The organism is Flavobacterium sp. LAR06 (assembly GCF_041946075.1).
GTDB lineage: Bacteria > Bacteroidota > Bacteroidia > Flavobacteriales > Flavobacteriaceae > Flavobacterium.
The window spans coordinates 115344-281090 of record NZ_JAUTYT010000008.1 but is presented as its reverse complement, the minus strand read 5'-3'; the positions used below and the strand labels follow the sequence as shown (position 1 = coordinate 281090).

Sequence of the window (165747 nt, the reverse complement as noted above, 5' to 3'; positions counted from 1 at the left end):
GATGCAGGTGAAACAATCAGATGGTATGATGCTGCAACAGCAGGAACTTTATTGTCCAGTACAGCTTCATATACAACTCCTGTCTTAACAGCTAATACTACTTATTATGTTGAAATTACCCGTAATGGTTGTGTAAATAGTGAAAGAAATCCTGTTGTTATAACTATTACTGACCCCGTATTACCAACTATTAGTAGTGTCGGTACGACGATTTGCTCTTCAGGACCAACTCAGGCCACTACATTGTCAGTTTCAAATCCGGTAGCCGGAACAACCTATTCCTGGTATGATGTACAAACAGGAGGTGTAGCGTTAGCAACTGGAACTACTTATACACCAACTGTACCAACAGGTGTTACCACTTTTTATGTAGAGGCTTCAATTGGAGCATGTAGTTCAGCAACCCGAACTGCGGTTCCTGTTACTTCAACGCCAGTTCCTGCACTAGCATCGGTACTGACACAAAGTGTATCGATATTATCGGGTCAAAATGCGACTTTAAATGCTTCAACCAGTGAAGCAAATGTTGTTTTGGACTGGTATGATGTCCCTACAGGAGGAACGAGACTATTAGAAAGTTCGAATACTTTTACAACTCCAGCTTTAACTGCAACTAAAACTTATTATGTTGAATCACGCAATATTGCTGGAGGTTGTGTAAGCGCCACCAGAGTACCTGTAACAGTGACAGTTTTAGTAGCTCCATTAGGAACTTGTTTAGAAGCCAATAGTCAGCAAACAACCCAAAACGGATTGTGTTTACTATGTTCTTCTACAACACCAAACAATTCTGTAGACGGAAATATTGCCACGGCAGCCAGACTTACTCTTCCGGTAGGTTTATTAAACGGATGGATTCAGCAAACCTTACAATTCAATAATCCTGGCAAAGCAGGAGATATTGTAGATGTTGAATTGGCATTACCAGGAGGTATTGCCGATGTTTCATTGTTAGGAGCTGTTAGTTTGGCAACATATAACGGAGCAACATACAATAATGATAGAATTTTTACTAATAACCCTTTGGTTACTTTGCAATTACTATCAGGAAATCGCTTTAAAGCCAGTATAGTTGCCGGAGCCAATTTTGATCGTGTTGAAATTAGGCTAGGTGGTGTGGTTGCGGCTTTAACTAGTTTAGATATTTATCAGGCAACGTACAGATATAAAGTACCTGTAATTTCTGGAAATAAGACTATTTGTAGTGGAACAACAACTGCTTTGACAGCAACATTGGATGCAGGTGAAACAATCAGATGGTATGATGCTGCAACAGCAGGAACTTTATTGTCCAGTACAGCTTCATATACAACATCTGTCTTAATAGCTGATACAACTTATTATGTTGAAATTACGCGTAATGGTTGTGTAAATAGTGAAAGAAACCCTGTTGCTATAACAATCACCGATCCTGTATTACCAACTATTAGTAGTACTGGTACGACGATTTGTTCTACGGGACCAACTCAGGCCACTACATTATCAGTTGCAAATCCGGTAGCCGGAACAACTTATTCCTGGTTTAGTGCTTCAACTGGAGGTGTAGCTTTAGCAACCGGCACTACTTATACACCAACTGTACCAACAGGTGTTACTAATTTTTATGTGGAGGCATCAATTGGAGCATGTAATTCAGCAACCCGAACTACAGTTGCTGTTACTTCAACGCCAGTTCCTGCACCTGCAACAGTACTGACACAAAGTGTATCAATAGTATCGGGACAAAATGCTACTTTAACTGCTTCTACTACTGAAGCAAATGTTGTCTTGGACTGGTACGATGTGCCAACGGGAGGAACAAAATTGTTAGGAGCTTCTAATACTTTTACAACTCCTATTTTAACTGCAACTAAAACCTATTATGTTGAATCACGTAATACTGTTGGTGGCTGCGTAAGTACCACAAGAGTACCTGTTACAGTTACAGTTTTAGTAGCTCCATTAGGAACTTGTTTAGAAGGGAATAGCCAACAAACAACTCAAAACGGATTGTGTTTGCTTTGTTCTTCTACAACACCAAATAATTCTGTAGACGGAAATATCGCTACAGCAGCCAGACTGACTCTTCCGGTAGGTTTACTAAACGGATGGATTCAGCAAACCTTACAATTTAATAATCCTGGAAAAGCAGGAGATATTGTAGATGTTGAATTGGAATTGCCAGGTGGTATTGCCGATGTTGCATTATTAGGCGCTGTTAGTCTGGCAACTTATAACGGAGCAACGTACAACAATGATAGAATTTTTATTAATAACCCTTTGGTTACTTTACAATTACTGTCAGGAAATCGTTTTAAAGCCAGTATTGTTGCCGGAGCTAATTTTGATCGTGTCGAAATTAGACTGGGAGGCGTGGTAACGGCTTTAACAAGTTTAGATATTTATCAGGCCACTTACAGATATAAAGCACCTGCAATTTCTGGGAACAAAACTATTTGTAATGGAACAACCACTCTGACAGCTTCTTTAGACGCAGGTGAAACAATCAGATGGTATGATGCTGCAACAGCAGGAACTTTATTGTCCAGTACAGCTTCATATACAACACCTGTCTTAACAGCGAATACTACTTATTATGTTGAACTTATTCGTAATGGTTGTGTGAATAGTGAAAGAAATCCGGTTACTATTACAGTAAGTAATCCTGTGGCACCAGCGACAGTTGTTGCTACGCCCTTAAATGTATGTAGTGGAGGAACGACTACAATAGTTGTACAATCGCCAGTTGTTGGTACCACTTATAATTGGTATGATGCTGCCACTGCTGGAAACTTATTATTTACAGGTACATCTTACACAACACCATCTTTATCAGCTTCTACAACTTATCATGTTGAGGCTGTAATTGGAAGCTGTTCTAGTACAACACGTACACCAGTAACAGTGAATGTAAATCCTCTACCTGCAGCACCAGTTCCTGTATCTTCAAGTGTAGTAATTCAGTCAGGTCAGATTGTGACCCTGGCAGTAATAAATAATGCAGGTTTTGAATATAATTGGTATGATGCTCTCGGAAATCTTGTACAATCAAATAGTAGTACCTATACGCCAACTCCGGCTTTAACTGCAAATAAAACGTTTTATGTTGAGGCGACTGATTTGTCCTCGAATTGTACGAGTAGTAATAGAGCTGTAATTAATGTTATAGTTATCACTAATGTTAGTCCTTGTTTAGCTGCTACTTCACAGATAACAACCCAAGGAGGTACAACAAACTGTTTAACTTGTAGCTCTAATTTACCAGGCAATTCTGTAGATGGGTTGAATAATACAGCTGCTACACTTTCAATACCTCTTGGTTTACTAGGGGATTATATTCAACAAGAATTAACCTTTACAACAGCAGGTAAGGCAGGAGATATTATAGATGTCGAATTAGGAATTCCTGTTGGGTTACTTGATATTAGTCTGCTTTCTAACATCAGCTTGCAAAGTTTTAATTTAGGTACACCAAATAGTGATCTAAATACTATTAATAATCTCTTAAATGTTCAGTTATTATCAGGAAATCGTTTTAGAGCAAGTTTTATTGCGGCAGGCGATTTCACAAGTATTAAGATTCAATTAAATGGATTGCTCACCGCATTGTCAAGCTTGGATATTTATGGAGCTTCTTATAGATTTCCAAATCCTACAATAACTGGGGCAGCCACACCAATTTGTGTAAACGGCACCGCGACATTATCAGCGTCTTCTACAGGATCAGAAACCTTTACCTGGTATGATGCTCCAACAGGTGGAAACGTAGTAGCTGTTAATCCGACTGGTCCATTGCTAAATACAACGACTTATTATTTAGAATCATCACGCCTTGGATGTGTTAGTAGTTTTCGTCAGCCTGTTACAATTACAGTATTACCTGTTCCTTTAGAGACAGATATAAACATTGCAAGTCCTCAGACAGCATCTTGTGCCGGTGGTATAACGTTGGCTCCAACATCTGCTTTGGCGGGAGCAAAATTTAAATATTATACAACTCAAAATAAAACACAAGAAATTACTACAGGGACTATAGACGGAGTAACTTATAGTAAAGATGCTACAACAGGTGCTTTAACTATTAGCGGGCTTATTGCTGCAAATGCTCCATATACTTACTATGTTTCAGTAGTTAATGAAGGTAATTGTGAGAATGCAGATAATACTTTAAAAGAAGTAATAGTAAATTATCCTACTGGTTCAGCTTTATCAATAACAAATCCTTATGCCGCTTGCGGTAAAGCAAACTTGAGAGATGCTATTTCAAATTTTGATACATCAGGAAACACAACTTACACTTTCTTTAATACAGACGGAACAACAATAATGACAGAGCAAGCTGCGGCAAATATTACTGCAGACGGCACTTATTTTATTCAGGCTCAGACAACCGGTTCTGCTTGTCCATCTGTTAAATTGCCCGTTGTTGTAACAGTAAATCCGTTACCAACATTAACTGGGGTAACAAATTCAATTGCTGTACTTAAAGGATCTCCGGTTACTTTAACCGCTTCATCAAACGGAACAATTGCCTGGTACAATCAGCAAGGTGATCCTGTATCAGCAAATTTAGGAGTTCTTAATACAGTTGGTATTTTTAACTACACGGTAATAGCAACTTTGGGGACATGTACTACCAGTCAAACAGTAACAATTAGTGTTATTGATCCGGTTGATTGCGATTCTTTACTAGAAAGAGTATACGCTAATTCTCAATCATCAGATTCAATTGTTACAGGAGTAGTAACAAATGGAACTTTAGGAGCTGATGGTGATCCAAGTACTTACTCTACAATAACAACAGGTCTAGGCCTTTTGGGTATTGGAACTACTTGGCAAAATCTGCAATGGCCTGCTACAATTACTAAGGGGACTCCGGTAACCGTTAAATTAGGTTTAGAAAATAGTGTGCTTGCGGTAGGGCAAAATATTACAGTTATAGGTACTAAACGAGATGTATCTAATAATCCTGTTGACATTGGAGTTTTACAATCTGTATCAGGATCATTATTAAACTTATTACCAGGTCAAAATTCATTTGAATATACATTTGTTCCTTCTGATGGTTCTGGTCCTCAGGATTATGATGGTATTAGAGTACAACTTGGATCTGTTCTAAGTGTGGCACAAAATGTAAATGTTTATGATGCTTATTATAAAAAACAAGTAACACAGATTGCTTGTGGGCAAGGTGATATAGAAGATGTTTTCTCAGGTGTAAGAGATTTAGGAATTGGAGCATTAACATCTACAGTAGGTGTATCTAATCCATTTAATGTGGCCGATGGTGACGTTGCTACTTATGCAACAATGTTTACTGGAACAGGAATTCTTGCCGCAGCTGAATTAACTGCAACTTTTAGAACACCTTCTATGGTTGGAGATAGTTTAAGAATTACAATTTCAAAACCTGGCACACTTTTAACAGTTGGTTTATTGGAGGGATTCACTATTCAGCTTTATTCTGGAAATATAGCAGTTGGTGCGCCAATAGAAAGTGATAATAATTTATTGACATTGAAACTACTTTCTGGTGACACAATGGCAATGACAATTATTTCACCACAAACGCAGCCATATGACAAAGTTGTGATTAGTTTTGGAGGTACAGCTTCTGTATTAGATCAGCTTAGAGTTCACACTATTGATCGTGTAACTAATACTAAAGTTATTGGCAGTGACCTGGATAATAAAATCACGGTCTGTCCCGGACAAGAGTTAAGTCTCGAAGTTGCAACAAAAGCTTGTACTGATTATATCTGGTATGATTCCCCAACAGGAGGAAATCAGGTTGCTAGTGGTCAAACGTTTACACTTCCTGCTACATTAGCTGCAGGTACTTATAAATATTATGTTCAGCCAATTCGTTACGGTTGTCCTGCTTTGGAAAGAGGCGAGGTTACAGTAGTAGTGAGAGCAACAACTCCTTCAACTGCAATTGCAAATGTGACAATTAATGGAGGAAATAATACTATAATTTGTAGTGAAAGCGGTACAGTTACATTGGATGCAATTTTGAATGCGACGCCGGTACTTACAAATCCGGTTTATCACTGGTATAGTTTTGATGGTACCACTCAAACAGCCCTTAGCGAAGTAACAGCAAAATTGGTATTGACCGGTTTAGCTCCAGGCATTTATACGTACTATGTTGGAGTTAGTGCTACAGAATATTGCGAAACTGCGCCCGCAGACAGAACACCTGTAACATTCACTATTTTGCCAACTTCACTTGAAACTGATGTTGTTGTAGATAACGCTTCTATTTGTCATGACACGGTTGCGACATTGACACCAACAAGTAGCTTAGCAAATCCTGTATTCTTCTGGTATTTAGATGCTAATAAAACTCAGCCTATCTTTACTGGTGTAATTGGTGGAGTAAGTTATACAGTTAGTAGTACCGGAGTTTTAACGGCTTCAGGATTAACCACTGCTATGAGCCCGATGGCTTATTATGTAGCAGTTACAAGTGATAATACATGTCAGAATAAAAACGGTGAACTTAAATTAGTTACCGTAACAGTTAATGATCCGGAAACACCAACGACTACTGACTCAACTCAGGATTTCTGTCAGGTTAGTAATCCAACAGTTGCTAATCTTCAGGTAAATGAAGCAAATGTGGTGTGGTATAGTATACCAACTGGAGGGACGGCATTGGCAACAACAACAGCCTTGGCTAATGGTCCTTATTATGCAGGAATTTTAGATCCTATTACTGGTTGTGAAAGTTCAGGCCGATTATTAGTTACAGTAACGGTAACTGATCCAGGTATACCAATTATTACAGATACGACTCAGGAATTCTGTTTGGTAGATGCTCCTACTTTTGCAAGTATTGATGTGAGTCCAGCAACAAATATTGTTTGGTATGATGATGCGTTAAATGGTGGAAACCTAATTGCATCAACAGCAATATTAACATCAGGAACATATTATGCTGCAATAAAAGATCCGATAACTACTTGCGAAAGTACTGTTAGGTTGGCTATTAATATTAGTGTGACTGATCCAGGAACACCAGTAATTGCAGATACTGCTCAGGAATTCTGTTTGGTAAATGCGCCAACATTTGCAAGTATCGATGTTAGCCCGGCAACAAATATTGTTTGGTATACAGCTTTAACAGGTGGAAGTTTAATTCCGGCAACAGCAACACTAACCTCAGGAACGTATTACGCAGCCATAAAAGATCCAACAACAACTTGCGAAAGTAATGTTAGATTGGCTATTACAATTAGTGTAACTGATCCTGGCACACCAGTTATTACAGATACAGCCCAGGAATTCTGTTTGGTAAATGCACCGACATTTGCAAGTGTAAATGTAAGTCCGGCAGTAGCGGCGAATATCGTTTGGTATACAGCTTTGGTAGGTGGAACAGTAATTCCATCAACAACAATCTTGACAAGCGGAACATATTACGCAGCCATAAAAGATCCAACAACAACTTGTGAAAGCAATGTGAGATTGGCTATTGCAATTAGTGTAACTGATCCTGGAACTCCGATAATCAATAGAACGACTCAGGAATTCTGTGTGGTAAATGATCCAACATTTGCCAGTATCGATGTTAGCCCGGCAACAAATATTATTTGGTACACCGCGCTTAATGGTGGAAGTTTAATTCCATCGACAGCAGCATTGACAAGTGGAACATATTACGCAGCCATAAAAGATCCAACAACAACTTGTGAAAGTACTGTTAGGTTGGCTATAAATATTAGTGTGACTGATCCAGGAACACCAGTAATTGCAGATACCGCTCAGGAATTCTGTTTATCAAGTGCTCCTACTTTTGCAAGTATTAATGTTAGTCCAGCGACAAATATAGTTTGGTATACTTCATTAACTGGTGGAACACTTATTCCATCAACAAATACACTTACAAGCGGAACTTATTTTGCTGCAATAAAAGATCCGATAACGACTTGCGAAAGTAATGTTAGATTGGCTATTACTATTAGTGTAACTGATCCAGGTACACCAACTTTAGTAACAGCTGGCACACAAAACTTCTGTTTGGCAGATGCACCAACCTTTGCAAGTGTTCAGTTGAATGAGACCAATATAGTTTGGTATGATTCTTTAAGCGGCGGAACTTTAATTCCGGCAACAACGACATTGACAAGTGGGGTTTATTTTGCAGTGATCAAAGATCCCACAACAGGATGTGAAAGCGCTGCAAGATTATCAGTAACGATTAACGTAACAGATCCTGGTACACCAACATTAGTAACGGCAGGAACGCAAAACTTCTGTTTGGCCGATGCACCAACATTTGCAAGTATTCAATTGAATGAAGCAAATATAGTTTGGTATACAAATTTAACTGGTGGAACAGTTATTCCATCAACAAATACATTAACAAGCGGAACCTATTTTGCAGTGATCAAAGATCCAATAACAGGATGTGAAAGTGCTGCAAGATTATCAGTAACGATTAACGTAACTGATCCAGGTACACCAACTTTGGTAACGGCTGGAACACAAAGTTTCTGCTCTATAGATGCACCAATATTTGCAAGTATTCAATTGAATGAAGCAAATATAGTTTGGTACACAGCTTTAACAGGTGGAACAGTTATTCCATCGACTAATACACTAACAAGTGGAACCTATTTTGCCGTGATTAAAGATCCAACAACAGGATGTGAAAGCGCTGCAAGATTATCAGTAACAATTAGTGTTACGGATCCAGGTACACCAACTTTGGTAACGGCTGGTACACAAAACTTCTGTTTGGCCGATGCACCAACCTTTGCAAGTATTCAGTTGAATGAAACAAACATCGTTTGGTACACAGCTTTAACCGGTGGAACAGTTATTCCATCAACTAATACACTAACAAGCGGAACTTATTTTGCAGTGATCAAAGATCCAACAACAGGATGTGAAAGTGCTGTAAGATTAGCAGTAACGATTAGTGTTACGGATCCAGGTACACCAACTTTGGTAACGGCTGGTACACAAAACTTCTGTTTGGCCGATGCACCAACATTTGCAAGTATTCAATTGAATGAAGCAAATATAGTTTGGTACACAGCTTTAACCGGTGGAACAGTTATTCCATCGACTAATACACTAACAAGCGGAACTTATTTTGCAGTGATCAAAGATCCAACAACAGGATGTGAAAGTGCTGCAAGATTATCAGTAACGATTAGTGTTACGGATCCAGGCACACCAACTTTGGTAACGGCTGGAACGCAAAACTTCTGCTTGGCCGATGCACCAACATTTGCAAGTGTTCAATTGAATGAAGCAAATATAGTTTGGTACACAGCTTTAACAGGTGGAACTGTTATTCCATCAACTAATGCACTAACAAGCGGAACCTATTTTGCAGTGATCAAAGATCCAACAACAGGATGTGAAAGTGCTGCAAGATTATCAGTGACTATTAGCGTTACAGATCCGGGTACACCAACTTTGGTATCGGCAGGAACTCAAAACTTCTGTCTGGCCGATGCACCAACTTTTGCAAGTATTCAATTGAATGAAGCTAATATTGTTTGGTATACAGCTTTAACCGGTGGAACTGTTATTCCAGTAACGAATACGCTAACAAGTGGAACCTATTTTGCAGTGATCAAAGATCCAACAACAGGATGTGAAAGCGCTGCAAGATTATCAGTAACAATTAGTGTAACGGATCCTGGTACACCAACTTTAGTAACGGCTGGTACGCAAAACTTCTGTTTGGCTGATGCACCAACCTTTGCAAGTATTCAGTTGAATGAAGCAAATATAGTTTGGTACACAGCTTTAACAGGTGGAACAGTTATTCCATCAACAAATACATTAACAAGCGGAACCTATTTTGCAGTGATCAAAGATCCAACAACAGGATGTGAAAGTGCTGCAAGATTATCAGTGACGATTAGCGTTACAGATCCGGGTACACCAACAACAACGGCTCTTGTTCAGGCTTTCTGTTCTGAAAATAATCCAACTGTTGCAGATATTCAGGTAAACGAAAGTAATGTCGTTTGGTATACAGCTTTAACTGGCGGAATAGCAATTGCTTCAACTACAGCTTTAGTAAATGGAGATTATTATGCAGCTATAAAAGACGCAACTACAGGTTGTGAAAGTACTATAAGACTAAAAGTAACAGTTACTGTTGGAAGTTCAAATACTCCGACAACTGATAATGTAGCTCAGAGCTTTTGTATAAATATTGCTCCAACGTTTGCTAATATTCAGGTAAACGAAAGTAATGTTGTTTGGTTTAGTAGCGCTATTGGCGGAACACCAATTCCAACAACTACACCATTAACATCAGGTATCTATTTTGGAGAAATTACAGATGCAATAACGGGATGTAAAAGTGCAACTCGCTTACAGGTAACAGTAACTATTGTAAACCCTGCAGCTACGCCAACTACAAATTCTGCCACTCAAAACTTCTGTACATTAAATACACCAACAGTTGCTGATATTCAGGTGAATGAAGCAAATGTAATTTGGTATAGTACAGCAATTGGTGGAACTGCGTTGCCAGCAACAACAGCATTGGTCGACGGAACTTATTACGGTGCTGTGTCAAGTACAGTAGGCTGTGAAAATCCAGTAAGATTAGCAGTTGTAGTAGATGTTAGTACCCCTGGTGTCGTAACTACACCAAGAACTACACAAACATTCTGTTTATCTAAATTGCCAACACTTGTTGATATATTAGTAAATGAAACAAATGTAGTTTGGTATTCTTCAGCAACGGGCGGTACACCTTTGGCAGCAAATACACAGCTTACGGCTGGAACATATTATGCCGCTGCTCTTAATAATACAACAAATGGTTGTGCTAGTGCCACAAGACTTGCAATAACAATTAATTTCGAAAATGATGCTTTGGTACAATTAGCAACTACTGATGATACACCTTGTGTTTTCCAAGATGTTACATATTCAATTGCGAATGGAAAATCCAATTATGTATGGTCAGTTTCAAACGGAACAATTACTTCTGGCGGAGGTACTGCAGATGGTTCAGCAACTATTTCATGGTCTGATGTAGGCCCTGGTACTGTAACAGTAACTTATACCAATAACTGTGATGAAACTACAACTAAATCTTTGAATGTTGTTGTAGCTACATGTTCTGATTTAACAATTACGAATACAGTTAATAATCCTAAACCAAATTTTGGTGAGCAGGTGACCTTTACTGTAACAGTGAACAACGTTGGTGAAGGCAATTTTATAAATACTGTTGTAAGCGATTTATTACCTAGTGGTTATGATTTCGTAAGCGCAAATGCAAGCGTCGGTACCTATGATCAGACAACGACACTTTGGACAATTCCAACACTAAATGCTGGTCAAAGTGTAACACTTACGATCGTTGCGGAAGTTTTACCTGGAGGTGATTACTTAAATGTTGCAACTATTGAAATTTCAACTCCTTTAGATGTTGATGCAACAAACAATACTGCTTCAGCTTCTGTTGAGCCTGTTTGTTTAACAGTTTATAACGAGTTTACTCCGAATAATGACGGAACAAATGATCTTTTCAGAATTGACTGTATTGAATCGTATCCAAACAATGAGTTAAAAGTTTATAATAGATATGGTGCATTAGTATACAGTAAACAACATTATGAAAATGATTGGAACGGTACTGCCAATGTATCTGGAGTTATAAATAGAGGAGATATGTTGCCTACAGGTACTTATTTTTATGTGATAGACATTGGAAACGGAACGGTTAAAAAAGGATGGTTATCTATAATGAGATAAGCAGCTATATTAATCATCTAATTAATTAAACTAAATAAGTATCGTTATGAAACTATATATAAAATCATTAGAAACGTATTTCATTTTAATATGTTCTTTTATCTCGGTTTGCGTCAGTGCACAGCAAGATCCGGAGTATACACAATATATGTACAACACTATGGCCGTAAACCCAGCTTATGCTGGGTCTACCGGCACTTTAGAAGCAGCTCTTTTGTATCGCTCGCAATGGGTTGGAATTGAAGGAGCGCCAGAGACACAATCGTTTACTATTCAGTCACCGCTTAGAAATGAGCAAATAGGTTTAGGATTAAGCATTGTTAATGACAAAATTGGACCATCAAATGAATTATATATTGATGGAAATTTTGCCTATTCTATTCCTCTTGGTTATGAAAAAAGACTGGCATTTGGTCTTAAAGCGGGTATGAGAATGTTAAATGTTGACTGGTCAAAAGGGAGATACTACGATCCAAATGATGTTTTGTTAAATCAGAATATTGACAACCAGGCAAAATTAGCCGTTGGGGCGGGAGTTTATTATTATACTGACAGATGGTATTTAGGACTTTCTGTTCCGAGTTTTATTCAGAGTAATTATTACGATGATATTCAGGAATCAGTAAACTATGATCGTTTGCATTATTACCTGATGGGAGGTTATGTTTTTGATTTAAATCCAAATTTAAAATTCAAACCCGCATTTTTGGTAAAGGCAGTAAGTGGAGCGCCATTAACTGCTGATATTTCGGCGAATTTTATGATTGCTGAAAAATTTGTAATAGGAGGTTCTTATAGAACAGACGATTCTATAAGCATCCTGGCAGGTTTTCAAATATCTAGAAGTTTTTATATCGGATATGCTTTTGATTACACCGTTAGCGATCTTAACAAATACAACGATGGATCGCATGAAATTATCTTGCGTTACCAGTTTAACAAAAACGAAAGTAAAATTAAATCTCCTCGATTCTTCTAAAAGTAAAACCTATGAAAAAATTATATATCCTAAGTTTAGTTTTGAGTTTTACATTTAGTTTTGCTCAGACTAATTTAAAAAAGGCAGATGCTCTGTTTAGAAATTATGCGTACGCTGATGCTTCAAAAGCCTACGAAGAAATTTTACAGAACATTAAAAGCCCGACAGCGCAAACTTTAAAGAATGCTGCCGATTCATATTATTTCATTTCAGATGCCAGAAATGCCTTAAAGTGGTATAAAAAACTATATGAGGTGCAAGGCAATAATTTGACAGATATTTACTACTTGCGTTACATTCAGTGTTTAAAAGGTGTTATGGATTATGACGAAGCAGATAAAATGACAAAAGAGTATCTTTCTAAAAAAGGAGATCAGAATGAAATAAACAAATACGTTGCTCAAAAGAAGCAGATGGATAGTTTATCTAAAGCGAAATCTCTTTATACAATTAAAAATCTGGATATTAATACAAGTAAATCTGATTTTGGTGCCACTTTTTTTCAGGATCGGGTAGTATTTACTTCTGCTAGGGATACAACAAAGTTTAGCGAAAAATTGTATACCTGGAACAATCAGCCTTTTTTAAATTTGTATACTGCCGAAAGAAATCCTGCAGATGGAAGTTTGTTTAATGAAACAGTATTTCTTCCAAATGTAATGACCAAGTATCATGAAGCAACTGCCTCTTTTGACGCAGCCGGAAAAACAATTTATTATTCGACAAACATTGTCAAAAAGAATAAATTGGTTATCGATGAAACCAAAACGAATAATTTTCAAATTATTAAAGGCGATATTGTAAACAATAAATTAGAAAATCCACAAAAGGTTTTCTTTGACAGCGATGATTATTCTGTTGGACATCCTTCTTTAAGTGAAGACGGACAATGGCTTTTCTTTGCATCAGATATGCCAGGAGGTATTGGAGAAACTGATCTGTATTACGTAAAAATTGCTGCCGACGGAACAATGAGTTCTCCTATTAACCTTGGATCAAAGATTAACACAATTGGAAATGATCTTTTTCCATATTTCCGTAACGGAAAGCTATATTTTTCTTCTGATGGACATTACGGTTATGGCGATTTGGATGTGTACGAAAGTTCACTTTTAGCAGATGGTAGTTTTTCAACCCCGGTAAACTTAGGACCTCCAATTAATAGTAATAAAGATGATTTCGCCTTTATAATTGACAGTCAGGAAAATTACGGTTATGTTTCTTCCAATAGGTCAGAAGGAAAAGGAGATGATGATATTTATTCCTTTACCAAAGGAAAACCTGTTTGCAACCAAAGTATCTCCGGAATGGCAATAGACCGTAAAACAAAATTACCACTTACCGATGTTTCCATTATGGCTTATAATTCTTATAGTGAAGTTCTTGGCGAAACCAAAACAAATTATGAAGGTAAATATGCTATTGAAGTTCCGTGTGGAAAATTAGTTAAAATGATCGCCGCAAAACCAAATTATAGCAGCGATGATAAAACAGTAGAAACTACCAACGAAAACGGAGGGGAGATTAAGGATGTTAATTTCGAATTGAGCAATTACGATGATTTAGTTGTTAAGAAAAAAGGAGTTGAAAAAGTAGATGTTAACCCAATATATTTTGACTACGACAAATACGACATCACACCACTTGCAATTGAAGAGTTAACAAAAGTGGTTTTTATTATGAAAAAATTTCCAAACATCAGAATCAAGATTGAATCGCATACTGATTCCCGCGGAAAAGATTCGTATAACATGAAACTTTCTGATAACAGAGCTAAGTCAACAAGAGATTATATTGTTTCACAGGATATTGATCCGTCCAGGATTGAAAGTGCAATTGGTTATGGGGAAAGCCGATTGATTAACAAATGTAAAAATGGAGTAAAATGCACGGAAGAGGAACATTTGTTAAATAGACGTTCTGACTTTATCATTATCCAAAAATAGTTTTATATTTGCATTCTAATTATTTGATAATCAGAGTAAGAATATAAAATGAAGAAACCATTTGGAAGTTGGTTTTGTTTAATTCTTTTTTAAGAAAAGTGGACAAGAAGAAAATCAGGCTGCAATTTGTTGTTGCCTGATTTTTGATTTTTAAAACTTTTGTTTTTTGATGTTTTTCAGCGAAAATAATTCTAATTTTGATATTCAGTTATTCAACATTACAATCCGCATCATTTTAATATTTTATGAGTATTCAAGAAACAATTCAGGCTTTACGCGAAGAACTTAATCAGCACAACTACAATTATTATGTGCTAGATAATGCCACAATTTCAGATTATGATTTCGATATTAAATTAAAGCAGCTTCAGGATCTGGAAGAAAAAAATCCTGAGTTTTTTGATGAACATTCGCCTACGCAACGTGTCGGTGGAACTGTTACCAAAAATTTCAAAACCATTGCCCATCAATATCGTATGTATTCTTTGGATAATTCCTATTCTAAAGAAGATTTATTAGATTGGGAAAACCGAATTCAGAGAGTTTTAGGGAATGTTAAATTAGAGTACACCTGCGAATTAAAGTATGATGGTGCTTCTATTAGTATTACTTATGAAAATGGAAAATTAACTCAGGCATTAACCAGGGGAGATGGTTTCCAGGGAGATGAGGTTACAAATAATATTAAAACGATAAAATCGATTCCGTTACAGCTAAAAGGAAATTATCCGGATAAATTCGATATCCGTGGTGAAATTATTTTGCCTTTAAAAGGTTTCGAAAAAATGAACCAGGAATTAATTGAGATTGGAGAAACGCCTTATTCAAATCCTAGAAATACAGCCTCAGGAAGTTTAAAATTACAAGACAGTGCTGAGGTTGCAAAACGCCCGTTAGAATGTTTATTATATTCTGTGACGAGCAGTAACTTGCCATTTTCTTCTCAAATTGAAGGGCTGGAATCTGCAAGAAAATGGGGCTTTAAGGTTCCAAATGAAGCCAAGCTTGTTAATAATATGCAGGAAGTTTTTGACTTCATCGATTATTGGGATATTCATCGCCATAAATTACCATATGAAACTGATGGAGTAGTTATTAAAGTAAACAGTATTCAGCATCAGCAAGAATTAGGATATACTGCAAAATCACCACGTTGGGCTATTGCCTATAAATTTAAGTCAGAACAGGTTTCGACTAAATTAAAATCAATTTCGTATCAGGTAGGACGTACGGGAGCAATTACTCCGGTTGCAAATCTAGAACCGGTACAATTGGCAGGAACGATCGTAAAAAGAGCTTCCTTGCACAATGCAGATCAAATTGAGAAATTAGATATAAGAATAAATGATACTGTTTTTGTTGAAAAAGGCGGAGAAATTATTCCAAAAATTATTGCTGTTGATTTAGAACAGCGCCCTGAAAATTCAGTAAAAACAGAATATATAACCCATTGCCCGGAATGCCAGACAGAACTGGTTCGTTCAGAAGGTGAAGCAAACCATTATTGTCCGAATTTCTACGGATGTCCTCCTCAGATTATTGGCCGAATTCAACATTATATTTCAAGAAAAGCAATGGATATTGAAGGACTTGGTGGTGAGACGGTTGCATTATTATTCAATAACGGATTGGTTCATAATTATGCTGATTTATATGAGTTAAAGGTTGAAGATGTCTTACCTTTAGAAAGGATGGCGCAAAAATCAGCTGAGAACCTGGTAAATGGAGTTGAGAAATCAAAAGAGATTCCTTTCGAAAGTGTTTTGTTTGCACTGGGAATTCGTTTTGTTGGTGAAACAGTTGCTAAAAAACTAGCGAAACATTATAAACACATGGATGCACTAAGCAAAGCTTCCTTAATGGAACTAGTTTTAGTTGATGAAATTGGAGAACGAATTGCAAAAAGTGTAATTGAGTTTTTTGAAAATGAAGAAAATCAAAAAATAATTGAACGTCTAAAAAGTTATGGAGTTCAATTTGAAATAGTAGAAAAAATCAATCCCAATGCTACAGAAAAATTCATCGGAAAAACTTTTGTTGTTTCAGGAGTATTTGCTCAGTTTTCGAGAGATGAATTAAAGAAAACAATTGAAGATAATGGAGGAAAAGTTGGAAGCTCCATTTCTGCAAAAACTGATTTTGTGGTCGCAGGAGATAATATGGGGCCTGCCAAATTAGAAAAAGCGAATAAATTAAATATTCCGATATTATCTGAGGAAGATTTTATAACTAAACTGAATGAAAGCGAATAAACCGTCGTTGATTTTGTATTTTCTGGCGTTGCTGCTCACCATTATTTTTGATTGGGCAGAGCAGGATTTTCTGGCAATCTATGCAAAAGCAGTAGTATTGCCAGCAATATTCTTTTATTTTTTCATAAGCAATGAATCTAAGTTAGGAAAAACAGAAGGCTTTATATTTCTATTTTGTTTTGTAGGTCAGGTATTTGATTTGATGGATGTTGAGGTTTCGGAAATTGGTGCAGTTTTAAGTTTTTTGGTAGTTTATCTTCTTCTCTTAAAAATTTTCATAGTAGAGCGAGAGAAAGTTAAATTAAGTAAAAAAGACATTCTGCCGGTATCAATAGTAGTGATTTTTATAGTTTATTTGCTCGTTTCGGTTTTAAGTCTGCAGTCAGATAATATGAAAAAGTACAATGCACTCTATACTATTTACGGTATTGTTCTTAGTATTATGAGTTATTTCTGTTTTGTGCGTTATATCGTAAAAGGTACACACATTGCCCTAATAATGTCTTTAATGGCAGTTTGTTATATATTTTCAGATATATTTTATATTTTCAATGAATACTTTTCGCACTCTGTCGTTCTGGTTTTGATTCGTGATGTAACACAAATTCTAGCCTACTATTTTATGGCCGAATATTTTCTCGAAAGATCAAAAGGGCAAAGAAAAGTATTATACAATGATTGATTTTCCCTGATTGGTGTGAGCTTTATTTTTGTCAAAATAAAAATCGATACGGCCTAAGTTTATTCCGTAACAACCAACCTGATTAACCAATACATTTTCGCCGGCCTTATTTTTCACAATAGTTGGTTTGTCCAAAAACGTATGCGTATGCCCACCAATAATTAAATCAATATCTTGTGTTAATTCAGCCAATTTCAAATCACAAATTTTAGATTCGTCATTTTTATAATTATAGCCTAAGTGAGAAAGACAAACTACTAGATCGCATTTCTCTTCCTTTTTTAGCCTTTGCGTCATATCTTGTGCAATTTCTACAGGATCATTATATACAGTTTCTTTGTACATTTTCTTGTCAACCAAACCATCAAGTTCAATTCCTAATCCAAAAACGCCAACTTTAATTCCGTTTTTATTGAAGATTTTATAAGGTTTTACAAGGCCATTCATTACGGTATTTTTAAAATCATAATTTGAATTGATAAATTCAAAAGTGGCGTGAGGCATTTGTGCATGCAAACCATCAAGACCATTATCAAAATCATGATTTCCTATGGTAGACGCATCGTATTTCATCATACTCATTAGCTTAAATTCAAGCTCGCCGCCGTAATAATTAAAATACGGAGTTCCCTGAAAAATATCACCTGCATCTAACAGAAGTACATTTGGGTTTTCCTTACGGATAGTTTCTATAAGAGCTGCTCTTCGTGACACACCGCCTTTATTTGCATTACGAGGATCATCAGCCGGAAAAGGATCTATGTGGCTGTGAACATCATTAGTGTGTAAAATAGTTAAGTGCTTAATATCGTTAGATTCAAAACTGCTTAATGACAAACCTAAACTCAATAGGGCAGTACTTGCGGCTGTTTTCTCGATAAATTCTCTTCTTTTCATTGTATATTTTTTTTGCTTAAGCGCAGTAATTTTAATTTTTGTCTCGTAATGTTTTATTCAACTGTAATTCGAACATCGTTTTTAATCGGAATAGTATCAACTTCTTTAAAATAATCAATTAAGACGTTTCTGATTTTGTAATTCAGGTCAAATTTAGCAGTAGCTTTTAAGAAGAAATTCATGTTGTCTCCGCCATTGGCCAAATAATCATTTGTAACCACATAATAGGTTTTACTAACATCAATAGGTTTTCCCTGAATCAGAATGTTTTTCGCTGTATTTTCTTTTGATATCGTAAAAGTCATTCCAGCTAGAGGTTGAGGTTTTTTCTCCTTAATAATATAGCTGGCAATTTCAAGAATTTGATTACCGCTTAATGCAAGAACAATCAAACTGTTTTCAAAAGGCATAATTTCATAAGCTGTTCTAGTTGTTACATTTCCTTTTGGTAATATAGCACGGATTCCTCCATGATTCAATAAACATAAATCGATGTCTTTCTTCTCACGCGCCTTAAAAACTAAATTCCCTCTTTGCAAACAAACATCGGCCATTAAACTTCCAATGGTAGTTTGCCATTTTCCGGTACTTTTATCCAAAGTTTCTGGGCAATAAGCCAAAATACTGTCTAAATCCTTATTAATATGATCGCGATATGGTTTGATGAAGTTTTCAATTTCAGGAGTTTCATTTGCTTTTTCTGTTACCGGAAGCTGTTTTCCTTCTATCTTCGTTAGATTATAATTTTTCTGACTGCAGGAAAATATAAAAAAAAGTGTTAAGAATATAACAAAAAGTTTTAAAAATCCGTTATACTTTTTTAGTTTTACCATCTTAAATGCGACTTAAATAATTAATTTTGTAATTGGTAAAAATACTATGTTTTTAAATTATATAAAGGAATTTTTTGTAAAAAAATCATTAAAAAATAACCTGCATATTGAAAAAAACGAAGTGTTTACTAGTAATGTGCAAACAATTGGTCTGCTGATAGATGAAAGTGGATTTCGTCATTCAAAGGAATTGGTAAAAGAGCTGATCCTACAAGGGATTGTCTCTGAAAACATAAAAATCGTTGCATATAGAGGTAAATTAAAAAAGAAAAAAACATATTCGAGACCTACTTTTTGTAAAAAACAGATCAATTGGAAGGGAGAGTTTACTGAAGAATTTCTAAGTGAATTTACTGATACAGAATTTGACCTTTTGATTAGTTACTATGAAATCGAAAAACCGATTTTAATGATGACAACAAGTAAATCAAAAGCGAAGTTTAAGGTAGGATTTTCTTCGGTCGATAAAACATTAAATCGATGGATGATTGATACCGAAATGGAAAATTATAAACTATTCATTTCCGAATTGTTTAAGTATTTAAAAAGTATAAAATAAATTATAAATAGAATATGCAATCATTAATAGGAACTGGTGTTGCGCTTGTAACCCCATTTAAAAAAGACTTTTCAGTTGATTTCGAAGCGTTGCAACGCATCGTTAATTTTTCGATTGATGGAGGAGTTGAATATCTTGTTGTTATGGGAACAACAGCTGAAAACGCTACTTTAACACAAGCCGAAAAAGAATTAGTTATAAAAACAGTAATTGATACTAACAAGGGAAGATTGCCTTTAGTTCTTGGTGTTGGTGGTAATAATACAATGCAGATTGTTGAGGAATTAAAGACAGGAGATTTTTCTGCTTTTGAGGCTATCCTTTCTGTTTCTCCCTATTATAATAAACCAACGCAGGAAGGAATTTATCAGCATTTTAAAGCTATTGCAGAAGCTTCGCCAATTCCGGTAATTTTATACAATGTTCCTGGGAGAACATCTAGCAATATGTTGCCCGCAACGGTAGTTCGTCTGGCTAATGATTTTAGTAATGTTGTAGCAATAAAAGAAGCAGCCGGCGATATGGCTCAGGCTATGCAACTGATAAAAAATGCACCAAAAGATTTTCTTGTAATTTCTGGCGATGACATGATCGCTTTACCAATTGTTTTAGCTGGTGGAGCTGGGGTAATCTCAGTTATTGGGCAGGGATTTCCAAAAGAATTTTCAGAAATGATCCGTTTGGGTCTGAATAAAAAAGTAAGTGAAGCTTTCAAAACGCAATACTTTTTATCAGATTGTATTGATATGATTTTTGAACAAGGAAACCCAGCTGGAATCAAACAAGTGTTTCAAGCCCTTGGTATTGCTGATAATACAGTGCGTTTGCCTTTGGTAGCTGTTGATGATTCATTGGCAGAAAGATTAAACAAATTTGTTAAAAGCAGTATTAAAGTAGAGTAAATTTGCCGGTATTTTATTATACCAAAAAATATTTTGTAGTAGCTAAATTAATAACTAAATTTGCCACCGGAACTTCGGTGTGATTTTGCTTTGGCATAATTGTCTACGAAATCATAATAAAAGTAAGAAAATGAAAAAAATAGTATCTCTATTAATTGTTGTTGTCCTTTTTTGTTCTTGTAGTGATTACCAAAAAGCTTTGAAAAATGAAGATGTTGCGGCAAAATTTGAAATGGCAACAAAAATGTATGATGCTGGAAAGTACAATAAATCAATTCGTCTTTTTGAACAATTAGCACCATCATATAGAGGTAAACCTCAGGCTGAAAAGCTTTTTTATATGTTTTCACAATCCTATTACAAAACAAAACAATATTATTTAGCTGGTTATCAGTTTGAAAGTTTTGTTTCAGGTTATCCTCGTAGTGAAAAAGTACAAGAAGCTGCGTTTTTAGGTGCATATAGTTATTCAAAATTAGCTCCGGTTTATAGTTTAGACCAGACTGATACGGTAAAAGCTTTAGAGAAATTACAAGCGTTTATTGATAATTATCCAAATTCAGAATACATTGCTCAGGCTAACGAAGCGGTGAAAATTTTGAATGGTAAATTAGAGAAAAAGGCATATGAAAATGCTAAAGGATATAATACTATTTCAGATTACAAATCTGCATTAATAGCTTTTGATAATTTTATTGCTGATTTCCCTGGAACACCTTTTAAAGAAGATGCATTGTTCTACAAATACGATTCGGCATATAAATTAGCGATAAACAGTATTCCTTCAAAAATGGAAGAGCGTTTAAATGTAGCTAAAGTGGCTTATAATAACTTATTAAAGTTCAAAAGCGACACAAAATATAAAAAAGAGGCAGACGAAATGTACGCCAGAGTTGAAACAGATTTACAAAAATTTACTAAATAAATAAAGTCATGGATTTAAAAAAGACGAATGCTCCTGTAAATACAATAACATATAATAAAACTGTTATTGAAGAGCCAACAGGAAATGTGTATGAAGCAATTACCATTATGGCTAAAAGAGCAAATCAAATTAATTCTGAAATAAAAAAGGAATTAACTGAGAAATTAGAAGAGTTTGCTACTTATAATGACAGTCTTGAAGAAGTTTTTGAAAATAAAGAACAAATTGAAGTTTCTAAATTTTACGAAAAATTACCAAAACCACACGCTTTAGCTGTTCAGGAATGGTTAGACGGAAAAACTTATCACAGAGGTTCAAACAAATAATATAGTATAATGTCAGTTTTAAACGGGAAGAAAATTTTACTAGGAGTTTCTGGTGGAATTGCAGCCTATAAAACAGCCTCATTAGTACGACTCTTTATAAAAGCAGGTGCACATATCCAAGTGATAATGACACCTGCTTCTAAGGATTTTGTAACTCCACTTACGTTATCAACGTTATCAAAAAATCCTGTACACTCTACTTTTTTTAATCAGGATGATGAAGATGCAGTTTGGAACAATCATGTTGAATTAGGTCTTTGGGCTGATTTAATGTTAATTGCTCCGGCAACTGCTAATACATTATCTAAGATGGCTACAGGAAACTGTGACAATCTTCTTATAGCAACTTATTTATCAGCTAAATGTCCTGTTTATTTTGCTCCTGCAATGGATTTGGATATGTATAAACATCCTTCAACTTTATCCAGTTTTGCAGCCTTAAAACAGTTTGGAAACGTAATGATTCCGGCAGAAAGTGGTGAGCTTGCCAGCGGTTTGTCAGGAGAAGGAAGAATGGCTGAACCGGAAAATATTATTGCTTTTCTTGAAGCAGATTTAGAAAGTAAATTACCGCTCAAAGGAAAAAAAATACTTATTACTGCGGGACCAACATACGAAGCGATAGATCCTGTGCGTTTTATTGGAAACCATTCCTCTGGGAAAATGGGTTTTGATATAGCTAATGAAGCTGCAAAATTAGGAGCACAAGTAATTTTAGTTGCGGGTCCAACCCATTTTAAAGTAAAAAATAGTTTAGTTGAAGTTGTAAATGTGGTTTCGGCCCAGGAAATGTACGACGCATGCCATTCTTGTTATAATCAGGTTGATGTTGCTATTGCGGCAGCGGCGGTTGCTGATTATAGACCTAAAGTTGTTGCTTCTCAGAAAATTAAAAAAGCTGCAGATGAATTCACGATTGAGCTTGAAAAGACAAAAGATATTTTAGCATCATTGGGAGTAATTAAAAAAGATCAGTTTTTAATTGGTTTTGCGTTGGAAACTGAAAATGAAATTGAAAATGCTAAGTTGAAAATTCAGAAAAAAAACTTAGATTTGATTGTTCTTAATTCTTTACAAGATGAAGGGGCAGGTTTTAAAAAAGAAACCAATAAAGTTACTTTTATTGATAAGGATTTTAAAATTGAACCAATGGAATTAAAATCAAAAGAATCAGTTGCAGTTGATATTTTAAATAAGGTGATTTCGCATTTTTCAAAATTGTAATTATTTTAAGGTTTCAGAATAAGTATTAGTGTTTTTATATTTACGCCAAGTCAAATAGTATTTTTCTATGAAAAAAATAGTTACTCTTTTAGTATTTTTAATTTTTGGCTTGACACAAGCACAACAGCTAAATTGTACCGTAACTATTAATACTGAAAGGCTACCAAATCCTAACCAACAGGTTTTTAAAACACTCCAGACATCCTTATCTGAATTTGTAAATAAAACAGATTGGACAGGGTCGGTGCTAAAACAAAATGAACGTATCAATTGTTCAATGTATATCACCTTGTCATCAAATAATTCTGACCAGTTTTCCGGAACAATTCAGGTACAATCATCCAGATTGATTTTTAATTCAACTTATTCGTCACCTATATTCAATTTTAACGACAAAGATTTTAGTTTTCGTTACACGGAATATGAGCCTTTGTTGTTTAATCCTACCACTTTTGAGTCAAATTTAGTATCAGTCGTTTCTTTTTACAGTTATTTAATTTTAGGTATGGATGCAGATTCGTTTCAAATGGGAGCTGGAAATCAATATCTTGAAACGGCTCAAAACATTGCAAATGTAGCGCAGCAAGGAGGTTACAAGGGTTGGAGTCAGGCTGATGGAATTCAGAATCGTTATTATTTAATAACAGATATGATTTCGCCGATGTATAGTGATTTGCGTCAGGTTACCTTTTTGTATCATAGTGGTTTAGATAAAATGAGTGATGATTTAAAAGGTGCTAAAGAAAGAATCAAATCTTCAATACTACTTATAGGGAAATTTAATTCGGTTAAACCAAATGCCTTTTTAACCCGGGTATTTTTTGATGCAAAATCAGATGAGATTGTTTCTATCTTTTCAGGTGGCCCAAGTATTACAGTGACTGATTTGTCTGATGTTTTGAATAAAGTGTCGCCTCTGAATTCTACCAAATGGTCGCAAATTAAATATTAAGTGATTTTTCGATTTACTACTTCATTAACTTCTATAATTACATTTTTATCCTATGATTACTTCGCTGTCAATTAAAAACTATGCTCTGATTGAAAAATTATCAATAGATTTTTCAAAAGGCTTTTCTATAATTACAGGTGAAACCGGAGCTGGAAAATCTATTATTTTGGGTGCTATGGGTTTGGTTTTGGGAAAAAGAGCCGATTTGACTTCTTTAAAAAATAAAGAGGAAAAATGTATTATAGAAGCACAGTTTGAAATTTCTAAATATAATTTAAAAGAATTTTTTGAAGCAAATGACCTTGATTATGAAGATGACACGATTATAAGACGTGAAATTTTACCTTCAGGAAAATCTCGTGCTTTTATTAATGATAGTCCCGTAAATCTTCAGGAATTACAAGATTTAAGTCTGTTTTTGATTGATATTCATTCGCAACAGCAAACTCAGGAATTATCAGATGAAACAGTTCAGTTTAAAATAATCGATGCTATTGCTAATAATTTTGATGTGATTGCCTCATACCAAAAGTTATTGAAGGCTTACAAATCAGATAAATCAAAATTAATTGCTTTACTGAAAAAGCAAAGCGATTCAGGAAAAGAACAGGAATACAATACTTTTTTATTGAACGAATTGATTGCTGCTAAATTAAAATCTGGTGAGCAGGAAGAGCTAGAAGCTGAGTTTGAGAAATTAAATAACGTCGAAGTTATAAAAGAAGCAATAGACAAGTCTTTGGTTATTGCAAATGAAGAGCAGTTTGGGGTTTTTCATAATCTAAATGAAATAAAAGCATCACTTCAAAAAATTGCCCCATTTTCTGTAGAATATCAAAATTTATTTGAAAGAGTAACGAGCGTTGCAATTGAATTTGATGATGTTTCAAGAGAGTTGCAAAACGTTTCTGAGAAATTACTAAATGATCCTGAAAAACTGGAACTTACAAATCAGAAATTGCAATTGATTTATAATTTACAGAAGAAACATCAGGTGATTTCTGTTGATGAATTACTTCAAATTCAGGCTGATTTAGAAAACGCAGTTATTGAATTAGGAAATATAGAAGAAGAAATTACTGTACTAACAAATTCAACAGAACAAAAAGTGGAAGAATTAGATGCCTTTTCAGTGTTAATTCATCAAAATAGAGCAAATGCAATTCCGATTTTATCAAATAAATTGATTTCAATTTTAGAAACATTAGGAATGCCAAACGTTCGTTTTAATATAGAACTTTTACCGTCAGAAACGTATTTCCAAAACGGAAAAGACGAATTACAATTTTTATTCTCTGCTAATAAAGGAACTGATTTTGGATTATTGAAAAAAGTAGCTTCGGGAGGAGAGATGTCGCGTATAATGTTGGCTGTAAAAGCGATCCTGGCTCAATATTCAAAATTACCAACTTTAATTTTTGACGAAATAGATACTGGGGTTTCTGGAGAAATTGCGATCAGAATGGGAGAAATAATGAAAGAAATGAGTAAGAATATGCAAATTTTTGCCATTACACATCTACCTCAAATAGCAGCAAAAGGTGATTCGCACTTCAAAGTATTCAAGTCTACGGTTGGCGATGATACACAGTCAGAATTAAAGCTTCTGTCTCAGGACGAAAGAGTTATCGAAATTGCTCAGATGTTATCGGGTGCAGTTGTCTCAGATTCGGCTTTAAATCATGCCAAGGCCTTGTTGAACTAAAGAAATACTTTATATTTGTCATCTAAAAACGAATTCACTAAACGTAAATAAGCTAATCATTTACCTCACTTTAATGAATAGCAAATGCACGAATAAACAATAAAAATATGATTATAGAACCTAGAATGAGAGGCTTTATTTGCTTGACAGCGCACCCAAAAGGAGCCGAGCAAAATGTTAAAAATCAAATTGAATATATTAAATCAAAAGGAGCAATCGCTGGTGCAAAAAAAGTATTGGTAATTGGAGCATCTACTGGTTTTGGTTTAGCTTCAAGAATCACAAGTGCTTTTGGATCTGATGCAGCTACAATTGGAGTATTTTTTGAAAAACCGCCAGTTGAAGGAAAAACGGCTTCTCCAGGATGGTATAATTCTGCTGCATTTGAGGTTGAAGCACACAAAGCGGGTCTATATGCAAAAAGTATCAATGGAGATGCTTTTTCAAATGAAATAAAAAGACAAACATTAGATTTGATCAAAGCTGATTTAGGTCAGGTAGATTTAGTTATTTACAGTTTGGCTTCGCCAGTGCGTACAAATCCTAATACAGGAGTACTACATCGCTCGACTTTAAAACCAATCGGACAAACTTTTACAAATAAAACAGTAGATTTTCACACTGGAAATGTAACTGAAGTTTCTATAGCTCCTGCAAATGAAGAGGATATTGAAAACACTGTAGCTGTAATGGGTGGTGAAGATTGGGCTATGTGGATGGATGCGTTAAAAGAGGAGAATTTATTGGCTGAAGGTGCTACAACAGTTGCTTATTCTTATATAGGGCCATCATTAACTGAAGCGGTTTACCGTAAAGGTACAATCGGACGTGCAAAAGATCATTTAGAGGCTACTGCTTTCTCTATTACGGATAGTTTAAAATCTATCGGGGGACAAGCTTATGTTTCTGTAAATAAAGCTTTAGTAACTCAAGCTAGTTCTGCTATTCCGGTAATTCCGTTATATATTTCTCTTTTATATAAAATTATGAAAGAAGAAGGAATTCACGAAGGTTGTATCGAGCAAATTCAGCGTTTGTTTCAAGAAAGATTATATACTGGATCACCTGTTCCTGTTGACGAAAAAGGCAGAATCAGAATTGATGATTGGGAAATGCGTGATGATGTTCAGGCAAAAGTGGCTAAACTTTGGGAAGAAGCTACAACTGAAACATTACCGGCTATTGGAGATTTAGCAGGTTACAGAAATGATTTCTTAAACTTGTTTGGATTTGAATTTGCCGGAGTTGATTATAAAGCTGAAGCAAATGAAGTTGTAAATATTGAAAGTATTAAATAATAACTTCTTATTATAAATAAAAAACCATCAACCTAAAGTTGGTGGTTTTTTTATGAATATAACATATCTTTGTTAAAATTTTGAAATTAAAAAAATTGCCACTTTAATACCGCACATCCCATTATGATTTTTTCTTTAATTATACCCGTGTATAATCGTCCAGATGAAGTTGATGAACTTTTAGAAAGTCTCTCAAAATCTGATTATAATGAACCTTTTGAAATTGTTCTTGTTGAAGATGGTTCGTCGATTCCATGTAAAGATGTTGTGATAACTTATCAGGGAAAATTGAATATATCTTATTATTTTAAAGAAAATTCGGGACCGGGAGATTCAAGGAATTTTGGAATGCAAAAGGCGAGAGGTGATTACTTTATCATCTTTGATTCAGATTGTATTATTCCACCTAATTATTTATCAGAAGTTCGAAAAGCTTTAAATGAAGAATATGTTGATTGCTTTGGTGGGCCTGATAAAGCATTGGATAGTTTTTCGGATATACAGAAAGCAATCAATTTTGCAATGACTTCATTTTTGACAACTGGCGGAATACGTGGTGGTTCAGAAAAAATTAATAAGTTTCAGCCAAGAAGTTTCAATATGGGAATTTCTAAAAAAGCTTTTGAAGCATCAAACGGATTTGGAAATATTCACCCAGGTGAAGATCCTGATTTGTCAATTCGTTTATGGAATTTAGGTTTTGAAACAAGATTGTTTTCTGAGGCATATGTTTATCATAAACGCAGAATTGATTGGGAGAAATTCTCTATTCAGGTGCATAAATTTGGAATCGCAAGGCCAATATTAAATAGTTGGTATCCAGAACATAATAAGATTACTTTTTTCTTTCCGACCGTTTTTATACTTGGGTTATTATTAGCTTTTTTACTGTTAATATTCAATATTGATATTTTATTACAATTATATTTCGTATATTTCGTTATAATTTTTCTTACAGCAAGTTATCAAAATAAAAGTATTAAAATAGGGTACTTGTCAGTAATTGCAGTTTGGAAACAATTCTATGGCTACGGAACAGGGTTTTTAAAATCATTTATAAAAATCATTCTTCTAAAGAAAAAACCACAAGAAGCTTTTCCTCGTATGTTTTTTAAAATATAATATGACAAAGGTTATCGGTTTAACAGGAGGTATCGGTAGTGGAAAAACAACTATTGCTAATTATTTTGCAGAAATGGGAGTTCCTGTTTATATAGCTGATGATGGTGCAAGAGCAGTAATGCAATTGGATCATGTTGTAAAAGAAATAAAAAATGTATTTGGAGAAAGTGTTTTTGAAAAAGATGTTTTAAACAGGGCTAAGCTTGCTGAAATTGTATTTAATGATAAAGAAAAGTTAGCTAAATTAAATGCAATAGTACATCCGGCTGTAAAAAAAGATTTTGAGGTATGGTTATTGCGACATAAAAATTACGAGTACATAATTTATGAAGCTGCTATATTATTTGAAAGTGGCAGATATAAAGAATGTGATTATATTATAACAGTAACCGCACCAGAAGAAGTTAGAATTGAAAGAGTCTTAAAACGCGATAATACCACCCCAGCGCAAGTTTTAAGCAGAATGCAAATGCAGTGGAAGGATGAAGATCGAATTTCCAGAAGCAATTTTGTTATTAATAACGTAAATCTTAAAATTGCTAAGGAAGAAGTTGTTAAAATTCTTAAAATTTTAGATATTAAACAAAATCAGTCTTAAATGTTAATATTTGGTTAATGTATTATTTAGTATATTGTTAAAATATTAATTTTGTTTCGATGAATAAATTATTTTTTAGAATACTTGTTTTGCTTATGAGTTTGTCTCTTATTGGGATAATTCTGGTTCAGGTATTTTGGTTCAACTCTTCGTTCAAAAATAATGACGAACAATTTAAATACCACGTTACCCAGGTAATTGGTAATGTTGCTGATAAACTTGAGCAGCAGGAAGAATATAGTTTTTATGACAAATACAATCGTATAAAAGACAGTACTGGTAAAATCCCTAAGAAAGAAGATTTACTGGAAGTCCTTTATGTGCAAAGAAATACCAAAACAAATAAAACAATTGTTTATTCTAGTACGTTAACTTCTGAAGATTATGATATAAGTGGTTCACTTTTTAATAAAAAGTTCAGTAGTGAAAGGTTTAAAAACTTTAGTTCAAAGCGTGTAACAGAGGTTTATAATAATAATAATGGTATCGATAATAATCCTTTAGGACAAAGTATTATACCAGATTTGAAAATCGAAAAATCAGGAAGCTTAGATATTTTAAATAAAGTACAGCAACAAATTCAATATAAAGATATTGCTTCCTTAACGCCAATTGAAGGAAGAATAACAAAAGAAAAGCTTAATAAATTACTAAAAAAGGAACTGGAAGAATACGGTGTAAAAACCAAATTTGAATTTGGTGTTCTGAATAGTGGTTTGCCAACTAAAGTAAAATCGGATGGGTTTCATTTTGATAAAGATGCAAGTTATCATATTCCGATATATACTGATAATGAAGGGAATAGTAAGTATGAATTGTATATAACGTTTCCTTATAAAAAGAAATTTTTATTGTCAGAGTTATTAAGTATTACAATATTATCAATAGTTTTTACGCTTATTATTATAATTGCTTACACAAGTGCATTAAATCAATTGTTGCGTCAAAAACATATATCTGAAATAAAAACAGATTTTATAAATAATATGACACATGAGTTTAAGACTCCAATTGCTACTATAAATTTGGCACTTGATGCAATTAGAAACCCTAAGATTATTGAAGATAAAGAGAAAGTATTCCGTTATCTGCAAATGATCAGGGATGAAAATAAAAGAATGCATGCTCAGGTTGAAAACGTTCTTCGCATTTCTAAATTAGAAAAAAGAGAATTGGATATTACAAAAGAACCAACTGCAATTCATGATATTATTGATGATGCAATTGAACATGTAAATTTAATTTTAGAAGATAGACATGGAACCGTTGTAAAACATTATAACGCTTCAAGAACTACTTGTTTAGTAAATGAAGTGCATTTTACAAACGTATTGGTAAATATTTTAGAGAATGCCATAAAATATTCTCCAGATGTTCCTGAAATTGAAATTTTTACAGAAAATATCAAAGATATGATTCTGATAAAAGTTAAGGATAATGGTCTTGGTATGAGTAAGATAGCTCAAAAAAGAGTTTTTGAGAAATTTTACAGAGAACATACAGGAGATTTGCATAATGTAAAAGGACACGGTTTAGGTCTGGCTTATGTAAAGCGAATAGTAGAAGATCACAATGGTCAAGTATATGTTGAAAGCGAAAAAGGAAAAGGTAGCACCTTTATAATAAAAATACCATTAATAAATTAAAATATGGAAAATAATAACAAAAGAATACTTTTAGTAGAAGATGACCTTAATTTTGGGGCAGTTCTTAAAGATTATCTAATGTTAAATGACTTTGAAGTTACTTTAGCTAAAAACGGTATGGAAGGTTTCGAAAAATTCAAGAAAGATGTGTATGATTTATGCATTCTTGATGTAATGATGCCTTATAAAGATGGTTATACTTTAGCCAAAGAAATTAGAGAAAAAAATAGCGAAGTGCCTATTATCTTCTTAACTGCAAAATCTATGAAAGAGGATGTATTAAAAGGATACAAAGCGGGGGCTGATGATTATTTGAATAAGCCTTTTGATTCAGAAGTTTTATTGATGAAAATCAAAGCTATTATTCAAAGAAAATCTGCGGATACAAAAGCAGAGCAGGTTCAGTTTGAGTTTAATATTGGTAAATTCCACTTAAATTCTAAACTTAGATTTTTGACTTTCGAAAACGAAGAGCCAATAAAACTATCTCCAAAAGAGAATGAATTACTTAAAATGTTAATTCTTCACGAAAATGATTTAATGCCAAGAGAACTAGCATTGACAAAAATCTGGAGAGATGACAACTACTTTACTTCAAGAAGTATGGATGTTTACATTGCTAAACTTAGAAAATATCTAAAAGCTGACGAAGATGTTGAGATTCTTAACATTCATGGAGAAGGTTTCAGATTAGTTGTTAAAAGCAAAGTAACTGAATAACAAAATTCACCAAACTAATGAAATAGTAAAGCTCTGAGAAATCAGAGCTTTTTTTTCTTTTTATTTTTTAAGAATTTAAGATTTAAATTGCTCATTGTTAATTGTATAGCTTTGGATTTATTGATAAGTTTTGTTGGTGAAAATATTTTTACATGAATTTTCTTAAAATAAATTTGGAAAATCAAAAAACAATTATGAATATTTGCAGACGAAAAAAAATAACCCTATAAAACGAAGAGAAATGTTTGTACTTACATCAACATCACAAAGCTTCACACCAAACGGATTTGGTGCAGCGCTTCTTCGTGGCTTATTTCAATCTTAGAAATTCATTTTTAGATATATAAAAAGCCCGAGGACATTTAGTTTCGGGCTTTTTTTATTCTAGACACTTCAAATTTTCCCGAATAACAGTTTCATTATTTATCCGAAAGGATAAAAGATCAGGTAAGCTTATGTTTTGTTCGAACTTTTCAGTTTTGACGAGCATCGGTTTGCAAAAAAAAACAATAAGAATAATTAAAAATTTATGGGAAATAAATTATCCGGAAAAGACCTGATTAAATTAGGCTTTCCAAAAAACAATTCAATAAACATCGCCTTAGGGCAAATAAACAGATATAGAAAAAGAGAAAAAAAGGAATCCATTCTAACGGAAGCAAAAGAAGTTTTGCTGCATCCTGAAAAGTTTGAAGGAAACGGAACTTGGGGGAAAGTAGCCGAAGGTTTGATAAACCCCGTTCAGGTACGAATGCATCAGTTAAAAAATACACGTGCACCTTTTACCATTTTTGGAGAAAATGAGATTGATCAACAAGCTAAATTTCAGCTTTATGATTCATTAAAATTACCGATTTCAATTGCAGGGGCTTTAATGCCAGACGCACATTCAGGTTATGGATTGCCAATTGGCGGAGTTTTAGCGACAGACAATGCGATAATTCCATATGGTGTTGGAGTAGACATTGGGTGTCGAATGAGTCTTTCGATTTTTGATTTACCAGCCTCGTATTTCAAAGGTAAAGAGCATCAATTAGAAGCGATTTTAAAAGATAATACCAAGTTCGGAATGAATGAAGTTCATGCTTCAAGAGTCGATCATGAAGTTTTTTACAAAAGTGAATTTCAGGATATTCCGTTATTAAAGAATCTTTTGCCAAAAGCGTACAAACAATTGGGAAGTTCTGGGGGAGGAAATCATTTTGTAGAATTTGGAATTGCAAAAATTGATAATCCTGAAAATGAATGGAGATTAGGGCCGGGAGAGTATTTTGCTGTTCTATCGCATAGCGGCTCGCGTGGTTTGGGTGCAAATATTGCCAAACATTATACGTATCTGGCAACCAAACAATGTCCGTTGCCTAAAAATGTCCAGCACTTGGCTTGGTTAGACTTGAATACGCACGATGGTCAGGAATATTGGCTGGCAATGAATTTGGCCGGGGAATATGCAAAAGCCTGTCATGATGATATTCATAGGAGAATAGCTAAATCAATTGGTAAAAGAGTAGTGGTGACAATCGAAAATCATCACAATTTTGCATGGAAAGAATTGGTAAACGGACAAGAATGTATTGTGCACAGAAAAGGAGCAACACCTGCGGCTAAAGGTCAATTGGGAATTATTCCAGGATCTATGACGGCACCTGGTTATATTGTGAAAGGAAAAGGAAATGCTGAAAGTTTAAACTCGGCTTCGCATGGAGCGGGGCGTTTATTTTCAAGAGCAAAATGTAAAAGTACTTTCACGCAAAGCGAAATCAAAAAGGTTTTGAAAGCGCATGATGTCACTCTAATTGGAGGAAACATTGATGAAGCTCCGATGGCTTACAAAGACATTACAAAAGTGATGGGAAATCAAACAGATTTGGTTGAAGTTCTGGGGACTTTTACTCCAAAAATTGTTAGAATGGACCGATAAAAAGAGATTTAAAGTGGAAAAAATAATTCAGATAACAGCAGGTCGAGGACCTGCAGAATGCACTTGGGTTGTTGCCCAAGTGCTTAAAAAAGTTTTAGAAGAAGCACAGGAACAGCAGTTAGAAACTGTTTTATTGCAAAGAGAAGCGGGGCAGCAAAATGGAACTGTTGAAACGGCTTCGATTGCTGTAAAAGGGGAATATGCAGATCAATTTATAAAATCATGGATTGGAACAATTCAGTGGATTGGACAAAGTCAGTTTAGGAAAATGCACAAACGCAAGAACTGGTTTATCGGAGTTTTTGAAATCGAACCACAAAAAAATGGAGCAGTTTCAGAAAATGATATTCAATATCAGGCCATGCGAAGCTCAGGCGCTGGTGGCCAGCATGTAAATAAAGTGAGTTCAGCAATAAGAGCAACTCACATTCCAACTGGAATTGCCGTAGTTTCAATGGATAGCCGTTCGCAACACCAAAACAAAAAACTGGCAACAGAAAGATTATTAAAAAAATTAGAAGACGAAACTTTGCAACAGCTTAAGAATCAAGTTAGTAAACAATGGGGGAATCAGCTCAATATTGAACGTGGAAATTCCGTTAGAGTTTTTACCGGAAGTGATTTCAAAAAAAATAAAGTGGAGAAAAGTTACAAGGGAACTCGTCAGAAATTAAAACAAGATTTACGAAATGAAAACAATTGATAAATACCTTTTTCAGGCTTTGGATAATTATCCGTTTTGGCTTGAAGGAACTATTGAATCTTTAGATTATGCTTTTTCTTACGATGATAAAAATACTATGGTTTTGTGTTTGTATGGAAGAATTCAGGCAGAACAATTATTGAATTATGACGAGGCTAAATCTTATTTTCAGCAGGCTCTAGCCATAAATATTCATGCACTTGAAGTGTATCCGTATTATTTGCAGACTTTAATTTTAAATGAAGATTATGAAGAAGCGCAAAAATTAATTGATTTTGCTTTGACAATAAAAGGAATCAATAAATCTGATATTTATGTGAAGAAAGCTATTCTTTTAGAAACACAGCATCAGTTTAAAAATGCCTTAAAGGAAATTAAGAATGCCAAGCTTTGTACTTTACAATTTTCTTTTGATTCTGATATTACAGAAGTTGAGAAAAGAATTAAAGGTAAAATGGAGTTGTTGAAAAAGAAAAAGAAACAGAAGAAGACTAAAAAAGATTCTAAAAAGAAATCAAAGTGATTTTTAATTTAAATGTAAAAAGCTGTATTTCGAGAAGAAAATACAGCTTTTTTGTTTTCTTATGAATTATTATTTCCAATGCAATTCTAAAGCAAAACAAGTTTTTTCGTTCTTGGTTATGCTGAATGTTGCAGTTGTATGATCTTCGTCTTCACTTTCATGAATAACGACATTATCTTTTAAAGATAACTCTTTCATAAAATTCATTTCAAAGCTTTTTACTTCTTGTTTCAGAATTCTTTTTGGATCGACATGATCGAGGCACCATTCTAAATATTTGACATTATTTACGTGATTTACAATATCCAGATCTGATAAATAAACTGTTTTTTCAAACACAGCTTCTTTGTCGTGATTGATATTGATTTTAGAAAAACCTTCAGAAGTGGCTCTGTTTTCAGGGAATAATTCAAAATGTTCATAGGGTAAAGCTAAAGCTTCCGGACGGCGTAATTGCGTGTTAAAAACGGCCCAATACGTTTCGCATCCTACTATTTTTTTTCCGTTAACATACATTTCTAATGCACGAACAGAACGTGAATTTTCTAGACTATTAATCCATGTTTTTACAGTAACAATATCTTGCCATTTTGGTAACGAATTGATTTCAACGCGCATGCGGCTTAAAACCCAGGCTTGGTGAAATTCCTGCATATCAAAAAAACTGATGCCTCCAACTTCAGAATGTGCTGCTGCGGTTAATTGTAAAATATTACACAAATCGGTATATTTTAAATAACCGTTTGGTGTGCATTGTGTGAAATTGATTTCCCAGTCTTTACTTAAAACTGATGTAAAATTTGGAGATATTGGCATTTCTGAATTTTAGATTTATTTTTAGAGAATAGAATAAAGAGTATAGAAAAAAGACTTTTGATTTTACTTTAGAAGATTTTCTATGTAATTAATAATTTCTTTTCTATCTGTTGCATAGTCAAACCATTTAGTATTTTCATTTCTTTTGAACCATGTTAATTGTCTTTTGGAAAATCTTCGTGTATTTTTTTTGATTTCTTCGATGGCAAAAGGCAATGAAAATTCTCCGTCAAAATAACTAAATAATTCTCTATAACCGACCGTTTGCAGCGCATTTAACGCTTTATTAGGATACAAAGCTTTTGCTTCTTTTAATAGGCCTTCATTCATCATGATGTCAACGCGCTGGTTGATACGATCATAAATTACTTTTCTGTCTGCTTCTAAACCAGTTAAAATAGGAGTGAAGTTTCGGTTGTTTTTCTTCTGATTTAAAAAGGAAGAATATGGTTTTTGAGTTCCGATGCAAACTTCCACAAAACGCATCATCCTTTGCGGATTTTGAAGTGTTTGTGGATTTTCTAAAGTTATTTTTTGAAAATAGTCTGGATCTAAATGTTGCAATTGATCTTGTAAATAATTGATTCCAAGTTTTTCATAATTTGAATTTACTTCAGAGCGAATTTCCTGATTGATTTCAGGGAATTCGTCAAAACCTTTCAAAACAGCATCTACATATAATCCTGAACCACCAATTAAAATGGCAAAATCATTCTTCTGAAATAATTCTTCTAATTTTAAAAGGGCTTCTTTCTCGTAATCACCAACTGTATAATTTTCGAAAATAGATTTGTTTTGAATGAAATGATGTGTTGCTGAATTTAATTCTTCCTGATTTGGAACTGCTGTTCCGATCGTCATTTCTTTAAAAAATTGTCGGCTGTCGCAGGATATTATTTCACAATTGAAATATTGTGCCAAAGCAATACTTAAGGCTGTTTTGCCTATAGCTGTTGGTCCAACAATGGTAATTAAGTATTTCATAGTTCTTTTAGCCCAGATGGGAATGGAAACCCCGGACTTATAGTTGTTCGTTTTTTTTTTAAAGAGCGACCAGCGGAAGCTCCTTGTTATACCTTAAAAAAACAACAAATATAAGGAGGAGTTGTAATGTACAGCTGGAATAGCTTCATAAATTAATTATTTGGTAATTCTGTTCCGCATTCGTAGCAATATTTTGCATTATCAAAGTGGACTTGCGAATTACAGTTTTTGCAAGTTTTCTTTCCGCTTACGGTATTGTTTTTTAGGCTGTTTTTGGCAAATTCAGCAGTTACTATTCCGGTTGGAACTGCAATAATTCCATAACCCAAAATCATAACGAATGAAGCAACAAATTGACCTAAAGGAGTTATCGGTGAAATATCTCCATAACCGACTGTTGTCAAGGTCACTATAGTCCAATAAATGCTGACTGGGATGCTTGTAAAACCACTTTCTTTCCCTTCTATCACGTACATAACAGCACCAATAATCACGGTACTGATCAACACGAAATAGATGAAAACAAGAATTTTTTCTTTACTGGCTTCAATTGCTTCACGCAGCTGTATAGACTGATGTGAAATTTGGGGAATGTGAAGTATTTTGAATAATCGAAAAAAGCGTAAAGCTCTTATGACGGATAAAATACTCGCTCCCGGGAAAAATAAGGATAGATACATGGGTAGTACAGCAAGTAAATCGATAATACCATAAAAGCTAAAAATATACTTTACCGGTTTTTGAATTGAAATAATACGTAAAATATACTCGATGGTAAAAAAAACGGTGATAATCCATTCACAGATAATGAGTTGGGAATGGTATTTTTGGTTGATGCCCTGAACGGTTTCCATCATGACCAAAAGTACACTCAGTAAAATTAATCCGAGTAAAACCAAATCGAAAAGTCTTCCTAGAACGGTGTCTGTTCCGTAAAGAACTACTTTTATTTTTTCTCTAAAGTTTTCGTATTTGGATTTCATTTTTGTCATATTGACTAAGGTAATGAAAATTAGGATATTTTAAAAATGAAGAATTTTGAGTGACTTGCTTTTGCGCATGTAATTCTGAATTATATTTTTTACATCGCGATTGTTTTGCATCGGAATTAGAATGTTTTTTAAGATTTCGATGTTCGTAATCTGATAATTCAAATCGTAAAATGCGTAACCTTTATAAATACCATTTTCGATTAAAACAGCGCTTCGTTCGTTTATATTTCGGCCTCTGTCGATAAGAATCATGCTTTTATTTTCGAAACTGTGCTCAGAGATGAACTGTTGTACTCTTAGGTTATACGTTTCAGGTGAAACTTCGCCAATACAAGCACCATCACATTCTTTTATTTTATATTGAAAACACTCTTTCTTAGTTTGATATAAACCCGTTAATTTTTGGCACAGATAATATTTTGCAGTGAATTTGAAAAGCATATTTTTACCTTCCTGTAAAGAAGCAAACGAGGTAATTTCTTTTTTACGACCATCCGCTTTTTGAAGTTTTAGATTCAAATAGCCATTTGAATCTTTTTCTGCATACAAAGCAAAAGGAAACACCGTTTTTTTCTGTGATCGATTATGTCTCGGTCGGTTTATTTTTACTTCTTCGCTTTCTTTTAAAAGTGCAATTAATTCGCTTCCGGTTTCATCATAGGTTATAGTGAAAACTTCAGCCTGGATTTTTTTACTTTTTGTTGTAATTCCGGTGAAATGTTGATTGACCCTTTTTCTGATGTTCTGACTTTTCCCTATATATATTAAGGTTCCACCTTCGTTATGAATGTAATACACACCTGTTTTAGTTGGCATTTGACCCACTAAATCTAATAATTTTGGAGCAATACCTTTTTCAACTTCCAGTTTTATAAAATCTTTTACAATTGTTTTTTCGAGATCTTTTTCTAACAGCATTTTAAACAACTTTGTAGTTGCCATGGCGTCTCCACTGGCACGATGGCGGTCTGCCATTGGTATGCCAAGCGCACGAACTAATTTTCCTAAACTATAAGAAGGTTGTTCCGGAATTAATTTTTTAGCTAATTCGACTGTACAAAGTGTTCTGGCTTCAAAGTCATATCCTAAACGTCTGAATTCGGTACGTAAAATTCGGTAATCGAAAGAAGCGTTGTGCGCGACAATAATACAATCTGAAGTGATCTCTATGATTCGTTTTGCAACTTCAAAGAATTTAGGAGCAGAACGCAACATAGCATTGTTTATTCCGGTTAATTTCACCACAAAAGGCTGAATCGGAATTTCAGGATTAACAAGACTAATGAATTGATCAACTACTTCATGGCCATCAAATTTATAAATGGCAATTTCAGTAATTCCTTCTTCATTAAACTGTCCTCCAGTGGTTTCTATGTCTAGTATTGCGTACAAATCAAGTATTCAGTGTTCAGTTTTTAGTAATCAGTTTAAAATTTACAATCTAAAATCAGATTATCTTCCTCCAAAGATACTACTTCCAATTCTAACCATTGTGCTTCCGCAATCAATAGCAAGCTGGTAATCTCCAGACATTCCCATTGAGATTGTATTTAATTGTAAATTTTCAGTTTCAATTTTTTGAATTGAATCAAAAATCGATTTCAAATGTGTAAATTCTTTTTTAATTTGGTTTTGGTCATCTGTAAAAGTTGCCATTCCCATTAACCCTAAGATACGAATGTTTTTCATCTCTTTGAATTCTGAGGAAGATAATAATTCATTTAATTCGTTTTCATCCAAACCAAATTTCGATTCTTCTTCGGCAATATATATTTGAAGCAGACAATCAATAATTCGATTGTTTTTTAAACCCTGCTTGTTGATTTCCTGCAATAATTTCAAACTATCAACTCCATGAATCAAACTCACAAATGGTGCCATAAATTTGACTTTATTCGACTGAACGTGACCAATCATATGCCATTGAATGTCTTTTGGCATTTCTTCCCATTTATCCATCATTTCCTGGATTTTATTTTCTCCAAAAATACGTTGGCCTGCTTCGTAGGCTTGCATTAAGTCGGAAACAGGTTTGGTTTTAGAAACTGCAACAAGTGTTACATTTTCTGGTAATGTGGATTTGATTGTATTTAAATTCGATTGAATCGACATGATATTATTTTTTATAAAAATTGCTTAGAGATTTTCTCTGCTTTTTTACTTTCACTATAATCATAAAAACCTTCTCCGGATTTCACTCCTAGTTTTCCGGCTCTTACCATATTCACTAGAAGTGGGCAAGGGGCGTATTTAGGGTTTTTGAAACCTTCGTACATTACGTTCAGAATCGCCAGACAAACATCAAGACCAATAAAATCAGCTAATTGTAGCGGTCCCATTGGGTGTCCCATTCCTAATTTCATTACTGTATCAATTTCATAAACTCCGGCTACTTTATTGTATAACGTTTCGATTGCTTCGTTTAGCATTGGCATCAAAATTCTATTTGCTACGAAACCTGGATAATCATTCACTTCAACAGGAGTTTTTCCTAGTTTTATAGATAAATCCATAATAATTTTAGTCACTTCATCGCTTGTATTATAACCGCGAATGATTTCGACTAATTTCATAATCGGCACCGGATTCATGAAATGCATTCCGATAACACGTTCAGGATGTGCAACAACAGAGCCAATCTGAGTAATTGAAATAGAAGAAGTATTCGTTGCTAAAATGGTATTATGAGAACAAGCTTCGTTTAATTGTTTGAAGATGTTTAGTTTTAATTCAACATTTTCTGTTGCAGCTTCAACAACTAAATCAACGCCAACAACACCATCTTTAATATCTGTATAGGTAATAATATTGGTAATCGTTTTAGCAACATCTTCCTGAGTGATAGTTCCTTTAGAAAGCATTCTGTCTAAGTTGGCAGCGATCGTGGCCATTCCTTTATCTAAAGATTTTTCAGAAACATCAATAAGTTTTACGGTAAAACCACTTTGTGCAAAAGTATGAGCAATTCCGTTACCCATTGTTCCAGCACCAATTACAGCTATAGTTTTCATTTAAATTTAGGTATTATATTTATGATTTTAGCCACGAATTCACCAATTAAATTCGGGAATTCGTGGCTAATTTATTTTTGAAATTATATTTTATTTATCGAAACAATCAATAATCTGATACGCCACACGCAAAGCATCTGTAGCTTGTTCTAAAGTTACAACTGGCGTCGTATCAGTATTAATAGCATTTGCGAAAGACTCTAATTCATCCAGAATTGCATTGTTTTGCTCCACATCAGGATTGGTAAAATAGATTTGTTTTTTTACGCCTTCTGCATTTTGAAGAATCATATCAAAATCTCCAGGAACTTCCGGAGCATCTTTCATACGCACTACTTCACATTTCTTTTCCAGAAAATCCACAGAAATGTAGGCATCTCTTTGAAAAAAACGTGTTTTACGCATGTTTTTCATCGAAATTCTGCTGGCTGTTAAGTTTGCTACACAACCATTTTCGAATTCAATTCGGGCATTGGCAATATCCGGAGTTTCACTAATAACAGAAACACCACTAGCATTGATGTTTTTTACTTTTGAATTTACAACGCTCAAAATGGCATCAATATCATGAATCATTAAATCCAAAACCACAGGAACATCGGTACCACGTGGATTGAATTCTGCCAAACGATGTGTTTCAATAAACATCGGATTTTCGATCATGTTTTTTGTAGCAATGAAAGCAGGATTAAAGCGCTCTACGTGACCAACTTGTCCTTTTACATTGTATTCTTTGGCTAAAGCAATAATCTCTTCAGCTTCTTCTACAGTGTTGGCAATAGGTTTTTCTATAAAGATGTGTTTTCCCGATTTTATGGCTACTTTAGCACATTTATAATGTGAAAGTGTTGGCGTTACAATATCGATTACATCCACAGCATGGATTAATTTTGCAATAGTGTTGAAGTTTTTGTAGCCAAATTCTTTTGAAATTCTTTCGGCATTTTCCTGATTTTCGTCGTAAAATCCAACTAATTCGTATTTGTCAGATTGTTGCAATAAGCGTAAATGTATCTTACCTAAGTGACCAGCACCTAAAACTCCTACTTTTAACATGAGAATGTATTTTAAACAAAAATATAATTTATTTGTTGAAAGTAAAAGTTAATGCAATAAAGATTTAGCGATTTAATAATTAAAAATCAATATTTGATTTCTTTTTTACTTTCTTATTTTTGCCAAAATAAAACCTACCCATTTTGAAAGACACTGCCAAACATCAAGGACTTCGTAATCAATTAGTAAGCACTTTAGAACAAAAGGGAATTACTGATAAAGCGGTTTTGGATGCGATAAAAAAAATCCCAAGACATCTTTTTCTGAATTCAAGTTTTGAAGATTATGCATATCAGGATAAGGCATTTCCTATAGGAGCGGGACAAACTATTTCTCAGCCTTACACTGTTGCTTTTCAATCGCAGTTGTTAGAGGTTAAAAAAGATCACAAAATTTTAGAAATTGGAACAGGTTCAGGTTATCAAACCGCTGTTTTGTTTATGCTTGGTGCTAAAGTCTATAGCATTGAAAGACAGAACGAGTTGTTTAAAGCAACTTCCAATTTATTTCCGAAATTAAACATTCGTCCAAAGCATCTTTCTTTTGGAGATGGTTATAAAGGTTTACCAAATCATGCCCCGTTTGACAGTATCATTGTAACGGCCGGAGCCCCTTTTATTCCTCAACCTTTAATGGCACAATTAAAAATAGGAGGAAGGCTGGTTATTCCGTTAGGCGAAGATGTACAGATTATGACTTTATTAATTCGTAAAAATGAAACGCAATTTGAAAAACATGAGTTTGGAGAATTTCGATTTGTTCCTTTATTAGAAGATAAAAATTAGAATAAAAGCCCAATTAATTGGGCTTTTATTGGATAAGAATATTAATATATCTTTCTAAGCTTTCTTTTTCTATCTGAGCAATGAAAAGTAAAAAATCTTCCTTGTCTTTTTTTGTTTGCGCTTTTTCTAAGGATTGATAATATTGCATTTTGTTTTCGTAATCTCCTTTTATATTAGCAATCAAATAACCTTTTTGCATTAATATTAAATTCATGACTAATCGGGATGTTCTGCCGTTTCCATCAATGAAGGGATGAATTGTGACTAGTCTTTCATGCATTTCAGCAGCAAGAATAATGGGATGTAATTTGTTTTTATTTATTTCATACCAAATAAAATATTCTTCCATTTCCTGAGCAACCATTAAAGGCTGCGACGGCATATGACTACTTCCCTGAATCATAACCTGAACTTTTCGATAACGTCCGGCATCTTCAGGAATAATCCCGCGAAGGATTAAATTATGAATTGATAAAAGATCACGTTCATTTAACGCATTGTTTTTCTGCATCAAATCTTTTATGAAACCAATTGCTTCCTGATGATTTATAGCTTCCAGATGTTCGCGCATACTTTTCCCGGAAATAGTTAAACCTTCATTAATAACCATATCGGTTTCACGAAGCGTCATGGTATTTCCTTCAATTCTATTACTTTCAAAAGTATATTCTAATTCAAGAGCTTGTTTAATCTTGTAACTGTCAAATTTTCTATAAGTATCTAATTTATCTTTAAGGATATCAATCTCTTTTAAAATTTTTTCTAAAGAAGTTGATATTTTTAAATTGGATATCGCTCTATTATACTTTATCTCGTCTTCGGCAACTTTTAAAGCTTTCAAAGCAAATTCATCACCACCAATTTCATATAAGATTTTTTCCTTTAACCATGCAATCATTAAGGTTTCAAAGTCAATTTCTAAGAGTTGAGAAAGTCTGGAAATTTGCTCTCTGGTAGGTTTTCTTGTTCCTGATTCAAATTTACTTATCAATGCCTGATCGATTCCGAGAAGTTGTGCTACTTCACGAGTTTTTAATCCTTTTTGTTCTCTTGCATTTTTAAGTAATGTTTTCATTTTTTTAAAGAAATGATTTAAATTGTCTTGACAAAATTAGTCATTTTTTAGGATATGAAAAAAGCAATATTTATATATTGCTCTCCATGATTTTATTTTGGTAATGATCCGTCTTTTTTCATTTCGCCAACAACGGCTTGCATAATAGCATCAACAGTTTGCCCTAAATCAGTCACATATTCAGATTTTGTAGTTCCTGTCCAGATTAATTTGTTTTGTTTTAATGAAAAAATATTTGTTTCTACCATATAAGAAGTAGTTTCCTGATAATATCCCGGATCGTAGAAATTTGGAGAATACATTCCGTACCAGTTTCCAAATCCATAGCCATACATTCCGGTGTACATTCCGTCAAATCCTCCGTAATACATACCTGTATAAGTTCCGGGAACGTAGTTTGTTTCTTTTTCAGTACTTACTAAGCGCATCGTAACAACACCGTCAAAGTTTTCGTCTTGTAGAATTTTTAATTTTTGTTCCTGAGTGAATTGCTTTGTAGTTTCGTTTAAAAATTGATAAGAAGTTTTGAAAATCTGATTACTGGCTGCAATCCTGTTTTCTGTAATTCTTCTGGAAGCTTCATCCTTGACTAAAGCAACAACTAAGACTTTTTTAAATTGCTCCTGAGCAACTGTTACGTCAGGATCTCTCCAGCTATTTACAATTGATGTATTACTGCCACAACCTGAAAGTGCCAGTACGGCGATTAACAAAACTAAGTACTTTTTCATATTTTACAGTTAAATTGTTTCTATAAAAATAACGATAAAATATTAATAAACAATCCTTTAGTGGAAAATTAAAGTACTTTTAATTGTAAGCTTTTTTAATTCGGTCTAAGTCACGTTTTGTATCTTGCTCTTTCAAAGACTCACGTTTGTCGTAGTTTTTCTTTCCTTTGCAAAGGCCGATCTGCAATTTTGCGAGACCTTTTTCATTTGTAAACAATTTTAGCGGTACAATAGTAAGTCCTTTTGCCTGTACACTTTTATGAAGGCTTTTTAGTTCTTTCTTATTTAAAAGCAATTTTCTCTCACTTCTTGATTTGTGATTGAATTGATTTCCAAAAGAATATTCTTCAATATAAGTATTGATAGCAAAAAGTTCAAGGTTGCTAAATTCACAAAAGCTTTCGGTAATATTAGCTTTTCCTAAACGTATAGATTTAATCTCTGTTCCGGTTAAAACAACTCCGGCAGTATAGGTATCGATTATCTCGTAATCGAAACGAGCTCTTTTATTAAGTATATTGACTGTTTTTAACATAGTTGCAAATGTAAAACAAAATTGAAAAACTTTAATACAATCTAAGATAATTAAAGATTTTTTTTAATCAATGACTTTGATCATGTTTACAGAAAAAACTTACATATAAGTTTGTTTAATAATTTAAAACAAACTCAAAAATGAAAAAAAAATTATCATTAGTTGGTATTGTGTTAATCAGTTTAACTGCAACTGCACAGGATGCAAATCGAGGTTTAAAAGGGGCGTGGTTTGCTACTTCTCAATTTGGTTATCAGCAAACTAAAACTGGAGACGTTAAGGATACGAATTTGTCAGTAATACCAATTGTAGGAACGTTCGTCACGCCATCGGTTGCTGTTGGTGCTGGACTGGGTTATATAAACATGAAGTCGGATTTTAATTCAAAAACAACAGCAAAAACAGATTTAATTGTAATTGAACCATTAGCAAGAAAATATTGGAACGTAGCTGGTTCTCTTTATTTCTTTGGACAATTAGCAGCTCCAATTATTTCAGGTAAAGAAAAAGAAAGTGATTTAAAAGTAAGTCAGGTTGGTTTAGCCTTGTCAGGTGGATTTGATTATTTTGTAACAAAACATTTTTCTGTAGAATTCTCTTATGACTTAGCTAATTTCACATCAACAACTTTAGACCCAAAAGTTGGAGAAAGAACAACTGTAACCAATTTTGGATTAGCACACATGGCAAATGTTGATTCAGCTTATTTAGTTGGAGGTTCAAGTTTAACAACGCCACTTTCAGTCGGATTTAAATTTATATTCTAATAGTAGTCGATTTGATTTAAATTTAATTTCAATTCGTTAATTTTGTAAAAAGAAAGACCGTACTTTTTGGAGTACGGTTTTTTAATATTATTTAAAAAGATAAAATGCAAAATCAATCAAAAGATCCTTTACACGGAATTACGCTTCAGTTAATATTAGAAAAGCTTGTTGCCTATTATGGTTTTGATACGTTGTCAGAATTAATTCCGATAAAATGTTTTACTTCAAATCCAAGTATAAAATCCAGTTTGACATATTTAAGAAAAACGGATTGGGCTCGTAAAAAGGTAGAAGATTTATACATTAAATCACTATCTAAATTCTAGTTTAATTTATAAGAAAGCATTACGCCACCACGATAAGGCAGCCATTCGCCACTTTTATTCCAATTTTCAGCTTTTTCATATCGACCAGGTGTTCCGTCATTGTAATAACCATGATAAAATCCCTGATGCCAGCCACCGCCTGCAAAAATGTCTAATAAAAATTTGTCATTGATTTTTATATTGTAACCAATCGTAACTCCCATGCGATATCCAAATCCGTGCTCATATTTGTTACTATCCCAATAATTCCATTTTTGAATTTCATAAATGTCCGGTCCAATGTGACCACCAACGTAGAAACCATTATATTTTTCTTTAAAATGATATCTCACTTCAGGAGTTAGAGTGTAAAATTTCATTGGACTATGACCATTAAAAGATTCCCAGAAAGAAGCCATAACATCAACGCTAAAGGTTGTTTTTTCTCCAATACTAGTTTCAATTCCAACATTTGGTATCGCTAAAAGAGCAGTCGCAGCGTTAAATTTTAAATAAGTTTGACTTTGAGAATGGATTGAAAGTAAGAGAAAAAGGAGAATAACTATTTTTTTCATAAGTAAGTTTTCGAAATTCAAAATAAGGTTTAATTGCTTATTTCGCGTGCAAATATAACGCAATAGCAAACCTACTATTGTGAAAAAAGTATATTTAACAAGATTTATTTTTTTATCAGAAATTAATAATGGGGCTATTTTTCTAACAATGAGTAAATTACTTTGTCCAGAAAACGCCCTTCATAAAATTCAGATTCTTTTAAATGTGCTTCTTTTATAAAACCGCATTTTTGCAATACTTTTTCTGAGGCGAAATTCTCAGGATCAATTACTGCTTCAATCGAATGTAATTTTAAATCATCAAAACCATATCTGATTAATCGGTTTACGGCTTCAGGGATAATTCCTTTTCCATGAAATTCAGGTAATAACATATAGCCAATTTCAGCACGATAATTCTCAGGCTGCATTCTATAATACCCGATAATACCTAATAGTTTTGAATTGTCTTTGAGGGTGATTCCCCAATTGATTCCAATGTTTGTTAAAATTTTATCTTCAATCATAGCTATGTGTTCCAAAGCATCCTCAGTGGTTTTCACCAAAGGTCGTGGAATATATCTCATAGTTTCAGGATTCGAACGCAGTTCATAAATCTCGTTTACATCGTCATTGGTAATTCTTCTTAAAAGTAAACGATCCGTTTCTATAATTGGAAATGGAGAAAAGTTGAATTCTAACATTTTTTAAATTTTATAATATTTGTATACTGAATTTTGAAGTGAATGTCTGATCCGCATCCAAAATTAAAACCCCTTCTTTTTCGAAGATGTCACCAGAATTTTCAGGTGTGTCTGAATAACCAAACCAAGGTTCGATGCATATAAATGGAGCCTGTTCTTTTGTCCAAATACCTAAGCTGGGAAAATCTTCAAAAGCAACTTTTAGATATGGTTTTGATTTTTCAAGAATAGTAAGTGAGCTCGACTCTAATGTTTTAAAAACCAAAGCATCGTTCTCGAATAATTTGTAATTCAAGGGAACCAAATTTTTAGTAGTTTCTAAAACTTGCGTTTTATTAGAAACCAAATCGTTTTCTAAAAGTGAAAATTGTAGGACTTCTTCTTTTTCAAATTTCAAGCTATAATTTTCAAAATCACCAGGCAAAGCAATCGCCGGATGCGCACCAATAGAAAAAGGCATTTTAGTTTTATTTTGATTTGTTACTTTGTATTCAATGTCTAAAGTGCTTTCCTTAAGTGTATATATAAGTTGTAATTCAAATTTAAACGGATACTTTTTCAATGTTTCAACATTTGACTGTAAGGAAAAAGTAACGCTGTTTTCAGTTTTATTAGTCAGTAGAAACTCCATATCTCTTGCAAAACCATGTCTTGGCAATTGATATTCTTTCTCGTCCACAGTATAAATATTGTTTCTTAAAGTACCTACAATTGGAAAAAGAATAGGAGAGTGCTTTCCCCAAAAATCAGGATTTCCTTCCCAGATAAATTCCTTATCCTGATTCTTTAACGAAAATAATTCAGCTCCTGCATTTTTAATTGAAGCTTTAAGTGTTGAATTTGAAATAGTTGTGTTCACAATGATATAATTGGAAAATAATTAGCTTTTATCTAGCTGTAAATATATTTTATAAATTTTAGTTTTTGAAAGAAATAGATTAAATTATTTTTTGATTAAACTTTGCTAAAGTTTAATTAAAGCTTAAGGTTTTCTCTGTAAATAGCTTTTTTTTTCATTAATTTGCTACATAAACAGCTAAAAAATATGAAAAAACAATCCTCTAAAGCCTTATTAACCATGGCTTTGTTTGTAGGGATTTCTTCTGTTTGGGCGCAACAGACCCCAGCTTCAACAGCAGTAAATCCGGTAAACAATTACAATTATCATGATGCTTTTGCACCGCATTTTTACACAAAAAATGGCACATCAACCCGTTCTGCAAGTGGTCAGCCTGGTGCTGAGTACTGGCAAAACAGAGCTGATTATCAAATAACAGCAAAATTAGATGCAGTAAAAAATGAAATTACTGGTACTGATGAAATTACGTATACCAATAATAGTCCGGATAAATTATCATTTGTTTGGTTGAACTTAGATCAAAATTTATTCAAAGAGGATTCAAGAGGAAATGCAGTGGTGCCGTTGACAGGAAGCCGTAATGGAGCTCAAGGTCAGGTTTTTGATGGAGGTAATAAAATTAAATCAGTAAAAGTAATTTCTGGTGGAAAAACTAAAGTTGAAACTGATGCAAAATTTATTGTTACAGATACCAGAATGCAAATTTTCCTTCCTCAGGAATTAGCTTCAAAAGGAGGGGCTGTAAAAATAAAAATTGAATTTTCATTCATTGCTCCTTTCGAAGGATCTGACAGAATGGGAGTTTTAGAAACTAAAAATGGAAAAATCTTCACTATTGCACAATGGTACCCACGTATGTGTGTGTATGATGATGTACGCGGCTGGAATACTGCACCCTATTTAGGGGCTTCTGAGTTCTATTTAGAATATGGGAATTTTGACGTGAAACTTACAGTGCCTGCCAATCACTATGTTGTAGGTTCAGGAGAATTGTTGAATGGGGCAGAAGTTTTGCCTGCGGAACAATTTAAACGTTATAAAGCTGCTTCACAAAGCGACAAAACCGTGATGATCCGTACAGCAGAAGAAGTAGCTGCAACTGCAACAGCTAATGCAACAGCACAGAAAACATGGCACTATCAAATAAAAAATGCTCGTGATTTCTCTTGGGCATCTTCTCCTGCGTTTATTTTGGATGGAGCAAAGATTAATTTACCAAGTGGTAAAAAATCGTTGGCTTTGTCAGCTTATCCAGTTGAAAGTGCAGGCAATGACGCTTATGGTCGTTCGACTGAATATGTAAAAGCATCAATTGAGAATTACTCAAAAAGATGGTTTGAATATCCTTATCCGGCTGCAACAAACGTTGCAGGAAATGAAGGAGGGATGGAATATCCGGGAATTGTTTTCTGTGGATGGAAATCTAAAGGAGATGACTTATGGGGAGTTACAGATCACGAATTTGGACATATTTGGTTTCCTATGATTGTAGGTTCAAATGAGCGTTTATTTGCATGGATGGACGAAGGTTTTAATACTTTTATTAATTCAGTAAGTTCTTTTGATTTCAATAATGGAGAATACAAACAAAAACCTGCAGATCTTCACGAAGATGTAGAATATTATACAAGTCCAAAATTAGAAACGATTATGAGTTCTCCTGATAATATGAAAGAAGCTAATATTGGCGTTTTATGTTATGCAAAACCAAGTGCAGGATTGACAATTTTGAGAGAGCAGGTTTTAGGAGAAGAACGTTTTGATAAAGCGTTGCGTACTTATGTGGAGCGTTGGGCTTACAAACATCCAACTCCAGATGATTTTTTCAGAACAATTGAAAACGTTGCAGGAGAAGATTTAAGTTGGTTCTGGAGAAGCTGGTTTGTGAATAACTGGAGATTTGACCAAGGGATTAATTCTATTAAATATGTAAAAAACGATCCATCTAAAGGAGTTGTAATTACAGTTGAGAATTTTGATAAAATGCCAATGCCAATTATTTTGGATGTAAAAACAAAAAGTGGAAAAGTAACGAGAGTGAAATTGCCTGTTGAAATTTGGCAACGTAATATTGACTGGACTTTTAAACACAACTCTACTGAAGAGATCGAAAGCATTACACTAGACCCTGATCACGCTTTACCAGATTATAACGAAAGTAATAATGTTTGGACAGCAGGAAAAGGTAAAGTAGAGAAAGATATTATTTTAGATGGATATTTAGGAAATTATTCTGCCGCAAATGGTCCTCTGAAAATTGAATTTACAGAGAAAAACAGTGTTCTTAATGCAGAAATTACAAATTATCCTAAGTTTGCTGTTGAACCTGTAGAAGGTGAAAAAGACACTTTTGAGTCTAAAAGAGCGGGATTAAAATTTAAATTTAACGAAGCTAAAACAGGTTTTGATATGGTTGTTTTAGGAAATGGAAAAGTTATTCCGTTTAAGAAGAATTAAAAAAAAAAACAGAATTTTAAAGTATTTAAAACCCGATAGTTATATAATTATCGGGTTTTTATATTTTTGGATTTCAAGTTTTAGGTTGTAAGTTTCCGAGAAAAACTCAGAACCTTAGTAACTTAGAATCTTAGCATCTTCAAAAAAAAATAACATTGAGCCAAAAAAATGTTAGAATTTTATTTTTTTGCTTTGTAAATTAAAAAATAGTGTACTTTTGCACTCGATGAATAAAATAAGTTTACATATAACTTCTTTGTCACGGACAAACTCTCCTGTAACTTCTCCCGAAGTACGGATACTATCTCTATAGTATTCACAGAGTTTTTCGCCGCGTATTTATTTATATTCATTTTTCATTTTGAAATCACATCATTTGTCCATTGGACAAACATATCCTAAAACTATATATTATTTTGTAAATTTTCTAAATCAATCTTTTGATTTTGAGAATGTTACTTCTATTTTGTCTAATTTTATTGGATTGATTTCTAGATTTCAAACTAAACAGTACGTTTTAATTTTTAACTCTAACTTCAACTATTGAAATGAAAATCTCTATTGTTGTAACTCAAGAAGAACACTTCAAATTCGCGCAGGAAATTTGCGATACGATAGAATCATCCGCCTTATTAAGAGGTACAGGGATTGCTAAAAGAACTCCTGACTACATTCAGAAAAAAATGGCGAACGGTGATGCGATGATTGCTTTGGCAGATGGAAAATTTGCAGGTTTTTGTTATATCGAAAGTTGGCAGCACGGAAAATTCGTGGCACATTCTGGTTTAATTGTACATCCGGATTACAGAAGTTTAGGTTTGGCTAAAAAGATCAAATCAAAAGTTTTTGATTATTCACTGCAAAGATATCCTGATGCTAAAATATTCGGTATCACTACTGGTTTAGCTGTAATGAAAATCAATTCTGATTTAGGATACAAACCGGTGCCTTTCTCTGAACTTACTACTGATCCAAGTTTTTGGTCGGGATGTAAAACCTGTACCAACTACGAAATTCTAAAAAGCAAAGAAAACAAAATGTGTCTTTGTACAGGAATGTTGTACGATCCAAAAGAAAAACAAAAAGATCCGCCAAGACACCCTTTTAATGAGGCTGTTTTGAACAGATTAAAAAAAATAAAACAAGCTTTATTCTTAAATAAAATTAAGTCTTTTATTTTTTTGCCATAAGAATGCCAATAAAAAAGAAATCTCAAACTTGCTAAATACGAAAGTATTAGCCTAAATTATATAAAATGAAAAAAGTTGTATTAGCTTATAGTGGAGGATTAGATACCTCGTATTGTTTGAAATATTTAAAAAATGAAAAAGGATACGAAGTTCATACCGTACTTGTAGATACAGGAGGATTTGATGCTGAAGAATTATCAGCAATTGAAAAAAGAGCCTACGAATTAGGAAGCGCACAACACGCAAATCTTACAATCGTAGATAAATATTATGATAAAGCTATAAAATATTTGATTTTCGGAAATGTATTAAAAAACAATACCTATCCGTTGTCAGTAAGTGCAGAGCGTGTTTTTCAGGCAATTGAAGCTATTAAATATGCTAAAAAAGTAGGGGCAAGCGCAATCGCACATGGAAGTACAGGTGCAGGAAATGACCAAATTCGTTTTGATCTGATTTTCCAAACCATTGCTCCGGAAATCGAAATTATTACACCAATTAGAGATTTAAAACTTTCAAGACAAGAAGAAGTAGATTATTTATCTAAAAATGGTGTTCACTATTCTTGGGAAAAAGCGCAGTATTCGATTAATAAAGGACTTTGGGGAACTAGTGTTGGAGGAAAAGAAACCTTAACTTCTAGCCAGCCATTGCCAAGTGATGCTTATCCTTCGCAATTGCAAAAAGAAGGAGAAGAAAAGGTAAGATTACATTTTGAAAAAGGTGAATTAGTTGGATTAAACGGTCAATTTGATAAACCATCAAATAACATTGTGGCTCTTGAAAAGCTGGCAAACGCTTTTGCAATTGGAAGAGATATTCATGTTGGCGACACCATTATAGGAATTAAAGGAAGAGTTGGTTTTGAAGCTGCTGCTCCATTAATCATTATCAAAGCGCATCATTTACTAGAAAAACACACTCTTGGAAAATGGCAACAATACTGGAAAGAGCAATTAGGAAACTGGTACGGAATGTTATTCCATGAAGGTCAGTTTTTAGATCCTGTAATGAGAAACATCGAAACATTTTTGCAGGACACTCAAAAAACAGTGAATGGTGTTGTAACGGTTTCTTTAAAGCCTTACCATTTTTCGCTTGACGGAATTGAATCTGATAATGATTTAATGAATACAGGTTTCGGTCAATACGGAGAAATGAACAACGCCTGGACATCTGATGATGCAAAAGGATTTATTAAGATTTTAGGAAACGCACAAAACATATTTTCATCTGTAAACCATTTAGATCATGATTAATGTCGGAATAATTGGTGGTTCGGGGTACACAGCCGGAGAACTTATCAGAATATTAATGTTTCATCCCAATGTAAACATCGATTTTGTTTACAGTACAACCAATTCGGGTAAACCACTTTCTGTGGCGCATCACGATTTAATGGGAGATATTGAAATGAATTTTACTGACACCATCAATCCAGAGGTGAATGTTGTGTTTTTATGTTTAGGGCACGGAAAATCGATTTCCTTTTTGAAGGAAAATCAATTTGCAAGTCACACCAAAATCATTGATTTAGGTAATGATTTCAGATTGAATAAAGATGCTCATTTCGAAGGAAAAGATTTTATTTACGGTTTACCTGAACTGAATAAAGCGGATATTAAAAAAGCAAATTACATTGCAAATCCAGGTTGTTTTGCGACAGCAATTCAATTGGCATTATTGCCTTTAGCAAAACATAATTTATTGAATAATGATGTTCATATTAATGCTACAACCGGAAGTACAGGAGCTGGAGTTGGACTTTCAGAAACATCTCATTTTAGCTGGAGAAATAATAATATGTCGCATTATAAAGCTTTTGAACATCAGCATTTAGGAGAAATTTCAGAAAGTTTGGTGCAATTGCAGGATGATTTTGAAAGTGAATTGCTTTTTATTCCAAACAGAGGAGATTTTTCAAGAGGAATTTTCGCAACCTTATATACATCTTCAGATGAAAGCTTGGAGCATACCGTAGCCAAATACGAAGATTTCTATAAAAATGAACCGTTTGTGACAGTTACAACGACAAACATCAATATGAAGCAAGTCGTTCAAACCAACAAATGTATCATTAGTTTAATGAAAAAAGGAAACCGGATTTTGATTACCTCAATCATTGATAACTTAACCAAAGGTGCTTCAGGACAAGCAATTCAAAACATGAATTTGATGTTCGGATTAGAAGAAACCACCGGTTTACATTTGAAACCAAGCGGATTTTAGGAAAAATTTGTTTCAGGTTTCAGGTTTCAGGTTTCACGTCCAGTACGTAACCTGAAACCTGAAACTTGAAACGTTAAACAAAAAAGACATGAATTTATTTAACGTATACCCACTTTACGATATCACGCCTGTAAAAGCAGTAGACTGTACCATTACAGATATTAACGGAGTGGAATATTTAGACTTATATAGTGGACATGGTGTAATCTCGATTGGCCATACACAACCTGATTATGTTGAAAAACTAAAAAATCAGTTAGATCATTTAGGATTTTATTCAAATGCCATTCAGAATCCTTTGCAGGTTGAATTGGCTGAGAAATTAGGAAAGCTTTCCGGATTGGAAGATTATGAATTGTTTCTATGTAGTTCTGGAGCTGAAGCAAATGAAAATGCATTAAAATTAGCTTCTTTCCACAATGGAAAATCAAGAGTTGTAGCTTTTTACAATTCTTTCCACGGAAGAACTTCTGCAGCTGTTGCTGTTACTGATAACAAAAAAATTGTTGCGCCAATTAATGCACAGCAAGTAGTTACTTTTTTGCCATTAAATCAAATTGATTTAGTAGAAGCAGAGCTTGCAAAAGGAGATGTAACTGCGGTAATTATTGAGGGAATTCAGGGAGTTGGCGGTTTAGATCAGGGAACAACAGAATTTTTTCAGGCTTTAGAAAAAGCGTGTAAAAAATATGATGTGGTTTTGATTTTGGATGAAGTTCAATCAGGATACGGAAGAAGCGGGAAATTCTTCGCTTTTCAACATCATGGAATCAATGCTGATATTATTTCTGTAGCAAAAGGAATGGGGAACGGTTTTCCGGTTGGAGCCATTTTAATCTCGCTAAAATTTGAAGCAAGTTATGGCTTATTAGGAACTACTTTCGGCGGAAGCCATTTATCTTGTGCAGCTGCAATTGCAGTTTTGGATGTAATTGAAAAATTAGATTTACAGAAGAATGTAAACGAAGTTTATGAATATTTCTTAAAACAAATCAAACAAGTTCCTGGAATCAAACAAGTAAAAGGAAAAGGATTGATGCTTGGAGTTGAATTTGATTTTGATGTTTCTGCTTTAAGAAAGAAACTAATTATCGAGAAACATATTTTTACAGGAAGCGCCAATAACAAAAATCTGTTAAGAATTTTGCCGCCATTGACAGTGAAAAAATCAGACATTGATACTTTTATTGTAGCTTTAAAAGAGAGTTTGGAAGAGCTTCAAAATTAAGTTCTGATAAACAACCAACCAACCAACCAACCAACTATAAATTATGAATCCATTATCAATTGAAAAACGTAATCTCGTTTTGCGCTCCATGGCAAAGCTGGTCGAGCAGGAGCGGAATCAAATCATTCTCAATAATCAGGAGGATTTATTGGCTTATGATGGCTCAGATTTAGCAATGGAAGAACGCTTAAAAGTAGATGGTAAAAAGGTAGATGAGATGATTTTATCATTGAATCAATTGGCTTCACAAGAAGATCCTGTTGGAGTAGAGCGTTTTCATTTTGTTCATGATAATGGAATAAAAGTCATTAATAAAACAGCTGCATTTGGTACGATTTTAATTATTTACGAATCGCGCCCCGATGTTACGATTGAAGCGGGCGGAATCGCTTTTAAATCTGGAAATAAGATTTTATTAAAAGGAGGAAAAGAAGCTTTACAATCGAATTTGAAAATTGTTGCTTTATGGCATCAGGCTTTGGAACAAAATGGAGTTTCAAAAGATTGGGTTGAATATCTAAATTACAATCGTACAGAAACTCAAGCTTTCTTAGAAAATCCAACTCAAAAAGTAGACTTAATAGTTCCGAGAGGAGGAGAAAAATTAATTGAGTTTGTCAAACAACATGCAACATGTCCGGTTATCGTTAGCGGGCGTGGAAACAATTTTGTTTATGTTCATGAAAATGCTGATACAGATTTGGCTTTAAAAGTAATTTTAAATGCCAAAACCTCCAAAATTTCAGCTTGTAATGCAGTTGATAAAGTTTTAATTGATTCGAAATTACCCAACTTTGAAGGTTTTACGGCAATGTTAATTGAAGCTTTAATTGAGTCAAAAGTTGAAGTTATAGTTGATAAATCATTGGAAAACTTCGAAAATACAGAGACCCTTCAAAATGAAGATATTTGGTATGAAGAATTTCTAGATTATAAAATCGTAATTGGAATAATTGAATCTGAAGAAAATGCAATTGAGAAAATAAATAAGTACTGCGGAGGACATTCGGCTGTAATTGTTACGAAAGATGATAAAGCAGCACAAAAATTCATGGAAGCAGTTGATGCTGCGGCCGTTTATCAAAATGCTTCTACACGTTTTACAGATGGAGGGCAATTTGGTTTAGGCGGAGAATTAGCGATAAGTACAGACAAATTGCATCAAAGAGGACCAATCGGATTGCAGCATTTGGTAACAAACAAATGGTACGTGTACGGAGAAGGGCAAGTTAGGTAATTTTAGATTTCTGTATTTGGATTATTGGAATTTGGAATTTAAATTTTGGATTTTAATTGAAGATTTAGCTTTGTGAACTTACCGTTTGTAAACACAAACAATATAAAAAAACCTTGCGCCCTTTGCGGTTAAAAATAATTAGATGAGCAAAAAAAGAATTTTATTAAAAATAGGAAGTAATACTTTAACCAAGGAAACAAACCATATTTCGCGGGGAAAGATTGAAGATATCGGTATGCAGATTGCCGCTTTAAACAAAGATTACGAATTTGTAATTGTGAGTTCCGGAGCAATCGCAGCCGCAAAACAGTTTGTAAAGTTAGAAAGCAAAGGCAAAGAAATTGCATTGAAACAAGCTTTGGCTTCTATAGGTCAACCCCATTTAATGCGGATTTTTCATGAAAATTTTAGTGATTTGGGCTTGTTGACCTCGCAATGTTTATTGTCTTATTCTGATTTTGAGAAAGAACAATCAAAAGTAAATATTGTCAATACGATTAATGTTTTGGTAGAGAATAATTACATTCCGATTATCAATGAAAACGACACCGTTGCCACAGATGAGATTCGGTTTGGAGATAATGATAAATTAGCAGCATTAACAGCAGTTCTTTTAAATGTTGATATTCTAATTATTGCAACTAATACGAATGGTATTTACACGAAAGATTCCATTCATGATGAAAATCCGGAAACCATTAAATTAGTAAATGATTTAAAGGTTTTAGAAAAAGAAATAGGAGAGTCAAAATCATCACACGGAACAGGAGGGATGCAATCAAAAATTGAAGCGGCCGGAATCGCAAAAGCAGCTAATATAGAAACCTGGATTGTCAACGGATTAAATGATAATTTTATTTTAAAAGCATTAAAGGATGAAATTTCTTTTACTAAAATAGCGTAAATGTTTATTTGTTTAATCGTTAATTCGGTTAATCGATTGATCAAATACACAGTTAAACAAATAAACTATTAAACAAAAAAGATATGAACTATATTTCAATTCAAGATATCAACTCATTATCAAAATGGGTAAAAAGCGCATTAAAAATTAAAAAGAATCCGCTTAAAAATCAAAGTTTAGGAAAGAATAAAACATTAGGAATGTTATTCTTTAATCCGAGTTTAAGAACGCGTTTGAGTACACAAAAAGCGGCTTTAAACTTAGGAATGAATGTTATGGTGATGAACTTTACCAATGAAGGTTGGACATTAGAGTTCGAAGACGGAGCTGTAATGAATTCGGGTGCTTCAGAACATATTAAAGAAGCGGCAGAAGTAGTTTCGCAATATTGCGATATTATTGCTATTCGTGCTTTTGCAGGTTTAGCAGATAAAGAAAAAGATTATGCTGAAACCGTAATTTCGGGATTCCAGAAACACGCTACGGTCCCAATTGTAAATATGGAAAGTGCTGTTCGTCATCCGCTTCAGTCTTTGGCTGATGCGATTACAATGGAAGAATATAAAACAAAACACAAACCTAAAGTAGTGCTTTCTTGGGCTCCACATCCAAAAGCGTTACCACAAGCAGTTGCCAATTCATTCGTAGAAATGATGCAAATGCAAAAAGATATGGATTTTGTAATCACACATCCGGAAGGTTACGAATTGAGTTCGGAAATTACAAAAGATTGCAAAATTGAATACGATCAAAACAGAGCGTTTGAAAATGCTGATTTTGTATACGTTAAAAACTGGAGTAACTTCAACGATTACGGAAAAGTAACCAATATAGACCCAAGCTGGACAGTTACTGCTGAAAAAATGGCTTTAACCAACAACGGAAAGTTCATGCACTGTCTTCCGGTTCGTCGTAACGTAATTGTAAGCGACGAAGTTATCGATAGCGAGAATTCAATCGTAATTCAGCAAGCGAATAACAGAACGTATTCAGCACAATTAGTTTTACAGAAGATTTTAAAGAAATTGTAATTTGAGGCGCAAAGTTTCAAAGTTGCAAAGGTTCAGAGATTTATAAACTGGATCTAAACTTTGTACCTTTGTTCCTCTGAACCTTTGAACCTCATGAAAAAAGTTACCGTAATAAAAATTGGTGGAAATGTAATCGACAATCCAACTGAATTAGAGCAATTCTTAACAGATTTTTCTAAAATCGAAGGACATAAAGTTTTGGTTCATGGCGGTGGAAAATCTGCTACTAAAATGGCGCAAAGTATTGGTTTGGTTCCGCAAATGATTGATGGACGCCGAATTACAGATGCTCCAATGCTTGATGTTGTAGTTATGATTTATGCAGGACAAATCAACAAACATATTGTGGCGCAATTACAGACAAAAGACAACAATGCAGTTGGTTTTTCCGGAGCTGACGGGAACTTAATTCAGTCTACAAAGAGAAATCATCCAACAATCGATTATGGTTTTGTAGGCGATGTAAAGCAAGTAAATACAACTTTATTAAAAATATTGCTTGAAAACGGAATTGTTCCTGTTTTCTGCGCGATTACACACGATAAAAACGGTCAGTTACTAAACACAAATGCCGATACCATTGCAAGCGAACTGTCAATTGCATTATCTAAAGTTTTTGATGTAACGTTAACTTACTGTTTTGAAAAACAAGGCGTTTTACAAGATTCAGAAGATGATGCTTCTGTAATTACAGAAATCAACGAAGCTTTATACCACAAGTTAAAAGAAGAAAAAGTAATCCACTCGGGTATGATTCCAAAATTGGATAATTGCTTCAACAGTTTATCAAGAGGTGTTCAGAAAATCAAAATCGGGCATCACAAGATGTTGCAAAATCCTGATGTTTTGCATACTACAATTACGTTATAAAATGCTGCCACGAATTACACGAATTTCCACGAATTAAAATTTAAAAAAAATTAGCGAAAATTTGTGTAAACTCGTGGCAAAAAAAACACAATTGCCCAAGCCATTTTAAATATTAATTTAAGAAATTTGCGCAAATTAAAGTTGTCACAATATTGATCAAACAAATCAATTAAAAACTTTGTGACTTTGAGCCTTCGTGGCAGAGAAACTACACTTATGAAGAATATAGAAACGCTTACCAAAGAAGCCATACAACTATTAAGAAACCTAATTGAAACCCCTTCATTTTCAAGTGAAGAAGATCAAACGGCACTTTTAATTGAAAATTGGTTCAATCAAAATGAAATTCCTTTTAAAAGAGAAAATAACAATGTGTGGGCATTCAATAAGTATTTCGACGAAAATAAACCGACACTTTTACTGAATTCTCACCATGATACGGTTAAACCAAATCAGGCTTATACTAACGATCCGTTTAAAGCAATTGAAAAAGACGGAAAATTATTTGGCTTAGGAAGTAATGATGCCGGAGGCTGTCTGGTTTCGCTTTTGGCAACTTTTGTTCATTTTTATGAGAATCAAAACTTGTCACATAATTTAGTAATTGTGGCTTCCGCCGAAGAAGAAAGCAGCGGAAAAAACGGTTTAAACAGTGTTTTAAAGCATTTACCGGAATTAGATTGTGCTATTGTAGGCGAGCCAACATTAATGCAATTGGCGGTTGCTGAAAAAGGTTTATTGGTTTTAGATGTAAAAGTGAAAGGAACTGCAAGCCACGCTGCACATCAAAACGATGATAATGCATTATACAAATCAATTCCGGTAATGGAATGGTTTAAAAACTATAAATTCGATAAAATCTCCGATGTTTTAGGTCCTGTAAAAATGACTGTAACGCAAATAAACGCCGGAAAACAGCATAATGTTGTCCCATCAGAATGTGATTTGGTTGTCGATATTCGTGTAACTGACCGTTATTCAAATATAGAGATTTTAGAAGTTGTAAAAGCTAATGTAAATGCCGAAGTAACACCAAGATCAATGCATTTAAATGCATCGTCTATTCCAATTGCACACGGTTTGGTTCAGGCCGGAATCGCATTAGGAAGAACAACTTACGGATCACCAACACTTTCAGATCAATCGGTTTTGAGCTGTCAGTCTTTAAAATTAGGACCAGGCGAAACACTGCGGTCACATTCAGCAGACGAATTTATTTTTGTAAATGAAATTGAAGAAGGAGTTGAGTTGTATATTAAAATACTAAGCGATTTCTTTAAATTATAAGAAAAGAAAAAAAAATCACCTATGAAACTTTGGGAAAAAGGAATACCAACAGACAAACAAATCGAACATTTCACCGTTGGAAACGATCGTGAATTAGATTTAGTTTTGGCAAAATACGATGCTTTAGGTTCAATTGCACACGCCAAAATGCTGGGTCAAATTGGTTTATTAACTGCGGAAGAAACAACTTCTTTGGTTGATGCATTAAACGATATCATTGCAGATATTGTGGTTGGAAATTTCGAAATTGAAGACAGTTTTGAAGATGTACATTCTAAAATCGAATATTTATTGACAGTAAAACTAGGCGATGCCGGAAAGAAAATCCACACGGCCCGTTCTCGTAACGATCAGGTTTTAGTTGATGTTCATTTGTATTTAAAAGATGAATTGAAAGCAATAAAAGAACAGGTAAAAACATTGTTTGATTTGTTAATGGAATCCGCAGAGAAACATCAAAATGTATTATTGCCAGGTTATACGCATTTGCAAATTGCGATGCCATCGTCATTCGGAATGTGGTTTTCTGCTTACGCTGAAAGTTTAATTGATGATATTACCATGTTAAACGCAGCTTCAAAAGTGGTTGATCAGAATCCACTAGGATCTGCTGCAGGTTATGGAAGTTCATTCCCAATCAACAGAACATTTACAACACAGGAATTAGGTTTTGAAACGTTAAAGTTCAATGCCGTTGCCGCACAAATGAGCCGTGGAAAAGCAGAGAAAACCGTTGCTTTTGCCATGAGCAGCGTTGCCGCAACTTTATCAAAATTTGCAATGGACGTTTGTCTATATATGAGTCAGAATTTTGATTTCATCAGTTTGCCGGCGCATCTTACAACAGGTTCAAGCATTATGCCTCACAAGAAAAATCCGGATGTATTTGAATTGATAAGAGGAAAATGTAATAAGATTCAGGCGCTTCCATACGAAATCACTTTAATTACGAATAATTTGCCAAGTGGTTATCACAGAGATTTACAGCTTTTAAAAGAAGGTTTGTTTCCTGCACTTCAAAATTTAAAAGCATGCTTGGATATTGCGATTTTCTCTGTTAAAGATATTACCGTAAAAGACAATATTTTAAAAGATAAAAAATACGATTATTTGTTTACTGTAGATACTTTAAACGAAATGGTTGTGGCTGGAATACCATTTAGAGACGCTTACAAAGCTGTTGCAGAACAATTGGAAGCAGGGACGTATCAATCTCCAAAAGAAACAAAGCATACACACGAAGGCAGTATCAATAATCTGTGTTTAGATGCGATTAAAAATAAAATGAAAGCAGCTTTTTAAAAAAGTTATGCTTTTCAATAAGAAACCGATTTGTAGTTATGTACAAATCGGTTTTTTTGTAGAATTATATTTTTAAGAAAGATTTTATGTATTAAAAAATAAGCTTTAGTCAATCAAAAAAAGACTATTTTTGATTGCTATTTATAAAACAAAACATGAATAAATTTGATGACAAGGCGACGCAATCGCTTCTAAATAAGAATCTAATTACTGAGAATCAATATCAGGAAATTAAAGCTTATCGAAATCTGAATATTTTCTCATTAAATGCAGAATTGAAACTTTTTCTGTATTTATCTGTTTTACTTTTTACTTCCGGAATCGGGATTTTAATTTATGAAAACATTGATACAATTGGGCATGTTGCGCTTCTTTCGATATTACTGATTGTAATCATTGTCTGTTTCTATTATTGTTTTAAAAATTCCAAAGGATTTCAGAAAACAGAAACTGTCTTTGAGAGCCCATTTTTAGAATATTTGGTTTTAGCGGCCAATATTTTGATCTGTATTTTTATTGGTTATCTGCAATTTCAGTACAAACCTTTTGGAACGCATTATGATCTGGCAACTTTAATTCCAACTATAGTAAGTTTCTTTTGTGCCTATTATTTTGATAATAAAAGCGTTTTAACTATCGCAATCACGGGTTTAGCTGCTTATATCGGGCTTTCTGTCACACCTCAGGATTTACTGCATAATGATTTTTATTCGAATGAAACGCTTAGCTATTCTGCTATCATACTGGGAGGTTTACTTATTTTATGGACAATATACAGTTCCAGAACAAATTTAAAAACACATTTTAATTTCGTCTATCTCACTTTTGCTTTGCATTTAATAAGCATAGCATCAATTAGTAATTTGACAGATTCCGATTATGATGGTATTTGGTTGCTTTTTGGATTGGTTTTAGCTGCTTCATCCTATTATTTTTATAAAGTGAGTCATGAAATTAAGTCAATGTCCTTGTATGTTTTTATGATTGTTTACGCTTATATTGGTTTAAATATATTCTTCTTTCGAATTTTAGATTTAATAGACTTCTCTGATATTTGGGAATTGTTTGTTTTTATGCTCCCGGTCTATTTCATTGGCTCGATAGTACTATTTATTAAATTAATTAAAAACTTCCATAAAGAAATAACCGAATGATAGCACATGATAAACAATTACTAGACGATTTGGCTTTATTGGAGGAGGCAAATTCTTTGCAAAATGCTGGTTTTATTAGTAAAGAGCAAAAAGACTTAATTAAAAAGCAATTGCCAGATTTTAAGAACCAAAAGAATATTCTGGTACGATTAGGATTTTTTCTGTTAGGATCATTTTTATACGGATCGATATGTGGAGCGATTTCGATAGTTGGAATGGCGGGTGAAGAATCTTATTTCAAAATCTGTTGCTATATTTTTGCTGGAATTGGTTTTGCCGGAGCAGAATTTTTAGCTAATCAAAAATATTACGGACATGGTCTGGATGATTCTTTTATTTTGGGAGCTATTTTAAATGTTGGATTTGCAATCGGAATTACAACTGATGGATACGAATTGATAATTGCTGTTTTTATGGCAATTGCAGCATTTGTAATGTACAGACGATACTTGCATTTGCCTTCCTTATTAGTTTTTTGTTTAGCAAGTTCGGCAGTTTTATTCTATGGGTTATTTGAATTTGGCGAAATAGGAAAAACAATTTTGCCTTTTGCAGCGATGTTATTTGCAGCGGGATTTTACTTCTCTACTAAGAAATCAATCCATAGTCTTACAGAAAGCTATTATTACAAAGGCCTTTTGTTAGCTAATAGTTTCTGTTTAGTTCTGTTCTATGTTTCATGCAATTATTTGGTTGTGAGAGAACTTTCTGTAATGTTTTTAGAAAATGAAGTTCTCCCGGGAAAAGACATTCCTTTTGCGTATTTCTTTTATACTTTTACACTGGTTGTTCCGATTGTTTATTTAGTACAAGCGTTGAAAACAAAAGACAGAATAATGCTTTGGATAAGTTTCTTAGTAATTGGTTTTTCAATTTGTACCATCCGATTTTATCATTCCGTTTTACCAATTGAAGTAGCACTAACACTGGGCGGAGTAGTGTTATTCGCAATAGCTTATTTCTCCATAAAGAAATTGAAAGAGAAGGAAAGCGGTTTGACTTTTAAACCAGACAGAATCAATAATTCAAACGCACTTTTAAACGCTGAAGCCCTAATTGTAGCATCAGCTTTCGGAATGAAACCGGCAGTAAAACCAAAAGATTCTCCAATGGAATTTGGAGGCGGAGGTTTTAGCGGGGGAGGCTCAGAAGGAAGTTTTTAAAAAGAATTGTCACAGATTAAAAAGATTAAAAATGATTTTTAATCTGTGACAAAAAAACTAAACTTTATTTTTCAATGCCTCTGCATCAATATCACTATGGGATACATCATAAATTGCTTTACCGTCTTTAATTAAGATAAGTTGTGGTGATTCATGATAAACACCAAACTTACTTGCAATTTCATTTGAAATATCGCGATGTTCAATTAAATCTAAAAAGAAAGCATCGACAGTTTCATCTAAATCATATTCTCTTTCAAATTGTTTTAAAGCAAAACGGCTAATGCTGCACCTTGTGCTATGCTTAAAAATTACAATAGGCTTAACACTAGACATGTTCTCTATATCATTTAACTGTGCTAAATTTGTTAGAGGAATCCAGTTTACATTGCTTTTTTGTGACTCAGAATTGTCTGAATTTCCGAAGATAGAATTTAAAAAACTCATATTTTGACTGCATTTATGACTTTTTGTCGTTAAAAAATAACAAAGAAGCTGTTTTTAATGACTTTTTGTCTGTATTTTTATAATGGAATATAATTTGAAAGTTCATTAGCAAAGTTACACCATTTAAAATGAAAAGCTTAATTCAATCAGCTCAAATTTTAATGGTATCGATTATTAAAATGAAGATCAAACCTTAATAATATTTACTATGAACATAAATAAATTTACAACTAAATCGCAGGAAGCTATTCAGCTTTCACAGCAATTGGCGCAACGATACGGACAGCAACAAATAGAAAACGAACACATTTTTAAAGCTATTTTTGAGGTAGATGAAAATGTAGCACCGTTTATATTAAAAAAACTAAACGTAAATGTGCCGTTGTTTTTACAAATATTAGATTCAACTATTCAGAGCTTTCCGAAGGTTTCTGGAGGCGATATTATGCTTTCGAGAGATGCTAATAAAGCTTTGAATGAAGCTGAAATTATTGCACAAAAAATGAACGACGAATACGTTTCGATAGAGCATTTAATTTTGGCCATTTTTGATTCAAAAAGTAAGGTTGCTCAAATTTTGAAAGATCAGGGTGTTACCGGAAAAGCTTTGAAAGCAACTATCGAAGAACTTAGAAAAGGTGAAAGAGTAACGTCAGCTTCAGCTGAAGAAACGTATAATGCCTTAAATAAATATGCTAAAAACTTAAACGAATTAGCAAGTACAGGAAAACTGGATCCGGTTATTGGTCGTGATGAAGAAATTCGTCGTGTATTGCAAATTTTGACCAGAAGAACCAAAAATAACCCAATGTTAGTGGGTGAACCTGGAGTTGGTAAAACCGCTATTGCAGAAGGCTTAGCACACAGAATTGTTGATGGCGACGTGCCTGAAAACTTAAAAGATAAAATCGTTTTCTCTTTAGATATGGGAGCCTTGATTGCAGGTGCAAAATATAAAGGGGAATTCGAAGAAAGATTAAAATCAGTAGTAAAAGAAGTTACCGCTGCCGAAGGTGATATCGTTTTGTTTATTGATGAGATTCATACCCTTGTTGGTGCGGGTGGAGGTGAAGGTGCAATGGATGCTGCTAATATCCTGAAACCAGCTTTGGCTCGCGGTGAATTAAGAGCGATTGGAGCAACAACTTTAGATGAATATCAAAAATATTTCGAAAAAGATAAAGCACTAGAGCGTCGTTTTCAAAAGGTTTTGGTAGATGAACCGGATACGGAAAGTGCAATCTCGATTTTACGTGGTATCAAAGAAAAATACGAAACACATCACAAAGTTCAAATTAAGGATGAGGCGATTATTGCTGCTGTCGAACTTTCACAACGATATATTACGAATCGTTTTTTACCGGATAAAGCGATCGATTTGATGGACGAAGCCGCTTCTAAATTGAGAATGGAAATAAATTCAAAACCAGAAGAGTTAGATGTTTTGGATCGTAAAATAATGCAGTTAGAAATCGAGATAGAAGCTATCAAACGCGAAAAAGAAGAAAGTAAACTGAAGATTTTAGGAATGGATTTGGCGAATCTCAAAGAAGAACGCAATGAAATCTATACCAAATGGAAATCGGAAAAAGATGTGGTTGACGGAATTCAATCTGTAAAACAAGAAATTGAAGACTTTAAATACGAAGCAGAACGTGCAGAACGTGATGGTGATTACGGAAAAGTAGCCGAAATTCGTTACGGAAAAATCAAAGAAGCACAAGAGCGTTTGGATGTTTTATTGAAACAATTACAGGAGTATCAATCGGGTAATTCTTTGATTAAAGAAGAAGTTACACGCGAAGATATAGCCGAAGTTGTAGCAAAATGGACTGGAATTCCAGTAATGAAAATGCTTCAGACTGAAAGAGAAAAGCTGCTTCATCTTGAAGAAGAATTGCACAGAAGAGTAGTAGGTCAGGAAGAAGCGATAGAAGCGGTGAGTGACGCCGTTCGTAGAAGCCGCGCCGGTTTGCAGGATATGAAAAAACCTGTTGGAACGTTCTTGTTTTTAGGAACAACCGGAGTAGGTAAAACAGAGTTGGCAAAAGCATTGGCCGAATATCTTTTTGATGACGAAAATGCGATGACACGTATCGATATGAGTGAATATCAGGAACGTCACAGTGTGAGCCGTTTGGTAGGTGCGCCTCCCGGATATGTAGGTTATGATGAGGGCGGTCAATTGACAGAAGCCGTTCGTAGAAAACCCTATTCTGTGATTTTGTTAGACGAAATAGAAAAAGCGCATCCGGATACTTTCAATATTTTGTTGCAGGTTTTAGATGAAGGTCGATTAACAGATAACAAAGGTCGTTTAGCGGATTTCAAAAACACGATTATCATCATGACTTCTAATATGGGTAGTCAGATTATACAAGAGAAATTTGAGAACTTAAAAGGAAGTGTTGAAGCCGCAACCGAAGCTGCAAAAGTGGAAGTTTTAGGATTATTGAAACAAACCGTACGTCCGGAATTTATAAATCGTATAGATGAAATCGTAATGTTTACGCCATTAACAGTTGATAATATCTCTAGAATTGTGAGTTTACAATTGAAGAGCGTTAGCAAGATGCTGGCTTTACAAGGTATTACAATGGATGCAACTCCAGAAGGAACCAAATATCTTTCAGATAAAGGCTATGATCCTGAGTTTGGTGCAAGACCGGTAAAACGTGTAATTCAGAGAGAAGTATTGAATCAATTGTCTAAAGAAATTCTGGCTGGAAATATTACAACAGACAGTATTATTTTAATTGATGCTTTCGACGGAAAATTGGTTTTCAGAAACCAAACACAGTCTGTAGAATAAATCTTTTAAAAAAAAAATAAAAACACCAGTTTTACCGCTGGTGTTTTTTTTGCAATAAAACTATACCCGTGAATAATGAAACTTTTTTTAAAATTCATATAAAATAATTGATTCAGTAAATTCTCAACTTTATGATACTTAAAAATCATTATATTTAATTAAATAAATAACTAAAAACCAATACTATGAACAATATTTTTAGAGGATTAATCGCAGGTTACGGAGCAAAAAAATTAGGCGGAGGATGTTTTGGAACAATCTTAGTTTTTGTAATTATCTGGGTTCTTTTAGGACAATGCAGCTAATTTTTTAGCAGAAAATTAAATCAAAAGTAGTAGATTCGCGCTACCAAATTAAAGGGAATCACAAATAAAAAACAATTAGAATGGCATCAGGTTTTTTCGTACTATTAGATGATATTGCAGCAATTATGGATGATGTTGCAGTAATGAGTAAAGTTGCAGCAAAAAAAACTGCAGGAATTTTAGGAGACGATTTAGCTGTTAATGCCGAAAAAGCTTCCGGTTTTGCTTCTTCAAGAGAACTTCCGGTATTATGGGCAATCAGTAAGGGATCATTGCTTAACAAAGTAATTATTTTACCAATTGCCTTTTTATTAAGTGCTTTTTTTCCAATTGCTATTATCGTTGTTTTGATTTTGGGTGGATTGTTCTTAGCCTATGAAGGAGCCGAAAAAATATACGAGTTTATCTTTCCGCATTCGCATGAAGAATCAGAAGGAATAACGGAAGAAACCTTTACTGAAGAACAAATTCTTGAAATGGAAAAAGGAAAAATAAAATCGGCAATCGTAACTGATTTTATTCTCTCTGTCGAAATCGTAATCATCGCTTTGAGTACGGTAGTTGGTAAACCTATTTCACAGCAAATCGTGGTAGTTTCTATCATTGCAGTCATTGCAACAATTGGCGTTTACGGAATTGTAGCGTTAATTGTCCGTATGGATGAAGCAGGTTATAAACTTATTAAGTTTAGTAAAAAAGAAAAAAGTGTCTCCAAATTTATTGGTAATATTTTGGTAAAAGCACTTCCATTAATTATAAAAAGTTTGACCGTTATTGGTACAATTGCTTTGTTATTAGTTGCCGGAGGTATTTTCGTGCATCATATTCCATTTTTTCATCATTTATCAACTAAAATCTACCTCCCTGACATTATAAAAGAATTTGTAGTGGGTCTGGCTTTAGGACTTGTAGTTTTAGTAATAGTAAATCTTGTAAAAAAGATACTTCCTAAAAAAGCTACTAAGGCGTAATCTAAGTCCTTTAAAAGATATTCAAAAGCACTGGTCGAAAGACTAGTGTTTTTTTTTTTTTTTTGAAGCAGAAAAATCAGTTTTCAAAACAATACCTGTCCCGCTATCCACTTGTATCTTTTTACCCGCTGAAAAAGCGGCTAAAAAGGATGCCGCTGCAAATGAAATTCACTGAACTCCGATAAAAATAAATGCTAAGTGAAGTAATCGGGGCTAGTATAAAATTCAATTTTCATAAGAAATAACGGTAGTTGCGTAATTTTTTTTCATCTGTCAAAGTGTTGATATGTAGTTGTTTGACGCACTCTGAAAAATATTTAACATTTAGCCAAAGCAACCAATGCAACGCATTCGCATCTTCATAGTAATTAACAATTAATTATTATTTTATATGAAAAGTTTTAGATTAAAATCAGCTTTAGTAGTATTATTTTTATCATTGGCAGTTATTTCATGCAACAACGACGATGATGAAGTAGAAACTCCTAACCCAGTAGCCAAAGCTGCATTTGTAACAGAGGTTAAAGGACCAGCAACCGGAAAAGTAAACGATGAGCTTAGTTATGAAGTAACTTTTGTGGTAGATAACGCTTGTGGAGAATTTGATAAAATTAGTGAAGTGACACTTGGTACAGTAAAAGGATTACAGATTGAAGCAAAATACCCTTCAGAAGTTTGTACACAACAAGTTCCAGCTCCTAAAAAGACGACTTACAAATTCAAGTCAGTTGCAAAAGGAACATTTGATATTAAGTTCAGAAAATCTGAAACTGAATTTATCACAACAAAAGTGGTTATTGATTAATACAGTTTTTAGGTCATAAATTTAGGTTAGAAAAAGATCATTTTGAGAAGTTATATACTTGATACAAAATGGTCTTTTTTTGAATTTAATTTACTAAAAATAATCCACCAAATGTAGAATACTGTTTGTGCTTAATTAGTAGAGTAGTGGATTGATCAATGTAACTTCTTTTAAAACTGTCATAAAGTAGAAGAAATTTATATTATTTATCTACTACTTTAAACATCATACGAATTTAGTATATCGAGGTGCCTTTCCGACTAAAAATTAAAACTTAATTAAATAATTAATTTATAATGGTTTTGGTTTTTTTGTTAAACTATTTAACATTTTTTCAAGCAACCTTTTTGATTATATACTATCTTCATAATAACAATTAACAATTAACAATTAACAATTAACAATTAACAATTAACAATTATTATTTATGAAGAGTTTTAGATTAAAGATAATTTTGTCAGTATTATTTTTAGTGACAGTTTTTTTTTCATGCAGTAGTGATGATGATCAGCCTATTGATAAGTCAACTACCAAATCAGCATTTGTAACAGAAATTAGAGGCCCAGAAAGCGGAAAAGTGAATGACGAGTTGTCGTATGAAATTTTTTTTACAGCAGATAATGAATGCGGGCAATTCGACCGATATAGTGAAGTATTAATTGATAAGGTAAAAGGTTTGCAAGTGGAAGTAAGATATCCTGCTGAAGCTTGTTCGAGGCAGGTCCCAACTTCTAGGATTATAGTCTTTAAATTCAAATCAACTGAAAAAGGTACGTTTGAAATCAAATTTAAAAAATCAAAAACTGAATTTATTACTCGTACTGTGGTTGTCAGTGAATAATTTATTTCTTAACTGATATAGTTTTAGAAAGAACATTTTTGCAGAAAATATTTGTGCAAAAATGTTTTTTTATTATAAATCCTTTAAGCTTTATACTATAAGAAAAATCCAATTGTCAAATTATAAAAGAATTGTATTTAGGGATTATTTAATATTATAGAGTAAAAGTGAGTTAATTTATATTTTTAGAATCTGTTTAACATGCGCAAATCCAAACTCGCAAATTAAACAACTAATAGTTCATTTTTTTTAATTTTATGTAAGACTTGTTCCTTTTGTCATTCCTCTAAAAATTACTATTTTTGCACTCTAAATTTTATGTCATGCCGAAAAGAAAATATAAAATAGCCGTTATTCAGTTAAACCTGAACGACGTTGCCGAAAATAATCTTAAAAAATGTATCAGTTGGGTAAAAGATGCGGCCAATAAAGGTGCAGAAGTAATTTTATTACCAGAATTATATAGCAGTCATTATTTTTGCCAAAGTGAAGATGTCGATAATTTTGCTTTAGCAGAACCATTGTATAGTACTTCTTTTATTGCTTTTAGCGCATTGGCAAAAGAATTAGGGGTGGTAATCATTGTTCCTTTCTTCGAAAAAAGAATGGCTGGAATTTATCACAATAGTGCTTACATAATCGATACAGACGGAACTGAAGCTGGTTTGTACCGAAAAATGCACATTCCGGACGATCCTCATTTCTACGAAAAATTCTATTTCACTCCGGGTGATTTAGGCTTTCAGGCTATAGAGACTAAAAAAGGAAAAGTTGGAACCCTTATTTGTTGGGACCAATGGTATCCAGAAGCTGCTCGTATTACTGCCTTAAAAGGTGCAGAAGTATTGTTTTATCCCACAGCAATTGGATGGCATCCAAAAGAAAAAGAGCAATACGGAGAAAATCAATATGGCGCCTGGATGAATGTAATGAAAGGACATGCTGTTGCAAATGGCGTTTTCGTTGCTGCTGCTAACAGAATTGGCTTAGAACAATATATCGACGGAACTGACGGAATTCAGTTTTGGGGAGCCTCATTTATCGCGGGACCTCAAGGTGAAATTTTAGCACAGGCATCTCACGATCAGGAAGAAATCTTAATTGCCGAAGTTGATTTGGATTTACAGGAAAATGTACGTCAAAACTGGCCATTTTTCAGAGACAGAAGAATTGATGCTTTTGGCGATATTACTAAGAGAGCAATCGACTAAATACGTTAAAACGATAATTGAAAAAGGACAAATTTATATTTGTCCTTTTTTATTGGAAATAAAAAAGGCGGTTTCAAATTTGAAACCGCCTTTTGCATTTATATTTATAGAGATTATTTCACTTGGAAAGTAACTCTTCTCACGATCTGACGTGCTTCTTTAGAATTTTTGTTTACAGAAGTATCTTCTCCGTTAGCAATTACATTCAATCTTGAAGCATCGATTCCTGCATTTGTAGCCACTTTTTTCACAGCTTCTGCTCTTTTTCTTGATAATTCAGTGTTGTAACTTGAATTTCCAATTTCGTCAGCATATCCAATTATATCTGCTGATTTTCCTGGATTGTTTTTTAAGTATTTCACTAAGAAATCAACACCAGATAAAGAAGCATTTGTTGGTTTAGAAGAGTTAAAGTCGAAATAGACATTTACGTAACCTCCATTAATCAACTCTTCTACAGTATTGTTTGTTAGATTATTATCACCTTTTTTAGCGTAAGTTTTGTCTAAATAACTTTCTAATTCATCAGGAACACCATTTTGGTTTGTATCGATTGATTGTCCTTTTGTATTTACTGCAACACCTGTAATTGAATTTGGTTCTAAATCATATAAATCAGCTACACCATCTTTGTCTGTGTCCAAAAGACCAGTTTCGATTAAACCAACTCTTTGCTCAAGTTCATCGATTCTGTCTTCTTCACCAACCCAGTCAGCATGTTTTCCATTTTTACCTAAATAAACGGTTAGACCTACAGAAGCGTTTAATAAAACGCCATCAAATGAACCTGTCGTTGTTTTGCCCATTCCATCAAAGTTCCAGTTTTGTCTTCCATTAACAATTCCGGTAAGATCTCCGGTCAAAGCAACTCTATTGCTTAATTTTACCTGACCTGTTAATCCTAAAATTCCGTGACCCACATAATCTTGTCCGCCATATCCGGTTTCAGTACTTAATTGAGCAACTCCAAAACCACCATGTGCCAAAACACCAATAGTGTTGGTCCAGGTTTCAAAATTTAAGGCTCTACCAATGTTTACAACACCTTGTAAACTTGCTCTAACATAACGGCTTTCAAAATCTGGTGTGTCATCTCTCTCTGTAAATTGGTCGTAACCAACATCTAATTTTACCCCAAATTTAGGATTAAACATATATCTTACACCTAAATCTGCATGGAAAGGATTGAGAGTTGCGGTAGAGTAACCTGGAGTCATTGTTCTCGTTGGTTTGTTAACACCACCATTTAATTCGATAGACCATTTGTCGTAAGGTTCTTTATCTATAGAAGGCTGTGGTGTTGTAGTTGCCATATTTTGCGCATTTGCTGCAAATGCCAGTATTAATAGGGATACGGAGGCTAATTTCTTTTTCATGATATTCAATATTAAGTTGGTTTTTATTTTAAACTCATGACAAAATTATGCTTAGACTTTTAGATTGTGTTGTATATGCTCTTACATAATTCCCACGTTTTGGCATTTTTTTATGTAAATAAGTTAAAATAATCTCAATATTAGATACAAAAAAAAGGGTAAAATTAGTTTTTACCCTTTTCTTGAAATTGATGATTGAAACTTATTTTAAATCTGGCTGATAGATTTTTACGGTTCCGTCACCTTCGCTACTCACAACTAAAAGACTTCTTTTTGTGGGACTTTTAGAAGCAGGAATAAATAAAACTCCTTCTGGTGCGTCTCCCGTCTTTACTATTTGTAAATATTGAGGTGATGCAGGATTTGTTACATCATACGTCATGAAAGCATCAGATCTTTCAAGGCCAACAAATAAAATATTCTGGTTTCCCATTTTCACAACTTTTACTGCCTCTGGTTCAGAACCTTTGTCGTCACTACGTTTGTCATCATAAGTTCCTAGTTCTTGTGTCTTTTTGTCCACATCATTTTTACTGTCATAAACAATTTTTCCGGTACTTCCGTTCCAAATAGAAAATGAGCGGGCTCCAAAAGCTACCATTTCATCTAAATCACCATCACCGTCAGTATCTCCCATGTCAGCGATAAGATTTAATCGTCCTAAATTTGATTCTAATTTTAAAGTTGCTGCATCGGGAAAAACAGTAGCGTCTAATGCTAAGTCTTTCATTCTTTTGATATCAGTATTAGCTGTATATTCTCTTGCATCGCCTTCATTGGCTGTAACAAAATAAGGAATGTTATTAGCAGAAAAATGGCTGATAGCATCCGGCATAAACATACCTTTTACTTTCCACGGATTAAAAGCAATTTTATCATCTTTATCACTTACATCAATTGCATTTTCAGCTGTATTGTAATTTTTATATCCTAAAGGATAAATAGCCGTAATTGTTTTTGAAGTTAAATCTACTTTTGCAACACCATTATTTTCTTGTAAAGTAACCCAAGCCGTTTTAGAATCGTCTGAAATAGTAACGTATTCTGGTTCAATATCCTGAGCGAAGCTTTTTGCAATTTTTGAAATTCTGAATCCGTCCTTTTTCAAAGTTTCAGCCTGAGTGGCGAAAGAAGCAAAATCTAAAGTTGTAACAGCATATGTGCTAGTTTCAATAATAGAAATAGTTCCGTTTGGATCCTGAGAATAATCTGTATTTGGCTCTCCTTCATTAGCCGTCATTATATATTTTCCGTCAGGTGAAAACGTAATCATATCCGGTAGTGCACCTACGGTAACTTGCTTAATTAAACTATAATCTGTCGTGTTAAAAATTACAACTTTTCCGTTTGATTGTTTGTTTGTGGTTGATTCTAATGCAACAGCTAATTTTCCGTCATAAACATCTACACTATTTGAAGCTCCTTCATAAGGAGTTAAGTCAATTTTACCAATTTTAACAGGTTTACTAGGATCTGAAATATCAATTACATCAATTTGATTTGTTCCGCTATTGTTTACAGTGAAAAGTCTTTTTGTTTTCTCATCGTAGGTAGAAATTTCTGCAGCTGCTTCACCACCAATAGTGATAGAACCAATTTCTTTAAAAGTTCCCGGATTTTCGTTTACGACAACTTCTTCCGGTTCGTTGTTTGAATTTTCATCATTATTACAACTCGTCATAATTAAAAGAGCAGTTAGTAATGAGATAGATACTTTTTTCATTTTATTAGTTTTAGTTTTGTCAAAAGTAATTAGGAGATCTTGGCCGTATATTAAGCCTTTATTATTTAATCTTTAACTTAATTTTTATCAGATATTTTGGTTTTAATTGTGGTGGATTTCCCATAGACTGTTTTATAATCCTTCTGAATGATTATCTTTGTACTCTTTCAAATTTAGAACCTCTATATGTCAACAAATAATAGAAGATTTCCAGCAGAATGGGAAAAACAACAAGGAATTGTATTGTGTTTTCCACATAATGGTAATGACTGGCCAGGAAAATACGAAGCTGTTCAATGGGCTTTTGTAGAATTTATTAAAAAAGTAGCCAATTTTGAAACGGTTTTTTTGGTCGTAGCCGATGAAAAACTAAAAGAAAAAGTAAACGAAATGTTAGAAAGAGCAAGAGTAAATCTTGCGAATGTTTCGTTTATTATTCATAAAACAAACAGAAGCTGGATGCGTGATTCCGGACCAATTATTGTAAAAAATGGTTTAAAAAGAGAAGCCTTGAATTTCAATTTTAATGGTTGGGCAAAATACAAAAACTATCAGTTAGATAAATTTGTCCCTGGTAAAATTGCCGATTTCATTGATGTTCCGCTAACTCAGGTTATGTACAAAGGAAAACCGGTAATTGTTGAAGGCGGTGCGATAGACGTAAACGGAAAAGGAACTTTATTGACTTCTGAAGAATGCTTAATGCATCCAACAATTCAGGTTAGAAATAAAAATTTTACCAAAGAAGATTACGAAGCTGTTTTTAAAGAATATTTGGGTGTAACCAATGTAATCTGGCTTGGAGATGGGATAGAAGGAGATGACACACACGGACATATCGACGATTTATGCCGATTTGTAAATGAAGATACAATCGTAACGATCGTAGAAACGGATAAAAACGATTCAAATTACAAACCATTACAAGATAATCTAAAGCGTTTACAAAATGCCAAATTAGAAGACGGAAAATCACCAACAATTGTGGCGCTACCAATGCCAAAACGTGTTGATTTTGAAGATTTAAGATTACCGGCGAGTTATGCTAATTTCATAATTCTGAATAAATGTGTTTTAGTTCCGACATTTAATGATAGTAATGATCGTGTAGCTTTGAATATATTATCAGAATGTTTCCCGGACAGAGAAGTGATCGGAATTAGTTGTATCGATTTCATCTGGGGATTCGGAACATTACATTGTTTAAGCCAGCAGATTCCGGCGTAAGTTTTAAAATAATCTCGCAAAGACGCAGAGTCGCAAAGTTTTTCTTTTTAAGTTTTTTAATAATTTTAAACTCTGCGACTCTGCGTCTTTGCGAGATTCAAAACCATAAAAAAAAAGCTTGTTAGAACGAAACTAACAAGCTTTTTTTTATTTGCATAATTAAAAATTAATGTATTGAATCTTCTCTTCATTGTCTGATAAACGGAGGTAAAAGTTGACTGGCAACTTCTCCAAAACCAATTCTTACTTCTGCATTTTCGCAGAAACCTCTGATAATAACGGTATCATTATCTTCGATAAATTTACGTTCGCTACCGTCTTTAAGTTTTATAGGGTTTTTTCCTCCCCAGGTTAATTCTAACATAGAACCAAAACTGTCAGGAGTAGGACCAGAAATAGTTCCGGAACCCATCATGTCACCAGAATTAACACGGCATCCGTTTGAAGTATGATGTGCTAATTGCTGGGCCATTGACCAATACAAATATTTGAAATTTGATTTAGAAACTACAGTTTCTTCCTCTTGATTTTCAGGTTGAATTGAAACTTCTAAATGAATATCAAAAGCTTTTTTTCCTTTTGTCTGTAAATAAGGAAGCGGAGACGGATCTTGTTTAGGACCTTTAGTTCTAAAAGGTTCTAAAGCGTCCATAGTTACAATCCATGGAGAAATTGAGGTTGCAAAGTTTTTTGCTAAGAATGGTCCTAGTGGCACATATTCCCATTTCTGGATATCACGTGCGCTCCAGTCATTCAATAAAACCATTCCGAAAATATAATCTTCAGCTTCGTATGTTGGGATATTTTCTCCCATAACATTGACGTCAGTTGTAATAAAAGCTGTTTCTAGTTCAAAATCTACTAAACGAGATGGACCAAAGACAGGATACTTTTCTCCAGCCGGTAAAGTTTGTCCCATTGGTCGGTGTACCGGAATTCCGGATGGAACAATAGTAGAACTTCTTCCATGGTAACCTACCGGAATGTGCAACCAGTTAGGTAATAAGGCATTTTCAGGATCACGGAACATTTTTCCAACGTTGGTAGCATGTTCTTTACTTGAGTAGAAATCAGTATAATCGCCAATTAAAACGGGTAATTGCATCTCTACATCATCAATTTTAAAAATAACAATATCGCGATCTTTTGTTGAATCTCTAAGTTGTGGATTGGTTGCGTCAAATATATCTGCGATACGGTTTCGAACTAATCGCCATGTTTTTTTTCCGTCAGAAATAAAATCATTTAGCGTGTCCTGCATAAACATATCATCAGTTAAATCTATTCCTTCAAAATAGTTTAATTGTTGTAAAGCCCCTAAATCTATAGCGTAATCGCCAATTCTTGTTCCTACTGTAACGACATTTTCTTTGGTAAGAAATACACCGAAAGGAATATTCTGTATAGGGAAGTCACTATTTTCTGGTACTTCTAACCATGATTTTCTTTTGGTATCGTTGGCGGTTATTGGCATGTGTATGTTAATTATTTGTTGAAAAATTCTATGTCAAATATATCATAATCTAACAGTATCACAAACGTTTTTTTGTATTTTTGCATCAAATTAACGAAAAACGAAAAAATGCAACGCGACGAACAAATTTTTGACCTTATACTAGAGGAACAAGACAGACAAATTCACGGATTAGAACTTATCGCTTCGGAGAACTTTGTAAGTGACGAAGTAATGGAAGCAGCTGGTTCTGTTTTAACTAACAAATACGCTGAGGGATATCCTGGCAAAAGATACTACGGCGGTTGCGAAGTAGTTGACGTTATTGAGCAAATTGCGATTGACAGAGCCAAAGAATTATTTGGTGCTGAATACGCAAACGTACAACCTCACTCAGGTTCTCAGGCAAATACATCAGTTTACCATGCATGTTTAAATCCTGGTGATACTATTTTAGGATTCGATTTATCTCACGGTGGTCACTTGACTCACGGTTCTCCGGTAAACTTTTCAGGTCGTTTATACCGTCCTGTTTTTTACGGTGTTGATGCTGAAACGGGCCGTTTAGACTATGATAAAATTCAGGAAATTGCAAGTAAAGAAAAGCCAAAATTAATTATCGCTGGAGCTTCTGCTTATTCTCGTGATATGGATTTTGCTCGTTTCAGAGAAATTGCTGATAGTGTAGGTGCAATCTTATTTGCTGATATTTCTCACCCTGCAGGTTTAATTGCTAAAGGATTGATGAATGACCCAATTCCACATTGTCATATCGTTTCTACAACAACTCACAAGACTTTACGTGGACCACGTGGAGGTTTGATTTTGATGGGGAAAGATTTTCCAAATCCACAAGGATTAACAACTCCAAAAGGAGAAATCAGAATGATGTCCTCTTTATTAGATCTTGCTGTTTTCCCTGGAAATCAAGGTGGACCTTTAATGCACATTATCGCTGCTAAAGCTGTTGCTTTTGGTGAAGCATTAAAAGATGAATTCTTTACTTACGCTATGCAATTGCAAAAAAATGCAAACGCTATGGCCGATGCTTTCGTAAAAAGAGGATACAAAATCATCTCTGGCGGAACGGATAACCACATGATGCTTATTGACTTAAGAAATAAAAATATTTCTGGTAAAGAAGCAGAGAATGCATTAGTAAAGGCTGAAATTACAGTAAATAAAAATATGGTTCCATTTGATGATAAATCACCATTTGTAACTTCTGGAATACGTGTTGGAACAGCTGCAATCACAACTCGTGGTTTAGTTGAAGAAGATATGGAAACTATTGTAGCTTTAATTGATAAAGTTCTTGCTGATCACACAAATGAAGCAGTTATCGAAGAAGTAGCTAACGAAGTAAACGAAATGATGAGCGAAAGACCGATTTTCGTATACTAAAAATCAGTCATAAATTCTTAAAGTCGAAGGTCGAAAGTCTTGAAATGGAAGGTAATTCTATTTTAGTTTTGATCTTCGACTTTTTTTGACTTTACAACTTTATGACTTTCTAACTTTAAGACTTATAAAATGGGCGTACTAAGATTACAACTGCCAACAGACCCAAGATGGGTAAATATTGTAGAGAAAAATATTGAGGAAATCCTGACGGATCATGCTTGGTGCGAGCAAAAAGCTGCAACAAATGCGATTACGATTATTACTAATAACTCAGAGCATCAGGATTTGGTGAAAGATTTATTGGCTTTAGCCAAAGAAGAAATCGATCATTTTGAACAGGTTCACAATATAATCATCAAAAGAGGATTAAAATTAGGTCGCGAACGCAAAGACGATTATGTAAATGAACTCTATTTATATATGAAGAAAAGCGGTGACGGAAGCCGTGTTTCTGGTCTTGTTGAAAGATTATTGTTCTCTGCCATGATTGAAGCCAGAAGCTGTGAGCGTTTTAAAGTTTTATCTGAAAATATCCAGGACGAAGAATTAGCTGTTTTTTACAGAGAACTAATGGAAAGCGAAGCTGGACATTATACCACTTTCATTACCTACGCAAGAAAATACGGAGTGGGAATCGACGTTGAGAAGCGTTGGAGAGAATGGCTTGCTTACGAAGAATCGATTATTTCAAACTATGGAAAAGGCGAAACGATTCATGGGTAAAAATCAATGATTTTAAACTAATTAATAAAAGTGCATATTAATGAAACTGTCAAAATCTACTTTAATAGCATATTTAGTAATTGGAGTTCTAATTATTTTGCAATTCTTTTTTTTAGATCCATATATTAAGGAAAAGTATTTTTATAATGACGTTGCTACTTTTAAAAATGAATCATGGAATTATTCTTTATTTTACCATCAATATTGGTTGTAATTTTAATAGTAATAGGATTCAAAGGAAAAGTAGTCAATAGAGTTTTCTTTTTAGGTACTTCAATACTTTTTTTATTTACTGTCTTTTTTTCGAAACGATTGACAGATGATGTTCTTCTGTATTTTAATTCAAAAATAAAAGTTGAAGAAATTAGTAAAGATTATGTTGTTTTAAGAAATGATGAGAATAAGGTATTTCATATTTATGATAAGAGAAGTGAATTTATTTCTTTTGATGATCAATTAAATAAAATAGATTCGCTAAGAATAAAAAGTAATTTGAAGTCTTTATATAAGTTAGAAAATAATGACACATTACAGGTTCACTATAAAATTGGATTTTTAAAAGTAAAGTATTTAGAATAAGTAGTAAGTTTTTTTTTTGTTTCAAGTTTAAGGTTCTCATACTTTGTGAATCTCTGCAAAATCTTTGTGAACCTCTGTGGAATTTTTAAATAATCTAAAATCAACAATCTAAAATCTAAAATTGAATAATTGTTAATAAGTGAATAATTAGTTTCCTATTCATTTTAAAGCCGTCATTTTCAAAATTAATATCTTTGAGAGTAACAGAAAATTTAAAGCCATGAGAATAGAAACTGATTTGAAATTAGGATTTAAAGATGTAATGATTCGACCTAAAAGATCAACGCTTAAAAGCCGGTCTGAAGTCTCTCTCGAACGAAATTTTAAATTTTTGCATAGCACCACAATCTGGACTGGAATTCCGATTATGGCTGCAAACATGGATACCGTCGGAACTTTTGAAATGGCGAAAGTTTTGGCCAAAGAAAAATTGTTTACCGCTATACATAAACACTATTCTCCTCAGGAATGGAACGATTTTTTAAAAGATCAAGCAGAAGATTTTTACAATTATATTGCCATAAGCACAGGAACTGGAAAAGAAGATTTTGCTAAAATCGGGCAAGTTATTACAGCAAATCCGTTATTGAAATTCATTTGCATAGATGTTGCAAATGGATATTCAGAACATTTTGTTCAGTTTTTAAAACAAACCCGAAAACAATACCCTGATAAAGTTATTATTGCCGGAAACGTCGTGACCGGTGAAATGGTCGAAGAATTACTTTTGGCTGGTGCTGATATTGTAAAAGTCGGAATTGGTCCCGGATCTGTTTGTACAACCCGTGTAAAAACAGGGGTTGGTTATCCACAACTTTCTGCGATTATCGAATGTGCTGATGCTGCTCACGGTTTAGGCGGGCACATTATCAGTGATGGCGGCTGTTCTACGCCTGGAGATGTAGCTAAAGCATTTGGTGCAGGTTCAGATTTTGTAATGTTAGGCGGAATGTTAGCAGGACATACGGAGAGCGGAGGAGAACTGATCGAAATTAACGGTGAGAAATTCAAACAATTTTATGGAATGAGCTCGACAACTGCGATGGATAAACATGTTGGTGGGGTGGCTGAATACAGAGCAAGTGAAGGAAAAGCAGTTCAGGTTCCTTTTAAAGGGAAAGTGATCAATACAGTTTTGGATATTTTGGGAGGTCTAAGAAGTGCTTGTACTTATGTTGGTGCTTCACGTTTAAAAGAACTTACCAAACGAACAACATTCATCCGCGTAAGCGAACAGGAAAATCAGGTTTTTACTAAATAATATAACCATTTTAAATACAATATGATTACAATTTCAGAAGCAAAGATTAGTGATATTAAGTTAATTCAAAATATAGTACATATAACATGGCCCATTACTTATGGCGAAATTCTATCAAAAGAACAATTAGATTATATGTTGGATCTTTTTTATTCTGATGAGGCTCTAACGCTTCAATACCATAAAAAAGAGCAATTATTTTATATGATTTATGAAGGTGAAACTAATTTAGGATTTATTGGAATAGAACATAATTACAGTGACAAAACTGCAACCAAAATTCATAAAATATATCTTTTGCCTGAAACACAAGGAAAAGGAATTGGTAAGAAGGTCATTGATGAAATTGGAAAATTAGCTTTAGACAATAATTCAACAGCATTAATTTTAAATGTTAACCGATTTAATAACGCTTTAGGTTTTTATAAAAAAATAGGTTTTGAAGTTGTTGAAGAAATTGATATCGAAATAGGAAATGGCTATTTGATGGAAGATTATGTTATGGAGAAGAAGTTGTAAAATATTATTTTGAAATATAATAAGTAAGAGTAATGAAGCAAACAGTTATATTGTTTTTATTAATGTTTTTAAGTTATAGCTGTGAAACTTCTGGTCAGTCAATAAATATTCTCGATGAAATTAAAATTTCGAACATTGAAAATAAAGTAAATGTAAAAGGAACAAAAATATTAATAAATGAGTCTAAAGATTATATATACTATAAGGAGTTAAAAAGATTTCAAAAAGATTCTAAAAATTACTTTCAGGTTATTGAAATTCTAAATCAAAACTATTATAAGGTAATTCCAAATGTAATTAGTAAAATAAACGAATTAGAAAAGCAAGGCGGAAGAATAGGAACAAAGAAAGAGTTTAAGTTAGGAAGTTATGATGCTTTTTGTGGGCTTGCTCCTCAAGGGCAGGATTCCGAACAAATAATTCTTTCATTCGGAGATACTTCCTTTTCTGTTTTAGTTGTTGGAGTTTTTCAAAATGATGAGAAAGAAAGAGAAGAAATTATTGATTTAGTTTTAAGTACATATTACGATAAAGAAATAAAAGTAAATATTGATGATAATTTATTTTATGATGTTGATCTAAAAAATTCAGAGTTTCAATTGTTAAATATCATAAGTAATGTTAGTGTATATACTATCAGAAAAGAAAAAATGACAGGAAATGGGATCTACACAAATAATTTTTCAATTGGATTTTTACCAAATAATCTTCATGATTTTGATTTAAAAGCTTACAGCGATAAATTGATTTATAAGTATGGAAATAATATTTATAAAGAGAAAAATATTAAAATAAAGATAATTTCTGAAATGAAATATAAAGAAGGAGAAAGCCAAATTGTAAAGGTAGAAATGTTTGGAATTTTCGAAGAAAAGGAGATGAAAATTTATCAGTATATAAAACAAACGCCAAAAGGTATAATTAAATTGGTAGGAACAGATATTTCCAAAAAATATGTTCATTTTAATGAATACAAAAATATAGCTGAAAATATAAAAATAAAGGAGTAAATAATTTACTAGGTAAAAAATGTAATAATAAGGAATCAGTTTTTTACTGGTTTTTTATTATGACCTTAAATTACAACAACATCATGCTTAAACAGTAAGCCTTTTACCTCTTTCAAAGCAAAAACAGCTTTCTTCAATTTTGTTTTTGACGGATCAATAGTGTAGTTATAGCTTGTTTTAAAATCGGCTTTGTTAGCGATGGCTTTGTCAAACTCAGAACGGTATAAATCGCAATTATCAAAAAGTACGCTGGTGAGATCTGTGGCCATAAAATCGACTGCAATGAGGCTGCAATTGGTAAATGTTGTTCCTTTTATTTTTAAGGTATAAAACTTAGAAAAATCCAGAACGCAATCATAAAAATGGATTTCGAAAATCAATTTATCGCACATAGCAAAATTTACTTCTTTGATTTCGCAACGATTAAAAGTAGCAGTTCTAAAAGCAACATAATTTATTTTGGCTTCATTAAAAATACAGTCATTAAAAACACAATCAATAAAAGTAACGGCTAAAAAAGTACAGGCAGAAAAGTTGCAATTATTGAAAATACAGCATTCAAAATCCTTGAAATTGGCTTCGTCTCTACCATAAATAATGGAATTGTATTCTTTATCAAGAAAATATTCAGCGTCTTTTTTCAATGTTATTTTTTGATGATTATTTGAGGGTGAAAAGATACTGATTACCCTAATAATTGACGAATTTTGAATCTTAAATTTTTAGCTTGTTATGGAAGTTATCCTTTTAATTTAAAAGCGTTTTAGTGTAAAATGTTGAAAATAAGACTTATATTTACAATAAGATTGAATCATTATTTCCAAAAATAAGACTTTCAGATGGTAAAATTTTTAAAAAATAATTGCTTTCAGAAGAAATATAAAATCTTAGTGTTATTGTTTTTTATACATTTTGTATCAATCGCTCAAAAGGACTCTATTAATCCTGAAATTTGTCCTCCCAAAACAATATTAGAAATCTTTAAAAAGAAAGATTCAGTTTATGTTGTTAAGCCTATAAAAAACAGCTTTTTTTTAGTTATTCCGGCTATTGGTTCCCAGCCTGCTACCGGATTCTTTTTTGGTGCAGTTGCGCAATATACTTTCAAGGGAAAAGAAAAAGCCGATAAATATTCAATTGCCAATGTTGGAATAACCTACACCACAAAAAAGCAATGGCTGGTAAATATCAAAAACAATATTTTATTAAAAAACAATAAGATCTTCTTAAGTGGTGATTATCGTTTATATATATTTTCACAACCCAATTATGGTTTAGGAACCAATATCATTCCGCCCGCCAGGGACAAAGAACCAGGCTTCAGCATAGATTCGATAGCACAAGCTATGGATTATAATTATTTTAAATTTCACCAGACTGCTTCTTTTGAAGTAAAGAAGAATTTTTATGTTGGTGGCGGTATCAATATCGACTGGTATTCAAGTATCCTAGATAAAGAATTAGATTTGGCAAACGGAAAAACTACTTATCATTATGAATATAGTCAAAAGTATGGGTTTGATAATCTGGAGTATTTTTTGACAGGTGTGAGTCTTAATTTAGTTTACGATTCGCGGGATAATCAGGTCAATGCAACTCGTGGATGGTTTGCTAACTTAAATTATCGTATTAATCCGGTATTGTTTAAAAATCAGGATAATAGCAATGTGGTTTTTGCAGAATATCGCAATTTTATTCCGCTTTCTAAAAAAAATGAACGTTATATCCTGGCTCTTTGGACCTATGGGCAATTTGTAACCAGCGGAAAAGTTCCTTATTTAAATTTACCTGCCATTGGTTGGGATCAGCGTAGTAGAAGCGGAGAAGGGTATACGCAGGGATTATTCAGAGGAACAAACTTAGTTTATCTGGCCAGCGAATTCAGGTTTCCAATTACGTGCAATCAAATGTTCAGCGGAGTTGTATTTACGAATTTTGTAACTACAAGCAATCCGGAAACTAATACAAATCTTTTCCATTCCGTTCAACCTGCGGCAGGTGTAGGTTTGCGTATTTTAATAGACAAAGCAACCCGCACCAATTTGATTGTTGATCAGGCGTGGGGGAATAGTTCTAAAGGATTCTATTTAAACGCCGGCGAAACTTTCTAAAACAATTTCAATGGATTTTATTTGAATGAGGGAGAAAAATTCTAAACCTAATTCAAGATAGCAAGATTCGAAATCTACATTCTGAAATCTAAAATCTAAAATTCTCTTCGTTCAACTGTTCATAATAAAATCATAATTTATAAGGATTGAGATTTAGATTTTTAAACTCAATCCTTATTTTTGTGACTAATACAATTATTCAAATGAAATTACTCATAGTCGAAGACGAACCAAATCTCTTATCTATTTTACGTAAAGGATTCGCTGAAAACAACAATGATGTTAGCGTTGCTCTTGATGGTAAAACGGCTTTAGAAATGATTCAGAATTATACTTTTGATGTGGTAATTTTAGACGTGATGTTACCGGATATAAACGGTATTGAAATCTGCAGAAGATTGCGAGCCGACAAAAATTTTGTGCCGGTTTTACTATTGACAGCGCTTGGAACCTCTGAAAATATTGTTACGGGATTAAATGCCGGCGCAGATGATTATGTGGTGAAGCCTTTTAAATTTGGTGAACTCGATGCAAGAGTAAATGCACTTAATAGAAGAGCCAATCAGGAAACTGAAAAAGTAGATTCCATTATCATCAGCGATTTAGAAATAAATAGTAAATCAAAAACAGTTAAGAGAAACGGAGAATCAATTGTTTTAACTGCTAAGGAGTTTAAGTTATTATATTATTTAGCCAAAAATACAGGCCGAATTGTATCGCGTGATCAGATTTTAGATAATGTTTGGGACATTAATTTTGATATGAATACCAATGTTGTTGATGTTTATATTAATTACCTAAGAAAAAAAATAGACAAACCTTACACAACCAAACTAATTCATACCATGAAAGGTTTAGGTTATGTTATACAGCCATAAAATGGATATAAGAAAAAAAATTACTTTTACTTATGTTGCCCTTTCTACCTTTAGTACATTGCTATTATGTGTTTTAGTTTTTGTATTGTTTCGTGAAAATAATCGATATCATTTCCTGAAACGTTTAGAAGACAGAGCTAAAATCGTGGCTTCAATTCATTTTCAAAATGATCCCGAAAAGAAAAAATACTATAGCAATCTTAAAAAAAATGGACTGGAAGAACTTATTGAAGAAGAAGAATATGTTCTTAAAATAAACAGTGCCAATAGTTTTGATTATAATACGAAACTGAATTTACCAAATGAGTTTTACTCCAACATTCTGGAAACCGGAAAAGACTATTTTGAGGTAAATAGTAAATATTACTTAGGCCAGATTTTTACAGAGAACAATCAAAAATATATTGTTATCGTTGGTGCGCGTGACAAAAGAGGGAAAACCACGACAGTTTATATCGTGAAAATATTGCTTTTTGGCGGAATCGGTTTTGTGATTCTGGCTTTCTTTTTGGGGCGTTTTTTGGCTAAAAAAGTTATTAATCCGGTGGCAAGAATTACAAAAGAAGTAAACAGAATTAGTGCTTCTAATCTTCATAACAGATTACCCGAAGTTAAAAATTCTGATGAAATATCAGATCTTACGCATACCTTTAATGATATGCTCGACCGACTGGAAACTTCTTTTGAAATTCAGGCTAACTTCATTAATAATGCTTCCCACGAATTAAAAACACCAATTACTACGATTATTGCCGAGTCTGAAATTATGCTTTTGAAAGAAAGAGCAGTTCCGGAATATATTCAGTCATTGGAGAATATTTACAGCCAGGCTTCAAGATTAGGAAATTTAACTGAAAGTTTGTTGAAGTTAACACAAACCGGTTACGACGGAAAAAAACAAGTTTTGGATATTGCCAGAATTGATGAGTTATTAATGGATGTAAAATCGGATCTGGATAAAATTTATCCGGACAACCGTGTTAGCATCAAACTTAATTTTGCTCCCAAAGATTCTAATTTACTTTTAATTCCGTGTAATAAGCCTCTTTTAGAATTGGCAATCAATAACATTATTACAAACGGAGTTAAATATTCAGATAATAATGAAGTGTTTGTGACGCTTTCTGCTAATAAAGACTGGATTAAAATCAGTATTAATGACATCGGAATCGGAATTCCGCCAGAAGATATTCCACATTTATATGAGCCTTTCTTTAGAGGGAAAATTGCAGCGAAATATATTGGTTACGGTTTAGGACTTCCTTTGGCTTCTAAGATTATCCGCATGCACGATGGAGAAATACAAGTACAGTCGGAACAGAATAAAGGAACGATTGTAACAATCATTTTTAAGAAAGACAATACCAAAAAAGCCAACATTAGAAATTCTAATGTTGAATCTTAGGAAATTCTAATTTTAGATTAAGAACCTTCTAATATACGAGTAGTTATTTTGTATGTATAAACTAAACAATTATACATATGAAAAATTTCCTTATACCAACGACTTTAGAAGAAGATACTATCAGCGCTGTAAAATCAGCTGTTAATCAGGCAAAAAATACTAATTGTGAGATTATTCTAATGATGGTTTCAGATACTCCTGATACTTTTTCATCATCACAGTTTTTGCGCGAAATGAGAGTTAGTCTTACCTCAAGCCAGGAATTAGTTCTTGAAACTTGCAGATATATTATAGAGCATACTCCAAACTGCAAAATAAAAATTCACAATCAATACGGACTTTCTGCTCCAATTTTTAAAGGAATTATTGAAGCTTTTGATGTGAAATTAGTTGTTCTGCCAAATTCTTATAAACAAGAAACAAAACGAATTCATCAATATCTGATACAATTGGCAGGAAATCAAAAATGCCCGATTTTGCATTTAGGAAACGAAGAATTCAAAGAAGATTTTAATAAAGCACTTTACATAGAAAACGGTAATGCTAATATGCATGTAAAAGATGTTCAGCAGTACTTAAGTGCCAATTTCTCTTTTGAAATTGTTAGCCAAACCTCAAAATTTGATGATAACTACGAAGAATTTGCTCCTTATTTATCAGAAGCCATTTCAAAATACGATATCGATTTGTTAGTTGAAACACGTAAAGGCGAAAAAATCAAATTCACAAAAAATAAAAAAGAAAATATCAACGATAGATTAGGACTTCCTGTTTTATCACTATATGAAGAAATAGCATAAGGTTCATTCCTTCAAAATAAATATAAGTTTAATTAAAAGCCGAAAATATGTTATTAAAGAAAAGAATTCCAATGAGGTACGTTCTCGGAAAAATTAAAGTAGAATTAGCACTAGTAATTACATACACGATATTATTCGAAATTTTTCATTACTATTTTATCAACCTGCCAGTTGATATTCCAATTGCAATTCCAACAATGATTGGAACCATTATATCTTTATTATTAGCCTTTAAATCCAATCAGGCCTATGACAGATGGTGGGAAGCACGTATTGTCTGGGGAGCAATTGTAAACGATTCAAGAACCTTAATTCGTCAGGTACTGACATTTTATAAAGACCCTGATTTTTCTGTAGAAGCAAGTGAATTCAAAGAAAATTTCGCCAAAAGACAAATTGCATGGTGTTATAGTTTAGGTCAGGCACTTCGAAATAAAGATGCTATAAAACCCCTTAAAGGTTTGGTAAGTGACGAGGAAATGCAATTTATTAAAAACCATCAAAATATTCCAAATGCAATTTTAATGCTGCATGCAAGAGACCTTCGAAATGCTAAAAATGAGAAAAGCATAAATATGTATCAGCAAGTGGAAATTGATAATACCTTATCAAGATTATGTGATCATATGGGTAAATGTGAAAGAATTAAAAATACCATTTTTCCAACAACATACAGCATGTATATCAGATTAACATTATGTCTGTTTATTTTATTGTTGCCTTTTGGATTAACCAGTGTACTGAGCTGGTTTGCTATTCCGCTGATTACAGCAATTGCTGCAGCTTTCTTTTTAATTGAAAGAATGGCAATTCACCTGCAGGATCCATTTGAAAACAGACCAACAGATACACCTGTTACTGCTATTGCAAACACGATAGAAAAAAACATAATGCAAATGCTGAATGAATATCAAAGTGAATTCGATATCATTAAAGAGTTTGATCTTAAGCCGGAAACAAAAAAAGTGGAAGCAGACGCTTATTTTGTTTTGTAATTAATGTTGGATTTTGATTTTGTTAAAACCAGACAGCGTAATTGTTGTCTGGTTTTCTATTTTAATGATGCAGCAGTCTTCCTAGTGTTTTGATTGATTCTCGTAATTCGTTAGTCCATGGCAAGCCAAAACTCAAACGCATGCAATTGGAGAATTGATCCTGAAAAGAGAAAATTCTTCCTGGTGCAAAGCTAATATTGTGTTTCATGGCCAAATGATAAAATGCCGCTGTGTCTATATTTTTGTCTAATTCAATCCAAAGAAAAAATCCGCCTTCTGGCTGACTTACCTTACTTCCGGCTGGGAAAGATTCTAAAACTGTATTGATATAATTATTACAGTTATGGTTCAGGATTTGTCGAATTTTTCGAAGGTGATTTTCATAACGTCCATTTTTCAGGAAATCGCCCACAACTTCATGTGTAATAGTAGGTGAGGAGAGTGTATGGTAAATTTTATTGCGTAATATTTGTTTTTTAAATTTTCCAGGTGAAACCCAGCCCACGCGATAGCCAGGAGCCAGCGTTTTAGAGACAGAACTGCAACAAAGTACAATGCCGCTTTCATCATAGGTTTTGCAATTGGTTGGTCGGCTGGAGCCAAAATACAAATCACCGTGAATATCATCTTCAATTAACGGAACATCGTAAAATTCCATCAACTTAACGACTTCCATTTTATGTTCAACTGGCATCATACTTCCGGACGGATTGCTGAAATTACTCATCAACAAACAGAGCTTTATCTTTTTTGTCGCAAGTGCTTTTTTTAAAGCTTCGAGTTCAATTCCGGTGGTCATATTTGTGGGCAATTCCATTATATATAAACCTAATGACTTAGCTAATTGCAAAATTCCAAAGTAGGCAGGACTCTCCGTAATGATAGTATCTCCGGGTTTGGTCAGCGTCATCAAACAATGTGATATCGCACTTGTGCAGCCCGGAGTGGTAATAATGTCATGTTCCGTTAACGAACCGCCCCAGGTAAAAGACCAACGGGCAATTTCTTTTCTCAAATTAAGATTTCCCTGTACCTGTTCGTAACTTGTGCCACTATTGGGAAGCTGACGCGTCGCCTGAATAATCCCTTTGTTTAATTTAGCAATAGGAAGAAGTTCATTTGATGGAAATCCCAACGAGAGCATCGTAATATTTTTATCCGTCATATTGCCATACACCTGATCAATCAAATCTTCACGATCAATATTCTGACATTTTAAAACGGGACTACTTGGAGTAGGTTCTGTAATAATCCTGGCCGAAGTATTACTCACGTAATAGCCAGATTGTGGTCTTGATTCAATCAATGATCTGCTTTCGACTTCATAATAGGCTTTGCTTACTGTACTCATGCTGTAACCTGTCTCGGCACAAACTTCACGTATTGAAGGAAGCTTATCACCAACATTTAAAACGCCCGATTTTATTTGCTTTTCGATGCGATCAGCAAACTGAAGATATAAGTAATTCGAATTTTTCATAAAAAAAAACTGTTATGGTGCAATTTACAAAAACTGTATCTGTATTGCTGTTTTATTTTTAAGAAATTTGCTTTAATAGAAAACTAAACAAAAAGTAATCGTGAAAACAACCAAATATTACATAGCAGCCATAACTTGTTTTGCAATCTGGGGATTTTTTAGTTTGGCTTTAAAGCCTATACATGAATATCCTTCTTTAGATATTTTATTTTACCGCGTCTTTAGTTGTAGTATCTTGATGTTGTTAATTGTTTTTACTTTTAAGAGAAAAAAAGTAGTAGAAACGGTTTCAATTTTTAAAGCATTGTCAGCTTCAGAAAAGCAAAAAGCGGTTTTATTGAATATTGGCGGAAGTGTTTTTCTGATGTTAAACTGGTTCACGTTTATTTATGTGATGAATCATGTAAGTGTAAAAGCAACATCGCTGGCGTATTTGGTTTGTCCAATTTTGACCACTTTATTGGCTTATTTTCTCTTAAAAGAAAAACTAAGCAAAACACAATGGATTTCTGTCGGACTGAGTGTTTCTGGTTGTTTGTTATTGTCTTACACAGCAATAATGGATATGTTTTTCAGTATTATTATTGGTCTGACGTACGCTTCTTATTTAGTAAGCCAGCGTATCAATAAAGGTTTTGATAAGTTTATTACGCTAACGTTTCATATTACCTTGGCAGCCTTATTTTTATTGCCTTTTTATCCGGCATATAGCGGGCCGGTGCCAACGGAATTTAAGTTTTATTTCTGTATCGAAACCATTGCGATTTTATTTACCATATTTCCTTTGTTTCTGAATCTTTACGCACTTTCAGGTATTAATTCATCAACAGTCGGAATGCTTTTAAACATCAATCCAATGATAGCTTTTTGTTTGGCAAGTTTTGTTTTTCATGAACACATTAGTGCTTTACAAATTGCAGCCTACAGCATTATTTTTATAGCAGTTATCGTTTTTAATTCACACCATATTTTTGCGTTAAAACAGAAATATACCCTGTCGTCTAAAGATTCTATTTAAATGTAATTTGCATACTTTTTATTGGTTTAAAAATAAAATTACCAGAATCTTAACAGGATCTTAAAGCAGGAATGAGTATTTTCATTCCTGCTTTTTTATTGAGCAATATTTAAAACTTTAATCCTAAACCGATTTTATATTCTTATGAAAAATACCAAGCTCCAAGCCTTTATACCTTTGTTCTATTTAGTGTGGTCCGATGATTTGTTAACTCAAAAAGAGTTTGCTACGATTCGGGAATTTATCAAAACACTAGTGTGGCTTTCGCCCGAAGAAAAAGAAAAGCTTCTTTCTAAAGTAGATATTTCAAATCCGCCTTCGCGAAATGAACTCGCACAATGGAAACTGGATATAGAGAAAAGCATTCATAATAAATCATCTATAAAATCTATTTTTGATATTGCAGAGGCACTTTCTGAAAAAGATGTAGACATTTCAACAATAAAACCTGAGTTTACAAAGCTTGAAAATGATCTTGGAATTTTAGGGGAGGAAGTAATTCAGAACTTCAAAACAAAAGCCAGTTCTTTTACGGCCAATTCTCAAACTACGTCGAATTTTGATATTCAGAAAATAACGGAGCTTTTAGATGGAAAAGAAGCTGCCATCATCAAAAAAGTAAAAACAGTTATTTCCAGACCTGAATTCGCTTATGAAACTTCCACGGACATTACTGTTTACAGACAAACTGTTTATAAGTGGTGTAAAATTTTAGCCGACGAAAACTTAGGAAGTATGGCGTATCCGAAGGAATATGGCGGTGGAGGAAACGTAGAAGATTACTTTGCAATCATGGAAACTTTGAGTTATCATGATCTGAGTTTAGTGATAAAATTTGGTGTTCAGTTTGGTCTTTGGGGAATGAGCGTTCAATCGCTCGGAACCGAGAAACATTATGCTAAATACTTAAAAGATATTGGTTCGTTGAAAATTCCGGGTTGTTTTGCGATGACCGAAACACATCACGGTTCAAATGTAAAAGGCTTAGAAACTACAGCAACTTACAATCATAATGAGCAGACTTTTACCATTCATACGCCCAACAAAAATGCACAAAAAGAATATATTGGTAACGCCGCAGTTCATGGACAAATGGCAACCGTTTTCGCTAAATTAATAATTGATAATCATGATTACGGTGTAAATGCTTTTATAGTTCCGTTGCGTGATACAAACGGAAATACTTTAGACGGTATTACAATTGGCGATTGCGGTCATAAAATGGGGTTAAATGGCGTTGATAACGGAACGATTTCATTTGATAATGTTGTTATTCCGAAAGAAAATATGCTGGATCGTTTTGCTTCTGTCAATGAGAAAGGAGAATTTGAAAGCCCGATTCCGAGTGATAACCGACGATTTTTTACAATGCTAGGAACTTTGGTTGGAGGTAGAATTGGCATTCCGCGTTCTGCTTTAGCTGCAGCCAAATCCGGATTGACAATTGCGATTCGTTACAGTGATCAAAGACGACAATTTGGCCCTGAAGGCGGTTCAGAAGTTCCGATTTTAAATTACAGAATGCATCAACGTCGCTTACTTCCACCATTGGCAAAAACATATGCGGTTCATTTTGCTTTGCAATATCTGACTAAAAGATTTTTGAATAAAACGGAAGATGAAATGCAGGAAATCGAGGCCTTGGCTGCCGGAATGAAATCGTATTCTACCTGGAGCACCAGAGATATTTTGCAGGAATGCCGCGAGGCTTGTGGCGGAAAAGGATACTTATCTGAAAACCGAATTGATGATTTAAAAAACGACACCGAAATTTATACCACTTTTGAAGGTGATAATACTGTTTTGATGCAGTTAGTCGCCAAAAATCGTTTATCAGAATTCAGAAAAGCATTTGGCGAAATGGGTTCTTTTGGAATTATCAATTATGTCTATGAAAATGCTAAAGTCGCTATTACCGAAAAAAATCCGATAGCAACCCGCAGAACAGATGATGAACATTTGCTGGATGATCAATTTCACTTACAGGCTTTTATTCACAGAGAAAAAACAATTTTGGCCTCCGCAGCGCAACGTATTAAGAAATTGGTTGATGGAGGTTTAGAGCCGTACGATGCTTTTAATGTGGTTCAGCACCAAATGATTGATGTCGCACAGGCGTATTTAGAACGAGTAGTTTTAGAACAATTTCAGGCCGCTATCAAAACGGTTCAGGATGAAAAATCAAAAGAAATTTTGACGAAGCTGAATCAATTATACGCGCTTTCGCAGTTAGAAAAAAACAAAGGCTGGTATCTTGAAGATGGTTATATGGAAGCGGTAAAAACCAAAGCAGTCCGTAAAATGGTCAATCAGCTTTGCTGGGATATTCGCCCGGATGCAGTGGCATTGGTAAATGCTTTTGATATACCGGAAAGTTGTTTGGCGGCACCAATTGCTGTTAATTGAGAAAATAGAAAATAGAAAATAGAAAATAGAGTATAGAAAATAGATCTTAGCTTTGTCAAAGTTTTAAACTTTGACAAAGCTTTTTTTTAGCCAAGAATTCACGAATCTTTTGAAAAACTTATGTGCAATCATTCGTGAATTCGTGGCTATTTTTTATAACAAAGCTTTGGTGATATAATTTTTGTTATATCATTAAATCCTTAAACCATAGTTTTATTAAAATAACTCGCATTCTCAAAATCTTTAATATTAATAGAAATCAGTGGAACTTCAGATAGTATTTCATTTAATTTTGTTACGATTGCCTTTGATAATTTTGCTTTTTGACCTGTATTTCGGCCTTCCATAATATATCCGAATACGTGAATGAAATCGTCTAATGTATTTCCGTTATTATAATACGAAAATGGATTGATACGGACTTTAATTTCAGAAGCAATAAAAAGATCGGTTGATAAAGCAGCATTAAAAACTTCTTGTATAATTTCTTCAGCAGATTTTAATCGGATTACGTTTTCGGAACAATCAATTACAAAATGTGGCATGTTGATGTAAGTTTTAATTAAGAGGATGTTCTAACAAAATTAGAAAAACATTGTGAAGATTCCTTTAAAATGATTTTTTTAACAGGGACTTTTTCTATTTTTTTTATTACGAATTTGAGGTTTTCGTAAAAAGTGTTCTTTATAAATAATTCAGATTAATGGCATCACTTTACTATATTTGTAAGCATCATTTATTTCTATTCAGTTTGAAAAATTGTTTGTTATTTCTTTTATTGGTTCTTTTAGGTAACCCGGTTCATGCGTCAGATAGTACAGATACTATTTTGGATAAGCTAAATGATGCCTTAAAAAACAAACAGCGCTATGTTCAGCTGAAAGAAGAACGCATTTTAAACTTCAAAAAAATCAAGTCTGATGATTTAACGAAGGAGCAGGAGTACAACTACAACAAAACGTTATACACAGAATATCAAAAATTCAATTCAGACTCGGCTATCTTTTATGTAGAAAAGAATCTGAAAATTGCCGAAGAACTTCAAAATAAAGACTTGCTAAATTTAGCCAAAATACAATTGGTTACGCTTTATTCTTCTTCGGGAAAGTATCGGGAATCTGAAGCACTTATAAAAAGCATTGATAAAAAGACATTGTCAAAAACATTGCTTCCTAATTATTATGTAGCTTATCGTGAATTTTTTGAGCATTATGCCGCCAATAGTTATAGTGTTCAATACATGCAGCAAATTCAAAAATACCGTGATTCTCTTTTGATGGTATTAGATCCCGGGACATTGAATTATAAAATTAATAAGATTCAGCAAGGCATGTACCTTAAAATGGGTACAGCTGAGAAACAGTTAAAGAACTTGCTTGAAAATACCAAAGAAGATAATCCGCAATATGCAATGATTACCTATCTTTTAGGGAGTATTTATGAAAGATCACATCAATTAGAATTCAGAAAAAAATACTATGCACTTTCTGCTACAGCGGATATAAAAAATGCCAATAAAGATAATGCTTCACTACAGGAATTGGCATTGGTTTTTTATGAAATAGGAGATGTCGATATGGCCTATAAATTGACGCAATCAGCGATTGAAGATGCTCTTTATTGCAATGTTCAGTTCCGTACGCTTTTGATGTCAGAGGTTTATTCGATTATCAATACGGTATATTCAGAAAGAGAAGCCAAGCGAAAAACAGAGCTTCAACTTTATCTTTTATGCATTAGTTTGCTATCAGCATTTTTGATTTTGGCTGTAATTTACGTTTACAAACAAATGAAAAAGGTATCCAGAATTCGTGGTGAACTATATGAAACCAGCAAAAAATTAGCCGAATTAAACAAAGATATTACTGAAACCAACAATCAGTTGCAGGAATGTAACGCACAATTATCAGAATCAAATCATATTAAGGAAGAATATATTGCTCATTTCTTCAGTCTGTGTTCGACTTACATTAATAAATTAGAAAATTATCGCATTATCCTTAATAAGAAGGCGACTGCAAAACAGTTTGATGAAATTTATAAAATGCTAAAATCAACAACTCTGGTTGATAATGAACTGGAAGAATTGTACAAGAATTTCGATATTATCTTTTTGAATTTATATCCAACGTTTGTAAAAGACTTTAATGATTTGCTTATTAAAGAAGAACAGATTGTTTTAAAACAAGGCGAATTATTGAACACAGAACTTCGAATTTTTGCACTTATTCGACTTGGAATTACAGACAGTGTAAAAATTGCAGCCTTTCTTCGTTACTCTTTAAGCACCATTTATAATTATCGTACGAGAGCAAGAAATAAAGCTGCAGTTTCCCGAAATGATTTTGAAGAAATGGTCATGAAAATCGGTTTAATCTCATTGAAAACGTAATGATTTATTTTAAATCTACTACTTTTTTTGCCAGTTTTAAAAAAATAACTAACTGATAATAAATGTTTTAATTTTTTATTTCACTACTTTTTTCGTTTAAAATTCTAACACGAACTATAACGTTTTAGCTTTACAATATTATTATAAGGTACTTTTGACTAAAAGTCCCAGCTTGTAAATTAAATGCTTTAATAAATTTAATAGTTATGTTTAAAAACGTTAAAACTCTTCTTGTCCTATTGATGTTGAGTTCGTTTGGGATGAATGCCCAAAACAATGTTCCGGTTTATCTTGATGATAAAAAGCCAATTAACGAACGTGTAGAAGATGCACTTTCGAAAATGACAACTGCTGAGAAAATTGCCATGATTCATGCGCAATCAAAATTCAGTTCTCCAGGAGTACAACGTTTAGGAATTCCGGAAAACTGGATGACTGACGGACCACACGGAATTCGTACCGAAGTTAAATGGGACGAGTGGGATCAGGCAGGCTGGACAAACGACTCTTGTATTGCTTTTCCGGCTTTAACGGCACTTGCAGCAACATGGAACAAAGAATTGTCTTCTTTATATGGAAAATCAATTGGTGAAGAAGCACGTTACCGTAATAAAAATGTACTATTAGGACCTGGTGTAAACATCTACAGAACACCATTAAACGGTCGTAACTTCGAATACATGGGTGAAGACCCTTTCTTAAGTTCAAAAATGGTAGTTCCTTATATCAAAGGCGTGCAATCCAATGGAGTTGCTGCCTGCGTTAAACATTTCGCTTTAAACAATCAGGAAACGAATCGTAACTCAGTAAACGTAATTGTTGATGATCGTGCCTTATATGAAATCTATCTTCCAGCTTTTAAAGCGGCTGTACAAGAAGGTGATGCCTGGGCAATTATGGGATCTTATAATAAATACAAAGGACAGCAATGTTGTCATAATGAGTTTTTGTTAAACGAAATTCTTCGTGGAGAATGGGGGTTCAAAGGTGTTGTAGTTTCAGATTGGGGAGGTGTTAACGATACAAAACAAGCAATTCACAATGGTTTGGATATGGAATTTGGTTCTTGGACCAACGGACTTTCATGGGGAACAAGTAATGCTTATGACAACTATTATCTGGCAAAACCTTATTCAGAAATGATTAGAAAAGGAGAGATTGGAACGAAAGAATTAGACGAGAAAGTGCGTCGTATTTTGCGTCTGTCTTTCTTAACTACAATGAATAAAAACAGACCGTTTGGATCTTTTGGAACAGAAGAACACGCTCAGGCAGGTTTAAAAATTGCTGAAGAAGGAATTGTATTGCTTCAAAATAACAACAACATTTTACCAATTAATCTTTCGAAAACTAAAAAGATCGCTGTTATTGGTGAAAATGCCATTAAAATGATGACTGTTGGTGGAGGAAGTTCTTCATTAAAAGCAAGATACGAAATTACACCGCTTGAAGGATTGAAGAAAAGAATTGGCAATCAGGCTGAAATCGTTTATGCACGCGGTTATGTTGGAGATCCAACAAGTAATTATAATGGTGTTATTGCAAAAGTAAGTTTAGAAGAAAAACGTTCTCCGGCAGAATTGACTGCGGAAGCTTTGAAAGTAGCGAAAGATGCTGATGTTGTACTTTTTATCGGAGGTTTGAATAAAAGTGAAAACCAGGACGATGAAGGACACGATCGTAAAGGATTGGAACTTTCATACGGCCAGGATAAATTAATTTCTGAATTGGCTAAAGTAAATAAAAACATAGTTTATGTAAATATTTCAGGAAATGCTGTGGCAATGCCTTGGGTAAAAGAAGTTCCGGGAATTGTTCAAGGATGGTTTTTAGGTACAGAAGCTGGAAATGCTTTGGCTGCCGTTTTAGTTGGAGATGTTAATCCTTCTGGAAAATTAACTTTCACTTTCCCCATAAAATTGTCTGATAACGGAGCCCATGCATTGGGTGAATTTCCAGGTGGAGAAGATGTAACGTATAAAGAAAGTATTTTTGTAGGCTACCGTTGGGCTGACAAACAAAAAATAAAACCATTATTCTCTTTTGGACATGGTTTAAGTTATACAACTTTTGAATACGGAAAAGTGACTGCAGACAAAAAACAAATGTCTGCTGGAGATCAGATTACATTTTCTGTGAAAGTAAAAAATACTGGAAGCAGAGAAGGTTCTGAAGTAGTTCAGCTTTATATCAGCGATTTAAAATCTTCTTTGGTTCGTCCAATTAAAGAACTAAAAGGTTTTGAGAAAGTCTCGCTTAAAGTAGGAGAAGAAAAAACGGTAACTTTTACTGTTGACAAAACGGCTTTGAGTTTCTTCGACGATAAAAAACACGACTGGGTTGCTGAACCGGGAGCTTTTGAAGCTTTAATTGGTGCATCATCTACAGCTATAAAATCTAAAGTGAGTTTTTCACTTCAATAATTTCATTAATTTTCTAAATTGGTTGGTTGTAAAGCTGCAAGTGTAAAAAGTTGCAGCTTTGCTTTTTCAATTAGTTAGATGTAAAATGTTAGGTATTAAAAGTTTAAATATCTTAGTAGTTAAATAAAAAAGTAAATAAAATGAAAAATATTCTATTTGGCGCCATGGTTTTATTCTTGGCACAAAACCTTTCAGCGCAAAGCCTGAACAAAATGCAGTGGTTTAATGAACCTGAAAAATGGGAAATTAAAAATAATGCTTTGATTATGAATGTAACCGCGAGCAGTGATTATTGGCGTATTTCACATTACGGATTTACCGTTGATGACGCACCGTTTTATTACGCAACTTATGGCGGAGAATTTGAAGCCAAAGTAAAAATAACGGGTAATTACATTGCAAGGTTTGATCAAATGGGATTAATGATTCGTATTGATGAAAAAAACTACATTAAAACCGGAGTTGAGTTTGTAGACGGAAAATTCAATATCAGCACCGTTGTGACACATGACAAAAGCGATTGGAGTGTAACTACGCTGGATAAAGCGCCACCTTTTGTCTGGATAAAAGTAGTAAGAAGATTAGACGCTGTTGAAGTATTTTTCTCTTATGATGATAAAAATTATATTATGACCAGAAACGCACCGTTACAAGATAATACACCAGTAATGGTTGGTCTGATGGCAGCATCGCCAGACGGAAAAGGTTTTGAGGCTAAATTCGAAAATTTTAAAGTAACACATTTACCGGATCAAAGAAGACTGGAGTGGCTTAAGAATCATCAGGAATAGATTAATTAGATAATTGAGATAATTAGATAATTAGATAATTATGTAGTTTTACCTAAGGCTTTGCGAATTCCTATGTTGTAAAGTTAATTTAACTGCAAAGTGCGCAAAGTATTTTTATAGTTTGCTTGCAATTGGCTTTATTAAGTTCGTAAAGCTTTGCGATCTTTGCGTAAAACCATTGCGTACTTTGCGGTTAAATAAGTTCAATAATAATTAACCATTAACCATTAACAACTAACCATTAACCATTTTTTATGAGTTCAATTTCTACCGATTTTAAACCAAAAAAACATTACGAAATTCTTGACGGTTTGCGTGGAGTAGCTGCTATTTTAGTAGTTGCATTTCATATTTTTGAAGCGCATGCCGGAGGAAGCCGATTTAAACAAATCATCAATCACGGTTATTTAGCTGTCGATTTCTTTTTCCTCTTATCCGGGTTTGTTGTGGCTTATGCCTACGACGATCGCTGGGCAAAAATGACCCAATGGGAGTTTTACAAACGACGTTTGATTCGCTTACAACCCATGGTTATTATGGGAATGATAATTGGCGCTATATTTTACTATTTTCAGGCTTCCGATATTTTATTTCCAATGATTGTCGGAATGGAAGTGTGGAAGGTAATTTTAACCATGGTGATCGGATTTACATTATTGCCAATTCCGCCTTCTCTGGAAATCAGGGGTTGGGGTGAGATGCATCCGCTTGACGGGCCGGCATGGTCGCTTTTCTTCGAATATATTGCCAATATTTTATACGCTGTTTTGTTTCGTAAATTCTCGAATAAAGTAATGACCATTTTTGTATTGATATTCGCAGGAATGTTGATTAATTATACTGTTTTCGGACCAAAAGGAGACGTTATTGGCGGCTGGTCTTTGAATCTGGAACAAATGAATGTTGGATTTACCCGTTTATTATATCCATTTTTTGCAGGTGTTTTATTTTGCCGTTTAGGAAAACTAATTCATATAAAAGGCGCTTTCTGGATTTGCAGTTTAATGATTTCCGCAGTGCTTATCATACCAAGAATTGGAGATGAAAACAGCTTATGGATGAACGGTTTATATGAATCTTTCTGTATTATTTTAGTATTTCCTCTTATTGTTGCGATTGGTGCGGGAGGGGAAATTAAAAGTGCTTTTTCTGCTAAAATCTGCAAGCTTTTAGGTGATATATCTTATCCGATTTATATTACCCATTATCCGTTAATTTATTGGTATACTGCCTGGGTTGTTGATAATAAAGTAGAGATAAGAGACGGCTACGTGATTGGAATAGGTGTTTTAATTTCAAGTATTGTTATTGCTTATTTATGCTTGAAATTATATGATGAGCCTGTTAGAAATTGGCTTCAGAATAAATTCCAGAAAAGAAGAGTTTCTTTGTAAAGGGACAAAGGCTCAAAGATGCAAAGGTTAAAAACTTTGCCCCTTTGTACCTCTGCAACTCTGTACCTAACAAAAGATATTGAATTTCTAATTTTGTTAGTTATTAGCTATTCAAAAAAAGGGATGAAACAAATTATGTTTCATCCCTTTTGTATTTTTGAAAAAAGGGACAAAGCTTCAAAGGTTAAAACCTTTGTCCCTCTGAACCTTTGTCCCTCTGAACCTTAATTTATTCTAAAACCAATGCTCCCAAAGCTTCTTTACTGAAACCTTTCAATTGATCCATTTTTCCGGCTTTGATTTTCGCAACCCAATTAGGATCAGATAAAAGAGGTCTTCCAACAGCAACCAAATCAAAATCGCCTCTGTCGAAACGTCTGTTTAATTCTTCTAAAGAAGTTGGCTCAGAACTTTCTCCGGCAAAAGCACCAAAGAAATCGCTTGAAAGTCCAACAGAACCTACTGTAATAGTTGGTGCTCCGGTTACTTTTTTAGCCCATCCTGCAAAGTTTAAATCAGAATCTTCAAATTCAGGTTCCCAGAAACGACGTTGTGAACAGTGTAAAATATCAACTCCGGCATCAACAAGAGGTGTAAGCCATGCTTCTAATTCTTGTGGGTTTTTAGCTAGTTTATAATTATAATCAGAAGGTTTAAATTGAGAAAAACGCATAATTACAGCGAAATCATCACCTGCTTGTTTTCTAATTTCTTTTACTACTTCAATAGCAAAACGATTACGTTCAGGTAATGTTTTTCCACCATAAATATCAGTACGTAAATTTGTTTCAGCTCTAAAAAACTGGTCAATTAAATATCCGTGTGCACCGTGAATTTCAATAGTATCAAAACCTAGTCTTTTAGCATCTGCAGCAGCTTTTCCGAAAGCAAGAATAGTATCTTCAATATCTTTTTCAGACATCGCCACACCATTTCTAAAATCTGGTCGGTTTAAACCAGACGGTCCTTCAAAAGGAACTGGCGGTACCCATCCTGAATGGTGGTTGTCCATAATTCCCATATGCCAGATTTGTGGTCCCATTTGACCGCCGGCAGCATGAACTTCATCAATAACGTTTTTCCATCCTTTTAGTGCTGCATCTCCATAAAAGTGAGGCACATTAGCATCATTAGATGATGAAGGTCTGTCGATCACAGTTCCTTCAGATAATATTAATCCAACTTCACCTTCAGCTCTTTTTTGGTAGTAAGAAGCTACTTCATCAGTTGGAATTCCGTTTGGCGAAAAGGAGCGTGTCATTGGCGCCATTACGATTCTATTTTTAAGATTTAACGTTTTTAAGTTAAATGGCGAAAACAGGTTGTTTGTACTCATAGTAATTTACAAATTAGTTTGAATTAATTTACTGAGTGCTTCAAAGGCACCTTCGTTGCGTTTGTAGTAAGTCCATTGTCCAACGCGTTTGGCTTCGATAAAGCCGGCACGTTGTAAAATCGACAGATATTCAGAAACGGTAGATTGCGTCAGGCCTGCCTTGGCTTGTATTTGCCCTACACAAACGCCATGCTCAAATCCTGCATGCTGGAGTTGATCAGGAAAGTGTATTTCGGGTTCTTTTAGCCATTCCAGCATTTGCAATCTGGATTTGTTTGACAGTGCCTTAAAGATTTCTATTTGTTCCATGGCGCAAATATATCGACTTTTCCCGATATACCAATTTAAGAAAAAATATTTAGGAAAATTTTATGACGAAGGGAAGAATTATAAAGAAGTATTTATATTTGCTAATGTATAAATCTCGCAAAGTCGCAGAGTCGCAAAGTTTTTAAACTTGAAACCTGAAACAAAGAAAACTTGAAACTTTGCAAAAGCCCCAATAAAACTTAACCAATTATGAAAAAAACTTTACTTATTTTAGGATTCTTATGTTGCGTCATAACCAGTTCAAAAGCTCAGGTTGTAGGCCTTGAAGTAGGAGATATAGCACCAGAAATTGACCTTCCGGATACGAAAGGGAATAATGTAGCCCTTACTTCTTTAAGAGGAGATTTAGTTTTAATTGACTTTTGGGCATCATGGTGTGGACCGTGTACAAAGGAACATCCGGAATTGATAAAATTATACAATACTTATTCTAGTAAATTATCTATTTACAGCGTTTCAATGGATACTAAAAAACCACTTTGGTTAGGAGCAATTGCTAAACAAAAACTTCCATGGATACAAGTAAGTGATCTTAAATATTGGAAATCTCCGGCAGCTGTAGATTATATGCTTCAATCTGTACCATTAAATTTTTTAATAGACAAAAACGGAATTATTCTGGCTAAAAACATTCATGGAAATGCTTTGAATGAAATGGTGAAAAGCATATTGGAGCCACAGCAAAACTAGAAAGGAAATTATTACATGGAGTCAAAACTCAGCTTACAAGAATTTCGAGTAAGATTAATAAATAATACTGAAGTTGGATCTACAAAGTCACAACTGGGAAAGGTTAGAATATTTCCTATATCAGGTGCAATAAAGTCTTTTTATGGATTTTTTGATGATAACAGTTTTAGTTTAACTGTAAATTCGACGAAGTCATCAACAAATTTTATTATAAGAGGAAAATATGAGAACATTAATAATAGACTTAAAGTTGATTGTATTGTTGAACCAGTTAATAAGTATAAGCAATTTTGGGTGTACTATTCTCCAATAATTCTTATACTGGCAATCAATATATTTTTTCTGTTTTTTGCGAAAGGACTCAGACGAGCGTCTACAATCGTTAATTTGTTTTTACTTTTTATGGCTTTCTATTCGAGATGGAATGAAGAGAGAAAAAGGAAAAAATTAGAACAAAAGTTTATCAGTATTTTTGAAATTAGATAACAAATTAATTTTACCGCAAAGCACGCGAAGTATTTTTTTGATGTGTTTGTAGTGGACTTTAAAGTTCGCAAAGCTGTATGTGATTGACTTGGTCTATGCGTTTGTGAACTTTGTGGAATTCCTTTGTGAACTTTGTGGTAAAATTTATCGCAAAGAGCGCAAAGTATGTTTTTTATTGGTATGTGATAGTTGGCTTTATTAAGTTCGCAAAGCTGTATGTGATTAACTTTGCGAACATTGCGGTTAAGCTACACAATCCAAACCTGAAACCTGAAACAGTTTAAATGTTAATAGCCCCTTGTCCCGAAGCAATCATATAAGCTTCTTTTAAAGTTTCAGAGTAAGTTGGATGAGCATATGAAATTCGGAACATATCTTCATCAGTAACTTCATATTCCATACCAATTACACCTTGTGCAATTAAATCGGCAGCTCGGGGGCCGATGATGTGCATGCCTAGCAGTTCGCCGTATTTTGGATCGGAAAGAATTTTAGAAAAACCATCTTTTTCCATAGCAGCTCTTGCTCTTGCGCTGGCTGAGAAAGGAAATTTTCCGACACGATATTCTATATTCTTCTCTTTCAGTTCTTCTTCCGTATAACCAACAGAAGCAACCTCAGGCCAGGTATACACAACACCAGGAATCAATTTGTAATTGATATGAGGTTTTTGTCCGTTAATGGTTTCGGCGACGAAAATACCTTCTTCTTCTGCTTTGTGAGCCAGCATTGCTCCGGCAACAACATCACCAATGGCATAAATAGTATCAACTTTGGTTTGGAGTTTTTCATTGGTTACAATTCTGCCTTTCGAATCTACTTCTAAGCTAGTGTTTTCCAGACCTAAACCTTCTGTGTAAGGTTTTCTTCCAACCGCAACCAAACAATAATCAGCCGTAATTTCCTGTGGAGCATTTGCTGAGTCAAGAAAACTGACTGTTGTGTTTTTGCCGTTATTTTTTGCTGATTGTACTTTATGGCTCAGTAAAATTTTAATATTCTGCTTGGTAAATATCTTTTTAAGCTCTTTTCCTAAATCCTTATCCATTGTCGGAATCAGGCTGTCAAAATATTCAATTATAGTAATGTCGACGCCTATTCTTGCATATATTGAAGCCATTTCGACACCAATAACACCACCGCCAATAATTACCATGCTTTTTGGTTTCTCAGGAAGTGAAAGTGCTTCTGTAGAAGTAATTATTCTTTTTTTATCAATTTCAACACCTGGAATTGTGGCTGGTTTAGAGCCTGTAGCAATAATATAATAGGTTGAAGAAATTGTTGTTGATGAATTGTCTGTTCCTTTTACACTTATTTCTTTGTTGTTTAAAAATGAAGCAATTCCTTCAAAAACTTCAATTTTATTTTTCTTCATTAAAAAATTAAGACCGTTTATATTTTGTTCGACAACTTCGCTTTTCCTTTTAATTAATTGGGTAAAATCTAAACTAAGCTTACCTGTATTGATACCATGAGTGGCAAATTTGGTTTCGGCGGTATGATAATGTTCTGTACTGTCGAGTAGTGCTTTTGTGGGGATACAGCCTACATTGGTACAAGTACCGCCTAAAGCTTTGTATTTTTCGACAATTGCAGTTTTATAACCCAATTGCGAACATCTAATTGCCGAGGCATAGCCGCCCGGACCTGAACCAATAACGATGATATCAAATTTTGTTTCCATAGGTAAAATTTAGTTATGTTTTCAAAAAAGGATTAATGGCACGATACCAATACTTTTAGATTAAGCAATCATTGTTCCTTTTGTTAAGTTTTTGAAATATAAGAAATTATACTTTAGGGCGGAAAATAATTTATGCTATTTCGTTAATTAATTTATTGAATTAGTGATATTTAAGAAAAAATAATATTTGGTTTTTAGAAAGCAATTCCAAATTGAAAACCTACCGTAAAAGTAGCCGGATGATCGTTACCAAATCTAATCGGAAGCGGAACTGCAACAAAATAACTGCAATTCTCACTTTTAAGAACCGTTTTATTAATTACAGGTGTAAAACCATATCTTCCACTGCTTTCAAAGGCTGCTCGTCCGGCAAAAGTATAACCCTTTCCTAAGGCAACCAGAACACCGGGATGGAATAATATATTGGTTACTTTGTCACTAGCGCCTTGTACTTTTATATTCGGAACAATTTCGAAAGAGAAACCTATTTTTGAGCTTTTCCAAATGTTAATTCCGGTTGGAAAACCAACAGCATAATAATCCCTGAAATTTAAATTGGTTTGTTCACTACTTATCGTTACAATTGGATGCATAACGCCAAAATAACCCGTAATTTTAGGATAAGTTGTTTGAGAAAAGGAATTAAAACTGGTCAAAAATAAAGCAATAATTGTAATGTGTCTGAATGAAATCATAATAGTTTTGGTTGATGAAACAAAACTATATAGACTTAGTAGATATAAATAGAACCTTATTTACCTTTTGTATCTGGTTTACTTTTTAGGGTATTTTTTCTATACGAAGAAGGATTTTTGCCTGTATGCAATTTGAAAATTCTTGTAAAATGACTTTGGTCTGAAAAGCCCGTCATATACGCGATTTCAGTCAATGTATAAGTGGAATTTTGAATGAGATTGATGGCTTTTTCGATACGAAGTTTTCTAACATATTCACCAAAATTCAAATCTTCAAAATACTTAGAAAATTCTCTGGATAGATAAGATGGATTGAGTTCTAAATCACTTGAGATTTTCTTAAGATCAAAAGCAAACTGAGTGTCAATTTGATCCTGAATGATTTCTTTTAGATCTTTAACCCACGAAGGTGTTTTTTTGTTTGATTTTTTTTCTGCTAAGAATTTGTTATAAACTTCATGGAGCAGATTCTCAAACGGACTATTTTGTAAATGATTTTGTTTGTACAAATGCGTTGCCCAACTATAAAGCGCATCATAAATAACCATTCCGCTTGCTAATAATTCGGCATCGTTGGTGATATTATGAGAAAGTCCGGCAGAAATGGCCCAGAGCCCAGCTGATTCTTTTGCAAGGTTATGTTGATCAGTATCAGCACCACGAACAATTTTTGCCAGTATTAAAATAGCAGGATCTTTAATTTCATGCTTTTTTACAATGTAGTCAAAAGTACATTCTTCGTTGTAATGGGTATATTCTACATTCGGAATATCAAACGGAATTGCATTTAATACTTCGGCTTTAGCCAAAACTTCATCAAAAGGAACATAAATAAACTCAGCATTCTGGTCGACAAATTTTTTGATTAGCCATGGGCACGCAATTCTATCAATTTTAGGTCTTTCTCTGGTTATCCATTTCATCGGCTATAGTTAATTCATTCCTTCCGTAATATCTCTAATACCTCCAAAACTGGTTTTTAGCAATTCTCTCACCTGAAATTGTGTCTTATTTCTGGTAATAGCATTCCATTCTTTAAAATCATAGACGTGAATTTGTTTCGCATACGGGTTGGTTACGAACGAAAGTCGTGAAATGGAATATTTAAAATATTTTAATTCGTGCGATATATGTCGGTTTGGGACCACGATAAGTATAGTTTCAAAGTTCAGAAAATTCTTTGGAATATCTTCTCTTTGAGTCAATCCAAGATGCTCAAAAAAGGCAATTATTTTTTGATCGTTTAATTTATCGATTTTGTCATCAATACGCTTAATGGTGCTAAGAAGCGTATTTTCGTCTTTTATAACACTCATAATACAATTTGGTTTTGTTAATTTCAATATAAAATTACATCAAAAGAACAAGATTTGCTCCAGAACCACTGATAGAATGATTCTAAATTTTTAACGTCTAATTTTCAAATATTATTGTTTGAGATAAAGATCATATTTTGATAAAATACTATTAATGTATACCGTTTTAAAACTCTAATTTTAGCTATTTGCTAATCATCTCTGTAAACCACATTTTCATGAAAACTATTTTTCCGAAGGAAATCCTATCCTGTTTTATTTTTTTGATTTCGTTTTGTACTTCGGCACAAATTAAATCAGAAAGAGAATTGGCCTTAATTGATAAAGACTGGCGTTTTTCGTTTGGACATTTATATCATACGAAAAAAGATTTTGGTCATGCCGAAGGCTATTTCTCTTATTTAACAAAGACTGGATTTGGCGATGGACCAGCAGCATCAGGTTTTGATGACCGAGCCTGGAGAAAATTAGATCTTCCGCACGATTGGGCTGTAGAACAATCGTTTAGTGAAAAAGCCAGTTACAGCCATGGATTTAAAACGGCTGGAAAAGGTTTTCCTGAAAAAAGCATTGGCTGGTATCGAAAAAAAATCAATATTCCAGAATCTGATAAAGGCAAAATCATTTCTCTGAAATTTAATGGTGTATTCAGAAATTCAAAAGTGTTTTTTAACGGCTATTTCCTCGGAACAGAAGAAAGCGGTTACAATGGTTTTGAATTCGATGTTTCGGCTTATGTGAATTATGGAGGAGAAAATACAATTGTGGTTCGGGTTGATGCCTCGATGGAAGAAGGCTGGTTTTATGAAGGTACGGGAATTTATCGCCATGTATATTTACAGAAAACAAATCCTATTCATGTTGTTGCAAATGGAACTTATGTGAAATCAGAAATAAAAGAGAATAATGCTGAAATTACTGCTGAAGTTACTATTGAAAATAAAGGAAACGATAAAGGTTCAATTGAGATTATTCAGTCTGTTTTTGATGCTAAAGGGAAACAAATCACTACTGTTTCTGAAAATGTTCAAACTCCGGATTTTTATAAAACAGCCAGTTCAACTTTAAAATTAAATTTAAAAAATCCATTATTGTGGGATATTGAGAACCCGAATTTATATCGTTTAGAAACTCAAATCAAACAAAACGGAAAGGTAATCGACAGTTATGAAACGCCTTTCGGAATAAGAACCATTCAATTTGATGCTGAAAAAGGTTTTTTTCTGAATGGAAAATCGGTGAAACTAAAAGGAACAAATAATCATCAGGATCATGCCGGAATTGGAACCGCTTTGCCAGATGAATTGCAGTATTACCGAATCAAAAAACTGAAAGAAATGGGTTCGAATGCCTATCGCTGTTCGCATCATCCGCCAACTCCGGAATTATTGAAAGCCTGCGATGAGCTAGGAATGTTGGTAATAGATGAAACCCGTTTAATGGGAATTAACGATTATCATTTGAATGATTTGAAGCGAATGATCGAGCGTGACCGTAACCATCCGAGTATCTTTTGTTGGTCGGTTGGAAATGAAGAATGGAATATTGAAGGAAATATTGTGGGTGAACGTGTTACCAATGTCATGCAGGGATTCGCGAAAAGTATTGATTCAACAAGACCTGTAACCGTTGGAATAAGCAGTGGTTTTAAAAGCGGAATATCTTCTGTTGTTGAAATTATGGGTTATAATTATTTAGGAAACGGAGATATCGATGCACACCGAAACGAATTCAAAAACCAACCCGGAATGGGAACAGAGGAAGGTTCGACTTTTGCAACGCGAGGTGTTTATTTTACAGATGATGCCAAACATTACCAAAGTGCTTATGATAAAAAACCGCGTCCGAGTTTTTACAGTATTGAAGAAGGATGGAAATTTTATGCGGAAAGACCTTATTTGGCCGGAGTGTTTTTTTGGACAGGTTTTGATTATCGTGGTGAACCAACTCCTTATGGATGGCCATCGGTGACTTCTTATTTTGGAATGATGGATGTTTGCGGTTTCCCAAAAGACAATGTATTTTATTTGAAATCCTGGTGGGGAACTGAACCTGTTTTACACATTCTGCCACATTGGAATTGGAGCGGAATGGAAAGAAAAGAAATCGACGTTTGGGCGTATTCAAATTGTGATGAAGTGGAGCTTTTTCTAAATAAAAAAAGTCTCGGAAAAAAGAAAATGGAGCTAAATGGTCATTTAGAATGGAAGGTAAAATACGAAGCCGGAACTTTGGAAGCAGTTGGTTATAAAAATGATAAAAAGGTTTTGACTGAAGTTCAAAAAACAACAGGAAATCCGGAAAAAATAAAACTTTCTGTTGATAAAGAAAATCTTCTAAACTCAAATGTTGTGGTGGTAACGGCCGAAATGACCGATAAAAAAGGATTGCATATTCCAACAGCAAACGACGAAATTACGTTTTCCATTAAAGGTGGGAAAATCCTTGGAGTCGGAAATGGGAACCCAACTTCATTAGAGTGTGATAAATTTATTGATAATATTGAGCTTTCTGCTATAAATAATTTTAAAGAGAAAAAATTAGCTTCAGCAGATCTTCCAGATAAAATTCAGGATGATTCTGATGCAGAGTGGAGTGCTGCTTTTAAAGACAGGGATTATAAAAAACAAGCTCCAGCATATGTTTATAAAGGAGATTTTGAGTTAAAAAACAATTCAGATTCTAATATCGTAACATTCTTCTACAAGAAAATCGGAAAGGAAACAATAGTTTTTGTAAACGGAAATAAAGTCGAACAAAATGCAGCTGATGTTCAAAAATACATTTTAAATAAAGCCATTTTAAAAGAAGGAAAAAATACAATTTATATTGCAACAACACCATTACAAAAAGTTAAAGACTGGGATATAATGAACACTGATCCCGGAATTATTCAGATTGTAACTCCGGCAGAACCCTGGAAAAGAAAACTCTTCAACGGATATGCACAAATCATCATCCAAAAAGATGAAAACGTAAAAGAAGTAGTTTTATCTGCTATGGCGACAAGTTTAAAATCTGGAGTTTTAATAGTTAAGTGATTTTTAACCGCAAGGGTCGCTAAGATCTACGCAAAGAACGCAAGGAAAAAACTTTGCGACTTTGCGAGATTATTTCGTTCCAAAAAAAAAAGTTTAGCGACCTTTGCGGTTAAGCCCGCCCAAAACCTGAAACTTGAAACCTGAAACAAAATAAATATATTTTTTTATTTGATTTTCATAACTTTGCATAATGAAAGAGCAATTAGATTTTCAGGCTTCAGAAGTTGGTATAAATGATTTGAAGCTAAAAGGTTTTAAAGTATACGAAATCAATGGTGATGTTAGTAAAATTCCAACCTATAACCGTAGGGATTTTTACAAAATTTGCATCAATACCAGCAAAAGTCTCATACATTATGCTGATCGCGGCATAGAAGTCGACGGAACTATTTTGTTTTTCGGAAATCCGCATATTCCATATTCATGGGATATTATTTCCCCTTCGTATGAAGGTTTTGCCTGTGTTTTTACTGAAGATTTTTTGAAGGTAAATGATCGATCAGCAAGTCTTCATGAATCGCCATTGTTTAAAATAGGCGGAACACCAATTTTTTCGTTATTGCCTGAACAAAAGTTGTTTATAGATTCGTTATTCCAAAAAATGATCGAAGAACAGGAAACAGATTATGTTTTTAAAGATGATTTAATCCGCAATTATATCAATTTGATTCTGCATGAGTCGATGAAAATGCAGCCTTCTGAAAACTTTTTTAAACATAAAAATGCTTCTTCGAGAATCACTTCATTGTTTCTGGAACTTTTAGAAAGACAATTTCCGGTAGAAACAAAAGATCAACCACTGATTTTGAAAACTCCGCAAGATTACGCGCAAAGCCTTGCAGTACACGTAAATCACCTCAATCGTTCGGTAAAAGAAGTTACCGGAAAACCGACTACGGCACATATTACAGAACGAATTATCAGCGAAGCCAAAGCTTTATTGCAACATACAGACTGGAGCATTGCAGACATCGGTTACTCACTCGGATTCGAATATCCAAGCTATTTTAATAATTACTTTAAAAGACTTACAGGGACAATTCCTAAATCGTTAAGAATGTAAATTGTTTCATATTCTTAATTTTTTGTTTGATTATCATTATCTCTGGTCAGTTTTACCAAGTAAATTTGCATCGAAATAATTAGTATTAATCATTTATTGGTTCTTAAACCTAAATCTACCTTCTTAAAGCACATCCTTGCTTTTCGGATTTGGTTGTTCCGATAGTAAAAACAAATAATTATGAAAATTTCAGAAAATCAATTAAACGAAATTTTTCCTAAAGGCGATTTGGCTTCGGCTGATTACTTTACAGGAAAAGCCTGGGTTAAAATGCTGGTGCCAAACGACCCGGTTTTAAATACTACAGTTGGTAACGTTGTTTTCGAACCCGGCGCAAGAAACAACTGGCACACTCATCCCGGCGGACAAATCCTGATCGTAACACATGGAACAGGATTTTATCAGGAAGTTGGAAAACCTATTCAGCTGCTACAAGTGGGTGATGTTGTCAATATTCCGCCCGATCTTAAACACTGGCACGGCGCTTCTCCAGATAGCGAATTCACTCACATCGCAATAAGTACTAATACCCAAACAGGAATTGTAGATTGGTTAGAACCTGTAACTGACGAGCAATACAATAGCTTTCAATAAATACTAACTCCAAAAAATAAATCAGTCATGTCAACAAATTATACCACTGTTATCGAAGAAGGAAAAGTCCCGAATACGTATATGACGGGCGAAGTATCTTATAAAAAACAAACCAGCAATATTCATCCCGAAAATACAATGATTAAGGAAGTTACTTTTGAGCCTTGTGCAAGAAGTAATTGGCATATTAATTCAAGTCTGCATATGCTCATTGCAAAAGAAGGAGTAGGGTATTATCAGGAAAAAGGAAGCGCAGTTCGCCTGATTCATAAAGACGAAGTGATTACCATTTTGCCGGGAATCGAGCATTGGTATGGCGCAACCCCGTTTAGAAAATTTTCTTATTTAGCTATTATTACCGAGATAGACAAAGGCCACGGATTATGGCTTGATAGCGTTACAGATAAAGAATATCACAGTTTTGGGAGTTAGAGGAATTTGGTAATTTGTCAATTAGATAATTAGATAATTAGATAATTAGATAATTCTGGACTTACCTGACCACAATCTTGTCGTCCCGACAATAGAGAATCCGTTCCTATAAGTTGCCAATCTTTGCGACTTAGTGCCTTTGTGGCTATTAACCTGAAACCTGAAACTTGAAACAAAAAAAACTTAAAACATGGAAATAAAAAATGTAAAAGCCTTTGGTACAGAAGCTGCTGAGGCACCATTAAAAAAATTAGACATCAAACGAAGAGCGGTACAGGCGCATGACGTAGAAATAGAAATTTTATATTGCGGAATTTGTCACTCCGATTTACATTCGGCGAGAAACGAGTGGCATGGCACTGTTTATCCAATTGTTCCCGGACATGAAATTGTAGGGAGAGTGGTAAAAGTAGGAGAGCATGTAAAGAATTTCACAGTAGGTCAATTAGCTGGAGTAGGCTGTATGGTTGATTCTTGTAGAGAATGTGAGCATTGCAAAAATGATTTAGAGCAATTCTGTGACGAAGGAAATATATTAACGTTCAATTCACCTGACAAACATTTAGGCGGACAAACTTTTGGAGGCTATTCACAAAGTATTGTAGTTGATGAGAATTATGTATTGCATATTTCAGACAAATTAGATCTCGCCGGAGTTGCACCGTTGTTATGTGCAGGAATCACAACGTATTCTCCGTTAAGACACTGGAAAGTTGGTCCTGGTCAAAAAGTGGGAATTGTTGGAATCGGTGGTTTAGGCCATATGGGAATCAAATTGGCTAAAGCAATGGGCGCTCATGTAGTGGTTTTCACTACATCATTATCTAAAACCGAAGATGCAAAACGTCTGGGTGCAGATGAAGTTGTTTTATCTACAGATCCGGAACAAATGGCAAAACATGCTAAAACGTTGCACTTTATTTTAGATTGCGTATCGGCTGAACATAATATCGATTCGTATTTAAATTTACTTAAGGTAGACGGAAATCTGGTACTAGTTGGCGCTCCTATGGATCCGCTTCCGGTAACTTCATTCAGTTTAATTTTAGGAAGAAGAAGTTTCGCAGGATCTGCCATCGGTGGAATCAAAGAAACTCAGGAAATGCTTGATTTCTGTGCAGAACACAATATCACCGCAGATATTGAAGTTATTGGCGTAAATGAAGTAAATGACGCTTACGAAAGATTATTAAAAGGTGATATTAAGTATCGCTTTGTGATTGATATGGAGTCTTTGAAATAGGTTCAAAGGATCAAAGGATCAGAGGTTCAAAGTTTTTTTTAAATGTGTTTATTTTTGGGATGCTATGAATTACCACAGAGAGTAAACCTTTGAACCTCTGCAACTTTGCAGCTTCAAAAAAAAAAGAAACCCCTTAAGCAATTCAACTCTTAAGGGGTTTTTAAAATAAATAATAATAACCAATTAAATTTATTTTACTTTTTGTCTAAATTTTGTTTTAGCAATTTGGCGTGCTCTAAATGCGCGGTCAATCCGGCAATATTATTAGAAGCCCACGTTTTAACATCTTGATCTTTTGCATCTTTAGAAGCTTCTTCAAGTTTTTTGATCGCTTTTTCGTGACCATCGATCATCATGTCAGCGAATTTTTTATCAAAATCCACTCCTGATTTTTCGTTTAATTTTTTGTATTCTTCCTGACCGTCTTCAGTAAGAGAAGTAGGTAAGGTGAAGTTTTTTGCTTTAGCCAAAGCACTAACTTCAGAAGCCGATTTAGTATGTTCGTCAACTAACATTTTTCCGAATTTTTTCACTTCAGGATTGGTACTTTTAGTTTGAGCTAATTTTCCAATTTCGATTTCAGCTAAATTAATTTCAGTCTGATCTACTAAAAACTCAGAATCATCTTCTTTACTATCTATAGAGTCAAATTTTGCCTCATTTGCATCTTCTGCTACTTCTTTTGGATCTTCTTGTTTAGGTTCATTTTTACAAGAATTCAAGAATATAATGATTAGTCCTGCTCCTAAAATTACTTTTCCGGCTAATAGTATCTTTTTCATGATTTTATAGTTTAAAGGTTATGATGTAAAATTATTCAGATTGAGTAAGAATGTCTTACAGCATTATTAAATAATGTTACAGGATTTCAAGATTATGGAAAATTTTTATCAATTGCGGTTTTCCGTAAGGAAGTGTACTATTTAAATGATAATCTTTGAAAAACAGAATTCTAATTTAAATAAAATCAAAAAAAATGATTAATGTTATTTTATGGTTGATATCAACTATAGTGATTATCTTGGGAAACCTTTAGAAGAGGGTTTAATCTAATGCTAGATTTAAAGTACATTTATGAAAATATTAAAAATAATCGCAGGCTACGTTTTATTGTTTTTTGCCGGGTTTATAACTTTAGCAACAATAAGAGCATTTTTTAGTTCCTTAATGGATGCCTCAGTCGAATTTCAGAAATCCAAGTCGGACGGTATTGCATTTTTTTTGGGAGGCCTGGTTGTAATTGTTCTTGCCATTTTATTAATCAAATATCTATGGAAAACCGGAAATAGATTAATTGGAAAGAAAAATAATGTATCTCTTGATGATATAGGGAAAGTTGAGTCCTAACTTAAATGAAAAAACTACTAATAAGATTTGTAATTCCAATCACCATGATTTCCTTTCTTGGAGGAACAAAATGGTGGTATGTTGACGTTATTGACGGGACAGATGGAATCATGCACGGTTTTCCTTTAATTTATCAATCGTGGGGTTTTCACACATCATTATCAAATCAATATTTTTTCTTAGAATTTTTATTTGATGTATTGTGTTATTTTGTTTTCTGGACATTTGTTTTTTATCTTATAAAGAAAATATTCAAAACAATAAAAACTAAAAAGTTAATTTCGATATTCTTATATACGATTGCAGGAATTATATTAATGCTTCAAATGCTTTTTGTAGTAGATCCTACCAATATATTTAAGATCAGAAGAGGTTTTGATATTGAGGTAAAGGAAACGGGATGGAATTTTTTTTGGCAGCATGATCAAAGACCAGAAAAAAATAATGACAATTAAGTAATTTATCCAACACAATCATATCCTTTTGTAATAAGTTGTTTATTATGCTTTCGGGTTTTTAATAATTTTTTCTTTAGGAATAAAAGCACCACTTAATTACTCGGTTTTCTATTCGGCTGCAGCTGCTTTTTGCTTTGAGTTATGAAAGGAAAATATCTCGAAATTGATTTATATCTTCAAAATAAATAACTACCATTAACTATAAACCTAAAAATCCCAATTCGAGTGAATTGGGATTTTTTTATGCTTCAGATTTAGAGTTAATTATGAAAGTTATTGCAAGAATTGTATAACGCCAAAAGGCTTCTTATAAACGAATTTTGATATACACCAAACAGATAGATAACCAAACCTAAATTTTTAATCATGCATGCAAGTACTAAAAGCGACTATCACGGACTTTTAAAGGAAGGATCAGAGCGGGTTTCTAAAAAGAGAAGTTCTGATGCAAAGGTTGAAAAGACAAAACCGTATGAAGAATGGACCAAAGAGGAATTATATCAGGAAGCAATAAAAGCGGGTATTCCGGGACGTTCTTACATGAGTAAAAAGAATTTGATTTATTCTTTGAAGAAATATTAAAAATACTGCCACAGATTTTAATGGTAATGAAAGTAGAATACCTTTTAAATCTGTGGCTACAACATCCGCGTGACGGGAAATAAAAATCGAATAAACATGAATGCAACCACAATAGCTAAAGCTGAAAAATTAGTGAAGCAATTAATTAAAACGCCACATCTGGTGTTGGAAAAATTGGATTTAGTATATATAAACAATCAGCAATTGACAATTGAAAGATGCAAATGTGAAGAAGGTTTTATTTATAAAAAAAAGGGTCGTTGTATTAAGCAAAAAAGCGAATTAAAACGCATAAGTAGTTTGGTTTTACCACCGGCCTGGCAAAACGTACAAATTTCAGATTTGCCAAATGCGCATTTACAAGCGGTTGGTTTAGACGATAGAAACAGAAAACAATACAGATATCATCCGAAGTGGAATTTGATCAGAAATCAGACTAAGTTTTACAAAATAGCAGAATTTGGCTCAAAATTACCTTCGATAAGAAAACAGGTTGATAAAGATTTAGAACAAAAAGAATGGGGAAGAGAGAAGGTAGTGGCTTTAGTAATTCGATTGATGGAAGAAACCCATATCAGAATTGGGAATGAGAAGTACGTCAAGGATAATAAATCGTACGGATTATCAACTTTGCGAAAACGCCATATTAACATTGATAAAAATTCACTCCGATTTGAATTTGTCGGAAAGAAGGGAATTCAGCATACCATTACAACCAAAAATAAAAAACTTATAAAATTAGTAAGTCGATGTGAAGAAATTCCGGGTTGGGAAGTTTTTAAATATTACGATCGAAATGGTGAAAAGAAGGTTTTAGACAGCCATATGGTCAATGAATATTTGCACAGTATTTCTGGTGAATATTTTAGTGCAAAAGACTTTAGAACCTGGTCTGCGTCGATAATATTTTTTGAAACCCTAATGGAAATCGGAACCACATCAGACGAAAAAGAAATAAAAAAGAATATTCTGGAAGCCTATGATATTACAGCAGAGGCGTTAGGAAATACAAGGAACGTTTGCAAGAATTATTACGTTCATCCTTTATTGGTTTCAACTTATGAAGACGGTTCAATTCAGCACTATTTTGATAGAGTTAAAAAAAGCCGCAGCAATCAGAAATACTTTTCGAGAACCGAAATCGCTTTTTCTGAATTAATACAAAATTATCAGCTCAATTTATTGTAAGCCAGTACTAATAGAGCTATAAATATAACGTTTAGAGTTAATGTTTTTCTCTTAAAAACATGAAATTTGAGTAACAAACAAAAATCATATTAATTTAAAAATCAAGCTTATGTTACGTTGGACAGTCATTTTTATTATTCTAGCCATAGTGGCCGGAATATTCGGTTTCGGTGGAATCGCCGCCGGAGCAGCAAGTATAGCTAAAGTATTATTTTTTATATTCATTGTATTATTTCTTCTTTCGCTTATTGGCGGCCGCAGAAGTATTTAGTCTATATAGCTCAGTAAATTAAATAACGAACTTGAAACGACACATATACTTCGGTAAATGTGTCGTTTATATTTTTAAAATAAAAGAAATACTATGGGAACACAAAGCGGTGCTTATCAGGATGTTTACATCAAAAGAGAAGACGAAATGGTAAGTTTAAAAAATGATGTAACAGATTTTTGTGAGAAGTATATAAAACCTGTTCATCCTAAAAATTGGGATTGGTCGGTTCGTGATTTTGAGAATCCGGAAAATGATCCAACCATCGATGAAGCGAGAGCAATAGGGAATGTGGTTTATAATGATTTGAAAAAGAAGGGGACGGATGTTGATCTCTCAACAATGAATAACGTAAAAGCAATTGAAGCCTATTTGAATCCGAAGAGCAAACATGAAGCATTTAATATGGAAGAATTCGCTTTTGCCTTAAAAGTAGAACTCGAACACGGAAGAATTAAAGAGGTGAATGTTACCAACAACCATCCGTTTTTAACGGCCATGATCGCATTGGCACATATGACCGAGAGTCTTACGTATTACAAAAGATTAAAAGTGATGGAAGCTGAGGGTGAAATTTATGAAATCATGCGTAAAATTCAGGCTTCGGATGTTGGAAAAGAGGAATGGTATAAAGAATTAGGCAAAGCCGAACTGGAATTAAACGAAGCTAGAGCCGGACTCGCAGAACGCCTGGAGAAAATGGATGACATTCCGACTTTTGAGAAAATTGGGGATTAGTTTCTTAAGCTTTATTTCACGCAGAATTGAAGAGATTTGAGCAGATTTAAATCTTTTTAATCCTTTAATTTGTGGCATTAAAAAATAAAAAAACCGTTAAGTAATTAACGGTTTTCTTGTTTTTAGCCTTTCTGAGTTTAAAATTTTCGAGGATCATTTGCAGGATAGTCCTCTTCAGAATCTTCTTCTTCGATTTCTTCCTGTTCAAAGTCATCGTCCTCATCTTCGTCATCCGGATCAATATCTTCCAGATCATCAACTTCATTAAAATCACCATCTTCACGTTCACGAACATCTGAAGGATTATCTAATTCATCTACAGCAGGGTCAAGATCTTCGTCTACAGCATCATCATATAAATCATCGCTAGTATGTATTAGATCTTTTTCTGAGTGAAAATCATCGTCCAAATCTTCGATATCCTTCTTGTCATAAACCATTTCGTCCGGATTTATTCCATCAGGATTGTGTCCATTTCTAACGGTGTAGCCGCGTTCTGCCATTACTGCATTATCATCGTCAGTTTCTTTCATTTCGTCGATATCATACAGTTCTTCATTCATAAGTCTGTTTTTATCGGCAGTATTTAGATTTTGGTTTCTTGGATCTCTATTACTGGTTGTACTGTTTTTTTGTTCTGTAGTATTCATGATATAAAGTTTTATAGTATTAGTATTATACAAATCTAATCACGAAGGCAACCGATTTCTTTATAGGATTGTAAGTTGTAATTGTATAATTAACAGGTGTTTAGAATAGAACGAAATCAAACAATGATATAACTAAACCGAAACTGCGATACCTAATTTTATCTCATATTAATCCATATAAATTTATTATTATGAAAACCGCAACGAATAAAAAAGAAACTACAAAGTCTAAAGCAACTGCAAAAACGACTTCAAAAACAGGAGTTACAAAACCAAAGTCTGATGCAGCATCAGGATTAACGGAATTATTTGAAGATGGCCTTAAAGACATTTACTGGGCAGAAAAAGCTTTAACAAAAGCGCTTCCTAAAATGGCTAAAAATGCTACATCACCAGAACTTATTGATGCCCTAAACAATCATTTAACTGAGACAGAAGGACAAATTAGTCGTTTAGAGCAGGTTTTTGAGCTTGCAGGACAGAAAGCTGTTGCAAAAAAATGCGATGCAATGGCGGGCTTAATTGAAGAAGGAAACGGAATTCTGGAAGAAACTGAAATTGGTGTTGTTCGTGATGCCGGAATCATTGCCGCTTGCCAGAAAATCGAACATTATGAAATTGCTACTTACGGCACGCTAAGACAATTTGCAGAAACTTTGGGTATGGAAGAAGCTGCTTCTTTATTAGAGCAAACACTTGAAGAAGAAAAAGCTGCCGATAAAGCGCTGACAATTGTGGCTGTTAATGCCGTAAACTTTGAAGCTGCAGAGGCAGACTAGATTTTATTTTGATACAAGAAAAGAAAAGTGCAGTCTATAAAACTGCACTTTTTAGTTTATAATTTAAAAGCCACATTATGCCCGAAGGTCCGTCTATAGTGATATTAAAAGAAGAAGTACAACAATTTACAGGAAAAAAGATACTTGACGTTTCCGGAAATAGTTCTATTGATATTCAGTGTCTAAAAGATAAAACCATACAGGAATTTAAAACCTGGGGAAAACACTTTTTAGTTTGTTTTGATGGATTTACAGTAAAGATTCATATGCTGATGTTTGGAACGTATAGAGTTAATGAACGAAAGGAAACTAAACCGAGATTAAGGCTGGTGTTTTCTGATGGAGAAATTAATTTTTATACCTGTTCCATTAAAATTCTGGAAGGGGATATTGATGCTATCTATGATTGGAGCGAAGATGTAATGAATGAAAATTGGGATCCCAAAAAAGCAAAACAAAGTCTGGAAAAAAATCCAAATGAAATGATTTGTGATGCGATTTTAGATCAGAAGATATTTGCAGGAGTAGGAAACATTATTAAAAATGAAGTTTTGTACCGATGCCATATTCATCCGGAGTCTTTAGTTGGTAAAATTCCGTTTCATCATCTGAATGAAATTATTTCTGAATGCTCTATTTATAGTTTTGAATTTCTGTACTGGAAGAAAAAAAATGAATTGAAAAAGCATTGGGAAGCTTATACGAAAACAGTATGCCTGCGTTGCAATTTACCTATGATAAGAAAACACACTGGTCAACGAAATCGGCGAAGTTTTTTCTGTACTAACTGTCAACAATTATACACATGAAAAATGAAATTAAAATAGGATGCTCAAGCTTTAATAACCGATTTTGGAAAGGCATTTTCTATCCCGAAAATCTGCCCACTGCCAAATGGTTTGATTATTATTGCCAGCACTTTAATACTTACGAGTTTAATGGTAGTTTTTATCGATTTCCCACTGTAAAAGTATTTGAAAACTGGTATAATAAAGCACCGGAAAACTTTACATTTTCGGTAAAAGCGCACAAAGAAATTACACATATCAAAAAGTTTATTAATTGCGAAGATTTACTTTCTGAATTTTATCAAATTTGTAAGTCGGGTTTTAAGGAAAAACTCGGTGCAGTTTTATTTCAGTTTCCGCCTAGTTATAAATTCAGTCCTGAAAATCTTCAGTTAATCATTCAAAACCTGAATACGGAGTTCAAAAACGTAATTGAGTTTCGTCATGAAAGCTGGTGGATTCCCGAAGTTTGGGAGGCCTTTTTAGCAAACAATATTACGTTTTGCAGTGTGAGCTATCCAAATTTACCCAAAACTGTTTTTACAAATTTTCCTTTGGTTTATGTTAGATTTCACGGTATTCCGAAATTGTTTTATTCGAGATATGATGCTGAAGAATTACTTCAGATAAAAAAAGAAATAGTCTTAAAACCAGGTTTTGTGTATTTTAATAATACGGCAAGCGAGGCTGGGATTTTGAATGCTTTGGAGTTTAAGGGGTAGTCTAACCGCAAAGCTCGCAAAGGGTTTGCAAAGGACACAAGGATAGTATTAATCTTTGCGAACCTTTGCGAGCTTTGCGGTTAAATATAAACTTATTCCAAAGTTAAAGTTCCTTCAATCCCATCATCCATAGTTTTTCCGGTAACATAGGCAGCTGCCATTTTTGCAATAGCCACCATCGAACCGTTTTTGTTATTCCAATAATAACCATCTTCAGGAATAACTTTAATTACACTTAAGTTTGGATCATCTACGCCGCCTGGCATCCATACTTTTACAATTGGATCATACAATTCCTTAATCGTATCTCTATCGTAAGAAATAGATGCAGTCCCATGTAAAGTAAGAAACTTATCATGTGGTTCAGAAAAGAAAATTTCAACTTGTGGATTCTGGCTGATTTCTGCATTCTGACTGCTGTTTCTGTCTGATAAAAACCAAAGCTGGCCTAGGTCGTCAATTTTCTGAACAGACATTGGACGCGATTGTAATCTGTATTCATTGTACGTACAAAACATACACGTTTTTATGTTTTCTGCAAGATCTTTTATTTTATCTACAGCAAATTCGTTTGTAAGGTCTTTATGATCTCCCATGACTTTTATATTTAGTTATTTAATGCTAAAACAGTAATGCAAAACTCTTATCTAAGGCGAGTTATGGCACAATGTTTCAGGTTTAATTTTATATAAGTAAAATTGCTTTTTCTAAATTATTTTCGGTTACATAATTTGTATTATTACTTATGAGATTACAACTACTAATTTTTTCATTTCATGGCTTGTAGAGAAGCTAATAAATCGATAAATTTGAAGTATCTTTGAAAAAAATAAATCGTTTCACTAAACACCATGACAGATTTGAAGATATTTTACACGGATGATGATGAGGACGATTTGAGCATTTTTGCTGATGCCATAGCGTTATTACCAGAAAAAATACAACTTAAAACTTACAACGGAGGTGATAAATTACTATCTGCAATTTATAATCCGCCACCAACGCCGCATATCATTTTTTTAGATCTGAATATGCCCGGAAAAAATGGTTTTGATATTTTGACAGAAATAAGAAACTCAGATAAAAAAGACATTCCAGTTGTCATTTTCTCAACTTCAAACGAACCCGGTATTATTGAAAAATGTCGTTCATTAGGCGCTAATTTATTTATAACTAAGCCTGTTGAAATGAAGGATATTGTAAAATCTATAGAACACGCATTACAAATCAATTGGGCAGAATTTGTTCCGGACACTAAAAGTTTCGTTTACAAATCGTAAAGAATAAAAAGAATTTAAAACTCTATATAAAAACACATAAGCACTAACACTTATGTGTTTTTTGTTTTATTATAATTCAGGTAAATAAATTTCGAATGTTGCGCCTTTGTCTTTTTCGCTGTGCGCTGTAATGATACCTTTATGGTTTTCGACAATTTTTTTAACGATCGCCAAACCAATTCCTGTTCCTGAAAACTCGCTTTCGGTATTTAATCGCTGAAAAACTTCAAAGATTCGTTCTTTGTATTCATCATCAAAACCAATTCCATTGTCGGATATTGTCAAATGATAATACATTTTTCCAGGATAAATAACCGGAGTTCCAATCTCTTTTCCTATAATTCTATTCGCTCTGACTTCAATATGCGGCGCTTCTCCTTTTTTAGAAAACTTTAGAGAATTTCCAATGAGATTGTGCAGTAATTGCCTAAACTGAAAAGGAATAACGGTTGCTTCCCCTAAAGGATCAAAATCTATGACTGCATTTGTTTCCTCGATTCGTTCAGAAAAATCACTTTGTATTTCTTCGGCAATTTCATCCAGATTTGTTTTTACAAAAACCCTGTCGGCAGAATTGGTTCTGGAGTAGGCAAGAAGATCTTGTATCAGCGTTTGCATTCTTTTAGCAGAAACTTCGATTCTGTTTAAATAAGTTTTGGCCTTCGCCGAAATGCTTTCTTCGTCCAAGTCGCCTAAACGACTTGCAAAAGTCTGAATTTTACGAAGCGGTTCCTGCAAGTCGTGACTCGAAATATAGGCGAAAGACTGCAACTCAATATTCATGTTGATGAGGTCTTTATTTTTAAGTTCTAATTGTGCCGTTCTTTCATAAACCTCTTTTTCGAGTTTATCGGTAAAGTTTTTCTGATCGTGAATATCCGTGCTTGTTCCTACCCACATTTGTATATTTCCTTCTTCATCTTTTTGAGCCATGGCACGGCTTAACTGCCATCTGTATTCACCATCATAACGACGAAAACGGTGCTCTAACAAAAAGTCGTTTCCGGTTTTAATGGCTTCCATCCATTTATTTATATTTAGTTCACGATCATCTGGATGCACAATTTGCAACCAGCCGTCTTTATCAATTTCTTTTTCAGATAAGCCAGAAAATGTATAAACTGATTTATTAAAATAATTCAGATTTCCCATTTCGTCACCGGTCCAGATAAATTGCGGCATAGAATCGGCAAGAAGTCTGAATTTCTCTTCACTTTTCATTAGAATTTGCTGGCTGTTTTTTTCATCTGTAATGTCAATGATAGTACCAATCATTTGTATGGGGTCGTTGCTATCATCAAAAAATATTTTTCCGTGTGCTTTAATCCACGCAGTCGAGTGATCAGGTTTTATAATTCGGGCTTCGTATTTATAAATGCTGGTTTTAAGAGCCACTTTATAAGCTTTTTCTAAAATTGAAATATCATCAGGATGAATTTGATGCAGTATATCCGGTCTTGTTAATTTCTTGTTTTTTTTATGACCAAAAAGAGCTGGCAAATTTTCAGAATAAATTAATTCCTGAGTAGGTACATTTAAATCCCAGGTTACAATTTCGGCAATTTCGGCCGCTAACCGGGCTCTTTGTTCAACATCTTCCAGTTTTTTTCGGGCATCAACTTTTTGAGTTACATCATTTACAGTAACCATTATACCCGATGCTTTTCCGTCTTGCTCAAACAAAGGCGTATATTGATAATCGAGATAAAACTTTTTAAGTTCTCCTTTTATGTCGACATAAGCGACCGCTTCATATTCCCGAATAATCTTGCCGTTTTTTATTACATCATCAAGTAATTCCGGATATTTTTGTTCTAGTAATTCAGGAAAAATTTCAAGAATTGGCTTCCCAATAGTTTCACTTTCTTCTTTTTGCCAAATGGCTTTCATCATGGCATTATTAGCCATTTCTACAACATGATTTTTACCTCTAAAGATGGCCATTGCAATAGGAGATTCAATCACAATCTGACGAAATGCTTTTTCACTTTCTGCCAAAAGGTGTCTTGCCTTTACGGCTTCTGTAACTTCGTAAGAAACAATTATTATTCCGGAAACTATATTGTTTTCATCTCGTAATGGATGAAAAACCGAATTAAAATAGCATAATTCTTCTTTACCATACCGATTTAAGGTTACCGAAAGTTCATCAGTATGATAGGGAATTCCGGTTTCATAAACAGGTAAAAGCAAAGGATAAACAGTGTCTTTGGCCTCCGGTACCATTTTGAAAATAGGATGCCCTAAAATATCATTTTCTTGTTTATCTACAATTTGTAAATAAGTAGGATTGGCCATTTCAACAATCAGATCCTTGCCTTTTAGAATCGCAATTCCGAGTGGTGCTTGTTTTACTATGTTTCTAAATCTTTTCTCGCTTTCTTCAACAGTATTTCGTGCGATTACTTGTGCCGTAACATCATTGGCTACTGCTACAATCCCTGAAATGGTTCCGTCAGCTTCTTTTAAAGCTTCATAAACAAAATTGATATATACATCTTCAATTTCGCTTTCACGGGGTAATTTCACAAGTCGTTCGTGCGCTTCAAATTTTTCTCCCGTTTGGTATACATTATCAAGAATGGTTTCCAAGCCTTGCCCTTTTACTTCCGGTAAGGCTTCAAAAATAGGTTTGTTTTTTACTTCACTATTTTTCTTTCCCCATAATTCCAGCATAAGATCATTGGCAATTTCAACCACAAATTCAGGTCCTCTAAAAACGCACATGGCGCTTGGAGTTTGTAAAATGTTATTAAGATAGCGGGTATTGCTTTCTTCTAGTTTGTTCACCATTTTTACTTTGTCCGTCGTTTCATTGCAAATCACTAAGACGCCGTCGATCTTTCCAAGGTCATTATTCACCGGACTATAACTAAAAGTCCAGTAAACATCTTCTATTTTTCCGTTGCGATATATGGGCAGGAGTTGATCTTCGTGCCAGGTTGATTCGCCTTCCGTTAGCACCTGATCGATTAAGGGTTTGATAAAATCCCAGATTTCGGGCCAGAAATCGGCTCCTTTTTCACCTAAGATAAAAGGATGTTTTCCTTCCATTCCCAGACTTGGGCGATAAGCATCATTATAAAAGCAAATATGTTCCGGTCCCCAAAATAAGAACATGGGGAATTTAGAGTTTAAAAGAATTCCTAAAGTAGTGCGTAAACTTTGCGGCCACGATTCGACCGGTCCGACTGCCGTTTTACTCCAGTCTTTGGCACGTGTCAGCGCACCCATTTCACCGCCCTTAGCAAGAAAATCCTGATTTACCTTGGTCATTAAAATTTTGGTTTTATTGTAAAGAATAGTACGTTTTTAATTATAGTAATCCCTGAATAATTTATAGGGATAGTTAAAATTAGAAAATAATATTGATTCTGATTTCGCTTTTTTTAATTGAGGTAAGATTTAAATCTATTGAGTTAATTTTATTTGGTATCAATGATGAAATTTGATAAAACAAAGATTTACAAAACAATCTTGCTTAAAGATCAAGTCATGAAAAAAGAACAAAAACACGAAACCGATTATATCAGGAAATATCAGGAAGAAGGCTATACCGCAAATTTTTTGTTTGAAAAAGAATGTTTGATAGATTCAGAAACAAAATATGCCTATAAACCAGAAGAGATTTTTATAGTTGCCCACCATCGCTATGAAGGTATGAGTAATCCTGATGATATGTCTATTTTATATGTAATAGAAACTAAAGATCAAATAAAAGGAACGCATTTAATAGGATACGGTCCAACGGCAGACTTAGAAGAAGCCGAATTCTTTAAAGACATCCCGGAGGATAATTATTCTGTAAATGCAGACGTCCAGAAACTTACGTAAGATAATTAAGTAGGTATTTTTATTTTGCTGAGAAGCAGCTGTTTTCGGATTTTTCTGAAGGCAGCTGTTTTTTTGTTTAAAGGTGCTGAGGTTCTGAGTTTTTTTAAAAATTGCTACAATATTAAAATTCTAAGATTAATAAGATTGAAAAGAAAAAGTATAGTTCACGCTTAATTTACAAGCTATTAACCTGGAATTTCATAGCCTTAGAACCTTAGCATCTTAGAACCTCAGAACCTTCTCCTAATAATTATGAAATTTCTCTCTAAAATTGTGTAATAAATTGATTTGCAATATGTACGAACTTTGAAATATCAAAATAACAAAGTAAAACCATAAATAAGTTTTGTACGTAAATATGTACTAACCACTTTATTCAAACCAAGATGAAAAAACTATACTTAAATACTGGAGGATTCAATACTATTTTTAATGATCTTAAAGATAGTTTTGATGGTGAATTAGTTATAAACAATAACGAATACACATTAAAAATAAAATCAAAATGGGCGAGAGGCACTATCAAGGCTGTTCGCTTTGAAAAAGAAATGTCATATGTAAATTTTGATCTTGTTTTTAATCACGATGTCACTTTAAGTATAGAATCGTTTCAAACAGCGCCTGTGTTTTTTGCTTATTGCGAAAAAGGAACCCTAAGACATAGTTTTGGTGCCAATGGAGTGCAAAGTAAAGTGAAAATGAATCAGACAGCTGTTTTAAATAATACATCAGTTATCAATAGTGTATTGTTTTTTGAGAGCCATAAACCAATTCAGTTTTCATTGGTTGGAATGCCAACAATAGCTTCTGCTAAAGAAGAAAATATTGAAATGGTTTCTCAACTTAAAAAGAGATTCACTACAGATTCAGGACAATATTTATATATAGGAAACAAAAACCATAAGATCGCTGAAAAACTGCAGGAGCTAAATACAATACCTCAAAAAGGATTGGTTAAAACTTTGCTTCAAAAAAGTCTGTTAAACAGTATTTTAGAGATGGAGATAGCCCAACATAGTTATAATTATATGAATACTTTTGAACCTATAATGAATTTGGCATCCAGACAAATTAATGAAATCAAAAGAATTTCGAATATCAATATCGCAGAAGTATTGCATGCTGCAGGATTAGCAAGTCGAAACTATCTGCCACGTATTTTCAAAGAGAAATACCATTTGTCATTTAAGCCATACAACCAAAAATTAGCTAGCTGATAAGCATTACATATTGTCGATACATTCGATCTTACGAAAAAAACAGCTTTTACCGAGCTGTTTTTTTATTTAAAGATTCTAAGATCCTGGGTTTATGTTGATGTAAAAACCTTAGTAACTTAGAATCTTAGCATCTTTTTAAGATTCTTTCTCATAATAAATAATAAAATAAACCATAACGAGATTTAAACACAACGAAACACTGTTTGTGATAATAATCGGTAAATCATTTTTAAGAATACCATAGACAATCCATACCATAATTCCGAAAGTTAAAATACCAAAAGTTTTGAGCGAAATCCCCTTAACTTTCTTGGTTTTCCAAACCTTCAGAATCTGAGGAATTACCGATATTGTAACACAAGTTCCGGCAAATAGTCCAATAATGTCTATGTAGTTCATTTTTTTTTAAGTTGCTAAGGTTCTCAGGTACTAGGGTTCTAAGTTTTTAGTATAAGTTCAAATTAAGGCAACCTGAAACCTGAAACTTGAAACTTGAAACAAAACTTTTAACTTCCAATCAATTCACCACCGTTAATGTGTATAAATTGCCCGGTAATATAACTGCTGTCTTCGGAGGCCAGAAACACATACGCAGGTGCGACTTCTGATGGTTGTCCGGCTCTTTCCATTGGATTATCTTTTCCGAAATCGGCTAGCTTATCAAAACTGGCTACAATTAATGGTGTCCAGATTGGCCCGGGTGCAACACCGTTTACACGTATTTTCTTTTTCGCCAGCATTGTTGATAACGATCTTGTAAAACTTACAATTGCACCTTTTGTACTGGCGTAATCGGCTAAATGTTCGCTGCCGCGGTAGGCTGTAACTGAACTGGTATTCACAATGGTGTCGCCTTCTTTCAAAAAAGGCAACGCCGCTTTTGTGATATAGAAGTACGGGTAAATATTAGTTTCAAAAGTTTTGTGAAGTTGCGAAGCTGTGATTTTTTCCAATTCGTTTTGGGGGAATTGTGTTGCCGCATTATTCACCACAATATTGATTTTTTTGAAATGCGTTTGGCATTTTTTTACAGCACTTATGCAAAACTTCTCATCCTTCAAATCTCCACTGATTAGCAAACATTCTTGTCCTTCTTTTTCGATTAGCGCTTTTGTTTGCTGTGCATCTTTATCTTCTTTAAGATACACAATCGCAATATTGGCACCTTCTCTGGCAAAATGAACGGCAACACTTCGGCCAATACCGCTATCCCCGCCGGTTATAAAAGCAACTTTCCCTAATAATTTTCCGCTTCCAACGTAGTTTTCTCTAATAATTTCTGGTTCCGGATGCATCAAATGTTCGTTTCCTGGAAGATTTTGCTTTTGCTCCGGAAATGTTTTTGTTTTTTTCATAACTAGTAATTTTACTCCATAATTATGACTCTAAAATAGAAATTGATCAAGTAAAACGTTGACTGAATTGAATTTAAAATTGTCTCAATAAAAATTGTTTTCAAGACTAGATATGGATATTTTACAAACCTCACATGGGAATTATGTAATATATTGGCGGCTTCAATAAAACCCTTGGGATGTTTTTTTTTATAAATTTGGGAGTTTCGCTACAACGAGCTAATCACCGTTTTAGTATTTCAAAAAACAAATATTTTATCTGAATCGAATTTTAACTTAACAATTTTAATTCATAACGCTTTAGCCCAACAGCATGGTATTAATTGTAGATGATATAAGAGCAAATATAATTGCCTTAAAAAAGACATTAGAATTGCACGATATCGATGTTGACACTGCTGAATCTGGAGAAGAAGCCCTGAAGAAAATCCTAAAGACAAACTATTGTCTTATCATCATGGATGTTCAGATGCCCGGACTTGATGGTTTCGAGGTAGTCAAAATTCTTTCTGGAAATAAGCGTACCAAAGACATTCCCGTTATTTTTCTTTCGGCATTAAATATCGAAAAAAAATACATTTTCAAAGGCTACGAAACCGGTGCTGTAGAATACATTACCAAACCTGTAGATTCTGATTTGCTTATTCTGAAAGTAAAAACATTCCTAAAAATTTATGAGCAGCAGAACGAATTGAAAGGAATGAAAGACCTTCTTTCAAAAGAAATAAAAATCAGAAAAGAAGCTCAGGATAATCTTGAAATTAAAATTGCAGAAAGAACCAGAGAACTGGTTTTAAAAAATGAAGAACTGGAACTAAGAAACCACGAGCTTCAGCAATTTTCCTGGGTTGTTTCTCATGATTTGAATGAGCCTATCCGAAAAATTCAAATCTTCATCAAAATCATCAAAGAACTTTATTTAAGTACTGATGAAAAAGCAATTGATTATGTTGATCGTACGATAAAATCGGCTGAAAGAATGCAGACTTTAATTACCGATTTGCTGGCGTATTCAAGATTATCATCGCAGGTAAAACCTGAAACTACCGATTTAAATGTGGTGCTTCAGGAAGTGATTTCGGATTTTGACTATATGATTGAGCGAAAAAACGCTACAATCAAAACGAGCGAACTTCCAACAATAGATAGTATTCCGAGTCAGCTACGTCAAGTTTTCCAGAATTTAATTGGAAACGCGCTTAAATTCTCAGGAAATACAGATCATCCCGTAATTGAAGTTACATCTGAAATCATTACCGAAAAATCTTTTGAAAGCCCAGTTGCTCCAGATGGAAAGTTTTGCAGAATCGTAGTAAAGGACAACGGAATTGGGTTCGATGAAATTTATCTGGATCGTATCTTCATTATTTTTCAGAGTTTAAATGATCGACAGAAATACGAAGGAACCGGAATTGGATTGGCAATTGCCAAAAAAATCATCGAAAAACACAACGGGTTAATCACAGCAAAAAGTCAGATAGGAGAGGGCGCCAGCTTTATAATCATCCTTCCTTTAAAATACGAATAATTATAATTTAAAACATGAAGAACAACTTTAAACGTAATTTATTAATCAGTTCATTAGTTTCATTACTGGTATTAATGATCTCCTCTACAGCCTCTTATTTTAGTATAAAGAGTTTATTGGATAGTAATTATTGGGTAAATCATACTCAGGAAGTTATTTACAATTTAAATGAAGGATCAGCCATTATAACCGAAGCGCAAACCAGTATGCGAGGTTATCTCATTACCGGAGATGAACAGTTTATTGAAAGATACCGTGATTCTGAGACGAGATCTAATAATTATTTTGAAAAAGTACAGGAACTAACTCTGGACAATGCATTACAGCAAAAACAATTGCAGGAATTAAAAGAATTAAGATCTAATTTTTTTAAATATCTGAACAATCAAATTGTAAAGAAACGTCTTGGAAAAGATGCCGTTGTGTTTGATCTAAATGAAGGTCGCATAATGATGAATGACCTAAGAGCAAAAATTAAAAGTATTGAAAATATTGAACAGACGCTGCTAAAAGAACGTGGTGAAAATTCAGAACGTTATGGAACTTATAGTTTAGTTCTAATAGTTGTGGCCTTTATTATTGCTTTTGTGATTTCAATTGTCTTTTTGTTCCGAATTTTAAAAGATTATAATGAGCGTTTAGTTCTTCAGAATGAATTAGAGAAAAAAGATCAGGAAACGGCTGAAAGAATTCAGGCCATTAGTATGATTGCCAGTAATATTTCAAGCGGGAATTATGATATTCGGGTTACTGATACTCAATCTGATGCACTAGGCAATGTCGGTGAATCATTAAATAATATGGGAGTTTCCTTGAAATCTTCTTTTGAGTTATTATCACAAAAAGAATGGATGCAAACTGGTGTTGCAAGCCTTAATAATGTCATGCTTGGTGATAAAACGCTTCAAAAATTATCAAAAGATGTTATTGAGTTTTTATGTAATTATACCAACAGTAGTGCGGGAGTTTTGTATGTATTAGAAGGAGATGAACTTCATTTTTCAGGTGGATACAGCTATATTCCGGGTAAAAATCGTGAACGTATACAAAAAGGAGAAGGTTTGATTGGACAAGCAGTTATTTCGAAACAATTGCTTGAATTGAAAGTGCTGTCACCAGATGATATTCAGATTAATTATGCTTTAGGCCAAATAAAACCGACACATGTTGTAGCGTTTCCTATGTTGGATACCAGAATTGAAGGAGCTATTGAATTAGCGAGTATTTATGGATTTTCTGATCTTCAAATAGAGTTTTTAAAGGCAATTGCTAACAACATCGGAATTGCCATTAAGTCAACTCAAAATAGAAGAAGAGTGATAGAGTTATTGGAAGAAACCAAATCTCAATCAGAAGAATTACAAGCACAACACACAGAGCTTGAAGCAATAAATGCGGAGCTTGAAGCACAAACGGAGAAACTTCAGGCATCTGAGGAAGAATTGCGTGTACAACAGGAAGAACTGGAACAAACCAATGAAGAATTATCTGAAAGAAGTGTTTTATTAGAAGAAAAAAACAATGAAATTCAGAAGAAATCAGAAGCATTAGAATTGACAACTCGCTACAAATCAGAGTTTCTTGCTAATATGTCTCACGAATTAAGAACACCTCTGAATTCAATTTTACTCTTAAGCCGATTGTTATCTGAAAATAACAACAAAAGCATGGTTCCTGAAGAAATTGAATTTGCAAAAGTGATTCAGAGTTCAGGAAATAGTTTGTTAGGATTAATTGATGAAATTCTGGATTTATCTAAAATTGAAGCCGGAAAAATGGATCTTGAATTTTTAGATGTTTCGACCAAAGAAATTACAGATAATTTATGGAATCTGTTTAGCCATGTAGCAAAAGAGAAAAATATTAAGTTTGAAATTATTGCCAAAGAAGCGCCAATTGTCATCAAAACAGATAAAATGCGTTTGGAACAGATTCTTAAAAACCTAATCTCGAATGCAATTAAATTTACAGATAAAGGATCTGTAAGTTTAGAAATTAAGGTAAATACAGATGATGATAAAATTATTTGCTTTATCGTAAAAGATACCGGAATCGGAATTCCATTAGGTAAACAGCCTTTGATTTTCGAGGCGTTTCAACAAGCAGATGGTTCAACAAAACGTAAATACGGCGGAACTGGTTTAGGATTATCAATCAGTCGTGAACTAGCCAAATTACTAAGAGGAGAAATTATTTTGCATAGTAAAGAAAATGAAGGAAGTACATTTACTTTATGTGTTCCTGTTTTTGGATCTAGTATCAAAAAGGTTGAAGTGGAAAAAGCACCACCTTTAGAAATTGTACCGACGGAAGAGGAAATAGAGGAAAAACCTAAAAACAAGTATTTAAGCGCTGTAATTCCGGATGAAATTGAAGACGACAGAACTTCCATTTTAGAAGGAGATAAGGTGATTTTAATTGTTGAAGATGATATTAATTTTGCCAAATCGCTTTTAAATTTCACCCAAAAAAAAGGCTATAAAGGCGTTGTTTCGGTTAGGGGAGATTATGCTTTAAATTTTGCTTTGCTTTACAAACCTGTTGGCGTTTTATTGGATATTGAACTTCCGATAAAAAGCGGCTGGGAAGTTTTAGAGGAATTAAAAAACAATTCCCAAACCAAACATATTCCGGTGCACATTATGTCTTCTCATAAATTGAAACAAGAAAGTTTGCTAAAAGGAGCGGTAGATTTCTTAGATAAACCGGTGGCATTTGATAAAATCCCGGAAGTTTTTCTTCGAATAGAAAGTATCATTAATAAGGAAGCGCAAAAAGTACTTATTATTGAAGACAATCCAAAGCATGCTAAAGCATTGTCCTTTTTCTTAGAAACGTATAATATCAATTCAGAAATAAAAAGCGAAGTTTCAGAAGGATTAGAAGCGTTGAATCAAAAAGAGATTGACTGTGTTATTCTGGACATGGGAATTCCGGACAAACAAGCGTATGAAATTTTAGAGGGTGTAAAGAAAAATCCAGGCTTAGAAAACTTACCTGTAATTGTCTTTACAGGAAAAAGTTTGTCTATTAAAGAAGAAGTCAAGATTAAGAAATATGCCGATTCGATTATTGTAAAAACAGCACATTCGTACCAACGAATGCTCGATGAAGTTTCTCTTTTCCTTCATTTAGTTGAAGACAAAAAAGATCCAAAAGACAAAAAAGACAGTCATAAAAAGCTAAATTTACTTAACAATATCCTGTTTGAGAAAAAGGTGTTAATTGTAGATGATGATGTACGCAATATTTATTCATTGACAAAAGCATTAGAAGTTTTTAAAATGAATGTGATTACTGCTTTTGATGGAAAAGAAGCGATCAAAATTCTGGGAGAACAGACGGATACAGACATCGTTTTGTTAGATATGATGATGCCAAATATGGACGGTTACGAAACGGCCGAAAAGATACGCAGCATGCCAAAATTCCTGAATTTACCCCTTATTGCCGTAACCGCAAAAGCCATGACAGGTGACAGGGAAAAATGCATTAAAGCCGGAGCTTCAGATTATATAACAAAACCAGTCGATATTGATCAGCTGCTTTCGTTATTGCGAGTGTGGTTGTACGACAAAATATAAAAAAGAAAGTTGCCACGAATTACACGAGTTTTCACTAATTAATATTTAATTTATTTTTTAAAATTTGTACCAATTCGTGTAATTCGTGGCAAAAAAAACAAAAACTAAAAGCAGGAGAATATGAATAAAAAAAGACTCTTAATTATTGATGATGATTCTAGAAATATTTTTGCTTTAGAAAATACTTTACGCGCCAAATCATTCGATTGTTTGTCTTGTTTAAGTGCAGAAGAAGCTTTAAAATTATTAGAATCAGACGAGCACATTGATGCCGTTTTAATCGATATGATGATGCCGGAAATGGATGGCTATGAGGCAATTCCGCTAATAAAAGCGATTCCGTCACGAAAATTGACTTTTGTGGTTGCCGTTACAGCACAAGCTATGACAGGTGATAAAGAAAAATGTTTGGAGGCTGGGGCAGATGCCTACGTTTCAAAACCAGTTGATGTAGATAAATTACTTCAGGTGCTGAAGGAAATATGAATTGAATTATGATTGAAGATATCGAGTTAGAAACGCTTATTAATGATGTTTACGAATATTATGGTTTTGATTTTGGAAGTTATTCGAGAGCTTCGTTGAAAAGACGCGTGAACAGACTTTTTCATTTAGATGGATTTACCCATTTTCATGAATTTCTTTCCAGAGTTCGATATGACCCTGAATATTACAAAAGAATGGTAGACGAAATCACGGTAAATGTAACCGAGATGTTTCGCGATCCCACTTTTTATAACGTTTTACGAAAAGAAATTTTACCATTACTCGGAACCAAACCTTTCATTAGATTATGGCACGCAGGCTGCTCTACAGGCGAAGAAGTCTATTCCATGGCCATTATGCTTAAAGAAGCCGGTTTACTCCATAAATCGCTTATTTATGCTACGGACATTAATGCGTCGGTTTTGGAAACAGCCAAAAAAGGAATTTTTCCGTTAAGAATGATGAAAGAATATTCAGAAAACTATCGTGATGCTGGTGGATTGGAAGATTTTTCGAGTTATTATACTGCCAATTACGGTATTGCAAAATTTAATGAAGAACTCGCTGAAAAGATGGTTTACTCACAGCATAATTTGGTATCGGATACTTCATTTAATGAATTTGACATGATTTTATGCCGCAATGTTTTAATTTATTTTGATAACGATCTGCAAAAAAGAGTTATTAATTTATTTGATGAAAGTCTGGCTGTTTTGGGATTCCTGGCTTTAGGAACAAAAGAAACCATAAAGTACTCGATTTCTTCAACGAAATACAAACAGTTTGAAAAAGAAAAAATATGGAGAAAAGTGAAGTAATAACAGGCTGTAAAGTGGTAATAATTGGTGGATCTGCAGGAAGCTTAAATGCTTTAATGCAAATCTTGCCTGAAATACCCAAAATAAATGGTTTTGCAATGGTTATCGTCTTGCATCGAAAAAGTACTGACGACCAGACACTGGAAGATTTAATTAGTTTAAAATCTAATGTACCGTTAAAAACTGTTGAAGATAAAACGCCATTGGTTCCGGGTTTTGTTTACATGGCACCTTCAAATTATCATTTATTATTTGAAAAAAATGACTTATTAGCGTTAGACACTTCTGAGAAAGTAAATTTTAGCAGACCAAGTATTGATGTTTCTTTTGAATCTGCTGCAGAAATTTATGGAGAATCTTTAGTGGGAATTTTATTATCGGGATCCAATACTGATGGCACGTATGGATTGCAGGCTATTCAGGCTCATGGAGGAACTCTTGTAGTTCAAAATCCGTTGGCTGCCGAAATGCCTTTTATGCCTAACAATGCTATTTTGTATACAGAACCTCATTTTGTTTTGCACAATCATGAAATCTTAAAATTGATTGTTTCTATCAACAGTGCGACGAATTAATTTCCAGGTTTTGGTGCTTCTTCTTCAGGCAGAATAACACGGTTTAATTCGGCTTCTTTTTCTGCTTTTTTTCTGGCTGCTTTTCCACGGCCTATTGGCAAACCTGCTGTTACATATAAAGATCTGTTGTATTGTATTGGCCCATCTCCTTTCATTACAGGAACCAATCCGTAATAATATTGAACCGTCATATTTAACCCGTTTCCGATATTCATATGATAACCGGCACCAAGTGCAATTCCGGCATCGATAACATGTATCTGGTCTCTAATGTTGTGTTTGTATTCCACATCATCACCATTATAATCTTTATGAAATTTATCAAAAGCTTTGGCCAGTAATCCAAGCTGTGGCCCCGTTTTTAGATAAATATTATTTTTGAACTGATATTTAATTAAAATCGGAACATTAAAATAACGTATTTCACGATCCACTTTTCCTCCAGCAAAAGTATTATCTAAATTGACATCACCTAAAGAATACACCGGCATACCGTGTGCTCCCATGGGAGACTTTACGATTACACCGGTATTGATCATCCAGGCAGGATTTTTTTTAGATCTTATATCAAAATAAAACCCAAGATTAAAACCCACTTCAGTGCCAGAGGTTTCCATATTTGAAATCGTAGAAAAATTGACACCGCCATCCAAACCAAATTCTAAAAAAGGAGAGTTTAATTTATCTCCAAAAAGCAAGGAAATTAAAACTTGTGATTGTGCTGATGTTATACAAAAGAAAGCGATAAGTAATAATAAACCTTTTTTCATACGATTAATGGATTAAAGTCCAAAACGATACTGAAGACTACCTAATGCTTGCGTACGACTGCCTAAGAAACCAACTTCAGCGCGAAACATTACGTGTTTACTGAATTGGTACTGAGATCCTATAATAAAATTCCACATGTCTTTAGGTCTTTTTTGCAGCGAATATTGAACAGATGAATCTGAAGCAGTACTCAAAGCTCCGTCTAATGTGCTTAAAAATGTTCCGGCTCTTTCAAGAGCACGATTTGCAGTATTATGTTTGGCAACATTCACGGGATTTTTTTGCTCAGCCGGCGTTAGGCCATCCCACCAGTTGTCTACTTTTGTTTGATTTTCAGAAACTTTTGCAAGACCGTTATCAACTTTTACCTGGGCAGTAGATAAATCTATAAAATCAGACAGAGGTAAATCCCCATTAGTATCACCATTTATATGGACTCTAAAAGCACCAACCCAAACGGCAACATTGGTGTCGGGTTTACGTAATTGAAAGGTTTTTCCCAATCGTGGACCAAAAATATAAGAGAAAGCAGGTTTATCAAGTGAACTAATATCGGTCCAGGCCATATTCATATCAAGAGCTAGCCAGCCTCCGCCAATACCGATGGTTGGAGTCATACCCAAACCAAAGGTCGTCGCATCAAAATTAGCTTTGGTACTAAAATTGGCAATTTCCGACCAATTATTGTCTGCATCTGGAACATAAACTCCAGCATTAATTTTAGTGGCTGTTTTGGCTTTTCCAAAAATCCCATAAATGTTTAAGAAAGGAAGCAGCCAAATATCAGGTCTGATGGTTAAGGCACCGGCTTCTACCGTAGATTTATCAAAGCGTATGATTTCATCTAAATTATATTGGGGACCATGATTAAAACCAATTTCCAGATTACTAATTACAATTTCAGATTCCTGCCAGAAATAATTTACAGAAACTCCCGCAGAATACGGCAATTTATACCCTTTTTGAGCAACTTTTTCTCCCCATATTGGTAAAGCATAGGGGTATTTTTCAGTTTTTAGACTGTCTTTGAGTTGTTCATTTTTTTTACCAACTATTTTGTCAGTATAAACCTGACCAAAAATTTGCATGCTAAAGAATAATAAAGAGGCTGATATTAGTGTATTACATTTCATCGATTTTAAGTATTAAATGTTAATTAATAGAATTGCGAAAAATAAATGGGTAACTAATGTATTCTTTGGAAAAATGTATGCTTATAGTCTGTTTTATAATTGAATAGGCTTTTGTTTTTTAAAAATTTGATTTGGGTCAATATGTTAATTATTGTTAAAGTTAAATAAATTTTCTTACCATTTGCAATCTTTTTTAAGAAAGTAAAATTTTTAAACAAAAATTTTTTACCTGTATTGATTTTAAAAAAAAGGTCAAGAAAGATATCAATTTCAATTATTTAGATTTTAATATAAAAAATAAATAGTATTTTTACCATTATGAAATGGATGGCAATATTATTATCAATTTATTTGATGGCACTTTCAAATATGCCTTGTGCAGATATGGAAGTGAATAGTGCTATGCATAAAACAGCTCAGTTTTCATCTGAAGCTAATCATTCTCATGATAAAGACAATGACTTGTGTTCTCCATTTTGCGCTTGCAATTGCTGCGGAGCTCAGATTTTAAGTTATCAGCTTTCGGAAAGTTTTGAGTTTCCTGTAGCTTTTACTATTATTTCAAAAGCTTTACCCAATTATAATTCTGTTTTTGCCTCCAATTTCTATGGAAGCATTTGGCAGCCTCCTCAAATAGCATAATGATGCCCGGCCAGGTCGGGTTAGAGAGTTGTGGATTTTCCACAAAATGAATAGACAAACTTTGTCTAATTTCTCACGTCATTATATATTCAAATGTTAGATAAAATTATACATTTTAGTATAAAGAATAAGTTCTTTATACTGCTATTTACCCTTGTATTAATTGCCTGGGGAAGTTATTCGCTTAAAAATTTGCCGTTGGATGCCTTGCCAGATGTTACCAACAATCAGGTACAAATCATTACAACAGCACCCACTTTGGCCAGTCAGGAAGTGGAGCAATTAATTACGTATCCGCTGGAACAGGCTGTAAAAACAGTTCCGGATGTTATCGAACTCCGCAGTATTTCCCGCTTTGGATTATCAGTTGTAACCGTCGTTTTTGAAGATGATGTCGATATTTATTGGGCGCGTGAACAAATATTTCAACGCTTAAAACAAGCCGAAGAAAACATTCCTGCTTATGCCGGTTCACCTGAATTAGCTCCAATTACAACTGGTTTGGGAGAAATTTACCAATATGATGTTTATGCCAAAAAAGGGTATGAAAACAAATACGATGCAATACAATTAAGGACGATTCAGGATTGGATTATAATTCCGCAGTTACAGGGAATTAAAGGCGTAGCCGAAATAAGCACCTGGGGCGGAAAACTGAAACAATACGAAATTGCGGTAAACCCAAATACATTAAATAGTCTTGGAGTTACGATTACCGAAATTTTTGATGCTTTAGAAAAAAACAATCAAAATACAGGAGGCGCGTACATTGAAAAAGATCAATATGCCTATTTTATACGCGGTGTCGGAATGGCAAAAGGTGTAAAAGATTTGGGAAATGTTGTGGTAAAAAACCGCAATGGTTCACCCGTTTTGGTGCGTGATGTGGCCGAAGTCCGCGAAGGAATTGCATTGCGTTACGGTGCTTCAACCAAAGATGGAAAAGGAGAAATAGTTTCGGGTTTAGTTTTGATGTTAAAAGGCGAAAATTCCAGTGCCGTAGTCAACCGAATTCATGAAAGAATGATTCAGATTAACAAAAGTCTGCCGGAAGGAGTGGTTGCAGAGGCTTTTATTGACAGAGGAAAATTAGTCGACAATGCTATCGGGACGGTAACAAAAAATCTTTTGGAAGGTGCCTTAATCGTTATTTTTGTGCTGATTTTATTTCTGGGGAATTTACGTGCCGGATTGATTGTCGCTTCTGTTATACCATTAGCCATGCTTTTTGCCGTGATTTTGATGAATGCCTTTGGCGTAAGCGGAAATTTAATGAGTCTGGGGGCAATTGACTTCGGAATTATAGTCGATGGAGCCGTTATTATTGTAGAAGCAACGATGCATCATTTGCAAAAACTCAAACGGAAAAAATATTTAACGCAAGACGAAATGGATGTTGAAGTCTATAATTCAGCTTCAAAAATTCGAAATAGCGCTGCTTTTGGTGAAATCATTATTCTGATTGTTTACTTACCTATTCTTGCTTTAATCGGTACCGAAGGTAAAATGTTTAAACCAATGGCAATGACCGTTGGGTTTGCCGTAATTGGTGCTTTTGTCCTTTCATTGACCTACGTGCCAATGATGAGTGCCTTATTCTTATCCAAAAATACAGAACACAAAGCTAATTTCAGTGATCGGATGATGGTTTGGCTGGAGAATTTATACAGACCATTTTTAGAGAAAGCCTTAGAGTTTAAGAAGATAGTTCTCGGAATTTCACTGGCATTATTTGTCGCAGCATTGCTAGTTTTTAACAGTATGGGAGGAGAATTTATTCCGACAATTGAAGAAGGCGATTTAGCTATAAACGTATCTATTATGACCGGAAGTTCGCTTACGCAGATGGTAGAAACAACGACAAAATTAGAGAAGATTCTCAAGGATAAGTTTCCGGAAATCAAAACGATAGTTTCCAAAATAGGAAGCGGAGAAATTCCGACCGATCCGATGCCAATTGAAAGTGGCGATTTAATTATTGTTTTGAAAGACAAAAAAGAATGGAAAGGCAAGTACGATAATTGGGAAGATCTGGCTAATGCCATGAAAGAAGAAATGGAAGTGATTCCGGGCTCTAATATTGAAATTTCACAGCCTATCCAGATGCGTTTTAACGAATTAATGACGGGAAGCCGAAGCGATATTGCGATCAAGATTTTTGGTGATGATTTAGAGATTTTGGATGCAAAAGCAAAAGAGCTAATCGCAAAAATTAAAGATATTGAAGGAATAGGGGACTTAAAAGCCGATAAAGTAACGGGTTTACCGCAAATTACAATCAAATACGATTACAATAAAATCGCTTTATACGGATTGAATATTTCAGACATCAACCAAATTATTCGTTCGTCATTTGCAGGAGAAAGTGCCGGAAAAATTTACGAAGAAAGCAAAAGATTTGATGTGGTTGTACGCATGAATCAGGATAATCGCGCAGATATTAACGATGTGAGTAATTTGTTTATTCCGCTTCCTAACGGACAGCAGGTTCCACTATCTCAAGTTGCCTCTGTCGATTACGAGCAGGGCCCTGTTCAGGTAACGCGAGAAGATGGAAAACGAAGAATCACCGTTGGACTAAACGTCCGCGGACGTGATATTAAAAGCGTTGTGGAGGAAATTCAGGAGCGATTAGTTCGGGATTACAATCTTCCTTCGGGATATTATGTAACCTACGGCGGTCAATTTGAGAATTTGGTCGAAGCTACAAATCGATTAATGGTCGCATTGCCAATTGCTTTGGGATTGATATTGATTTTGCTGTATCTGACATTCAATAGTTTTAAACAAGCCGGATTAATTTTTACCGCAATTCCGTTGTCTGCCATTGGTGGTGTTTTCGCGCTTTGGATGCGTGGAATGCCGTTTAGTATTTCAGCCGGAATTGGTTTTATTGCTCTTTTCGGAATCGCTGTTTTAAATGGAATCGTTCTGATTTCGTATTTCAATCAATTAAAAGCAGAAGGAATATTTGATCCATTGCAAAGAGTTTTAATCGGAACCAAAACCAGATTGCGTCCTGTTTTGATGACCGCAGCCGTGGCTTCTTTAGGATTTTTGCCAATGGCGTTATCAACAAGCGGCGGGGCAGAAGTACAAAAACCTTTGGCAACGGTGGTTATTGGAGGATTAGTATCAGCGACATTATTGACGTTAATCGTTTTGCCAATTCTGTATTTATTATTGGAGCGAGGGCTTAACCGCAAAGAGCGCAAAGATTTACGCAATGAACGCTAAGTAAAAATTAAAGAAAATGAAAAACTCAACATATATATTCAGCCCAAACCTCTTCGCGAACTTCGCGAAAAAAACCTTGCGCACTTTGCGGTTAGGAACGTTCCTATTAGTCGGTACGTTTGCACAAGCCCAACAAGCAATCAGCTTAGAAAAAGCAATAGAACTGGCCAAATCAAACAACATCGACTTAAAAATTGCCGATAAAGAAATAGAAAAGCAAACCGTGCTGAAAAAGACCGCATTTCAGGCAGATCCGCTTCAGGTACAATATCAGGGAGGACAATTCAATAGTGTCGATTTTGACCATAATGTGTCTGTACAGCAATATTTTCCAATTGGGAATATTACAAAAGCGAATCGGCAATTGCAGGAAGAATTGGTAAAACTGGCCGAAAAACGAAAAGCATTATCTTCTTATGAAATTGAAAAAGCGGTAACACTGGCTTATTATCAATATTTGTACGGCGTTTCGATTCAGAGACTAAATTCGGAATTAAATGATATTTACACCAAATTCCTAAAGAATGCCGAACTCCGTTTTCAAACCGGAGAAAGCGGGAACATTGAAGTCATCAGCGCGAAAGCGAAGGTAAAAGAAATCGAGACGCAGAAAGCGCAATTACAATACGATTTGGCGATTTACCAGAAGCAATTGCAGTTTTTTGTTCAGACAGATGAAAATATCATTCCGGACGAAAAAACGGCTTTAAAATACTCCGTGGTAACGAAGGAAGGAAAGTCGAACGCAGAGGGTTTATTGACTGATTATTACCAACAGCAAATTTCGGTTTATCAAAAGGAAACGAACACTTACAAAGCAATGCGAACGCCTAAATTAGGATTAGGCTATTTTGCCCAAAGTATCAACACTGATTGGTTATTTCAGGGCTTTACGGCAGGCTTGCAGATTCCGTTGTTTGGCGAAGTAAATTCGGCGAAAGCCAAAGCTTCTGAGATTAGTATTTCGCAGTCGCAATTGGCTTTGGATAAAAGCAAATTAACATTGAATCTGCAACAGCAGGAATTGCAAAACAACTTTGCAAAACAACAAAAAGCACTCGATTATTATCAGAATGAAGGATTGCAATATGCAGATCAGATTATCAGCACGGCTCAAAAAAGTTATGCGAATGGCGATATGAGTTATTGGTCGTACATCAGTTTTTTAAATCAGGCGATTGATATTAAAAAACAATATGCCGAGGCGACTCATACTTATAATCAAAGTGCCATCGAACTTCAATTTCCAATCATCAAAAATTATTAAAAAATGAAAAATATACTAAGTAATTTAACCGCAATGAACGCTAGGGAGTTTACGCAAAGGTCACAAAGTGTAATTTCCTTACGTGTTTTGCGTATTTTTTTCTTTGCTTTCTTTGCGGTTACGGTCAGCTGTAATCAAAAGAAAGAGGAAGAAACACATGAAGAAGAAAAATCACAGACAGAGGTTGCTTTAACCGCTTCTCAATATAAAACTATTGGCATTGAAACCGGTTTTATTGAAAATAGAAACCTCAATAAAGTCATTAAAGCAAACGGATATACAACTGTTCCGCCTCAAAATTCTGCTGAAGTTTCGACTTTAATTGGTGGTACCGTAAAAGATATTTTTGTTTTGGAAGGTACTTTTGTCAATAGGGGAAAAGTTTTGGCTACCATTCAAAATTTGGAAGTAATTGAAATGCAGGAAGAGTATCATTCAGCTACAGCCAACATCGAATATTTACAATTGGAATACAATCGTCAGAAAACGTTGAGTGATGAAAATGTAAATCCGAGGAAAACGTTTCAGGAAGTAAAAGCAAAATTAGCCGCAGAAAGAGCAAGAGCGCAAGCGGCGAAGAATAAATTAGAAGCGTTGCATGTGAGCACAAAAGGAAGCACTTCACTAGTGCCAATTGTGGCACCAATAAACGGTTACGTCGGTAAAATAAGCATCGCAAAAGGTGCTTATGCCCAAACGGGAGTTTCGTTGTTTGAAGTGGTTGATAACAGCCAAATGCATTTGGATCTGAACGTTTATGAGAAAGATTTAGGATCGATATCTGTCGGTCAGGTAATTGATTTTGTATTGACGAATCAGTCTAATAAATCAATTAAAGGAAAGATATTCGGAATCAATAAATCGTTTTCAAATGAAAGCAAAACGGTTGCGGTTCACGCCAAAATCGAATCGGCTGATGCCAAAGGACTGATTCCCGGAATGTATGTTTCTGCGAATATTAACATCACAAACGCGACTGTTCCTGCCTTGCCAAAAGATGCTGTGGTTCGAAATGCCGATAAATATTTTGTTTTTGTTGAAGAAGAGGAACATCAGGAAAAACAAACCGGTAAAGAAGAAAATCACGAGAAAGAAATTCATTTTAAAGCAATTGAAGTAATTCCCGGAACCACAGATTTAGGATTTACAGAAGTGAAATTCGTAGATGAAATTGCACCGAATACCAAAATTGTTACAGAAGGTGCTTTTTATTTGCTTTCTGCGATGAAAGGTGGCGGGGAACACGAACATTGATTTTTTGCCACTAAGACGCTAGGGCACGAAGTTTTTTATATAAAATTTAAATATAAGGATTAAATATTTTTTCACGCAGATTCTGCAGATTAGAGCAGATTATAACAGATTTACTTTTTGAAATATTAAAACAATAATCTGCGGATATCTGCTTAAATCTTTTTAAAATCTGCGTGAAAAAAATTTTGCGATTTTGAGTCTTTGCTAGATTAAATAAAAATTACTAGATAAAAACAATTGTCTTAAAATATGTAACTTTAGAAAGTATTTTTCAGGTATTTTAAACGTGAAACAAAGAAAACCTGAAACTTGAAACAAAAGAGATTTTATGGAACATATAGAAGAAAAAATAATAAAAAAGAAAAAGAACCAGTCCGGTTGCTGTTCAGCACATGAAGAGCACAACCATACTGAAAATGACGGTCACGATCACGACCATGATCACGAACATAATGCTGATGGCGGTATATTTCAAATGTTTTTGCCTGCAATAATTTCGTTTGTTTTATTGCTAATCGGAATTGGGTTTGACAATTATTTTCCGCAAAGTTGGTTTTCCGGTTATGTTAGAGTTGGCTGGTATATCATCGCTTATTTGCCGGTTGGACTTCCGGTTTTGAAAGAAGCTTACGAAAGTATTATGAAAGGGGATGTCTTTTCAGAATTTTTCCTGATGTGCATTGCCACAATCGGCGCTTTTGCCATTGGAGAATATCCTGAAGGTGTTGCGGTTATGCTATTTTATACCATTGGAGAAAACTTCCAGGGAATGGCTGTAAACAGAGCAAAATCGAATATTAAAAATTTATTAGATCAACGTCCGGACGAAGTCAATATTATAGAAAATAATGTGACGACAAAAGTCAAAGCGGCCGATGTTAAAATTGGAGCCATAATTCAGCTTAAAGCAGGAGAAAAATTAGGCTTAGACGGAGAATTATTGTCTGATATCGCTTCGTTTAACACCGCAGCACTTACTGGGGAAAGCAAACCTGCTACCAAGGTAAAAGGAGAAACCGTTTTGGCCGGAATGATCAATGGAAATACCATCGCGCAGGTAAAAGTTACAACTGATTATAAAGACAGTAAATTGTCCAGAATCCTTGAAATGGTTCAGAATGCGACAACTAAAAAAGCACCGGCCGAATTGTTTATTCGAAAATTTGCCAAAATCTATACGCCAATTGTAGTATATCTGGCGATTGCAATTTGTTTGCTGCCAATGTTTTTTGTGGATAATTATGTTTTTAGTCAATGGTTGTACAGAGCTTTGGTTTTCTTAGTTATTTCTTGCCCGTGTGCGTTAGTTATCAGTATTCCACTAGGTTATTTTGGTGGAATTGGAGCGGCGAGTAAAAACGGAATTCTTTTTAAAGGAAGTAATTTTTTAGATAGTATTTCGACAATCCAGAATGTGGTGATGGATAAAACCGGCACTATGACCGAAGGTGTTTTTAAAGTACAGGAAGTTATTATTTCGGATGGTTTTGATAAAGAAGAAATTCTAAAATTAATAAATGTTTTAGAAAGCCAAAGTACACATCCGGTGGCAACGGCAATTCACAATCATGTTGGTCAAATCGATTCTTCAATTGAATTAAAAAACGTTGAAGAAATTTCAGGTCACGGCTTAAAGGCGGAGATTAACGGAAAAGAACTTCATGTTGGGAATTTCAAATTGATGGATAAATTCGGTATTAAATATGATTTGGATCCCAATTCAGTTGTCTACACTACAATCGCTATTGCGTATGATAAGAAGTTTGCCGGATATTTAACCATCGCAGATGAAATCAAAGAAGACGCTCAGGAAACGGTAATAAAACTAAAAGCATTAGGTGTCAAAGTAACGATGTTAAGTGGTGATAAAACAAATGTAGTACAATTTGTAGCCCGCAAACTTGAAATCACAAATGCTTTTGGAGATTTACTTCCGGAAGATAAAGTCAATAAACTCAATGAAATTAAAGCAAAAAATCAAACTGTAGCTTTTGTAGGTGACGGCGTAAATGATGCTCCTGTAATCGCCCTAAGTACAGTCGGAATTGCAATGGGAGGTTTAGGAAGCGACGCTACAATTGAGACGGCTGATATCGTAATACAAGATGATAAACCAAGCAAAATTCCGATGGCAATCAACATCGGGAAACAAACTAAAAAGATTGTCTGGCAAAATATTACTTTGGCTTTTGTTGTAAAAGCTCTTGTATTGATTCTAGGTGCGGGAGGACTGGCTACAATGTGGGAAGCTGTTTTTGCTGATGTTGGAGTGGCGCTGTTGGCGATATTAAATGCGGTTAGAATTCAGAAAATGAAGTTTTAAAAGTTTATATAGTACAGCTTAATTTGCATTATACTGGCCCCAAAAAGTCAGACACTATTTGGCGCAATTTTTTAAAAGAAACAAAAATCGCTTATATTTTTTTCATTATATTCGTAAAAAAAGAAATATATGAAAAAAAATTTAACCTTTTTTGTAAGTGTTGTTTTTACATTTATATTGAGTATTGATGCAGCATTTTCACAGATCAAGCAAGATAAGCTCTTGTTCGGGGTTGCATATTATGATGAATATATGCCTTATGAGCGACTGGATAAGGATATTAAAATGATGAAAGAAACCGGGATTAATGTCGTTCGAATTGCAGAATCGACCTGGAGTACCATGGAACCTCAGGAAGGAGTCTTCGATTTCAGCCATATTGACCGTGTTCTAAATGCGATGCATAAAGCGGGTATCAGCGTTATTATTGGTACGCCAACTTACGCTGTTCCAACATGGCTTGTCAAAAAACATCCGGACGTTTTGGCTATTACAAACCGTGGCCCTAACCAATACGGACCACGCCAGAATATGGATATCAGCAATGAGTATTTTAGAAGTGCTGCAGAAAAAGCAATTCGCAAAATGCTGGAACACATAAAAGAGCATCCGGCCATTACAGGCTATCAAATTGATAACGAAACGAAATCATATGGCACAAGCGGGCCAAATGTTCAGGCACAGTTTGTGGGGTATATGAAAAATAAATATCCTTCTTTAGATGATTTAAATAAGATTTTTGGACTCGACTATTGGAGTAACCGAATTAATAATTGGGATGATTTTCCTTCTGTTAACGGTAGTATTAATGCCAGCTTAAATGCTGAGTTTGCAAAATTTCAACGTTCTCTTGTGACAGAATATTTAGGATGGCAGTCAAAAATAGTGAGAGAATATAAGAAACCAAATCAGTTTGTAACTCAAAATTTTGATTTTGACTGGTGGGGTCATAGTTACGGAATTCAACCAGAAGTAGATCATTTTGCAGCGTCAAAAGTTTTAGATATTTCGGGTGTAGACATTTATCATCCTTCGCAGGATAAACTTACCGGATTAGAAATATCATTCGGAGGTGATGTAGCGCGCTCCATGAAAGGCGGACAAAACTATTTCGTAATTGAAACTGAAGCTCAGGGCTTTGCTGAATGGGTTCCTTACCCAAAACAATTGCGATTGCAAGCTTTCAGTCACCTGGCATCAGGTGCTGATATGGTTTCTTATTGGCATTGGCATTCCATTCATAACTCGGCTGAAACCTACTGGAAAGGTTTATTAAGTCATGATTTTGAGCCAAATCCAACTTATGAAGAAGCCAAAACAATAGGTGCTGATTTTAAGAAACTGAGTCCGCATTTAATTCATTTAAAAAAGAAAAATGATGTCGCTATATTATTTAGCAATGAAGCTTTAACGGCCTATAATTCTTTTGGTCCGGGTAGCTATAACGGAATTCTGAGACCAATGTATGATGCACTGTACAAAATGAATGTGGGAGTCGATTTTATTGACCCTTCAAGTACTCAAATTGAAAAATATAAATTGATTGTTGTACCGGCCTTATATGCAGCACCGGATAGTTTATTAGTTCGTTTGAATAATTTTGTAAAAAAAGGTGGACATATTGTTTACACCTTTAAAAGTGGTTTTTCAGATGAGCATAACAAAGTTAGAACGCTACGCCAGCCGGGGATCGTAAGCGAAGCCTGCGGTATAACATACAGCGAATTTACGATTCCTGACAAAGTAAGTCTAAAAGGCGATCCTTTTAATGTAGGAAAAGAGCAAAATAAAGCTGATAAATGGATGGAGCTGTTAGTTCCTACAACCGCAAAAGTTTTAGCATGGTACGATCATCCACAATGGGGGACTTACGCAGCAGTAACTCAAAATAATTATGGAAAAGGTATTGCGACTTATATCGGATTTGGTGCCAACAGTGCTATTAACGACAAAGTTTTAGAAGGTGCCGTAAAAAATGCAGGACTTTGGAGTAAAGATCAGGAATTGAAATTTCCTATAATAGTAAAATCAGGAGTGAATCAACAAGGAAAAATGATTCATTATTATTTTAATTATTCGGGAGATAATCAAGTTTTTACATATCCATATCCGAAAGGAAAAAACTTATTGACAGGTGAAAATATAATGGCATCAGCTCAGATCTCATTGCCTGCTTGGGAATTTACGATAATTGAAGAACTTTAGATTACCTATAGCTATCTGGAAAAACACTAAAAGTCAAATTATTGAATTTGACTTTTAGTGTTTTTATATTACTTCTTCAAATGTTTTGGTTCCTGAATTTTGCCATTGCCAAAAGACCAATTCTCTAAACCATTATTTTCCAGTAAAACAATAATAACATTATTGATCAAGATTTCTGTAGAAGATGAAATTCTTGTTGCAATTTGATGATACAATTTCTTCTTCTGTTCCAATGTTCTGCCTTGTCCGGCAATGATTTGAACATAAACGATTTATCCAGAATGTGAAATTCCGAGATAACTTTCGGGATATTTTATTTGATGACTTTCTAATTCTTCAATAACATGAAAATAATCATCCTTGGGAATATGAAATTCTTCTATTAAAGAATGATGAATTGATTCTGAAATCTTATTTTTTGTTTCCAGTGAAAGTTTCTTCGGAAGACTTATCCGGACAAATGGCATTTTTATGTAATTTCTGTTTTCTGTAAAAGTAAAGAATAGTAAATCTTTAAATTAAGAAGCTGTATTAAAATTTAATTCAATTTCAGCGCCTTTATTTTCAATTCTAAGATCCGTTTTATTGCTTTTTGAGGGAATTTGAGTAGGATACCAATTTCGATATGGTTTTACTATAATAAGCAAACCTTCATCGTCACCAATCGCAGCAAAATTTTCGCTATTGTAATTTTTAGCAAAAAAATCCAATCCATATTCTTCTATTAATTCTGCACCTAATTCCATTGGATTTTCGTCAACAATACCAATTTCGCTAATATTTAATATGGATTTAGGACTGAACTCCTTTATTTGAAAATTATCTAAATCATGTCTGGCAATAAACTCTAGTAAATTGCCATTATTGTCGTAAAAATAAATGGCATTTGCATTCCAGGTTTCAAAGTTGGCAATGATGCGTTTGTCCTGAATGATTATCAAATCGACTTTGTCAGCACACCATTGAATGGCCTCTTCCTGTTTATTTTCAGGAATATTAAAAGCAAAATGATAAATAGAATCAAATTCAGGGTTTTCAATAAATTTTAAAATCGAACTTCCCGCCTGAATAGTGAGGGAGTCAGACTTTTTTTCAAGGATTTTAAGACCAAGAATATCGTTATAGAATGTCTTGGTTTCTTGAATATTGTTGGTTTGAATTTGAATTTGCTGGAGTTTCATAACGGGTTTGTTTTTGAGAAGAGCAGACTTCTTTTCGTTTCAAACAAATTTAAAAAATGATAATTTAAATTTTGTGAAGGACCTATTTTAAACTTCAATGCTTGGATAGTAAATTATTATGAAGATCTAGCAAATAGATCTATACTGGCAACATTACCTTTGTATATGAGAAAATAAATTGCTTTATATTTATAGAAATTGGCTGACAAAAAATAAAATAAAGTAATGTAACAAAGAATAATAAAGCACGTCTTACTTAAAATAATATTATGATGCTAAAACAATTTATTTCGCTTATCGCCCTATTTTTCTTTGCTGTAACATCAGCACAAGAACAGGTAAAAATAACAAATGAATCAAGTGCTAAAATTGATAACTATTTATCTGAAGTTGTTGGCAAATACAACATACCAGGAATTTCTGTAGCTGTCATTAAGAACGACAAAATCATCCACAGAAATAATTACGGAAAATCGAATATTGAATACAATATACCAGTATCCGATAACTCTATTTTTAGAATTTATTCATTAACCAAAATGATTATTGTAACCGGAGCATTTCAATTAATAGAGCATAATAAATTATCGTTAGAAGATCCAATTTCAAAATACCTTCATGATTTACCCGTTTCCTGGAATTCTGTTCAGATAAAACATTTGATCACACATTCTTCAGGACTTCCGGATATTGTAAATTATGAGCAATTGCCAGAAAATGATGCAAAAGAGAAAGTCGTTGCAGATGCCATACAATTTGAGAAAGGGGAAAAATTCGAATACAATCAAACTAATTTTTGGCTGCTTCAGAAAATTATTGAAAGTGTAAGCAAGCAAAATATTGAAACATTTATAAAAGAAAATCAGTTCATTCAAACAGATGATAAGAGTGTCTTTTTTTCAACAGATTCGAGAGATATCATCTCTAATAGAGTTACGCAATACTCTAATTTTGCAACCGGTAAAATGCAAATAGAACTTCCTAATAATGGAAAATACTTAAATAGCTGTAATGGTCTCAACATGACGATGGATACCTTTATACAATGGAATAGCAAATTCAATAATAATAAACTGATTAATGAGAAGTCTAAGAAAATGATGTGGGAAATCTTTCCATATGCCAAATCAGTTCATAAATTTACTTTTGGATGGGACCAAAATATAGTAAATGGACATACATCATATGGTTTTTCAGGAGGGAGAAGAGTTGCTTATCGAAATTTTCCAAAAGATAATTTAAGCATTATATTTTTAGCAAATGGAATAGGTAGTGATGTCGATATTGTAAATTTAGTAAATCGTATTGCTTATTTTGTGGATAATGATATTGTTGATTATGATTTTTTAGCATTAGAAACATTGCAGAAAACGGCTAAGGAAAATATATCAAACTTTAAAAATGCTTTTGCTTCTTTAAAGAAAGATCCAAAATATTCGAATGTCAAATGGGAAGAACATTTAAATGGTATTGGATACACGTTGCTGTATCAAGATAAAAACGTTGCTGATGCAATAACAGTTTTTAATTTAAATGCCAGGGAATATTCTAAATCCAGTAATGCTTTTGATAGTCTTGCTGAAGCTTATGAAGTCAATAAGGATAAGAAAAATGCTTTATTGAACTATACAAAATCAATGGAATTGAGCACTGACTCAACTTATCTTGCGCGGGTTAATAAAAAGATCAACGAATTAAAGGAAGTATCGAAATAAAGCGAAATTTCAATAATAAAGCCTATTTCAAATTAATGAAATAGGCTTTATGTCAATTATTATGAACTGAAAAACTTAGAAAGTTTGTTTTTTTCTATTGAAATTTAGCCAGCCAAAACTCATTAAAATTAAATTGAACAGGAGCAAAGGAAGGAACGCTTTTGCAAAATCTAATTTTGAGTTATCTTCAAAAGTTTTAATCTTAAATTTCTCCCATTTTTCCTGATTTACGGGAGCATTATCGAATATTTTAGGATAAAAATGCAATCGCAATTTTTCATGAAATTCCTTGGTTTCATTTAAAAACAAAAGCTGATTTCCGAGGTCAGATTTGGCAATTTCGTTCAGTTGTATTTGCGTATGAAGCGTTGGTACAAACTGCGCTATAAGTTTGCTGGCCTGATTGCGCTGTTTTAGTTTCAACTCCAATTCTCCTGATTGAATTGCCGATTCGTCGTCGCCCATTTGCTGCATGGCATAATACCAAAGCCAGCTGAATTCGGTATTTGGCAAAGGATAGTGTTTAAATTGTGGATAATGTGTGTAGAATTTATCCATCGTTATTTTTTTATCTATATCCCATTTTTCATGATAGGCATTTCTTTGTTTTAAAGTTAGTTCTAAAGCTTCGGGAATCGGATATTTATTGACAATGTACGAGTTGATGACAGCAGGTAATATGATGATCATAAAAAGCCAGATAGTCAATAAAATTACAGCATTGAAGTTTGAGCTTTTTTGCAGTGAAACAATAAAGAAACTAACCGAAAACCAAAAAAGAATATATAAAATACCAAGTCCGTAAAAGACGAGCAAAGATTGATCTAATGGAATATTGAGAAAAAACGCCGCAATTATTAGTACAATGGTAAGCACCGCAATTATGCTTAATATTCGGATGTAAAACAATTTCAGAATATAGAAATTTATATTAGAACTCTGTGTGGCAACAATTTTCCAGGTACCGCTTTCTCTTTCTTCGGAAATGATATTATACGAAAAGGCGATAATCAAAAGCGGAAAAAGATAAATAAGCACAAATCCAAAATCAAGATTTCCAGCCAACAGATTATTTGGATTATTTAACTCCGAATCATATTTCTGTGCTTCTAAACCACGAATCGTGACACTTTGTATCGACGGATTTACATCACGTTGCCCAATAGCAAGACTGTTTATGGGTAATATTTTATTGACCAGCGAAAATTTTATGTAATACAGCAAGAGCCCCATTTCATCTTTATGAAAAGCCGCATTTCTTGCAATATGCTCTTTTTGATAAAGCGCTGTTTCTGCTATATTTTGCTGTTGTTTTTGTTGAAATTGACGACCAATTAAGAGACTTATAAAACCGATAAGCAGTAAAAAAAGCAAACCAATTTTGGTTCCTTTCGAACGGATGAAATTTTTAAATAGTAATACTAACATATTAAATGGCTTTTAGGTTTTTAGCTGCGATTTTGATGAAAACAAAAAGCAGCAGAATCCAGAGAATTAGGGAGATAACTGAAAGGAGTTCGGTTTTTAAAACAGTCAGAATTCCTTTTGGCTCATAATGAAAAGAATCAATATCGGCCCAATGGTCCTTGCCAATTGTGAGCGGTTTATCTGTTACTGCAGGCTTTTTATTACTGATGTATTTAATTTGCAAGGCATTCATCTTTTGCGCCATATTGTAACGGTAATTTTCGGCCTGTTTCTGAAAATCGATATAAGAATCGTAATCGGTGTTGGATAATCCCATGGATAAATTTTTCATGGCGATATATGGATTCAGGAACGAAACGGCTTTCGAAAAACTATTTTGCCTTTCATAAATTTGAAGTAAATCTTCCAGGTGCTGATTGTAAATTTTTGAACTTATTTTTTCGCCTTCGGTCATAATAAAACCGGAATAATTAAAAGGAAGTTTCTGTACCGAATCTACTTTGTAAGCGTGAAATAAGGAATCTTTGATTGCTTTATAATGCGGATCATTTGGATTATGGCTGTCGCCTTGTTTCAGAATATCTTTTTCAATATTACTGTTGAATTGCGCTTTCGAAGGTGCTTCAAAAATGTAAGCTCCAACCGACTGTGTTGTTCTCGGTAAGATAATGGTAAAGAGCAGCCAAATTCCAATTAAGGAAATCAGCGCTTTTTTTGATGTTTTGCTTAAAGCAGAAATTAGAACAGCAATGGCGCAGAAAAACAACAGGTAAAGAAAATGAAAGAGTATAAACAATAGCATTTTTATTGTTTCATCTGCTGAAATGGTAAAGTTTTGAAGCAGCATCCAAACAAAAATTAATACTACGACTGCTGGAATAAAAAGCAGCATAATAACGCTTGCAACTCCAAGTATTTTCCCAAATAAAAGCTGTTTCCAACTGATTCCCTGACTCAAAAGAAGTTTTAATGTCCCGTTTTCTCTTTCGGCTGCGACCGAATTAAATCCGAGGAAAAAAATCAACAGTGGCAATAAAATCTGAAAAACCATTGCAATACTAATTTCTCCAAAACGCATAATACTGTTGGAGAATCCGGCTTCAGAGAAGTTAGCTGTGTTTTGTTTGTGCGCTTCAAGAAATATGGCATTCCCGAAAAAAGGCTCCATTCCAAATTCAAAAACACTTAAAGAGGTGCTTTTGCGAAAAGCGAAATTTCCATAATGCGCCATCCGATGGGGATTTTTATCTGGATTGTTCAGCCAGTCTTCCCGTGACTGATGCTGGTACTTTTCACTGGTTTCGTTCTGGCTGTTGTAGTTTTTCCAACCCGATATCGCTGCAAACAGTAAGAGAGTACCAATAAATAATGAGATAATAAATACGGCTGAATTTTTAAAAACCGTATTTCTTAAATGTTTTGCTATTAAAAGTTCTATATGTATGGGTTTCATGCCAATTAAAATTTATAAGTTACAGTCAGGCTTGCGTTTCGTGGGCTTCCGGGAAACAATCTCAAATAGTTTTGAGCACCTAACCAATACGTTTTATTGAGCAAATTGCCCGCATTTACCGCAATTTGTATGTTGCTATTATTTGGTTTATAATACAAAGCAGCATCAAAAATCGTAAAATCTGGAAGTGTGAAATCTCTTGTAAACCAAGGTATTTTGCTGCTTTGATATTGCATACCGAAACCAACGCCGAGGCCTTTTAAACCAGTATCTGGAGCAAAGTTGTAGCGTGTCCATAAATTGGCGCTGTTTTTTGGTGTATTTTGCTTTCGTGCACCGATCAGGGCTGGATTCTGATCATTGATTATTTCAGCGTCGATAAAACTGTATGAAGCATTAATCTGCCATTGCGGGGTAATATATCCAGCTAAGTCACACTCAAAACCACGGCTGCGTTCAGCTCCTCTTGTTACTAATAAGTCGGGATTGGCGGGATCATTGGCATTCATCAAAATATTGCGCTGATTGATCTCGTAAAATGCAGCATTGAAACTCATGGTATTATTAAGAAAGACCACTTTTAAGCCTATTTCTTTTAAGTTGCTTTCCAGAGGATCAAACAAACTTCCGGCGGGTAAGCTACCTGTTTGAGGCATCAAAGTAACCGTATTCGATTGTGGCTGATAACCTTCAAGAAAAGTTGTGTAAACGTTTATGGCTTTGTTTATGGCATAAGTGATTCCAACTCTCGGCAACAAAGCTGATTTCTTTACGGTCAATTCATTATTTGATTCGTAATTGGTAATATCTTCAAACCATTCCTGTCGCAGACCTAGTAAAAAGGTAATTCTTTGCCATTGAATCTGATCCTGAATATAAATGGCATTTGTTGTCGTTAAAGCCGATGGCAAAGCAGTTCGAACGTTTAAAGTATAATCGTCAGCACTTGTAATTTTATAAGTTGGATTATTTAAATTAAAATAATCTACATTGGGTTTGGGCATTACAACGCCATCGATAGTGGTAGTTTGATAATTATTGGCGTTTGCCAAAACAAATGAACCGGCTACAGTTCCGTCTTTTATTAAATAACCACGTGCTGCATTTTGGCCACCGCCTTTGTTTTTGTTCCAGCTGCTTAAATCATATCCGGTAAGGAGTTTATGATTCAGTTTTCCTGTTTTGAATTCAAAATTAAAATAGGCGCTTAAATTGTCAACATCCCAATTTTGTTCGCGCTGTACAAACTGCATCATAGCAAGACTTGTTACAGGCTTATTGTTCATATCAACCGCAAAAGCATTGGTTGTGCGGTGTTCCTGAAGATCTTCTGTCCAGGTTTGTTTCATGTAAGAGGCATTAAAACCAATTTTAGAAGTGAATTTATGAGCAAAATTGGTCATCAAAATCATTTCTTTCGATTTGAAAAAGTCGCTGGGAGCACCTAAATTTAAGCTTATAGGCGTTTTGTTTAAATCGGTCTTTCCGGCAATGGCACCAAAAATAGGCTGCCCACGATCCAGATTTCCGTTCATGCTGCTTAAAATTAACTCTGTATTAATAGCGGTTTTTTCATTCGGGATATAACTGAACGAGGGTGATAACAGAAACGATTTGTTGTTTACCAGATCCCGAAACGATTTGGCTTCCTGATAAGCCCCATTTACACGATATAAAAGTGTTTTTGATTCGTTTAACGGTCCTGTAAAATCTAAAGTTCCTCGAAGTGTACTGAAACTTCCAACGCTCAGACTGACTTCTTTTCGGTCTGTCGTCAAAGGTTTTTTGGTCACCATATTGATGCTTCCACCCGGATCTACAGAGGAGAATGTGGCACTCGAAGGTCCTTTTATAACTTCTATGCGTTCGATATTAGTGGTCAAAGGCTGTAGAAAATAATATTGTCTGGTTCGCATTCCATTAATAATTTGGCCTTCTTCATTTTGACTGATACCGCGAATGGTGTATTGATTGTAGTAACTGGCGGGAATAACACCACTGGCCATTTTTACAGCATCTGCTAAATAAAAAGCGCCTTTATCGACAATTAATTCTTTGGTAATTGTAGAAATAGACTGTGGAATATCTTTATTTAATGTTGCCGTTTTTGTAGCAGAAAAAGAGTAGTCGCTGTTGTATTTTCGTGTCGATCGTCCCATGATTTCAACAGTTTGTAATTCATTTTTTTCCATTTGAATGGAATCCTGAGCAAGGCTGTCTTTGACTTTTTTGCTAATGGCTTGTGAATGCAGATATTGTCCACTTATAAATAAGAATAAAAAGGAAAGTAAATTTTTCATTTTAGGTTGATGGAAACTACTTTTCCTTTTAAACAGTTTGTAAATAAAGAGCTTCAAGTTCATTTGCCGATATTTTCTCAGACTCAATAATGGTGACTAGATTGCCTTGTTTCATAATTCCGATATGAGTGGCGACCTCACGTGCTCTGAAAATGTCATGTGTAGCCATTAAAATGGCTGTTCCATCAGCTGAAAGTTCTTTTAGGATCTGGGAGAATTCATTAGAAGCTTTTGGATCTAAACCACTGGTAGGTTCATCTAGCAAAAGAACCTTCGCTTTTTTTGCAATGGCAATGGCGATCCCTACTTTCTGACGCATTCCTTTTGAGTAACCACCAAGTGGCTGATGATGTGCCGTTGTTTGCAGTCCGGCTTTGCTTAGGAAATATGTTAATTCACCATCAGAATATTTAAATCCGGCCAAAGACGAGAAAAACTTAAGGTTTTCCATGCCCGTAAGATTCGGATAAAGCATCACTGTTTCGGGAATGTAAGCAACGAATTTTTTTGTTTCCTGAGCATTTTCAGCTACTGAAACACCATTAATTTTCAGTTCTCCACTAGTAGGCTCTATGAAACCCAGAAACAGATTGATGGTAGTGGTTTTTCCTGCTCCATTTTGACCTAAAAGAGCAAATATTTCTCCTTCTTTGATCGTTAGATTGAGTTTGTTAAGCGCGATTTGCTCGCCATATTTTTTTGTCAGATTCTCAGCTGTAAGCATAGTATTATGGATTTTAATTTTGGGTTTAATTTTAAATTAATCGCAAAAGGATAGTACATTCTGTTAGTTAACAGTGCTTTAGTGTTTGTTTTGCGAAAAAAAAGGATGATGTATTGCAGTTAAGGTAATAGCTTTATTTCAACATTAAAAAAATGCCGTTTTACACCTTATCGATAATTTTGATAAGAGCTATAAATACAGTTCTCTTTCATCCCAGATGTAGAAAATGAACAAAGAAGTTGACTTTAATAAAATGTTGAAGTAATGCTTAAAGAGCAGGAGGTGCTCTTAATGCAAAAAGACTGCCTTTGAAGAAAGTTGAAACTGATTTTGTATATAGAAATACGCTAGAAGTTTCAATTTGTATTTTTTCAAAAGTTAAAGACTGAAAAGAATTCGGAATAAAAGTGCTGAACGCAAAATGACAAATAGGACATTTAGTATCAACAGAATGGCTGTGCGTTATCTCCTTTTGATTAGCACTGGTATGATGTTCACAGTGCTTTTCTTTTAATTGGGTTAACAGATGTTCGTAAGAATGGACTGTCTGAAACAGCATTGCTGACAATACTATTAGAGACATTAAGAAATTAATAATAATAACTTTCTTCTTCATTCTTTTTGGGAGAACTATGCGAATTACAATAAACGCAACAGTGTTGCAAATATAGTTATCTTATTTAAAAAGGAAAGGAAATCAGTTTATCTTTTTGGAATTTTTAAGATAAGCTACCAATACTTTTACAGATTGCTGTACAATAATTGCAGGGTATGAAAGTCAGATGATCCGTCAAAATATTTATGTAGCGCCTCCTGAAATATGGGTTCCGAGTTTTGAATGCTGGCGAATAAAGTCAGGGAAGATTGCAATTTTTCGTCATCAGGGTTACCGAAAATATCTGTGGCTGATTTTTCCTCGTTTTTGATTAATTCTTCTGTGATTTCAATCAAATGTTTTCCAAGAATTGGATGTTCCAGAAAAGCTATCGCTTCATCGGCATTTTTAATTTCGTAGAATTTTGAGGTGTCACATGAGGCCATTCCTTTTATCTGGGGAAAAATAAACCACATCCATGGAGATTCTTTTTTACCTTTTTTAATTTCAGCAAGTGCAGAAAGGTACAATTTATTCTGCGCGTCTAGAAAACGCATTAATTCGTTGTTATTGTAGGCCATTATGTACTGATTTTGTTTGGGGCAATCAGGCCATAAAACTAATTAAAATTTGTTTAGTTGGACATTATGAAATCTTTTTTTTATCGTGGTTTTTCTAAAAATAGGATAATGAAAAATTAAGCACTTTTTACTCTGCTAAAATTGCGAATTCTTTATTTAAAGAAAGAAAATAATAGGCGGGCAATTAATTCTAAAATCTGGAACCGAAAAAATTTAGCACAATTATTCTGGTTAACTCCACTTTTAATTGTTACAAATGCCACTTTTTACTAGTATTCCCGTGATAATATCTCTATTTTAGCGAGAGAAGATAATTATCAGCTTAGATAATAATTAAATTTTAGACTTGGCAAAAACTTCAAAAAAATGTCAATTTCTGTTAACGGGTATTTCGCCCAATAAAAAAATAAATTATGAAAATAGGACTAATCGGATTCGGAAAGACGGGAAAATCAGTAGCATCAATACTGCTGGAAAATAAAAAATTCTGCTTAGAGTGGGTTTTAAGACAAAGTACTGTTTTGGAAAACAGATCGGTTTCGGAATTTTTCGGAATTCAGTCAGATGAACCCGGATTAATCTATTCCAGTTCCAAAACATCAATAGAAGAACTTTTAGATAAACATCCTGTTGATGTCATTATTGATTTTTCTTCGAATGAAGGAATTTACGATTATGGAGAACTGGCTGCCACAAGGAGTATTAAAATCATTTCGGCCATTTCTCATTATAAAGAAAAAGAACTTCAGTTATTAAAAAAATTATCCCTTAAAACGACTGTTTTTTGGTCACCTAATATTACACTTGGAGTGAATTATTTACTTTTTGCAGCTAAATTGTTGAAGAAAATTGCACCTTGGGTAGATATTGAAGTAAATGAAGAACATTTTAAAAAGAAAGAAGGAACGTCTGGAACTGCAATAAAAATTGCAGAGGCATTAAATGTTGAGAAAGAGAATATTAATTCGGTCAGAGCAGGAGGAATCGTAGGCAAACATGAAGTGATCTTCGGATTTCCCTATCAAACGGTTAGACTAATTCACGAATCAATCTCAAGAGAGGCCTTTGGAAGCGGCGTTGTTTTTGTTGCCGAAAATCTAAAAGACAAACAAAAAGGGTTGTATAATTTTGAAGATATTTTATTGCCTTATTTTGCTGTGTGATTTGCTGCGACGACACTAAGACACGATGTTTTTTACGCTTTAGACTTTGCAGCTCTGCGATTTTGTGTGTAATGAGAGTAAGATAGCTTAAAAAATAGTTGCACAAAGAAGTATATAAAAGCCTTATTTCTTTACTGTTAAAACCCGACACGGTTATAATGCCTGTCGGGTTTTTTTATGTATGCGGATAATTCGATGAGAATAATAATTGATTCAAATTTGTTTGATATATCAAATAAATAATTATATTTGATATATCAAATAGATTTATAGCTAAGTGACTTAATATGCAAAAGAAAACTCCAACCGGAACCGTACTTTATACGATAGAGCAGGCGATAAAAGAATACAGGAAAATTTGTCAAAAAAACATACAAAAGGTTGTAAATGATATTACAGTCGATCAATGTTTAGTATTAATTATCTTAAATGATAACGCAGGAATACCTCAAATAGAAATAGCAAAATTAATTTTCAAAGACAATGCTTCCATTACAAGAATAATAGAGCTCATGGTTCAAAAAGATTATTTGACTAGAGAAGTAGATGCATCAGACAAAAGAAAATCTAAGCTTTTATTAACTGAGAAAGGTCAAAAGACGATTGTTCTATTAACTCCTGTTTTTAAACTCAATCGGGAAACAGCACTTAGTGGATTAACTCTCGACGAAATTACATTGCTTGACAAACTACTTCATAAAATAATTTCAAACTGTAAAACTTCATAAAAAATGAAAAACATTATAACTTTAGCACTACTGCTATTATCAATTTGTACCTACTCGCAAAAAGACTCCACTACAAAGGATGTTACTTTAAATGAGATGCAAAAAAAGCAAATTATTGATTCGCTTGCCAAAGAACTTCAGGAGTTTTACATAAGACCAAATGCGATTTCGGATATAAACAAAAAACTAAATGAGAATTATAAAAAGGGAATCTATAAAAATATCACAAGTCCAACTGAATTTGCTTCTAAACTTACAACTGACCTTTTAGAATTTAGTAAAGATTTGCACTTTAGAGTAATGTATGACCCGGAATGGGCAGCAGATCAACAGAAAAAAGGGAATAAAGAGATACAACAAAAAATTAAAGCTCAAGAATTAACTGAGGCAAAAAAGAGAAATTTTGGCTTTCAGCAAACACGAATTCTCGAAGGAAACATTGGCTATTTAGAGTTTGATTATTTTGAGGATCCTGCAATAGCAAGTGAAACCGCCGCCGCTGCTATGCATTTTTTTGAGAATACAGATGCTTTAATAATAGATTTGCGTAAAAATAATGGGGGCGCTATGGAAATGGGCCAATTTATAAGCAGCTATTTTTATTCTGGTAAGGAATTACCTCTATACAAATATTATTACTATGAAAAAGGCAGAAAAAAAATAGAGCGCGAAATGTGGCTTTTGCCATCTGTTCCGGGTAAACGCCTTGCTGATATCGATATTTATATTTTAACAAGCAATTCTACTTTTTCTGCTGCAGAATGGATGAGTTATTCACTGCAGAACTTAAAACGTGTTACTATTGTAGGTGAAAAAACAGCCGGAGGAGCTCATCCTATTGATCGAAAAGTTTTACCAAACGGGTTTTCTATAAATATACCTTTTGGAGAGGTTAAAGACCCTATTACTAATCAGGATTTTGAGGGAAAAGGAGTGATGCCAGATGTTTTATGTAAAAGTGAAGAAGCTGTAAATAGGTCTCATTTGCTGGCTTTGCAAAATCTGTCATTAAAAAATAAAGATTCGGTAGGCAACAATCTTGATTGGTTTATTCCAGTTGTTAAAAACAGACAAAAACCTTTAAGTGTTGATCCTGCAATTTTAAAGTCGTATCAGGGTAAATTTGGAAAATCTGAGCTTTTATACGAAGACAGTAAGTTGTATTACAGATGGAACAATATCGTTACTCTTTTATTGATTCCTTTAGAGCAAAACTTATTTACGTTTGATGGGGATAGTGATTTCCGCATTAAAATTGTTTCAGAAAAAAACGAAATCACAGGCATTAAGAGAATTTATCAAGACGGGCAGGAAAGGCTGTATAAAAAAGATTAAGACAGAGCACAGTTTGTGCAACTGAAAAAAATCGAACTTTTATTAGATGTAATAAGGCAGTAATTTTTAAAGTTCTATTTTCATAAAATTTTAAATGTTACTGCTTATTTTTTAAAAATCAAAGCTTTAGTGTATTCGGCATTCATTTTTGCAATTGAGAGAATAGAAATTCCCTGAGGGCATTCGATTTCGCAGGCTCTGGTGTCAGAACAATTTCCAAAACCTTCTGCATCCATTTGCTGTACCATAGTTAAAACCCTTTTTGAGGCTTCAATTTTTCCTTGTGGAAGCAAAGCTAAATGGGTGATTTTAGCGCCAACAAATAAAGCGGCACTTGCATTTTTGCAGGTCGCTACACAGGCTCCGCAACCAATACAAGCGGCAGCATCAAAAGAAGCTTCGGCGGTTTCATAGGAGATAGGAATACTATTAGCTTCTGGTGCCTGACCGGTTGAAGCTCCGATAAATCCTCCAGCTGTGATGATTTTATCAAAAGCACTTCTGTTGATTTTTAAATCTCTGAGTACAGGGAAAGCTTTTGCACGAAAGGGTTCGATATAGATTGTGTCGCCATCTTTAAAACTTCTCATATGAAGCTGGCAGGTTGTAGTGTTTTTTAAAGGTCCATGTGCTCGTCCGTCAATCATAACACCACATTGCCCACAAATACCTTCTCTGCAGTCGTGATCAAATTCGATGACACGTTCTTTTTTTTGAATCAGGGATTCGTTCAAAAGATCTAGCATTTCAAGGAAAGACATATGCTCTGAAACGTTGTCTATTTCATAATCTACCATTTCTCCTTTGGAAGAAGTATCAAATTGTCGCCATATTTTAAGGTATAGTTTCATAGCTAATTATTAATTATAAATTGTTAATTATGAATTGCTTGTAAGTTGTAAAATGGAGCCTTATGGATTGTTAATTAGTAATTTAAAATTAACAATTCACAATTACTTATAGCTTCGCACAGCAAGTTCAACGGATTCAAATACAAGTGGTTCCTTGTGAAGTTCAGGCGGCTGTTCTTTTCCTTTCCATTCCCAGGCCGAGACATAACAAAAATCGGCGTCGTTACGAACCGCTTCACCATCGGGAGTCTGATATTCTTCCCTGAAATGGGCACCGCAGGATTCTTCGCGCTGTAGGGCATCATGGCACATTAATTCGGCTAATTCTATATAATCGGCAATTCTTCCGGCTTTTTCTAATTCGCTGTTGAGTTTGTCATCGCCGGTAATTAGTAAGTCTTTTTCAAATGAAGCCTTCAGTATTTTAATTTCCTCAAGCGCTTCTTCGAGTTTTTCTTTGCTTCTTGAAAGACCACATTTTTCGTATAATAAACGTCCAATTTTTTTATGAAAATAGTCGGTTGAAAGTGTTCCTTTACTGCTCAAAAACCGGTTTAATTGTGATTGTACTGTTTTTTCAGCTTCTTCAAAAGCAGGATGGGAGGTATCAATTTTTGGAGCATTTAATTCTCCGGATAAATAATTCGGAATCGTGTAAGGTGCTATAAAATAGCCATCAACACAAGCCTGAAGTAAGGAATTTGCTCCGAGACGATTAGCGCCGTGATCTGCAAAATTGGCTTCTCCCAATGCAAATAACCCCGGAATAGTAGTCATCAATTCGTAATCAACCCAAAGTCCGCCCATCGTAAAATGTGCTGATGGTGAAATCAGCATTGGTTCTTTATAAGCGTTGATTCCGGTGATTTTTTCATACATCGCAAAGAGATTGCTGTATTTGGCTTCTATTTTATCTTTTCCCTGCGCTTTAATAGCATCTGAGAAATCAAGATAAATGGCATTTTTCATTGGTCCGACGCCATGTCCGGCATCGATTTGTTCTTTTGCGGCTCTTGATGAAATATCTCTTGGTGCCAGATTTCCAAAAGAAGGATATTTGCGTTCCAGATAATAATCGCGCTCTTCTTCCGGAATTGTATTTGGATTTCGGTCGTCAGCGGCTTTTTTTGGAACCCAGATTCGGCCGTCATTTCTTAAAGATTCCGACATTAAAGTCAGTTTCGATTGGTTTTCTCCATGTTGGGGAAGTGAAGTAGGGTGGAACTGAATCCAGCTTACACCAGCCATAAAAGCGCCTTTTTTATGTGCTCGCCAAATAGCAGAGCTGTTACAGCCCATTGCCAATGTAGAAAGATAATATACTTTTCCATACCCTCCCGAAGCCAATACAACCGCATCTGCCGCATGGCGTTCAATCGCTCCAGTTTCCAGATTTCTCGCAATTATTCCTTTTGCTTTTCCATCAATAACCACTAATTCAAGCATTTCGTGACGCGTATTCAAATCAACTTTTCCCAAAGAAACCTGACGTAATAATGCCTGGTACGCACCCAGCAAAAGTTGTTGTCCAGTTTGTCCGCGCGCATAAAAGGTTCTTGAAACCTGAACACCTCCGAAAGATCTATTGTTCAAATAGCCGGCATATTCTCTGGCAAAGGGTACGCCTTGCGCTACAGCATGATCGATAAGATGTGCGGAACATTCTGCCAAACGGTAAACATTAGCTTCTCTGGATCTGAAATCGCCGCCCTTAATAGTGTCATAAAACATTCGGAACGTACTGTCGCCGTCATTTTTGTAGTTTTTAGCCGCATTAACGCCGCCTTGTGCTGCTACGGAATGGGCTCTTCTGGCAGAATCCTGAAAACAAAATGATTTGACATTATAACCTTGTTCAGCCAAAGAAGCCGCACAGGAAGCTCCGGCAAGTCCTGTTCCAACGATAATAATGTTTAGTTTTTTTCTGTTGGCCGGATTTACAAGTTTTGCTTTTGCCTTGTAATGGCTCCATTTTTCAGCTAGTGGACCTTCGGGTATTTTTGAGTCAATCATTTTTATTGGATTTAAAATGAATTCATACAAAACTTCTAAAAAACTGTGTCAGTTTTTTGGTACACTAATTTAAGATAAAATATTGATTTTCGTGGAAATTAAAAGAAACTATTATTGATCTGGTTCTTTTGATTAACCAAATGAAAATTTTGCTTTTGATAAGAAAAAAACAAAAGCTATTTACCAATAATTTCTTTTCGATGCAATGTTCCCCATTCATTTAATGCTCCAATAACATCGTATAAAGTGTGGCTGTGAGCTGTTCTGGCATATTCAACAGTTGGTGGGAAAGTATCATAAACCGTTCTGGTAACCAATTTATTTATCTCCAGATCTTTAAGTTCTTTAGAAAGCATTTTGTCTGTAATACCGTTTATGTCTTTAGAGATTTCCTTAAATCGTTTGGGCCTGTTTGATAAGGCAATCAAAATGGGCAATTTCCATCGGCCGCTTAAAACTTCCAATGCATCTCTCACAGGCAGCAATGCTGCCAGACATTCTTCTGGTTCTCCACACAACTCTTTTTTTAATTCGCTCTTTGTTTTCATATTTATCCTGTTACTATCCTCAAGGATAGCGCTATCCTTGAGGATAGTACTATAAAAGAGATAGCAAATGTATATAAGTTTGTATCGCAAACAAAATAAATATAATCATGAGCAAAAGAATTCTGAATATAGTAACAAGCATCAAAGGAGATGCTTCGTTTAGTAATAAATTATCCAATGCCATTTTGGAAAAATTAAAAGTGGAACATAATGAAATTAAGGTGCAAACACTTGATCTTTCTAAAACACCATTGCCATACCTGACTGACCTGCATGTAAGTGCAATTTATCTACCTGCAGAACTTCATACAGAAGCACAAAAAGACGCTCTAAAATATTCAGATGCGGCAGTAAAAGATCTTTTAGAAGCCGATATTATTGTAATTGGTGTACCACTTTATAATTTTGGAATTCCGGCCGTATTAAAAGGCTGGATTGATCAGGTGGCAAGGGCAGGGAAGACTTTCAGTTATGATGAAAATGGGCCAAAAGGATTATTAACGGATAAAAAAGTGTTTTTATCTATTGCTTCCGGAGCTATATTTTCTGAAGGACCGTATAAAAGCTATGATTTTTCAGAATCGTATTTACGCACGGTATTAGGCTTTTTAGGTATTACGGATGTAACGACTTTCAGAGTTGAGGGAACTGCAATTCCTGATTTTGCGGAAAATGCTTTACCAAAAGCTTTGGCTAGTGTTGAAGAATTTGCATTTTAAATTCAAAATGAAAACCTAACAGTACCGAGGCTTCGGGACTGT

At 34.1% G+C, this 165747-nt stretch carries 141 protein-coding genes; 93 read left to right on the top strand and 48 right to left on the bottom strand.

The genetic code is table 11. The features are described from left to right. Positions 1-15: 15 nt before the first annotated feature. From Q7C23_RS13890 to Q7C23_RS13870, 5 genes are all read left to right on the top strand, one after another. Positions 16-11724, top strand: a complete 11709-nt coding sequence (locus tag Q7C23_RS13890; protein ID WP_375033090.1) for a gliding motility-associated C-terminal domain-containing protein — start codon at positions 16-18, stop codon at positions 11722-11724. Positions 11725-11770: 46 nt separating this feature from the next. Then, the gene (locus Q7C23_RS13885) at positions 11771-12703 is read left to right on the top strand and encodes a type IX secretion system membrane protein PorP/SprF (RefSeq protein WP_375033088.1); all 933 of its coding nucleotides are present in this window, start codon (positions 11771-11773) and stop codon (positions 12701-12703) included. Between the two features lie 11 nt (positions 12704-12714). Continuing rightward, complete coding sequence (locus Q7C23_RS13880) at positions 12715-14649, top strand: OmpA family protein (protein ID WP_375033087.1); 1935 nt, start codon at positions 12715-12717, stop codon at positions 14647-14649. 245 nt (positions 14650-14894) lie between these two features. After that, positions 14895-16901 (top strand): NAD-dependent DNA ligase LigA, encoded by a 2007-nt coding sequence (ligA, locus tag Q7C23_RS13875; protein WP_375033086.1) that lies wholly within the window; start codon positions 14895-14897, stop codon positions 16899-16901. Further along, the gene (locus Q7C23_RS13870) at positions 16888-17583 is read left to right on the top strand and encodes a lysoplasmalogenase family protein (RefSeq protein ID WP_375033085.1); all 696 of its coding nucleotides are present in this window, start codon (positions 16888-16890) and stop codon (positions 17581-17583) included. Before ligA ends, Q7C23_RS13870 begins: the two co-directional genes overlap by 14 nt. Here the strand turns inward: Q7C23_RS13870 and Q7C23_RS13865 are convergent. Then, positions 17569-18480, bottom strand: a complete 912-nt coding sequence (locus Q7C23_RS13865) for a bifunctional metallophosphatase/5'-nucleotidase (protein ID WP_375033084.1) — start codon at positions 18478-18480, stop codon at positions 17569-17571. The two genes, Q7C23_RS13870 and Q7C23_RS13865, sit on opposite strands and share 15 nt — an antisense overlap. 53 nt (positions 18481-18533) lie before the next feature. Beyond that, entirely contained in the window at positions 18534-19313 is a 780-nt protein-coding gene (locus tag Q7C23_RS13860; protein ID WP_375033083.1) for a 5'-nucleotidase C-terminal domain-containing protein, read from the bottom strand. A 46-nt stretch (positions 19314-19359) separates the two neighbouring features. On the opposite strand from Q7C23_RS13860, the gene Q7C23_RS13855 reads away from it, so the two are divergent. From Q7C23_RS13855 to Q7C23_RS13785, 15 genes are all read left to right on the top strand, one after another. Beyond that, positions 19360-19872, top strand: a complete 513-nt coding sequence (locus Q7C23_RS13855) for a hypothetical protein (RefSeq protein WP_375033082.1) — start codon at positions 19360-19362, stop codon at positions 19870-19872. A gap of 14 nt (positions 19873-19886) precedes the next feature. Beyond that, a complete protein-coding gene (gene dapA / locus Q7C23_RS13850; protein ID WP_375033081.1) occupies positions 19887-20774 on the top strand; it encodes a 4-hydroxy-tetrahydrodipicolinate synthase in 888 nt (295 codons plus the stop codon). A gap of 130 nt (positions 20775-20904) precedes the next feature. Next, positions 20905-21699 carry an outer membrane protein assembly factor BamD gene (locus Q7C23_RS13845; RefSeq protein WP_375033080.1) on the top strand — a complete coding sequence of 265 codons (795 nt, stop codon included), beginning with the start codon at positions 20905-20907 and terminating at the stop codon, positions 21697-21699. Positions 21700-21707: 8 nt separating this feature from the next. Then, the gene (locus Q7C23_RS13840; RefSeq protein WP_007807938.1) at positions 21708-22025 is read left to right on the top strand and encodes a DNA-directed RNA polymerase subunit omega; all 318 of its coding nucleotides are present in this window, start codon (positions 21708-21710) and stop codon (positions 22023-22025) included. 9 nt (positions 22026-22034) lie between these two features. Next, positions 22035-23249: a bifunctional phosphopantothenoylcysteine decarboxylase/phosphopantothenate--cysteine ligase CoaBC gene (gene coaBC, locus Q7C23_RS13835; protein ID WP_375033079.1), complete on the top strand. Its 1215-nt coding sequence runs from the start codon at positions 22035-22037 to the stop codon at positions 23247-23249. Positions 23250-23316: 67 nt separating this feature from the next. Beyond that, positions 23317-24201, top strand: coding sequence for a DUF4835 family protein (locus tag Q7C23_RS13830; protein WP_375033078.1), 885 nt, complete (start codon positions 23317-23319; stop codon positions 24199-24201). A gap of 52 nt (positions 24202-24253) precedes the next feature. Further along, positions 24254-25906, top strand: a complete 1653-nt coding sequence (gene recN / locus Q7C23_RS13825; RefSeq protein ID WP_375033077.1) for a DNA repair protein RecN — start codon at positions 24254-24256, stop codon at positions 25904-25906. Between the two features lie 107 nt (positions 25907-26013). Further along, on the top strand, positions 26014-27204 hold the full coding sequence (gene fabV, locus Q7C23_RS13820; protein WP_375033076.1) for an enoyl-ACP reductase FabV: 1191 nt from the start codon (positions 26014-26016) through the stop codon (positions 27202-27204). Between the two features lie 123 nt (positions 27205-27327). Beyond that, entirely contained in the window at positions 27328-28326 is a 999-nt protein-coding gene (locus tag Q7C23_RS13815; RefSeq protein ID WP_375033075.1) for a glycosyltransferase, read from the top strand. 1 nt (position 28327) lies between these two features. Then, a complete protein-coding gene (coaE, locus tag Q7C23_RS13810; protein WP_375033074.1) occupies positions 28328-28924 on the top strand; it encodes a dephospho-CoA kinase in 597 nt (198 codons plus the stop codon). A gap of 59 nt (positions 28925-28983) precedes the next feature. Continuing rightward, positions 28984-30570, top strand: a complete 1587-nt coding sequence (locus Q7C23_RS13805) for a sensor histidine kinase (protein WP_375033073.1) — start codon at positions 28984-28986, stop codon at positions 30568-30570. 3 nt (positions 30571-30573) lie between these two features. Beyond that, positions 30574-31290, top strand: coding sequence for a response regulator transcription factor (locus Q7C23_RS13800; protein WP_099711827.1), 717 nt, complete (start codon positions 30574-30576; stop codon positions 31288-31290). Positions 31291-31819: 529 nt separating this feature from the next. Then, positions 31820-33211, top strand: a complete 1392-nt coding sequence (locus tag Q7C23_RS13795; protein ID WP_375033072.1) for an RtcB family protein — start codon at positions 31820-31822, stop codon at positions 33209-33211. A 13-nt stretch (positions 33212-33224) separates the two neighbouring features. Beyond that, complete coding sequence (gene prfH, locus Q7C23_RS13790) at positions 33225-33914, top strand: peptide chain release factor H (protein ID WP_375033071.1); 690 nt, start codon at positions 33225-33227, stop codon at positions 33912-33914. Then, entirely contained in the window at positions 33901-34437 is a 537-nt protein-coding gene (locus Q7C23_RS13785; RefSeq protein ID WP_375033070.1) for a hypothetical protein, read from the top strand. The genes prfH and Q7C23_RS13785 overlap by 14 nt, the downstream gene beginning before the upstream one ends. Positions 34438-34506: 69 nt before the next feature. On the opposite strand, the gene Q7C23_RS13780 is transcribed toward Q7C23_RS13785, so the two are convergent. From Q7C23_RS13780 to Q7C23_RS13750, 7 genes are all read right to left on the bottom strand, one after another. Continuing rightward, positions 34507-35253, bottom strand: coding sequence for an acyl-[acyl-carrier-protein] thioesterase (locus tag Q7C23_RS13780; RefSeq protein WP_375033069.1), 747 nt, complete (start codon positions 35251-35253; stop codon positions 34507-34509). Positions 35254-35316: 63 nt separating this feature from the next. After that, entirely contained in the window at positions 35317-36237 is a 921-nt protein-coding gene (gene miaA / locus Q7C23_RS13775) for a tRNA (adenosine(37)-N6)-dimethylallyltransferase MiaA (protein WP_375033068.1), read from the bottom strand. Between the two features lie 152 nt (positions 36238-36389). Beyond that, positions 36390-37229: an ion transporter gene (locus tag Q7C23_RS13770; RefSeq protein WP_375033067.1), complete on the bottom strand. Its 840-nt coding sequence runs from the start codon at positions 37227-37229 to the stop codon at positions 36390-36392. A gap of 30 nt (positions 37230-37259) precedes the next feature. Further along, a complete protein-coding gene (locus Q7C23_RS13765; RefSeq protein WP_375033066.1) occupies positions 37260-38621 on the bottom strand; it encodes an exonuclease domain-containing protein in 1362 nt (453 codons plus the stop codon). Positions 38622-38681: 60 nt separating this feature from the next. Then, a complete protein-coding gene (locus tag Q7C23_RS13760) occupies positions 38682-39341 on the bottom strand; it encodes a YggS family pyridoxal phosphate-dependent enzyme (protein WP_375033065.1) in 660 nt (219 codons plus the stop codon). Between the two features lie 11 nt (positions 39342-39352). Beyond that, positions 39353-40240 carry a 3-hydroxyacyl-CoA dehydrogenase family protein gene (locus Q7C23_RS13755; protein ID WP_375033064.1) on the bottom strand — a complete coding sequence of 296 codons (888 nt, stop codon included), beginning with the start codon at positions 40238-40240 and terminating at the stop codon, positions 39353-39355. A gap of 90 nt (positions 40241-40330) precedes the next feature. After that, positions 40331-41296: a Gfo/Idh/MocA family protein gene (locus Q7C23_RS13750; RefSeq protein WP_194655712.1), complete on the bottom strand. Its 966-nt coding sequence runs from the start codon at positions 41294-41296 to the stop codon at positions 40331-40333. A gap of 143 nt (positions 41297-41439) precedes the next feature. Between Q7C23_RS13750 and Q7C23_RS13745 the strand changes: the two genes are divergently transcribed. Beyond that, positions 41440-42081 (top strand): protein-L-isoaspartate(D-aspartate) O-methyltransferase, encoded by a 642-nt coding sequence (locus tag Q7C23_RS13745; protein WP_026985488.1) that lies wholly within the window; start codon positions 41440-41442, stop codon positions 42079-42081. 25 nt (positions 42082-42106) lie between these two features. Here Q7C23_RS13745 and Q7C23_RS13740 read toward each other — a convergent pair whose 3' ends face one another. From Q7C23_RS13740 to smpB, 3 genes are all read right to left on the bottom strand, one after another. Further along, positions 42107-43156: a Fic family protein gene (locus Q7C23_RS13740; protein WP_375033063.1), complete on the bottom strand. Its 1050-nt coding sequence runs from the start codon at positions 43154-43156 to the stop codon at positions 42107-42109. A gap of 92 nt (positions 43157-43248) precedes the next feature. Continuing rightward, positions 43249-43887, bottom strand: a complete 639-nt coding sequence (locus Q7C23_RS13735) for a hypothetical protein (RefSeq protein ID WP_375033062.1) — start codon at positions 43885-43887, stop codon at positions 43249-43251. A 79-nt stretch (positions 43888-43966) separates the two neighbouring features. After that, entirely contained in the window at positions 43967-44422 is a 456-nt protein-coding gene (gene smpB / locus Q7C23_RS13730) for an SsrA-binding protein SmpB (RefSeq protein WP_026985485.1), read from the bottom strand. A 140-nt stretch (positions 44423-44562) separates the two neighbouring features. On the opposite strand from smpB, the gene Q7C23_RS13725 reads away from it, so the two are divergent. Next, the gene (locus Q7C23_RS13725; RefSeq protein WP_375033061.1) at positions 44563-45189 is read left to right on the top strand and encodes an outer membrane beta-barrel protein; all 627 of its coding nucleotides are present in this window, start codon (positions 44563-44565) and stop codon (positions 45187-45189) included. Positions 45190-45293: 104 nt separating this feature from the next. Next, on the top strand, positions 45294-45515 hold the full coding sequence (locus Q7C23_RS13720; RefSeq protein WP_375033060.1) for a VF530 family DNA-binding protein: 222 nt from the start codon (positions 45294-45296) through the stop codon (positions 45513-45515). Here Q7C23_RS13720 and Q7C23_RS13715 read toward each other — a convergent pair. The 3 genes from Q7C23_RS13715 to Q7C23_RS13705 form a co-directional block, all read right to left on the bottom strand. Further along, positions 45512-46069, bottom strand: coding sequence for a DUF3575 domain-containing protein (locus Q7C23_RS13715; RefSeq protein WP_375033059.1), 558 nt, complete (start codon positions 46067-46069; stop codon positions 45512-45514). The genes Q7C23_RS13720 and Q7C23_RS13715 overlap by 4 nt on opposite strands. A 134-nt stretch (positions 46070-46203) precedes the next feature. After that, entirely contained in the window at positions 46204-46752 is a 549-nt protein-coding gene (locus Q7C23_RS13710) for a GNAT family N-acetyltransferase (protein WP_375033058.1), read from the bottom strand. Between the two features lie 10 nt (positions 46753-46762). Next, a complete protein-coding gene (locus Q7C23_RS13705; protein ID WP_375033057.1) occupies positions 46763-47611 on the bottom strand; it encodes an aldose 1-epimerase family protein in 849 nt (282 codons plus the stop codon). A gap of 186 nt (positions 47612-47797) precedes the next feature. Here Q7C23_RS13705 and Q7C23_RS13700 point away from each other — a divergent pair, with 186 nt between their 5' ends. The 13 genes from Q7C23_RS13700 to Q7C23_RS13640 all read left to right on the top strand — a co-directional run bounded on the left by Q7C23_RS13700 (position 47798) and on the right by Q7C23_RS13640 (position 63663). Continuing rightward, the gene (locus Q7C23_RS13700) at positions 47798-50068 is read left to right on the top strand and encodes a M1 family metallopeptidase (protein ID WP_375033056.1); all 2271 of its coding nucleotides are present in this window, start codon (positions 47798-47800) and stop codon (positions 50066-50068) included. Positions 50069-50616: 548 nt separating this feature from the next. After that, complete coding sequence (locus Q7C23_RS13695) at positions 50617-51258, top strand: GNAT family N-acetyltransferase (RefSeq protein WP_375033055.1); 642 nt, start codon at positions 50617-50619, stop codon at positions 51256-51258. A 65-nt stretch (positions 51259-51323) separates the two neighbouring features. Next, complete coding sequence (locus tag Q7C23_RS13690; protein WP_375033054.1) at positions 51324-52517, top strand: argininosuccinate synthase; 1194 nt, start codon at positions 51324-51326, stop codon at positions 52515-52517. Next, the gene (argC, locus tag Q7C23_RS13685; protein WP_375033053.1) at positions 52510-53487 is read left to right on the top strand and encodes an N-acetyl-gamma-glutamyl-phosphate reductase; all 978 of its coding nucleotides are present in this window, start codon (positions 52510-52512) and stop codon (positions 53485-53487) included. The genes Q7C23_RS13690 and argC overlap by 8 nt, the downstream gene beginning before the upstream one ends. An 88-nt stretch (positions 53488-53575) precedes the next feature. Continuing rightward, a complete protein-coding gene (locus tag Q7C23_RS13680; protein WP_375033052.1) occupies positions 53576-54715 on the top strand; it encodes an aspartate aminotransferase family protein in 1140 nt (379 codons plus the stop codon). 43 nt (positions 54716-54758) lie between these two features. Further along, a complete protein-coding gene (locus tag Q7C23_RS13675; RefSeq protein WP_375033051.1) occupies positions 54759-55952 on the top strand; it encodes a glutamate-5-semialdehyde dehydrogenase in 1194 nt (397 codons plus the stop codon). A gap of 142 nt (positions 55953-56094) precedes the next feature. Further along, positions 56095-56856 (top strand): glutamate 5-kinase, encoded by a 762-nt coding sequence (gene proB / locus Q7C23_RS13670; RefSeq protein WP_375033050.1) that lies wholly within the window; start codon positions 56095-56097, stop codon positions 56854-56856. A gap of 83 nt (positions 56857-56939) precedes the next feature. Continuing rightward, the gene (locus Q7C23_RS13665) at positions 56940-57887 is read left to right on the top strand and encodes an N-acetylornithine carbamoyltransferase (RefSeq protein WP_375033049.1); all 948 of its coding nucleotides are present in this window, start codon (positions 56940-56942) and stop codon (positions 57885-57887) included. Positions 57888-57980: 93 nt separating this feature from the next. After that, positions 57981-58757 (top strand): acetylglutamate kinase, encoded by a 777-nt coding sequence (gene argB, locus Q7C23_RS13660; protein WP_375033048.1) that lies wholly within the window; start codon positions 57981-57983, stop codon positions 58755-58757. A gap of 216 nt (positions 58758-58973) precedes the next feature. Beyond that, the gene (locus Q7C23_RS13655; RefSeq protein ID WP_375033047.1) at positions 58974-60044 is read left to right on the top strand and encodes a M20 family metallo-hydrolase; all 1071 of its coding nucleotides are present in this window, start codon (positions 58974-58976) and stop codon (positions 60042-60044) included. Positions 60045-60065: 21 nt separating this feature from the next. Next, complete coding sequence (gene argH / locus Q7C23_RS13650) at positions 60066-61346, top strand: argininosuccinate lyase (protein WP_375033046.1); 1281 nt, start codon at positions 60066-60068, stop codon at positions 61344-61346. A gap of 155 nt (positions 61347-61501) precedes the next feature. Then, positions 61502-62500 (top strand): DUF2157 domain-containing protein, encoded by a 999-nt coding sequence (locus Q7C23_RS13645; protein WP_375033045.1) that lies wholly within the window; start codon positions 61502-61504, stop codon positions 62498-62500. Then, complete coding sequence (locus Q7C23_RS13640) at positions 62497-63663, top strand: hypothetical protein (RefSeq protein WP_375033044.1); 1167 nt, start codon at positions 62497-62499, stop codon at positions 63661-63663. Before Q7C23_RS13645 ends, Q7C23_RS13640 begins: the two co-directional genes overlap by 4 nt. Before the next feature lie 57 nt (positions 63664-63720). Here Q7C23_RS13640 and ytxJ read toward each other — a convergent pair whose 3' ends face one another. Next, positions 63721-64110: a bacillithiol system redox-active protein YtxJ gene (gene ytxJ / locus Q7C23_RS13635; protein WP_375033043.1), complete on the bottom strand. Its 390-nt coding sequence runs from the start codon at positions 64108-64110 to the stop codon at positions 63721-63723. A gap of 208 nt (positions 64111-64318) precedes the next feature. Here ytxJ and clpB point away from each other — a divergent pair, with 208 nt between their 5' ends. The 5 genes from clpB (at position 64319) to Q7C23_RS13610 (ending at position 71055) form a co-directional block, all read left to right on the top strand. Beyond that, on the top strand, positions 64319-66922 hold the full coding sequence (gene clpB, locus Q7C23_RS13630) for an ATP-dependent chaperone ClpB (protein ID WP_375033042.1): 2604 nt from the start codon (positions 64319-64321) through the stop codon (positions 66920-66922). Between the two features lie 385 nt (positions 66923-67307). After that, positions 67308-68198: a DUF808 domain-containing protein gene (locus tag Q7C23_RS13625; protein WP_375033041.1), complete on the top strand. Its 891-nt coding sequence runs from the start codon at positions 67308-67310 to the stop codon at positions 68196-68198. 391 nt (positions 68199-68589) lie between these two features. Beyond that, positions 68590-69003: a hypothetical protein gene (locus Q7C23_RS13620; protein WP_375033040.1), complete on the top strand. Its 414-nt coding sequence runs from the start codon at positions 68590-68592 to the stop codon at positions 69001-69003. A 427-nt stretch (positions 69004-69430) separates the two neighbouring features. Further along, positions 69431-69844: a hypothetical protein gene (locus Q7C23_RS13615; RefSeq protein ID WP_375033039.1), complete on the top strand. Its 414-nt coding sequence runs from the start codon at positions 69431-69433 to the stop codon at positions 69842-69844. 323 nt (positions 69845-70167) lie between these two features. Then, a complete protein-coding gene (locus Q7C23_RS13610; protein ID WP_074657663.1) occupies positions 70168-71055 on the top strand; it encodes a carbon-nitrogen hydrolase in 888 nt (295 codons plus the stop codon). Between the two features lie 113 nt (positions 71056-71168). On the opposite strand, the gene Q7C23_RS13605 is transcribed toward Q7C23_RS13610, so the two are convergent. Further along, positions 71169-72431: an OmpA family protein gene (locus Q7C23_RS13605; protein ID WP_375033038.1), complete on the bottom strand. Its 1263-nt coding sequence runs from the start codon at positions 72429-72431 to the stop codon at positions 71169-71171. A gap of 202 nt (positions 72432-72633) precedes the next feature. Next, positions 72634-74154 carry a choice-of-anchor I family protein gene (locus tag Q7C23_RS13600; RefSeq protein ID WP_375033037.1) on the bottom strand — a complete coding sequence of 507 codons (1521 nt, stop codon included), beginning with the start codon at positions 74152-74154 and terminating at the stop codon, positions 72634-72636. Positions 74155-74340: 186 nt separating this feature from the next. On the opposite strand from Q7C23_RS13600, the gene Q7C23_RS13595 reads away from it, so the two are divergent. Next, a complete protein-coding gene (locus tag Q7C23_RS13595) occupies positions 74341-75381 on the top strand; it encodes an agmatine/peptidylarginine deiminase (protein WP_375033036.1) in 1041 nt (346 codons plus the stop codon). Positions 75382-75568: 187 nt separating this feature from the next. Here Q7C23_RS13595 and fahA read toward each other — a convergent pair whose 3' ends face one another. Further along, positions 75569-76855, bottom strand: coding sequence for a fumarylacetoacetase (fahA, locus tag Q7C23_RS13590; RefSeq protein ID WP_072971078.1), 1287 nt, complete (start codon positions 76853-76855; stop codon positions 75569-75571). 108 nt (positions 76856-76963) lie between these two features. Between fahA and glyA the strand changes: the two genes are divergently transcribed. From glyA to Q7C23_RS13560, 6 genes are all read left to right on the top strand, one after another. Continuing rightward, a complete protein-coding gene (gene glyA, locus Q7C23_RS13585; RefSeq protein ID WP_375033035.1) occupies positions 76964-78238 on the top strand; it encodes a serine hydroxymethyltransferase in 1275 nt (424 codons plus the stop codon). A 129-nt stretch (positions 78239-78367) separates the two neighbouring features. After that, positions 78368-78961, top strand: a complete 594-nt coding sequence (locus Q7C23_RS13580; protein ID WP_007810758.1) for a tRNA-(ms[2]io[6]A)-hydroxylase — start codon at positions 78368-78370, stop codon at positions 78959-78961. Positions 78962-79135: 174 nt separating this feature from the next. Next, complete coding sequence (locus Q7C23_RS13575) at positions 79136-79540, top strand: hypothetical protein (RefSeq protein WP_375033034.1); 405 nt, start codon at positions 79136-79138, stop codon at positions 79538-79540. A gap of 220 nt (positions 79541-79760) precedes the next feature. Then, positions 79761-80801: a GMP reductase gene (locus Q7C23_RS13570; protein ID WP_375033033.1), complete on the top strand. Its 1041-nt coding sequence runs from the start codon at positions 79761-79763 to the stop codon at positions 80799-80801. A 21-nt stretch (positions 80802-80822) separates the two neighbouring features. Beyond that, positions 80823-81320, top strand: a complete 498-nt coding sequence (locus Q7C23_RS13565; RefSeq protein WP_375033032.1) for a GNAT family N-acetyltransferase — start codon at positions 80823-80825, stop codon at positions 81318-81320. A gap of 32 nt (positions 81321-81352) precedes the next feature. Continuing rightward, entirely contained in the window at positions 81353-82330 is a 978-nt protein-coding gene (locus Q7C23_RS13560) for a hypothetical protein (RefSeq protein WP_375033031.1), read from the top strand. Between the two features lie 65 nt (positions 82331-82395). On the opposite strand, the gene Q7C23_RS13555 is transcribed toward Q7C23_RS13560, so the two are convergent. Beyond that, positions 82396-82974: a pentapeptide repeat-containing protein gene (locus Q7C23_RS13555; RefSeq protein WP_375033030.1), complete on the bottom strand. Its 579-nt coding sequence runs from the start codon at positions 82972-82974 to the stop codon at positions 82396-82398. Between the two features lie 195 nt (positions 82975-83169). Between Q7C23_RS13555 and Q7C23_RS13550 the strand changes: the two genes are divergently transcribed. The 5 genes from Q7C23_RS13550 (at position 83170) to Q7C23_RS13530 (ending at position 88519) form a co-directional block, all read left to right on the top strand. Further along, complete coding sequence (locus tag Q7C23_RS13550) at positions 83170-84441, top strand: BamA/TamA family outer membrane protein (protein ID WP_375033029.1); 1272 nt, start codon at positions 83170-83172, stop codon at positions 84439-84441. A gap of 203 nt (positions 84442-84644) precedes the next feature. Then, positions 84645-85319 (top strand): response regulator transcription factor, encoded by a 675-nt coding sequence (locus tag Q7C23_RS13545; RefSeq protein ID WP_026985447.1) that lies wholly within the window; start codon positions 84645-84647, stop codon positions 85317-85319. 1 nt (position 85320) lies between these two features. Further along, positions 85321-86724 (top strand): ATP-binding protein, encoded by a 1404-nt coding sequence (locus Q7C23_RS13540; protein WP_375033028.1) that lies wholly within the window; start codon positions 85321-85323, stop codon positions 86722-86724. A 77-nt stretch (positions 86725-86801) separates the two neighbouring features. Continuing rightward, complete coding sequence (locus Q7C23_RS13535; RefSeq protein WP_375033027.1) at positions 86802-87524, top strand: hypothetical protein; 723 nt, start codon at positions 86802-86804, stop codon at positions 87522-87524. 47 nt (positions 87525-87571) lie between these two features. Next, positions 87572-88519, top strand: coding sequence for a bestrophin family protein (locus Q7C23_RS13530; protein WP_375033026.1), 948 nt, complete (start codon positions 87572-87574; stop codon positions 88517-88519). Between the two features lie 61 nt (positions 88520-88580). Here Q7C23_RS13530 and Q7C23_RS13525 read toward each other — a convergent pair whose 3' ends face one another. After that, the gene (locus Q7C23_RS13525; protein WP_375033025.1) at positions 88581-89999 is read right to left on the bottom strand and encodes a PLP-dependent aminotransferase family protein; all 1419 of its coding nucleotides are present in this window, start codon (positions 89997-89999) and stop codon (positions 88581-88583) included. A gap of 100 nt (positions 90000-90099) precedes the next feature. Here Q7C23_RS13525 and Q7C23_RS13520 point away from each other — a divergent pair, with 100 nt between their 5' ends. Then, positions 90100-91017, top strand: a complete 918-nt coding sequence (locus tag Q7C23_RS13520) for an EamA family transporter (protein ID WP_375033024.1) — start codon at positions 90100-90102, stop codon at positions 91015-91017. A gap of 144 nt (positions 91018-91161) precedes the next feature. Next, on the top strand, positions 91162-93423 hold the full coding sequence (locus Q7C23_RS13515; RefSeq protein ID WP_375033023.1) for an acyl-CoA dehydrogenase: 2262 nt from the start codon (positions 91162-91164) through the stop codon (positions 93421-93423). 200 nt (positions 93424-93623) lie between these two features. Here the strand turns inward: Q7C23_RS13515 and Q7C23_RS13510 are convergent, their stop codons facing one another. Then, the gene (locus Q7C23_RS13510) at positions 93624-93968 is read right to left on the bottom strand and encodes a 5-carboxymethyl-2-hydroxymuconate Delta-isomerase (protein ID WP_375033022.1); all 345 of its coding nucleotides are present in this window, start codon (positions 93966-93968) and stop codon (positions 93624-93626) included. A 158-nt stretch (positions 93969-94126) separates the two neighbouring features. Between Q7C23_RS13510 and Q7C23_RS13505 the strand changes: the two genes are divergently transcribed. From Q7C23_RS13505 to Q7C23_RS13490, 4 genes are all read left to right on the top strand, one after another. Continuing rightward, positions 94127-95815 (top strand): DUF6377 domain-containing protein, encoded by a 1689-nt coding sequence (locus tag Q7C23_RS13505; RefSeq protein WP_375033021.1) that lies wholly within the window; start codon positions 94127-94129, stop codon positions 95813-95815. Between the two features lie 206 nt (positions 95816-96021). Then, positions 96022-98238: a glycoside hydrolase family 3 C-terminal domain-containing protein gene (locus Q7C23_RS13500; protein ID WP_375033020.1), complete on the top strand. Its 2217-nt coding sequence runs from the start codon at positions 96022-96024 to the stop codon at positions 98236-98238. 140 nt (positions 98239-98378) lie between these two features. Continuing rightward, positions 98379-99029, top strand: coding sequence for a DUF1349 domain-containing protein (locus Q7C23_RS13495; RefSeq protein WP_375033019.1), 651 nt, complete (start codon positions 98379-98381; stop codon positions 99027-99029). A 254-nt stretch (positions 99030-99283) separates the two neighbouring features. Then, a complete protein-coding gene (locus Q7C23_RS13490) occupies positions 99284-100423 on the top strand; it encodes an acyltransferase family protein (RefSeq protein ID WP_375033018.1) in 1140 nt (379 codons plus the stop codon). Between the two features lie 229 nt (positions 100424-100652). On the opposite strand, the gene Q7C23_RS13485 is transcribed toward Q7C23_RS13490, so the two are convergent. Beyond that, complete coding sequence (locus Q7C23_RS13485) at positions 100653-101759, bottom strand: NADH:flavin oxidoreductase (RefSeq protein WP_375033017.1); 1107 nt, start codon at positions 101757-101759, stop codon at positions 100653-100655. Between the two features lie 6 nt (positions 101760-101765). Next, entirely contained in the window at positions 101766-102068 is a 303-nt protein-coding gene (locus Q7C23_RS13480) for a helix-turn-helix transcriptional regulator (protein WP_026985435.1), read from the bottom strand. A 210-nt stretch (positions 102069-102278) separates the two neighbouring features. On the opposite strand from Q7C23_RS13480, the gene Q7C23_RS13475 reads away from it, so the two are divergent. Further along, positions 102279-102779, top strand: coding sequence for a TlpA family protein disulfide reductase (locus Q7C23_RS13475; protein ID WP_375033016.1), 501 nt, complete (start codon positions 102279-102281; stop codon positions 102777-102779). A 766-nt stretch (positions 102780-103545) separates the two neighbouring features. Here Q7C23_RS13475 and lpdA read toward each other — a convergent pair. The 4 genes from lpdA to Q7C23_RS13455 form a co-directional block, all read right to left on the bottom strand. Beyond that, positions 103546-104952 carry a dihydrolipoyl dehydrogenase gene (gene lpdA, locus Q7C23_RS13470; RefSeq protein ID WP_375033015.1) on the bottom strand — a complete coding sequence of 469 codons (1407 nt, stop codon included), beginning with the start codon at positions 104950-104952 and terminating at the stop codon, positions 103546-103548. A 194-nt stretch (positions 104953-105146) separates the two neighbouring features. Further along, the gene (locus Q7C23_RS13465; RefSeq protein WP_375033014.1) at positions 105147-105647 is read right to left on the bottom strand and encodes a hypothetical protein; all 501 of its coding nucleotides are present in this window, start codon (positions 105645-105647) and stop codon (positions 105147-105149) included. 56 nt (positions 105648-105703) lie between these two features. Next, positions 105704-106570, bottom strand: coding sequence for a chromate resistance protein ChrB domain-containing protein (locus Q7C23_RS13460; RefSeq protein WP_375033013.1), 867 nt, complete (start codon positions 106568-106570; stop codon positions 105704-105706). A 9-nt stretch (positions 106571-106579) separates the two neighbouring features. Beyond that, entirely contained in the window at positions 106580-106963 is a 384-nt protein-coding gene (locus tag Q7C23_RS13455; protein ID WP_375033012.1) for a hypothetical protein, read from the bottom strand. A 218-nt stretch (positions 106964-107181) separates the two neighbouring features. On the opposite strand from Q7C23_RS13455, the gene galA reads away from it, so the two are divergent. The 5 genes from galA (at position 107182) to Q7C23_RS13430 (ending at position 113336) form a co-directional block, all read left to right on the top strand. Next, on the top strand, positions 107182-110004 hold the full coding sequence (gene galA / locus Q7C23_RS13450) for a beta-galactosidase GalA (RefSeq protein WP_375033011.1): 2823 nt from the start codon (positions 107182-107184) through the stop codon (positions 110002-110004). Between the two features lie 190 nt (positions 110005-110194). Beyond that, the gene (locus tag Q7C23_RS13445; protein WP_375033010.1) at positions 110195-111067 is read left to right on the top strand and encodes a helix-turn-helix domain-containing protein; all 873 of its coding nucleotides are present in this window, start codon (positions 110195-110197) and stop codon (positions 111065-111067) included. A 180-nt stretch (positions 111068-111247) separates the two neighbouring features. Continuing rightward, the gene (locus tag Q7C23_RS13440; RefSeq protein WP_375033009.1) at positions 111248-111661 is read left to right on the top strand and encodes a cupin domain-containing protein; all 414 of its coding nucleotides are present in this window, start codon (positions 111248-111250) and stop codon (positions 111659-111661) included. 27 nt (positions 111662-111688) lie between these two features. Beyond that, a complete protein-coding gene (locus tag Q7C23_RS13435) occupies positions 111689-112093 on the top strand; it encodes a cupin domain-containing protein (protein WP_375033008.1) in 405 nt (134 codons plus the stop codon). 190 nt (positions 112094-112283) lie between these two features. Then, complete coding sequence (locus Q7C23_RS13430; RefSeq protein WP_375033007.1) at positions 112284-113336, top strand: NAD(P)-dependent alcohol dehydrogenase; 1053 nt, start codon at positions 112284-112286, stop codon at positions 113334-113336. Between the two features lie 194 nt (positions 113337-113530). Here Q7C23_RS13430 and Q7C23_RS13425 read toward each other — a convergent pair whose 3' ends face one another. Beyond that, positions 113531-114118 (bottom strand): DUF4142 domain-containing protein, encoded by a 588-nt coding sequence (locus Q7C23_RS13425; protein ID WP_375033006.1) that lies wholly within the window; start codon positions 114116-114118, stop codon positions 113531-113533. A 292-nt stretch (positions 114119-114410) separates the two neighbouring features. Here Q7C23_RS13425 and Q7C23_RS13420 point away from each other — a divergent pair, with 292 nt between their 5' ends. The 6 genes from Q7C23_RS13420 to Q7C23_RS13395 all read left to right on the top strand — a co-directional run bounded on the left by Q7C23_RS13420 (position 114411) and on the right by Q7C23_RS13395 (position 117920). Continuing rightward, entirely contained in the window at positions 114411-114683 is a 273-nt protein-coding gene (locus tag Q7C23_RS13420) for a hypothetical protein (RefSeq protein WP_375033005.1), read from the top strand. Positions 114684-114688: 5 nt separating this feature from the next. Continuing rightward, complete coding sequence (locus tag Q7C23_RS13415; RefSeq protein ID WP_375033004.1) at positions 114689-115138, top strand: hypothetical protein; 450 nt, start codon at positions 114689-114691, stop codon at positions 115136-115138. A 369-nt stretch (positions 115139-115507) separates the two neighbouring features. Then, positions 115508-115723: a Rho termination factor gene (locus tag Q7C23_RS13410; protein WP_375033003.1), complete on the top strand. Its 216-nt coding sequence runs from the start codon at positions 115508-115510 to the stop codon at positions 115721-115723. 96 nt (positions 115724-115819) lie between these two features. Beyond that, positions 115820-116911 carry a DNA topoisomerase IB gene (locus tag Q7C23_RS13405; RefSeq protein ID WP_375033002.1) on the top strand — a complete coding sequence of 364 codons (1092 nt, stop codon included), beginning with the start codon at positions 115820-115822 and terminating at the stop codon, positions 116909-116911. A 109-nt stretch (positions 116912-117020) separates the two neighbouring features. After that, the gene (locus Q7C23_RS13400; protein ID WP_194655776.1) at positions 117021-117182 is read left to right on the top strand and encodes a DUF1328 domain-containing protein; all 162 of its coding nucleotides are present in this window, start codon (positions 117021-117023) and stop codon (positions 117180-117182) included. 93 nt (positions 117183-117275) lie between these two features. Further along, positions 117276-117920 carry a DUF5661 family protein gene (locus Q7C23_RS13395; RefSeq protein WP_375033001.1) on the top strand — a complete coding sequence of 215 codons (645 nt, stop codon included), beginning with the start codon at positions 117276-117278 and terminating at the stop codon, positions 117918-117920. Positions 117921-118057: 137 nt separating this feature from the next. On the opposite strand, the gene Q7C23_RS13390 is transcribed toward Q7C23_RS13395, so the two are convergent. Next, positions 118058-118570 (bottom strand): hypothetical protein, encoded by a 513-nt coding sequence (locus tag Q7C23_RS13390; RefSeq protein WP_375033000.1) that lies wholly within the window; start codon positions 118568-118570, stop codon positions 118058-118060. Positions 118571-118761: 191 nt separating this feature from the next. On the opposite strand from Q7C23_RS13390, the gene Q7C23_RS13385 reads away from it, so the two are divergent. The 3 genes from Q7C23_RS13385 to Q7C23_RS13375 all read left to right on the top strand — a co-directional run bounded on the left by Q7C23_RS13385 (position 118762) and on the right by Q7C23_RS13375 (position 120859). Then, complete coding sequence (locus tag Q7C23_RS13385; RefSeq protein WP_375032999.1) at positions 118762-119349, top strand: ferritin-like domain-containing protein; 588 nt, start codon at positions 118762-118764, stop codon at positions 119347-119349. Between the two features lie 77 nt (positions 119350-119426). Continuing rightward, entirely contained in the window at positions 119427-120158 is a 732-nt protein-coding gene (locus Q7C23_RS13380; protein WP_375032998.1) for a DNA-formamidopyrimidine glycosylase family protein, read from the top strand. Then, positions 120155-120859, top strand: coding sequence for a DUF72 domain-containing protein (locus Q7C23_RS13375; protein ID WP_375032997.1), 705 nt, complete (start codon positions 120155-120157; stop codon positions 120857-120859). The genes Q7C23_RS13380 and Q7C23_RS13375 overlap by 4 nt, the downstream gene beginning before the upstream one ends. Before the next feature lie 92 nt (positions 120860-120951). Here Q7C23_RS13375 and Q7C23_RS13370 read toward each other — a convergent pair whose 3' ends face one another. Beyond that, positions 120952-121455, bottom strand: coding sequence for a pyridoxamine 5'-phosphate oxidase family protein (locus Q7C23_RS13370; RefSeq protein ID WP_375032996.1), 504 nt, complete (start codon positions 121453-121455; stop codon positions 120952-120954). Positions 121456-121710: 255 nt separating this feature from the next. Between Q7C23_RS13370 and Q7C23_RS13365 the strand changes: the two genes are divergently transcribed. Further along, entirely contained in the window at positions 121711-122139 is a 429-nt protein-coding gene (locus tag Q7C23_RS13365) for a response regulator (protein ID WP_375032995.1), read from the top strand. Positions 122140-122208: 69 nt separating this feature from the next. Here the strand turns inward: Q7C23_RS13365 and Q7C23_RS13360 are convergent, their stop codons facing one another. Beyond that, a complete protein-coding gene (locus tag Q7C23_RS13360) occupies positions 122209-125415 on the bottom strand; it encodes a PAS domain S-box protein (RefSeq protein WP_375032994.1) in 3207 nt (1068 codons plus the stop codon). A gap of 219 nt (positions 125416-125634) precedes the next feature. On the opposite strand from Q7C23_RS13360, the gene Q7C23_RS13355 reads away from it, so the two are divergent. Both Q7C23_RS13355 and Q7C23_RS13350 read left to right on the top strand, forming a co-directional pair. Further along, complete coding sequence (locus tag Q7C23_RS13355; RefSeq protein WP_375032993.1) at positions 125635-125973, top strand: hypothetical protein; 339 nt, start codon at positions 125635-125637, stop codon at positions 125971-125973. Between the two features lie 386 nt (positions 125974-126359). After that, positions 126360-127190 carry a hypothetical protein gene (locus tag Q7C23_RS13350; protein WP_375032992.1) on the top strand — a complete coding sequence of 277 codons (831 nt, stop codon included), beginning with the start codon at positions 126360-126362 and terminating at the stop codon, positions 127188-127190. Positions 127191-127328: 138 nt separating this feature from the next. On the opposite strand, the gene Q7C23_RS13345 is transcribed toward Q7C23_RS13350, so the two are convergent. Both Q7C23_RS13345 and Q7C23_RS13340 read right to left on the bottom strand, forming a co-directional pair. Beyond that, positions 127329-127592 (bottom strand): SemiSWEET family sugar transporter, encoded by a 264-nt coding sequence (locus Q7C23_RS13345; RefSeq protein ID WP_375032991.1) that lies wholly within the window; start codon positions 127590-127592, stop codon positions 127329-127331. Positions 127593-127699: 107 nt separating this feature from the next. Beyond that, on the bottom strand, positions 127700-128548 hold the full coding sequence (locus Q7C23_RS13340; RefSeq protein WP_375032990.1) for an SDR family oxidoreductase: 849 nt from the start codon (positions 128546-128548) through the stop codon (positions 127700-127702). Positions 128549-128861: 313 nt separating this feature from the next. On the opposite strand from Q7C23_RS13340, the gene Q7C23_RS13335 reads away from it, so the two are divergent. The 5 genes from Q7C23_RS13335 to Q7C23_RS13315 all read left to right on the top strand — a co-directional run bounded on the left by Q7C23_RS13335 (position 128862) and on the right by Q7C23_RS13315 (position 135539). Next, positions 128862-130076 (top strand): response regulator, encoded by a 1215-nt coding sequence (locus Q7C23_RS13335; RefSeq protein ID WP_375032989.1) that lies wholly within the window; start codon positions 128862-128864, stop codon positions 130074-130076. Between the two features lie 14 nt (positions 130077-130090). Then, positions 130091-133660 carry a response regulator gene (locus tag Q7C23_RS13330; RefSeq protein WP_375032988.1) on the top strand — a complete coding sequence of 1190 codons (3570 nt, stop codon included), beginning with the start codon at positions 130091-130093 and terminating at the stop codon, positions 133658-133660. Between the two features lie 120 nt (positions 133661-133780). After that, a complete protein-coding gene (locus tag Q7C23_RS13325; RefSeq protein ID WP_375032987.1) occupies positions 133781-134146 on the top strand; it encodes a response regulator in 366 nt (121 codons plus the stop codon). Positions 134147-134154: 8 nt separating this feature from the next. Continuing rightward, complete coding sequence (locus tag Q7C23_RS13320) at positions 134155-134964, top strand: CheR family methyltransferase (RefSeq protein WP_375032986.1); 810 nt, start codon at positions 134155-134157, stop codon at positions 134962-134964. Then, positions 134946-135539: a chemotaxis protein CheB gene (locus Q7C23_RS13315; RefSeq protein WP_375032985.1), complete on the top strand. Its 594-nt coding sequence runs from the start codon at positions 134946-134948 to the stop codon at positions 135537-135539. The genes Q7C23_RS13320 and Q7C23_RS13315 overlap by 19 nt, the downstream gene beginning before the upstream one ends. On the opposite strand, the gene Q7C23_RS13310 is transcribed toward Q7C23_RS13315, so the two are convergent. Beyond that, complete coding sequence (locus tag Q7C23_RS13310) at positions 135536-136309, bottom strand: porin family protein (RefSeq protein ID WP_375032984.1); 774 nt, start codon at positions 136307-136309, stop codon at positions 135536-135538. The genes Q7C23_RS13315 and Q7C23_RS13310 overlap by 4 nt on opposite strands. Before the next feature lie 12 nt (positions 136310-136321). Then, complete coding sequence (locus Q7C23_RS13305) at positions 136322-137443, bottom strand: hypothetical protein (protein WP_375032983.1); 1122 nt, start codon at positions 137441-137443, stop codon at positions 136322-136324. A 327-nt stretch (positions 137444-137770) separates the two neighbouring features. Between Q7C23_RS13305 and Q7C23_RS13300 the strand changes: the two genes are divergently transcribed. The 6 genes from Q7C23_RS13300 (at position 137771) to Q7C23_RS13275 (ending at position 148371) form a co-directional block, all read left to right on the top strand. Continuing rightward, positions 137771-138085 carry a DUF6660 family protein gene (locus Q7C23_RS13300; RefSeq protein WP_375032982.1) on the top strand — a complete coding sequence of 105 codons (315 nt, stop codon included), beginning with the start codon at positions 137771-137773 and terminating at the stop codon, positions 138083-138085. A 93-nt stretch (positions 138086-138178) separates the two neighbouring features. After that, positions 138179-141322, top strand: a complete 3144-nt coding sequence (locus tag Q7C23_RS13295) for an efflux RND transporter permease subunit (protein WP_375032981.1) — start codon at positions 138179-138181, stop codon at positions 141320-141322. Between the two features lie 16 nt (positions 141323-141338). Continuing rightward, positions 141339-142589 (top strand): TolC family protein, encoded by a 1251-nt coding sequence (locus Q7C23_RS13290; RefSeq protein WP_375032980.1) that lies wholly within the window; start codon positions 141339-141341, stop codon positions 142587-142589. Between the two features lie 3 nt (positions 142590-142592). Next, positions 142593-143843, top strand: coding sequence for an efflux RND transporter periplasmic adaptor subunit (locus Q7C23_RS13285; RefSeq protein ID WP_375032979.1), 1251 nt, complete (start codon positions 142593-142595; stop codon positions 143841-143843). 328 nt (positions 143844-144171) lie between these two features. Then, positions 144172-146166: a heavy metal translocating P-type ATPase gene (locus Q7C23_RS13280; protein ID WP_375032978.1), complete on the top strand. Its 1995-nt coding sequence runs from the start codon at positions 144172-144174 to the stop codon at positions 146164-146166. 129 nt (positions 146167-146295) lie between these two features. After that, positions 146296-148371 carry a beta-galactosidase gene (locus Q7C23_RS13275; RefSeq protein WP_375032977.1) on the top strand — a complete coding sequence of 692 codons (2076 nt, stop codon included), beginning with the start codon at positions 146296-146298 and terminating at the stop codon, positions 148369-148371. A 68-nt stretch (positions 148372-148439) separates the two neighbouring features. On the opposite strand, the gene Q7C23_RS13270 is transcribed toward Q7C23_RS13275, so the two are convergent. The 3 genes from Q7C23_RS13270 to Q7C23_RS13260 are packed head-to-tail and all read right to left on the bottom strand — an operon-like array spanning position 148440 to position 149552. Further along, positions 148440-148628, bottom strand: coding sequence for a tautomerase family protein (locus Q7C23_RS13270; protein WP_375033089.1), 189 nt, complete (start codon positions 148626-148628; stop codon positions 148440-148442). Positions 148629-148643: 15 nt separating this feature from the next. Continuing rightward, positions 148644-148838 (bottom strand): tautomerase family protein, encoded by a 195-nt coding sequence (locus Q7C23_RS13265; protein WP_375032976.1) that lies wholly within the window; start codon positions 148836-148838, stop codon positions 148644-148646. A 51-nt stretch (positions 148839-148889) separates the two neighbouring features. Then, positions 148890-149552: a VOC family protein gene (locus Q7C23_RS13260; RefSeq protein ID WP_375032975.1), complete on the bottom strand. Its 663-nt coding sequence runs from the start codon at positions 149550-149552 to the stop codon at positions 148890-148892. Positions 149553-149821: 269 nt separating this feature from the next. Between Q7C23_RS13260 and Q7C23_RS13255 the strand changes: the two genes are divergently transcribed. Then, positions 149822-151267, top strand: a complete 1446-nt coding sequence (locus Q7C23_RS13255) for a serine hydrolase (RefSeq protein WP_375032974.1) — start codon at positions 149822-149824, stop codon at positions 151265-151267. Positions 151268-151342: 75 nt separating this feature from the next. Here Q7C23_RS13255 and Q7C23_RS13250 read toward each other — a convergent pair whose 3' ends face one another. The 6 genes from Q7C23_RS13250 to Q7C23_RS13225 all read right to left on the bottom strand — a co-directional run bounded on the left by Q7C23_RS13250 (position 151343) and on the right by Q7C23_RS13225 (position 158348). Further along, the gene (locus tag Q7C23_RS13250; RefSeq protein ID WP_375032973.1) at positions 151343-152695 is read right to left on the bottom strand and encodes a DUF3526 domain-containing protein; all 1353 of its coding nucleotides are present in this window, start codon (positions 152693-152695) and stop codon (positions 151343-151345) included. Position 152696: 1 nt separating this feature from the next. Further along, positions 152697-154148: an ABC transporter permease gene (locus tag Q7C23_RS13245; protein WP_375032972.1), complete on the bottom strand. Its 1452-nt coding sequence runs from the start codon at positions 154146-154148 to the stop codon at positions 152697-152699. Between the two features lie 5 nt (positions 154149-154153). After that, positions 154154-156448, bottom strand: a complete 2295-nt coding sequence (locus Q7C23_RS13240; RefSeq protein WP_375032971.1) for a TonB-dependent siderophore receptor — start codon at positions 156446-156448, stop codon at positions 154154-154156. 28 nt (positions 156449-156476) lie between these two features. After that, complete coding sequence (locus Q7C23_RS13235) at positions 156477-157172, bottom strand: ABC transporter ATP-binding protein (RefSeq protein ID WP_375032970.1); 696 nt, start codon at positions 157170-157172, stop codon at positions 156477-156479. A gap of 268 nt (positions 157173-157440) precedes the next feature. Beyond that, positions 157441-157788 carry a hypothetical protein gene (locus tag Q7C23_RS13230; protein ID WP_375032969.1) on the bottom strand — a complete coding sequence of 116 codons (348 nt, stop codon included), beginning with the start codon at positions 157786-157788 and terminating at the stop codon, positions 157441-157443. Between the two features lie 125 nt (positions 157789-157913). After that, positions 157914-158348 carry a DUF1810 domain-containing protein gene (locus Q7C23_RS13225; RefSeq protein WP_375032968.1) on the bottom strand — a complete coding sequence of 145 codons (435 nt, stop codon included), beginning with the start codon at positions 158346-158348 and terminating at the stop codon, positions 157914-157916. 413 nt (positions 158349-158761) lie between these two features. On the opposite strand from Q7C23_RS13225, the gene Q7C23_RS13220 reads away from it, so the two are divergent. The 3 genes from Q7C23_RS13220 to Q7C23_RS13210 all read left to right on the top strand — a co-directional run bounded on the left by Q7C23_RS13220 (position 158762) and on the right by Q7C23_RS13210 (position 161574). Continuing rightward, positions 158762-159511, top strand: a complete 750-nt coding sequence (locus Q7C23_RS13220) for a dihydrodipicolinate reductase C-terminal domain-containing protein (RefSeq protein WP_375032967.1) — start codon at positions 158762-158764, stop codon at positions 159509-159511. 287 nt (positions 159512-159798) lie between these two features. Continuing rightward, positions 159799-160239, top strand: coding sequence for a MarR family winged helix-turn-helix transcriptional regulator (locus tag Q7C23_RS13215; RefSeq protein ID WP_375032966.1), 441 nt, complete (start codon positions 159799-159801; stop codon positions 160237-160239). Positions 160240-160242: 3 nt separating this feature from the next. Beyond that, positions 160243-161574 carry a S41 family peptidase gene (locus Q7C23_RS13210; RefSeq protein WP_375032965.1) on the top strand — a complete coding sequence of 444 codons (1332 nt, stop codon included), beginning with the start codon at positions 160243-160245 and terminating at the stop codon, positions 161572-161574. A gap of 104 nt (positions 161575-161678) precedes the next feature. Here the strand turns inward: Q7C23_RS13210 and Q7C23_RS13205 are convergent, their stop codons facing one another. The 3 genes from Q7C23_RS13205 to Q7C23_RS13195 all read right to left on the bottom strand — a co-directional run bounded on the left by Q7C23_RS13205 (position 161679) and on the right by Q7C23_RS13195 (position 164986). Further along, positions 161679-162425, bottom strand: coding sequence for a succinate dehydrogenase/fumarate reductase iron-sulfur subunit (locus Q7C23_RS13205; RefSeq protein WP_375032964.1), 747 nt, complete (start codon positions 162423-162425; stop codon positions 161679-161681). A gap of 102 nt (positions 162426-162527) precedes the next feature. Next, positions 162528-164438, bottom strand: a complete 1911-nt coding sequence (locus Q7C23_RS13200) for a fumarate reductase/succinate dehydrogenase flavoprotein subunit (RefSeq protein WP_375032963.1) — start codon at positions 164436-164438, stop codon at positions 162528-162530. A gap of 176 nt (positions 164439-164614) precedes the next feature. Next, positions 164615-164986 carry a helix-turn-helix domain-containing protein gene (locus Q7C23_RS13195; protein ID WP_194655811.1) on the bottom strand — a complete coding sequence of 124 codons (372 nt, stop codon included), beginning with the start codon at positions 164984-164986 and terminating at the stop codon, positions 164615-164617. 107 nt (positions 164987-165093) lie between these two features. Between Q7C23_RS13195 and Q7C23_RS13190 the strand changes: the two genes are divergently transcribed. After that, positions 165094-165705, top strand: a complete 612-nt coding sequence (locus Q7C23_RS13190; RefSeq protein ID WP_375032962.1) for an FMN-dependent NADH-azoreductase — start codon at positions 165094-165096, stop codon at positions 165703-165705. The last annotated feature ends 42 nt before the right edge of the window (positions 165706-165747 follow it).

What these genes read in the sequence shown, in the direction of transcription:
- Q7C23_RS13235 (WP_375032970.1), bottom strand. Translation starts at nt 157,172, where the DNA reads ATGCTTACAGCTGAGAATCTGACAAAAAAATATGGCGAGCAAATCGCG.
- Q7C23_RS13425 (WP_375033006.1), bottom strand. Translation starts at nt 114,118, where the DNA reads ATGAAAAAGATACTATTAGCCGGAAAAGTAATTTTAGGAGCAGGACTA.
- Q7C23_RS13845 (WP_375033080.1), top strand. Translation starts at nt 20,905, where the DNA reads ATGAAAAAAATAGTATCTCTATTAATTGTTGTTGTCCTTTTTTGTTCT.
- Q7C23_RS13605 (WP_375033038.1), bottom strand. Translation starts at nt 72,431, where the DNA reads ATGAAAAAGAAATTAGCCTCCGTATCCCTATTAATACTGGCATTTGCA.
- fabV (WP_375033076.1), top strand. Translation starts at nt 26,014, where the DNA reads ATGATTATAGAACCTAGAATGAGAGGCTTTATTTGCTTGACAGCGCAC.
- Q7C23_RS13405 (WP_375033002.1), top strand. Translation starts at nt 115,820, where the DNA reads ATGAATGCAACCACAATAGCTAAAGCTGAAAAATTAGTGAAGCAATTA.
- Q7C23_RS13570 (WP_375033033.1), top strand. Translation starts at nt 79,761, where the DNA reads ATGAGAATAGAAACTGATTTGAAATTAGGATTTAAAGATGTAATGATT.
- Q7C23_RS13480 (WP_026985435.1), bottom strand. Translation starts at nt 102,068, where the DNA reads ATGGAACAAATAGAAATCTTTAAGGCACTGTCAAACAAATCCAGATTG.
- Q7C23_RS13320 (WP_375032986.1), top strand. Translation starts at nt 134,155, where the DNA reads ATGATTGAAGATATCGAGTTAGAAACGCTTATTAATGATGTTTACGAA.
- Q7C23_RS13325 (WP_375032987.1), top strand. Translation starts at nt 133,781, where the DNA reads ATGAATAAAAAAAGACTCTTAATTATTGATGATGATTCTAGAAATATT.
- Q7C23_RS13345 (WP_375032991.1), bottom strand. Translation starts at nt 127,592, where the DNA reads ATGAACTACATAGACATTATTGGACTATTTGCCGGAACTTGTGTTACA.
- Q7C23_RS13735 (WP_375033062.1), bottom strand. Translation starts at nt 43,887, where the DNA reads ATGAAAAAGTACTTAGTTTTGTTAATCGCCGTACTGGCACTTTCAGGT.
- Q7C23_RS13315 (WP_375032985.1), top strand. Translation starts at nt 134,946, where the DNA reads ATGGAGAAAAGTGAAGTAATAACAGGCTGTAAAGTGGTAATAATTGGT.
- Q7C23_RS13265 (WP_375032976.1), bottom strand. Translation starts at nt 148,838, where the DNA reads ATGCCATTTGTCCGGATAAGTCTTCCGAAGAAACTTTCACTGGAAACA.
- Q7C23_RS13460 (WP_375033013.1), bottom strand. Translation starts at nt 106,570, where the DNA reads ATGAAATGGATAACCAGAGAAAGACCTAAAATTGATAGAATTGCGTGC.
- Q7C23_RS13755 (WP_375033064.1), bottom strand. Translation starts at nt 40,240, where the DNA reads ATGAAAACTATAGCTGTAATTGGTGCTGGAACAATGGGTAACGGAATT.
- Q7C23_RS13435 (WP_375033008.1), top strand. Translation starts at nt 111,689, where the DNA reads ATGTCAACAAATTATACCACTGTTATCGAAGAAGGAAAAGTCCCGAAT.
- Q7C23_RS13260 (WP_375032975.1), bottom strand. Translation starts at nt 149,552, where the DNA reads ATGAAACTCCAGCAAATTCAAATTCAAACCAACAATATTCAAGAAACC.
- Q7C23_RS13840 (WP_007807938.1), top strand. Translation starts at nt 21,708, where the DNA reads ATGGATTTAAAAAAGACGAATGCTCCTGTAAATACAATAACATATAAT.
- Q7C23_RS13225 (WP_375032968.1), bottom strand. Translation starts at nt 158,348, where the DNA reads ATGGCCTACAATAACAACGAATTAATGCGTTTTCTAGACGCGCAGAAT.
- Q7C23_RS13245 (WP_375032972.1), bottom strand. Translation starts at nt 154,148, where the DNA reads ATGAAACCCATACATATAGAACTTTTAATAGCAAAACATTTAAGAAAT.
- Q7C23_RS13415 (WP_375033004.1), top strand. Translation starts at nt 114,689, where the DNA reads ATGAAAAAACTACTAATAAGATTTGTAATTCCAATCACCATGATTTCC.
- Q7C23_RS13860 (WP_375033083.1), bottom strand. Translation starts at nt 19,313, where the DNA reads ATGGTAAAACTAAAAAAGTATAACGGATTTTTAAAACTTTTTGTTATA.
- Q7C23_RS13640 (WP_375033044.1), top strand. Translation starts at nt 62,497, where the DNA reads ATGATAGCACATGATAAACAATTACTAGACGATTTGGCTTTATTGGAG.
- Q7C23_RS13750 (WP_194655712.1), bottom strand. Translation starts at nt 41,296, where the DNA reads ATGTTAAAAGTAGGAGTTTTAGGTGCTGGTCACTTAGGTAAGATACAT.
- Q7C23_RS13205 (WP_375032964.1), bottom strand. Translation starts at nt 162,425, where the DNA reads ATGAAACTATACCTTAAAATATGGCGACAATTTGATACTTCTTCCAAA.
- ytxJ (WP_375033043.1), bottom strand. Translation starts at nt 64,110, where the DNA reads ATGAGTTTTTTAAATTCTATCTTCGGAAATTCAGACAATTCTGAGTCA.
- Q7C23_RS13575 (WP_375033034.1), top strand. Translation starts at nt 79,136, where the DNA reads ATGGAATTATTCTTTATTTTACCATCAATATTGGTTGTAATTTTAATA.
- Q7C23_RS13740 (WP_375033063.1), bottom strand. Translation starts at nt 43,156, where the DNA reads ATGAAAACATTACTTAAAAATGCAAGAGAACAAAAAGGATTAAAAACT.
- recN (WP_375033077.1), top strand. Translation starts at nt 24,254, where the DNA reads ATGATTACTTCGCTGTCAATTAAAAACTATGCTCTGATTGAAAAATTA.
- Q7C23_RS13600 (WP_375033037.1), bottom strand. Translation starts at nt 74,154, where the DNA reads ATGAAAAAAGTATCTATCTCATTACTAACTGCTCTTTTAATTATGACG.
- lpdA (WP_375033015.1), bottom strand. Translation starts at nt 104,952, where the DNA reads ATGGAAACAAAATTTGATATCATCGTTATTGGTTCAGGTCCGGGCGGC.
- Q7C23_RS13620 (WP_375033040.1), top strand. Translation starts at nt 68,590, where the DNA reads ATGAAAAGTTTTAGATTAAAATCAGCTTTAGTAGTATTATTTTTATCA.
- Q7C23_RS13340 (WP_375032990.1), bottom strand. Translation starts at nt 128,548, where the DNA reads ATGAAAAAAACAAAAACATTTCCGGAGCAAAAGCAAAATCTTCCAGGA.
- Q7C23_RS13250 (WP_375032973.1), bottom strand. Translation starts at nt 152,695, where the DNA reads ATGTTAGTATTACTATTTAAAAATTTCATCCGTTCGAAAGGAACCAAA.
- Q7C23_RS13800 (WP_099711827.1), top strand. Translation starts at nt 30,574, where the DNA reads ATGGAAAATAATAACAAAAGAATACTTTTAGTAGAAGATGACCTTAAT.
- Q7C23_RS13410 (WP_375033003.1), top strand. Translation starts at nt 115,508, where the DNA reads ATGCATGCAAGTACTAAAAGCGACTATCACGGACTTTTAAAGGAAGGA.
- Q7C23_RS13565 (WP_375033032.1), top strand. Translation starts at nt 80,823, where the DNA reads ATGATTACAATTTCAGAAGCAAAGATTAGTGATATTAAGTTAATTCAA.
- Q7C23_RS13525 (WP_375033025.1), bottom strand. Translation starts at nt 89,999, where the DNA reads ATGAAAAATTCGAATTACTTATATCTTCAGTTTGCTGATCGCATCGAA.
- Q7C23_RS13815 (WP_375033075.1), top strand. Translation starts at nt 27,328, where the DNA reads ATGATTTTTTCTTTAATTATACCCGTGTATAATCGTCCAGATGAAGTT.
- Q7C23_RS13275 (WP_375032977.1), top strand. Translation starts at nt 146,296, where the DNA reads ATGAAAAAAAATTTAACCTTTTTTGTAAGTGTTGTTTTTACATTTATA.
- Q7C23_RS13400 (WP_194655776.1), top strand. Translation starts at nt 117,021, where the DNA reads ATGTTACGTTGGACAGTCATTTTTATTATTCTAGCCATAGTGGCCGGA.
- Q7C23_RS13360 (WP_375032994.1), bottom strand. Translation starts at nt 125,415, where the DNA reads ATGACCAAGGTAAATCAGGATTTTCTTGCTAAGGGCGGTGAAATGGGT.
- coaBC (WP_375033079.1), top strand. Translation starts at nt 22,035, where the DNA reads ATGTCAGTTTTAAACGGGAAGAAAATTTTACTAGGAGTTTCTGGTGGA.
- Q7C23_RS13385 (WP_375032999.1), top strand. Translation starts at nt 118,762, where the DNA reads ATGAAAACCGCAACGAATAAAAAAGAAACTACAAAGTCTAAAGCAACT.
- Q7C23_RS13675 (WP_375033051.1), top strand. Translation starts at nt 54,759, where the DNA reads ATGAATCCATTATCAATTGAAAAACGTAATCTCGTTTTGCGCTCCATG.
- Q7C23_RS13550 (WP_375033029.1), top strand. Translation starts at nt 83,170, where the DNA reads ATGGTAAAATTTTTAAAAAATAATTGCTTTCAGAAGAAATATAAAATC.
- ligA (WP_375033086.1), top strand. Translation starts at nt 14,895, where the DNA reads ATGAGTATTCAAGAAACAATTCAGGCTTTACGCGAAGAACTTAATCAG.
- Q7C23_RS13355 (WP_375032993.1), top strand. Translation starts at nt 125,635, where the DNA reads ATGAAAAAAGAACAAAAACACGAAACCGATTATATCAGGAAATATCAG.
- Q7C23_RS13380 (WP_375032998.1), top strand. Translation starts at nt 119,427, where the DNA reads ATGCCCGAAGGTCCGTCTATAGTGATATTAAAAGAAGAAGTACAACAA.
- Q7C23_RS13830 (WP_375033078.1), top strand. Translation starts at nt 23,317, where the DNA reads ATGAAAAAAATAGTTACTCTTTTAGTATTTTTAATTTTTGGCTTGACA.
- Q7C23_RS13195 (WP_194655811.1), bottom strand. Translation starts at nt 164,986, where the DNA reads ATGAAAACAAAGAGCGAATTAAAAAAAGAGTTGTGTGGAGAACCAGAA.
- Q7C23_RS13760 (WP_375033065.1), bottom strand. Translation starts at nt 39,341, where the DNA reads ATGTCGATTCAATCGAATTTAAATACAATCAAATCCACATTACCAGAA.
- Q7C23_RS13465 (WP_375033014.1), bottom strand. Translation starts at nt 105,647, where the DNA reads ATGATTTCATTCAGACACATTACAATTATTGCTTTATTTTTGACCAGT.
- Q7C23_RS13475 (WP_375033016.1), top strand. Translation starts at nt 102,279, where the DNA reads ATGAAAAAAACTTTACTTATTTTAGGATTCTTATGTTGCGTCATAACC.
- Q7C23_RS13240 (WP_375032971.1), bottom strand. Translation starts at nt 156,448, where the DNA reads ATGAAAAATTTACTTTCCTTTTTATTCTTATTTATAAGTGGACAATAT.
- Q7C23_RS13395 (WP_375033001.1), top strand. Translation starts at nt 117,276, where the DNA reads ATGGGAACACAAAGCGGTGCTTATCAGGATGTTTACATCAAAAGAGAA.
- Q7C23_RS13855 (WP_375033082.1), top strand. Translation starts at nt 19,360, where the DNA reads ATGTTTTTAAATTATATAAAGGAATTTTTTGTAAAAAAATCATTAAAA.
- Q7C23_RS13370 (WP_375032996.1), bottom strand. Translation starts at nt 121,455, where the DNA reads ATGGGAGATCATAAAGACCTTACAAACGAATTTGCTGTAGATAAAATA.
- Q7C23_RS13690 (WP_375033054.1), top strand. Translation starts at nt 51,324, where the DNA reads ATGAAAAAAGTTGTATTAGCTTATAGTGGAGGATTAGATACCTCGTAT.
- Q7C23_RS13350 (WP_375032992.1), top strand. Translation starts at nt 126,360, where the DNA reads ATGAAAAAACTATACTTAAATACTGGAGGATTCAATACTATTTTTAAT.
- clpB (WP_375033042.1), top strand. Translation starts at nt 64,319, where the DNA reads ATGAACATAAATAAATTTACAACTAAATCGCAGGAAGCTATTCAGCTT.
- miaA (WP_375033068.1), bottom strand. Translation starts at nt 36,237, where the DNA reads ATGAAATACTTAATTACCATTGTTGGACCAACAGCTATAGGCAAAACA.
- Q7C23_RS13445 (WP_375033010.1), top strand. Translation starts at nt 110,195, where the DNA reads ATGAAAGAGCAATTAGATTTTCAGGCTTCAGAAGTTGGTATAAATGAT.
- Q7C23_RS13485 (WP_375033017.1), bottom strand. Translation starts at nt 101,759, where the DNA reads ATGAGTACAAACAACCTGTTTTCGCCATTTAACTTAAAAACGTTAAAT.
- Q7C23_RS13220 (WP_375032967.1), top strand. Translation starts at nt 158,762, where the DNA reads ATGAAAATAGGACTAATCGGATTCGGAAAGACGGGAAAATCAGTAGCA.
- coaE (WP_375033074.1), top strand. Translation starts at nt 28,328, where the DNA reads ATGACAAAGGTTATCGGTTTAACAGGAGGTATCGGTAGTGGAAAAACA.
- Q7C23_RS13805 (WP_375033073.1), top strand. Translation starts at nt 28,984, where the DNA reads ATGAATAAATTATTTTTTAGAATACTTGTTTTGCTTATGAGTTTGTCT.
- Q7C23_RS13885 (WP_375033088.1), top strand. Translation starts at nt 11,771, where the DNA reads ATGAAACTATATATAAAATCATTAGAAACGTATTTCATTTTAATATGT.
- Q7C23_RS13455 (WP_375033012.1), bottom strand. Translation starts at nt 106,963, where the DNA reads ATGAGTGTTATAAAAGACGAAAATACGCTTCTTAGCACCATTAAGCGT.
- Q7C23_RS13725 (WP_375033061.1), top strand. Translation starts at nt 44,563, where the DNA reads ATGAAAAAAAAATTATCATTAGTTGGTATTGTGTTAATCAGTTTAACT.
- smpB (WP_026985485.1), bottom strand. Translation starts at nt 44,422, where the DNA reads ATGTTAAAAACAGTCAATATACTTAATAAAAGAGCTCGTTTCGATTAC.
- Q7C23_RS13310 (WP_375032984.1), bottom strand. Translation starts at nt 136,309, where the DNA reads ATGAAAAAAGGTTTATTATTACTTATCGCTTTCTTTTGTATAACATCA.
- Q7C23_RS13285 (WP_375032979.1), top strand. Translation starts at nt 142,593, where the DNA reads ATGAAAAATATACTAAGTAATTTAACCGCAATGAACGCTAGGGAGTTT.
- Q7C23_RS13490 (WP_375033018.1), top strand. Translation starts at nt 99,284, where the DNA reads ATGAGTTCAATTTCTACCGATTTTAAACCAAAAAAACATTACGAAATT.
- Q7C23_RS13510 (WP_375033022.1), bottom strand. Translation starts at nt 93,968, where the DNA reads ATGCCACATTTTGTAATTGATTGTTCCGAAAACGTAATCCGATTAAAA.
- Q7C23_RS13595 (WP_375033036.1), top strand. Translation starts at nt 74,341, where the DNA reads ATGTCAACAAATAATAGAAGATTTCCAGCAGAATGGGAAAAACAACAA.
- Q7C23_RS13530 (WP_375033026.1), top strand. Translation starts at nt 87,572, where the DNA reads ATGTTATTAAAGAAAAGAATTCCAATGAGGTACGTTCTCGGAAAAATT.
- argB (WP_375033048.1), top strand. Translation starts at nt 57,981, where the DNA reads ATGAAAAAAGTTACCGTAATAAAAATTGGTGGAAATGTAATCGACAAT.
- Q7C23_RS13420 (WP_375033005.1), top strand. Translation starts at nt 114,411, where the DNA reads ATGAAAATATTAAAAATAATCGCAGGCTACGTTTTATTGTTTTTTGCC.
- Q7C23_RS13645 (WP_375033045.1), top strand. Translation starts at nt 61,502, where the DNA reads ATGAATAAATTTGATGACAAGGCGACGCAATCGCTTCTAAATAAGAAT.
- fahA (WP_072971078.1), bottom strand. Translation starts at nt 76,855, where the DNA reads ATGCCAATAACCGCCAACGATACCAAAAGAAAATCATGGTTAGAAGTA.
- Q7C23_RS13770 (WP_375033067.1), bottom strand. Translation starts at nt 37,229, where the DNA reads ATGACAAAAATGAAATCCAAATACGAAAACTTTAGAGAAAAAATAAAA.
- Q7C23_RS13560 (WP_375033031.1), top strand. Translation starts at nt 81,353, where the DNA reads ATGAAGCAAACAGTTATATTGTTTTTATTAATGTTTTTAAGTTATAGC.
- Q7C23_RS13210 (WP_375032965.1), top strand. Translation starts at nt 160,243, where the DNA reads ATGAAAAACATTATAACTTTAGCACTACTGCTATTATCAATTTGTACC.
- Q7C23_RS13780 (WP_375033069.1), bottom strand. Translation starts at nt 35,253, where the DNA reads ATGCCAATATCTCCAAATTTTACATCAGTTTTAAGTAAAGACTGGGAA.
- Q7C23_RS13545 (WP_026985447.1), top strand. Translation starts at nt 84,645, where the DNA reads ATGAAATTACTCATAGTCGAAGACGAACCAAATCTCTTATCTATTTTA.
- argH (WP_375033046.1), top strand. Translation starts at nt 60,066, where the DNA reads ATGAAACTTTGGGAAAAAGGAATACCAACAGACAAACAAATCGAACAT.
- Q7C23_RS13215 (WP_375032966.1), top strand. Translation starts at nt 159,799, where the DNA reads ATGCAAAAGAAAACTCCAACCGGAACCGTACTTTATACGATAGAGCAG.
- argC (WP_375033053.1), top strand. Translation starts at nt 52,510, where the DNA reads ATGATTAATGTCGGAATAATTGGTGGTTCGGGGTACACAGCCGGAGAA.
- Q7C23_RS13305 (WP_375032983.1), bottom strand. Translation starts at nt 137,443, where the DNA reads ATGAAATGTAATACACTAATATCAGCCTCTTTATTATTCTTTAGCATG.
- Q7C23_RS13865 (WP_375033084.1), bottom strand. Translation starts at nt 18,480, where the DNA reads ATGAAAAGAAGAGAATTTATCGAGAAAACAGCCGCAAGTACTGCCCTA.
- Q7C23_RS13255 (WP_375032974.1), top strand. Translation starts at nt 149,822, where the DNA reads ATGATGCTAAAACAATTTATTTCGCTTATCGCCCTATTTTTCTTTGCT.
- Q7C23_RS13505 (WP_375033021.1), top strand. Translation starts at nt 94,127, where the DNA reads ATGGCATCACTTTACTATATTTGTAAGCATCATTTATTTCTATTCAGT.
- Q7C23_RS13580 (WP_007810758.1), top strand. Translation starts at nt 78,368, where the DNA reads ATGGGCGTACTAAGATTACAACTGCCAACAGACCCAAGATGGGTAAAT.
- Q7C23_RS13795 (WP_375033072.1), top strand. Translation starts at nt 31,820, where the DNA reads ATGGGAAATAAATTATCCGGAAAAGACCTGATTAAATTAGGCTTTCCA.
- Q7C23_RS13615 (WP_375033039.1), top strand. Translation starts at nt 69,431, where the DNA reads ATGAAGAGTTTTAGATTAAAGATAATTTTGTCAGTATTATTTTTAGTG.
- Q7C23_RS13335 (WP_375032989.1), top strand. Translation starts at nt 128,862, where the DNA reads ATGGTATTAATTGTAGATGATATAAGAGCAAATATAATTGCCTTAAAA.
- Q7C23_RS13870 (WP_375033085.1), top strand. Translation starts at nt 16,888, where the DNA reads ATGAAAGCGAATAAACCGTCGTTGATTTTGTATTTTCTGGCGTTGCTG.
- Q7C23_RS13230 (WP_375032969.1), bottom strand. Translation starts at nt 157,788, where the DNA reads ATGAAGAAGAAAGTTATTATTATTAATTTCTTAATGTCTCTAATAGTA.
- Q7C23_RS13290 (WP_375032980.1), top strand. Translation starts at nt 141,339, where the DNA reads ATGAAAAACTCAACATATATATTCAGCCCAAACCTCTTCGCGAACTTC.
- Q7C23_RS13540 (WP_375033028.1), top strand. Translation starts at nt 85,321, where the DNA reads ATGGATATAAGAAAAAAAATTACTTTTACTTATGTTGCCCTTTCTACC.
- Q7C23_RS13500 (WP_375033020.1), top strand. Translation starts at nt 96,022, where the DNA reads ATGTTTAAAAACGTTAAAACTCTTCTTGTCCTATTGATGTTGAGTTCG.
- Q7C23_RS13365 (WP_375032995.1), top strand. Translation starts at nt 121,711, where the DNA reads ATGACAGATTTGAAGATATTTTACACGGATGATGATGAGGACGATTTG.
- Q7C23_RS13390 (WP_375033000.1), bottom strand. Translation starts at nt 118,570, where the DNA reads ATGAATACTACAGAACAAAAAAACAGTACAACCAGTAATAGAGATCCA.
- Q7C23_RS13200 (WP_375032963.1), bottom strand. Translation starts at nt 164,438, where the DNA reads ATGATTGACTCAAAAATACCCGAAGGTCCACTAGCTGAAAAATGGAGC.
- Q7C23_RS13535 (WP_375033027.1), top strand. Translation starts at nt 86,802, where the DNA reads ATGAAAAATTTCCTTATACCAACGACTTTAGAAGAAGATACTATCAGC.
- Q7C23_RS13625 (WP_375033041.1), top strand. Translation starts at nt 67,308, where the DNA reads ATGGCATCAGGTTTTTTCGTACTATTAGATGATATTGCAGCAATTATG.
- Q7C23_RS13295 (WP_375032981.1), top strand. Translation starts at nt 138,179, where the DNA reads ATGTTAGATAAAATTATACATTTTAGTATAAAGAATAAGTTCTTTATA.
- Q7C23_RS13430 (WP_375033007.1), top strand. Translation starts at nt 112,284, where the DNA reads ATGGAAATAAAAAATGTAAAAGCCTTTGGTACAGAAGCTGCTGAGGCA.
- Q7C23_RS13515 (WP_375033023.1), top strand. Translation starts at nt 91,162, where the DNA reads ATGAAAAATACCAAGCTCCAAGCCTTTATACCTTTGTTCTATTTAGTG.
- Q7C23_RS13720 (WP_375033060.1), top strand. Translation starts at nt 45,294, where the DNA reads ATGCAAAATCAATCAAAAGATCCTTTACACGGAATTACGCTTCAGTTA.
- Q7C23_RS13655 (WP_375033047.1), top strand. Translation starts at nt 58,974, where the DNA reads ATGAAGAATATAGAAACGCTTACCAAAGAAGCCATACAACTATTAAGA.
- glyA (WP_375033035.1), top strand. Translation starts at nt 76,964, where the DNA reads ATGCAACGCGACGAACAAATTTTTGACCTTATACTAGAGGAACAAGAC.
- Q7C23_RS13495 (WP_375033019.1), top strand. Translation starts at nt 98,379, where the DNA reads ATGAAAAATATTCTATTTGGCGCCATGGTTTTATTCTTGGCACAAAAC.
- Q7C23_RS13785 (WP_375033070.1), top strand. Translation starts at nt 33,901, where the DNA reads ATGAAAACAATTGATAAATACCTTTTTCAGGCTTTGGATAATTATCCG.
- Q7C23_RS13715 (WP_375033059.1), bottom strand. Translation starts at nt 46,069, where the DNA reads ATGAAAAAAATAGTTATTCTCCTTTTTCTCTTACTTTCAATCCATTCT.
- Q7C23_RS13190 (WP_375032962.1), top strand. Translation starts at nt 165,094, where the DNA reads ATGAGCAAAAGAATTCTGAATATAGTAACAAGCATCAAAGGAGATGCT.
- Q7C23_RS13665 (WP_375033049.1), top strand. Translation starts at nt 56,940, where the DNA reads ATGAACTATATTTCAATTCAAGATATCAACTCATTATCAAAATGGGTA.
- Q7C23_RS13375 (WP_375032997.1), top strand. Translation starts at nt 120,155, where the DNA reads ATGAAAAATGAAATTAAAATAGGATGCTCAAGCTTTAATAACCGATTT.
- galA (WP_375033011.1), top strand. Translation starts at nt 107,182, where the DNA reads ATGAAAACTATTTTTCCGAAGGAAATCCTATCCTGTTTTATTTTTTTG.
- Q7C23_RS13710 (WP_375033058.1), bottom strand. Translation starts at nt 46,752, where the DNA reads ATGTTAGAATTCAACTTTTCTCCATTTCCAATTATAGAAACGGATCGT.
- dapA (WP_375033081.1), top strand. Translation starts at nt 19,887, where the DNA reads ATGCAATCATTAATAGGAACTGGTGTTGCGCTTGTAACCCCATTTAAA.
- Q7C23_RS13440 (WP_375033009.1), top strand. Translation starts at nt 111,248, where the DNA reads ATGAAAATTTCAGAAAATCAATTAAACGAAATTTTTCCTAAAGGCGAT.
- Q7C23_RS13680 (WP_375033052.1), top strand. Translation starts at nt 53,576, where the DNA reads ATGAATTTATTTAACGTATACCCACTTTACGATATCACGCCTGTAAAA.
- Q7C23_RS13280 (WP_375032978.1), top strand. Translation starts at nt 144,172, where the DNA reads ATGGAACATATAGAAGAAAAAATAATAAAAAAGAAAAAGAACCAGTCC.
- Q7C23_RS13610 (WP_074657663.1), top strand. Translation starts at nt 70,168, where the DNA reads ATGCCGAAAAGAAAATATAAAATAGCCGTTATTCAGTTAAACCTGAAC.
- proB (WP_375033050.1), top strand. Translation starts at nt 56,095, where the DNA reads ATGAGCAAAAAAAGAATTTTATTAAAAATAGGAAGTAATACTTTAACC.
- Q7C23_RS13330 (WP_375032988.1), top strand. Translation starts at nt 130,091, where the DNA reads ATGAAGAACAACTTTAAACGTAATTTATTAATCAGTTCATTAGTTTCA.
- Q7C23_RS13695 (WP_375033055.1), top strand. Translation starts at nt 50,617, where the DNA reads ATGAAAATCTCTATTGTTGTAACTCAAGAAGAACACTTCAAATTCGCG.
- Q7C23_RS13880 (WP_375033087.1), top strand. Translation starts at nt 12,715, where the DNA reads ATGAAAAAATTATATATCCTAAGTTTAGTTTTGAGTTTTACATTTAGT.
- Q7C23_RS13700 (WP_375033056.1), top strand. Translation starts at nt 47,798, where the DNA reads ATGAAAAAACAATCCTCTAAAGCCTTATTAACCATGGCTTTGTTTGTA.
- Q7C23_RS13300 (WP_375032982.1), top strand. Translation starts at nt 137,771, where the DNA reads ATGGCAATATTATTATCAATTTATTTGATGGCACTTTCAAATATGCCT.